Annotated in this window: 192 protein-coding genes and 2 pseudogenes (1 of these 194 cut by a window edge); 113 read left to right on the top strand and 81 right to left on the bottom strand. The window is 68.0% G+C overall.

What is annotated here, in order from left to right; translation table 11 throughout:
- The first annotated feature begins 818 nt into the window (after positions 1–818).
- The gene (locus KB201_RS10165; RefSeq protein ID WP_058253433.1) at positions 819–2,258 is read left to right on the top strand and encodes a cytosine permease; all 1,440 of its coding nucleotides are present in this window, start codon (positions 819–821) and stop codon (positions 2,256–2,258) included.
- Positions 2,259–2,381: 123 nt separating this feature from the next.
- Positions 2,382–3,341: a phosphotriesterase gene (locus KB201_RS10170; RefSeq protein ID WP_211539159.1), complete on the top strand. Its 960-nt coding sequence runs from the start codon at positions 2,382–2,384 to the stop codon at positions 3,339–3,341.
- Here KB201_RS10170 and KB201_RS10175 read toward each other — a convergent pair.
- A complete protein-coding gene (locus KB201_RS10175; RefSeq protein ID WP_247450786.1) occupies positions 3,329–4,516 on the bottom strand; it encodes a TetR/AcrR family transcriptional regulator in 1,188 nt (395 codons plus the stop codon). The genes KB201_RS10170 and KB201_RS10175 overlap by 13 nt on opposite strands.
- A gap of 818 nt (positions 4,517–5,334) precedes the next feature.
- Here KB201_RS10175 and KB201_RS10180 point away from each other — a divergent pair.
- The 9 genes from KB201_RS10180 to KB201_RS10220 all read left to right on the top strand — a co-directional run bounded on the left by KB201_RS10180 (position 5,335) and on the right by KB201_RS10220 (position 15,821).
- Positions 5,335–6,183 carry a glycosyltransferase family 2 protein gene (locus KB201_RS10180; protein WP_137809090.1) on the top strand — a complete coding sequence of 283 codons (849 nt, stop codon included), beginning with the start codon at positions 5,335–5,337 and terminating at the stop codon, positions 6,181–6,183.
- 3 nt (positions 6,184–6,186) lie between these two features.
- Positions 6,187–7,293, top strand: coding sequence for a glycosyltransferase family 4 protein (locus KB201_RS10185; protein ID WP_065631352.1), 1,107 nt, complete (start codon positions 6,187–6,189; stop codon positions 7,291–7,293).
- On the top strand, positions 7,290–8,324 hold the full coding sequence (locus tag KB201_RS10190) for an NAD(P)-dependent oxidoreductase (RefSeq protein ID WP_065631351.1): 1,035 nt from the start codon (positions 7,290–7,292) through the stop codon (positions 8,322–8,324). The genes KB201_RS10185 and KB201_RS10190 overlap by 4 nt, the downstream gene beginning before the upstream one ends.
- Positions 8,321–9,088 carry a glucose-1-phosphate cytidylyltransferase gene (gene rfbF / locus KB201_RS10195; protein WP_065631350.1) on the top strand — a complete coding sequence of 256 codons (768 nt, stop codon included), beginning with the start codon at positions 8,321–8,323 and terminating at the stop codon, positions 9,086–9,088. The genes KB201_RS10190 and rfbF overlap by 4 nt, the downstream gene beginning before the upstream one ends.
- The gene (locus KB201_RS10200) at positions 9,085–10,269 is read left to right on the top strand and encodes a DegT/DnrJ/EryC1/StrS aminotransferase family protein (protein WP_205334268.1); all 1,185 of its coding nucleotides are present in this window, start codon (positions 9,085–9,087) and stop codon (positions 10,267–10,269) included. Before rfbF ends, KB201_RS10200 begins: the two co-directional genes overlap by 4 nt.
- A 2-nt stretch (positions 10,270–10,271) precedes the next feature.
- The gene (locus KB201_RS10205; protein WP_137809088.1) at positions 10,272–12,485 is read left to right on the top strand and encodes a hypothetical protein; all 2,214 of its coding nucleotides are present in this window, start codon (positions 10,272–10,274) and stop codon (positions 12,483–12,485) included.
- A 187-nt stretch (positions 12,486–12,672) separates the two neighbouring features.
- On the top strand, positions 12,673–13,503 hold the full coding sequence (locus KB201_RS10210; RefSeq protein WP_240199041.1) for a family 16 glycosylhydrolase: 831 nt from the start codon (positions 12,673–12,675) through the stop codon (positions 13,501–13,503).
- 42 nt (positions 13,504–13,545) lie between these two features.
- The gene (locus KB201_RS10215; protein WP_065631347.1) at positions 13,546–14,541 is read left to right on the top strand and encodes a glycosyltransferase family 2 protein; all 996 of its coding nucleotides are present in this window, start codon (positions 13,546–13,548) and stop codon (positions 14,539–14,541) included.
- On the top strand, positions 14,538–15,821 hold the full coding sequence (locus tag KB201_RS10220) for a lipopolysaccharide biosynthesis protein (RefSeq protein WP_065631346.1): 1,284 nt from the start codon (positions 14,538–14,540) through the stop codon (positions 15,819–15,821). Before KB201_RS10215 ends, KB201_RS10220 begins: the two co-directional genes overlap by 4 nt.
- Here KB201_RS10220 and KB201_RS10225 read toward each other — a convergent pair.
- Positions 15,800–16,597 (bottom strand): SDR family oxidoreductase, encoded by a 798-nt coding sequence (locus KB201_RS10225; RefSeq protein WP_211539168.1) that lies wholly within the window; start codon positions 16,595–16,597, stop codon positions 15,800–15,802. The genes KB201_RS10220 and KB201_RS10225 overlap by 22 nt on opposite strands.
- A gap of 199 nt (positions 16,598–16,796) precedes the next feature.
- Here KB201_RS10225 and KB201_RS10230 point away from each other — a divergent pair, with 199 nt between their 5' ends.
- A complete protein-coding gene (locus tag KB201_RS10230; RefSeq protein ID WP_065631344.1) occupies positions 16,797–17,339 on the top strand; it encodes a dihydrofolate reductase family protein in 543 nt (180 codons plus the stop codon).
- Between the two features lie 166 nt (positions 17,340–17,505).
- Here KB201_RS10230 and KB201_RS10235 read toward each other — a convergent pair whose 3' ends face one another.
- The 6 genes from KB201_RS10235 to KB201_RS10260 all read right to left on the bottom strand — a co-directional run bounded on the left by KB201_RS10235 (position 17,506) and on the right by KB201_RS10260 (position 23,549).
- Complete coding sequence (locus KB201_RS10235; RefSeq protein ID WP_211539170.1) at positions 17,506–18,819, bottom strand: hypothetical protein; 1,314 nt, start codon at positions 18,817–18,819, stop codon at positions 17,506–17,508.
- Between the two features lie 87 nt (positions 18,820–18,906).
- On the bottom strand, positions 18,907–19,704 hold the full coding sequence (locus KB201_RS10240) for a hypothetical protein (RefSeq protein WP_211539172.1): 798 nt from the start codon (positions 19,702–19,704) through the stop codon (positions 18,907–18,909).
- Between the two features lie 143 nt (positions 19,705–19,847).
- Positions 19,848–21,017 carry a hypothetical protein gene (locus KB201_RS10245; RefSeq protein ID WP_137809082.1) on the bottom strand — a complete coding sequence of 390 codons (1,170 nt, stop codon included), beginning with the start codon at positions 21,015–21,017 and terminating at the stop codon, positions 19,848–19,850.
- A gap of 285 nt (positions 21,018–21,302) precedes the next feature.
- Positions 21,303–21,764, bottom strand: coding sequence for an ATP-binding protein (locus KB201_RS10250; protein ID WP_065631341.1), 462 nt, complete (start codon positions 21,762–21,764; stop codon positions 21,303–21,305).
- Between the two features lie 6 nt (positions 21,765–21,770).
- A complete protein-coding gene (locus KB201_RS10255; protein WP_065631340.1) occupies positions 21,771–22,202 on the bottom strand; it encodes an STAS domain-containing protein in 432 nt (143 codons plus the stop codon).
- Between the two features lie 147 nt (positions 22,203–22,349).
- On the bottom strand, positions 22,350–23,549 hold the full coding sequence (locus KB201_RS10260) for a lipase family protein (protein ID WP_159369748.1): 1,200 nt from the start codon (positions 23,547–23,549) through the stop codon (positions 22,350–22,352).
- A gap of 137 nt (positions 23,550–23,686) precedes the next feature.
- Here KB201_RS10260 and KB201_RS10265 point away from each other — a divergent pair, with 137 nt between their 5' ends.
- Positions 23,687–24,337 (top strand): hypothetical protein, encoded by a 651-nt coding sequence (locus KB201_RS10265; RefSeq protein ID WP_211539174.1) that lies wholly within the window; start codon positions 23,687–23,689, stop codon positions 24,335–24,337.
- Between the two features lie 30 nt (positions 24,338–24,367).
- Here KB201_RS10265 and KB201_RS10270 read toward each other — a convergent pair whose 3' ends face one another.
- The 4 genes from KB201_RS10270 to KB201_RS10285 all read right to left on the bottom strand — a co-directional run bounded on the left by KB201_RS10270 (position 24,368) and on the right by KB201_RS10285 (position 30,119).
- Positions 24,368–25,888 (bottom strand): acyl-CoA synthetase, encoded by a 1,521-nt coding sequence (locus tag KB201_RS10270; protein ID WP_068970865.1) that lies wholly within the window; start codon positions 25,886–25,888, stop codon positions 24,368–24,370.
- A 69-nt stretch (positions 25,889–25,957) separates the two neighbouring features.
- A complete protein-coding gene (locus tag KB201_RS10275) occupies positions 25,958–26,590 on the bottom strand; it encodes an LGFP repeat-containing protein (protein WP_242697020.1) in 633 nt (210 codons plus the stop codon).
- Between the two features lie 71 nt (positions 26,591–26,661).
- A complete protein-coding gene (locus KB201_RS10280; protein ID WP_159369751.1) occupies positions 26,662–28,437 on the bottom strand; it encodes a DUF6777 domain-containing protein in 1,776 nt (591 codons plus the stop codon).
- A 203-nt stretch (positions 28,438–28,640) separates the two neighbouring features.
- Positions 28,641–30,119, bottom strand: a complete 1,479-nt coding sequence (locus tag KB201_RS10285; RefSeq protein WP_159369752.1) for an NAD(P)/FAD-dependent oxidoreductase — start codon at positions 30,117–30,119, stop codon at positions 28,641–28,643.
- A gap of 132 nt (positions 30,120–30,251) precedes the next feature.
- On the opposite strand from KB201_RS10285, the gene KB201_RS10290 reads away from it, so the two are divergent.
- A complete protein-coding gene (locus KB201_RS10290) occupies positions 30,252–32,492 on the top strand; it encodes a molybdopterin-dependent oxidoreductase (protein WP_159369753.1) in 2,241 nt (746 codons plus the stop codon).
- A gap of 231 nt (positions 32,493–32,723) precedes the next feature.
- Here the strand turns inward: KB201_RS10290 and KB201_RS10295 are convergent, their stop codons facing one another.
- Together KB201_RS10295 and KB201_RS10300 are read right to left on the bottom strand one after the other, a co-directional pair.
- Complete coding sequence (locus KB201_RS10295; protein ID WP_171011559.1) at positions 32,724–33,389, bottom strand: fasciclin domain-containing protein; 666 nt, start codon at positions 33,387–33,389, stop codon at positions 32,724–32,726.
- Positions 33,390–33,525: 136 nt separating this feature from the next.
- Positions 33,526–34,107 (bottom strand): DinB family protein, encoded by a 582-nt coding sequence (locus tag KB201_RS10300; RefSeq protein ID WP_165629274.1) that lies wholly within the window; start codon positions 34,105–34,107, stop codon positions 33,526–33,528.
- 247 nt (positions 34,108–34,354) lie between these two features.
- Between KB201_RS10300 and KB201_RS10305 the strand changes: the two genes are divergently transcribed.
- Positions 34,355–34,990, top strand: a complete 636-nt coding sequence (locus KB201_RS10305; RefSeq protein ID WP_165629273.1) for a pyridoxamine 5'-phosphate oxidase family protein — start codon at positions 34,355–34,357, stop codon at positions 34,988–34,990.
- Between the two features lie 211 nt (positions 34,991–35,201).
- On the opposite strand, the gene KB201_RS10310 is transcribed toward KB201_RS10305, so the two are convergent.
- Positions 35,202–36,779, bottom strand: coding sequence for an AMP-binding protein (locus KB201_RS10310; RefSeq protein ID WP_165629272.1), 1,578 nt, complete (start codon positions 36,777–36,779; stop codon positions 35,202–35,204).
- Positions 36,780–36,874: 95 nt separating this feature from the next.
- On the opposite strand from KB201_RS10310, the gene KB201_RS10315 reads away from it, so the two are divergent.
- Complete coding sequence (locus KB201_RS10315; protein ID WP_165629271.1) at positions 36,875–37,678, top strand: LuxR C-terminal-related transcriptional regulator; 804 nt, start codon at positions 36,875–36,877, stop codon at positions 37,676–37,678.
- Positions 37,679–37,744: 66 nt separating this feature from the next.
- Complete coding sequence (locus tag KB201_RS10320) at positions 37,745–38,626, top strand: DUF5995 family protein (RefSeq protein ID WP_165629270.1); 882 nt, start codon at positions 37,745–37,747, stop codon at positions 38,624–38,626.
- Positions 38,627–38,866: 240 nt separating this feature from the next.
- Here KB201_RS10320 and KB201_RS10325 read toward each other — a convergent pair whose 3' ends face one another.
- A complete protein-coding gene (locus tag KB201_RS10325) occupies positions 38,867–39,142 on the bottom strand; it encodes a Rho termination factor N-terminal domain-containing protein (RefSeq protein WP_058253403.1) in 276 nt (91 codons plus the stop codon).
- 328 nt (positions 39,143–39,470) lie between these two features.
- On the opposite strand from KB201_RS10325, the gene KB201_RS10330 reads away from it, so the two are divergent.
- The gene (locus KB201_RS10330) at positions 39,471–40,559 is read left to right on the top strand and encodes an S-(hydroxymethyl)mycothiol dehydrogenase (RefSeq protein WP_064570922.1); all 1,089 of its coding nucleotides are present in this window, start codon (positions 39,471–39,473) and stop codon (positions 40,557–40,559) included.
- Complete coding sequence (locus KB201_RS10335; RefSeq protein ID WP_211539176.1) at positions 40,559–41,188, top strand: MBL fold metallo-hydrolase; 630 nt, start codon at positions 40,559–40,561, stop codon at positions 41,186–41,188. Before KB201_RS10330 ends, KB201_RS10335 begins: the two co-directional genes overlap by 1 nt.
- 61 nt (positions 41,189–41,249) lie before the next feature.
- On the opposite strand, the gene KB201_RS10340 is transcribed toward KB201_RS10335, so the two are convergent.
- Positions 41,250–41,690: a MarR family winged helix-turn-helix transcriptional regulator gene (locus tag KB201_RS10340; RefSeq protein ID WP_159369760.1), complete on the bottom strand. Its 441-nt coding sequence runs from the start codon at positions 41,688–41,690 to the stop codon at positions 41,250–41,252.
- Positions 41,691–41,909: 219 nt separating this feature from the next.
- On the opposite strand from KB201_RS10340, the gene KB201_RS10345 reads away from it, so the two are divergent.
- The 3 genes from KB201_RS10345 (at position 41,910) to KB201_RS10355 (ending at position 45,455) form a co-directional block, all read left to right on the top strand.
- Positions 41,910–42,389, top strand: coding sequence for a hypothetical protein (locus KB201_RS10345; protein ID WP_211539184.1), 480 nt, complete (start codon positions 41,910–41,912; stop codon positions 42,387–42,389).
- A gap of 108 nt (positions 42,390–42,497) precedes the next feature.
- Positions 42,498–43,865, top strand: coding sequence for an MFS transporter (locus KB201_RS10350; RefSeq protein ID WP_165629267.1), 1,368 nt, complete (start codon positions 42,498–42,500; stop codon positions 43,863–43,865).
- A 72-nt stretch (positions 43,866–43,937) separates the two neighbouring features.
- Complete coding sequence (locus KB201_RS10355; RefSeq protein WP_211539186.1) at positions 43,938–45,455, top strand: ATP-dependent DNA ligase; 1,518 nt, start codon at positions 43,938–43,940, stop codon at positions 45,453–45,455.
- Positions 45,456–45,536: 81 nt separating this feature from the next.
- Here the strand turns inward: KB201_RS10355 and KB201_RS10360 are convergent, their stop codons facing one another.
- A complete protein-coding gene (locus KB201_RS10360) occupies positions 45,537–46,403 on the bottom strand; it encodes an anti-sigma factor (protein ID WP_211539188.1) in 867 nt (288 codons plus the stop codon).
- A 366-nt stretch (positions 46,404–46,769) separates the two neighbouring features.
- Entirely contained in the window at positions 46,770–47,177 is a 408-nt protein-coding gene (locus KB201_RS10365; RefSeq protein ID WP_058253395.1) for a YccF domain-containing protein, read from the bottom strand.
- Between the two features lie 83 nt (positions 47,178–47,260).
- Between KB201_RS10365 and KB201_RS10370 the strand changes: the two genes are divergently transcribed.
- Positions 47,261–47,524, top strand: a complete 264-nt coding sequence (locus KB201_RS10370; protein ID WP_211539193.1) for a hypothetical protein — start codon at positions 47,261–47,263, stop codon at positions 47,522–47,524.
- Positions 47,525–47,813: 289 nt separating this feature from the next.
- Here KB201_RS10370 and KB201_RS10375 read toward each other — a convergent pair whose 3' ends face one another.
- Positions 47,814–48,377 (bottom strand): maleylpyruvate isomerase family mycothiol-dependent enzyme, encoded by a 564-nt coding sequence (locus KB201_RS10375; RefSeq protein ID WP_211539201.1) that lies wholly within the window; start codon positions 48,375–48,377, stop codon positions 47,814–47,816.
- 37 nt (positions 48,378–48,414) lie between these two features.
- On the opposite strand from KB201_RS10375, the gene KB201_RS10380 reads away from it, so the two are divergent.
- The 4 genes from KB201_RS10380 to KB201_RS10395 all read left to right on the top strand — a co-directional run bounded on the left by KB201_RS10380 (position 48,415) and on the right by KB201_RS10395 (position 52,784).
- Positions 48,415–49,242, top strand: coding sequence for an AraC family transcriptional regulator (locus tag KB201_RS10380; RefSeq protein WP_211539203.1), 828 nt, complete (start codon positions 48,415–48,417; stop codon positions 49,240–49,242).
- Positions 49,243–49,365: 123 nt separating this feature from the next.
- A complete protein-coding gene (locus KB201_RS10385; protein ID WP_065631318.1) occupies positions 49,366–50,658 on the top strand; it encodes a GAF domain-containing protein in 1,293 nt (430 codons plus the stop codon).
- Positions 50,659–50,815: 157 nt separating this feature from the next.
- A complete protein-coding gene (locus tag KB201_RS10390) occupies positions 50,816–52,339 on the top strand; it encodes an aldehyde dehydrogenase family protein (protein ID WP_004021499.1) in 1,524 nt (507 codons plus the stop codon).
- A gap of 19 nt (positions 52,340–52,358) precedes the next feature.
- The gene (locus KB201_RS10395) at positions 52,359–52,784 is read left to right on the top strand and encodes a DUF779 domain-containing protein (protein WP_065631317.1); all 426 of its coding nucleotides are present in this window, start codon (positions 52,359–52,361) and stop codon (positions 52,782–52,784) included.
- A 78-nt stretch (positions 52,785–52,862) separates the two neighbouring features.
- Here KB201_RS10395 and KB201_RS10400 read toward each other — a convergent pair whose 3' ends face one another.
- Entirely contained in the window at positions 52,863–53,327 is a 465-nt protein-coding gene (locus KB201_RS10400; RefSeq protein WP_211539205.1) for a hypothetical protein, read from the bottom strand.
- Between the two features lie 220 nt (positions 53,328–53,547).
- Here KB201_RS10400 and KB201_RS10405 point away from each other — a divergent pair, with 220 nt between their 5' ends.
- The gene (locus KB201_RS10405; RefSeq protein WP_211539207.1) at positions 53,548–54,090 is read left to right on the top strand and encodes a hypothetical protein; all 543 of its coding nucleotides are present in this window, start codon (positions 53,548–53,550) and stop codon (positions 54,088–54,090) included.
- Here KB201_RS10405 and KB201_RS10410 read toward each other — a convergent pair.
- From KB201_RS10410 to KB201_RS25060, 3 genes are all read right to left on the bottom strand, one after another.
- On the bottom strand, positions 54,071–55,576 hold the full coding sequence (locus tag KB201_RS10410; protein WP_211539209.1) for a dynamin family protein: 1,506 nt from the start codon (positions 55,574–55,576) through the stop codon (positions 54,071–54,073). The genes KB201_RS10405 and KB201_RS10410 overlap by 20 nt on opposite strands.
- Positions 55,573–57,579, bottom strand: a complete 2,007-nt coding sequence (locus tag KB201_RS10415; protein ID WP_211539211.1) for a dynamin family protein — start codon at positions 57,577–57,579, stop codon at positions 55,573–55,575. The genes KB201_RS10410 and KB201_RS10415 overlap by 4 nt, the downstream gene beginning before the upstream one ends.
- Positions 57,580–57,768: 189 nt before the next feature.
- The gene (locus KB201_RS25060; protein WP_211539219.1) at positions 57,769–61,074 is read right to left on the bottom strand and encodes an IniB N-terminal domain-containing protein; all 3,306 of its coding nucleotides are present in this window, start codon (positions 61,072–61,074) and stop codon (positions 57,769–57,771) included.
- Positions 61,075–61,425: 351 nt separating this feature from the next.
- On the opposite strand from KB201_RS25060, the gene KB201_RS10425 reads away from it, so the two are divergent.
- A complete protein-coding gene (locus KB201_RS10425; RefSeq protein ID WP_211539220.1) occupies positions 61,426–63,180 on the top strand; it encodes an Hsp70 family protein in 1,755 nt (584 codons plus the stop codon).
- A gap of 35 nt (positions 63,181–63,215) precedes the next feature.
- Positions 63,216–65,708 carry a helix-turn-helix transcriptional regulator gene (locus KB201_RS10430; protein WP_211539221.1) on the top strand — a complete coding sequence of 831 codons (2,493 nt, stop codon included), beginning with the start codon at positions 63,216–63,218 and terminating at the stop codon, positions 65,706–65,708.
- A 109-nt stretch (positions 65,709–65,817) separates the two neighbouring features.
- Here the strand turns inward: KB201_RS10430 and KB201_RS10435 are convergent, their stop codons facing one another.
- Complete coding sequence (locus tag KB201_RS10435) at positions 65,818–66,501, bottom strand: GPP34 family phosphoprotein (RefSeq protein ID WP_211539222.1); 684 nt, start codon at positions 66,499–66,501, stop codon at positions 65,818–65,820.
- A gap of 73 nt (positions 66,502–66,574) precedes the next feature.
- Positions 66,575–68,137: an alpha/beta hydrolase gene (locus KB201_RS10440; RefSeq protein ID WP_211539223.1), complete on the bottom strand. Its 1,563-nt coding sequence runs from the start codon at positions 68,135–68,137 to the stop codon at positions 66,575–66,577.
- A 176-nt stretch (positions 68,138–68,313) separates the two neighbouring features.
- On the opposite strand from KB201_RS10440, the gene KB201_RS10445 reads away from it, so the two are divergent.
- From KB201_RS10445 to KB201_RS10470, 6 genes are all read left to right on the top strand, one after another.
- Positions 68,314–69,267, top strand: coding sequence for an ABC transporter ATP-binding protein (locus KB201_RS10445; RefSeq protein ID WP_058253383.1), 954 nt, complete (start codon positions 68,314–68,316; stop codon positions 69,265–69,267).
- Positions 69,264–70,085, top strand: coding sequence for an ABC transporter permease (locus KB201_RS10450; protein ID WP_058253382.1), 822 nt, complete (start codon positions 69,264–69,266; stop codon positions 70,083–70,085). Before KB201_RS10445 ends, KB201_RS10450 begins: the two co-directional genes overlap by 4 nt.
- Complete coding sequence (locus KB201_RS10455; protein ID WP_211539224.1) at positions 70,067–71,236, top strand: sensor histidine kinase; 1,170 nt, start codon at positions 70,067–70,069, stop codon at positions 71,234–71,236. The genes KB201_RS10450 and KB201_RS10455 overlap by 19 nt, the downstream gene beginning before the upstream one ends.
- On the top strand, positions 71,233–71,853 hold the full coding sequence (locus tag KB201_RS10460; protein ID WP_058253380.1) for a DNA-binding response regulator: 621 nt from the start codon (positions 71,233–71,235) through the stop codon (positions 71,851–71,853). Before KB201_RS10455 ends, KB201_RS10460 begins: the two co-directional genes overlap by 4 nt.
- 142 nt (positions 71,854–71,995) lie before the next feature.
- Entirely contained in the window at positions 71,996–72,754 is a 759-nt protein-coding gene (locus KB201_RS10465; protein WP_058253379.1) for an SDR family oxidoreductase, read from the top strand.
- Between the two features lie 312 nt (positions 72,755–73,066).
- On the top strand, positions 73,067–73,744 hold the full coding sequence (locus KB201_RS10470) for a hypothetical protein (RefSeq protein ID WP_211539225.1): 678 nt from the start codon (positions 73,067–73,069) through the stop codon (positions 73,742–73,744).
- Between the two features lie 90 nt (positions 73,745–73,834).
- Here the strand turns inward: KB201_RS10470 and arr are convergent, their stop codons facing one another.
- Entirely contained in the window at positions 73,835–74,290 is a 456-nt protein-coding gene (gene arr / locus KB201_RS10475) for an NAD(+)--rifampin ADP-ribosyltransferase (RefSeq protein WP_058253378.1), read from the bottom strand.
- A gap of 281 nt (positions 74,291–74,571) precedes the next feature.
- Between arr and KB201_RS10480 the strand changes: the two genes are divergently transcribed.
- Positions 74,572–74,757: a S4 domain-containing protein gene (locus KB201_RS10480; protein WP_078111926.1), complete on the top strand. Its 186-nt coding sequence runs from the start codon at positions 74,572–74,574 to the stop codon at positions 74,755–74,757.
- Positions 74,758–75,269: 512 nt separating this feature from the next.
- Here the strand turns inward: KB201_RS10480 and KB201_RS10485 are convergent.
- The 7 genes from KB201_RS10485 to KB201_RS10515 all read right to left on the bottom strand — a co-directional run bounded on the left by KB201_RS10485 (position 75,270) and on the right by KB201_RS10515 (position 82,455).
- Complete coding sequence (locus tag KB201_RS10485; RefSeq protein ID WP_078111925.1) at positions 75,270–76,256, bottom strand: inorganic phosphate transporter; 987 nt, start codon at positions 76,254–76,256, stop codon at positions 75,270–75,272.
- A gap of 6 nt (positions 76,257–76,262) precedes the next feature.
- Positions 76,263–76,880: a DUF47 domain-containing protein gene (locus tag KB201_RS10490; protein ID WP_211539226.1), complete on the bottom strand. Its 618-nt coding sequence runs from the start codon at positions 76,878–76,880 to the stop codon at positions 76,263–76,265.
- A gap of 13 nt (positions 76,881–76,893) precedes the next feature.
- Positions 76,894–78,417, bottom strand: coding sequence for a CotH kinase family protein (locus tag KB201_RS10495; RefSeq protein ID WP_211539227.1), 1,524 nt, complete (start codon positions 78,415–78,417; stop codon positions 76,894–76,896).
- A complete protein-coding gene (locus tag KB201_RS10500; RefSeq protein ID WP_211539228.1) occupies positions 78,417–79,094 on the bottom strand; it encodes a DUF4956 domain-containing protein in 678 nt (225 codons plus the stop codon). The genes KB201_RS10495 and KB201_RS10500 overlap by 1 nt, the downstream gene beginning before the upstream one ends.
- A 98-nt stretch (positions 79,095–79,192) precedes the next feature.
- Complete coding sequence (locus KB201_RS10505) at positions 79,193–80,113, bottom strand: polyphosphate polymerase domain-containing protein (RefSeq protein WP_058253424.1); 921 nt, start codon at positions 80,111–80,113, stop codon at positions 79,193–79,195.
- 240 nt (positions 80,114–80,353) lie between these two features.
- Positions 80,354–81,763, bottom strand: a complete 1,410-nt coding sequence (locus KB201_RS10510; protein ID WP_211539229.1) for a cell wall metabolism sensor histidine kinase WalK — start codon at positions 81,761–81,763, stop codon at positions 80,354–80,356.
- A gap of 56 nt (positions 81,764–81,819) precedes the next feature.
- Positions 81,820–82,455 (bottom strand): response regulator transcription factor, encoded by a 636-nt coding sequence (locus KB201_RS10515; protein ID WP_307848062.1) that lies wholly within the window; start codon positions 82,453–82,455, stop codon positions 81,820–81,822.
- A 408-nt stretch (positions 82,456–82,863) separates the two neighbouring features.
- On the opposite strand from KB201_RS10515, the gene KB201_RS10520 reads away from it, so the two are divergent.
- Positions 82,864–83,307 carry an MspA family porin gene (locus KB201_RS10520; protein ID WP_249145323.1) on the top strand — a complete coding sequence of 148 codons (444 nt, stop codon included), beginning with the start codon at positions 82,864–82,866 and terminating at the stop codon, positions 83,305–83,307.
- Between the two features lie 28 nt (positions 83,308–83,335).
- Positions 83,336–83,989: an MspA family porin gene (locus KB201_RS10525; protein WP_211539230.1), complete on the top strand. Its 654-nt coding sequence runs from the start codon at positions 83,336–83,338 to the stop codon at positions 83,987–83,989.
- Between the two features lie 138 nt (positions 83,990–84,127).
- Here the strand turns inward: KB201_RS10525 and KB201_RS25240 are convergent, their stop codons facing one another.
- Entirely contained in the window at positions 84,128–84,733 is a 606-nt protein-coding gene (locus KB201_RS25240; protein ID WP_374193909.1) for a hypothetical protein, read from the bottom strand.
- A gap of 117 nt (positions 84,734–84,850) precedes the next feature.
- On the opposite strand from KB201_RS25240, the gene KB201_RS10535 reads away from it, so the two are divergent.
- Both KB201_RS10535 and KB201_RS10540 read left to right on the top strand, forming a co-directional pair.
- A complete protein-coding gene (locus KB201_RS10535; protein ID WP_211539231.1) occupies positions 84,851–86,569 on the top strand; it encodes an ABC transporter ATP-binding protein in 1,719 nt (572 codons plus the stop codon).
- A gap of 352 nt (positions 86,570–86,921) precedes the next feature.
- Positions 86,922–87,293, top strand: a complete 372-nt coding sequence (locus KB201_RS10540) for a hypothetical protein (RefSeq protein ID WP_058253370.1) — start codon at positions 86,922–86,924, stop codon at positions 87,291–87,293.
- Between the two features lie 54 nt (positions 87,294–87,347).
- Here KB201_RS10540 and KB201_RS10545 read toward each other — a convergent pair whose 3' ends face one another.
- Together KB201_RS10545 and KB201_RS10550 are read right to left on the bottom strand one after the other, a co-directional pair.
- A complete protein-coding gene (locus KB201_RS10545) occupies positions 87,348–88,679 on the bottom strand; it encodes a sensor histidine kinase (RefSeq protein ID WP_211539232.1) in 1,332 nt (443 codons plus the stop codon).
- A complete protein-coding gene (locus KB201_RS10550; RefSeq protein ID WP_211539233.1) occupies positions 88,663–89,301 on the bottom strand; it encodes a response regulator transcription factor in 639 nt (212 codons plus the stop codon). The genes KB201_RS10545 and KB201_RS10550 overlap by 17 nt, the downstream gene beginning before the upstream one ends.
- Before the next feature lie 317 nt (positions 89,302–89,618).
- Here KB201_RS10550 and KB201_RS10555 point away from each other — a divergent pair, with 317 nt between their 5' ends.
- The 13 genes from KB201_RS10555 to KB201_RS10615 all read left to right on the top strand — a co-directional run bounded on the left by KB201_RS10555 (position 89,619) and on the right by KB201_RS10615 (position 105,415).
- Complete coding sequence (locus KB201_RS10555) at positions 89,619–91,037, top strand: MFS transporter (protein WP_211539234.1); 1,419 nt, start codon at positions 89,619–89,621, stop codon at positions 91,035–91,037.
- 22 nt (positions 91,038–91,059) lie between these two features.
- Positions 91,060–91,704: a GntR family transcriptional regulator gene (locus KB201_RS10560; protein WP_058253367.1), complete on the top strand. Its 645-nt coding sequence runs from the start codon at positions 91,060–91,062 to the stop codon at positions 91,702–91,704.
- Between the two features lie 21 nt (positions 91,705–91,725).
- Positions 91,726–92,538 carry a carbon-nitrogen family hydrolase gene (locus tag KB201_RS10565; protein ID WP_211539235.1) on the top strand — a complete coding sequence of 271 codons (813 nt, stop codon included), beginning with the start codon at positions 91,726–91,728 and terminating at the stop codon, positions 92,536–92,538.
- The gene (locus tag KB201_RS10570; RefSeq protein ID WP_211539236.1) at positions 92,535–93,218 is read left to right on the top strand and encodes a DUF2848 family protein; all 684 of its coding nucleotides are present in this window, start codon (positions 92,535–92,537) and stop codon (positions 93,216–93,218) included. The genes KB201_RS10565 and KB201_RS10570 overlap by 4 nt, the downstream gene beginning before the upstream one ends.
- Positions 93,218–94,675 carry a 4-hydroxyphenylacetate 3-hydroxylase family protein gene (locus KB201_RS10575; RefSeq protein WP_374193910.1) on the top strand — a complete coding sequence of 486 codons (1,458 nt, stop codon included), beginning with the start codon at positions 93,218–93,220 and terminating at the stop codon, positions 94,673–94,675. Before KB201_RS10570 ends, KB201_RS10575 begins: the two co-directional genes overlap by 1 nt.
- An 11-nt stretch (positions 94,676–94,686) precedes the next feature.
- Complete coding sequence (locus tag KB201_RS10580; RefSeq protein ID WP_078111910.1) at positions 94,687–95,034, top strand: cupin domain-containing protein; 348 nt, start codon at positions 94,687–94,689, stop codon at positions 95,032–95,034.
- 9 nt (positions 95,035–95,043) lie between these two features.
- Positions 95,044–95,568: a flavin reductase family protein gene (locus KB201_RS10585; protein ID WP_211539237.1), complete on the top strand. Its 525-nt coding sequence runs from the start codon at positions 95,044–95,046 to the stop codon at positions 95,566–95,568.
- Between the two features lie 107 nt (positions 95,569–95,675).
- Positions 95,676–96,668 (top strand): hypothetical protein, encoded by a 993-nt coding sequence (locus KB201_RS10590; RefSeq protein WP_211539238.1) that lies wholly within the window; start codon positions 95,676–95,678, stop codon positions 96,666–96,668.
- A 94-nt stretch (positions 96,669–96,762) separates the two neighbouring features.
- The gene (locus tag KB201_RS10595; RefSeq protein ID WP_211539239.1) at positions 96,763–98,178 is read left to right on the top strand and encodes an NAD(P)/FAD-dependent oxidoreductase; all 1,416 of its coding nucleotides are present in this window, start codon (positions 96,763–96,765) and stop codon (positions 98,176–98,178) included.
- Positions 98,179–98,232: 54 nt separating this feature from the next.
- Positions 98,233–100,434 carry a DUF2254 family protein gene (locus KB201_RS10600; RefSeq protein WP_211539240.1) on the top strand — a complete coding sequence of 734 codons (2,202 nt, stop codon included), beginning with the start codon at positions 98,233–98,235 and terminating at the stop codon, positions 100,432–100,434.
- Between the two features lie 49 nt (positions 100,435–100,483).
- Positions 100,484–103,219, top strand: a complete 2,736-nt coding sequence (locus KB201_RS25065; protein ID WP_307848060.1) for a LuxR C-terminal-related transcriptional regulator — start codon at positions 100,484–100,486, stop codon at positions 103,217–103,219.
- A gap of 123 nt (positions 103,220–103,342) precedes the next feature.
- The gene (locus KB201_RS10610; protein ID WP_078111907.1) at positions 103,343–103,966 is read left to right on the top strand and encodes a hypothetical protein; all 624 of its coding nucleotides are present in this window, start codon (positions 103,343–103,345) and stop codon (positions 103,964–103,966) included.
- 45 nt (positions 103,967–104,011) lie between these two features.
- The gene (locus KB201_RS10615; RefSeq protein ID WP_078111906.1) at positions 104,012–105,415 is read left to right on the top strand and encodes a carotenoid oxygenase family protein; all 1,404 of its coding nucleotides are present in this window, start codon (positions 104,012–104,014) and stop codon (positions 105,413–105,415) included.
- Between the two features lie 18 nt (positions 105,416–105,433).
- Here KB201_RS10615 and KB201_RS10620 read toward each other — a convergent pair whose 3' ends face one another.
- On the bottom strand, positions 105,434–106,546 hold the full coding sequence (locus tag KB201_RS10620) for an alpha/beta hydrolase (RefSeq protein WP_211539241.1): 1,113 nt from the start codon (positions 106,544–106,546) through the stop codon (positions 105,434–105,436).
- Positions 106,547–107,050: 504 nt separating this feature from the next.
- Between KB201_RS10620 and gltB the strand changes: the two genes are divergently transcribed.
- From gltB to KB201_RS10640, 4 genes are all read left to right on the top strand, one after another.
- Positions 107,051–111,634, top strand: coding sequence for a glutamate synthase large subunit (gene gltB, locus KB201_RS10625; protein ID WP_211539242.1), 4,584 nt, complete (start codon positions 107,051–107,053; stop codon positions 111,632–111,634).
- Positions 111,627–113,081, top strand: coding sequence for a glutamate synthase subunit beta (locus KB201_RS10630; RefSeq protein WP_058253694.1), 1,455 nt, complete (start codon positions 111,627–111,629; stop codon positions 113,079–113,081). Before gltB ends, KB201_RS10630 begins: the two co-directional genes overlap by 8 nt.
- A gap of 184 nt (positions 113,082–113,265) precedes the next feature.
- Entirely contained in the window at positions 113,266–114,153 is an 888-nt protein-coding gene (locus tag KB201_RS10635) for a cutinase family protein (RefSeq protein WP_058253695.1), read from the top strand.
- 122 nt (positions 114,154–114,275) lie between these two features.
- The gene (locus tag KB201_RS10640) at positions 114,276–114,947 is read left to right on the top strand and encodes a DedA family protein (protein ID WP_058253696.1); all 672 of its coding nucleotides are present in this window, start codon (positions 114,276–114,278) and stop codon (positions 114,945–114,947) included.
- Between the two features lie 726 nt (positions 114,948–115,673).
- Here KB201_RS10640 and KB201_RS10645 read toward each other — a convergent pair.
- Positions 115,674–115,910, bottom strand: coding sequence for an RNA-binding S4 domain-containing protein (locus KB201_RS10645; RefSeq protein WP_211539243.1), 237 nt, complete (start codon positions 115,908–115,910; stop codon positions 115,674–115,676).
- Between the two features lie 119 nt (positions 115,911–116,029).
- On the opposite strand from KB201_RS10645, the gene lysX reads away from it, so the two are divergent.
- Both lysX and KB201_RS10655 read left to right on the top strand, forming a co-directional pair.
- On the top strand, positions 116,030–119,443 hold the full coding sequence (lysX, locus tag KB201_RS10650) for a bifunctional lysylphosphatidylglycerol synthetase/lysine--tRNA ligase LysX (protein WP_211539244.1): 3,414 nt from the start codon (positions 116,030–116,032) through the stop codon (positions 119,441–119,443).
- A 156-nt stretch (positions 119,444–119,599) separates the two neighbouring features.
- Positions 119,600–120,121, top strand: coding sequence for a hypothetical protein (locus KB201_RS10655; RefSeq protein WP_211539245.1), 522 nt, complete (start codon positions 119,600–119,602; stop codon positions 120,119–120,121).
- Between the two features lie 118 nt (positions 120,122–120,239).
- On the opposite strand, the gene KB201_RS10660 is transcribed toward KB201_RS10655, so the two are convergent.
- Positions 120,240–121,172 (bottom strand): MBL fold metallo-hydrolase, encoded by a 933-nt coding sequence (locus KB201_RS10660; RefSeq protein ID WP_242697019.1) that lies wholly within the window; start codon positions 121,170–121,172, stop codon positions 120,240–120,242.
- 376 nt (positions 121,173–121,548) lie between these two features.
- Between KB201_RS10660 and sigK the strand changes: the two genes are divergently transcribed.
- The 6 genes and pseudogenes from sigK (at position 121,549) to KB201_RS10690 (ending at position 127,825) form a co-directional block, all read left to right on the top strand.
- Positions 121,549–122,163, top strand: coding sequence for an ECF RNA polymerase sigma factor SigK (sigK, locus tag KB201_RS10665; RefSeq protein WP_068969995.1), 615 nt, complete (start codon positions 121,549–121,551; stop codon positions 122,161–122,163).
- 67 nt (positions 122,164–122,230) lie between these two features.
- Positions 122,231–123,139, top strand: a complete 909-nt coding sequence (locus tag KB201_RS10670) for an alpha/beta fold hydrolase (protein ID WP_058253730.1) — start codon at positions 122,231–122,233, stop codon at positions 123,137–123,139.
- Positions 123,140–123,173: 34 nt separating this feature from the next.
- Positions 123,174–123,668 (top strand): ribonuclease E activity regulator RraA, encoded by a 495-nt coding sequence (rraA, locus tag KB201_RS10675; RefSeq protein ID WP_058253700.1) that lies wholly within the window; start codon positions 123,174–123,176, stop codon positions 123,666–123,668.
- Between the two features lie 67 nt (positions 123,669–123,735).
- The gene (locus KB201_RS10680; protein WP_058253701.1) at positions 123,736–125,289 is read left to right on the top strand and encodes a succinic semialdehyde dehydrogenase; all 1,554 of its coding nucleotides are present in this window, start codon (positions 123,736–123,738) and stop codon (positions 125,287–125,289) included.
- Between the two features lie 282 nt (positions 125,290–125,571).
- Positions 125,572–126,791 (top strand): annotated as a pseudogene (locus KB201_RS10685) (sorbosone dehydrogenase family protein).
- A 131-nt stretch (positions 126,792–126,922) separates the two neighbouring features.
- A complete protein-coding gene (locus KB201_RS10690) occupies positions 126,923–127,825 on the top strand; it encodes an alpha/beta fold hydrolase (protein WP_211539246.1) in 903 nt (300 codons plus the stop codon).
- Here the strand turns inward: KB201_RS10690 and KB201_RS10695 are convergent.
- Both KB201_RS10695 and KB201_RS10700 read right to left on the bottom strand, forming a co-directional pair.
- The gene (locus KB201_RS10695; protein ID WP_211539247.1) at positions 127,805–128,467 is read right to left on the bottom strand and encodes a hypothetical protein; all 663 of its coding nucleotides are present in this window, start codon (positions 128,465–128,467) and stop codon (positions 127,805–127,807) included. The genes KB201_RS10690 and KB201_RS10695 overlap by 21 nt on opposite strands.
- 208 nt (positions 128,468–128,675) lie before the next feature.
- Positions 128,676–129,368 carry a DUF6474 family protein gene (locus KB201_RS10700; protein WP_211539248.1) on the bottom strand — a complete coding sequence of 231 codons (693 nt, stop codon included), beginning with the start codon at positions 129,366–129,368 and terminating at the stop codon, positions 128,676–128,678.
- Positions 129,369–129,595: 227 nt separating this feature from the next.
- On the opposite strand from KB201_RS10700, the gene KB201_RS10705 reads away from it, so the two are divergent.
- The gene (locus KB201_RS10705; RefSeq protein WP_065631291.1) at positions 129,596–131,248 is read left to right on the top strand and encodes a TM0106 family RecB-like putative nuclease; all 1,653 of its coding nucleotides are present in this window, start codon (positions 129,596–129,598) and stop codon (positions 131,246–131,248) included.
- A 44-nt stretch (positions 131,249–131,292) separates the two neighbouring features.
- Here KB201_RS10705 and KB201_RS10710 read toward each other — a convergent pair whose 3' ends face one another.
- The gene (locus tag KB201_RS10710; RefSeq protein ID WP_211539249.1) at positions 131,293–132,255 is read right to left on the bottom strand and encodes a hypothetical protein; all 963 of its coding nucleotides are present in this window, start codon (positions 132,253–132,255) and stop codon (positions 131,293–131,295) included.
- A gap of 293 nt (positions 132,256–132,548) precedes the next feature.
- Between KB201_RS10710 and KB201_RS10715 the strand changes: the two genes are divergently transcribed.
- The 3 genes from KB201_RS10715 to KB201_RS10725 all read left to right on the top strand — a co-directional run bounded on the left by KB201_RS10715 (position 132,549) and on the right by KB201_RS10725 (position 134,979).
- Positions 132,549–133,124: a helix-turn-helix transcriptional regulator gene (locus tag KB201_RS10715; protein ID WP_058253707.1), complete on the top strand. Its 576-nt coding sequence runs from the start codon at positions 132,549–132,551 to the stop codon at positions 133,122–133,124.
- Positions 133,125–133,248: 124 nt separating this feature from the next.
- Positions 133,249–133,761: a hypothetical protein gene (locus KB201_RS10720; RefSeq protein ID WP_058253708.1), complete on the top strand. Its 513-nt coding sequence runs from the start codon at positions 133,249–133,251 to the stop codon at positions 133,759–133,761.
- A gap of 48 nt (positions 133,762–133,809) precedes the next feature.
- A complete protein-coding gene (locus tag KB201_RS10725) occupies positions 133,810–134,979 on the top strand; it encodes an MAB_1171c family putative transporter (RefSeq protein WP_374193913.1) in 1,170 nt (389 codons plus the stop codon).
- A 62-nt stretch (positions 134,980–135,041) separates the two neighbouring features.
- Here the strand turns inward: KB201_RS10725 and KB201_RS10730 are convergent, their stop codons facing one another.
- The 3 genes from KB201_RS10730 to KB201_RS10740 all read right to left on the bottom strand — a co-directional run bounded on the left by KB201_RS10730 (position 135,042) and on the right by KB201_RS10740 (position 137,306).
- Positions 135,042–135,803 carry an SDR family NAD(P)-dependent oxidoreductase gene (locus tag KB201_RS10730; protein WP_065631287.1) on the bottom strand — a complete coding sequence of 254 codons (762 nt, stop codon included), beginning with the start codon at positions 135,801–135,803 and terminating at the stop codon, positions 135,042–135,044.
- A 137-nt stretch (positions 135,804–135,940) separates the two neighbouring features.
- The gene (locus tag KB201_RS10735; protein ID WP_165629233.1) at positions 135,941–136,636 is read right to left on the bottom strand and encodes a TMEM165/GDT1 family protein; all 696 of its coding nucleotides are present in this window, start codon (positions 136,634–136,636) and stop codon (positions 135,941–135,943) included.
- 148 nt (positions 136,637–136,784) lie between these two features.
- Positions 136,785–137,306, bottom strand: a complete 522-nt coding sequence (locus KB201_RS10740) for a hypothetical protein (RefSeq protein WP_058253731.1) — start codon at positions 137,304–137,306, stop codon at positions 136,785–136,787.
- Between the two features lie 214 nt (positions 137,307–137,520).
- On the opposite strand from KB201_RS10740, the gene KB201_RS10745 reads away from it, so the two are divergent.
- Together KB201_RS10745 and KB201_RS10750 are read left to right on the top strand one after the other, a co-directional pair.
- Positions 137,521–139,662 (top strand): ABC transporter ATP-binding protein, encoded by a 2,142-nt coding sequence (locus KB201_RS10745; RefSeq protein ID WP_211539250.1) that lies wholly within the window; start codon positions 137,521–137,523, stop codon positions 139,660–139,662.
- The gene (locus KB201_RS10750) at positions 139,659–140,411 is read left to right on the top strand and encodes an energy-coupling factor transporter transmembrane protein EcfT (RefSeq protein WP_211539251.1); all 753 of its coding nucleotides are present in this window, start codon (positions 139,659–139,661) and stop codon (positions 140,409–140,411) included. Before KB201_RS10745 ends, KB201_RS10750 begins: the two co-directional genes overlap by 4 nt.
- A 401-nt stretch (positions 140,412–140,812) precedes the next feature.
- On the opposite strand, the gene KB201_RS10755 is transcribed toward KB201_RS10750, so the two are convergent.
- Both KB201_RS10755 and KB201_RS10760 read right to left on the bottom strand, forming a co-directional pair.
- Entirely contained in the window at positions 140,813–141,442 is a 630-nt protein-coding gene (locus KB201_RS10755) for a superoxide dismutase (RefSeq protein ID WP_004021423.1), read from the bottom strand.
- Positions 141,443–141,650: 208 nt separating this feature from the next.
- The gene (locus tag KB201_RS10760; RefSeq protein WP_165629232.1) at positions 141,651–141,803 is read right to left on the bottom strand and encodes a hypothetical protein; all 153 of its coding nucleotides are present in this window, start codon (positions 141,801–141,803) and stop codon (positions 141,651–141,653) included.
- A 174-nt stretch (positions 141,804–141,977) separates the two neighbouring features.
- On the opposite strand from KB201_RS10760, the gene msrA reads away from it, so the two are divergent.
- Positions 141,978–142,688: a peptide-methionine (S)-S-oxide reductase MsrA gene (msrA, locus tag KB201_RS10765; RefSeq protein ID WP_211539252.1), complete on the top strand. Its 711-nt coding sequence runs from the start codon at positions 141,978–141,980 to the stop codon at positions 142,686–142,688.
- A 51-nt stretch (positions 142,689–142,739) separates the two neighbouring features.
- The gene (locus KB201_RS10770; protein WP_211539253.1) at positions 142,740–143,813 is read left to right on the top strand and encodes a winged helix DNA-binding domain-containing protein; all 1,074 of its coding nucleotides are present in this window, start codon (positions 142,740–142,742) and stop codon (positions 143,811–143,813) included.
- 95 nt (positions 143,814–143,908) lie between these two features.
- Here the strand turns inward: KB201_RS10770 and KB201_RS10775 are convergent, their stop codons facing one another.
- Positions 143,909–144,655 carry a VOC family protein gene (locus KB201_RS10775; RefSeq protein ID WP_211539254.1) on the bottom strand — a complete coding sequence of 249 codons (747 nt, stop codon included), beginning with the start codon at positions 144,653–144,655 and terminating at the stop codon, positions 143,909–143,911.
- A gap of 89 nt (positions 144,656–144,744) precedes the next feature.
- Between KB201_RS10775 and KB201_RS10780 the strand changes: the two genes are divergently transcribed.
- The 5 genes from KB201_RS10780 (at position 144,745) to KB201_RS10800 (ending at position 149,175) form a co-directional block, all read left to right on the top strand.
- Positions 144,745–145,608, top strand: a complete 864-nt coding sequence (locus KB201_RS10780) for a S49 family peptidase (RefSeq protein WP_211539255.1) — start codon at positions 144,745–144,747, stop codon at positions 145,606–145,608.
- Positions 145,609–146,005: 397 nt separating this feature from the next.
- Positions 146,006–146,356: a rhodanese-like domain-containing protein gene (locus KB201_RS10785; RefSeq protein ID WP_058253732.1), complete on the top strand. Its 351-nt coding sequence runs from the start codon at positions 146,006–146,008 to the stop codon at positions 146,354–146,356.
- Positions 146,353–147,390, top strand: a complete 1,038-nt coding sequence (locus KB201_RS10790) for a DUF4328 domain-containing protein (RefSeq protein ID WP_211539256.1) — start codon at positions 146,353–146,355, stop codon at positions 147,388–147,390. The genes KB201_RS10785 and KB201_RS10790 overlap by 4 nt, the downstream gene beginning before the upstream one ends.
- Positions 147,387–148,196, top strand: a complete 810-nt coding sequence (locus KB201_RS10795; RefSeq protein WP_211539257.1) for a glycerophosphodiester phosphodiesterase family protein — start codon at positions 147,387–147,389, stop codon at positions 148,194–148,196. The genes KB201_RS10790 and KB201_RS10795 overlap by 4 nt, the downstream gene beginning before the upstream one ends.
- A 55-nt stretch (positions 148,197–148,251) precedes the next feature.
- The gene (locus tag KB201_RS10800) at positions 148,252–149,175 is read left to right on the top strand and encodes a DUF5926 family protein (RefSeq protein ID WP_058253720.1); all 924 of its coding nucleotides are present in this window, start codon (positions 148,252–148,254) and stop codon (positions 149,173–149,175) included.
- Between the two features lie 234 nt (positions 149,176–149,409).
- On the opposite strand, the gene KB201_RS10805 is transcribed toward KB201_RS10800, so the two are convergent.
- On the bottom strand, positions 149,410–149,946 hold the full coding sequence (locus tag KB201_RS10805; RefSeq protein WP_058253734.1) for a ferritin: 537 nt from the start codon (positions 149,944–149,946) through the stop codon (positions 149,410–149,412).
- An 85-nt stretch (positions 149,947–150,031) separates the two neighbouring features.
- A complete protein-coding gene (locus tag KB201_RS10810) occupies positions 150,032–150,955 on the bottom strand; it encodes an LCP family protein (RefSeq protein WP_137809891.1) in 924 nt (307 codons plus the stop codon).
- A 584-nt stretch (positions 150,956–151,539) separates the two neighbouring features.
- Here KB201_RS10810 and KB201_RS10815 point away from each other — a divergent pair.
- Positions 151,540–152,952, top strand: coding sequence for an APC family permease (locus tag KB201_RS10815; RefSeq protein ID WP_211539258.1), 1,413 nt, complete (start codon positions 151,540–151,542; stop codon positions 152,950–152,952).
- Here the strand turns inward: KB201_RS10815 and KB201_RS10820 are convergent.
- From KB201_RS10820 to KB201_RS10835, 4 genes are all read right to left on the bottom strand, one after another.
- The gene (locus KB201_RS10820) at positions 152,945–153,553 is read right to left on the bottom strand and encodes a cold-shock protein (RefSeq protein ID WP_211539259.1); all 609 of its coding nucleotides are present in this window, start codon (positions 153,551–153,553) and stop codon (positions 152,945–152,947) included. The genes KB201_RS10815 and KB201_RS10820 overlap by 8 nt on opposite strands.
- A gap of 163 nt (positions 153,554–153,716) precedes the next feature.
- The gene (locus KB201_RS10825; RefSeq protein ID WP_211539260.1) at positions 153,717–154,964 is read right to left on the bottom strand and encodes an oxygenase MpaB family protein; all 1,248 of its coding nucleotides are present in this window, start codon (positions 154,962–154,964) and stop codon (positions 153,717–153,719) included.
- Positions 154,965–155,074: 110 nt separating this feature from the next.
- The gene (locus KB201_RS10830) at positions 155,075–155,872 is read right to left on the bottom strand and encodes a CPBP family intramembrane glutamic endopeptidase (RefSeq protein WP_058253723.1); all 798 of its coding nucleotides are present in this window, start codon (positions 155,870–155,872) and stop codon (positions 155,075–155,077) included.
- Between the two features lie 74 nt (positions 155,873–155,946).
- Positions 155,947–156,699 carry a DUF2470 domain-containing protein gene (locus tag KB201_RS10835; RefSeq protein ID WP_058253724.1) on the bottom strand — a complete coding sequence of 251 codons (753 nt, stop codon included), beginning with the start codon at positions 156,697–156,699 and terminating at the stop codon, positions 155,947–155,949.
- A gap of 158 nt (positions 156,700–156,857) precedes the next feature.
- Here KB201_RS10835 and pheA point away from each other — a divergent pair, with 158 nt between their 5' ends.
- Positions 156,858–157,826 (top strand): prephenate dehydratase, encoded by a 969-nt coding sequence (pheA, locus tag KB201_RS10840; RefSeq protein WP_211539261.1) that lies wholly within the window; start codon positions 156,858–156,860, stop codon positions 157,824–157,826.
- Positions 157,826–158,485 carry a histidine phosphatase family protein gene (locus tag KB201_RS10845; RefSeq protein WP_058253726.1) on the top strand — a complete coding sequence of 220 codons (660 nt, stop codon included), beginning with the start codon at positions 157,826–157,828 and terminating at the stop codon, positions 158,483–158,485. Before pheA ends, KB201_RS10845 begins: the two co-directional genes overlap by 1 nt.
- An 83-nt stretch (positions 158,486–158,568) precedes the next feature.
- On the opposite strand, the gene KB201_RS10850 is transcribed toward KB201_RS10845, so the two are convergent.
- From KB201_RS10850 to KB201_RS10865, 4 genes are all read right to left on the bottom strand, one after another.
- A complete protein-coding gene (locus KB201_RS10850; protein ID WP_211539262.1) occupies positions 158,569–159,069 on the bottom strand; it encodes a hemerythrin domain-containing protein in 501 nt (166 codons plus the stop codon).
- Positions 159,070–159,174: 105 nt separating this feature from the next.
- Positions 159,175–159,525 (bottom strand): metallopeptidase family protein, encoded by a 351-nt coding sequence (locus KB201_RS10855; protein WP_058250909.1) that lies wholly within the window; start codon positions 159,523–159,525, stop codon positions 159,175–159,177.
- A gap of 4 nt (positions 159,526–159,529) precedes the next feature.
- Positions 159,530–160,663 (bottom strand): septum formation family protein, encoded by a 1,134-nt coding sequence (locus KB201_RS10860; RefSeq protein WP_058250910.1) that lies wholly within the window; start codon positions 160,661–160,663, stop codon positions 159,530–159,532.
- 110 nt (positions 160,664–160,773) lie between these two features.
- Complete coding sequence (locus tag KB201_RS10865) at positions 160,774–161,517, bottom strand: PaaX family transcriptional regulator C-terminal domain-containing protein (RefSeq protein WP_211539263.1); 744 nt, start codon at positions 161,515–161,517, stop codon at positions 160,774–160,776.
- A gap of 121 nt (positions 161,518–161,638) precedes the next feature.
- On the opposite strand from KB201_RS10865, the gene KB201_RS10870 reads away from it, so the two are divergent.
- From KB201_RS10870 to KB201_RS10880, 3 genes and pseudogenes are all read left to right on the top strand, one after another.
- Entirely contained in the window at positions 161,639–163,288 is a 1,650-nt protein-coding gene (locus tag KB201_RS10870) for an acyl-CoA dehydrogenase family protein (RefSeq protein WP_211539292.1), read from the top strand.
- Between the two features lie 58 nt (positions 163,289–163,346).
- Positions 163,347–164,318: pseudogene (locus KB201_RS10875) on the top strand (crotonase/enoyl-CoA hydratase family protein).
- A gap of 336 nt (positions 164,319–164,654) precedes the next feature.
- Positions 164,655–165,899: an HNH endonuclease signature motif containing protein gene (locus KB201_RS10880; RefSeq protein WP_211539264.1), complete on the top strand. Its 1,245-nt coding sequence runs from the start codon at positions 164,655–164,657 to the stop codon at positions 165,897–165,899.
- 151 nt (positions 165,900–166,050) lie between these two features.
- On the opposite strand, the gene KB201_RS10885 is transcribed toward KB201_RS10880, so the two are convergent.
- A complete protein-coding gene (locus KB201_RS10885) occupies positions 166,051–167,019 on the bottom strand; it encodes a cation diffusion facilitator family transporter (RefSeq protein WP_211539265.1) in 969 nt (322 codons plus the stop codon).
- Positions 167,020–167,100: 81 nt separating this feature from the next.
- On the opposite strand from KB201_RS10885, the gene KB201_RS10890 reads away from it, so the two are divergent.
- The 3 genes from KB201_RS10890 to KB201_RS10900 all read left to right on the top strand — a co-directional run bounded on the left by KB201_RS10890 (position 167,101) and on the right by KB201_RS10900 (position 169,802).
- Positions 167,101–167,526, top strand: coding sequence for an ankyrin repeat domain-containing protein (locus tag KB201_RS10890; RefSeq protein ID WP_307848061.1), 426 nt, complete (start codon positions 167,101–167,103; stop codon positions 167,524–167,526).
- A gap of 66 nt (positions 167,527–167,592) precedes the next feature.
- Positions 167,593–168,852, top strand: a complete 1,260-nt coding sequence (gene serS / locus KB201_RS10895) for a serine--tRNA ligase (protein WP_058250914.1) — start codon at positions 167,593–167,595, stop codon at positions 168,850–168,852.
- A 14-nt stretch (positions 168,853–168,866) separates the two neighbouring features.
- Positions 168,867–169,802: a hypothetical protein gene (locus KB201_RS10900; protein WP_078111887.1), complete on the top strand. Its 936-nt coding sequence runs from the start codon at positions 168,867–168,869 to the stop codon at positions 169,800–169,802.
- Positions 169,803–169,878: 76 nt separating this feature from the next.
- Here the strand turns inward: KB201_RS10900 and KB201_RS10905 are convergent, their stop codons facing one another.
- The gene (locus KB201_RS10905) at positions 169,879–170,454 is read right to left on the bottom strand and encodes a helix-turn-helix domain-containing protein (RefSeq protein WP_211539266.1); all 576 of its coding nucleotides are present in this window, start codon (positions 170,452–170,454) and stop codon (positions 169,879–169,881) included.
- Positions 170,455–170,527: 73 nt separating this feature from the next.
- Between KB201_RS10905 and KB201_RS10910 the strand changes: the two genes are divergently transcribed.
- From KB201_RS10910 to KB201_RS10925, 4 genes are all read left to right on the top strand, one after another.
- Positions 170,528–170,947 carry a VOC family protein gene (locus KB201_RS10910; RefSeq protein ID WP_078111885.1) on the top strand — a complete coding sequence of 140 codons (420 nt, stop codon included), beginning with the start codon at positions 170,528–170,530 and terminating at the stop codon, positions 170,945–170,947.
- 52 nt (positions 170,948–170,999) lie between these two features.
- Positions 171,000–171,887: a DMT family transporter gene (locus KB201_RS10915; protein ID WP_058250918.1), complete on the top strand. Its 888-nt coding sequence runs from the start codon at positions 171,000–171,002 to the stop codon at positions 171,885–171,887.
- A 102-nt stretch (positions 171,888–171,989) separates the two neighbouring features.
- Complete coding sequence (locus KB201_RS10920; RefSeq protein WP_211539267.1) at positions 171,990–173,243, top strand: lipase family protein; 1,254 nt, start codon at positions 171,990–171,992, stop codon at positions 173,241–173,243.
- A 43-nt stretch (positions 173,244–173,286) separates the two neighbouring features.
- Positions 173,287–173,796 (top strand): GNAT family N-acetyltransferase, encoded by a 510-nt coding sequence (locus KB201_RS10925; protein WP_211539268.1) that lies wholly within the window; start codon positions 173,287–173,289, stop codon positions 173,794–173,796.
- Positions 173,797–173,868: 72 nt separating this feature from the next.
- On the opposite strand, the gene KB201_RS10930 is transcribed toward KB201_RS10925, so the two are convergent.
- Both KB201_RS10930 and KB201_RS10935 read right to left on the bottom strand, forming a co-directional pair.
- Positions 173,869–174,081: a hypothetical protein gene (locus KB201_RS10930; protein ID WP_211539269.1), complete on the bottom strand. Its 213-nt coding sequence runs from the start codon at positions 174,079–174,081 to the stop codon at positions 173,869–173,871.
- A 191-nt stretch (positions 174,082–174,272) separates the two neighbouring features.
- Positions 174,273–174,677, bottom strand: coding sequence for a four-helix bundle copper-binding protein (locus tag KB201_RS10935; protein WP_211539270.1), 405 nt, complete (start codon positions 174,675–174,677; stop codon positions 174,273–174,275).
- Positions 174,678–175,008: 331 nt separating this feature from the next.
- On the opposite strand from KB201_RS10935, the gene KB201_RS10940 reads away from it, so the two are divergent.
- Together KB201_RS10940 and KB201_RS10945 are read left to right on the top strand one after the other, a co-directional pair.
- The gene (locus KB201_RS10940; RefSeq protein ID WP_211539271.1) at positions 175,009–175,887 is read left to right on the top strand and encodes a potassium channel family protein; all 879 of its coding nucleotides are present in this window, start codon (positions 175,009–175,011) and stop codon (positions 175,885–175,887) included.
- A gap of 113 nt (positions 175,888–176,000) precedes the next feature.
- A complete protein-coding gene (locus KB201_RS10945) occupies positions 176,001–177,338 on the top strand; it encodes an APC family permease (protein ID WP_249145314.1) in 1,338 nt (445 codons plus the stop codon).
- A 137-nt stretch (positions 177,339–177,475) separates the two neighbouring features.
- On the opposite strand, the gene KB201_RS10950 is transcribed toward KB201_RS10945, so the two are convergent.
- Entirely contained in the window at positions 177,476–177,997 is a 522-nt protein-coding gene (locus tag KB201_RS10950; protein WP_211539272.1) for a DUF421 domain-containing protein, read from the bottom strand.
- Between the two features lie 222 nt (positions 177,998–178,219).
- On the opposite strand from KB201_RS10950, the gene KB201_RS10955 reads away from it, so the two are divergent.
- On the top strand, positions 178,220–179,467 hold the full coding sequence (locus KB201_RS10955; protein WP_211539273.1) for a cation:proton antiporter: 1,248 nt from the start codon (positions 178,220–178,222) through the stop codon (positions 179,465–179,467).
- Between the two features lie 107 nt (positions 179,468–179,574).
- On the opposite strand, the gene KB201_RS10960 is transcribed toward KB201_RS10955, so the two are convergent.
- Positions 179,575–179,949, bottom strand: a complete 375-nt coding sequence (locus tag KB201_RS10960) for a DUF1330 domain-containing protein (protein ID WP_211539274.1) — start codon at positions 179,947–179,949, stop codon at positions 179,575–179,577.
- Between the two features lie 324 nt (positions 179,950–180,273).
- Between KB201_RS10960 and KB201_RS10965 the strand changes: the two genes are divergently transcribed.
- The gene (locus KB201_RS10965; RefSeq protein WP_211539275.1) at positions 180,274–180,819 is read left to right on the top strand and encodes a hypothetical protein; all 546 of its coding nucleotides are present in this window, start codon (positions 180,274–180,276) and stop codon (positions 180,817–180,819) included.
- A gap of 38 nt (positions 180,820–180,857) precedes the next feature.
- Here KB201_RS10965 and KB201_RS10970 read toward each other — a convergent pair whose 3' ends face one another.
- The 6 genes from KB201_RS10970 to KB201_RS10995 all read right to left on the bottom strand — a co-directional run bounded on the left by KB201_RS10970 (position 180,858) and on the right by KB201_RS10995 (position 188,053).
- Positions 180,858–181,346 carry a hypothetical protein gene (locus KB201_RS10970; protein WP_211539276.1) on the bottom strand — a complete coding sequence of 163 codons (489 nt, stop codon included), beginning with the start codon at positions 181,344–181,346 and terminating at the stop codon, positions 180,858–180,860.
- The gene (locus KB201_RS10975) at positions 181,343–183,811 is read right to left on the bottom strand and encodes a molybdopterin oxidoreductase family protein (RefSeq protein ID WP_211539277.1); all 2,469 of its coding nucleotides are present in this window, start codon (positions 183,809–183,811) and stop codon (positions 181,343–181,345) included. The genes KB201_RS10970 and KB201_RS10975 overlap by 4 nt, the downstream gene beginning before the upstream one ends.
- A gap of 54 nt (positions 183,812–183,865) precedes the next feature.
- The gene (locus KB201_RS10980; protein WP_211539278.1) at positions 183,866–184,144 is read right to left on the bottom strand and encodes a YrhK family protein; all 279 of its coding nucleotides are present in this window, start codon (positions 184,142–184,144) and stop codon (positions 183,866–183,868) included.
- Positions 184,145–184,243: 99 nt separating this feature from the next.
- Positions 184,244–185,716 carry a lipase family protein gene (locus KB201_RS10985; protein ID WP_211539279.1) on the bottom strand — a complete coding sequence of 491 codons (1,473 nt, stop codon included), beginning with the start codon at positions 185,714–185,716 and terminating at the stop codon, positions 184,244–184,246.
- A 101-nt stretch (positions 185,717–185,817) separates the two neighbouring features.
- Positions 185,818–186,432 carry a TetR/AcrR family transcriptional regulator gene (locus KB201_RS10990; RefSeq protein ID WP_211539280.1) on the bottom strand — a complete coding sequence of 205 codons (615 nt, stop codon included), beginning with the start codon at positions 186,430–186,432 and terminating at the stop codon, positions 185,818–185,820.
- A gap of 16 nt (positions 186,433–186,448) precedes the next feature.
- On the bottom strand, positions 186,449–188,053 hold the full coding sequence (locus KB201_RS10995) for a Rieske 2Fe-2S domain-containing protein (RefSeq protein ID WP_211539281.1): 1,605 nt from the start codon (positions 188,051–188,053) through the stop codon (positions 186,449–186,451).
- A 214-nt stretch (positions 188,054–188,267) separates the two neighbouring features.
- Between KB201_RS10995 and KB201_RS11000 the strand changes: the two genes are divergently transcribed.
- The 3 genes from KB201_RS11000 to KB201_RS11010 are packed head-to-tail and all read left to right on the top strand — an operon-like array spanning position 188,268 to position 190,728.
- A complete protein-coding gene (locus KB201_RS11000; RefSeq protein ID WP_058250924.1) occupies positions 188,268–189,038 on the top strand; it encodes a 1-acyl-sn-glycerol-3-phosphate acyltransferase in 771 nt (256 codons plus the stop codon).
- Between the two features lie 38 nt (positions 189,039–189,076).
- Positions 189,077–189,889, top strand: coding sequence for a 1-acyl-sn-glycerol-3-phosphate acyltransferase (locus KB201_RS11005; RefSeq protein ID WP_211539282.1), 813 nt, complete (start codon positions 189,077–189,079; stop codon positions 189,887–189,889).
- Positions 189,889–190,728 (top strand): HAD family hydrolase, encoded by an 840-nt coding sequence (locus KB201_RS11010; RefSeq protein ID WP_211539283.1) that lies wholly within the window; start codon positions 189,889–189,891, stop codon positions 190,726–190,728. Before KB201_RS11005 ends, KB201_RS11010 begins: the two co-directional genes overlap by 1 nt.
- 28 nt (positions 190,729–190,756) lie before the next feature.
- Here the strand turns inward: KB201_RS11010 and KB201_RS11015 are convergent, their stop codons facing one another.
- Positions 190,757–192,490 (bottom strand): N-acetylmuramoyl-L-alanine amidase, encoded by a 1,734-nt coding sequence (locus tag KB201_RS11015; protein WP_211539284.1) that lies wholly within the window; start codon positions 192,488–192,490, stop codon positions 190,757–190,759.
- A gap of 466 nt (positions 192,491–192,956) precedes the next feature.
- Here KB201_RS11015 and KB201_RS11020 point away from each other — a divergent pair, with 466 nt between their 5' ends.
- Positions 192,957–194,540 (top strand): SpoIID/LytB domain-containing protein, encoded by a 1,584-nt coding sequence (locus tag KB201_RS11020; protein WP_249145316.1) that lies wholly within the window; start codon positions 192,957–192,959, stop codon positions 194,538–194,540.
- A 4-nt stretch (positions 194,541–194,544) separates the two neighbouring features.
- Here the strand turns inward: KB201_RS11020 and KB201_RS11025 are convergent, their stop codons facing one another.
- The 5 genes from KB201_RS11025 to KB201_RS11045 form a co-directional block, all read right to left on the bottom strand.
- The gene (locus KB201_RS11025; protein ID WP_165629211.1) at positions 194,545–195,228 is read right to left on the bottom strand and encodes a GAF and ANTAR domain-containing protein; all 684 of its coding nucleotides are present in this window, start codon (positions 195,226–195,228) and stop codon (positions 194,545–194,547) included.
- Between the two features lie 93 nt (positions 195,229–195,321).
- Positions 195,322–195,978, bottom strand: coding sequence for a class I SAM-dependent methyltransferase (locus tag KB201_RS11030; RefSeq protein WP_165629210.1), 657 nt, complete (start codon positions 195,976–195,978; stop codon positions 195,322–195,324).
- Positions 195,979–196,056: 78 nt separating this feature from the next.
- On the bottom strand, positions 196,057–196,839 hold the full coding sequence (locus tag KB201_RS11035; RefSeq protein WP_211539285.1) for a PIG-L deacetylase family protein: 783 nt from the start codon (positions 196,837–196,839) through the stop codon (positions 196,057–196,059).
- The gene (locus KB201_RS11040) at positions 196,836–197,786 is read right to left on the bottom strand and encodes an acyl-CoA dehydrogenase family protein (protein ID WP_058250930.1); all 951 of its coding nucleotides are present in this window, start codon (positions 197,784–197,786) and stop codon (positions 196,836–196,838) included. The genes KB201_RS11035 and KB201_RS11040 overlap by 4 nt, the downstream gene beginning before the upstream one ends.
- The gene (locus KB201_RS11045; protein ID WP_211539286.1) at positions 197,783–198,622 is read right to left on the bottom strand and encodes a glycosyltransferase family 2 protein; all 840 of its coding nucleotides are present in this window, start codon (positions 198,620–198,622) and stop codon (positions 197,783–197,785) included. Before KB201_RS11045 ends, KB201_RS11040 begins: the two co-directional genes overlap by 4 nt.
- Positions 198,623–198,756: 134 nt before the next feature.
- Between KB201_RS11045 and glf the strand changes: the two genes are divergently transcribed.
- From glf to KB201_RS11110, 13 genes are all read left to right on the top strand, one after another.
- Complete coding sequence (gene glf, locus KB201_RS11050) at positions 198,757–199,965, top strand: UDP-galactopyranose mutase (RefSeq protein WP_058250931.1); 1,209 nt, start codon at positions 198,757–198,759, stop codon at positions 199,963–199,965.
- The gene (locus KB201_RS11055) at positions 199,966–201,906 is read left to right on the top strand and encodes a glycosyltransferase (RefSeq protein WP_211539287.1); all 1,941 of its coding nucleotides are present in this window, start codon (positions 199,966–199,968) and stop codon (positions 201,904–201,906) included. It begins immediately after the preceding gene.
- Complete coding sequence (locus tag KB201_RS11060) at positions 201,890–202,675, top strand: phosphatase PAP2 family protein (protein ID WP_374193914.1); 786 nt, start codon at positions 201,890–201,892, stop codon at positions 202,673–202,675. Before KB201_RS11055 ends, KB201_RS11060 begins: the two co-directional genes overlap by 17 nt.
- A complete protein-coding gene (locus KB201_RS11065; protein WP_058250933.1) occupies positions 202,672–203,592 on the top strand; it encodes a decaprenyl-phosphate phosphoribosyltransferase in 921 nt (306 codons plus the stop codon). Before KB201_RS11060 ends, KB201_RS11065 begins: the two co-directional genes overlap by 4 nt.
- A complete protein-coding gene (gene zomB / locus KB201_RS11070; protein ID WP_058250934.1) occupies positions 203,579–205,666 on the top strand; it encodes a flagellar motor control protein ZomB in 2,088 nt (695 codons plus the stop codon). The genes KB201_RS11065 and zomB overlap by 14 nt, the downstream gene beginning before the upstream one ends.
- A gap of 382 nt (positions 205,667–206,048) precedes the next feature.
- A complete protein-coding gene (locus KB201_RS11075; protein WP_004021369.1) occupies positions 206,049–207,038 on the top strand; it encodes an alpha/beta hydrolase family protein in 990 nt (329 codons plus the stop codon).
- Positions 207,039–207,510: 472 nt separating this feature from the next.
- Entirely contained in the window at positions 207,511–209,034 is a 1,524-nt protein-coding gene (locus KB201_RS11080; RefSeq protein WP_058250935.1) for an alpha/beta hydrolase-fold protein, read from the top strand.
- A gap of 270 nt (positions 209,035–209,304) precedes the next feature.
- A complete protein-coding gene (locus KB201_RS11085) occupies positions 209,305–209,841 on the top strand; it encodes a DUF732 domain-containing protein (RefSeq protein WP_058251122.1) in 537 nt (178 codons plus the stop codon).
- Between the two features lies 1 nt (position 209,842).
- Positions 209,843–210,856 carry a cutinase family protein gene (locus KB201_RS11090; protein ID WP_058250936.1) on the top strand — a complete coding sequence of 338 codons (1,014 nt, stop codon included), beginning with the start codon at positions 209,843–209,845 and terminating at the stop codon, positions 210,854–210,856.
- Positions 210,857–211,090: 234 nt separating this feature from the next.
- Positions 211,091–212,101: an LLM class F420-dependent oxidoreductase gene (locus KB201_RS11095; RefSeq protein ID WP_058250937.1), complete on the top strand. Its 1,011-nt coding sequence runs from the start codon at positions 211,091–211,093 to the stop codon at positions 212,099–212,101.
- 257 nt (positions 212,102–212,358) lie between these two features.
- Positions 212,359–214,260, top strand: coding sequence for a long-chain-fatty-acid--AMP ligase FadD32 (gene fadD32, locus KB201_RS11100; RefSeq protein WP_058250938.1), 1,902 nt, complete (start codon positions 212,359–212,361; stop codon positions 214,258–214,260).
- A 116-nt stretch (positions 214,261–214,376) separates the two neighbouring features.
- Positions 214,377–219,707, top strand: a complete 5,331-nt coding sequence (gene pks13, locus KB201_RS11105) for a polyketide synthase Pks13 (RefSeq protein WP_058250939.1) — start codon at positions 214,377–214,379, stop codon at positions 219,705–219,707.
- 50 nt (positions 219,708–219,757) lie between these two features.
- On the top strand, positions 219,758–221,308 hold the full coding sequence (locus KB201_RS11110; RefSeq protein ID WP_058250940.1) for an acyl-CoA carboxylase subunit beta: 1,551 nt from the start codon (positions 219,758–219,760) through the stop codon (positions 221,306–221,308).
- Positions 221,309–221,537: 229 nt separating this feature from the next.
- On the opposite strand, the gene KB201_RS11115 is transcribed toward KB201_RS11110, so the two are convergent.
- The 4 genes from KB201_RS11115 to KB201_RS11130 form a co-directional block, all read right to left on the bottom strand.
- Entirely contained in the window at positions 221,538–225,011 is a 3,474-nt protein-coding gene (locus KB201_RS11115; protein WP_211539288.1) for an arabinosyltransferase domain-containing protein, read from the bottom strand.
- Complete coding sequence (locus KB201_RS11120) at positions 225,004–228,414, bottom strand: arabinosyltransferase domain-containing protein (RefSeq protein WP_211539289.1); 3,411 nt, start codon at positions 228,412–228,414, stop codon at positions 225,004–225,006. The genes KB201_RS11115 and KB201_RS11120 overlap by 8 nt, the downstream gene beginning before the upstream one ends.
- A gap of 354 nt (positions 228,415–228,768) precedes the next feature.
- Complete coding sequence (locus tag KB201_RS11125) at positions 228,769–229,977, bottom strand: DICT sensory domain-containing protein (protein WP_078111876.1); 1,209 nt, start codon at positions 229,975–229,977, stop codon at positions 228,769–228,771.
- A gap of 324 nt (positions 229,978–230,301) precedes the next feature.
- Positions 230,302–230,686: the 3' portion of a Dps family protein gene (locus KB201_RS11130; RefSeq protein WP_058250943.1), read on the bottom strand. 155 nt of this gene lie beyond the right edge of the window; the window shows 385 of its 540 coding nt (coding positions 156–540); its start codon lies off the right edge, out of view; it ends in the stop codon at positions 230,302–230,304.

Genomic DNA, 230,686 nt, shown 5'->3' on the forward strand with positions numbered 1-230,686 from the left:
GTGGGTCAAGACCGCTGACCAGATCCTCGACTCCATCGCCCACTACTGCACACGAATTAATGACTCAGAACACTAGCGGGGATTATGTCATAACGTAGGTTATCGGCGAATCTTGGAGAAAATCAGGTCATTTCGTCATCAATGACGAAACTGTGGAGCAATCACGAACCGTTCGGCCGTCGAGGCGTTCTCCAAGCTGATCCTGCGGAACGAGTACACCCTCTCCGACGTCGAGAAGGTCATCGCCGGGGACACCGATGCCGTCGACGTGCCACCCGACTAGACCCCGTCCAGCGGTGGGCCGCGACCTCTCACGGTCGCGGCCCAGCGCCCCGGCCCCGCTCACACCCGCCACCTCGAGGAACCATCGTGACCATCACCGCCGAACTTTTCCCCCGCTGCGCCCTGCCCGGCTGCGCGATCCCCACCGACACCCAGGGCCACCCCTGCAGACAATGCCGCCGTGACCTCGGAACCCTCGTGCGCCACAACCCCGGCGGCCGCCGACGCCCAAACCGGCCGCGACCACGACGTCGCCCTGGCCTACCGGGCTTAAGAACAGCTACGCATCGCCGACGCCGCCGAACAACGCATCGCCCTCCAGATCGGTCAGCGCGAGAAGCCCGGACAGTCCAGTTGGCTGTGCGAGAAACGCCGAAGGTGTGACATTCTGTCCGTTCCGTACCCGAGGAGTGCGAACGTTCTGTAGGTATCGCGCGACGGGCGGTGCGACCACCATGGATGCACTGCGCATCGTCGCGCGCCATGCCCGAACGCACCCCGCCCAATCGGGGGCCGACACTTCCTGGACGGACTCCATGACCGCACTCGACGCCGCGACCCCGTCGGCACCCGGACCGGGCCATTCGGGCCCGCAGGCCGAGGCCGAACTCGAACTGATCCCCGAGTCCGCGAAGACCCATGACGTGCGCGGACAGTTCTGGATCTGGGCCGGTGCGAACATCGCGCCGATCAACTGGGTGCTGGGTGCACTCGGCGTCACGATGGGCCTCGGGCTGTGGGAGACGGTGGCGGTCCTCGTCGTCGGCAATGCCATCGGCATGACCATCTTCGGCGTCTTCGTCGTCATCGGTCAGCGCACCGGGGTCACCGGAATGGTGCTGTCGCGAGCCGTCTTCGGACGCCGCGGCGCCTACGTTCCCGCCGCCGTCCAGGCCCTGGTCTGCATGGGCTGGTGCGCGGTCAACACCTGGATCGTTCTCGACTTGGTGATGGCGCTGCTCGGCGAGATGGGACTCGTCGACCCGGACCTCGACAACAACGCCGCACGGATCGTCGTGGCCGCGGTCATCATGGGGATGCAGGTGACGATCGCGTGGTTCGGGTACCGGGTGATCTCCGCGTTCGAACGATGGACGGTGCCTCCGACGGTCGCGATCCTGCTCGTCATGACCGTCGTCGCGTGGGTCGGCCTCGACGTCGACTGGGGACAGACGACCGCTCCGGAGCTCACGGGATCGGCCCACATCGGCGCGATCACGGCGGTGATGACCGCGATCGGCATCGGCTGGGGTCTGACGTGGATCGGTTACGCCGGCGACTACTCGCGCTTCGTGTCCCGGGACGTCCCGTCGCGCAGGCTGTTTCTCGCCAGTGCACTCGGGCAGTTCATCCCGGTCGTCTGGCTCGGAGTGCTGGGTGCGTCCCTGGCGACATTGAGCGACTCCGCCGACCCGGGTGAGATCATCGTCGACGCCTACGGCGTTCTCGCACTGCCGGTTCTGTTGCTGGTGATCCACGGACCGCTCGCGACCAACATCCTCAACATCTACACGTGCACGGTGTCGACGCAGGCGCTCGACATCCGCGTCGACCGGCGCGTGCTGAACCTGATCATCGGCGTCGTGGCGATGGCGGTCGTCGTCTACTTCGTGCTCAATAGCGACTTCGCGACCACCATCGACTTCTGGCTGGTGTCGATCGTCGGCTGGTTGAGCCCTTGGGGCAGCGTTGTTCTCGTGCACTGGTTCCTGATCGCGCGGCAACAGATCGACGCCGAGAGTCTGTTCGCCACACCGGCGGACAGCGTCCTGCCGATGGTCCGGCCGACCGCCCTCGTCGCACTCGCTCTCGGTGTCACCGCGACCTGGATGTTCATGTACGGGATGCTGCCGGCACTGCAGGGGCCGGTTGCGGTCGCACTGGGCGGGATCGACCTGTCGTGGCTCGCCGGGGCAGTCGTTGCCGGCACCTCCTACTGGACCATGGAGAAACTCACCGCGCCACGCGCTGCCTGAAGCCCGTCCCGCCAGAGCCGTGGCGGTCGGCGGCGACGACGGGCGAAAGCCGCCTGCCGCATCAGGTCGTCGACTAGGGTTCGGCGCAGTGGAGGCAACGCGGCCTCCTGGTGAGGAGGTTCCATGGCCACCGTCCACACCGCGACCGGCCCGATCGATTCCGCTGACCTCGGGAACGTGTTGGTGCACGAGCATGTGTTCGTCGTCGGCGAGGAGTTCCGGCAGAACTATCAGGACGATTGGGACGAGGACGAGAAGGTCGCCGAAGCTGTCCGCGACCTGACCGAACTGAAGGAACTCGGGATCGACACGATCCTCGACCCGACGGTTCTCGGTCTCGGCCGGTACATCCCACGCATCCAGCGGATTGCCGAACAGATAGACCTCAACATCGTCGTCGCGACCGGGTTGTACACCTACAACGACATCCCGTTCCAATTCCACTACGCGGGACCGGGAATGCTCTTCGACGTCCCGGAGCCGCTGGTCACCCTGTTCACGAAGGACCTGACCGAGGGGATCGCGGACACCGGTGTGCGAGCGGCCTTCCTGAAGTGCGCCATCGAATCACAAGGATTGACACCGGGAGTTGAGCGCGTGATGCGCGCGGTGGGACAGACGAGCGCCCAGACGGGGGCGCCCATCACCGTCCACACCGATCCGCACAGTCAGTCGGGTCTGGTCGCCCAGCGGGTCCTCGCCGAGGAGGGAGCCGACCTGACGAAGGTGGTCATCGGCCACTCCGGTGACAGCGTCGACCTCGACTACCTGATGAAGCTCGCCGACGCCGGTTCCATCCTCGGCATGGATCGTTTCGGGCTCGACCTCCTCCTGCCATTCGACGAGCGCGTGAACACGGTCGCCGAACTCTGCAAGCGCGGCTACGCCGACCGTATGGCCCTCGCGCACGACGCCGCCTGTTTCATCGACTGGTTCGACCACGAGGCCAAGAAGCAGGCACTCCCGAAGTGGAACTACCGGCACATCAGTGAAGAGGTGTTGCCGTCGCTGCGGGAACGCGGGGTGAGCGAGGCCGACATCACGACCATGCTCGTCGACGTGCCGCGCCGCTACTTCGAGTAGGGCCGCGATGCACGGACCACTTGGCTTCGCGGAATGTCCGCGAGCCGGCGCGGACTCAGGCCCTGGGTACCGGGACCGCCACAGAGTTCGACCGGGCTCAGGATGGCGGATGCCAGCGCGCGGAACTCGCCTTCGATGCCCGGCCGCGAGCGGAGCTCTGGCGACGAGATGACCTGGTAGACGAATCCGGCAAGTGCCTGCGTGAGCGCGTTGGCATCGGCGTGCGCCAGGGTCGGTGAACGGGCCAGGATCGCGGCAGTCCACTCAGCGGTGTAGTCCGACGCGGTCCGGCGAAGTGAGACCTGGTCTGCTTCCGGCAGATACACGATGTCCTGGAGGGCGATGACCAACACTCGACCGTTCGGGCCGAGCGAGTAGTCGAGGAACACACCTACGAGGACGTCCAGCGCTTCAACCGCCGAGGACTCCGCCAGTGCGTCGACGGATATCCAGTGCAGATTCTCGAGACCTCGACGCATGATGGTCATCAGGATGTCGGTCTTTCCCGCGTACTCCTGGTAGACCGTCGCCGGCGACACATCCGCTTCGGCGGCGATCTCGTGGATTCGGACGTTGGGAAATCCGCGCGCGAAGAACATCCGGGTCGCGGCGGCGAGTATCCGATCACGCCGCGCAGCGGGCCGTCGGCTGGATCCATCGGCGAACCGCGCGCGGGACTGTGCCCCGCGGGGAAGCGGACAGCTCAGGATCGAGTCCACGACCGCCCGCTGGATCTGCGTGAGCCGCCGTGGGGTGAGCGAACCCCGCATCGCGGCGGTGCTCGAGAACACGCTGACCGCCGCGGTCGCGAGGAGTTTCGCGGTCTGGGCGTCGATGCCGGCCTCGGTGGCGTCGAACTTCGACGCCAATGCGTCGATCAGCATGCGGTGGTGCCCGTCCATGTCGTCGAGATCGGATCGGTCGAGATGCCGTCGCTCGCGGGTCCACAGTGTCGAGACGTCGCCGTGCGCCGCCCTGGTCGCAAGCAGGTCGAAGAACACGCCGAGCTGTTCGGCCGGCGATTCGCTGCGCTCCTCGGCTTGGGTCAGGAGTGCGCGTACCCCCTCCACCTGCGTCGCCAGCGCTTTCGCGAGAATGTCCTGCTTGGACGGAAAATACCGGTACACCGCCGGCCCGGTCAGTCCGACGGCGGCGCCGATCTCCTCGACGCTCACATTCCGGTAGCCGGCGTCCTGAAAGAGCGAGGTCGCTTCCGCGATGAGCTGCTCGACCCGCGGTTCCGGGGGTCGCCCCGGCCTCTCGTCTCGAGGCGCGGGAGCCGGCGCCGACCGTGACGGGGACGGAGGTGTGGGTGAGTTCATCGCGCGCCGGCAGCCTTTCCTGCTCGAGGTCTGACGACCTCGGGGTCACTTTCCATTCGTTGGAGCCCGCCGGGTGGATCCCAACAGTGCCGCGAATCACACTCGCGATTCTGAGATCGAAACCGAACGACTCTTGACCACGCGGCGTAGGCGTGTGTTTCCGGCTCGGGGCCGCAGACCGCGGTCGTCGGACGACGCTTCGAACCCAGCTGTGAATCGCAGGTCGACGACGCAGCGCGTGTAACGGCGACTCACTGAATCCGCCGACCGCGTGTGGAGGCCGGCCGCTGTGCTGGGCTTTCAACCCGTGTTCGCGCCCGGAAGGCAGTGCGTTACCGCGTGTATCGGCCATTAACCCTGGATGCGCATTCAGGGCCGAGAGGACGGCTGACCATACCGCCCGGTACGTGGTCTGGCACGAGTTTGGTTGCGCTGCCACGCGTTCCGAGTTCGGAATCCGTTCGCCTCGCGAAGCTCAACAGGCGCGCTGTACGCCTCCCCATCTCGCCGATCCTCTGCTACTGTCCGAATCGGGTCGTCGGGGAGGACGGCCCTGTCTCTCTACTTCAGAACGCGCACTCGCTCGACTCGTTCAGTCGATGCTTCCGGGGGGAAGTCTCGTACACACACGTGTGGTTGGACCGTGCGCGGGATTGGACACAGTGATCGAAATGACCGGCCAGAACAACGGGACCGCAACTGTTGCGGCGCAACCAGATGCCCAGCATCGACTCAGCAACACTCAATTCGTCACTCACCGAGATCGTGGCCCCACGACATCCACGGTGAGCCTCATCATTCCGGTTCGCAACGAAGCACGGAACATCGGGTGGGTGCTGGAACAGATCCCCAAGCGGATCGACGAGATCATCCTCATCGACGGAAACTCCACCGACGCAACACTCATCACCGCGCGGAGTTACCGCCCCGACATCAAGATCGTGCAACAGAGCGGACCCGGCAAGGGCAGTGCGTTGCGTACCGGTTTCGCCGCCGCGACGTCCGACATGATCGTCATGATGGACGCCGATGGCAGTATGGCTCCGCAGGAGATCACGCATTTCCTGCACTTCCTCGAGAACGGTTACGACTTCGTCAAGGGGTCGAGGTTCATGGGCGGGGGCGGGTCACTCGACATCACCCGGTTCCGGCGGTTGGGCAACTACGGGTTGCTCGCGTTCTTCAACAGCTTGTACCGAACCGAGCTGACCGATCTGTGTTACGGCTTCTGCGCTTTCCATCGGCGATACCTGGATCTTCTGGATCTGCAGGCGACCGGCTTCGAGATCGAGGCCGAGATGACTGTACGCGCGGTGCAGGCCGGCCTGCGGATCGCCGAGGTTCCGAGCCTGGAAATGCCGCGTCGCACAGGTAATTCCAATCTCAACGCGATCTCCGACGGCCGACGGGTGCTGCGCACCGTGTGGCAGGCGCGAGGTGGCAGGCGGCCGGCGACGATACGTCCTGATGACAATCATCGAGGCGCCGCCCAGGTCTCCTCGGGTCACCCGGCCGGCTGAGCCGTGACCTCCGTCAAGGTCGACGACGCCGGTGAGCGGCGTGGTCGGATCGTGGTGATGACGGATCGGATGAGTCCCGGCGGGGTGAGTCATTTCATCCTGCAGGTCGCGACCCACTTCGCGGGCGAGGGACATCAGGTCGACGTGCTGTCGCTGGCGGCCGGTGAATGGGACCATCGGCTCGCCGATGCCGGCATCCGACGGCTTCGTCTCACGGACTCCGCAGCACTCCGCGCACTGCGATCCGCCGACGTGATCCATTGTCAGCAACGATTTCTCGGACTGATCGCCGCTGCGCTCGGGCGTGGTTCCCGCACAGTCGAACACGTACACAACGTGCTCACCGACCATCGCGGCCTGTCGTATCGCACGCAGCGGATCGTCGCGGTGTCGGGCGCCGTCCGGGCGTCACTACTCGCGAACTTCCCGCACGTGACTGCTGAGCGGGTCTCGGTCGTGCACAACGGAGTACGGAAGCTGGGCGCCACCATTGCGGCCTATGAAGACAGGCCATACGACCTCGTGAACGTCGCGCGGTTCGACGAGCAGAAGGACCCGCTGCTGTTCCTCGAACTGGTGAAGGAGCTCTCGGAACGGCGGGAGAGTCTTCGTTGCCTGTGGATCTCTCCCGGTACGGGACCGCTACAGGACGACTTCCTCCGAAGACGCCAGGAACTGCTCCTCGAGGACGTGGTCCAGATCAGCGTCGGGGACACCCACGCGCACACACGCGCACAGGTTGCCCGGTCCCGGATGTTCCTGCTCACATCGCGGTGGGAGGGCCTACCGCTGTCGGCGCTGGAGGCGCTGGCCAGCGGCACGCCGGTGGCGACAACCCCGTGCGGCGAGATCGCACACATCGTGAACGAGAGGTCGTGCGGTGTCGCCATCGACCCGCAGGCAGACGACCGTGCCGACCGGATCAACGACGTGCTGACCAATCGGACGTCATGGAATCGGCTCGCGCACAGAGCTTTCGCCGTAGCGGATGACTTCAGCGAAGTCCGCATGACGGAACAGATCAGACACATCTACGCCGGGATCGCCCCGGTATTCAGCAAGGTGCCCAGTCGGCACCTCGACAGCCAACGAACAGGAGGACGGGGATGAGGGTTCTCGTCACCGGACATCTCGGATACATCGGAGCCGAGTTGGTCCCCATGCTCGTCGACGCCGGACACGACGTCGTCGGGCTCGACACCGATTACTATCGGGACCGCGACTTCCGCACGGAACCGCTGCGCGTACCCACGCTCGACATGGACATCCGTGACGTCGAGCAGCGTCATCTGGCGGGGTTCGACGCCGTCGTACACCTGGCGGCACTGTCCAATGATCCGGTCAGCGAGCTGAACCCGGAGCTCACCTACGACATCAATCTCGATGCCAGCGTGGGCATCGCCCGAGCCGCGAAGGCGGCCGGCGTTGCCCGCTTCGTCTTCTCGTCGTCGTGCAGCCTCTACGGGGCGGGCGCGGAGGGTGCGCTCACCGAGGATGCCGAGATGGAGGCCGTCACTCCGTACGGCGAATCCAAAGTCCGCGCCGAACAAGCGATCAGCGAGCTGGCCGACGACGCCTTCTGCCCCACCTTTCTCCGGAACGCCACCGCGTACGGGATCTCCCGTCGCCTCCGCACGGATGTCGTGGTGAACAACCTCGTCGGGCATGCGGTCACGTCCGGAAAGGTGCTGTTGATGAGCAATGGCGCCGCCTGGCGACCGCTCGTCCATGTCCGCGACATCTCGCACGCGATCGTCACGGTCCTGCAGGCGCCACCGGCGACCGTGCACAACGAGGTGTTCAACGTCGGTCGCAACAGCGACAACCATCAGATCCGGGATGTCGCGAAGATGGTCGCCGACATCGTGCCCGAGTGCGAGGTGGCCTTCGCCGACGACGTCGTCGTCGACATCCGGAACTACGTCGTCGACTTCACCAAGATCGAGACGTCGCTACCGGGCTATGCGCCGCAGTGGACCCTGGCCACCGGCATCGCGGAGATCCACGCCGCCTACGTCGACGCGGGCCTGAGCGCGGACCGGTTCAACGGAAACGACTTCGTCCGGCTGCGAGTCCTGCGCGAGCTCCTCGACGCCGACGTGCTCGACGCCGATCTGCGATGGACGGGTGATCGGTCATGAAAGCGGTGATCCTCGCCGGAGGCAGAGGCACCCGGATCAGTGAGGAGTCCGTCGACCGGCCGAAACCCATGGTCGAGATCGGCGGACGCCCGATCATCTGGCACATCATGCAGATCTACGCGGCCGCCGGCGTCACGGATTTCGTTGTGCTGCTGGGCTACAAGGGCTACATGATCAAAGAGTTCTTCGCCAACTACTTCCTGCACGCCAGCGATGTCACCGTGGATCTGGGCACCGGCGCGATCGAGAACCACTCGTCGAACGGTGTGCCGTGGCGCGTCACCCTCCTCGACACCGGTCTGGACACGATGACCGGCGGCCGCCTCCTGCGCGCTCGCGAACACATCGGCAACGAGACCTTCTCGTTCACTTACGGTGACGGTGTCGCCGACATCGACATCCGAAAGGTGTTGGCGCACCACGAGATGTCGGGCAGCATCGCGACGGTGACGGCCGTGCAACCACCCGGGCGGTTCGGCACGCTCGACGTCTCTTCGCCGCAGACCAGATTCGTCGAGAAGCCGGAAGGCAGCAGCGGCTGGATCAACGGCGGGTTCTTCGTCTCGTCGCCGAAGATCCTCGACTACATCGCCGGCGACGCCACCCTGCTGGAGAAGGAGCCGCTGGAGACCCTGTCCGCTGAGGGGCAGCTGTCGGCATACCAGCACGACGGATTCTGGCGCGGGATGGACACCATCTGGGACAAGGTCTTCCTCAATGATCTCTGGGATCGCGGAGAGGCGCCGTGGAGGTGCTGGTCATGACGACCTCGATGGAACGAGCCACCTCGACGGTGCCCGTCTACCGCCCCTACCTGGGCGAGGATGTCCAGCAGGCTGCAGTCGATGCCCTCGCGGCCGGATGGCTGGGCATGGGTGCACTCAGCAAGCAGTTCGAGGAGGAGGTCGGAACCTACCTCGGCGCATCCGAAAGAACTGTCGTGTCGACGAATTCGTGTACCGAAGCGCTTCATCTGGCGGCCCGGCTGATCGGACTCGGCCCGTCCGATGAAGTGATCTGCCCGTCGTTCACCTACGTCGCGGGTCATCAGGCGTTGACACGAACCGGGGCTGAGGTCGTCTTCTGTGACGTCGAACCGCGGTACCTCAACATCGACCCGCAGCGTGTGCGCGAGCTGATCACGCCTCGCACCAAGGCGATTCTGGTGGTCGACTATCTCGGCTTCCCGTGCGATCTCGACGAGCTCATGGCCATCGCGCGCGAGCACGGGTTGCGGGTGATCGAGGACGCCGCCCACGCCTTCGGCAGCGTCCGGGCTGGACGCCGCGTCGGATCACACGGTGACATCACATGTTTCAGCTTCGGACCGGTGAAAATGATCACGACGCTCGAGGGTGGGGCGATCGTCACCTCCGATCCCGCTGATCTGCAGGTGCTTCGGGAACTTCGGCATCTCGGCATCGACTCCGACACCGACGCGCGATATCGGAACCAGCGCAACTGGGACTTCGACGTCGTCCGGCAGGGCTACCGGTGCCACCTGGGCTCGGTGCCCGCCGCGATCGGACTGTCGCAATTGGCCAGGGTCGACGAGTTCATCGCCAATCGCCAAAGCTACTGTCGGTTCTACGATTCGGCATTCTCCGACATCCCCGAGCTCGAGCTATTCGACACGGACTGGTCTGACGTAGCTCCGTACATCTATGTGATCAGGACCGGGGGTCGCTCCGAACGCGCCCGGTTGGTCGAACACTTGAAGTCCGCCGGAGTCGCCACCGGGATTCACTTTCAGGGGGCGCATGAATTCAGCTACTACCGAAACAGCCGACGCGGCGATTTGTCCGTGACCCACGCCGCTGCCGACCGGGTTCTGACCCTTCCGCTGCACTCATATATGAGCGAAGCGGATCTCGACCGGGTTGTCTCCGCGGTGACATCCTTCTACCGCCCCGCGATCGGTTCGGGCCGGGCCACGGAAGGATAGCCGTGGTTCACCGACTCGAGGACGCGATCGCGCGGGCGGTACCGAACCCGCCGACCGCGCACTCGATTCCTGACCGCGCACCGGCCGTCGTCGCGCTCCTGTCGATCATGGCGATCGCGGTCTCGGCGCTGATGTGCGTTCTGACGGCGTCCGGGGTGGCTCCGCTCCTGCCCGAGGGGCTCCGTGCCGTGGCGGTGGTGAGTGTGACCCTGGTTCTCCCCGGGCTACCGATCGCGGGGCTGTTCGGCTGGCCGCGCAACGGACTTCTGCCGAGCGTCGCCATCGCCTTGTCGTTGAGCACGACCGCCATCATCGGGCTGGCCTCGCTCCTCGCCGGCTTCTGGCATCCGCTGCTCGCGCAGGCGGTCATCCTCGTGATCGCTGCCGTCGCAACCGGTGTACTCATCAGAGCACGATGTCCGCGTCCGTCGTCCGACCTGCGCGCGGGCGCCGGAGCGGCGGCGTCGGCGGTGATCACGTCGGTCCGGACGTTCGATCGGGTCACCGCGGCGCTGCTGGGCGGATCCCTCGTCCTGTTTCTGATCGCGGTCGCCCGATTGCATCCCGAGCAGGCGGGCGTGTACGGGCTCGTGCCGATCCTCGGGGTCTCCTACTTCGTCGGATTGGCTGCGCTCTGTGTGGCCCTGTTCCGGGAGTATCGTCGACGCCGTCTGCACCGGACGGGGCTCGCCGCGAGCAACGTGATGCTCATCGTCTACATGAGCATGCCGGTCGCATGGTCCAGTGGCACACCGCCTTTCCCGACCGCCTACGTGCACCGGTTCCTGACCGATTGGTACTCCGAGCTCGGCGCGCTGCCGCCCGCGGTCGACGGCCGGATCAGCTGGAGCGGCTTCTTCGCGGGCGCGGCGCATGTGATGAGGACGGGTGGGCTCGACGACAGCACGGTCTTCCTCACCAGCGCGTCGCTGATCTTCGGCACTCTGCTGATGTTTCCGCTGTACGCACTCGGACACAGCGTGTCCGGAAGCGCGCGCGTCGGATGGGGGACCATCACCATCTACATTCTCTTCAACTGGTACCAGCAGGATTACTTTGCGCCCCAGGCGCTCGCGATGCAGTTGTACGTGACGATCGTGGCTGTGCTGATCTGGCAGCTGAGGGTCTCACCCCTCCCGCCCGTCGGCTTCTGGCGCGCATGGCGACGCGTGCCAGGACGACCACGTGGTCGTGGACCTGGATTCTCATACGCGGTCGAGGGAGTTGTGATCGTCCTCGTCGCCGCGATGGTGGTCAGTCACCAGTTGACCCCGATGGTGACCATTGCCGCCCTGGCGGGGCTCGCCCTCGTCGGGTCCACACGACACAAACTGCTCTGGCTGGCCGGACTGCTCCTGTTCAGTGCGTGGTTCACCTTCGGTGCGAGCGGGTATTGGCTCGGGCACCTCGATCAGATCCTGACCGAGATCGGCGACGTCACCGCGAGTGTCAGCTCCGGGCTGTCTGACAGAATCACCGGGGATCCGGTCTACGGTCGGATGCAGTACCTCAGGATCGGTGGCACCGCCCTGCTCCTCCTGGTGGCCACGATCAGCTGGTTCCGTCTCGGCAAGAGCCGATTCCGATCACCCCTCGCCATCCTCTCCATGGTCCCGTTCGCACTCGTCGTGGTGCAGAGCTACGGCGGCGAGGTGCTCGTACGGTGCTTTCTGTATGCGTCACCCGCGCTGGCCGCACTGGCCGCGCTCGCCGTGGTCGGTGCGGCGCGTCGAATCCGAGGTTCCGCGCGCATGCCCGCCACCGTGTTCGCGATCGGTGCAGTCGCACTCACTCTCGTGGTCGCGGTGTTGGGGGTCTCCAATCGCGCGCTCAACACCTCGTTCGAGTATTCGCGGCCGGCCACCGTGCGGGTTTCCGACGAGCTGGTGGCCCAGGCGCCGTCTTCCGCGATCGCCTATTGGGGGCAGGGCTCGACGATCGGACTGCCGCGGGCCTACGACATCGGGGCCTCGTGCATCGCCGAACAGCGCGAGTTGGCGGAATGCACTGCGGCTGAGGACATCGACTATCTGCTGGTATCCGAGGAGGACGAGAAGCTGTTGCAGTACCGGTACGGGATCAGCCCGGACGAGGTCGCCCGACAACTCGCGCTGATGGTGCAACGGGACGGTTTCGTCTCCGCCTACGACGACGGAGAGGTCCACGTGCTGAAGCGCCTGGGGGCTCCCGACATCGATCTGGAGGCCGCGCCGTGATCGCGACCGTCCTACTGTTCGTCACGGCCGCAGCTCTTTTCGTAGCCGCCGCCGTTCGGCGCGAGCATCGGGTCCCTCCATGGGGAGCGGTGTCCACCGATCGCGTGTCACAGGTCCTCACCGTCGTGGCGATCACGACCACGGCGATCGCCTGCGCTTCCGCCCTGCTCTCCATGGTGGGCCGGATATGACGCGTGCGCGAGGTGGTTGGTTCCGTACATTCCTGCAACTGCTGACGGTGGTTCTCCTCGCCCCGATCGTCGGATGTGGGATGACACCGGCGCGGGGGTTTCCTCGCGGAGACCTCCCCGGCTGGAAGCAGGTGTTCTTCGACGATTTCGATCGTGATGCGCCGGTGGGCAGTTGGGCCAACGAGTGCTCCCCGTACGACGTCGTGTACACCGGCGCGGAAGGTCAGCAGTGGTTGACCTATCCGCGGTGTTTCCCGGACACCTTCGACCGTCGGCCGTATCGAGCGGACGAGGTACTGAGTGTGGACAACGGGTACCTCGTCTTCGATCTGCACAACGTCGACGGGGTTCCGGCGGGGGCGAGTGCATCACCGATACTCGACACCGGTAGCCAATACCAGACCTACGGGCGTTACTCGGTCCGGATGCGGGTCGACACACCAGACCTCGACGAGTACTACGTCGCATGGCTCCTGTGGCCGCAATCGGAACAGTGGCCGCGGGACGGCGAACTCGACTTTCCCGAAGGCTGGCTGTCGAGAACCGTTGGTGGATGGCAGCATTTCGCGGGCGAGGGTTCCTGCGACGGGTGCAAGATCCCGTCCCGGGACATCGGGGCGCGCTTCACCGACTGGCACACCTACACCATCGAATGGTCGCCGGGGCGTGTGCGGTACCTGCTCGACGACACCGTGGTCCTGGACAGCACGCAGTGGGTCCCGACGACACCGATGCGCTGGCAACTGCAGACCGAGACCCGAGGCGACGGGAACAACCGCGGCCGGGTTCTCGTCGACTGGGCTGCCGTGTGGTCGTACGAGGAATGACGTTGCACGAGTGTAGACTTCGACCGGAACTGAAGAGGACTGATGGGAAATAGTGACATCGGCAAGTTGTCGGTGGTGATCTGTGCCTACACCACCGACCGATGGGCTGACCTGATCCGATCGGTCGACGCCGCCGAACGCGAACTGACCGATGACGATGAACTGATCGTGGTGATCGACCACAATGATGAGCTGTTCGACCTGGCGAGGCGTGAATTCGCCTCGTCGCTCAAGCCGCTGATCTGGGTGGTGGCCAACGACGAGAAGCGCGGTCTCTCCGGTGCCCGCAACTGCGGCACCCGTCTCGCCTCCGGTCAGATCGTCGGGTTCGTCGATGACGATGCCGTCGTCGAACCCGGCTGGCGCCGGCGACTTTCCGGGCAGTTCACCGATTCGGATGTTTCGGCGGTGGGCGGATACGCGGAGCCGGTGTGGCCCGGCGACCGACCCCGTTGGTTTCCCCGGGAATGCGACTGGACAGTGGGATGCAGTTACGCGGGTTTGCCGACCGCGCCGGCGCCGGTCCGCAACCTGATGGGGTGCAACATGGCGTTCCGTCGCCGGACCTTGCTCGAGGTCGGGGGATTCGACACCGACCTCGGACGGGTGGGCACGCTTCCGGTGGGCTGCGAAGAGACCGAGTTGTGCATCCGGATCGCCCGTTCTGACCCGGCTGCGAGGATCATCTTCGACCCGGATGTCCGTGTGCGACACCATGTCAGCCGGAACAGGACACACGTCCGGTACGTCTTGCGGCGGTCGTTCGGCGAGGGCGTGTCCAAGAGACAGATCAGTGGCCTCGTCGGGGCGGCGGACGCCACGAGCTCGGAGCGTTCGTATCTCACCAGGACGGTCCCGGCGGCCATCATGCGTTACCTCCGCGACGGTGTGACGGTCGAGCAGCGCAGGACGGATCCCGGAGGTCTCGGACGCTGCACCGTTCTCGCCGGGACCGTCGTCGCAGCAGGTCTGGGCTACCTCTTCGCGATGCTGACCGAGGCGCGAAGCGCGTTGCGCGAGTTGAGTCCTCGGACATGAGCATCGTGAGCAGGCCGGTGATGCTCGGCTCGAGGGCGATGACGGTGGACTCCGTCGCCGTGGTGGCGAGCTTCTTCGTCACGGCTGGGGCGGGAATGCTCTTCTGGGTGGTCTCGGCCAGGGTCATCCCTCCACATGCGCTCGGCATCCAGACCGCGCTGTTGTCACTTGTCACGACGGTCGGCACCATCACCGCGTACGGGGTGGGAAGTGCCTACAAGGCGATGCTGTCGACGCCCGACTGCCCACGTCGCGAACGGTTGCTCGAGGGCCTGCTCATCACCATCGGCTCGGCCGCCGTCTTCGGCGTGATGGGCGGGATGATCGCGGGCGACATGCTCGAGAACCGGGTGGCGACCGTCGTGCTGGTGGCCTGCGGGTCCGTCGTCATGGCGCTGTTCGTACTCAAGGACGCCGCTCTGATCGGACTGCACGCCTCGCGCTGGCTTCCGATCGTCAATGTGGCCGCCGTGGTTTTGAAAGTGGCCCTCGTCTGCGTGTTGGCGAGTGTCGTGGCGCTCGCTGCGGTGTGGGCCACGATCGTGCCCGCCCTGCTCGGGGCGTGCGTGGTGTTCGTCGTCCTCGTGCCGCGGATTTTGCGGCGCCCCGAGAACCGCACGAGCCCGCACCGTGTCGTGGTGGTGGATCGCGGCCAGATGCCCATGTTCGCTCTTCGCGATGGCATCGGAAGCGCGACCTCGTTCGGACTCATCCTCGTGCTGCCGTTCCTCACCACGCTCGTCGCCGGACCGGTCGCGGGTGCGACTCTGGCGTTGGCGCTCGCGGTGGCACAGGTGCTCGACTTCGTGCCGGATGGCATCGGAGCAGCCCTCACCGCGCATCTCGCGCGCGATCCGGCAGCACTGGCCGGGCAGATCCGTCGAATCTGGGCCATCTCGCAATGTCTGGTCGTCGTCGGAGCAGGGGTTCTGATCGCAGCCTCGCCGCTCGTCGGGAAGATCTTCGGCCCGGCCTACTCGGGCTCGGAGTTCACGACGTCGTTGTGCCTGCTCGCGGCCGCCTCGGTCCTGCGCGTCCCGTATTCGATCTGGATGTCAGTACTCCGGGCGGAGTTGGACACCAAGACGATTCTGCGATGCAACACGGTGGTGTTCGTCATCACCTTTCCGGTCACCCTCGTGCTGGCGGGCACCTGGGGCAGCATCGGTGCGGGCTCGGGTCTGCTCGTCAGCTCGCTCCTGCTGGGCGCTGTCGGCACCTGGGACCTGATACGACGATGGTTGTCGAACGCAGAGGGTCATCGCAAGCTCGTCTGGTAGCGGCGCATCCCGCGCAGCCACCGGTCGTAGTCGGCGCCCTTCTGGCGGTACATGTCGAGGACCTCCGGGTGCGGGAGGATGAGGAAGCGCTCGTCGGCGACGGCCTCCAGCACGATCGCGGCCACCGTCCCGGGGGTGAGCACCGCGCCGGCGCTCTCCACCGCCCGCTGCATCAACCGCTGCTCGGCGGTGGCGGAATCACCCTCGGGCCGTAGCAGTTTGGTGTCGACACCCATCGGGCAGAGGCAACTGACGCGGACCCCGTCGTCGCCGTGGGTGATGTTGAGCCATTCCGCGAAGCCGACCGCGGCATGTTTGGTGACCGAGTACGGCGCGTTGCCGATCTGGGTGAGCAGACCCGCGGCCGACGCCGTGCTGACGAAGTAACCGCTGCCTCGTTCCACCCAGCCCGGGATCAGGCGTCGAGCCGCCCGGATGTGGGCGCGGAGGTTGACGTCGAAGGCGAGATCCCACACGTCCTCCTCGGTGTCGACACCGCCGCCCAGTCCGACCCCGGCGTTGGCGAAGTAGAGGTCGACCGGACCGAAGGTGTTCTCCGCCAAGCGGACCGCGGCATCAATGTGGCCGTCGGACGAGGCATCGCCGGCGAGCGCGGCCGCCGAATCGCCCAGCTCCTCGGCGACGGCCCGGGCACCGGACTCGTCGAGATCCGTGACGACGACCCGCGCGCCCGCATCGACCAGGGCATGCGCGATGGCCGCGCCGATACCTCCACCGCCACCCGTGACGATGGCAACCTTGCCTGCGACGTCCATGGATCTCCTTCGATCGCCGATGTGTGGGTCCAGAGTTACCAGACGGAGGGCGAAATCCCGCTCCCTGAGGTGCGAGGAGCGTAAGCGACGAGCCTCGAAGGGTCCCGACAGAAGTCACGAGACTCTCGACGCCGATGACTTTCCCGCCGCCCCACGGTCTGACATCGTGACGTTCACCGAAGTGACGAGAGGCAGCGCAATGGGAAAGATCCACGTCCACGAGTTCATCACCCTCGACGGCAGCTACGAGGATCCGAGTTTCACGATGCCGTACGGTTTCCCCGACGCGCTCGGCGAGACGCTCAGTTCGTTCATGAACGACTGCACCGGAATCCTGCTCGGACGCAACACCTTCGAGATGTTCGGCCCGGCATGGTCGGACCGGTCCGTCGACGACGATCCCGGCGCCCCGTTCTTCAACGACACCACCAAGTACGTGGTGTCCTCGACCCTCGACGAAGCGACCGGGTGGCAGAACTCCCAGGTCATCGGGGCCTACGACGCCGACCGGATCCGCGACCTCAAGAAGGACCGTGACCTCTACATCAGCGGCAGCGGCACCCTCGTGCGAGCGCTGCTGCGCGACAAGCTGATCGACGAGTTGCACCTGCTGGTCTATCCGGTGGTCCTCGGCAACGGTGCCCGGCTGTTCGACGGTCTGGCCGACCTGCCGCTCACGCTCGTCGGCACCGACGTGTTCGACAACGGCGTCGTGCACCTGTCGTACGGTCCCACTGATTGAGAACCCCGCCTGGGCCGAGACCAGTTACTCCGCTGCCGAGTGACGTCGCATGCGATATCGATCCGTCGGCGCGACTTCGATCGAAGTCGCGCGGCCTGATTGACGTCGCATGCGACTTCAGTTGGGGGGTGGCGCGGCAGTCGGAAATCCTCCGCCCGCCCCGGGATCACGCCCCCGGCGAGGGACCGGGTGACGACCCGCCGGCGAGGTCCATCGCGCTGAGGAGCAACCGGGCGACGCGGGCGTAGGCCTGGTGCTCGGCCTCGCACAGCGCGATCTCCTCGTCGCCGAGTTCGGCCTTGCGGGCGGTCGTCAGATTGTCCATCCACTCCCGCATCTCGGCCGCGCAGATGTCGAAGAACTCGTGGACGCGCTCACGATCCTGACGGCACATGGCCAGCACGGTCGTCGGGGAGAGCTTGTTGTCGAGCTTCTGGTTGACCCGTAGGAGCCCCTGCAGCGCCACGGGAAGGCGATCGCCACGGCGGCGGTGCTCCAGTTTGGGGCCGCTCTCGAGGCGTCGGATCATGTCTCCGCGCGCCGACCGGGCGAAGTCGTCCCAGCGTCGGAGGGCGGCATCGAGATTGGCCGGACTGAAGACCGCGACGTCGATGCGGCGCTGGGCGAAGACGAGCCCGTTGCGCACGACCAGCGCGACTTCGGGCCACCGCGGCGAGAACTCGGCGACGACCGTTCCGAGCAGCGAGGGTGCGGGCACCGACGAGCTGAGGATGGTCACGATCTCCAGGGAGCGGGCGTCTCGGGTCGGCCGGAGCAGTGAGGTGCCCGTCGACCGCAGGAAGATGGCCTTGCGTGGGCTCACCACGGCGGGACGTCCGGCCGCGCTCATCGCGGCGCGGGCCAGTTCCACGAGATGGTCTTTCGACTGCGGCACCACCCCGCCCTCGACGGGGGCGTCGAGGAAACGGGCCGGGGCGGTGAAGCGCAGGGTGTCGGCGTCCGTGCTGCCGGCTCGATCCGAGCCGGCCGGCCGGCCGGCGTCGGTCTCGTCGGCGTCGTCGGTGTCGTCGGTGTCGAGACCGTCAGCCGGGGAGTGGTGTCGGGCGAAGGACGGGTCGCCGATGCTCACGAACGACGGGTGGATGACACCCCACACCTCGCGCAACGCCCGCACGGCGGCGCCGGCGAGGTCGCCGGACCGAACGGCATCGGCTTCGAAGCAGAAGGCGCTGCGACCCTCGAGCCGGCACCAGCCTCGGTCGACGATGTAGGTGGCCTGGCGCATCCACCGGTCCTTGTCGGTCCAGGTGAGGTCCCCCGCCGAGATGGTGCAGCGCAGGCGGTCTGCCGACTCGGGACCTCCGGCCACCGCGAAGGTCATCCGTCGTCGCCATCCTCCGGCGGCCGCCTCGACGATCGACAGCGTCTGACCCGGCAGGAGACGTGGCACCCGAACCGCGAGAGTGTCGGCGAAGTCCCGCCAGGCCGCCTCGAGGTCGGCGTCGAAATCGGGGGACATGCAGGCTCCTCGTGGGCGGGACGTACGCGGACCGGATCCGAATAGTACGACGCCGCGCAGACACCCGTGGCGACACCCGCAACAGAACTACAGGGGGGCGGAGTGCTCGACCGTCTCGTCGTAGACCGGGTCCCACGGGAGATCGCGGTCGGCGTAGTCGGTGCTCGTCAGCGCCACGTGGGGTACCGGTTCCCCGGTGAGCGATTTCCACGTGATCGAGTTGACGATGCGGACCGCGGCGGCGTCGAACATCGTCGGATGCCAGGTGTCCGCGGACTCCAGCGGACCCATCACGCGCGGCGCGGGGAGCCGGGGATGCGCACCGGACTGCCCGGCTCGCGACATGTCGCAGAGCACACAGGTCCCCGACGCCGACGGCAGATGACGGCGGCGTCTGGCCCACGCTTCGGCGCGCATCGGGATGACCGTCAATTGCACGAGCGTCCCGGCGGCGCTTCCGACGGCGTGCGTCGACGGTGCGACGAACTGACGGTTGTCGCCGGCAAGGCTCCGATACGAGGCGAGGGACGGTTGCGTGGGCACCTCGAGGTAGTCGCCGGCGTCGAAGTCCGGCACGCCCGTGAACGCACTACCGCTGACGACGTTGACACCGTCGACGCCGATCATCACCAGGAACGGGTGCAGGTGCGGCGAGGAGAAGTCGAGCCAGGTGGCCTCTGACTGCCACATCGGGATGGTCGCGTGCGCGTCGCCGTCGGGTGAACCCTGAGCGAGGCGGAGGGCGCCATGGCCGCCGACCGCGCCGGGCCGTCCGACCGGGTCCGGGGTGCGCAGAGCCCGCTGAAACGTGACGTGCAACCGCGCGTCGCGACCCAGTTCGGGAAAGGTGATCGTGAGTGCGCCGCGATCCGTGGTGATGGCCATGTGAGGGCTCCGATCGATGACTGGAACCGCTGAGGGTTGCCTGACCGATTGAACGCCTCATCTGGCCGCGGTGCGATGCTCCGCGTCGAAAATCGTCCGCGCAGACTACGTGCAGAGGTGTTGCCGGTACCGATTTGCCTGAGTCACTTGGCCGGTGAGCTGCGATCCGCGGCGTCGTCGTCGGACAGCACGACGACGCGCAGCGCCGCCCGCAGGTTGTGCGTGGTCGCCTTCCAGGCTTCGGCTTCATGGCGGCACGCGTCGGCCTCGGCCGGGTCCGACGCGGCGGCCGCGTCGACCGCCGACCGCCGCCAGGTGAGGTGCTGCTCCTCGCTGGTGTTGATGTACGAGAGGATGTCGGCCTGGCTGTACCGGCAGATCTTGGCGACCTCGCGGGCGGACAGCGAGCGGCCGTCGGGGTCGAGTTCGAGCAGTGTCTGCAGAGCGTCGGGGAAACGGCCGTCGTTCCTCGCGGTCAGTGGTGCGTCCTCACCGACCTTGGCGATGACCGACGGGGCGCAGTCGGCCAGGAACGTGAACCACTCGGCCAGCGCCGAGCTCAGGTTGTGCGGATGGAATACGGCGCACTCGACGGTCAGCGTCGCGAAGACCTCGTCCTCGAGCAGATGCACACGTACCGCCGACCCCATGGTCGGCTGGGCGGCGACGATGTCGGCGGCGCGCCGGCGGTCGGTGATGTCACCGGCGAGGCGCGCGAAGAACTCGAAGCGGGGTGCGTCGCTGCGCGGACTCAGCCACGACGAGACGGGCTTGGTGGGCAGGGCGATGTCGCCGTCGGCGTCGGTCTGGATACGGCAGCCGGTGAGGTCCTCGAGCGAGCCGACGAGCAAGGCCCGCAGATGGTCGGCGTCGAACGGCTGGACCGCGACCTCGATCTGGGGTTCGGGGCGCGCGGCGGGGGAATGGTCCAGGAACGCGGGGTGCACGACCTCCCAGACCTGCCGGAGCGTCAGCACCGTCGTGTGCGCGAGCTGATCGACGCGGCGCCGCCCGACTTCGAAGATGTGGGTGCCGTTGCGCAGACGTCGCCACCCGAGGGCGGCGAGGAGGTCGAGATGCTCGGCGAAGTACTCCGGCGTGGGATGCAGGTCGGTGTCCTCGATGGTGCAGCGCAGCCGGCGCGAACCGGTGACCGAGAATCGCATCGTCCCGTGCGGACCCTCCGGGATGGCGGGGTCCTGCTGGATCGTGAGGGTCTCGCCCGGCTCGAGATGCGACAGACGATCTCCGACGTGCAACGCGAACGTGCGCCACGCGTCGTCGATGTTCGAGTCCACGGTGAAGTCGGTCATCTCGACTCCCTTCCTCGTGCGCTGACGTGCATGCGCATTGTGCAGCGATGTCAGGATCGGGAGCACGCTCCACCGAGCTGTTCGACGGCCGGCCCCGAACCCGCCTTCGGACTTCAGGTTATGTGACTCGGCCGACAGACTTGGTCACTTGAACAGACCCGTCGACGAAGCCTTGCCCGAACCGTACCCCTAGGTCGGCGGCCCGGCTGACTCAGGCATCGGTTGTTAACCGACAAGAAGTACTTGTGTCCCCAGCCCGGGGGACACCCGTCTCTCGGGCGGTTCTCAGACGCTCTGTCGTTGACGCCAGCTCAGGGTCACCGAGGTCCCGTGCGGTCCGCTGGTGACGTCGGATGCGTCGCAGAGTGCCGAGATCAGGGCGAGTCCGCGACCGCGGTACGGCGACGACGACGCATCTGTCTTCCACTGCCCCGTGTCGGTGACGATGACCTCCAGGGAATCGTCGCGCGTCTTCCGCGCCCGGACATCGATGGCACCGGGCCGGGTGCCGGGCGATGGGGTGGCGTAGGCGTGCTCGGCCGCGTTGGCGACCGCCTCGTAGACCGCGAGGACGATGTCGCTGCGACGCTCGGCGTCCACGCTGATCGTCGCGTCCAGCCACTGCGCGAACTGTTGCCGGAAGCGGTAGGCGGACTCGGGAGAGGCCGTGACCGAAAATGCGAGACCGGTCGCGTCCGTCCCGTCCGAGTCGCCGGGGTCTCGGTGAGCCGATGAGATCCGAACCATCTGTGACTAACCAGCCGGACGGTCGGCCAGCCCCTCTGTGGTGGTCATGGCCGTGATCGCATGGTTCAGCGTCGGGTAGAGCACCATCGTCTGGTCGAGGCCCATGATGGTGAGGGGGCGGGCGGTCGCCGGTCCGGCGGCCACGACGCCGAACATGCCGGTGGGTGCGATGGCCTCGTGTGCCGCGACGAGCGCCGCCATCCCGGCGGAGGCCAGGAACTCGGTGGTCGTCAGGTCGATGATCAGACCGTCGGGTTGTCCGCTCAGCGCCTGCGACACGGCGTCGGACAATTGCGGGGCGGTGAGCACGTCGATGCTGCCCTCCACGGTCAGGATCACCAGTTGCTCATGTGCTGCGGACACCACCGACATCAGCGCGCGTCCGGCACTCAGGCCACTGTCGTCGACGATCACAGCATCAGGATTCTCTGCCTGCATCGGGTGGCCCTCTCTACGGGGGACGGCGGCAGCCCGACTTGCGGCCCCGTCCCGGGAGATGTACGACGGCAGCTGCTCAACCGGTGATCCCATCGTGCCACGGCATGACGCCACGCCGGTACCGGGGTGCGCGAACGCCCTCGGCGGTTACTTTCCGAAGAGCCGGCCGAGGAAGGGGATGGTGTCGGCTTGCGACCGGACCAGCGTGCCGCTGTGGTCGCTCGGATAGGTCCGGAAGGTCACCGGCTGGCGGTTGGCGGTCAGCGTCGCCGCATAGGCCGCGGTGGTGGGATACGGCACGTCGGTGTCGAACAGGCCGTGGCCCATGAAAAATGGCTTGTCGAAACCCTTTTCGGGCATGCCCAGGTAATTCGCCAGGGTCGCGGAGAATCTCGGCAGACTGGTCAGCGGGGCGGTGAAGTAGTCGCCGAGCGAGACGCCCCGGAGCTGCTCCTCGAATTCGCCGACGCAGCGGGTCTCGGCGAGGGCCACATACTTCCGGCCGCTCGGCGTGAGGATGCGATCGATGCCGAGCTCGGGGTGTGCGTATCGGAGTCCGGCGAGGATGTAGCTGAGGTAAGCGGTCAGCGCCGGGGTGATCGCCACCGGCGGGACACCCGGACCCGCGATCTGGACCAGTCGTTCGATGTAGGCCGGCGTGCCGGTGCCGACGGCACCCCGGTAGTCGAGCTCTTCACCGCCGAACTCGGTCGCGTAGCGCGCGGTGTAGATGGCCGCGCCGCCGCCCTGTGACTGCCCGACCGCCGCCCAGGAGCGCGACAACCGTTGTGCGACAGGTCGAGTCGAGGAGAACTCCCGGCCCGCTCGCACCATGTCGACGACGTTGTGGGCCGTCGTGCGGCCGTCGAGGTAGGCGTGCAGACCCGGGGTGCCCAGGCCGGCGTAGTCGCTGGCCACGATGGCGTAGCCCTGCTGCATCCACTTGGCGAGGTACGGCAGGTCGCGCTCGGGCAGGCCCGGACCCCGGACCGAGGGGGCGCAGTCGTCGCCGATCCCCGACGTCCCGTGGGCCCACGAGATCACCGGCCAACCGCCCGGCGGTGCCGTCCCCCGTGGGGTGAACACGGTCCCGGTGCTGAGCGCCTTCTTGCCGAGAGCATCGGTCGTGACATAGGTCAGGACGGTGGCGTCGGCGGAGCCGGGCACCCAGAACTGCGGGGCGAGCGGCCTGGCGGAGACGACCGTGCCGACGTCGCCGAGGTTCGACGGCGAGGAGATCGCCGGGCCGGCGGCGAGGGTCCCGGCCGCTCCGGAACCGCCGATCGCGACCGCCGCACACACGGCCAGTGTCAGAACCTTGCGGTGCCATCGCGTCACGATCCACACCGTACTGCGAACGGGTGCCGGTCGTCGATTCCTCGCCTGTTCCGTTATCGCTCAGTTCCTTTCGGTGCGCTGGGAGCGGTACCGTCGGCCACGGCAATACCCTGGTTCGGACAATCCCGGCAGAGAGGTGCCACGGCATGGCGTTGCGGACGGTCGGGTTGCCGACCCCGGCGGAGATGAAACCGAGGTGGGCTGCATATGCGGCACTGCTGGCCGTGCGGGGTGAACGCTGGGCGCAGGGGGCGCATGCGACCGCTCACGGGTGGCACTACGACGACGGCGGAGGCAACTGGGCCGACGTCGTGTCGGCCGGATCCGGCCGCGCGGTGCTCGTCGGGCACGACCATGAGTACTCCGAGACGTATTTCCGCGAGGGAGCGACGTACTTCGGCGAGCCGGAGACCGACCTGCTCGCCGATGCGCCCGGCTGGTGGGAAGCGGCGATCCTGCCGTACCTCGACCGGCAGCGCACCGAGGGGATGTGGATCGGGTTCATCTACGGCTTCGACGGCCGGTGGATGCGGTCCGACTACGACGCCGATGACGGCTTCACCAGCGTGGCTCTGCCGTTCACCGACGACGAGACAACCGGCGACGCACTAGTCGATCTACTCGGCAACTGGTTCGGCGAGCTGGGACTCACGTCGCCGGCCGACCTCGGCACCCGGCTTCGTGCGATGGTCGCCTCCGGTGATGCGCCGACGGCGGCAGACTTGCGGCGGATACTCGGATCGGCGGCCGCGCACGCCGACATCGACGCGGCAGTGGCTGCAGCACAACGGTTCTGACGATGTCAGGTCCGTCGCGCCGCGCGTCCGTCACCGCGAGCGCAGTTCCCGCTTGAGCAGTTTGCCGCTCTGGTTGCGGGGGAGCTCGTCGACGAACCGCACCTTCTTCGGGACCTTGAACGGCGCGATCCGAGACCGGACGTGCTCGATCAGTTCCTGCTCGGTCACCGACCGGCCGTCCCGCACCACGACGACCGCGGTGATGGCCTCGATCCACTTCTCGTCCGGCTCGCCGATGACGGCCACCTCCGAGACCGCCTCGTGGGTGTAGATCGCGTCCTCCACCTCGCGGGAGGCGACCAGGATGCCGCCGGTGTTGATCACGTCCTTGATGCGGTCGACCACCGTGATGAAACCCTCCGCGTCGCGGGTGACGAGGTCGCCGGAGTGGAACCAGCCGTCACGGAACGCGTCCTCGGTGGCGGCCGGGTTCTCCCAGTAACCGCGGCACAGTTGCGGCGAACGATAGAGGATCTCGCCGGGAACCCCGGGTTCGACGTCGTTGCCGTCGGAGTCGACGACCCGGGTCTCGACGAAGAACACCGGCCGACCGCACGAGGACGGCCGGTCCTCGTGCTCCTCCGGGCGCAGAACCGTTGCCAGCGGCCCGATCTCGGACTGTCCGAAGCAGTTGTAGAACTGCATGCCGGGGAACTGCTCGCGGAGCCGGTTCAGCACGGTCACCGGCATGATCGACGCGCCGTACTGGGCCTTGCGCAGCGAGGACAGATCCCTGGTCGCCAGGTCCGGGTGACCGGCGAGCGGAACCCAGACGGTCGGCGCGAGGAACAGCGACCCGATGCGGTCCGCCTCGACGCGACGCAGGATCTCCGGGATGTCCGGGGTCGCCATCAGCCGGACGGTCGCGCCCACGGAGAGGTACGGAAGCATGAAGACGTGCATCCCCGCCGAGTGGTAGAGCGGCATGGCGATCAGCGGGTTGTCATCCGCGGTGAAGTCGAGGGCGATCACCGACGACACGTACTCGCTGATGAGTGCCGCGTGGGACATCATGGCGCCCTTGGGCTTCGAGGTGGTTCCGGAGGTGTAGAGGAGCTGGGCGAGATCGTCGCCGTCGGCCGCCGAGGTGAACTGGCCGGCCGGTCTGGTCGCCGTCTGGAGCAGCGAATCGTCGGCGTCGCGCAGCGGGACGATCTCCTCGACCTCGGCGAGATCGCCGCGGATCTCGTCGATCCGTTCGGACAGGGCGGGGTCGACGAGGACGGCACGTGCGCCGGACTGCACGACGAGATAGCGGAGCTCCTCACCTCGCAGCGCGTAGTTGATCGGGACGTGGACGAGTCCCGCGCGGCAGCACGCCAGGAAACCGATGACATACGCGTCCGAGTTCGTGCCGTATGCCGCCACCCGGTCGCCCTGCTGCAGTCCGCGGGCCAGCAGCCCGGCGGCGGCAGCGGACACCGCGTCGTCGAGTTGTCGGTAGGTGAAGGAACGGTCGTCGAAGACCAACGCGGTGCGGTCGGGATGCCGCGCCGCGGACCTGCGGAGGATGCCGTCGATGGTGTTGGCGGACGAAGGTCGCGAAGCCATGCCGTCGACGATACTTGGACGTCCTAATGAACCGTGGCGGATCCGCCCATCTTGGCCCGGGTGTGCCCGTCAGGGCCAGAAGATGGTGCCGTTCAGGAAGTCCTGGGCGAATCGGTTGCCGGTTCGGTACTCGCCGCCGAGCGGGACCCCGAAGTACCCGCCCGCTCCGCCGGTCTCCTCCCACTTGCGCCGGATCTGGCCCCAGACGATCTGCGCGCCACCGGTTTTCGACCATGTGACCACACCGCCCTGGAAGTCGTTGCTCCGTCCGCTGCCCGACCGGTACTCGTTGCTGACCGGATAACCCAACGCACCGCGCTCGGCCCCGGCCTTCTGCCACCGGCTCCGGATCGCGCCGCCGACCTGGTGTGCCGTACCGCCGTCGGCGGCGGGGTGCCAGTAGAACGACGTTTCGCGTGAGAACACCTGGAATCTGCCACGCTTGGCTCCCGCGCGTTCGGGGCCGGTCGGGACGCCCCACTTGAAGAAGCCGCCCGTCGACGAGTAGGCCTCGCCGATCTTGCCGCCGACCAGGTGACCGTTGATGATCCGATCGGCCTGCGCACTCGGCGCGAGCATCACCAGCGACACCATCGTCGCCACGACCGCGACGCTCGCCACCCGCCGTCGGACGCGTCTGCGAACGGACTCCGGACGGAGGTCACGGGCGGGGCTCGGCGTCGACGTCGTGAGGGCAGACATGCGCGCGATGGTACGGACGTCCCACGACGCCTGCTGTTGGACAGCTCACATCAGGGGTGAAACCGCAGGTGTCAGGGGCCCGCGGGAGCCTCGGGTGGGGGTGAGTTCTCCGTGGTGGTCGTGGTGGTCGTCTCGTCCGGGGCCTCTCCGGCGGGCGGCGCGGCATGTGTGGAGGGGTCCGGCGCCGGCGGGTCCGTCGTCAGGGGGCCCGGCGCAGACGGTTCGGGAGCCGGGGCGGCGGGCGGTACGACGATCCAGTTCGCCGACCGGACGGTCACCGTCTTCGACGCGCCGACCGCCGTCAGCGTCAACGTCCACACTCCGGTGCTGGTGGTGGAGCCGGACACCGAGGTGCGCTGTAGGGCCGAACCGGCGACCGACCGCGTCACGCCGTCGGTGCACGAGAGGGCGACCGTACCCGCCGAAGAGCTGCCGGGGGCCGTGCAGCCCACCGACAGCCCGGCGTCGTCGAAGCTGAAACTGCCGATGAACTCCCCCGAACCGCTGAACGAGGTCGGCGTCGCGGGGGCCTCGGCCGGGGCTCCCGGTGCCGGCGCGCCGGGGACGCCCGGCTCCGACCCGGGTTCGGGCGCCTCCGGACCCGGCGCCTCGTACCCGGGCGCCTCGGGGACCGGGGCGTCGGAGGCGGGCACCGATGCATCCGGTGGTGGCGCGTCCGAGGCCGGTCCCGGGCTGTCCGGCGCGGCGGGTGGCACCGCGGAGTCCGATTCGGACGAGTCCGGTCCAGCGGAGTCCGGAGCCGCCGAGTCCGAGTCCGGTGCTCCTTCCGGCAGACCGCCGTGCTCCTCGGCCCGCTCCTCGAGGGCCGGGGCGGCCGCGGGGTTGCCCGGCGCGATCAGTCCGTTGTGCTCGGCGTCCTCCTCGGTGTCCGCCTCGAACGGCGTGTTCAGCGCGGCCGGGGTGGGCAGGGGACCCGACGGTGGCGGGAAGCGGCTGAGATCGAGCAGTCCGCCGAGCGGTTGCGAGAAGATCTGTCCGGTCAGGTAATTCAGCAGCTGGAGCGCGTCGCCGACCGGGGTGCCGGGGGCAGCCGGGACCGACGGCGCGGGTACGATGGTCGTCGACTTGCCGACCGCGGTGACGTTCTGGTTGTTGTACGCGATGCGGGTGACCGATCGACTCTTGTACCCCTCCCACGTCCGGCCCTCCAGCCGGTACCCGCCGAGCGGGGCGGCGGCCGGCGGGGCGAGCGGATTGCCGCACGAGCACATGGCGCGCGGGACGCCGGCGGAGTCGACGTAGACCGCTGTCCCACGCTGCAGGACGGACTGGAACGGGACCGCTCGGCCGGAGGTGTACGAGTGGTTGGTCACCCAGGTGTCGGTGGTCAGCACCACGGGGGTGAGGGTGTTCAGATAGTGCGGGATGTCGGCGGTGCCGATGCCGTAGACGCCGGCCCAGGCGCGAGCCGCCGGGGGATCGGCGAGCAACCGGTTGCTGAGTGCCGCGGTGTCGCAGGCGGCGGTGTCTCCCGCGGCATACAGCCCGGCGTCGGTGCCGTTGACCGCGCGGCCACCGAGGTCGGCTGCGCCCGCGGTACCGGTGAGTGCCACGTTCGCCGGGAGGTCGCCGGCCCCGGACACGAGGACCGGATCGGTGAACGGATCGATCCCGGGGTCGTTCGCCGCGGTCAGGGTGAGGCCGGGGACGTAGATGTCCCCGTCGCGGGCCTTGACGACGAAGACGATGCCCGCGGCGAGGACGAGCGCGAGGACGACCACGACGGCGCTCAGTACGAGGGTCAGTGCGCGACGACCGTCGGGCCGCGGCGGGATCGCGCCGTACGGGGTCGACGGGTGGGTCGGGGGACCGGGTGGATAGGTCATCGCGCAGCTCCTACTGGTCCACTCCTGCCCGGGCGGGCAATCGTTCGACCCGAGCCCAGTATCGGCGCGTCACAGAACGGGGAGCAAGGCTTGACCAGCATTTTCACGTCGTCGACGGCAAATCTCGACCGTTTGGACCACACCGCCGTAACGCCGCGCGGCGGGGCACCGACACCAGTCCGGGCCCCGCGCGCGGAGCCGGGTCAGGCCCGGCCGAACACCATCGATTCCTCGACCTTGTTGATGCGGTGGTCGATGGCGTCGCGGTAGTAGTTGTGCCGCACCTGCCAGTGACCGCGGGTGCCCGACTTCGGCAGTGCATCCGGGGACCGTTCGACGTACCCCGCCTTGAGATCCCACAGCGGCCGCGAACCCATGACCTCCGAACCCAGATGCGGATAGGCATGGGTGTAGCCGTTCGTGCGCATGTACCTGATCAGGTCGGCGACGGCGCGAGCGGTCATGTCCGCGCGAAGGGTCCACGAGGCGTTCGTGTAACCGACCGACCAGGCGAGGTTCGGGACGTCCTCGATGAGGTAGCTCTTGAAGACGAAGCGGTCGTGCGGTTTCACCTCGGCGCCGTCGACGCGGAGCCGGGTACCGCCGAAGCCGAGCAGTTGCAGTCCGGTCGCGGTGACGATGATGTCGGCGTCGAGGTGCTTGCCCGAGGTGAGGGTGACCCCCGTGGCGTCGAACCGGTCGATGTGGTCGGTGACCATCTCGACCTTGCCCTCGGTGATGTCGGCGAAGAGGTCGGCGTCGGGGACCATGCACATCCGCTGGTCCCATGGGTTGTACGTCGGATTGAAGTGGACGTCGACCGGATAGTCCTCGGGCAGGTTCGCGACGACGTTGTTGCGGATCATCTTGCGTCCGAGCTTCGGGAACCGGTGGGTCAGGTGCACGATCGCGGCCGTCTGGGCGGCGTACCTGGTGCGGATGACCTTGTGCGCCGCCTGCGGTGGCAACAACTTCTGCACGAGCGGTGCCAGGTACTGCTTCTGCTTGGACGAGAAGATGTATGACGGCGAGCGCTGCAGCATCGTGACGTGCTCGGCCTGCTCGGCGAGGCTCGGGATGAGACTGACCGCCGTCGCGCCGCTGCCGATCACCACGACGCGCTTGCCCCGGTAGTCGAGGTCTTCGGGCCAGTGCTGCGGGTGCACGATCTGGCCGGTGAAGTCGTCGGCACCGGCGAACCGTGGTGTGTAGGGGTTGTCGTAGTCGTAGTAACCGGTTGCGAAGATGACGAACCTCGCCCGGTGGGTCTCGCGGCGCCGGTCCTCACCGACCTCGACCCCCAGCGTCCAGGTGTCCGTCGTCGAGTCCCAGTCGGCGGTCAGGACGTGCTGCCCGAACCGGATGTGCTCGGCGATGGCGAACTTGTGGGCGGTGTCCTCGATGTACTCCCGGATGTCGTTTCCGTGCGCCAGCGCCCGCGGCTTGCGCCACGGCTCGAACGGGTAACTCAGCGAGTAGATGTCGCTGTCCGACCGCACGCCGGGGTACCGGAACAGGTCCCACGTCCCGCCCATGCGTTCGCGGCGTTCGAGGATCAGATAGTCGGCGTCGGGATTCTGCTCCTTCAGCCGATAGGCGCAGTCGATGCCGGACAAGCCGGCGCCGATGATGATCACGTCGCGCACGGTGGGCTGTGTGGCGTTCGGTTCGCTGTCGGTCACGGGGACCTCCTCGGTGGGGATGCCTCAGGTGCTGTCATCATGCAACACTTGTCTTCAGATGTGAACGGAATCACACCAACCGTAGGCCTGCCCGCCTGGGGCCAGTCATCGCGCGAGGTCAGGGGACGCAAGATGCCGATGGAAAAACACACTTACTGCCGAATCTGTGAGCCGCTGTGCGGCATGATCGCGACCGTCGAGGACGATCGGCTGATCTCGTTGCGGCCGGACAAGGAGCACCCGCTGTCGCGGGGCTTCGCGTGTCCGAAGGGGATCGCGTTCGCCGAGATCGTCAACGATCCCGATCGTCTCCGGCACCCCCTCCGACGACGCCCCGACGGCGAGTTCGAGCAGATCTCATGGGACACGGCGCTCGACGAGATCGGCCGCCGGCTCGTCGAGGTGCACCAGAAATCCGGCAGCGACTCGATCGGCTGGTACTTCGGCAACCCGGCGACGTTCTCGACCGGGCACACGCTGTGGACCGCGATCTTCATGAACCTCCTCGGCACGCCGCACGTGTACTCGGCGGGATCCCAGGACGTGAACAACCGCTTCGTCGCCAGTCACTTCCTGTACGGCAACCCGCTGACCGCGCCGATTCCCGACATCAACCGGGTCGACTACCTCGTCATCATCGGGGCGAATCCGGTGGTGTCGCATGGCAGCGTGATGAGTTCGCCGCGTATCCGTGAGGGTCTGAACGCGATCACCGCGCGCGGCGGGTCCGTCGTCGTCGTCGATCCCCGGCACACCGAGACGGCCCGAGAGTTCGACTGGCTGCCGATCACGCCCGACACCGACGCGCTGTTCCTGCTGTCGCTGTTGCACGTGCTGTTCGACGAGAACCTCGCCGACCGTGAGCGGCTTCGGCGGCAGGCGCGCGGCGTGGCGGAGCTCGAGACGCTCGTCGCGGCCTACGCGCCGGAGGTGACCGCGGGCCGGACGGACATCGATCCGGAGCGTGTGCGCGCTGTCGCCCGCTCGCTCGCCCGTACGGAGCGGGCCGCGGTGTACGGACGGGTGGGTACCTCACTGGGGCGCACCGGCACGCTGACGACCGCCCTGCTGGACATGGTGAACCTCGTCGCGGGCAACCTGGACGTGCCGGGCGGGTCGATGTTCGGTGATCTGGGGATTCCGGGTCAGCGCCTGGGCGTCGCCGCGCTGCAACGGCTTTCGAGCTTTCGCTGGGCGGGGCGCCGGAGCCGCGTCGGCGGCCTGCCGCAGGTCCTCGGGACCGCGCCGGCGTCGTTGATGGCCAAGGAGATCACGACCCCGGGCCGCGGGCAGCTGCGCGCGCTGTTCGTCAGCGCGGGTAATCCGGTGCTGTCGGTTCCGAACGGCGACGAATTACGTTCGGCGTTGGACGAACTCGACCTCATGGTGTCCCTGGACATCTACCGCAACGAAACCAACGCCCGGGCCGACTACATCCTGCCGGCCACCACGATGTACGAACGCGAGGACTTCCTGCTCCCGTTCCAGGCCCTGTTCACCACTCCGTTCAAGCAGGCCACCGAGGCGGTGATCCCACCGCAGGGCGAGGCGCGAGAAGAGTGGACGGTGATCAACGAACTGATCGGCTTCCTGTCGTCGGAGAGCCTGCTGATCCGCTCGCTGCACGTCGGCAACCAGCTGGCGCGACGCGTGGGCCGGCCGGTCACCCCGCGCCGGGTCTCGGACCTGGTGATCCGAATGGGATTGGGAGGAGACCGATTCGGCCTTCGACGCGGTGGACTCACCTACCGCCGGCTCGTCGAGGACCATCCACACGGTGTCGTGGTCGCCGACGACCTCGCCCCCGGGCAGCTGGCCAAGAACGTCACGTACCTCGACGGCCGGATCCGGTTGACCGCACCGGAGTTGATGACCGAGGTCGAGCGACTCGGTGTCGCTGACGACGCAGGGTATCCGTTGCGGCTCATCGGGATGCGTGAGATCCGGTCAGAGAACAGTTGGCAGCACAATGCGCCGATGTTGTTGCGCGGCGGACGGTCCCACGCCGCCCGGATGCACCCCGCCGATGCCACGGCACGCGGGCTGGCCGAAGGCGACCTCGCGACGGTGGAGTCCCGGCACGGTCGGATCTCGTTGCCCGTGACCGTCACCGAGGACATCAAGCCCGGCGTCGTCGCGATCCCGCATGGCTGGGGCCACAACGGTTCCGGCGGCTGGACGCAGGCGAACGCGGCTGCGCAGAACGACCTGGGCGCCGGTGGCGTGAACGTCAACGCACTCATCTCGTCCGACCCGGCCGACCTCGAGCGACTCGCCGGGATGGCGAACATGACCGGCGTGCCGATCCAGGTGTCGGCGTTAACCGAGAGCCGGGTACGGTCCGAGACGGATGCCCAACCCGCTCGAACCTGAACGCACACACCGGTTCCCCAGACAAGCAGTGATGCTCGGGTAGGCAACCGGTGTGTGTTCAGGGTTTGGCGCGGTGTCCCGTGCGTCCGTACGTCATCCCGCCCGCGGAGTCCGGACTCTTCCGTGTTCGAGGCGAACGGGTCGCACCCGGGTCACGCAGCACGATTCTCACCGACGGATCGCGTCGGTGAGAATCGTGGAAAGCGCTCTCGCGCAGTGCTTACGGAGAGATCACATGCCGGCCGGGGGCATGAGCACGCTGTCGATGAGGTACACCTGAGCGTTCGAAGTGGTGACGCCACCGCAGACGACGCCGGCCTCATTGACCTTCAGGTTGTCGCCCGATCCGGTCACATTGACCTGCTGACCCTCGAGAGTGGTGTGCTCCCCGACGATCTGGTCGGGGGTCGCCTGGCCCTCGACCACGTGGTAGGTCAGGATCTTGTTGAGCAGGTCAGCGTCGGTCTTGAGCTGCTCGACGGTCTCCGGGGGCAGCTTCGCGAATGCGTCGTCGGTCGGCGCGAACACGGTGTACTCACCCTCGTTGAGGGTCTTCACGAGGTTGACCTCGGGGTTCAGCTGACCCGAAAGTGCTTGTGTCAGAGTCGTGAGCTCGGGGTTGGTGGCCGCAGCGGTGGCAACGGGCACGGTCGACATCCCGTTCACCGACGCCGGTCCCGAGGGGTTGGCCTCGGCGTAGGCGGCACAACCCGGCCCGACGAGGTTGGCGGCCGGATCGGCCATCGCGCTCTCGCTCATCATGGCGCTGGATTCGGTTGCCGCTCCGGTCGTTTCGCTCGAGGTGTCCGAATCGTCGCTGGAGCAGCCGGCCATCACGCCGACGGCGAGGACCAGTCCGGTCAACGCTCCTGCTACACGGGGAATTCGCTTGATCATCGTCGGTCCAATCTGTGTTGGGGTGTCGACTGCGCCTGGCCGGCAGCCTCACAACGTCTTCGGCGCCCGGGGGCCCGCGGATTGGTCGGAGATGAGAGTGATCGTCGAGTGCCCGGGATAACTCACCCGGCAGGCGTCACTTCGCCCAGTCGGCGTCGGCCCACTGCTCGGCCCATTCCTGCCCTTCGGAGATGGCGCCCATCGTGGTCTGGCCGTCGAGCGCCTCTCGGATGATGTCGGCGTGACCGCAGTGGTGGGCGGTCTCCCGGATGAGGTGGATGATCATGGCCCGAATCGACAGCCACTCGCGTTCCGGCTGCCACGGCGCCGTGGGCTGAGGGATCAGCTCGTCGAGGCTCTCGGCGTCGGCGATCACGCGGTCGAACTCGGCTGCCCCACGGTCGTATGCGGTCAGCCAGCCGGCGAGAGTCTCGTCGCCGGTCATCTCGTACTCGGTCATGGCCTGGCTCATGTCGAACTCGGCGTTCTCGTCCCGCTCGGTGATGACGCGGGCCGCGTTCTCCTCGCCGTGCGCGAGATGCTTGATCAGCGCGCCGATCGTGAGGGTGCTGACCGTCGACTGCTTGCGGGCATCGTCGTCGGAGAGGTTGCGTGCGGTGATCTTGAGCATGTTGCGCTGATCCTGCAGCAGGATGAGCAGGTCGCGCTTCTCGCCGGTGACGTCGACGCTGAGTTCGGTGGAGGTGTAGGTGCTCATGATGTGTCCTCTCGGTTGGTGTGAGGACCACGCTATGAGTGATGGAGGACAGCTATGGTCCTCGTTGAATCGGGAGCTCCCCCGGGTCCCGGTGGCCCGGCGTGGAATGCGCCCAGCAGAGCGAGCCGGAAGTCGATATGTGGCTAGGCCCGCCCTGGTGGGTGGATATCAGCAAGGGGAGTCTTCGGCGGAGGCGCCGGCGAGCAAATCTGTTGAGCCGGGCGCGTTCGGGGGCGACCATGTCCGCATGACTTCGACCGGCGGTACCCCGTCCGACGTGACTTCGCGTCTGGCGTCGTTGACGCGCAAGCCTGATCGGGCAGCCGATCGCGAGCTGCTCGACGCCCTGCTCGACGAGACCAAAGTCGGGACCCTCAGCACCGTCGTCGACGGTCTGCCATGGTCGGTGCCGATGCTCTTCGCCCGGGACGGCGACTCGATCCTGCTGCACGGATCGACCGGGGCGGGTGCGCTCCGGCACGTCGCCGCGGGTGCGCCGGTGACGTTCACGGTGTTCGCGCTGGACGGGCTCGTCGTCGCCGACACCCTCTTCGACCATTCGGCGAACTACCGGTCGGCGGTCGTACGCGGAGTCCTCGAAGTCGCCGACGACGCCCAGGTAGCTTTGGAAGTGTTGTCCGACAAGCTGATTCCGGGGAGGGTGGCCGAGGTCCGGCCGACGACGCGCAAAGAGTTGGCAGCGACGGTGGCCCTGCGACTGCCGATCGTCGACGGCCAGTGGATCGCCAAGGCGCGGACGGGCGGGCCGGGTGGGGAGTCGGCGGACTGGACCGGCGTGGTTCCCGTGCGGACCGTGTACGACGCCCCGGTCACCTACAGCGGCGACGTGCCGCCCGACTCGGTACGAGCGCTCCTGGACTGATCTCGCCAGAACCGGAGATGCGCAACCAGCGGATAGGGGTGTGACCCGCTGGTTGCGCGTCCGGTGATCGCGTCGTGGGGCAGGCGAGGTCCTCGGAGTCTGCCCGACGCGATCGGCTGTTGGCGCGGCCCGGCTGCGGGTCGCGCAGTCGGTTCATCGTTCGCGCACGGTGGCGCCGTTACGCGCCAGGTTGGCGCACCACGGCAGCCATTCACCGCTGGCGCAGCAGGAACCGCTGGATCTTGCCGCTCGGCGTCTTGGGCAGGGCGTCGACGAAATGCACGGTGCGCGGGTAGGCGTGCGCGGCGAACTGCGTCTTGACCAGCTGCTGGAGCTCGGCTTCGAGCGCATCGGTGCCCTCGACCCCGTCCGCGAGGACGACGAATGCCTCGAGGACCTCGCCGCGGAGCTCGTCGGGGCGCCCGACGACGGCGACATCGACGACCGATGGATGAGTGATCAGCACGCTCTCGACGTCGAACGGGCCGATCCGGTAGCCGGCCATGATGATCACGTCGTCGTCGCGTGCGGAGAAGAAATAGCGGCCCTCGTCGTCCACCCGCCCGGTGTCACCGGTCAGGTACCACCGCCCGTCCGGCGAGAAGCGCTGCTTGGTCTTCTCCGGAGCGTCGAGGTACCCCGCGAACCACATCAGCGGGCTGGCCGGGACGTCGATGGCGATCTGACCGTCGACGATCCCCGCGGCGAAACCGGGCATCGGCTGTCCCATCGAGCCCGGGACGAGGGTCTCGTGAACCGACTCGTGCCAGTGGTTGTTGATGAACATGCCGTGTTCGGTCTGGCCGTAGTGGTCGCGGACCTCGGTGCCGATGGCCCGCAGCGCCCAGTCGATGACGTCGGGGGTCAGCGGTTCGCCCGCCGACGACGCGCGGCGCAGCGAGAAACCCGAGATGCGCGGGTCCTTGCTGAGCGCCCGGTAGACGGTCGGTGCCGCGGCGAAGTTGGTGACGCCGAGGTCGCCGAGGATCTTCGCGGTCAGTTCGGGGGTGAACCCGGCGTGCAGCAGGAGGTTGCGCCGGCCGGCGGCCAGCGGCCCGAGCACGCCGTAGTAGAGACCATAGGCCCAGCCGGGGTCGGCGGCGTTCCAGAACACGTCGTCGGCGCGGACATCTAGGCCGAAGTGCATGTACGCGACGAACGAGGCGAGCGCCTTGACCGGGACCGGGACGCCCTTCGGCGCGCCGGTCGTGCCGCTGGTGAAGAGCAGGATCAGGGTGCCGTCGCCGCCGACCGCGACCGACTCGGTGACCGGCTCGTGCGCAGCGATGAGTTCCTCGAACTGGTCGCCGGCGACCACTGTGGTGATCCCGTCGATGCCCGCGAGCTTGTCCGCCTGACTCGACTCGGTGATCACGACCTTCGCGGCGCCGGCCTGCAACCGCATCTCGATCGCGGGTGTCGCGAACGCGGTGAACAGCGGGATGTAGATCGCGCCGAGGCGGGCGATGGCCAGCAGCGAGACGACGAGCTCCTCGCGCTTGCCCATGAGGACGCCCACCGTGTCGCCACGACCGATGCCCATCTCCGCAAGGGCCGCCGCGAGTCTCTTGGACCGCTCGGCCAGTTCGCCGTAGGTGATGTCGGTGGTGACCGGACGTACGCCGCCGGACTGCTGATCGTCGGTCTGCTCGACCTCGATCACCGTGAAGGCGATCGCCTCGGGATCGTGCCCGTCGACGAGGAGTGCCGCCGCATCGGCGTCGGACGCCCCGTAGATTGCCAACCATCGTTCGACCATGTCGGTGGGGGTCGTGGTGGCCTGTGTCATCGTGAACCTCGCTCCGTACTGAGTAAGCTGAGTCACAGTGTCCTCCGCGACCGGCCCCAGGAACACCCTCGGAAGAGGGGGAGAAGTGAGGTGAGATGCCCGAGCCGCTGAGCGGGATCGTCACCGAGGCGTTGCGCCGGGTGCGCAAGTCCAGTGGGGTGCCACTGGCCTTCGCGGGTGTCCTGAACGGACCGTCGAACCTGCGTCTGCAGCATTTCGCCGGTACGACCGTGGGCGCGTTGAACGGGGTGTCGGTCGACGTCGGGCACGGGCTGGGCGGCAAGGTCGTCTCGCTGAACCGCCCGATGGTCGTCGACGACTACCTCCGCACGCCGCGGATCACCCATCGCTACAACACGATCATCGAGCGGGAAGGGTTGCGCGCCATGATGGCCGCTCCGGTCATCGTCGATCGGACGCCCGTCGCGGTCCTCTACGGCGCGCTGCACACCCCTGACCCGATCGGCGGGCGGATGCTCGACGTCCTCGCGATGGAGGCCCGCACCGTCGAACACGAAATCGTCGCGTCCCGCGCCCGGCTCGAGCACGCCGCGCAGGACGAGGCGGAGATGCGCGACCGGATGACCGCGGCCTACGCGCGGCTTCGGTCGCTGGCCGAGACGGTCGACGACGCCCGGCTCGCCGACGAACTCGCCTCGATCACCGAGGCCCTGATCGCCGCGAGCCCGGCGTCGACGGCGCAGGTGGAACTGACCGGCCGGGAGCAGGACGTGATCTCCCTTGCCGCACTGGGCTATTCGAACGCCCGTATCGCGGAGACCCTCGGGGTCACCGTGTACACGGTGAAGGGTTACATGAAGGACGCGATGCGCAAGCTCGGGGCGTCGTCGCGGCTGGAGGCCGTCGTGACCGCCCGCAGTGCCGGTCTGCTGCCCTGACGAACTCCGCTCGCGTCCCCGGCCGGAGGGATTTGATCCGCGCGCAGATGGGTATGACCGGGTCCCATGCGAGCACTCGCAGCGGCACTGCTGACCCTCGGCCTCATCGGAACACTCGTGGTCGCCGCGCCGGCGCATGCGGTACCGGCCGAGACGTGTGGAACCGATCTCCGCCCGGCCGACCGCGAGCGGATCGTCGAACTCAGTACCTACGAGCAGGATTCGAAGGACCTCCCTCTCGTCCAGCTACGACGAAACGTCGACAAGCTGTACGGGATCGTCGACATCCTCACCGACCGCCGCGACCGGCGCGGATTGTTCGCCCTCGGGCTGGCAGCGGTGGAACGCGACGCGGTGATGCCGCTGCAGAACAACCCGCGCGTCTTCCAGACTCCGCGGTGGGCGCCCGTCATCAGTCTCGAACTCCTCAACCGGTTCCTCGACGCCGTGCGAGGCGAATTCGGCGGCGGACCTGTCGCACCCCAGTGGCGGCACTACTTCGACATGGCCGACGACTGCGCAGTCCCCGGCCAACGGGTCGCGATGGCCGGTTACAACGCGCACATCACCGTCGACCTCGCCTATGCGACCGCCGACGCCCGGGCCACGACGGCGAATGCGCGGGATTTCTTCTTCATCGTCGATGCGATTGCCGCACATGGTAATTCGATCGTCGTCGCGACACTCCGTGAATACGGCGTCAACCTCGGACCGATCTTCCGGTTCTACGTGGTCGGTGAGGGCCTCGACCGCGTCGTGGGCGCCGGCCGGGCGACCGGGCCGATGCTGCGGGCCGCCGACGTCGGATACAACGTGCTGACGTTCCGCAACGGACTCGCGCTCCAGGATCCGGCGACCGCTGCTCGGGCACGCGGCGACGTGACCGGGCTGTGGAACACCGGCGAGACGGCGTTGACCGCGTTCCAGCGGGTCGGGCTGGTCCGATGACCGGCCGGTCGGCCTCATCGGTGGGTGTCGGGCAGGTCACGTCGGACGGGCCGGAATATCCCGAGCGGGGTCGTAGTTGTACCCCGCGACGGTGACGGACTCAATGCCCCGGGTCCCACCCTCTTGCCGCTTCGAGCGGCCTGTTTGCCGAGAGGCGCACTGACCGGCACCGTCCCTTTACACATCGAAGCCGCCGACCCCTCGGGTCGGCGGCTTTGATGTTCTCCGAGCAGACGGGTCTCAGTGGTCCCGCAGCTTCTCGATGAGCTCGTCCTTCTTCAGGTCGGAGTAGCCCGAGAGGTCGAGTTCCTTGGCGCGGTCCTTGAGCTCGTCGACCGTCCAGTCCTCGTAGGACCCGGACTTGCCGCCGCTCTTGCCGACGTCCGACCGTGAGCTGTTGGCCGCGGCGTTGGCGATCCGAGCGGACTTCTCCTTCGAGTTGCCCTCGTCGCGCAGCTTCTCGTAGAGCTCGTCGTCCTTGACCGAAGGTCCAGGGTCCTTCTTCTTCTCTGCCATGGTCTACCTCCTCGTGGTGGAGATGAGCGGTCCGCACCAGGGTTGCCAGATGCGTCGGTGGTCAAACAACGGGATCGGGGTGGACGGATCGGACGCTGTGTTCACGATGACCGAACCCGAAGCGGGTGCGCGGTTCGTCGAACTACGGTTACATCCGAACGGGCGCGTAGATAATCACAGTAGACGACGACCACTCTGAGTAGTCGATATTGATCGGTACCGATAAGGTTGTGGCGATGTGTTCCGGCGACGTCACCCATGCGTCGCCGCACTCGCAGCACACGTCGCACCCGTACCCCGAACAACGCAGTTGCGGAAGGAACAACGTATGTCGCAGACAGTCAAGGGAGTCATTTCGCGCAGCAAGAAGGCGCCGACGGAGGTCGTGGATGTGGTGATCCCGGACCCGGGTGCGCGTGATGTGGTGGTGGCGATCAAGGCGTGCGGTGTCTGTCATACGGATCTGGCCTACCGCGAGGGCGGCATCAATGACGAGTATCCGTTCCTGCTCGGCCACGAGGCCGCGGGTGTGGTCGAGTCGGTCGGTTCCGATGTCACCCACGTCGAGGTCGGCGACTTCGTCGTCCTGAACTGGCGGGCGGTGTGTGGGCAGTGCCGGGCGTGTAAGCGGGGGCGTCCGTGGTACTGCTTCGACACCTTCAACGCCAGCGTCCCGATGACCCTGACCGACGGCACCGAACTGACCCCGGCGCTGGGCATCGGTGCGTTCGCGGAGAAGACTTTGATCCACGAATTGCAGTGCACCAAGGTCAATCCCGACACCGACCCTGCCGTGGCCGGGCTGCTCGGCTGCGGCGTGATGGCCGGTATCGGGGCGGCGATGAACACCGGCAACGTCGGCCGCGGCGACTCGGTCGCGGTCATCGGGTGTGGCGGTGTCGGTGACGCCGCGATCGCCGGTGCCCGGTTGGCCGGTGCGACGACGATCATCGCGATCGACCGCGATGCGTCGAAGCTGGAGTGGGCGAAAGACCTCGGTGCCACCCACACCATCGACGGCTCGAAGGTCGATGATGTGATCGCCGCGGTGCAGGAACTGACCGACGGCAACGGCGCCGACGTCGTGATCGATGCGGTCGGCCGCCCGGAGACCTACAAGCAGGCCTTCTACGCGCGCGATCTCGCCGGGGTCGTCGTGCTGGTCGGTGTGCCGACCCCGGAGATGACCCTGGAGATGCCGCTGGTCGACTTCTTCTCCCGCGGTGGCGCGTTGAAGTCGTCGTGGTACGGCGACTGCCTGCCCGAGCGCGACTTCCCGATGCTGATCGACCTGTACGAGCAGGGTCGTCTGCCGCTGGACAAGTTCGTCACCGAACGCATCGGCATCAACGACGTCGAGGCCGCGTTCTCGGCGATGGAAGCCGGCAAGGTGCTGCGATCGGTGGTGGAACTCTGATGTCGGATCTGCGCATCGACAACGTCGTCACCTCGGGCACGTTCAGTCTCGACGGCGGCACCTGGGACGTCGACAACAATGTGTGGCTCGTCGGCAACGACGACGAGGTCATCATCATCGACGCCGCCCACTCCGCGCAGCCGATCCTCGCCGGCGTCGGCAACCGCACCGTGAAGGCGATCGTGCTGACCCACGGGCACAACGACCACGTCACCGTCGCCCCGGAACTGTCGCAGGCCACCGGAGCGCCGTTCCTGCTGCACCCCGGCGACGACATGCTGTGGAACGACACCCATCCCGATGTCGCGCACCAGGATCTCGAGGACGGGCAGAAGATCGGGATCGCCGGTACCGAGCTGACGATCATCAACACCCCGGGCCATTCGCCGGGCTCGTCGGTGATCCACCTGCCCGAGGCGAAGGTGCTGTTCTCCGGCGACACCCTGTTCCAGGGCGGGCCGGGCGCAACAGGCCGCTCGTACTCGAGCTTCCCGACGATCATCGCCTCGATCACCGAGAAGATCTTCACCCTCGACCCCGAGACCAAGGTCTACACCGGTCACGGCGACGGCACGACCGTCGGCGACGAAGCTCCTCATCTCGAAGAGTGGATCAAACGGGGTAGCTGAGGCGGTACGTCCTTCGGCCGACTAACGGCGGTTGCCGGTAGTCGGCCGGCCTCGAAGACCTTCAGGAGATCTCTGCGACAAGGCTTTTCAGCAACCGCCGGAAGGTCGCTGCCTGACCGTCGGACATGGCGCCGCGGAGTAGCTCGTCTTCCACGGCTCGGATCTCGGCCCGGACGCCATCGTGCAGTGAACGCCCCTCCGGCGTGGTCGAGACGGTCCACTGGCGACGACTGCCCGACCTGTCCCTGGACACGAGGCCCCGCTGCTGGAGTTCGTCCAGGTGCTTGCCGAGCCGTGTCGGATCTCGCCCGGTGCGTTCGGACAACTCACGCTGCGACACTGCCGGCGTCGCGGCGATCTCGCTCACGATGGCGTACTCCCACATCGACAGTCCGGCGGCCCGGAGGATCGGCTCCTCGAGGGTGATCAGATGCGGTATCAGTCGCCCGAGAAGTGCGCCGAGATCGGGCTCTGCGCCCGAGGCACTGTCGTCGTTCACCATCGACATCCTCTCTCGAATCGTCTACCGTGGTAGACGATCGCTGCGAACGGCCTCTCCCGTGCGGTGCGGGAGCATCCTCTCATCATCGCGGTCCACCGGGACTGATCGACAGATTGATCGGGCATTGTCTGGAAGAAGGGACGTCGAATGGATACATCGGCTTTGCGGGCGGTCACTGACGATGTGGGTGCGCAAGTCTCGGAGATGACAGTCGGTGACATGGCCATCCGGACCACTTCGGGGTGGGGCGACCTCGGTGATCTGTACCTGGCCGCCGTTGAACGAAACACGCGTCTCACAGCGCTCCTCACCGGCGAGGAGCTGAACTCTCGGCGAGCTGCACCGATGGACAGGGCATCGTTCCCGCTGGTGGCGGACCAGTACGGAGGCGGATTCGAACACCGATACCGGCGAAGTGCCGACCTGCTGGTCGCCGCCTTCGCCGAAGTCCTCGACACGCAACGGGTCGTCGACCTCGACGGCACCCACACAACTGTGCGAGCGCTCTACGACCACGCGGTCCGCGATGCCTTCCTGCTCACGTGGAACATCGCGACCGCAATCGACATCCGGTACCAGCCGCGACCCGACATCGTCCGAGGGGTCGTACAGACGATGCTCTCGGACCTCGAGGATGCCGATCTGGCAACGGCAGTCGACGTCCTCGTCCAACTGACGGGTCCACACCGGGACAAGTGAGCAGTCGGGTTGGACTGCGATGCCGCGTCCGCTGGGTGTCGCGGTCCGCTCAGCTTTTTCTCAGGGGTCGGAATCGATCGCTCGAGCCGCAGGCGTAACGTCGCGCGAATGAGCGATTCCGCGGTCCGCAACATCGACCATCCCGATCAGGCGCCGGTACCCCGCAGCCGCATCGTGGTCGCGTCGATGATCGGGACGAGCATCGAGTTCTTCGACTTCTACATCTATGCCACGGCCGCGGTCCTCGTGTTCCCGGTGCTGTTCTTCCCCAAGGGGGACGACACCGCGGCGCTGCTGTCGTCGTTCGCGACCTTCGGCCTCGCGTTCGTGGCGCGGCCCATCGGCTCGATCCTGTTCGGGCACTTCGGCGATCGCATCGGACGTAAGGCGACGCTAGTCGGTTCGCTGCTCACCATGGGCATCGCGACCTTCGTCATCGGCCTGCTGCCCACCTACGATTCCGTCGGCTATCTCGCGCCCGCGCTGCTTGCGCTGATGCGGTTCTGCCAGGGCCTCGGGCTCGGCGGGGAGTGGTCGGGCGCAGCGCTTCTCGCCACCGAGACGGCCGAGAAGGGCAAACGGGCGTGGGCCGCGATGTGGCCGCAGCTGGGTGCGCCGATCGGGTTCTTCTTCGCCAACGGCACCTTTCTGCTGCTGATGCTCGCCCTCGATTTCGATGCCGCGACCGCCGACCCCGACCACGCCTTCATGACCTGGGGCTGGCGAATCCCGTTCCTGGCCAGTGCGATCATGGTGGCCGTCGGGCTATACGTGCGTCTGAAGCTCACCGAGACACCGGTGTTCGTGAAGGCCGTCGCGGACGGCAAGAAGGTCAAGGCGCCGCTGGCAGAGGTCGTCAAGACCAGCTGGCGTCCGCTCATCGCGGGCACGTTCATCATGGTCGCGACGTACACGCTTTTCTACATCGTGACCACCTGGGTGATCTCCTACGGCACCGGCAAGGTGACCGACGAATCGGGTGTGAAGCTCTCCATCAGCTACGTCGACTTCCTGCAGCTGCAGCTCGTCGCGGTCCTCTTCTTCGCCGCGTGCGTGCCGATCTCGGGGCGCCTCGCCGACCGGTACGGCCGCCGCGCCTTCCTCATCGTGATCACCGCGGCGATCATCGTCTTCGGTCTGTGCTTCCAGTGGCTGCTCGACCCGGCGTCGATGACCGACGGCATGATGCTGTTCTTCCTGATCCTCGGAATGACGCTGATGGGTCTCACCTTCGGGCCGATGAGCGCGATCCTGCCCGAGCTGTTCCCGACCAACGTGCGCTACACGGGTTCGGGCGTGGCCTACAACGTGGCGTCCATCCTCGGCGCCGCCGTGGCCCCGTTCATCGCGACGTGGATCGTCGCCGACTACGGCGTCGGCTGGGTGGGCGTGTATCTCGCGGTCGCCGCCTGCGCCACGATGATCGCCCTGCTCAGCGTCCGCGAGACCAAGTCCGTCGACCTCACCGAGGTCTGAGCAGGACGGGTTGTCGGGGGCTCGGCGTACCGTCGGACAGGTGAATGCGCGTCCGGCAGCAGGTGAGGCGACATGAGGCTGATCGACGTCGTCGAGACCTCCGCGGATGTCGCGCGAGACCGGTCGCGGATACGGAAGACGACGGTGCTCGCCGAGGCGCTCTCCCAGGCGACCGACGAGGAACTGCCGGTCGTCGTCGCCTGGCTGTCGGGGGAGATCCCGCAGGGCCGGCTCGGCGTCGGGTGGCGGTCGCTGTCCAAACTGATGGCACCACCGGCCGATTCGCCGACCCTCGAGGTCGCTGCCGTCGACGCCGCGCTCGGCGAGCTCGCGTCCGCGTCGGGTCCGGGTTCGACGAAGCGGCGCGGCGAGATCATCGCGTCGTTGTTCGCCGCGTCGACCGAGTCCGAGCAGAAGTTCCTCGTGGCACTGCTCACCGGTGAATTGCGGCAGGGGGCGCTGGCCGGTGTCATGACCGACGCCATCGCGAAGGTCACCGGCCAGGATCTGGCTCTGGTGCGCCGCGCGAACATGCTGACCGGTTCGCTGCCGGTCACCGCCGCGCTGGCCCGGTTCGGCGCGGAGTCGCTGGCGGGGGTCGGCCTGGAGGTCGGACGCGCCGTCGAACCGATGCTCGCGACACCCGCCGACGACCTCGACTCCGCGCTTGCGCTCCTCGGGCCCGACCTCGTCGTCGACTACAAGCTCGACGGTGCCCGAATCCAGGTGCACCGCAAGGGGACCGAGATCTCGGTGTTCACCCGCACGTTGCGCGACGTGACGGCGAACGTCCCCGACCTCGTCTCGGTGATCGCCTCCCTGCCCTGCGACTCGGTCATTCTCGACGGCGAGACGCTGATGCTCTCCGACGACGGGCGCCCGCGATCATTCCAGGACACCATGAGCCGTTTCGGCTCCGGGCCCACCGCGGCCGGTGAACCCGAACGCCTGCTAAAGCCGTTCTTCTTCGACTGCCTGCATCTCGACGGCGTCGACCTCATCGACCGCCCGCTGTCCGAGCGGCTCGCGGCGATCGACTCGATTGCGCCGCAGTTGCGTATCCCCGCCGTGACCCGGCCGAGCGTCGAGGAGGCCCGCAGCCACTTCGACGCCGCGATGGCCGACGGTCACGAGGGTGTGATGGTGAAGTCGCTCGACGGCCTGTATGTGGCGGGTCGCCGCGGAAAGGCCTGGCAGAAGGTCAAACCGACGCACACGTTCGATCTGGTGGTGCTCGGTGCCGAATGGGGCTCGGGCCGGCGGTCGGGGTGGCTGTCGAATCTGCATCTCGGCGCCCGCGATCCCGAGACGGGCGAGCTCGTGATGGTCGGGAAGACGTTCAAGGGCCTGACGGACGAGCTGTTGCGCTGGCAGACCGAGGAGTTCCCGAAGCACGAGACGCACCGGGACTCGTACACGGTGTACCTGCGTCCGGAGATCGTCGTCGAGATCGAACTCGATGGCGCGCAACGGAGTTCGAGATATCCGGGCGGGGTCGCGCTGCGCTTCGCGCGCGTGGTGCGTTACCGCCCGGACAAGACTCCCGCGCAAGCCGACAGCATCGAGGCGATCCGCGCGCTGTTGAAGTGAGTCCGAAAACCACCCGTAGGAAGCGGACAGCCGACGATGCGTCGCGTGTCCGGTTCCACAGGGTGGTTTTCGGCGAGATGCTCAGAGCAACGACAGCTGGGCGACAGGGGTGGTGGTGGGACGGTCCGAACCGCCGGGCGGTTCGACGGTGAACGCGAGCGTCGAGGCGTCGTTGATCCCGGAGAGCACGGCGGTGGTGACCGGTTCGACGTCCTGGTCGGTCATCGTGCCGGCCGAGCGAGCGCCGCCCGGCCCGATGAGCCACATCTGGTAGACGGTCCCCGGCTGTGGTGGCGGGACCGAATCCATCACCAGTACACCGGTATCCGCCGACTTGGCGAGATAGACGGTGACATTGCCGGTCGCTACCGGGCCGCCCGTCGACCGCAGGTCCTCCGCGGAGAAGACCTGTTCGGCCGGTGAGGCGAGTGGGCGGACCTCCGGTTCCGGCGAGCTCGACTCTCCCATGACCCACCCGGCGGCGCCGATGGCGACGGCCGCCACCGCCGCGGCGGCGAGATACGTCCAGCGGCGAGGCAGGCGCCGTCGGTCGTCCGATTCGAGCGTCGGCGTCACGGGGGCGGGAACCCTCGGATCGGATGCGGCAGGCGCGGATTGCTGCTGCGGAGGCGGCGATCCCGGCCCGGTCGGCGCCTCGGCGCCCGGGCCGGCGACGTCCGGCGCGTCGAGACCGGCGTCGGCACGCGCAGCGGAGAGGATGCGATCACGGAGCGTCGGCGGGGGCGGCGTGGCCGTCGTCTTGCTCATCGCGGCCAGCGCCTCGCGGGTCGCGCGGACCTGCTTGTCGAACAAGGTCTGGAGATCCTGCGGCGCGGCCGCGACCCGAGCCTGGACGTCGCGCAGTTCGTCGGCGGACAATGCGTCGAGCGCGACCAGCGGTGCCATCTCCAGCAATTCGGCAGCGTCGGGATCGAGATGATCAGCCATCACGTGCCTCCTGCCGTCGTCGAACGATCTGTTGCTGTCCCCCCGAACGCCGCTCTCGGCGAGCGGGCGTCACGTTTCCGCGTGGGCCCGGAGGCAACGAGGCTGCGGCAAGAAGGATGACGTGCGCGGATGGTGTCCGGGGTACTCGGGCCGTCGGCTGAACGACTCCTGGTGGAGTCGGGCGCCGGTCGCGTACAGCGAGAGACAGGCGGTCGCCACCGGCGGCAGCGTCGCGTCCGTGCCGAGCCACGCGCTCGCGACGTCAGTCTGGGACCCGAGTGTCATGCCACCTGTTCGGATCCATCGGCGTCCCGGATGGGTTGGGTGGCGGATGGGTCGGGGGAGGTCAGCGCGACGTTCGGTGGATCACATCCGCACCGGCGTACCGCCGGGCATCCGCTGATCGGTCGGGACGATCTCGGCGCCGAGGGGCAGAAGCGACACCGGCACCATCTTGAAACTCGCGATGCCGAGGGGGATGCCGATGATCGTGAGGCACATCGCGATGCCGGTGGTGATGTGCCCGATCGCGAGCCACAACCCGGCCACGATGATCCAGATGACGTTGCCGATGGTCGACGCGACGCCCGCGGTCGGCTTGCGGATGACAGTTCGTCCGAAGGGCCAGAGCGCGTAGCTCGCCATCCGGAACGAGGCGATGCCGAACGGGATCGTGATGATCAGGATGCAGCAGATGATGCCGGCGACGACGTAGCCGATCGCCATCCACAGTCCGCACAGGACGAGCCAGATGACGTTGAGGATGGTCTTCATCCCACCATTGTCCATGCGGCACCGACCGGTGGGGACAACTGCGAGACGCGCGAGGCCTGCCCGCGGCCCGGCCCGACATTACGATGACCGACGTGGCGGGAAGTCCGGGGCGGGCGCGTGAGGCGGTGTGGGCGGTGCTCGCCACGGTCGTCCTCGTGATCCGCATTCTGGCGACCATCGCGCTCGTGCTGTTCGTGATCGGATGGGCCGTCGCGGCGGTCCGCGAATCGCTCGACAACGCGTTCCTCTGGCCGTCGATCGGTGCCGGCATCGCGCTGCTCGCGAGCACCTACGTCTACGGCCACCTCCGCGCGCGCTACCCGCGGCACAACGGCTGGATTCCGTGAGTTCTGCGCACCGCTCCCTGTGGAGCGACCGGAGCTTGCGGAGGCCGCGTCACGAAGGGTCCTGGTGAGACGCGTTCCTCCCCTTCGGGCCCGCGACCGGCGGACTTCAACTCGACCGATGGACTTCGATCGAGGTCCAGGAGTCGAGTTGAAGTCTGTCGGTCACGAAACGGGGTCGGGGGTGGTGCGCCTCCGCAGGCTCCGGCGCTCCTCGGGGGCTGGGGTGCGCCTCCGCGGAATTCGGCGCTCTTCTGTGGGCAGAAGCGGGCGTCTGGTCCCCGCAGGGACCTCAGGACGCGACGCGACCCAAACGGGCGAGCAGCGTCGTCTGCCGATCAGCACCGGCCGGGATCTCGACCTTGCGACACACGCCTTCGGAGTAGATCGCATCGCCGAAACCGTCGACGGCGGCTTCCATCTCGGACAGGTCGTCGTCGGAGAACCGATGGTCGGCACCGGCTGCGCGGGCGATGTCCCAGCGGTGGGCGACCATGTCGAAACCGTAGAAGCGGATGAGGGTCTCGCCGATAGTGGTCGGTCCGAAGTGTCCGTCGAAGGTGCGTTCGCCGACGGTCGGGTCGGCGAGCAGCCCGGCGACGGTGTCGCGGTGGGTGTGCCAGGCGGCGGCCGGGTCGTCGAGCGAGGGTGCCGGTCCGGCATCGATGTCGTGGCGTGCGAAGAACTCGCGCTGGGTGTCGATGACGTGGCCGACGACGTCGCGTCCGGTCCATCCCTCGCACGGCGAGTCCGCGGTCCAGGTGCCGGCGGGCGCGTCATCGAGGACGGTGGCGAAGCCGTCGGCGAGGCGGACGTAGTGGTCGACTAATGGTGAGGTGTCGTTGATTGCGGTCATGATGAGAGTCAACCGCGAGACCACGGGACGGTGATTGATGAAACCCGACAATCCGGCGCGGCTCGACGACGTCGAGCGCGCGCACCTCATCGACCCGTCGGACGCGAGCTTTCGCATCGGACGGTGGGCGCCGAGCCCCGATCTGAACGAACTGGTGCGCCGCTTCTGGGTCCCGGTGTGGTGGGTCCCGCCCGGGGCGGAGGCGCCGCAGCGCGTCCTGCAGTATCCCGTCTGCCTCATCGTCGTCAGCAACACCTACGCCCGCTTCTACGGCGTGGTGACCGGGTTGTCGGAGACGGTGCTGACCGGCGACGGCTGGGCAGTCGGGGTGATGCTCACGCCGGCAGCCGGGGGAGTGCTGACCGGCGACGTCGGGAAATGGACCGATCGGCATGCCGAACTGTCCGAGGTCTTCGGCGACCGGGGCACCGACCTCGAGCGGTCGGTGCGGTCGGTGATGGCCGTCGAACCCGGAGTCGAGGCGACCCAGCGGACCGCGACCGACCGCGTCGAGGACTGGCTTCGGTCGTATCTCCCGCTCGACGACGACGGCCGGCTGATCAACGCGATCGTGGAGTACGTGGAAACCGATTCGTCGGTCGTCGCGGTCGCGCAGATCTGCGAGCGATTCCACCTCACCGAACGCAGCCTGCAGCGGCTGACCCGGCGTCGTCTCGGTCTCACCCCGAAGTGGCTCATCCAACGTCGACGGCTCCACGAGGCGGCCGAGCGGCTGCGCGACCGGTCGGGGACGCTCGCCTCGCTGGCGGCGGAGCTGTCCTACGCCGACGAGGCGCACTTCGTGCGTGACTTCAAGACCGTCACCGGTATGACCCCGCGGACGTTCTCCGCGCGGTTCGGTTAGACCGGGTGCGGTCGAGCGGGGCGCAACGACGACGACCTCGGTGGTTGTTGCCGAGATCACATCGCGGCAGGCAGAATCGTCGACATATCGGGCAATCGACTCGGCTGATCGTACGGAGGGTGCATGACGGACGCGGCTTCGGTGGCCACGCGCATCCGCCGGGCGTACGAGGACTTCCTCTCCGGCGGCAATCCGCCGGCCGATGCGGTTCGGTCGATCGTCCGCGACTCGTGGGCGAGGTCCCTGACCGGCGGAGTGGACCCCAGCGACGCGACCCCGAACGGCGATCGTGCCTCCACGATGTCGCCTGCGGAGTTCGCCGCCTACCGCGCCGCGCATCCCATCACCGCCGTCCGGCCGTTGGTGCAGTCCCTGATGGTCGACGCCATCGCCGACACGGGGGTCGTCGTCGCCCTGACCGACCAGTCCGGGCGCCTGCTGTGGATCGAGGGCGACTCGGCCGCTCGTGATCGCGCGGGCCACATCGACTTCGTCGAGGGCTCGGTGTGGAGCGAGGAGGTCGTCGGCACCAACGCCCCCGGACTGGCACTGGCCGTGGATCGGAGTGTGCAGGTCGTCGGCCCCGAACACTTCGCCGGACCCGTCCAGGAGTGGAGTTGTGCGGCGGCGCCCGTGCACGACCCGCTGACCGGGCACGTGATCGGTGTCATCGACGTGACCGGCGGGCGCGAGGTCGCGGCGCCGTTCGCGCTGGCGGCGGTCCGGTCGGTCGTCGCCGCTGTCGAGCGCGAATTGCGGGCGGGCGCCGTCGATCTCGCCGACCCGGCCACCTTCGACCCGGCACCGGGCCCGCGGGCCGCGGCCCACCTCGCCGTGCTCGGTGACGGTCCGGGACGCTGGCATCGCGCCGCCGACGGGCCCGGCGCCCGCACCCTGTCGCGCAGGCACGCCGAGATCCTCGTTCTGCTGCAAGCGTTTCCGGAAGGTCTGAACACCGAACAGCTCGCGTTGAAGCTGGCCGAGGACGGGCTCGACCCGGTCACCGTGCGGGCCGAGATCTCCCGACTCCGCCGCGACCTCGGTGCCGACGTCGTCGCGAGCCGGCCGTACCGGCTCACACTCGACATCACCTCCGACGTCGACGATCTCCGGTCGCGCATCTCGTCGGGTTCGGACCTCGCGTCGGTCGTCGATGACCTCGGCCGCGGCGGGTTGCTCGCCGAATCGACCGCACCGGGGATCGTCGAGATCTTCGAGGAACTCCGCGAGGACCTGCGGTCGCGTCTCTTCGCGTCCGGCGACGTCGCGGCCCTCCGCCGGTGGACGTCGTCGACCCACGGACGCGACGACCTCGCCGCCTGGCGCCGCCTCGAACACCGCCTGCCGGTCGGCGATCCCGACCGGGCCGTCGTCGGCGGACGCATCCGACTCCTGGACAAGAGGTACGGGGCGTAACCGGCTGAGCTGCGTCAACAGCAGGTGGCCAACGTTGCAACGCTCGTGCAACCACCCCGCTCCTAGAGTGTGGAGCAGATCACAACGGACGCCTCCGGTGTCCCGTGTGACATCCGCAGAGCGTCCTCAGCTTGAGGCCCACACGCAAGGAGCAACCATGACCGTCTTCGCAAAGCCGGGTGCCGATGGCTCGGTGATGAGCTACGAGTCGCGCTACGACAACTGGATCGGCGGACAGTGGACCCCGCCGGTGAAGGGTCAGTACTTCGAGAACCCGTCGCCCGTCGACGGCAAGATCTTCTGCGAGGTCGCACGCTCGACCGCCGAGGACATCGACCTCGCGCTCGACGCCGCACACAAGGCCGCACCCGGATGGGGCAAGACCCCCGTCGCCGAGCGCTCGCTGGCCCTGCTGCGCATCGCCGATCGCATGGAGGAGAACCTCGAGAAGCTGGCCGTCGCCGAGACCTGGGACAACGGCAAGGCCGTCCGCGAGACCATGGCCGCCGACATCCCGCTGGCCATCGACCACTTCCGCTACTTCGCCGGCGCCCTCCGCGCCCAGGAGGGTTCGATCTCCGAGGTCGACGAGGACACCGTCGCCTACCACTTCCACGAGCCGCTCGGCGTCGTCGGCCAGATCATCCCCTGGAACTTCCCGATCCTGATGGCGGTGTGGAAGCTGGCGCCCGCGCTCGCCGCCGGCAACGCGGTCGTGCTCAAGCCCGCCGAGCAGACACCCGCGTCGATCCTGTACCTGGTCAGCCTCATCAGCGACCTGCTTCCCGCCGGAGTCCTCAACGTGGTCAACGGGTTCGGCGTCGAGGCGGGCAAGCCGCTCGCGTCGAGCAACCGTATCCGCAAGATCGCGTTCACCGGTGAGACCACCACCGGCCGGCTCATCATGCAGTACGCCTCGGAGAACCTGATCCCGGTCACCCTCGAGCTGGGCGGCAAGAGCCCGAACATCTTCTTCAACGACGTGATGTCCGCCGACGACGGGTTCCTCGACCGTGCGCTGGAAGGCTTCTCGATGTTCGCGCTCAACCAGGGCGAGGTGTGCACCTGCCCCAGCCGCGCACTCATCCAGCAGGACATCTACGACGAGTTCATCGCCAAGGCCGTCGACCGCGTCGGAAAGATCAAGCAGGGCAACCCCCTCGACACCGACACGATGATGGGCGCGCAGGCCTCCAACGATCAGTTCGAGAAGATCTCCTCCTACCTCGCCATCGGCAAGGACGAGGGCGCCGAGGTGCTGATCGGCGGCGAGGCAGCCGAACTCGACGGCGACCTGGCCGGCGGCTTCTACATCAAACCGACTGTCTTCCAGGGCAACAACAAGATGCGCATCTTCCAGGAAGAGATCTTCGGCCCGGTCCTCGCGGTCACCACTTTCAAGGACTTCGCCGACGCCATGCACATCGCCAACGACACGCTCTACGGGCTCGGTGCCGGTGTGTGGAGCCGCGACGGTGCGACCGCCTACCGGGCGGGCCGCGAGATCCAGGCCGGCCGGGTGTGGACGAACACCTACCACGACTACCCGGCGCACGCCGCCTTCGGCGGCTACAAGCAGTCCGGTATCGGTCGCGAGAACCACCTCATGATGCTCGAGCACTACCAGCAGACCAAGAACCTCCTGGTCGGTTACGCTCAGAGCGCCAAGGGTTTCTTCTGACCTGGGAAGGTGATTGACGATGACCGCCGAGCAGAGTGTCCCTGATCGCGTGGTCGCCACAGACTCCGCCGTGCAGCTCCTGACCAAGTTGTCGGAGCTGCACGGCGGCCTCATGATCCACCAGTCCGGTGGGTGCTGTGACGGCTCGGCCCCGATGTGTTATCCGGTCGGGGAGTATCGCGTGGGCCAGCGAGACGTGCTGGTCGGCGAGATCGAACTACCCGAACCCATTCCGGCCGTTCGGGTCTGGATCAACGGTGACCAGTTCGAGCTGTGGAAACACACTCAGCTGATCCTCGACGTCGTGAAAGGCCGCGGTGCCGGATTCAGTCTCGAGGCGCCGGAAGGAGTTCGTTTCCTCTCACGTGCACGGACTTTCACCGACGAGGAGAACGACCTGCTGGCGACGTCGCCACCACTGACGGGGGCCACCGCCGGCCCCTGAGGTCCGACCCACACAGAATGCGTCGTAGGTACCGGAAACCGGTTACCTACGACGCATTCTGCGTTTGTCCGCGGTAGTTCACCACTGGTCGAAGCCGACGTTGACCTGGGGGTATCCGGTGTCGATGTGGTTGTTCATCCAGTAGTTCTGGGCGTGGGGTCCCCAGATGCTGCTCATGGCGGTGTTGACGTTGTGGGGGTGGTTGGTGAGTTGGTAGTTGGCGGTGGGGCCGAACAGTCCGATGCGGTAGATGGCGTTGACGTCGAGGTGGTTGGTGAAGGGTGCGGTGGCGGTGATGGTTTCGGTGGCGCCGGGGTAGAGGATGTGTTGGGGTGCGTTGATCCATTGGCCGCCGTCGGCGTTGGCGCCTTGGAGGTATTCGGGCTTGTCGGTGTGGTTGGTGATGGTCATGGCGACGGTGGGTTCGCCGGGTCGGGTGATGGGTAGGGTGCCGGCGTGGGCTGCTCCGGCGGCGCCGAGGGCGATGCCGGTGGCGGCGACGAGTCCGAGGGTGGCGGTGGCGATGCGGGTGGTGGTTTTCATGGTGGGCTCCGGTGTGGTGTGGGGGTTGTGTTGGTGACACCACTGACTCTGCCGGGGATGGGTGGTCGGGGGATTCCGCTGACCGGGTGATGGGTGGGGTGAATGGTGCCTCCACCGATCGGGGGACATGCGGTGGTGGTCGCGGGGCGGCTTCGAGAACGATGATCCGAGGTTGCGCCGGTTCGGGGTAGCGGAACGCGCAGGCAACTACCATCGAGGGATGTCGAACGCCGACGGCTCTCCGCCTCCCCGCCCGCGCGTCGCCGTCACGCCGCTGCGCCCGCAGCGGCCGGTCGGACGCTCCCCGGTCACTCGCTATGCGATCCTCGGCTGGTTGGTGTCGGTGGCCCTGGTCGTGGTGACCGTCGGCCTGACGCTGGTGTCGCTGAACGACATTCGGGCCGTTCTGGCCGCCGATCTCGTCCGGACCAATCCGGGCAGCGGGACCGATGCCGCACGCGCCGTGGACATCTCGTTGATGGTGGGCGGGGCGATCGCACTGGTCGTCGTGCTCCTCGGGCTGTACGGGTCCGCGCGACTCTGGGACAGTCGACGGTCCGGCCGGAGCATCCTGACGGTCGGCGCCGTCGTCGCGGTGGCGGGCGCCGTGGCCTTCCATCTCACGGTCAACCCGTCCGCGACAGCACTCTCCGACGCCGGTTTACCGGTTGTCGCACAGTGGGTTCCGGCGGCGGCCGCGCTTGTCGCGGTCGTCGCCACCGGAGCGTCCTACACCCGGTCGGTCACGGCGTCCCTGCGCTGAAACTCTCGCCGCCGCTCCGGACCGCCTCACCGAGTTGGGCGACGATGCCTTCGGCACTACGCACCGCGACCTGACATGCCGACGCCGAGGCCGGCGCGAGGAGCGGGTGGCCGGCACGTGCCCGCCAGGTCCGCGCGGCGTCGATCGCGGCGTCCCGCAGTGTGTACACGTCGGCGGTCGCGGGCAGTCCGAGGCGGGCCGCGGGATCGATGCCCGACCCGCCGATGAGCCGGGTGATCTCGGCCGTCTGATCAGGGGGGAGGTCAACGCCCCCGGCCCGGATGGTGCCGAGCAGACGCAGCTCGCGGAAACCGTGGACGTCCGCGAGTTCCCGGCGAACCGCGGCCCGGACGTCGCGCGCCCCCGCCGACGATGACGCGGCCAGGAGGTGATCCATCGTCACCAGCGCGGAATGCGACTTGAGCTGGTCCGCGCGCTGCCCGAACTGGGTGTCGATGATGGCGCTCAACTCCGAGAGTCCGCTGCGCTCGACGAGTTCGGCGGCCAGCGCCGACGACGAGCCGGCGCCGAACCGGATGAGCGTGACCGCCATTCGGATACCGAAGGCGCCGAAGCGTTCGGCCAGCGAGCGCCGGAGCTCGGCGGGTATGTCGGGCAGGATGTCCGGCCGGGAGAACCGGTCCATCGTCAGCAGGGCCGCCTCGAGGTCGGGTGCCGGGGTCGCGGCCAGCTGTGCCAGCGCGCGGAACTCGACCTCCCGCATGGTGCGGGCGGCCAGTGCCAGCAGTCCCGCCACCGGCACGACCGCCTGGCACAGGCCCGTGCGTTCGAGCTCGCCGGCGAACCGTCCGGCGATCTGGTGCGCGGAGATCATCGCATCCATCCGGCCGGCACCGAGCTCGTCCGCGCGGGAGACGACGCCGATGACACCCAGCGGGCCCGACGATCCGCCGATGGCCGACCCGATGCGGCGCAGCATCGTCGTGTCGGTGGCGGTCAGCGAACGCAACAGGTAGACGACGGCGTCCACGCCGGACTGGCCGTCGTCGGGGGTGAGGAGCCGGATTGTCGACGCGGACAACTCCGTCGACAACGACGCCGTGCCCGGGGTGTCGACGATGGTCGTCGACTGTAGGGCACGCGCGGGCCATTCGACGTCCAGGCGGTCGACACGATCGGCGGTGAGCCGCCCGAAATCGAAGCCGAGCCGACCATCGATGCGGGTCACCGGGATGCCCACCGCACGGCCGTCGTCGACGTGTGCGGTGACCGACGGCGACCGGCCGTTGCGGTACCAGGTGACGACCCGCGTGCACTCGGTGGCATCAGTGGGGGCGATGTCCTGTCCCACAAGGGCGTTCAGCAGCGTCGACTTGCCTGCTTTGAGCGAACCGGCCAGGGCGACCCGCACCGGCTGGTACAGCCGGTGCGCGCACATGTCGAGCTCGGCCTGTGCGTGCGGGTTGTCGGCGAGGGCGGTGCGGGTGGCGTCGAGAAACCCTCGGACGCGGGCGATGTCGGTCATCGGCGCGGAAGCTCCGCAGCGGGCTCGTCCGGGTCGAGATGATCGGCCGCCTTGCGCAGCGCGGCGACCGCGGTGAGCCGGGACTCGAGTTCGGCGACGCGCCCGGATCGCTCCGAATCGGCGAGGGTCGCGGCAGACTGTGCGGCACTGAGGGATTCCGAGATCGAGCGTGCGGTCTGTTCGGCGACCGAGGTGAAGTGATCGCGGAGGACTCGCTGGATGACGCGCAACCGATCGCGGGACTCCTTGCCGACCTGGAAGCTGACGTCGTCGGTGAACGCGCGCACCGCGACCTTCGCCTTGGCGCGGCGCTCGAGGACCTTCGCCTCCTTGTCATCCCGGTACGCCTTGGTGCCCAGGAGCAGTCCGGCGCCCACGGACACCGGGTTGATGAGCGCCATGCCGACCATCGTCGAGATGAGTCCGAACATCAGCACACCGCCGTACGAACCACGCATGCCGATCAACAGCTTCTGGGCGAGACCGACTCTGCCGCTGTCGAGTTCGGCGAGCTCGGCCACCGAATCGAGCACACCGGTCAGATCGGCGACGTCGATGTCGGGCAGCGAGTTCTGGCCGGCCGCCGCGAAGTGGTCGGCCACCCGCTCGGCGAGCCACACCGATCGTTCATGCGCCCAGACGAAGTTGTCACCGATGACGGCGGCGGTCTGATCGGCCAGCCACTCGCTCAACTGTTCCCAGTCGACCCCCGGATCGCCCTCGTCGATGGCCCGTTCGGCTTCCCGGGTCACCGCGCGGAGACGGTCCCGCAGGTCGTGGTCGATGTCGGCCGCGAGGTCGGCGATGCCGTCGGCCAGCGTCTGCTGCCACTGAGCGGACTGACGCCGCATGGCCTCCGCGTCGGACTTGGCCTCCCGGAGTGCGCCGACAGCGCGGCCGGCGGTCTCCGGATCGCGCAGGGCGGCGAGTTCGCTGCCCAGGGTGAGCGCGAGGTGTTCGCTGACGACCCGCAGATCGGTGGCGACGGTCGTGCGGGTCGCCTGCCGTGCGGTGGACACCACGCGCTCGCGCAGGTACCGGTACAGATCGAGGAACCCGGCCTCCGCGTTGAGTTTCTCGTCGCCGAGCCGCAGCGCGTGGGTGCGCAGCACCGATGAGACGGGCAACAGCGGGATGTCGAGGTCCGCGGTTTGCAGATGGCTCCGGTCGGCGTCGACGATGGCCCGCCAGTGCGGGTACAGGTCGGTCTTCGTGATGAGGCACGCGATGGTCGGACACAGTCCGGCGACCTGCTGGAGGAAGGACATCTCCGGCGCGGTGAACTCCTGGCTGGCATCCGACACGACGAGTACCGCGTCGGCTGCCGCGACCATGCCCAGAGTCGCTGCGGCATAAGGGTGTCCGTGGCCGCCGACGCCGGGGGTGTCGACGAGGACGAGGCCGTCGGCGAGCAACGGGCCGGGTGCCTCGATCTCGAGCCGGAGCACCTCGCGGCCACCGGCGAGCGGGGAGTCGGGGGTGATGCCGGCGATGGCGTCCATCGGCACCGGGATGCGGTTGTCGGCGGCCGGGCCGTCGACGATCAGATGGGCCGACGGTTGCGTGGCGTGCGAGATGACCGTCGGCACCGCGGTCGTCTCGTCGTCGCCGACCGAGCACACGTCCAGGTTGAGCAGTGCGTTGACGAACGAGCTCTTGCCCTGTTTCAGCTGACCCACCACGACGATCCGCAGGCGGGGGTCGGTGATCCGGGTGCGCGCGCCGTCGAGGCGACTGACGAGATCGTAACGGCCCGCCTCCCGGGCCACCTCGGACATCGTGGTCAGCAGGTCGCCGATGGTGTTCGGCACCTGCGTCCGTGCCGGGGTCGCCACTGCCGGGGTCGCCGGGGCTGGGGCCGTGGTCGCGGGTGGCCGGGGCGGGGCAGCGGCGTGTGCCGGTGCGGTCGGGGCTGCTGCCTTCCACGTGGGGGCGGGATCAGGTGCGTCCCGATCGGCGGCGTGCCGGCCGACGCGAGGTGGTTCGGCGGGTGGAGTGGTCATGGTGTCCTCACGGTAGCGGTGAGTCGGCCCGTCCGGTCGGCATCGCCGGGGCTCCGCACTCGTTCGGGCGGTGCGTGCGAGCATGCCGGGCGAAGGCGGGGCCGGACGAGGACCGCCCCGGGGCCGGCCCACGTCCAGGGTTGCTGGAGCGTGGGACGATCCCGGGGCGGGTTTGCCGACGTGACCCGGTCAGTCGGCGTCGGGTCCGGCGTCCGGGGTGTTGACGCCGATCCCGGTGTCTGTGTCGCCACCGAGGCCACCGGTCAGGCCTCCGGTGAGACCGCCGGTCAATCCGCCGGTGAGGTCGGCGGTCGTGTCGGCCACGCCTCCGACGGTCGAGTCGACCGCGCCGCCGACGGTGGTGTCGACCGAGCCGCCGAGTTCGGCACCGGTGTCGGTCACGCCGCCCAGGTCCAGGCCGCCGTCTGCGCCGGCACCGCCGCCGGCGTCCACGCCACCACCGACCACTGCGCCGCCGGTCAGACCACCGGTCACCCCACCGACGATGTCGGTGGTCGTGTCGAGGGTGCCGCCGACCCCGGCCTCGAGTGAGCCCGCGGCGTCGCCGACCACGTCCACTGCGCCGCCGGCCGTGCCGGAGATCGCGGTGGTCAGTTCAGAGGTGACCTCTGCGGGCAGCTCGGTGTCGAGCGCACCGCCCAGGCCGAGATCCCCACCGAGGCCTCCGCCCACGCCTGCGCCGGCGCCGAGAGCACCGTCGAGAACCGGACCGGCGGTGGCGCCCAGATCGGCCTCGCCGAGCCCGGTGCCCAGGCCGGCGAGTCCGGTCTCGAGGGTCCCCTCCAGGCCGCCCTGCAGAGTGCTGTCCAGCCCGGCGACCAGGTCCGTGCCGGTCTCGGCGACGGTGCCCAGGCCGGCCAGTGTGCCCGCGCCCAGGTTGCCGGTGAGGCTGTCGACCACTGTGCCGCCGAGGGTTTCGGTGACCAGGAGCGGTCCGCCCACGGTGATGGTGCCCTCGGGGGAGAGGATGAGGCTCGGGTTGACGATCGCCTCGAGTTCGCCGGTCAGTGCCCCGCCCAGGCCACCCGTCGCCTCCAGGGTCGAGTCCAGGGTCGCGACGAGGCCGTCGGTGGCCGACAGATCCACGTCGAGTGCGGAGCTGAGAACGGTGCTGAGGGCTGCCGGGAGTTCGGCCCCGCCGGCCAGCTGGCCGGCCAGCGAACCACCCAGCTCACCGCTCAGCGCGGTCCCGAGGACGGCGCCGAGGGACGCGCCGAGGTCGGCACCCACATCCCCGCCCGCAGCCAGCACGGCCTCGAGGGTTCCGCCGAGGTCGGCGGCGGTCTCGGTCACCAGGCCCAGTCCCGCGCCGGCGTCGAGTGCGGCGTCCAGCGCCCCGCCCAGCTGTGTGATGAGGGCGCCGTCGACGCCGAGTGCACCGCCGAGGTCCGCGGCCAGCAGTTCGCCGACGTTCAGGCCGGCACCCGCGGCGGCGTCGAGGATGCCCTCGACGCCTGCGGCTGCGCCCAGCACCCCGCCCAGGGTGGCGCCGAGTTCGCCCGCGAGCTCACCGCCGCCACCGACGATCGCGCCGAGTTGCGCGGCCAGGTCGGTGGCCAGTCCGCCCTCGAGCAGACCCGTGAGGTCGGCGCCGAGGACGCCGCCCAGTTCGAGGGCGCCACCCAGCGCGGCCCCCAGGTCGGCGCCCGCGGCGGCACCGAGGACGCCGGTGAGCACGGTGCTCAGCGCGGTGTCGAGGCCGGCGCCGGCCGACAACAGTCCGTTGAGCGCGGCTCCGAGTTCGGTGCCGAGGCCGCCCACGACCCCGAGGCCGCCGCCGAGAGCGCCCTCGACCGCGCCACCGAGACCCGCGCCCAGTCCGGTACCGAGTCCCAGTCCCGCTTCGAGAGCGCCGCCGACGCCGGTTTCGAGCGCCCCGCCGAGACCGAGACCGGTTTCGAGGGCGCCGCCGAGTCCGGCAGTGAGATCGGCGGCCAGGCCACCTTCGAGGGCTGCGGCCAGTGTGCCGCCCAGGGCCGCACCAAGACCGGCGGCGGCTTCGCCACCGACTTCGAGGCCGGCGGCCAGAGCGCCGGCGAGAGTCGTGCTGAGATCGCCGCCGGCTTCGATCAGGGCCTCGACGTCGACGATCCCGCCGGCTTCGAGGACGGATTCGAGCGCCGCGGCGAGTCCGGCCTGAGCGCCGCCGCCGACACCGAGGACGGCGGTCAGGGCGCCACCGAGGACGGCGTTCGCGCCGGCCGCGCCGGTCAGGACCAGTCCGCCGGTCGCCGCGGCCGTCGATGTCAGGGCCACGCCGAGTGCGGTGCCGACGGAGGCGGCAGCGGTGCCGCCCGCGGCCAGGGTCGAGCTGAGAGCGCCGCTGAGGGTGGCGCCGAGTTCGCCGGACAGGTCGGCGATGGCCTGCGCGTCGAGCAGACCCGACAGCGTCGCCGAGAGGTCACCCGCGACATCGAGAGTGGAGGTCAGAGCGGCGGTCAGATCGCCGGACAGTTCGGCGCCGAGACCGAGCGCGCCGGTGAGTACCGCCGAGAGTGCGCCGCCCGCACCGAGACCGGCACCGAGCGCGGCCGCGAGGTCGGCGCCGAGTGCGCCGCCCGCGCCGATCGTGGCGCCGAGCAGACCGCCCAGCGTCGCGCCGAACGAGCCGGCGAGTTCGCCACCCAGTTCGAGCGCCGCCGACAGCTGCGCGGCGAGACCGCCCCCGAGTCCGAGCCCGAGGTCGGCGCCTGCGGCGAGGAGTGCGTCGAGCGAAGCCCCGAGCTGGGCGACCAGGGCGCCCTCGGCGCCGATCGCACCGGCCAGCGTCCCGGCGATGACCGGTCCGATGCCTGCGGCGAGCTCGAGGCCACCGTCGACGACCGTCTCGAGCGCGGCTCCCAGCGCGGCACCGAACTGCGCGGCGATCGCGCCGCCGGCGCCCAGGCCCGCGGACAGCGCTGCGCCCAGGGCGACGGCCAGCTGGCCCGCGAGGTCGAGGTCACCGAATGCGATACCGCCGAGGTCCAGATCGGCCAGGGACAGACCCGAGAGGTCGATGTCGCCCAGCCCGATGCCGCCGAGGAGACCGCCGAAGTCGATGTCGCCCAAATCGATTCCACCCAGATCGAGTCCACCGAGGTCGAGGTCGCCCAGTTCGAGCCCACCGATGCCGCCGAGGTTCACGTCACCGAGGTTGACGTCTCCGCCGCCGACGTTGATGTCGCCGAACTCCAGGCCGCCCAGGCCGACTCCGACGCCACCGCCGCCGATCACGCCGACACCGACCTCGCCGCCGCCGATCACGCCGCCACCGACCGCGCCGCCGCCGGCACCGATGATCGCACCCAGGCCGCCGCCTGCGGCCAGACCGCCTCCGGCGACGAGCGGGGCGGCTGCGGAGATGTCGGCGGGGGTGACGCCGGTCAGTCCGGCGCGATCGATCGCGGCCTGGGGATTGCCGCAGTAGGCGTTGAAGGATTCCTCGTCGCGAAGCAGACCGAGGATGAAGTCGAGTACCGCGTTGGTCGCCATGGCGTCGTTCCTTGCGTCGGGGAGATCGCAGTTCGATCCCGTGTCGAGTTCGACCGTATGGACTTCGGGGCCCGACGACATCGGGGTAAATCCCCAGTCCTGCCGACGACCGGGGGGTGGGTCATCCCCCCCAGGGGGATTTCGACCGGGGACGGGGTCCGGGCGCCGCCGGCATAGGGGGGTCGGGACTTTCCCCCTAATCCCCGGCCAGGGCTAACACCAGTGGGCCGGTCCGCGACACACTGGGTGAAGTGCGCCGCCGGGGCCGGGGCACGTGACATCGACGGATTGCCCGCACGACGCGGCACCGTCACCGCCCACCGTCTGCAGGTGCGAACAGGAGTGAGCGTCATGGCCATCGGGATCGGTGTGAAGATCGGGTCCGCGAACAGCGTGGCGGTAGCCGCCTCGGAACAGTCCTGGGAGGGCGCGGTCTCGGTCGAGACGTCCGCTCTGGTGGATGCCGACGACTTCCTCGGACGGGTCGGCGACCCGGTCCCGATGCTCGACGACCACGGCCGCACGATCGCGGCCGCCGACCTCTACGCCGACGCGGTCGCGGCGCTGGTCGCCCGGCTCGACCTCGGCACGGACAGCGTCGACTCGACACCGTTCGACGACGTGCACCTGACCGTCGTGCACCCCGACAACTGGTCCGATCAGGCCGTCGACGACGCCCGGGCGGCACTTGGCGCCCACCCCGACTCGGTGCCGGCGGACGCGATCACCTGGGTGCCCGAGTCACGGGCGACCCTGGCCGCAGCCGAACACGCCGAGGGCGCCTTCGGCGACGGCGCGGTCGTCGTCTGCGATCTCGGCGCCGCGGGGCTCACCGTCTCCGTCCTGACCACCGGCTCCGATCCGGTCCCGGTCGGCCGTCCGTTGCATCTGGACACCGTGAGCGGCAACGAGTTCGACCGCCTGCTGCTGGCGCACACCCTGCGGGTGACCGGTGCCGACGCCGAGGTCGACGCGGGTCTGGCCGACCCAGCCCGGAGCGGCGCCGTCCTCGACGACGTGAACCGGCTGCGGGAAGAGTGCCGCCGGGCCAAGGAGTCTCTGTCGGTGGACACCGACACCGTCGTCGACGTGCGGATCGGGCAGGTGAGCACCGAGGCGCGGCTGGTCCGCGACGACATCGAGGACCTGCTGCGCGCACCGGTCATGGAGGCGGTCGCGCTGGTTCGTGAAGCGGTCTCCGCGTCCGCCGTCGGCCACGACTCGTCGGGCGCGCACGCGGCCCCCGGGATGAAGCCGGCCGGGGTGTCCGCGGTCCTGCTCGGTGGCGGCGGTGCGGCGATCCCGCTCGTCACCGAGATGCTGTCCTCGACCCTGCGTCTGCCGGTAGTCCTCGACCCCGACCCCGCGTCCGCCTCGGCAGCCGGCGGTGCGCTGATGGCCGGCACGACGCTCGCCGCCCGCCGGTCGGCGATCGCGCCGGCCGCCGCCACGACCGCGGCCCTCGTCTCGGCCGCGCCCGAGGAGCGGCCGCTCCGCGAGATCGTCCCGGCTCCGAGCACCCCGGTCGCCGAGCCCGCTCCCCGGTTCTCGCGTCGTAAGCGGGGCACCCTCATCACGGTCGGCGCCGCCGCACTGGCGCTCGTCACGGCAACCGGCCTCTCCGTCGGCACCGGACTCGTCGGCTCGGTCGGCGAGGCGACGCCCCCGCCCGCGGGAGCGGCGACCACCACGGCCACCTCGACGCAGAACCCCGGTGGCGCCCCGGGCACCACCGCGACCGGTGCGCGTCCCGGCACCACCGCGGCACCGGTGACCGGTACGGGGACCCGGGCTCCGGGTACCGCAACCGATTCGCCGCGGCGGACCGCGGCCGGCGCCCCGTCTGCGGGCGCCCCGTCTGCCGGCGCCCCCGCGCCCGGAAGCACCCCCGGCCGGCCTGCACCGGCGCCCGCGCCTGCTCCAGCGCCCGCACCAGCACCAGCACCAGCGCCGGCGCCCGCTCCGGCTCCGGCACCAGCGCCTGCACCGGCGCCGGACTACCCCGAACCGGACACCGGCGGTGGCGGCATCACCCCGGGCGGGGTCCTCGACGGCACCGGCCGGGTGCTGTGCGGCGTCACCGGCGTCGTCGGCATCGACTGCTGAATCCGTTGACTCCCCGGTCACCCCTGGACCGTTCGATGACCCCGACGACACCGGTCTCCACGATCGGTGACCGTCCGGACCCGTCCTCGGCCGCGTCGCGCACCTCGTCGTGGGTGGCGAGCATCGTCGATCGCGCGCAGGCGGGCCATCCGCTGTGCGCCGTGGCCGTCGGCACCCCCGGCAGCGGACGCTCGGCACTGCTGAACGCCGTGCACGAACAACTCCGACGACGGGACCTCCCGGTGAGTGTGGGGCTGCCCGCCGCGGACGGCGCGGGTCCCGTGTTCGTGCTGGCCGACGACATGCATCTGTGGCCGGTGGCCATGTTCGAGACCGCGCTGGGCATGCTCGACGCGGGAACGATCGGGCTGATCGCCACGATCGAACCGCGGGAACTGGACCCGAACGTCCGCCGGTTGCGCGACCGCGCCCGACCGTTCGGGGCGGTCCTCGAACTCGAGGCGCTGGGTACCGCCGATGTCCTGACCCGCGCGTCCCGCGCCGGGCTGACCCTCGCGCCGACCACGGCATCGCTGATCCGTCGACGCTGTGGCGGTGCGCGAGCTCCCATCGACACTGTGCTGCGGGCGCTCCGGAGCACTTCGAGCAGCGCCTCGCGCGTCATAGACGAGCCGGGGGCCGACGAAATCGCCGTCATCGATCGGGTGTCCCGCGAGTGGCACCATCGGCTGCTGCGCGGACTCGATCCGCTCACGCTCGCGGTGCTGGCCCTCGCCTCGGTCCGGGCGCCCCTCGACCCCGACAGCGTCGCCGAAGCGGCGGGCACCGACCGAGCCGCCGCGCTCGAGGCGGTCGACCGGGCTCGCGGGTGCGGCCTGTTACGCGGCGCGGACGTCTTCGTCTCGGCTGCGGCCGGTCCACTGCGTGATGTGTTGGGAGACAAGCAGATCGACGAGCTACGACGCAACTCGGTCGTCGTCGGACTGCGTGCGACCGAGCTCACCCCCGACACCGCGCTGCTCGCGGCCGAGGCTGGTGTCGACGACCCGCGGATCGTCGACGCGCTGCTGGCCGGCGCGGTCGACGCGACCGCGGCGCGGGCGGTGGTCCTCCTGCAGGCCGCCGATCGGGTGGAGCCGGGGCGTGATGACGTCCGGCTCCTGATGGCCCAGCGTGCCCTGGCATCGGGGGATCTCGACGGTGCGGGTGCCGCGGCCGACCGTCGGCTGGAGTCGGCCGCACCCACAGACGAATGGGTCGCGGAGTGGGTGGAGCTCGCCGCCGCAGTCGCGGCGCGGCGCGGACTCGCCTCGCACGCCGCCGACCTGTACCGCTGGACGGGACCTGATCTTTCTGCATCGCAGTCGTTGTCGGCTGCAGTCGCTCTGCTCGCGGTCGGCGACCGTGCGGCAGCCACGGCCATCGGCGCGGCCGATCGTGGCCGCGCGCCGGTGGCGAGTCGGGCCACACGGTCGCTGGTGGTCCGCGGGCTGCTGGCCACCCTCGACGACACGGCCGAGATGAGTACCGGCGACGCGGTCGACGTCGTGGTGCGCGGGATCTCAGCGGGAGCGACGTCGTCCCGAGGCCCGTCTGCGGCCCGAATTCTGCACGCGGCCGCCGCGGTGGCGTTGAACCTCGGCGACACCGCTGCCGCGCAATCGATCCGGACGGTGGCGGCGGAGCCGGCCCGAACCATTCTCGACGCCGAGGCCGCGCTCACCGTCGGCGATCTCGAAGCGGCGGCGCGTCTGCTCCCGACGGCGGAACCGCAGGGGATGTCCGAACGCTTTCGGGTGCAGGCCATCCGGCTCGGGTTGGCCCGGCGCCACGGTGACCTGTCCGCGCTGTCGGCCGCGTGGCAGGACGGCCCGTCGCTCCTCGCCGCCATCGAGGTGGACCTCTACCTGTTGCGTCCGCTCGGCGAGTTCTGGATCGCCGCAGCGCGACTGGGTCAGATTCCCGCGATTGCGCGGTATGTGGACGCAGCCGACCGGTTGCTCGCGGATCTTGGCGACCCCCCGGCGTGGTCGGCGTCGTGGGACTTCGCGGGCGTCCAAGCCGTTGCCATCACGCGCGACCAGTCCGCTGTGGCGCACCGGTTGACTCGTCTCGACCTCGCCGCGGCGCAGAACCGCACGGCCGGGTCGTTGTCGACCGGTGCGCGTGCCTGGGTCGCGCTGAACGACGCCGGCGAATCAACGGAACCCGTCACCGCCGCCGTCGAAGCGCTACGGAGCATCGGATTACACTGGGAGGCAGCGCGTCTCGCGGGTATGGCCGCGTCTCGCGCCGACGATCCCGCGACCGCGGCCGGTCTTCTGGACACCGCTCGCTCGGCCGGCGAGGATCGGCGGCTGACTCCACTGGTCGGCGGGCCGCTCACCGATCGCGAAGCCGAGGTCGCCCACGAGCTGCTGCAGGGTTTCACCTACCGGGAAATCGGTGAGCGCCTATACATCTCGGCGAAGACCGTCGAGCATCACGTCGCCCGGATCCGACGCCGGCTCGATGCCGGGTCGCGGTCGGAACTGATGGCCGCCCTCCGGGCGGCCGGGTATCGGTGACCACGGCGCCGTCCACGCGCTGAAAGCCGCCCCAGGGCGGGCCGACGCTTGCGTTACGCCGCCTGTCCGATTCTCTGGGGTGGTTTTCCCAGGCGGATCCGATTGTCCGTCAAGTGGTGCCGACAACCGTCACCATGACTGCGACGGATGATGCGGCGATCGCTGCTGCCGTCCGCACGACCGCGGTGTTCACCGCCTCGGCGCCCCAGATCCCCTGCTCGAGTTCCTTGCCGTGGCGGTACACATCGCCGGACCACGGGATCGTCGGGTGCAGGTGCGACAACACACCACTGGCCGACAACAGGGCGGCCACCGCGGCAGTCCGCGCGTCGGGGTCGGCACCCTCGACGAGTGCCGCGCGAACCCGCTCCTGGAGCGTCTCCTCGTAGCCTGCGTCGCCGGGCAGGAGTCGTACGGTCGGAAACAGTCCCAACAGCTTTCGCCGTTCCTTCCGGATGAGGCCGCGTTCCAGTAGCCGGTCGACGACCGTGCCGCGGAGATCGGCACCGATCGTGGGGAGCAGCGCCTGCACGCCACGCGGCCGCTCGGCGATCGTCCGGTACGCGGCGGCCAGCAGCGGATCGGACGGCGCATTTCCCGGCACTGCCGTGATCCGGGCGCCGGTGAGTCCGCCGCCGCCTTCGTCGATCTCCACGGCCCCGCGGAGGCCCAGTTCGACGAGGACGGCTCCGCCCAGTGGGTAGAACAGGGTGCCCTCGCCGGCGATCGCGCCCGACTCGTCGTCGAGCAGCATCAGCAACAGGTCTTCGACGATCAACGGTGTGGTGTCCATCGGGTGCTCCTCGATCTGCGATGAGTGTGGCGGTTGGTTCCGGGCCCTGATCCTTCCCGGTCGTGACGACCCGTCACAAGGTGCATCGCGCGCCGGGTGCGGGTGGCGTCAGATCGAGCAGGTAGGCGTCCACCGCTGTGTTGACGCAGTCGTTCGTACCGGCAGCCGCCACCGTGTGCTGCGTGCCCTCGACGGTGAGCAGCGAACCCCCGAGCGCGTCCGCCACGGCGACGCCGCCCTCGTACGGGGTGCTCGGGTCACCGGTGATCGAGATCGTCAGCGTCTCCGGGAGGCCGGTCACGTCGGTGGCGTACGGCACGCCGAGAGTCGGCTCGCCCGGCCAGGATTCACAACCGTCGCGGGCGCCGTCGTACCCGGTGCCCGGGTCCATGAACGGTGCGGCCTCCCAGATCCGCCGGCGAAGTTCGCGCGCGTCCTCGGGGGACAGACGATCCTCGTCGGCACAGTTGATCGCGTGGTTGGCTTCGGTGAAATTGCTCCAGCGTCCGTTCTCGTCGCGACCGCCGAACGAGTCGCTGAGCAGTTGCAGGACGTTGCCGCGGCCGTCGGCGAGCTCGGTGAGACCGGTCCGGATCGCCGGCCACGCCGCCGGGTCGTAGAGGCCGGCACCCACGCCGCCGACCGCGGCGTTGAAGTCCAGCGTGCGGCCCTCTCCGCTGGGAACGGGTTGTTCGACCAGCGGGCGGACCAGGCCGGAGAACACCTCCGTCGCCCGGCTCGGGTCGGTGCCCAGCGGACAGTCGGCGCGCGTCGCGCAGTCCGCAGCCATGGCGTCGAAGGCCCGCTGCATGCTCGCGAAGGTGTGGGTTCGCGTGTCCGCGTAGGTCGTGCTCGGGTCGATGCCACCGTCGAGGAGCATCGCCCGCACCTTGTCGGGGAACATCTCGGCGTACACGGCGCCGAGGCGGGTGCCGTAACTCTGGCCGAAGTAGGTCAGACGGTCGTCACCGACCACCTCGCGCAGCACGTCCATGTCCCTGGCGACGTCCCGGGTTCCGAGCCGGGACAGCACGTCCTCACCGCCGGACCCCTCTGCGCAGCGCTGGACCGAGGCGCGGGTGTCCGCCGCTGTCCAGCGTCCCTCGGCGGCCGGGACCGCGCCGGGTGCCTCGCCGGCGTCGAGCTGCTCGCCGGTGAGACAGTCGACGGCCGGGACGGACGCCCCGGTCCCGCGCGGATCGAATCCGACCAGGTCGAACTGTTCTGTCGATGGGCGATCGGCCCAGGTGGTCGCCAGCGTGGCGGCCATCGCCGTGCTGCCGCCCCCGGGACCCCCGGTGTTGAGGACGAGCGAGCCCTCGGACTCGCCGCGCGCCGGGATCCGCATCACGGCGATCTGTGCGGAGCGTCCGTCGGGATCGCGGTAGTCCAGTGGCACATCCATCCGCGCGCACTGCGCCGCGGGTGCGGTGGCGAAGAGCTCGGCTTCGGTCTGGGTCGACGGATAGTCGTCGCACGGTCCGAAGGCGAGTTCTTGCTGGTAGAAGCGGTCCAGGTCACCCTCGCTGGAGGTGGGCGCCGAGCACGCGCCGACCGCGAAGGCCAGTGCGAGGGAGGCGCCGAGAACTCGCCGACGGGGCGGACGCGAGCGGAGATTCGAGGTGTCGTTTCGCATGTGTTCCATCCTCACCGCCGAACGGCGTCGACGACAGTGCACCCGATCAGCGAAAGCCCATGCGGAACGGCATGTCTTGGACATGACAGATGTCATGGCCCGACCATGACATCCATCGCGAAAGCTGATGATGCACAGCACTACCGACTCCATGTCTCCGGCGCAAAGGTGGAGGCATGAACGATTCGATACGGAACACCGTCATCAGCGCACGCGGCCTACGCCGTGTCTACGGCAGTGGCGCAACAGCATTCGAGGCCGTCCGTGGCATCGATCTCGACGTCGCGGAGGGGGAGGTGTTCGCTCTCCTCGGTACCAACGGGGCGGGCAAGACCTCGACCTTCGACCTTCTGGAAGGTCTCGTCGCACCGACGTCCGGCGAGGTCGAGGTCTTCGGACTCGACCCGCGGCGTGAACGGTCGAAGGTCCGGCCGCAGATCGGCGTGATGCTGCAGTCCGGCGGTCTTCCCGCCGATCTCACCGTCGCGGAGACCCTCGAGATGTGGCGCGGGACGTGCTCGCACCCGACGACGGTCGACGACGTGCTCTCGAAGGTCCGGCTCACGGACCGGGCCGACGTCCGCGTCGCCGCGCTCTCGGGCGGCGAGCGGCGACGGGTGGACCTCGCGTGTGCGTTGTTGGGCCGGCCCCGGCTCCTGTTTCTCGACGAGCCGACGACCGGCCTCGACCCCGAGAGCCGTCGCAGCACATGGCAACTGCTCGCCGATCTGAAGACGTCCGGTGTGACGATGGTTCTCACCACCCACTACCTCGACGAGGCAGAAGCCCTCGCAGACCGGATCGCGATCATGCACCGGGGCGAGATCGCCCGGCGCGGAACGCTTCGCGAGATCGTCGACCGGCATCCGGCCCGGATCGCCTTCGACCATCCCGGACTGGTGCTGCCGGAGTTCCGCGGCGCTCAGGTCGATGCGTCGGCGCGCGTGCAGGTTTCCACGCGCGACCTCCAGGGGCATCTCGACGAATTGCTCACCTGGGCACGCGTCAACGCGGTGCCGCTGGCCGGACTCGAAGCTCGGGCGGCCTCCCTGGAATCGGTTTTCCTCGACATCGCCGCGGGCGACGACGACCCGGCCGACCTCGCCCTCACGAACGGAGCAGCAGCATGACCACCGCAGACACCTTCCCGACCGCCCCGACGCGCAGGCGTCGACCCCTGACCGCGCTGTCGGTCGCGGAGTTCCGGCAGTTCATCCGCAACAAGACACTCGTCGTCATGGGGATCGTCTTTCCGATCGGCGTCCCGCTGGCCACCTTCTTCCTCACTCGTGGACAGTCGGGGACCACACCCCAGCTGACATTCACGACGCTCGAGACGTTCGCGCTGGTCGCCCTGCTCTTCGTGCAGTACTACTCGGTGCTGTCGATGATCACCACGCGGCGAGGCGAGGGCGTTCTGAAGCGTTTGCGCACCGGCGAGGCGGCGGACTGGCAGATCATGGCGGCACCGGCGGTACCCGGCGCGATCCTCACGGCGATCGGCACACTGATCGTGGCGGCGGTCATCTATGGGGCCGGCGCCCCGGCCCCGGTCAACCCCGTCCTCATCGTCGTCGCCCTCATCGCCGGCGTCGCATTGTTCTCCCTGCTCGCACTCGCGACGAGCGCCGTGACGCGCAACGCCGAAGCAGCGCAGATAACCTCGCTCCCGGTGATGGTCGTGGCGATGGTCGGACTCGCGTCGATCCGCGGGGTACTGCCCGAACGGTTCGGTGAGATCGCCGCCTGGACCCCGTTCGCCGCGATCTCCGATCTCATCTCGCTCGGAACCGTCGGACGTGGCGCGACCGTTGCGGAGTCTGTTCCCGCCGCCGACTTCGCGGGCACCTTCGGCGAGATCGGCCAGCCTCTTGCGACACTGGTGGCATGGACCGTTCTGGCGCTCGCACTGACCGCGCGGAGCTTCCGGTGGGACGATCGCGGCTGAGCCGGACAACCGACTGGTGGCGCGCCCAGTCCGATACGCAGCGCTACCGGCTCTACACCCAGGTGACACTCCAGCTGGTCGTCGTCGGTGTGGCGGTGGCGGTGAGTGTCCCGGCGCCAGCCGTGTGGGGGATGATCGGGACGTGGGTCGCCGGATTCGCCGCCGTGCTCGCTCTCGAGTCCCAAGCGGATTTCGCGATCTGGTCACCGATGCGGGCACGACGGCGGCTGTTCGGCGTCGCAGTCGGTCTGATGGTCGGGGTCTGGATCGTCTACGCGGTCCTCGCCCGGGTACTCACCGGACACAGTGATCTCGAGACCGCGCGGCCCGTCGGCGTGTACACCGCCCTTCTCGCGGGCATGGCGGTACTGCCTTTCCTCCGGCACCGGTGGTGGCTTCTGGTCGCGATCGCCATCGCGACCGGGATCGCCTATTCGGGTTCACCACGTGGGGTGCTGGGGATCACCGCGGTGGTGGCTGCGACGGGTACGCTCCTGATGGTCACGACGCTGCTGACCCGGTGGGGCCTTCAGGTCATCGACGATCTGGAGAGAGCCAAGGCGGTGGAAGCCCGGCTTCGGGTGGCGGAGGAGAGATTACGTTTCTCTCGCGACCTGCACGACGTGGTCGGCCGGGGATTCTCGGCGATCGCGGTCAAGAGCGAACTGGCCGGGACCCTGTTGCGGGCGCGGTCGACCGACAAGGCAGAAGTGGAGATCGACGAGATCAAGGTGCTCGCCGTGCAATCCATGGAACAGATGCGAGCACTGGTCCGCGGCTACCGCGACATCGACCTGGTCGGCGAGGTCGCGGGAACACGGTCCCTGCTGTCGGCGGCGGGATGCGATCTCGTGGTCGAGGGCGATCCGGCGCAGGTGCCCGACCGGTTCCACGAGGTCGCCGCATGGGTGGTCCGCGAGGGGACGACAAACATCGTCAAACACTCCTCGGCGTCGTCGGCGTGGCTCACCCTCGGCCCCGCGGGCATGTCGCTGCGGAATGACGGTGTGGCTGTGCATGACTCGTCGACAGACGGACCACGCTCGGGGCTACTGGGACTCGCCGAACGTCTCGAGATGGTCGGTGCGAGCCTGCACACCAGCCGGGCAGACGGTGTGTTCACACTACAGATTCGCTGGGAGCCAACATGATTCCTGTCCTGCTAGCCGACGACGAGACCTTGGTGCGGACCGCGATGGCCACCATGCTCGACCTCGAAGACGACATCGAGGTCGTCGCCCATGTCGATTCGGGTGAGCAGCTCGTCGCGCTCTGGCGTGCCCGGCGCGACACCGGCGAACCGACCGCGGTCGCGGTGATCGATCTGCAGATGTCAGGCATGGACGGTATCGACACCGCCATCGAACTCCTCGAACTCACCCCTGATGCCGGAACACTCATCGTCACCAGTCACGGTCGGCCCGGCTATCTGAAGCGAGCGCTGACCGCAGGCGTACGTGGCTTCCTGCCCAAGACCACCCCGGCCGCCACGCTGGCGCAGGTGATCGCGACCGTGCACTCCGGCGGACGCTACATCGACCCAGAGCTCGCCACCGAAGCCATCAGCACCGGTGACTCGCTGCTGACCGCCCGCGAGGCCGACGTCCTGGAATTCGCTCTCGACGGTGCGTCGGTCGAGGAGATCGCCCGCCGGGCACACCTGACCGCGGGCACGACGCGCAACTACCTGTCGTCGGCGGTGTCGAAGCTGAATGCGTCCAACCGGTACGAGGCCGCGATCAAAGCCCGCGACCTGGGCTGGATCTGAGCGTTCGCCGAACCGGGGCAGCCAGAAGACGGTCTGCGCCGGGGCTTCGCGATTCGGCACCAGACGGCCGGCCGCTGATCGAGAATCGACGCGAGGCGACCGCCGCCTTCCTGGAGAAACGAGCACCGAGGTACCGACGACGATGACTTCTGACCTGTTCGATGTGAGTGGTAAGACCGTGCTGGTGACCGGCGGGACGTCGGGTATCGGGGCGATGATCGCCCACGGACTGCACGACCGCGGGGCACGGGTCCTCATCACCGGTCGCAATGACGACGCGCTGGCCGAGGCGCGCGCCGCGGGACTGACTGCGTTACAGGCGAATCTGTCGACGCCCGAGGGTGCACGAACCCTCGCGCAGCAGGTGGCGTCGGAGACCGACACCCTCGACGTCCTGGTGAACAACGCCGGCGCGACCTGGGGTGCGCCCCTCGAGGAGTTCCCGGACTCCGCCTGGGACCGGGTGCTGAAGCTCAACGTCCAGACGCCGTTCGTGCTCACGCAGACGCTGCTGCCGTTGCTGACCGGTTCTGCGACTGCCGAGAATCCGTCGCGGGTCATCATGATCGGCAGCGTCGACGGGATCCGGGTGCCGCGCACCGCGTCGTACTCCTACTCGTCGAGCAAGGCGGCCGTCCATCAGCTGACACGGCATCTCGCGCGGGACCTCGGACCGCGTCACGTCACCGTGAACGCCATTGCGCCAGGGCCTTTCGAGTCCAAGATGATGGCACCGATCCTGGCCGAGCTGGGCGAAGAAGTCGCGGCAGCATCGCCGTTGGGCCGTATCGGTCGAGCCGACGACATTATCGGCACGGTCGTGTACCTCGCCAGCCGCGCCGGCTGTTACCTCACCGGTGCCGTCATTCCGGTCGACGGTGGGATTGCGACGACGCTCTGAGTCCATGAGTCCAATTGACGGAATACGGCACACAGTCAACGAAATTCGATGCACAGTCAATGGGATTCGGCGCACAGTCACTGGGTGGTGCGGAATAGGCAGATAGCCGGGAGTTCCGGATTTAAAAGCGAACATGCGACACGGTCCACTGATGCACTGTGCGTGCAGGTCAAGTTCGCTGTGTAAAGCTGTTCCTCATTCAGATGCCTTTAATCGCGCTGGTATCTGATTGATCCCTTTGTTAGCTTGCGGGAGTTCGATGGACCCGAACGACAAAGGAGGAAAGAACCAGTGCGAAGGAATCTCATTCGTGTGACGACGGCTGCCGCGACCCTCGGGGTCGCGGCTCTGATCGCTCCCGCGGTGGCAACCGCAGCCCCCGTATCGGAGGCGAACTGTGCCACGGTCTCCACTCCGGCCAATCCGGCGGGGTGGGGCAACACGTTCGGTGACGAGCGCGGCCAGGCGGGCAAGGTGACGGCGACCAATGTTGTCGATCAGGACGGGTCTCTCGAGTTCGTGACGACAGAGCAGACACCGCGCCAGGCGTCGTACAAGAGCGCCGGGCCGCTCAAGCTGACGGACGCCATCACGAAGCCGCTCACGTTCAACAAGTCCGACGGGCAGGCGAACTGGCAACTCCGCGTGACCGGGGCCAACACCGGTGAGAGCAATGGATTTGCGACGCTCGTCTGGACCGCGCCGGCTGGTGCGGGCAAGGCGGATGCCGGCGGATCTGACCAGTGGTGGTCCACCCGAGATCTCGGCACGATCAAGAGAGGCACCAACGCCACGCTGGATGATCTGGTGAAGGCCGCCAATTCAGAGGGCCATACCACCGTGGTCGACCACTACGGAATCTCCAGTCAGCCCAACGAAAAGACCGGCAAGGTCAATGTCGACAACGTCTCGTTCAACGGCTGCACCACCAACTTCGCCGCATCGGGTGCCGGCGGAGCCTTCGGATCGCTGGAGAACATCTTTCCCTGATCCGTGAGTTCGACTCTGCAGCAGGCGCTCCGCGGCCGGTGACCGGTCGCGGAGCGCCGCCGTCACGGCGAGAATGTCGTGACGGCCGGGCTAGTCGTACAGAACCGCTTCGCCCCGCTGGCGGAGTGCTTCCAATCCTGCGCGGAACTGTCGGAGGTATTCCGGCGAGTGTCCCACCCAGTCGGTCATCTCGCCGACGACCCGGACCGGTCGGGCGCTCCGGTAGGAGTGGGTGGGGTTGCCGGTAAACTTCTTGTCGGTGACGTTCGGATCGTCGTGTACGTCGTCCTGCGGTTCCACGATGTAGACCCGGGGGCGCCCGTCACCCACCGCCATCTCGGCCGCGAGCACCGCGCCGTCGAGCACCTTCGTCATGTAGACGTAGTTGGAGATGTGCTCCGGACGGTAGTTCGAGCGATGCCCGGGTGTCAGGAAGTCGCCCACCCGGAGGTCCGCCTTGGTGCCGTGGAAGAAGTTCCCGGACTCGTGAACTCGAAATCGTTCCGGCGTGTCCGTCCTGTGTGAATCGTTCGCACCGTTTGCCATAGATCGCCTCCCGCGCGTCGGTCGTCGAGCGATTGTGCACGGGCAGCGGGGTCTTGCCGCAAGCCCCTGCCGCCGAGTTATGGTGGAAGTGGCGGGGTTCGGGGGCGGACGGCGGATGGGTTGCGGGGACAATCGGTCGGCCGGCTGAAGTCAGCGGCGTCCACCCGCCACGGCGCTGGTGATGGCCATTCGCAGTTGTTGTCATCCCACGTTCACGTACTGGACGGCATCACGTTCCTGCGGGACATCTCCAGGTCGCGTGAGAGGCAGATAGTGGGGGAATGGATGAACTGTCGCCGGTGCCGCACTCTCTTGTAGAGCGTGGTCTCGCAAGGAGCGTCGCGGAGGCGTCGGCACTTGTGATGGAAGGCCTCGTGAGCTGCAACGGCCTGCCGGTGCTGCGCCCGCACAGGATGGTCGGTGTCGCCGACGAAGTATCAGTGGACCGCACACGGGTCGACGGATGAGTCGAGCTCGCACGCGACCTCCGGGTTGAGTTGACGACGTCGACCCGCAGGTTTCGGTCACATGGTGCGGCCCTGCCGCCGACTCCGCAACCACTCGCCGGAACTCCCCCTTCGAACAGGGCGGCGGCCCCGTTGCCACTTGTCTGCAACGGGGCCGCCTCTTCACCGACAGAGTCGGTGGTCGCTCAGCTCACTGCCAGATCCAGATCCAGCGTCGCTGACGTTGGTCGTATCGCCGGACCCGACGACGTCGCTGGTTGGGATTGTTCTGGTTCCGATTGCGATTCGCCACTGGAATCTCCTTGTCGCTCACTCCGGGTTACTGCCTTACAAGAACAACTATGCGCCGCAGACCTTGTCGGTAGTTCACACGAACCTGTCGGGTACCTGGACGTATCAGCTCGCACTCGCGAGACCCGAACGTCTCTGCCACCCACTCTTGCCCGTGAGCCGTCAACGGGCTGGACATGGCGTCTGTCATGTGTCCAGCTCGAGATGGTGACGGGCGAGTCTTACGTGAATACTGTTGCAGCCCAGTATGTGCCGGCCCCCAGGACGGCGGCAGCAGGAAATGTTGTGACCCAGGCAGTCGCCATGTTTCCCGCGACGGCCCAGCGCACGGCGCTTGTACGCTTGGTTGATCCAGCACCCATGATCGCTGACGAGATGACGTGAGTGGTGGAGATAGGTGCGCCCATTCCGGCGGAGGCGACATACAGAACGGATGCGGCGGTTGATTCGGCGGCGAATCCCTGCGGCGGGTCGAGTTCGATGATCTTGCGACCCAGGGTGCGCATGATCCGCATGCCCCCGGTCGCCGTTCCCACCGCCAGTACAGCAGCGGTGAGCAGGAAACACCACAGGGGGATGGAGTAGTCGTCCTGATATCCTGCGACCACAAGAGCCAGCACGACAATCCCCATCGTCTTGGCCGCGTCCTGCATGCCATGACCGAATGCCATCATCGCTGCCGAGAATGTTTGTGCCCGACGGAAATTCCGGCTGGTCTGCGAGGGTGATCGCTTGCGGAACGCCCACATGATCGTGAGCATTGCGGCGGCCCCGAGAAGGAACCCGACGATCGGTGAGATCACCATCGGCAGGACGATCTTGTGGAGCACTCCGCCCCATAGCACGTTCATTCCGCCGGCGAGGGCAGCGCCGACCATCCCGCCGAACAGTGCGTGCGAGGAAGACGACGGTAGGGCCAGCCACCAGGTGATCAGATTCCAGGTGATGGCACCCACGAGCGCGGCACCTACGAGGATGAGTGCTTCGGCACTCACATCCAGTTCGATGATTCCCGAACCCACCGTGCTGGCGACTTTGGCGCCGAAGAACGAACCGGCCAGATTGCCCACCGCGGCCGTGGCCAGTGCCGAGCGGAGGGTAAGCGCCCGGGTGGACACCGAAGTCGCTATCGCGTTCGCCGAATCGTGGAAGCCGTTCGTGAAGGTGAAGATCATCGCCAGGACGATCACGACGAGCAGCGCGAACACCTCAGGTCACGACTCTTTCAACACTATGGCCTCGACGACGTGTGAGATCTTCTCGAAAGAGTCGGCGGCGTCTTCGAACTCGTCAGCGACGTCTTTGAGCTTCATGACCGTCAGGGCATCGAGATGGCCGTCGAAGAGATGGGCCAAGAAAGTGCGGTAGGTGTGGTCAGCCCGATTCTCGAGTTCGTTGATCTCGATCCAGTACTTCTCGAGATCGTTCAGCCTCGCCAGGCGAGGCATCGCTTCGGCAGTGACCGCCGCGCATGTGTCGAGGTTGACGATCATTTCCTGCAGGTGCCGCGGTAGCTCGGACACCCCGTAGAGGACCATGAGGTGGGTCGCGGCCTCCATGTGGTCCATGACGTCGTCGAGGCATGAGCCCAGTAAATAGATGTCCGAGCGGTCGAACGGAGTGATGAAGCTCGAGTTCAGAGTGCGGAACAGTTCGTGGGTGATGCGGTCGCAGTCGTGCTCGAGTTCGACCATGAGACGTGCCGTCTGGGTGACATCGGGCTCTGGCGCGAGTAGTTGAGTGAGGGTCTTCGTCCCGCTGGCCAAGCATTGTGCCGACGAGTTGAACAGGTCGTAGAAGAGATCGTTCTTGGGTTTGAAACGAGAGAACACGGCGCCTCCTCTCCTAGGTCTGGCGGAACTCTCTGAGACTGGTGGTGCGCTGATCGACCCAGGACCTCATCGAATCGACGCTGTCTTGCAGGGATTCTGCTGTGAGCTCATCCGACGTGGGGATGGTGCCGGCCAACTGATCGAGGATCCGCAGTGCTGTTCCGTTGCTGTAGATCTGTTCGTACAGCTCCCAGTAGTTCTCTTCGTAGAGATGCGTATAGGCGTCGGACTCGAGGAAACGCTCTTTGAGCTGATTGCCCGTTCTCTGCGGATTGCCGCCGCGCATATTCTTTGCCCGATCGTCCTCATTCTGGGGGTCGATCGCGGGTTCAGCACCGTCTACTGCTTGGTCACCTGCCTGGACGTCGGGTTTTCTGCCGGAACCCATGGAAACGGTCTCGTTCGGTCCGACGGTGGAATCGCCGTTCATGGCCAGATTGAGATCCCATGACACCACCGAGAATTTCTTGGTGTCGAGGTCGTACCAGAGGTAGTAGTTCTGGCCTGGTCCACTCATGTCGTCAGCATTGACCAGCAGATTTTGTGTCGCCAGATACCTCGCTAATGACTTGATATCGACGTGATCGGCGAGATGGGTGTCGAATTCACTCTCGTTGGCGGAATCCAGCCATTTGAGAAAATTGATGAGCGGCTGGAGGTTACCGCTATCGACTGCGTTGATCTGTTTGAATTGGTCGGCGTACGCGGACTGGTCATCGCCCCGGTATTCCAATCGCGAGGATGCGTCTGCCTTGTAGAGGTAACCATCCGAGTCGAACAATGAGTTGGCGTAGGTGTCGTCGGGATGCTCGAGTACCAGACGCGTCGCCGAGGGACTGTCATTCACCGAATAGACCGTGTACGCATAGCGCTGGGACGGCTGATTCGTCTCGGCGGTCAGTGACAACGCCATCGACTCGTTCAGTACCGGAGAACCAGGACGTACCGACAACTCGGTCATCCCCTGGTAGGCCCTGCCGTCAGCGTTCTCATCGAAACTGATGAGCAACGGCAATGACGTTGGGTCATCGGCGGACGCCTGTGCAATGTCTCCCATTCCGGGCGGGCCTTGTCCGCCTTCGAACTCCGCAGGCACGTCATCGCGCTCAGGCGCCATCTTTCCGAAGTCGCCCCCCCGTACTCCCATCAGGGTGGAATTGCCTTTCAGACGGACTGAGACATCAGCGATCTCTGTCCCGTCGATGACCACATCGGCGGTGATCCACTTCTTGTCGCCACTCTTGCGAAACGAGGAGATCATGTCGTTGTACTCGGCATCGCTCATCTCGACCGAAAGCTCATGTGTTACCGAGTCGTCGAACAAGTTGACAGTACCGCTGATGTTGTCGGTGATCTCCGATGCGATCACATCGGTTTCGCCGGTGATGTACGGACGGACGGACGTGGTACCGAACACGGTGGCCACGATCACCACGAAAAGCACGAAGGCCGCGGGCAACTTCCAGTGCTGGCGCACCGATTTGGGAATGCGGTGTCGCCACCGTCGTCGAGGCGGCACCGCGGTCGGGCCGGTCATCAGAGATCAGTCTGGTCGTAACCGGTGAGGACGGTCACGCGCTGGCCGGTGTTGACCGCGCTCAGCTCCGCGATCAACTGGCCCGAGGAGACCCCCTTCTTGAGCACGGCGGTGTAGTACAACTCGGTCAACGCCCCGGCACGCACTGATTCAGTGGACACCAGCTCGTACTCGCTGCAGTGCTTGATGAGGACGTCCTCCACCCGGGAGGTGTACTCGGGCTCTGGCGGGACCTGCACCTTGACGACTTGCCTGCTGACGTCGAGCTTGAACCAATTGAATTTGTTCATGATCAGCAATACGAGACAGATTGCGACGGTGGCGGCTATTGCGAGCACATAGAACCGGGTGCCCGTCGTCATGCCGATCGCCATCACGAGGAAGATGAACCCGACATCGCGGGTTTCTTTGATGGCGTTGCGGAATCGAATCACCGAAAGGGCGCCGACCAAAGCAAAGGCGCGTGCGATGTTCGAACCGACCACCAACATGATCAGGGCGATGATCATGCCGCACAGCACGAGAGTCTGAACGTAGGACTGACTGTAGGAGACATTCTTGTGGGTGTAGCGGTAGACCCACGCGATGATGGACGACAATACAAAGGACAACGACAACGACACGATGATGTCAAAAGCCGTGAAGGTGCCGCTCAGATCTTGGAAATCAAGGTTCATGAATAATCCTGCTATCTATCTCGGGGGAAGAGATCACACAACGTTGCATGGCAAGCGAGAGAAGGCCGACGTCGATTGTGGATGCACACGTTGTCCAATCAACTCGCCAGGGTCGACTTGGTGGTCGCGGAGTCGAACAGGCCGACCGGCACGCGTGTGTCGGCTCCCTCGGGAAGGACCAATTCGGGCGCGCCCATACGGGACCGGGGCGCGAGACCGAAAGCCTCGACCGACTGACAGTATTTCGAGATGCGGATGACAGACATGTCCAGCCTGGCCGTGAGATCGGTCGCCCAATAGGGCACGCGTTCGTTCGCCTTCAGCTCGACGATCGCCAGCTTGGGCGGGATGATGAAACGATTCTGCGCGCGGGAGGCGAAGTGAAAGTCGCGGTCGCGGCCGTGAACCTTGTGATCGATCGTCACACGCAGACCAAGATCAGCATCACGTCCGACAAACGCCTCCCGTAAGTAGCCGGTCGTCACGATAGGACGGAGGTCCAGGTTGCCGATCAAACCGGACACCTCATTGACGAAGGGGAGCTGCGAGTTGTCACACTCGATCTCTTCGCGGCCGTTGAGCCACCGTTGCGCGAGTCCGTACGGCATCGCGGTGCGCCGTTTCTGAGTGACTCGATTGACGCGCTGCTTTATCTCGACATGGACTGATGTGTCATCGGTACAGTCCGCCGGGTCGCCGTACAGGCGCACGCGCACCTTGCGCCTGAACTTCAGTCCCTCGATCTTCTCCCAGTAGAACCGCAGGTCGGACGTGTCGTAGTACAGAGAGGTCACCGGATAGCCGCCGTGGGGAGAGAATGGGTCGCTGTCCATGCGGGCTGCCAGCTCGCGCCGCAGCGTCGGCACGTTCATCTCATCGACGAAGTATTTGATTTCGTAGCGGTTGAACGCATGTAGTTTGCTCGCGGTCTGTTCATAGCCGGTCGGTTCGGTCGGTGCGTCCTCTGCTTCATCCCGCTCTGCCCGGGATCGTCTACCCAGCCTGTCGAACACGCCCACGTTTGCACTTGCCCTTCCATTCCATCGCCCACCGAGAGGTGTGCACGCAAAATCTCTTCACACGTCACACGCGTTCACCTTCGGGTGCGGCGGACCGTTCCTGCCGACCAGCTGGTCGTGAATCGGTCTGCCTTGCATCCCGAGGGATGTGCCAGTTGTGTGCAGATGAACAGCACATGACTGCAACGAGTACAACGGAGAAATGTTCGGTGACCGTGTGGCGAGCCTTGGAGTTTGCTGTCAGCCGTAGGGAAGGACGACGCGGAACGTCGAGCCGCGGTCTGTGTCGAGCAGCTCGATGTAGCCGCCGTGGGCGGCGAGGATGGCGGTGACGATGGACAGGCCCAGACCGGACCCGGCGGCGCGTTCTCGTGACTCGTCCGCGCGGTAGAACCGCTCGAACACATGGGACGATTTTTCCACCGGGATGCCGGGACCGTTGTCGCACACGTAAACGGTCACGCTGCCACCGCCGCTGTCCTCGGCGCCGGCGTGGGCCCTGACCGGCGTGTCGAGGAAACCGTCGGCTTGCTCAGACTCCACAACTACGACATTGACCGCGTCATCGGTATGGACCAGTGCGTTTCCGATGAGGTTGCTGAACACCCTCCGCATGGCAACCTCGTCGCCACGAATCACCAGCGGCGTCTCGGCACCTTCGATCGTGAGGTGCCGAGCGGGGGCCGCGAACCCGGCCTCCTCGACCGCATCGCGTACGACTTGCCCGAGGTCCACATCGCGAACACTGAGAGCGGGTCGCTCGTCGTACTCGGCGAGCTCGATGAGGTCGTCGACGAGCTTGCTCATTCGCACCGCTGCAGCCTCGATGTGTGCAACGATCTCGTTGCGTGTCGAATCGTCGCGAGCGCCGTGCCGATAGAGTTCTGCATATCCGCGAATCGCCGTGAGCGGTGTCCGGAGATCGTGCGAGGCGTCGGCGATGAAGGTCCTCATCCGTTGTTCGGAGCCTGCGAGTCTGCTCATGACCTCCGCCAGACGATCCAGCATGGTGTTGAAAGCGGACCCGAGTCGAGCGATCTCCGTGTGCTCATCGACAGAGACCCGACGTTCCAGATCGCCATCGGCTATGGAGGTTGCTGCGAGTTCGATGCCTTTGAGCGGTCGGAGTCCGATCCGGACCACCAGCGCGGCAATGAGTGTCATCCCCGAGAGGAGAGCGGCTCCGACGATAAGCTCGATCGAACGAAGCCGCCCGACGGTGTCATCGACGGTCTCCAGCGAGATCGCCACGGCCCCGGTCTCGGGCGGGCCCGCGGCCGTCGATGCCGCACGCACGAATGTGCGTACTCGCCACTGCACATCGGATTGCTCGTCACCAACCGTGAATGTCCCCGGTCCTCGGGCGAGGACTGTATCGACGCTCATGTCCGGCAGGCGAGGGTAGGTACTCCGCCCCACGGGCGCACCAAGACGACTCACCGGTCTGCCATGAGTGTCGAAGTACATGAGCCGGAACTCCGAGGGGGCCTGATCGACGTCCGGCAACGGGCTCGGCGGTGGTTGTTCGGAACCACTGATGTCGTTGGCTATCACCTCGAGCTGACCGTCGAGCCGATCATCCTGCAGGCGCTGGAGGACCAGGGTGTTGATCACCCCGAAGATCACGAATCCGGTTGCGGCGACCGCCATCAGGGCAATGACCAACCTGGCGCTGAGGCTCCACTTGACCGGTTTGGGAAGGAATCTCACGACCGGCTGGGGACCGTTCGCAGCGTGTATCCGATCCCTCGGACGGTATGGATCAGTGGTGGACGATGGTCATCGATCTTTCGTCGGAGTTGGCTGACGAAGGTCTGTACCACTCGCTCGTTCTGTCCCTCGCCGTATCCCCACACGTACTCGAAGATCTGGGACTTGCTCATCACCTTTTCCGCATTCCGCGCCAGGTAGTCAAGAACACTGAATTCGGTTGCCGAGAGCCATATCTCATCTCCAGCACGAAACACACGGTGAGCGTCGAGGTCGATCTCGAGATCGTGATAGACCAGTCGCGCTCTAGACGTCACCTCACCTCGCGTACGCCGCAGGATCGCTCGTATGCGCAGGACGATTTCGACGATACTGAAAGGTTTGACGACGAAGTCGTCACCACCGGATTCGAGTCCGTCGATGCGATCCTGCTGTGCACCCCGAGCTGTCAGGAACAAGATCGGGACGTCGCTACCTCCGGAACGCAGTGCCCTCGCCACCTCGAAACCGTCGATGTCGGGCAATCTCACGTCCAGCACTATGAGATCCGGGACCGCGCTCAAGGCGACGCCGAGTGCAGCTCTGCCGTCGCCCGCCTCGATCACCTGGAAGCCGCTCATCCGAAGCGACATGCACAGCAGGTTGCGGATGGATTCTTCATCATCGACCACGAGCACCGTGGGCAGCGGTTGAGCGAGATTCTGACGCACGTGCCGAGCGTAAACGGTCGTAGCGTGCGATTCCGGTTGCTGCCAGCCAGTATGCCGTTTGCACAGCGAACTCGCAGATTCACCATCAGTTCACCAGATGTTCGCCTGGTGTCGTGGTTGCGTCATCACATCTGCGGCGCAAGCCCACGACGAAGGAATTCTGCATTGGTCGACGATCGATCAAACCTCATGCTCTGCTGGAAACCTCTGGTGTCGACGGTGGTCATGGCAATGGCTGTGACCAGCTTGCTGACGGTTGCCCGACCGGCATCTGCAAGCGCCGACACGACGGTCTCCCTACCCGGTGGCCAGCGGACGGAGAACGGCTACATGATCCAGAGGAGCGGCGAGCGCGCAGTGATCTCGCCGGCCCTCAACGCCAATGGCACCGGAAGGACCGCCTGGGTCAGCGGAAAGGTGTCGGCGACGTCGCCCAACGGCGTCCCGGCCGAACTGGAAGTCGGATACCTCGTCGGTTGTCAGGTCGACATCTCCGGCTTGGAGGGGAGTCTTGGCGGCGAGTTGACGCTGGACTCGTCAGCGCTGTCTGCGGGCCTGTCGATTCCGTTGAAAGCCGGCGAGGTGAAGTACAGCCGGGTCACCGACATCGACCTTGTCGACGGCAGGGCCTCTATTCGCTACGCGAGCCAGGGCCTGGAGATCACCGGATGTGGGGGCTACGCCCAAGCACGTTCGGTGACGAAAGTCGAAACCGACGAGGGAGCCCATCGCTACGTCGGCTGGCTCTACGGACGTCCGTTCAGTCTCGGCTGATCCGCCACACTTACGTAAAGGCCCACCATTGCACCCCATCATCAAGCGATCACTGACCATCCCGGTCGCCGGAGCCGTTGTCGCAGCGGGAACGGCGTTGAGTCACTCGCCGGCCAACGCCGACACCCAGGTGAACCTACCCCGCGTTCAAGCGGTCGACCGACTCTCCGACGGCAGCACCATCACTGTCACCGCCGATGACCGTGCTCGGATCTCACCCTCGATGGGCGCCACACCTCTGCACCGCAACGTCTGGGTTTCCGGCACCGTCCGTGTCGAGGGCAGCAATACCATGACAAACGGACGGTTGGAGGCCGGCTACATCATCGGCTGCCAGGTGGCGCTCGGCGCAAGCACCGACGCCAAGAGCACCTCGGAGGCCGGCGACAGCACCGTCGAGATCGGGGCGTCGGCCGGTGGCGACATCACTCTGGGTCCGGGAGACGTTGAACGCCAACCGATCCTGACGTTCAGTCAGAAGGATGAGAACGGTGACACCGAGCAGGTCGGCTACTACACCTTCAACGGCCACTCGGCGAGCCTCACCTTCACCGATAAGACGTTCGGCCTGACCGGTTGCGCCGGTTACGCGCAGGCCCGCCTGTATGTCAACGTGACTGCCTACGAGAAGGGTTCGAAAACCAAGACGACTCTGTACGGCAAACCCTTCAGCATCGGTTGAAGCCCGGGCCGGCGGTCGGCATCGAGAGGTCGACAACGCCACTGGCGTTCCGGAACGTGGTCGCAACAGCAGGGATCGATCAGACGTACAGGCGTTGTGCGTCAGGCCGAGCCTCGGGCCAGCACTCCGTTGACGCGTTCACGAGGCCCGGCTCGTCTCCGATGCACCCACCTCCACAGGTATGTCGCCTGCAGAGCGGATGACGGAAGTGACCCGCCCGAGACGCCGTTCGACGATCCCGATCGCGCCCGCGAGCTGATCGGGGTCATCGACGTCGGCGACGAGCGCGACTGTGAGGCCGTTGTTTCCCACCATGAAGGGAAGAATGACCGAGTATCGGCTACTGACGACACCCAACGGTATGTCGCAGTCGAACAGCGACCGAGCGTAATCGAGCGCCGCGGGGTCGTCGAGGACTACGAGGGGGACTGAGGCGCGGTGTGTGGTTCTTCTCATGTTCTGAGGATCGACCCGCGATGTCAAAGCGCACTGCGCTGTGGCTGTGTGTTTGCTGTCAGACAGCCCGAGTTCGATGACAGCGTTCTCCCAGCTGCGCGCAAGGCACCCCCCAGGCCGCGACCATAGCTTCGTTCCTGGCCGACAACGATGCCGGTCATCTGAATACGAGGAGAATTCATGTCTCAGCCAGGACGGCAGTCCGGACAGGGCCAGCGCCCCGGTCAGCAGCAGCCCGCTCAACCGCGCCAGCGACGTCGCCGCCGTGTATGGAACCGGCACCAGCATCGTTGGGTCTGGACCTGGTACTGATCCCGCGCGCGACCTAGCCCATCCCGCCGAGACCTGGGGACATCCGACGCGGTGTCCCCAGGTCCGGCACCCTCACCACCAATGGACTGATAGATGACCGCACGCGAGGCCTACCTCCGATTCCTGCCGGCTCTCCGAGGCGAGGGCCCGCGATTCACCCTTGCCGCAACACTTCTGCTTGTCGCCACCGCGTGCGAGGTGATCGCGATCTTCGTTCTGTCCGACGTGATCGACGGCGCGCTCTCGGCCGAGAGCGCACTTCAGTTCGCCCGCCTCGCCGCGCTTTGGCTGCTGATCACAGCGATCTCAACTGCAGCGGACTACTACGGCCAGGTTGCCGCGGTCGGCGTCTCCGAACGAGTGGTCCTACGGTTGCGCGACAGGCTATTTGCTCACGTCCAGCGACTCAGCCCGGTGATTCACCGACGTTTTGGCCTGGGCGACATGGTCACCCGTCATTCGAGCGACCTCGAAGCCGTCGAGTATTTGATCGGTTCCGGGGTCATGCAACTGATCGTGGCGGTCACCAACACCATCGGTTTGGTGGTGGCGGCCCTCATCATGAGCTGGCAGGTCGCTGTGGTGGCGATCGCGGCCGTGCCTGCCCTGTGGGCGGTCTCGGCATTCTACGGACGTCGACAGACGCTGGTCACCCGTGACGAACGAATCGCCAACGCCGGCATCGCGGTCGCTGTGCAGAGCGCGTTGAGTGGCCACGAGACGGCCGTAGCCTACAACCAGCAGAACCGTGAACAGGCGCGCCTGCACCACTACGGCTTCACCTGGCTCGGCGCCCGTCTATCGCAGACACGGATCGAGGCCGGGTTCGGGGCCGTCATGGGCTTCGGGCAGGTCGTGGTCACTCTGGCGATCGCCGTCGCAGGAGTCTGGCAAGTGCGCCAGAGCGCACTGAGCGTCGGCGAACTGATCGCCCTGACCGGATATCTCGGCATGCTGTATCCAAAGATGCAGGAACTCGCCGAGGTGCGACTGTCGCTCGCGTCTGCGGCGGTCAGCGCAGAACGGATTGGCGAGCTCCTCGACCTCGAACCCACGGATGCCGACTGTGACGATGCGATCACCGATCTGGGACCGGATCACACGGTATCGATGCGGGAGGTCACCCTACGTCGGGGAGAGACGACGGTACTCGACCGCGTCTCGCTCGATCTGCATCCGGGAACGATCACAGCACTCGTCGGACCCAGCGGCGCAGGCAAGTCCACACTCGCGTCGTTGTTGTGTCGATTCGACCGCCCCGACGCAGGAACGATCACTCTCGGCGAATTCGATTATGCCGCCCTCTCAGGCCGCGCCATCCGCGATCATGTGACCTTGCTACCCCAGCAGCCCATCATCAAGGCGACAACCGTCGCCGACAACATCGCCTACGGGCGACCGGACGCCACCCGCGCCGAGATCATCAGCGCTGCAATTGCTGCCGACGCCGACCCGTTCATCAACGAGCTCCCCGACGGTTACGACACACCTCTGGACGAAGACGGCCTGACCCTCTCGGGGGGTCAGCGCCAGCGAATCGCGATAGCGCGGGCAATCCTTCGCGACAGTCCCGTCCTCGTACTCGACGAGCCGACATCAGGGCTGGACGACGAGACCGCGCAGCGGATCCTGGAGCCCCTCCGACGTCTCGCCCATGGCCGGTCCACCCTCCTCATCACCCACGACCCCCGTGTCACCGAGATCGCCGACGAAGTCGCCGAATTGCGTGATGGGGTACTGACGTCCCGGCGACGAGACCACGCGCTGGTCGGTTCATCGGACGTACTGTTCGCCACCGGGCAGACGTCGTGAGCTGTCGGCTCGAACCTCACGCGCGCCGGATCAGGAACTCGCCGCACCTGGCCATGTGAAGTGTGCCGGCTGCCGGCTGCCGGCTGCCGGGTCGTGAGTCGTCGACTGTGTTGCGAAGATCCCGGCGCTCAGGAAACCACCAGCCAGATGACAGCGGCGACCGAGTTCGTCGACGGACAGTGATGGCAGTTGTTTCCTGTTTCCGCAGCATCGAAAGGAGGACCGCGGTGTATTGTGCTCGCCCGCTTGCCCGCCCGCCCGAGACGACCACCCGGGACACCAGAGGCGTCGGTGTCAGACATGCGGATGTGGAGGGCCGCCACTCAGTGGGTGACGATGCGGCGAGTGGACGATGACACATCTACTGGCAGAACGCTATCCCTTGAATGAGTTGTTGCGCTGCGGCTGGCGGATCGTCGACCTGGGCCCGCCGAGGTCGTACCGCGAGTCCGACGGCTTCGTGCGCAGGGTTCTTCTGGTCGACGACACACAGCGTCTGTTATGTGTCGACCTCGAAGCGGGCTGTGGCGGCATCTGCGGAGCGGCCAGTTTCACGACGGAGGTTCCGGAGTCTGCGGATAGCGACCCCGCTGTGCTCATCGCCACGACCGAAGAAGCAGTGATCGCCCTTGCGCGAAGTGCGCCGGGGACGAGCTATGAGCGATTGCTGCAGATACCGGCGGTGCGGACTATCGGCCAGCCGGCTCAGGGCGACCGTCGATAGCGGCGTCCACGCAATCGCGTGGAGCAGGCGGGCGTCCCCGGTTGGCAGTCTGCCTCATACCGCTCGAGCGGGAACCTCCACGATCGCGACGGTTCCGCCGCGGGGATGGTTCGACAGCGACAACGTGCCACCGGTTCCCTCGATGCGCACGCGGCGCGAGGCAAGCCCGATGTGGCCCTTGGCTTGTCGTCGACGCATCAATTCGTCGACGCCGATGTCGGCCGGCAGTCCGGTGCCGTTGTCGACGACGACGAGGCGTGCCCGTCCGTCGTCGAACTCGGCGGTCACCTCGACGGTCGTCGCGGCCGCGTGCTTGATCACGTTCGTCAGCAGTTCGCGGGCGGTGGCGAACAGAAGGGGGTCGGCGGACGTGCGCAGGTCGGGCGGCCAGCCGGCGGTGTCGACCGAGATCGTCGGAGCGCCGGTGCGGCTCCCGACGGAGGAGGCGAGGTCGGTCAGGGCCACCGTCAGACCGGCTTGCTCGAGCACCACCGGGTGCAACTCGCTCAGCGTCGAACGCAAGAGCTGCGCCGCGTCGCGGAGCGCGCCGTCCACGCGGTCGAGCGTCACGGGATCGGCGGAGTCGCGCAGCGTGGCGAGTTCCTGACGTGCGGCCAGGACGTACTGCAGGGCGCCGTCGTGCAGGTTGTCGGCGAGATCGCGCCGTTCGCGTTCCTCGATCTCCATCGTGGCGTCGAGGAGACGGGCGCGTTCGGCGGCGAGCGCCCCGATCGTCGTCACCCGCGATCGCTGCAACCGGGACAACAGGATCGCGCCGACGGCCAGGGCCGCGACGACGAGGATACGCAGCACTATCACCGACCACGGTTCGCCGTTCGACGTCCGTGCCAGCGAGGAGGACACGGCGTACACCACGGTCGTCACGATCACGACCACCGCACATGTCCTCGGTTGCAACGCGATCGCGGCGATCATCGGCACGAGGACGAAGCCGCTGAGGAGAACGTCGGTGGTCCAACTCGATTCGTTCGACCGGCTCGCCACCACGGCGAGCGCGGTGAGCAGGAAGAGGTCGACGGGAAGTGCGATCCACGAGTACCGGATCATCGCCGACTCGTGGCGGACGACCACGATCGACCCGCCGATACACCACGCCGCGTACAGGATTGCGGTCACGACGCTGAATGTCTCGGCGTGCGCGGGTGGGTCAAGGGCGACGGTGAGCAGCACGAACAACGACAGGAACAGCCGGAGTACCACCTGGATTCGGATGCCGCGGATCGCGTGGTCGATCAGGATGTCGTGGATCCTCGGCTCGTCGGCGAACTCGTCGAGGCCCAGATAGCGTGTCGCCCCCGCGATCTCGACGCTGACACCGTCGTCGACCCCTGGCTTCGAGGGGTCGGCGCTATTCGAGGAGCCCACGGCGCATCGCCTCGGCGACCGCGGCCGCACGGTCGGACACGCCGAGCTTCTCGTAGAGGCGCTGGGTGTGCGTCTTGACCGTCGACGCACCGATGTAGAGCTCGGCGGCGACCTGTGGAATCGACTGTCCGCGTGCGAATCCCGTGAGCACCTGGCGCTCCCGCTCGCTCAGGGCCGGCGCGTCACGCTGGGTCTGCGCGCGGATCTCGCCGGCCAGTCCCGCGGCGAGCTCCGGCGGTACCACCGTCTCTCCCTTGGCCACCCGGGTCACCGCGCCGACGATGTCGTCGCGATCGGCGTCCTTCGACAGGTAACCGGCCGCGCCCTCCTGCAGCGCCCGGAAGACGATCGGACCGTCGGTGACCGCGGACAGCAGTAGCACCCGGGTCGGCAACCCATCGCGCGACACCGCATGGGCGACCTCGACGCCGGTCATGTGCGGCATCTGGTGGTCGACCACCGCGACGTCGGGTTTCTCCCGACAGATCAGCTCGAGCCCGGCCAGGCCATCGGCGGCCTCGCCGACGACCCGTACCCGTCCACTGGCCGTCAGGCCACGGGATACACCGTCGCGGAAGAACGGGTGATCGTCGACGACGACCACGGTGACGAGGGTGTCCATTGGAACAGGATAGGTGTGGCGGGCGGCGACGTCGGTCCGATCGGCGCGCAGAGCGTTCCGGGTTACGGCCATATGTCCGCCTGTGACGATTCGTTTACAGCCCTTGCCCGATCGTGTACGGGTCGTATACAACTGGTGTACGGCCTTGATGTGGTCCGCTTCACACGCAGATCAATGGTCTCGGGGTGGCTCGGTGGTTGCAGCAACAACCACCGAGCCGGACAGCTCCACCTGCACGTCCGGACGTTCGCCTACTGGCAGGTAGGCGCCGGCCGTGCAGTCGTCACGCAACGACGATTCGACTGAGGAGTCGACATATGGCAACTGCCACCACGAAATCTAGCAGTCGTAGATCCCACACCAGCCTCCCGGTGATCGCCGGTTCCAGCCTCGCCGGAACCGCCGTGGAGTGGTACGACTTCTTCCTGTACGGCACCGCGGCCGCGCTGGTGTTCAACGAGGTCTTCTTCCCCGCCGACGACCCGCTGGTCGGCACCATGCTGGCCTTCGCCACCTACGCCGTCGGCTTCATCGCACGTCCGCTGGGCGCCGCGGTGCTCGGCCATTACGGCGACGTCAAGGGCCGGCGCGCCACCCTCATCGCGAGCCTCATGCTCATGGGTGTCTCGACCTTCCTGATCGCCTTCCTGCCGTCCTACGCCGCGATCGGTGTCGCCGCGCCGCTGCTGCTCGTCTTCCTGCGTCTCGTCCAGGGATTCGCGCTCGGCGGCGAATGGGGCGGCGCGGTGCTGCTGGTCAGCGAGCACGGCGACTCGACGCGCCGTGCGTTCTGGTCGTCCTGGCCCAATCTCGGTCCGCCACTGGGCAATCTGATGGCCGCCGGTGCGCTCGCGATCCTCTCCGGCGTGATGTCCGAGGAAGCGTTCCTGTCGTGGGGCTGGCGAATCGCTTTCGCGCTCTCGGCCGTGATGGTGATCGTCGGGCTCGTCCTGCGCCTCTACGTCGCCGAGACACCGCTCTTCGAGAAGTCGCAGCAGACAGCGAAGTCCGAGACCCGCCGCATGCCCTTGGGCGACGCTGTTCGCGGTTACTGGCGTCAGATCCTGCTCGCCGCGTTCACCCGATTCGGTGAGAACGCCGGCTTCTACATCTTCTCGCTGTTCGTCATCACGTATCTGACCCAGATCCTCGACCTCGACCGCTCGACCGGACTGAACGCCGTGATGATCGGAATGGTCGTGGCGCTGGTGACGATCCCGCTGTTCGCGATCCTGGCCGACCGGATCGGCCGGCGCCCGGTCTACATCTCGGCCTCGTTGGCCACCATTGTCTGGGCCTTCGCCTTCTTCGGACTGCTCGACACCAAGAACACAGTGGCGATCATCGTCGCCGTGTCCGTCGGGCTGCTGATCTTCGCGGCCTACAGCGCGGTGATCGGGGCGTTCTTCTCCGAGCTGTTCCCGACCGAGGTCCGCTATTCGGGTGTCTCCCTGGCCTACAACCTGGCCTCGGTGCTCGCCGGCTCGCCGGCCCCGATCATCGCGATCGCGCTCTACAACTGGTTCGACACCGGTTACGCCATCGGCGCGTACCTCGCGATCATGGGCGTCATCTCACTGATCGCCGCCATAGTCGCCCGCGAGACGCAGTCGGTGGACCTGGCGACGGTCGGCGATACCGGGCGAGACGATGACTCCGGTGAGAACCCCTCCGCCGCAGCCGAAACGACCACGACCGAAGCGAAACAGCAGCCACCCGCTGCCGTTGCTCCGTGACGCTCTGAGAGGAGACAACACCATGTCGACATCGCGCTCCGGCACGGCCACCGCGCCCGAACTCGCCTACGAGTGGCTCAAGCAGACGATCATCACGCTCCCGCGGGACGAAGAGATGTTCCTGTCCGAGGCTCAGGTGGCGGCGTCGTCGGGTATCTCGCGCACCCCGGTCCGGGAGGCCCTGATGCGGCTCGAGGCGGAGGGATTCATCCGCCGGGTCCCACACAAGGGTGCGTATATCCCGGCGCTGTCGGATCGCGATGTCGATGAGGTCATGCAGGCGCGGCGGGTCGTCGAGGAATGGTCGGTGCACGAGGTGGCACCGCGACCGGGACTCGTCCCGGACAAACTGGCGCTCCTCCTGCAACAGCAGGAGGACGACCAGGACCCCGTCGACTTCATCGCCCACGACCTCGAATTCCACACGACGATCATCCGTGCGGCCGGCAACAGCCTCATGGGTGACTTCTACAACTCACTGCGCGATCGCCAGATGCGCATGGGTGTCCGCATCGTCATGAACGACGAGCACCGCAAGAAGCAGGTGCTGGTCGAGCACCGGGCGATCGCGGACGCCATCCGGGCCGGAGACGTCGACGCGGCGGTTCGCAGTGTGCGCGAGCACCTTCGGACCACGCACGACTCCCTGCGCCACTCCCACCTATAGATCTGTACCGAGGAGACCTCCATGAAGATCGCACTGGTCCAGGTGGCCAGTCCCGACGACGAGACCGGCGCGCATCGTCTCGAACGCGTGCGCACACTCGTCGACGGCCTGCCCGACGACGTCGACCTCATCGTCCTGCCGGAACTGTGGCGGGTCGGTTACAACCACTTCGACGACTATCCGTCGTCGGCCGAGGACCTGTACGGGCCCACCGTGTCGACGATGGCGGCCATCGCACGCCGCCGGAACTGTTTCGTGCACGCCGGCAGCATCGTCGAGGACCGGGGCTCGGAACGCCTGCGCAACACCGCTGTCCTGCTCGGGCCGGACGGCACCGTCGTGCACCATTACAGCAAGGTGCACGTGTTCGGTTACCGCTCGCAGGAGGCCCATCTGCTGGAGCCCGGTGAGCAGGTCCACGCGGTGGACACCGCCTTCGGTCCGGTCGCGGCGACCACCTGCTATGACCTTCGGTTTCCCGGCTTGTGGGCCGAGATCGGTGCTGCGGGAGCGCAATTGGTGATCGTGCCGGCAGCCTGGCCGATGGCGCGTCGGGAGCACTGGCGGTTGCTGACCTCCGCACGCGCCGTCGACAACCAGGTGTTCGTCATCGCATGCAACGCTGCCGGTACCCACGCGGGGGTCGAACTGGCGGGTCACAGCCGGATCGTCGATCCCTGGGGATCGGTTGTCGCCGAGGCCGATTCGGGTGAAGGGGTAATACTCGCGGAGATCGACCCCACCCTGGTCGCCGCCGTCCGGTCGGAGTTCCCGGTTCTCGGCGATCGGCTGCCCGACTATTCCGTTCTGTCCCGTAGAAAGGTCCACTCATGACCGGTACCGACACCCGGGTGCTCAGTTTCACGATCGCCGGCACCGCCGAGCAGGTCGAATTCGACACCCTCCGCACACTTGTCGCGGGGTACACCGGACGCGACGAAGCCGCTGTGCGACACCATATCGACGAACTGGCGGCGATCGGTGTGGCGCCGCCGCCCGAGGTTCCGATGTTCTATCCGGTCGAGCCGGGCAGCGTCACCACCGACCCCACCACGGAGGTGCACGGTAGCGAGACCTCCGGTGAGGTGGAGCCGGTGCTGTTGCGCCGGGACGGACGCTGGTATCTCGGTATCGGTTCCGACCACACCGACCGCCAGCTCGAGACCGTGGACATCGGTGACTCGAAGCGTGCCTGCCCGAAGCCGGTCGGCCGGCAGGTCGTCGAGATCGAGTCCTGGGCCGAGTTCGATTGGGACGCATGCCGTGCCCGGAGTTGGGTCGATGGCCGCCTCTATCAAGACGGCGCGTTGTCGGGATTGCGGACGCCGCAGAACCTGCTCGGCATCCTCGCCGAACGTCAGGGCGACGACGGCGCCGACCTGCTTTGTTTCGCGGGTACGTTGCCCCTGCTCGACGGCACTTTCGTCTACGGCACCCGCTGGGATCTCGAACTCACGCTGCCGGACGGGACCGTCCTGACCCACTCCTACACCTCAGATCCGGAAGGACGTTGATGATGCGTACCGGAGCCGATTATCTGTCCTCGCTGAACGACGGGCGCGTGGTGCTCGTCGACGGGCAACAGGTCGATGACGTCACGACCCACCCGGCGTTCGCGCCGGTCGCGGCGACCATCGCCGAGATGTTCGACCTGGCCGCCGATCCCGCGCAGAACATGCAGTACACCGCGCCGGAGACCGGTGCGACTGCCAACCGGACGTTCGGGATCCCGCGCAGCCGTGAGGAACTCCGGCTCCGTCGCGAAGCCATCGAGACGTGGGCCCGGCACACCCACGGCTGGGTCGGTCGCAGCCCCGACCACGTCGGGACCTTCCTGGCATCCTTCGCCGCCCACCCGGAGGTCTTCGCCGGCGAGGGCCGCGACCTGTCGGCCAACGTGACGGCGTTCCACCGGCGTCTGCTGGATGAGAACCTGTATGTCTCGTATGCGATCATCCCGCCGCAGGTCTCGCGGGCGACCACGGCGTCGGGTTGGGAGGGCGAGTTCCTCCAGGCCGGTGTTGTGCGCGAGACCGACGAAGGGATCGTCGTGCGCGGGTCGCAGATGCTCGCCACCGGCGCCGCGATCGCCGACGAGGTGTTCGTCTCGTGTATCAAGCCGCTCGGCCCGGACGACAGCGACTTCGCCGTCTCGTTCGTGGTCCCGGTGGCGACCGAGGGCCTGAAGCTGTACTGCCGGCGGCCGTACGCGCCCGCGGCGACCAGCAGCTTCGACTACCCGCTGACCTCGCGGTACGACGAGCCCGACGCCCTGGTGGTGTTCGACGACGTGCTGGTGCCCTGGGATCGGGTGTTCGTCGACCGCGACATCGTCGGCGTGCGCCGTCAGTTCTTCGAGACCGGAGCACACGTCCTCGGCAACTGGCAGGCGCAGATCCGTTTCGCCACGAAGCTGAAGTTCATCGCCGGCGTGGCACGCCGGGTGACCCAGGTCAACGGAGTGGACAAGATCCCCAGCGTCCAGGAGAAGCTCGGCGAACTCGCCGCCGTCGTGTCCGGCGTCGAATCCGCGGTGCTGGCAGCGGAATACACGGCGGAGCCGGACGCGTCGGGCCAGTGGCTGCCGGGCCGGCAGGCCCTGTACGGGTCGATGGGTCTGCAGTCGGAGACCTATCCGCGCGTGCTCGCCATCCTCCGCGATCTGGTCGGTGGTGGGGTGCTGCAGCTGCCCTCGAGCGTGCGCGACCTCACGAGCTCGTTGACGGCCAAGGACATCCAGCACTACGTGCAGTCGCCGGGCGTGCCGTCCGAAGAGCGGATCAAGCTGTTCAAGCTGGCCTGGGACATCGTCGGTTCCGAGTTCGCCGGCCGGCACCAGCAGTACGAGATGTTCTACGCCGGAGCGCCGTTCGTCGTGAAGGGCGCCTACACCTATCGCAACTACGCCTACGACGACGCACTCGAGGACGTTGCAGGCTTCCTGCAGTCCTACAAGCTCGAAGACGCCTGAGAGGAGCCATCATGGCCAAACCCGAGTACGAGTTCTTCCCGGTCACCGACGTCGATTACACCGTCTGCCCCGGTGGGGATCCGAAGATCACCGAACGCATCTTGTCCCGGGACCCGGACGGCAACGTCGCCACCCGCATCCTCCGCTACGAGGCGGGTGCCGACTCCAGCCCGATGGGCGTGCAGAAGCACGACTTCTGGGAAGAGGTCTACATCCTCGAGGGTTCGTTCGTCGACCTGACCCTGGACCAGACGTTCTCGGCCGGTGAGTACGCCTGCCGCCCACCGGGAATGCCGCACGGCCCGTGGCGGACCGACGAGGGTGTGCTCACCTTCGAGGTCCGCTACCGCAGCGCATAGGAGACGATCATGACCCTGCCGGCCTTCTCTCGGCCCACTCCCTCCGACATGCGACGCAGCATGGGGAGGTTCACCACCGGTGTCGCGGTCGTCAGCGCCGAGGACTCCGACGGCGAACCATGCGGCATGACCATCAGTTCGCTGACGTCGGTCAGTCTCGACCCCGCGATCATCCTGGTGTCGCTGACCCACGGATCCCGGACCACGGACGCGGTGCAGGCCGGCGGGCGGTTCGCGGTGTCGATCCTGTCGTCCCGGCAGGAGGCGGTCGCCCGACGCTTCGCGACCCGTGGCGGCGCACGCTTCGAAGGGCTGCCGTGTGACCGCACCGCCTGCGGACTGCCGGTCGTCGCCGATGCACTCGCGCACCTGGAATGCACGGTGCACAGCGCGCACGACATCGGCGACCACCGCGTCTTCTACGGCGACGTGTCCGAGCTGCGATGGCGCGACGGCACCGGCCTGGTGTTCTACTCCGGCCGGTTCGGCGACTTCCGCGACTTCGGGCACGACGAGATGCCCTGGTTGTTCTGAGCTCGTCGACCAGGAACCCGACGCCCCACCACCCCGCGCCGGTCGCGCAACTCGACGCGATTTGGCAACCTCGGATCGGGGAACCGATACCGAGGATCGGAGTGGGGATGTATCGACCGGACCTGCACCTGGGAGCGCTGAGGGGCCCGCTCCCGCGATCGCCGCTGCATGTGCTGCGGACCTATCTGGCGGTGACGACGCTGCTGTACGCGGTGGGCGTGGCTCTCACGCTGTTCCCGACCGACGACTCGGCGACCCTGTCCGACCCGACCGGGGGACTGGTCGCTGTCGTGCTGGGGCTCGCGGCGCTGGGGTGGCTGTCGGTGCGGCCGCAGCGCCCGCTACCGGCCGTGATCGCGGCCGGTGTCGCCACCCCCGCGGTGATGGCGTTCCACGAGCTGATCAGCGCCGAGTTCCTGTGCATGATCGCGGCTATGTTCCTGGCGATGTACGTCCGTGCCACTCTTCCGCGTCGGCAGGCGTGGGCGTTCATCGGTGTGCTGACGGCCGGGTGCGTCGTCGCGCTTGCCGTGGCGCCCGCACCGAAGTACCTCAGCACCTACATCGTCGTCGCCGTCGCCATCCCGGCGGCGGCCGAGTCGTTCGGGTTGCTGACGCGGACGCTGCTCACCGCGGTCTGTGCTGACCCGCTGACCGGCGTGTTCAACCGCGCGGGCTGGGAACTCGCGACCGCGGGGCTCCTCGACGGACGGCGGTCGGCCGCGGCGGTCACGGTGATCTCGTGGTCAGTCGACGACTCCGGGACGACCGACGACCCGCGCGAGAGGGAGCAGCGACTGGTTCGCCGGGCCCGGACCTGCGTCGAATTGCTTCCCGCCGATTCCGCCCTGGCACGCCTGGCCGATTCGGAGTTCGCGATCTGCGTGGTGCACGACGACGATGGTCCACCCGGGCAGGCCGCGGCGTTGATCGAGGAGCTGCGTCGACACCTGCCCGATGCCTCACTCGCGGCGTCCACCGCGCCGGCGCCGGCAGCGGACGTCGCCGCCCTACGCGCGCAGGCGTCGTCCCGCCTGGCGTCCGTCAGACGCAGCGAGCCCGGGCCGGCCCGACATTCCGATCACCCCGACATGCAGTGAGGCGGGCGGCTCATCCGGGCAACCACCATGTCGAGCCCGCCATCGAGTTCTGCGATCGCGGTCGTGCCGGTGCACATCGAATACGATGCCGCTCATGACCTCGGCCATCGTGGTGGGGGCGGGCCCCAACGGGCTCGCCGCCGCCATCACCCTCGCGCAGCGGGGCATCGAGGTGACGGTGCTGGAGGCGGCCGAGACGATCGGTGGTGGTGCCCGCTCGTCCGAGCGAATCCTGCCCGGCCTGCTGCACGACGACGGCGCGGCCGTCCACCCGATCGGGCTGGCATCGACGTTCTTCCAGAGCCTCGGACTCGCCGACCATGGGCTCGAATGGGGCTGGCCGGAGATCGACCTCGCACATCCGCTGCCCGACGGCCGGGCCGGCGCCATGATGAACTCGCTGGACGAGACCAGTCGGCTTCTCGGGGTCGACGGACCACGATGGCGGAGCCTGTTCGGTCCGTTGGCGGAGAACTTCGACGACCTGGCGCAGGAAGTGCTGGGCCCGCTCCTGCACGTGCCGCGTCATCTCGGCCCGCTTGCCCGGTTCGGGCCCGCCGCTCTCCTGCCCGCAACCGTCCTGGGACGGGTGTGGCACACGGACGAGGCGGCGGCCCTGTTCGCCGGGAACGCCGCCCATGGGTGGTACCCGCTCACCCGGCCGACCACCTCTGCGTTCGCGCTGATGTTCGCCGCCATCTCGCACCGGTACGGGTGGCCGATCATCAAGGGCGGGACGGCCCGAATGCCGGAGGCCCTCGCCGCGGTGCTGGCAACGCTGGGCGGCCGCATCGAAACCGGCCATCGGGTCAGCTCCCTCTCCGACCTCCCACCGGCGGATGTGGTCGTGCTCGACCTGGAGCCCGGCGCGGTCGCCGACCTTGCGGGGGACGCACTCCCGAGTCGAGTCCGTAAGGCGTATCGACGGTTTCGGCGGGCGCCCGCCGCGGTCAAACTCGACCTCGCCGTCGACGGCGGAATTCCGTGGCGGGACGAGTTCTCCGGTCGGGCGGGCACCGTGCACGTGTGCGGCTCCGCCGCCGAGGTCGTCGCGTCCGAGGCCGAGATCCATCGTGGCCGGATGCCGGAGCGGCCCTTCGTCCTCGTCGCCCAGCAATATCTGGCCGATCCGGCGCGGTCGGTCGGTGACGTCCATCCGGTGTACGTCTATGCACATGTGCCGCATGGCTACAGCGGCGACGCCACGAACGCCGTGCTCGCGCAGCTGGAACGATTCGCGCCGGGGACGCGCGATCGGATCGTCGGGTCCGTCGTGCGCACGCCCGCAGATCTCGCCGCGAGCAATGCCAACCTCGTCGGCGGCGACATCATCGGCGGGGCAAACGATCCCCTCCAGGTCGTGATGCGCCCCCGGATCGCGGCCGACCCGTATGCCACCGGAATCCCGGGTGTCTACATCTGCTCGGCGTCCACGCCACCGGGCGCCGGAGTGCACGGAATGTGCGGCCACAACGCGGCTCTGAGTGCACTGCGCCGGCTCGGCCCGTAGATCAGAGTCGCGATTGCCCGCGAGAACCCCCGGCGCTGCCGCTAGGGTCGGGGGATGACCGGGTGGTTCGATGAGCGGATCGTCGAGACCGGTCGTCTGCCGTTGTTCTTCCTGTTGCTCGCCTTCGTCCTGACCTTCCTGTTCATCCGCTTCAGTGTGCGGATGATCCGCGCTGAGGTCAGTTGGTGGCCGGGCAACGTGACGCCGGGCGGGGTGCATGTGCACCACGCCTTCTTCGGCATGATGGCGATGTTGGTGGCGGGCTTCGGATTCGTCGCGGTCGACCCGCTCCGGACACCGGTGATCGACTGTGTCCTGGCGGCCCTGTTCGGCATCGGAGCGGCGCTCGTGCTCGACGAGTTCGCGCTCATCCTCCACCTGCGCGACGTCTACTGGGCGGAGGAGGGGCGGACGTCGATCGACGCGGTGTTCGTCGCGATCGCCATAGGTCTGCTCTTCCTCCTCGGGTTGCAGCCGTTCGGGGCGTTCGAGGTCGTCGGGGACATCCGGAACGAGAACGGCCTGGTGGCACGGCTGGTCGCGGCGGGTGTCGTCGTGCTCAACGTGCTCCTGGCGATCGTCACCCTGATCAAGGGCAAGGTCTGGACCGGACTGGTGGGCATGTTCGTCCCGGTCCTGCTGTGGTTCGGTGCCGCGAGACTCGCGCGGCCGCGATCACCATGGGCCCGGTGGCGATACAAGAACCGCCCCCGCAAACTGGCTCGCGCGATCGGGCGTGAGCAGCGATATCGAGAACCGTTGATGCGATGGAAGATCGTCGTGCAGGAGGCGGTGGCGGGGCGTTTCGGGGTGCCCGACGCGCCGGCTCCCGTTCCGGTTCCCCTGCCGGAGTCCGTCCCGACGGCGGTCGGCGTGGTGACCGAGAAGGTACCGAGCGCGCTGGCGACCGCTATCCGATGGCGGCGCACGCGCCGGGCCCTGCGCACGGTCCCGATCTGGCGGCTGCCGGTCGTGCTGGTGACGTTGGCGATAGTCGCCGCGTGGACCACCGTCGGATTCGACGAGCTGCTCGAACTGGAGGTCGACCCGGGAACCCTGGCGACGCTGCTCAGCGTCATCGCCGGTTCGATGGCGACCCTGACCGGTCTCGTGTTCACCGCCGTCACGCTCGCGATGCAGTTCGGGGCGTCGTCGATCTCGGTGCGGGTGATCCCGATGCTGCAGCAGGAACCCGTCATGCGGTGGTCCACCGGCTTCTTCCTCGCGACCTTCGTCTACAGCGTGATCATCGCGATCGACCTGTCGGTCGGGGGTCCGGACGAGCCGACCCCCGGCCTGTCCACGGCAATCGCGTTCATGCTCACGACCGTCAGCGCGTACCTGTTCATCGCGCTCGTCGGGAAGGTCGGGACGATCCTGAACACCTCGCGCCTGCTGCAGTGGATCGCCGACGACGGCCGGTCGGCGATCGTGCGGCAGCTGCCGCCGGCGGACAGGCACGACGAGAGCACCGCCGCAACCGAGTTCGGTACCCGCTCCGATTCCGACGCGAGCGACGCCGAGCTATTGGGGACCGGCCCGGGCGCGGCGACGGACCCGAATGCGACGGATGAGATGCGAACGCAGATCAGGCTGGGCGAGGTGACCGCGCGGGGGCGGGTCCTGCTGGCGGTCAACGGTGATCGTCTGCGGCGGTACGCGGCGTCGTGGAACGTCCGGATCGACGTGCTCGTCGCCGTCGGCGACCATGTGCCGCACGATCTCCCGGTGATCGAGATCGTCGGTGATCCGACCCATGTGGAGAAGCGCCGCGTGCTGGCCTGTCTGCTGTTCGGGGACACCCATCAACCCTCGGTGAGTCCCGCCGCGGCGCTGCAGGCGATCTCGGACATCGCGCTCAAGGCGATGTCGGCTGGGAGCAACGATCCGAGCGTTGTGGTCCAGGCGCTCGACCACACCGAGGACCTGTTGCTCCTGCTGGCTCCGCGGCTTCGCGGCGAACAGTTCTCGAGCGACCCCTCGGTCCGCGGCATCCGGCGCAGCTGGGCGGACTACGTCGCGATCGGGACCGACGAGATCCGACGGCACAGCACCGGCCAGGTTCAGGTGCAACGCCGCCTGCGCGCGCTGTTCGAGTCCCTTCTCGCCGGGTGCGGGCCCGCGCAGCGCGCGCCCGTGGCCGAGCGACTGGCCGTGCTCGACGCGCAGGTCGCCCGCGACTGGTCCGACGACCTCGACCGGCGACTGGCCGCGGCTGCGGACCGGCAGGGATACGGGTCGGAGTTCGGCCGGTGAGGTGAGCAGATGGATCACGCGAATCGGACACAGCCGATACCCTGAGTCCGTGCTCGCGTCCCAGTCCGCCGACCGTCGTGCGGTGGTCGACGAAATGCACGACTTCGTCGCCGCTGCCCAACGCGATTCGGGTTCCGCCCGCCGCGGGGTCGGCGTGATCACCGCCGGCCCGGGCGCCGGAAAGACCCATACGCTCCGGGAACTGGCCTCTGCCACTGATGGTTCCGTTCGCACGGTGCGGGCAGACGAACTGTCGTGGCGCCAACCGTTCGGACTCGCCGGGCAGCTGCTCGGAGTGGATCTGCCGACCCCGGTTCCCGATGGCTTCGACGACGATCTCTACGCGCGCGTGGACACGCTGTGTGCCGACGGGCCGCTCGTGCTCGTCATCGACGATGCCCACCACGCCGATGCGGCGACCCTGGAACTGTTGTCCCGCCTCGTACCTGCCACGCGGGTGCTACCGCTGGTGATGCTCCTCGGCCGGCGGCCGCTCCCAGAACGGGATCTGCTGAACCGGTTGGTGGCGCGAGCGGAGGTCGTCGACTGGTCCCTGCCCCCGCTGGGCGCCGACGAGGTCCACCGGATCTCGATCGAGACTGTCGGTGCCGCACCGGATGTCGAACTCTTCGCGCTGCTCGGTGCATCGGGTGGGAACCCGATGCACGTGATCTCGGTGCTGCGCGCGCTGCAGCAGTCGGGCGGTCTGCGGATCGTCGACGGTCACGCGGCGGTCGACGCACGCACCGCGTCGGGGGTACCGAGTGGACTCGAGGACGCGATCGCCGAACACGTCGCCCTCCTCGACGGTCGTGCCCGCGAGCTGACGCAGAAGCTCGCGGTGTGGGGCCGCCCGGCGACGCTCGCCCAACTGGCCGCGGTCGACGCGGTTCCGCCCGCCTCGCTGGTCGGGCCGGCCCAGTCGGCGATCGACGCCGGGATCGTCGGCGTCGACGACGGGGGAGCACTGCGGTTCACCCACGATCTGTACGCCGACGTCACCTATGGACAACTCGATCCGATGCTGCGCTCGGTGCTGCACGACGCGATCGCCAGCCATCCCAGTACTCGGCACGATCCACATTCCGTGGCTCATCATCGAATCGCTTCGGGCAGTGACGAATCCGCGATGTTCGCGGCGGTACGCCGTGCCGAGAGCGAACTCGCCAGCACGCCGGCGGTCGCGGCGGAACTCCTGGAGACGTTGGCCGGCACCGCCCGTCCGTCGGCGGGGGTCAACACCGCACTCGCGCTCGCCCTCGCCCGAACCGGGCAGCTCGACCGGGCTTCACGCGTCGCCGAGGACGGCATGGTACTGGCGACCGAGATCGCCGAGTTCGCCGAGCTGCATCGGATCCTGTTGTTCGCCCTGATCGCCAAGGGGGACACCGACCGGGTGCGGGACCTGATCGACGAGACCCTGCAGCTCCCGGTCGGCGACGACGTCGCCGGCACGCTCACCGACCTGCGGCACTACGTGGGCATTCTCGACGGACGAAGACCCGCGCCGGACACCCCGTTCTTCGACGTCGAGCGGGACGCGTCCACCCGATCGGTGTCCGGCCTGATCGCCGAGGCACTACGCCGGTTCCTGCGCGGCGAGGTGGAGGAGGCGCTCGGGATCGCGCTGCTCGCCTCGCGTCGGGACGCGGCGGAATCCGCCGGCGGCACACTGTCGACGTCGTCGGCCGACATCTGGCCGTCGCTGATCGAACAGTATGCGCACGGCCCGGCGGCCGCGGCCGACCTGCTCGCGGGTGCCGCCCGGTTGCGATCGAGCCGGGGCGCCGACTGGATGACCGCCTACCACGAGTTCACCCGCGGCGGAATAGCTCTCGGGCTCGGCGACCTCGACGACTCGGCGGCATCTTTCGATGCCGGACTGGATCGCGCGGACTCCGCGGACATGGGCTGGAAGTCGATGGCGGTCGGCGGGCGGGCCATGGTCGACGTGCTGCGCGGCGACCTGGCGGCCGCGTCGACCCGCCTCGACGCGTGGGACGACACGGGGTTACCGGACCAGTTCGGTTTCCCGGTGCCCACCCACGCCCGCGCCCTGCTGCTCGAGGCGAACCGGAAACTACGTGCGGCCGCGACGACAGCCGGCAGCGCATGGGACCACGGCCGCCGGTTCGGTCTGTACTCCTGGCTGCCCACCGTCGTTCTCGAGACCGCGCGGATCGGCGCGCGGGCGGGCGACACCGCGCTGCTCGGCAGCATTCTGGACGGGCTCGACGAGTTCCCGGTACCGCCCGCGCGGCCCATGTCCGGGCCCGTCGCGGTGGCCCGCGCGATGTGTTCGGTGGTGCTCCACGACGCGGACCCGTTGACGATCGTGCACGCCGCCGACGAGTACGCCGAGATCGTGCAGGCGGTCGGGGACCGGCAGTCCGAGGCGTGCATGTGGGAGGAAGCCGCGTGCGCGGTCGCCCTTTCAGGAGACCGGGACCGCGCCCGCGAGCTCGCCCGGCGAGCGATGCGACTGACGCGTGCCATGGGAGCAAGCACCAGCTCCGCACGCGTGGCCTCGCGGTTGCGTCCGTTGGGGATTCGGCTCGGCCCCGCGGCACGCGACCGGCCGACCCATGGTTGGGACAGTCTCACCAAGACCGAGACGACCGTCGCCGAACTGGTCGCGGCCGGCATGAGCGGCGGCGAGATCGCCGACCGACTGTTCATCTCGACCCGCACGGTGCAGACCCACGTCTCCCACGCCCTCGCCAAACTCGGCCTGCGCACCCGCGTCGAACTCGCCGCGTTCGTCGTGGGTCGGCAGCAGAACTGAGCATCGTCGCACGGTTGGCGCAGTTTTCTCCGTCATGACGCAGATGTACGCGTCATCGGTACGGCGGACAGTGGGTGTACCCCCAACGAGGACCCACCTCGGCCGTACCGAAGGAGACCACCCGTGAACGCCAAATCGATGATCTTGGGACTCGCCCCCTGGTTCGTGTTCGCCTGGGCGGCCGAACGCCTGGGTGCCGACCACGTCACGCTCGCCGCGATCGCCGCCTGCGCGCTGGCCCTGGCCGTCACCATCTACGAGGCCGTCCGCACCGGCGGCGGTTGGAAGATCATCGACGTCGCCGGGGTCGTCCTGTTCGGCGTCATCGCGCTCATCGGCATCGTCGGTGATACTCAGGTCGACGAAGCGCTCGTGTTCTTCGGTCGCGGTGGTTCGGCGTTCGTCCTCGCCGCGGTCATGGCCGTGTCCGCGTTCACGGTCCCGTTCACCGAGCAGTACGCCCGCGAGACCGTCGATCCCGCCCTGTGGCACTCACCCGTGTTCCGCGCGAAGAACCGCCAGATCAGCCTCTTGTGGGCCGGGGCGATCGCACTCATGGGCTGCTCGCACATCGTTGCCGGATTGCTGGCGTCGTCGGCGTCGGTGCCCGGCAGCCACCCGGGCAACATCCTGCTCAACTGGGTCGTGCCGATCGCGCTGATCGTGTTCGCGGTCAAGCGGACCCGGGCAATCGCCGACGCGGCCCCAAGCGCGCCCGCCGCCTCCACCGCCCCGACCGTCGGCTGACCCCCGCGGCACAGCCCTCCTACCGACCCGCCCGAAGGACATCCGATGACCATCGCCACGCCCCCCACGCCCGCCCCCGTCGACCTCGCGCATCACGCCCACCTCACCGGTGTGTACGCCCCGCAGCGGGAGGAGGTCGATGTCACCGACCTGCCCGTCCGCGGCGAGATCCCCGCGGATCTGCGCGGCAGCTACCTGCGCAACGGCCCCAATCCGCGTTTCGATCCCATCGGATCGTTCGTCTATCCCCTCGACGGTGACGGCATGGTGCACCGGATCAGCATCGACGGCGTTCGCGTCGGGTACACCAACCGCTTCGTCCGGACCCCGATGGTCATCGCGGAAGAGGCTGCCGGACATGCACTCTGGTCCGGTCTCACCGACGGGTACACACCACCCGCGAGTGTAGTCGGGGACGAACTCGCCGGCACCTACCGCGAACTGCCCGACATCAACATCGTCCGTCACGGCGGACGGTTGATGGCGATGGCCGAATCCGACCAGCCCTACCTGCTCGAACCGTCGACGCTGGCGACGCTGGCCAAGACCGATTGCGACGGCGCCATGCGGGTCGGTAGTACCGCTCACCCGAAGATCGACCCGGCCACCGGCGAGATGATGTTGTTCAACTACAGCCTCGAAGCGCCGTATCTCACCTGGTCGATCGTGAATCCGGACGGGACGGCGGCAACCGGGCCCAACCCGGTCGACGGTCTGGACAAGTCGGTCATGATCCACGACATGGCCCTCACGTCGCGGTACCTCGTACTCTTCGTGTGCCCGTTGATCTTCGACCTCGAAGCCGCGATGACCGGTGGCTCGCTGCTGTCCTGGCAACCCGACGACGGCACGCGCATCGCCCTCATCCCGCGCGACGGCGGCCCGGTGCGCTGGGTCCAGACCGACCCGTTCTGGGTGTGGCACTTCGCCAACGCCTTCGACGGTCCGGGCCCCGACGACGGTGTCACCGTCGACTACGTGGAATGGAGCTACCCGGGTGGTTTCGCCGCCGAACCCCGGCCGGCGACGTCGGCGCTCACCCGCGCGATCATCCGCCCGGATGGCACCATCACCCGGAACACGATCAGCGACAACGCCTTCAACATGGAGTTCCCGCGAGTCGACGACCGGTTGCTCACCCGGGACCACCATCGCGTGGCAACGGTGGCGAAGGGACCCCGCGACACCGATGCCACCGACAGTCTCTGGTTCCACGATCTCTCCGCCGGCACCGAGACCTTCTGGAGTCCCGGAACCGCGATCGGCGAGCCGATCTACATCCCGGGCGCCGAACGCGATCACTGGGGCGCGATCGGCACCGACCCCGCCGACATGCGTTCGTATTTCTACCTTCTCGCCGCCGACGAGCCGACGGCCGGGCCGGTTGCCACCGTCGAACTCCCGATCCGCGTCCCCGCCGGGCTGCACGGCGCGTGGCTCGCGGACTGACCCCCTGACAAACCCACCCTATTTCCGTAAACCCAGCCCGTCGAAGCGTGCTGGGTTTGTGGAAAAGGGGTGGGTTTGCGAGTCGGAAGGAACCGGCGCGGTCACCTCGACGAACCGCGCCGCGATGTCGATGGCCGACCGCGCCTCGGCCGACAGGCGGGGGATCAGTTGGAAGACGTGACCCTGGTCCGGCCAGGCCTGGATCACCGAAACCCCTCCGGCACCGGTGATCTCGTCGTGGGTGGCCCGGGCGTCGGCCCCCATCACCTCGCGCGCCCCGTATTGGATGAGCGTCTTGGGCAGGGTCATGTCCCGGGTGAGACGGACGCGCATCCGTGGATGATCGGGGTCGGCGGTCCGGGTGTAGAGCCGCAGGATCTTGCGGGCGGACATCGCGTCGATGATCGGGTCCCGCACCCCGGTTCGCTGATTGCGCACGGCCAGTTGAAAAGTCGGGTCGTAGAGCGGCGAGAACAGCACCATCGAACCCGGCTGCGGGGTCCCGGTGGCGTGGTTGACGGCGAGCAGGTCGAGCGCCAGGTGGCCGCCGGCGGAGTCACCCGCGACCACGATGTCCTCGGCGCAGTACCCCTGGGACAGCAGCCAGCGATAGCCGCGGACGGCGTCGTTGCCCGCGCACGGCCAGGCGTGCTCGGGGGCGAGCCGGTAGTCCAGGCTGAAGGCGGGCAGCCCGGTCTTGTTGCCGAGCCGGCCGACCAGGCCCCGGTGCGTTCGCGGCGAGCACACCACGTACCCGCTCCCGTGCATGTAGTACAGAATCCGCGAACCGGGGACCGGAGCGCTCGCCTGCCGGCCGATCACCCACTCGCCACGGACCTGCCCACCCCGGAAGTTCTCACGCACGATCTCCACCCGGGTGTTGGCCGGAGGCGGGTTGATCCGCTCGATGGTCCGGTTCAGTGCCGGGCGCGTCCGCTGGATCATCTGCGCGGTGACGCGGGGGTGGCTGACCCCGGCCGCCGTCATCATCGGCCAGGTGACCCGGGCCAGATAGGCGTTGACCGCACGGGAACGCCGCGAACCGTACGGATCGACGCCCAGGCGGCCGAACGGATGCGCGAGGAGATCCGCTTCCGGGGTGGGCTCATCGGCCGATACGGTGACGCTCATCACCTGACGGTAGTGGCTCGATGCCGTGCGGGTGCGGGATCGGTGAGGGCGAGACCCGGCCGCAATCGGACCGCGACCGTCGACGCTCCCGAAAGGCCCGCGCGGGCCGTCTCCGGGGCGGACCCCGAATCGCCGGATTTCCGTCTGACGTGCACCGGCGGTGTCTCTGTGGTAACCGGATTTCGAGAGTGGGCCCTTCGCGTGGAAAAATGACTCACAATGCTCATACGGCTGCCCGGGGGCGCTCTGGCGTGCTGCGCGCGGTAGCTGCGATGAGCAGGGTGGTTCGGGTCCCGACGATGCGGCCCGAAGGGACCGTCAGCAACGGCGCTGACCGGGACTCACGCCGCTGTGATCGTCGGCTCTGCCCAGGTCAGCCCCGATGCGGGTGGAGCACGACGACGCCGGGGACATCGTGGTCCGCGGCCCGACACGGCCGGGTGTGGCCCCAGACATCGACGACGGGTAGTGCGTGCACTCCTCGCGCGCAAAGTGAGGCGAACTATGAAGCAGGCTCCGGGACCGGTGGGTCTCTACGACCCACGCAATGAGCACGACTCGTGTGGCGTGGCGTTTGTCGTGGACATGCACGGGCGGCGCAGTCGCGACATCGTCGACAAGGCGATCATGGCCCTGGTCAATCTCGAGCACCGCGGCGCCGCGGGTGCCGAGCCCAACACCGGCGACGGTGCGGGCATCATGATCCAGGTCCCGGACCGTTTCCTGCGGGAGACCGTGGACTTCGAGCTGCCCGCGGAGGGCAGCTACGCGACCGGTATCGCCTTCCTGCCCCAGGGCTCGGAAGACGCCCGCCTCGCCTGCGAGGGCGTGGAGAAGGTCATCGAGGCAGAGGGTCTGACCCTGCTCGGCTGGCGCGAGGTGCCGACCAACGAGAACTCGCTCGGAGCACTTGCCCGCGATGCCATGCCGACCTTCCGGCAGGTGTTCGTCGGCGGCGCGGAGGGCATGGAACTCGAGCGTCGCGCCTACGTCGTGCGCAAACGGGTCCAGTACGAACTCGGCAACAAGGGCGCCGGCGCCGACGGGCCCGGACGTGAGACCGTCTACTTCCCGAGCCTGTCCGGACGCACCTTCGTCTACAAGGGCATGCTGACGACGCCGCAGCTGCGGGAGTTCTACGTCGACCTGCAGGACTCGCGTGTCGAGAGCGCGCTCGGTCTGGTGCATTCGCGCTTCTCCACCAACACCTTCCCGTCGTGGCCGCTGGCGCATCCGTTCCGCCGCGTCGCCCACAACGGCGAGATCAACACCGTCACCGGTAACGAGAACTGGATGCGGGCCCGCGAGGCGCTCATCGACACCGCGGCCTTCGGGGCCGACGCGGCGTCGAAGATCTTCCCGATCTGCACCCCGGGTGCGTCGGACACCGCCCGGTTCGACGAGGTGCTCGAGCTGCTCCACCTCGGTGGACGCTCCCTCCCGCACGCCGTGCTCATGATGATCCCGGAGGCCTGGGAGCGTCACGAGTCGATGAAGCCTGAGCACCGGGACTTCTACCGCTACCACTCCGCACTGATGGAGCCCTGGGACGGACCGGCGTCGGTGTGCTTCACCGACGGCACCGTCGTGGGTGCCGTGCTCGACCGGAACGGCCTGCGGCCCAGTCGGATCTGGGTCACCAAGGACGGGCTCGTCGTGATGGCCTCCGAGGTCGGCGTGCTCGACATCGATCACTCCGACGTCGTGCAGAAGATGCGTCTTCAGCCCGGCCGCATGTTCCTGGTGGACACCGCTGCCGGCCGCATCGTCGACGACGAGGAGATCAAGGACGAGCTCGCTGCCGAGCACCCCTACGGTGAGTGGCTCGAGCAGGGACTGGTCGCGGTCGACGACATCGAGGCGCCGCCGCATCAGCACATGCCGCACGACCGGGTCGCGTTGCGCCAGCAGGTGTTCGGCTACACCCGTGAGGAACTCGACCTGCTGGTCGCGCCGATGGCGAAGACCGGTGCCGAGGCACTCGGCTCGATGGGTACCGACACCCCGATCGCGGTGCTGTCCAAGCGTCCGCGCATGCTGTTCGACTACTTCCAGCAGCTGTTCGCCCAGGTGACCAACCCGCCGCTCGATGCGATCCGCGAAGAGATCGTGACCAGCGTCGGCGGCACCATCGGCACCGAGGCCGACCTGTTGCACCCCGGCCCCGAGTCGTGCCGTCAGATCGAGCTGCCGTCGCCGGTCCTCGACAACGACACGCTCGCGAAACTGGTGGAGATCAACTCCAACGACGCGCTGCCCGGTTTCCGCAGCGTCCACATCCACGGCCTCTACCCGGTGGCCGAGGGTGGCGCCGGTCTGCGCAAGGCCCTCGACGAGGTGCGTGCGAAGGTCAGCGCCGCGATCGACGACGGCGTGAACCTGGTGATCCTGTCCGACCGCGAGTCGGACGAGACCTACGCACCCATCCCGTCGCTGCTGCTGACGGCTGCGGTGCACCACCACCTGGTGCGGGAACGCAAGCGCACGCAGGCCGGTCTCATCGTCGAGTCCGGTGACTGCCGCGAGGTCCACCACGTGGCCGCGCTCGTCGGTTTCGGTGCGGCAGCGGTGAATCCGTACATGGCCTTCGAGTCGATAGAGGACATGACCGAGCGCGGTGTGCTCGGCAACCTCGACTTCGCCACCGCGCAGAAGAACTACATCAAGGCCGCCGGCAAGGGCGTGCTGAAGGTGATGAGCAAGATGGGCATCTCGACCCTCGCCTCGTACACCGGCGCACAGCTCTTCCAGGTCATCGGTATCTCGCAGGAGACCGTCGACGAGTTCTTCACCGGGCTCAACAGCCAGCTCGACGGCATCGGTCTCGACGAGATCGCCGCCGACGTCGCGACCCGCCACGCGCTGGCATTCTCCGATCGCCCGTCCGAGCGCGCCCACCGCGAGCTCGAGGTCGGCGGCGAGTACCAGTGGCGCCGCGAAGGCGAGTACCACCTGTTCAACCCGGACACCGTCTTCAAGCTCCAGCACTCCACGCGCACCGGCCAGTACCAGGTGTTCAAGGAATACACGAAGCTGGTGGACGACCAGTCCCGCCAGATGGCGTCGCTGCGGGGCCTGTTCGACTTCAATTTCGGTGACCGCGACCCGATTCCGATCGAGAAGGTCGAACCGGCCCGCGAGATCGTGAAGCGGTTCTCGACCGGCGCGATGAGCTTCGGTTCGATCTCCGCGGAGGCGCACGAAACCCTCGCGATCGCCATGAACCGGCTCGGTGGTCGCTCGAATTCCGGTGAAGGTGGCGAGGATCCGCGGCGCTTCCATCACGACGAGAACGGTGACTGGCGTCGCAGCGCGATCAAGCAGGTCGCGTCGGGCCGTTTCGGCGTCACCTCGCACTACCTGTCGAACTGCACCGACATCCAGATCAAGATGGCGCAGGGTGCGAAGCCGGGTGAGGGCGGGCAGCTGCCGCCGCACAAGGTGTACCCGTGGGTCGCCGAGGTCCGTGGATCGACGCCGGGCGTCGGCCTCATCTCGCCGCCCCCGCACCACGACATCTACTCGATCGAGGATCTCGCGCAGCTGATCCACGACCTGAAGAACGCCAACCCGCAGGCCCGCATCCACGTGAAGCTGGTCTCCGAGGTGGGCGTCGGCACCGTCGCGGCCGGTGTCTCGAAGGCGCACGCCGACGTCGTCCTCATCTCAGGGCACGACGGCGGTACCGGCGCAACGCCGTTGACCTCGGTCAAGCACGCCGGTGCGCCGTGGGAGATCGGCCTGGCCGAGACCCAGCAGACCCTGCTGCTCAACGGACTCCGCGACCGGATCGTCGTGCAGGTCGACGGCCAGCTCAAGACCGGTCGCGACGTCGTGGTCGCCGCCCTGCTGGGTGGCGAGGAGTTCGGTTTCGCCACCGCGCCGCTGGTGGTCGCGGGTTGCATCATGATGCGGGTGTGTCACCTCGACACGTGCCCGGTGGGTGTCGCCACCCAGAACCCGCTGCTGCGTGAGCGTTTCGCGGGTAAGCCGGAGTTCGTCGAGAACTTCTTCCTGTACATCGCCGAAGAGGTCCGGGAACTGCTGGCGCGCCTGGGCTTCCGCACCCTGCAGGAGGCCGTCGGTCACGTCGAGGCGCTCGACACGACCAAGGCGCTCGCGCACTGGAAGTCGGAGAAGGCGGGCAAGCTCGACCTGTCGTCGATCCTGGCGATGCCCGAGTCGCCGTTCATGAACCAGGACCTGTACTGCTCCGGCGTGCAGGACCACGGCCTGGACAAGGCGCTCGACCAGCAGCTCATCGCGCAGAGCCGCGAGGCCATCGACCACGGCACGCGGGTGTCCTTCACCTCGAAGATCACCAACGTGAACCGCACGGTCGGCACCATGCTGGGCCATGAGGTCACCAAGGCCTATGGCGCACAGGGTCTTCCCGACGGGACGATCATCGTCGACTTCACCGGATCGGCCGGCAACAGCTTCGGTGCCTTTGTTCCCAAGGGCATCACGCTGCGCCTCGAGGGCGACGCCAACGACTTCGTCGGCAAGGGTCTCTCGGGCGGTCGCCTCGTGGTCCGTCCGGCACGCAACGCGCCGGACGACTTCGTCGCCGAGCACAACATCATCGCCGGCAACGTGATCGGCTTCGGTGCCACCGCGGGCAAGATCTTCCTGCGCGGCATCGTGGGTGAGCGCTTCTGCGTTCGCAACTCGGGCGTCACCGCGGTGGTCGAGGGTGTGGGCGACCACGGCTGTGAGTACATGACGGGTGGACGCGTCGTCGTCCTCGGCGAGACCGGCCGCAACTTCGCGGCGGGCATGTCCGGCGGTATGGCGTTCGTCTTCGACCCCGAGGGCAAGCTGGCCGACAACCTCAACACCGAGCTCGTCGACCTCGAGCCGCTCGAGGACGAGGACATCGAGTTCCTCGCCACGATCATCGAAGAGCACCGCGCCGAGACCGAATCCCCGGTCGCGGCAGCGCTGCTCGGCGATTGGGACACCGCCCAGACCAAGTTCGCCAAGGTCATGCCGCGCGACTACAAGCGTGTGTTGCTGGCCATCTCCGAGGCGGAGAAGACCGGGCGAGACGTGAACGAAGCGATCATGGAGGCCGCACGTGGCTGACCCCAGAGGATTCCTCAAGCACCCCGAGCGGGAGCTGCCCGACCGCCGCCCGGTGGAACTGCGTCTGCTGGACTGGAAAGAGGTCTACACCGACTTCGACAAGGGCCATCTGAAGACGCAGGCGAGCCGCTGCATGGACTGCGGTATCCCGTTCTGCCACAACGGCTGCCCGCTGGGCAACCTGATTCCCGAGTGGAACGACCTGGTGTACAAGGACCAGTGGCGCGACGGCATCGAACGTCTGCACGCGACGAACAACTTCCCGGAGTTCACCGGCCGCCTGTGCCCGGCTCCGTGCGAGGCGTCGTGCGTGCTGGGGATCAACCAGCCGCCGGTCACCATCAAGCAGGTCGAGGTCGAGATCATCGACAACGCCTTCGACAACGGCTGGGTGACCCCGGTCATGCCGTCGGAGAAGACCGGCAAGTCGGTGGCCGTCGTCGGCTCCGGGCCCGCGGGACTCGCTGCGGCGCAGCAGCTCACGCGTGCCGGACACGACGTGACGCTGTTCGAACGGGCCGACCGCATCGGTGGCCTGCTCCGTTACGGCATCCCCGAGTTCAAGATGGAGAAGCGCCACATCGACCGTCGTCTCGCGCAGATGGAGGCCGAGGGCACCGTCTTCCGCACCGGCGTCAACGTGGGTGTCGACGTCACCGTCGAGCAGCTGCGCGCCGACTTTGACGCGGTGATCCTCGCCAACGGTTCGACCATCGGTCGCGATCTGCCGATCCCCGGGCGTGAGCTCGACGGCATCCACCAGGCCATGGAGTTCCTGCCGCAGGCCAACCGGGTGCAGCTCGGCGACGAAGTCGAGGGCCAGATCTCGGCCAAGGGCAAGAAGGTCATCATCATCGGCGGTGGCGACACCGGCGCCGACTGCCTGGGCACCTCCCTGCGCCAGGGCGCGGAGATCGTCCATCAGTTCGAGATCATGCCGAAGCCGCCGATCGAGCGTGCCGAGTCGACCCCGTGGCCGACCTACCCGCTCATGTACCGCGTGTCGTCCGCCCACGAAGAGGGCGGCGAGCGCGTCTTCTCGGTCAACACCGAGCAGTTCGTCGGCGAGGACGGCAAGCTCACCGGGCTCAAGGCGCACGAGGTCGTGATGCGCGACGGCCGCTTCGAGAAGGTCGAGGGCTCGGACTTCGAACTCGAGGCGGACCTGGTGCTGCTCGCCATGGGCTTCGTCGGACCCGAGCGCGAGGACCTCCTCGACAAGATGGGCGTCGAGTACGACCCCCGCGGAAACGTCAAGCGCGACGGCAACTTCGCTGCCGTCGGTCAGCCGGGTGTCTTCGTCGCCGGCGACGCCGGGCGCGGACAGTCGCTCATCGTGTGGGCCATCGCCGAGGGGCGCTCGGCCGCCGCGGCCGCCGACGCGTTCCTCACCGGGGCGTCGGACCTGCCCGCACCGATCGTGCCCACACAGGTCGCGCAGCGCTGATCGCGCGCTTCGTGTAGTACGTACGACACCGAACTCCCGCTCACCCGCTCAGGGTGGGCGGGAGTTCTGCGTAGGCAGATCCGTCGTTCCACGGGAGTTCCGCAGGCGGCAACACGCCCGCCGGACGTCCGACCTAGACTCGGCGGTGAAGCTGCCTCCTCGGCCGGTACGAAGGGAACGGACCATGCGTCGGATCGTCGCGACTGTATGTGCCCTGCTGTGTGCGCTCCTGGCCGGCGGTGTGCTCGCCGTCCCGACGGCGACCGCCGCGCCCCGGGGGTGCCCGGAGATCTACGTGCTCGCGGTCCCCGGGACCTGGTCCAACGGCGCCAGCCCGGGTGTGCTTGGGGAGATCACCGCCGGGCTCGGACCGGAAACCCGCGTGCAGTACGTCGGCTACGACGCCACGGCGTTCCCGTGGGAGAAGGCGATCTACGGCAAGTCCAAGGCGCAGGCGGTTGCCAACACCACGGGGCTCGCCCTTCAGATGCTCCGACGATGCCCCGGTACCCGGATCGCGCTCGTCGGCTACAGCCAGGGCGCCGACGCCGCCGGTGACCTCGCATCCGAGATCGGCACCGGTCGCGCCGCGATCCGTCCGAGCCAGGTCGCGGGGGTCGTGCTGATCGCGGATCCGCGGCGGTCCAAGCGGGACAATCTCATCGGCCCCGCCCTGAGGGGTGAGGGCAGTGGCGGACCACGCCTCGACGGCATGGGGTGGGTCCTGCCCAGGGCGTTCACCCTCTGCGAACCCACCGATGTCTACTGCAACGTGCCCCGCGACTACTACGTGACTCGGATCGTCGGCTACCTCGCCGAGACCAGCGACCCGACGCCGAGCCAGATCGTGCAGTACCAGGCCGAGGCGGGCGCGATCTTCTCCGAACTGCTCACCCTCGGCGGCCCCGGCGAGATCGCGCAGGAGCTCGGTGACGCGCGCGCTCGCGAGCAGATCAGGTCGTTCAACCAATTCCTCCAGTCCGGGTCGCACGGCACCTACCGGGACTTCGAGGTCCGTCCCGGCGTGACTGCGGTGCAGTGGGCCAACCGGTTCCTCGCCGGCCTCGCCTGACGGCGCCGGTCGGCTGACCTGCACGAGAACCGGATGAATCGGACGTCCGACTAGAGTGGCGGCCGAAGTGGTCACCGAAGCCGGGGACCAGCCGCCCGCCCTCGGACAGACGGACACATTCCTTGCCAACGCAGCTCGCCGCCGTACTCGCCCAGACCGACCCGTCGCAGGGTCACAGCGGTTTCATCGGCTGGATTCTCGACCTCATGGACACGCTCGGCGAGCTGGGTGTCGGGGTGGCGATCCTCCTCGAGACCTTCCTGCCGCCCATTCCGTCCGAAGCCGTTCTTCCCGGCGCCGGCTTCCTCGCCTACGAGGGCCGCATGAACGTCTGGCTCGCCTGGGCCGCGGCGACCATCGGGTCGCTCGTCGGGGCCTGGCTCTGGTACTGGATCGGTGCGGCTCTGGGCCGCGATCGCACCCGGCGACTCGTCGGCCGGATGCCGCTGCTCGACTACGACGACTTCGACAAGGCGGAGGAGTACTTCGTCCGCTGGGGCGGAATGGCGGTTCTCCTCGGTCGGTGCGTGCCCCTCGTCCGGTCGTTCGTCTCCATCCCGGCGGGCATCGAGAAGATGCCGTTCTGGCGCTTCACCGCGTACACGACGCTGGGGTCGGGGGTGTGGAACGCGCTGTGGATCGGGATCGGCTTCGGCTTCGGTCCGGCGATCGCCCCCGCACTCGAACGGTGGAGTGGCGTGCTGAGCAACATCGTGATCGCCGTGCTGGTTCTCATGGTCGCCTGGTTCGTCGTGAAGCGGGTCCGCCGACGCCGCGCCAGTGCCGCGGGATAGCGGGCCGGGAGAGTGGGACGACCCGTGGAATACCTCGTGCGGAAGCGCGGTTGTACCCCGCGACGGTGACGGACTCAATGCCCCGGGTCCCACCCTTTGCCGCTTCGAGCGGCCTGTTTGCCGAGAGGCGCACTGATCGCCATCGTCGTCCATCACACCGAAGCCGCCGGCCCGAATCCCGGGTCGGCGGCTTCGGTCGTTCGACGGCGACCCGCGGGGGCGAGTGAACGCCTGGCCGCGCCCGGGTCATTCATGCAGGTGAGGGGCGCGTCGCTACGCGCGAGGTAACAGTTCTCGTGCGACGATCGATCTAGCCGTCGTGTGCGGCACTCGCCGTTTCGGGAACCGGAGCTGCGGGATTCACACGTGTCGGCAGTCGCGGGGGCGTGGCGAAAGCCACTGGAAAGTCCGGCGACGCGACCGGGAACAGCCGCTACAGTAAAACAAAGTTCCAGTCCGTTGTAACGAATGTGAAGTATCAGGAAGTGATTGGTCATGAAGTTGGCTGACACATTTCACTCGCCCCGCCGGGGCTCTCTGCTGAACTCGCTGACCGGCGGGCGACTCGGGGGCCGCCGCGGTTCCACGACGATGTTCCCCGCCGAAGCGGAGCGACTCATCACACCCGCCGAGCTCAGACGGTTCGGCGTACGGTCCTAGCGCCCTTCGAGGCTCGTCGCTGTCGCTCCTCGCACCTCAGGGAGTAATGGGGGACGCTTCTTCGGATCAGGGCACGTCGCCTTCGGCGACGACTCGCACGCTCATCCCGCCGACCGACACCACATCGCCAATCGTCAGCTGACGGCCGCGCCTGGTCTCCACCTCGTCGTTCACGGTGATCAGACCGTCGGCGATCACCTCCTTGGCCTCGGCCCCTGACTCGATCAGGTTGGCGAGTTTGAGGAATTGGCCGAGTCGGATGGAGTCGTCCCGGATCGTCACGTCGTACACGGCTTCGATCATGCCGTTCCACCGCCCGCCGGGCCACCTCGGCCGTCGGGGACGCAAGACGATCTGTGCCGGACGGGGCCAATCCGCGTGGAGTGCCGGGACATACCTCTCATCCCGACTACCTTTTACGCATGGCCACCGACACCCCCCTCGCGCCGGTCGACCCCGAGAATCCCGGCGAGCACCGCGACGTGGGACCGCGGACGCCCACCGCGGCCGACCGCAGGTCCCTCGCGCTGCTCGACAAGATCCGACGGCCCTCCGGGTTCGGGTCCCGCGCCCCGCACATCGCCGGCACGATCGTCGGTGTCCTGGCGGCAATCGCGTTGCTGTCCAGCCTCTTCCCGGCGATACGGCATCTGATCCACGACCCCCGCCGCTACGTCGACGACTACCTCATCACCCTCCCCGACACCAGCTTCGCCTGGGCGTTCGTGCTCGCCCTCATCGCCGTCGCGCTCTCGGCCCGCAAGCGGATCGCCTGGTGGATCAGCGTCATCTACCTGATCCTGTTCATGGCGACCAACGCGCTCTATCTCGTGCCGTCGCTGGCCGACGACCTGGGCGTGACGCGGTGGGACCGCACGAACATCTACCTCGGACTGTTCATCGACGCGCTTGCCCTGATGTTCCTGCTGTCGACATACCGCCAGTTCTACACACGGGTCCGCAAAGGCGCCGTCCTGGCGGCGTTCGGCACCCTGATCGCCGGACTGGCGATCGCGACGCTGCTGGGCTGGGCCCTGGTGTGGGCGTTCCCGCACACGCTGACCCGAGGCGACCGGTTGCCGTACGCGTTCAACCGGGTCGTGGCCTTCGGCGCCATCGACCAGGATGCCTCGTTCGACGGTCGGCACACCCACCTGTTCGTCAACGGCCTGCTGGGACTGTTCGGCGCCCTGGCGCTGATCGCCGCGGCCGTCGTGCTGTTCCGGTCGCAACGGCTGCGCTGGCTCATCACCGCCGAGGACGAAGCCCTCATCCGCGCGCTGATCACGCGGTTCAACGACGACGACTCGCTGGCCTACTTCTCGACCCGTCGCGACAAGGCCGTCGTGTTCTCGCCCGATGGTCGGGCAGCGATCACCTACCGGGTGGAGGTAGGAGTCGGACTGGCGGGTGGTGACCCGATCGGCGACCCGGAGTCGTGGCCGGATGCCATCGCCGAATTCCTCACCCTGTGCGAGAAATACGGGTGGCATCCGGCGTCGATGGGGTCGAGCCCGCGTGGCGCGGCCGCCTTTGACGCCGCCGGTTTCGTCTCGCTCAACATCGGCGACGAGGCCATCCTGCACACGCGCGAGTTCAGCCTCAGCGGCCCGGCCATGAAGGCGGTGCGCCAGGCCGTGACCCGCACCCGCCGTGCCGGGGTCGGCGTTCGGATCCGACGACACAACGAGATCGGCGACACCGAGATGGCGCAGATCGTCGCGCGCGCCGACGACTGGCGCGACACCGACGAGGAACGCGGCTTCGCGATGGCGCTCTCGCGCATCGGCGATCCCGCCGACGGCGACTGCCTGCTGGTCGAGGCCGTGATGGACGAGGGCACCCCCGGCGAGCGGGTCGTCGGCATGCTGTCCTTCGTGCCCTGGGGGCGCCGGGGTGTCTCGCTCGACCTGATGCGTCGTGACCGGCACGGACCCAACGGCGTCGTGGAGACCATGGTCGCCGAATTGTGCCGTAACTCAGAGCAATTGGGCATCACCGAGGTGTCGCTGAACTTCGCGGCGTTCCGGGCGTTCTTCGAGCAGGGCCCCCAGATCGGGGCCGGGCCCGTGATGCGGATGGGCTACTCGATCCTCATGTTCGGCTCGCGGTTCTTCCAGATGGAGTCGCTGTACAAGTCGAATGCGAAGTATCTGCCGGACTGGCAGTCGCGCTACCTGTGCTTCGAGGACAGCCGGATCCTGCCCCGGGTGGGCCTCGCCGCGATCGTGACCGAGGGTTTCATCACGTTGCCGCGCTTCGGACGGGCCAAGCACTACACGCAGGGGCCGCCGTCGATCCCGCCCGGTGTCAACGCGCCCGCGCTCATCGCCGAGCTCGACGCCGAGGCAGCCACACCCGAGGGTGCGGTCGTCCACCGGCCGGAACAGGTGCGCGTCCGACTCGAGAAGATGGACCGGCTCGTCGAGCGCGGCTTCGATCCGTACCCGCCGGCCGATCAACCCACTCATACGATCGCGGCGGCCAAGGCCGAACCCGAGGGAACCGTCGTCACCGTCGCCGGACGCGTGACGCGACTTCGGGACTTCGGCAAGGTGGTGTTCGCCGACGTCCACGACTGGTCCGGCGAGGTGCAGGTGCTGGTCGAGGATTCCCGGATCATCCCGGGCACACCCGATTTCGGTACCGACGTCGACCTCGGGGATCTGATCCAGGCCCGCGGTGTCGTCGGCACGAGTCGGAAGGGTGAGCTGTCGATCCTGATCGACGCCTGGCGGATCAACGGCAAATGCCTGCGTCCGCTGCCCGACAAGTGGGCCGGTCTCACCGATCCGGAAGCGCGTGTCCGGCAGCGCTATGTCGACCTCGCCATCAACGAGCAGACGCGCAAGTCGCTGGCGACCCGCAGTCTCGTCGTGAAGTCGTTGCGTGACTTCCTCGGCGCTCGTGGCTTTCTCGAGGTCGAGACGCCGATCCTGCAGCAGATCCACGGCGGCGCGAACGCCACCCCGTTCCAGACGCACATCAACGCCTACAACCTCGACCTGTATCTGCGGATCGCCCCGGAGCTCTACCTCAAACGACTGTGTGTCGGCGGGGTCGAGAAGGTCTTCGAGATCGGCCGCAATTTCCGCAACGAGGGTGTGGACTTCAGTCACAACCCGGAGTTCACGAGTCTGGAAGCCTATGAGGCGCACAGTGATTACCTCAAGATGCTCGATCTGACGCGCGAGATGATCCAGTACGCGGCGACGGCGGCCTACGGGGAACCGGTCATCGTGCGCACCGATGCCGACGGAAACGAAGAGCGCGTCGACATCTCCGGGGAGTGGCCGGTCAAGACCGTTCATCAGGTGGTCTCGGAGGGCGCGGAGCAGGAGATCACGCCGGAGACCTCCGTCGAGGAATTGCGCGCGGTGTGTGACCGCCTGGAGATCAATCACCGGCCCGACTGGGACGCCGGGCAGATCGTCCTGGAGTTGTACGAGCACCTCGGCGAGGATCGCACCACCTTCCCGACCTTCTACACCGACTTTCCGACGTCGACGTCACCCCTCACCCGCGCGCACCGGAGCAAGCCGGGCGTCGCCGAGCGATGGGACCTCGTCGCCTGGGGCGTCGAACTCGGCACGGCCTACACCGAACTCACCGATCCGGTGGAGCAGCGGGCACGTCTCACCGAGCAGTCGATCCTGGCCGCCGACGGCGATCCCGAGGCCATGGAACTCGACGAGGACTTCCTGCAGGCACTGGAATACGCGATGCCGCCGACCGGAGGTCTGGGTGTCGGTGTCGACCGCGTGGTCATGCTCATCACCGGACAGTCGATCCGCGAGTCGCTCGCGTTCCCGCTGGCGAAACCGCAGGACGCTTGAGGTGCCTTGGCACCCTGGGGTCCTGTGTGATGAGCGTTCCTAAGCGTGATGTACACCATCCTCAATCTGTGCGACGCTGAAGACGCTGCGCAGCGCAACTTGTCTCATGAATAGCTGACCTGGAGGCTCAGAGAGATGAAAAGTGCGCGGAGAGTTGTGGTTTCGATCGCCGCGTCGGCCGTGATGCTGACGGGATCGGGTGTGGGACTCTACGGCGGTGTGGCCGGGGCGGCACCCGTTGGCGAGGGTCACGGCCTGAGTACCCCTGCGGGAGCGGGTTTCAGCTCGTTCCCGACGATTTACCAGAACTGGTTCTGGCCCAACGTCGGTGTCCGTATGGAGTTCAATACGCTCTTCAATGCGGCGCAGACGCGTGACATCGCGCGTACCGGGATCGTGCCGGCTTTCGCCGGAACGGATCTGCCGTACAGCGGGATCGGCAGGTGGCTCGATCGAGGGGAACTCCAGAAACTCGTAATGACCGGTGGGTGTTTCGCGGTCGGCATCCGGCGGACCGAGGTGCTGTCTCCGGTGACGAAAAAGAAGGTCGCGTGGGCCGTCCAGACCTACCGCACTCCCGGGAACACGCCCCGGGATGTCGCGGCCGTCTGCGAAACCGGCGGGGACAACGGAGGCGGCGGGGACAATCAAGGCGGGGATTCGAATCAGGGCCTCTGATTCTGATCCGGCCACCGCTCGCCGAAACCCGCCTGACCCGAGGTGACAGTTGAGGTGTCGCACGGGACAGGTCCATGCGTGTGACTTCTTCACGTTTGAGCCCGCCCCCCCGTTCGCCTCAGCCGCAGAGTGCTCCGACGGCGTCGTGGTCGTGGGTGGGGATCACGCGCACGGTGTGGCGGGCCAGGTGGAGCCGGTGCAGCGTCGCGAACGCCGCGTCGCGGTCGTCGTCGACGAATTCGCCGGGGATGCTCGGCTTCTGGCGCAGGCGCGCTACCTGCTCGAAGTGCCAGGCCGCATCGCCGGCGAGCAGGACCGGGCCGGAGGACGTGCGGGCCAGGACGCCGACGCTCCCGGGGGTGTGCCCGCCGAGGTCGACGACGACCACGGAGCCGTCGCCGAACAGGTCGTGGCTCGCGACGAATGTGGACACGGGCGGGCCGTCGAGTTCGTAGTCGAGGATCGGTCGGCCGTCGGTCAGAGCCGCCCGCACCCCGCCGACCGGTGGTCGCGTGCCCGCCAGTATCCATTCGCGTTCGGGCCGAGGTAGCCACACCGGCAGGCCGGGCAGGTCCAGCAGGCCGCATACGTGATCCCAGTGAGCGTGCGTCGGCAGGGCGAAGTCGGGGGAGCGGTGCAGCGGCCGCAGCTCGAGACCGTCGGCGGTGCTGACCGTCGACCGCGGCGGGGTGATCAGCGGGCGCAAGATCGTCGGCAATTCGGGCAGGACGCGGTGATGGGCGTCGCGGCAGAAGCCGGGATCGACCAAGAACGCGGCCTCGGGGTGCTCGACCACGAAGGTCGTCATCGCCGACGACGCGCGACGCAGGGTACGAGCTCCCTCGGCGAGGCCGGCGAGCGGTACCCGTCGCGCAACCTGGGGCAGGGCGCGCACCCGGACCGTCACCTCGCCGTCGGGGAGCCCGGCGTCCTCGATGGCGTCGATGAGTCGCCGGTCCGGCGGGCGCGGCCGGAACGCGCCGCGCACGGCGAGCGCACCCGTGCGCAGCATCTCGGCTGGCGCCGGGCCCGGCTGGCGAAAGGTGGCCACCGCGTATTCCTACCCCGACCGCTAGGTGCCCGCGCCGATTCCGGGCAAGCGGATGTCATGTGTAGTTCACCGCGGAGAGGTTTTGGGTACCACTCCGCCGTCGTTGAATGGTCCTGGCCCTTCGAAGGGCCTGCTGTCCTCCCAACGGGCTACAACCGAACACAATGTGTAACGACGCGCTAGAGTCCAACGACCTATTCATCGACCCCCGACGTCTGACGAGAGGTACCGGAATGGTTGTCGAAGAGCTCGCACACCAGGACCGTCGGGCGGACCGTCGCTGACATGCAACCGACCCACATCCGGTTCACGGCGACTCCCGGGCAGCCACCGAGTCTTCCCGTGCCTCGTCCCCGACCCGGCAGCACCTGAAACCGTGGCGCCGAGGGAGAGCGACGCCACCGCGAATGCGGATCATGGGGGCGGGGGAGAATCGCAGGTCCTACGGGACCTGCTGGCCCTGGTGGCCGAAGGCGACCGTGCGGCGTTCACGCGTTTCTACGACCTGACCAGTTCGCGGATCTATGGCCTCGCCGTCCGGGTGGTGCGTGATCGGCACTACGCCGAGGAGATCGTCCAGGAGGCCTACCTGCAGTACTGGCAGCGTGCCGCCGATTACGACCCGACCCGCGGATCGGTGATCACCTGGATGATGACGATCGCGCACCGGCGCGCCGTCGACCGGGTCCGTACCGAGGACATGCAGACCGAGCGGTTGTCGGAGTACGGCGTCCGGGCCGCCGAACCCGAGATGACGCAGGATCTTCCGCTCGAAGCGGTGCTGCGGTCGGTGGAGGTGAGCGCAGTGCATACCTGCCTCGGACATCTCACGGAGCTGCAGCGAGGAAGCCTCGAGATGTCGTACTTCGGCGGACTCACCTATCCCGAGGTGGCGGCACGCACCGACACACCCCTGCCCACCACGAAATCCCGCATCCGGGACGGCCTGAGACGGCTGCGGAGCTGCCTGGACGCGCAGGACGACCGCTGACGGATCGGCTGTGAGCGCGTCGTGCCGTCCGGCGACGCCGCGCCATCCGCGCGGGCACACTGGACGCGTGCACGAGACGACACCCGACGCGGATCAGGATTCACCCGGTGAGTTCGTGACGGTCGGGGAGCATCGGCTCCACGTGCTGGACGAGGGTTCGGGACCGCCGCTGCTGCTCATGGCGGCGCTCGGGAGCAACTGGTTCGACCTCGATCCGTTGGTCGCGCGGCTGGCCTCCTCGTGGCGGGTCGTGCGGTACGACCGCCCGGGCTACGGGCTGTCCGATCCCATCGGTCGGCGTCACCATCCCTCGCTGCTGGGCGAGGTGGAGCGGATGGCCGCGGTGCTGGACGCTCGGGGTATCACCGAACCGGTTGTCGTCGTGGGGCATTCGCTGGCGTCGCTGTATGTGGAGGCGTTCGCACGCCGATATCCCGAGCGGACCGCGGGCGTCGTCATCCTCGACGGGTCGTTCGTCCTGGTGCCGTGGCGGATCGTCCCCCTGTCGTTCCGGGTGGGCAACGCCCATCGGGTGGTCGGTGCGGCGCGCGCGGTGACGAGCCGCGTCGGAATTCGTCGCTGGCCCAGTTTCCAGGTGTGGAGCCGCGTCGTGCCCGCGCCACCGGAGGGTCGAGGCGAGCAGCAGCGCCGATGGAGTACGCGCGTCTTCGGGCAGCCGCCCTACCTCCTGGCCCTTCTCGTCGAGAACGCCGCGTTCGGGTCGATGAACCAGACGTTGCGGAGTCTGCGACGGTCCGAGCCGATGCCGGACGTCCCGGTGATCGTCGTCGTGGCGTCGTCCAGGCTCCCGGGGTGGCGCCACTTCTGGGAATGGAAGCAGCGACGGTACGCCGACGTGCTCGGTGCCCGCGACATCGCGGTACTCCCGCGGGCGCGGCACTTCCTCGTCTCGGAGCGGCCGGACGACGTCGCAGAGATCATCGACGGGGTCCGCTCGCTCCCTACCCGCGAGTAACCAGCTACTTGCGGTCACACCTAAACTGATCGGCATGAGCGAGATGACCTTCACCCCGACGGCCGACCTCGTCGACGAGATCGGTGCCGACGTCCGCAGCTGCGACACCCAGTTCACGCAGTTCGGCGGCAACCGAGAGTTCGTCGGACGCGTGTCGACCGTCCGGTGCTTCCAGGACAACGCCCTGCTGAAGTCGGTCCTCGGCGAGTCCAATCCCGGTGGTGTGCTGATCGTCGACGGCGACGCCTCCGTGCACACCGCGCTGGTGGGAGACCTGATCGCCGAACTCGGTCGATCTAACGGCTGGGTGGGGATCATCGTCAACGGCGCCATCCGCGACGCCAAGACCATCGGCGGGATGGAAATCGGGGTCAAGGCCCTGGGTACCAACCCGCGCAAGTCGACCAAGACCGGCGCCGGTGAGCGCGACGTCCCGCTGACCATCGGCGGCGAGACGTTCACCCCCGGCGACGTCGTCTACTCCGACGACGACGGCATCGTGCTCGTCGCCGCAGGAGACAACCAGTAGAGCCCCGACCGCAGACCACGATCCACATCGAAGACCGGACACCCGCACAGCGCTGAGGAGCACCGACATGCCGAAGCCCACCGCCGACTATTTCGCTCGCCTCGGTGCGCTCGTCGCCATCGACGACGCCGCGAGTCGTCCCACGCGCCCCGTCCTCGAGGCGTTCAGCGGGACGGAGATGGCGACCATCCCGGTCGCCACCGCCGACGATCTCGAGGTGGCGGTCGCCCGGGCCCGCCAGGCGCAGGAGGGATGGGCGGCCCGCACGCCGGCCGACCGCGCCGCGATCATCGACCGCTTCTCCGACCTGGTCCACCGCAACGCGGCGTCGCTGATGGACATCGCGCAGGCCGAGACCGGCAAGGCGCGCATCTACGCGCAAGAAGAGGTCATCGACGTCTCGATCACCGCGCGGCACTACGCGACGAACGGCCCCAAGCTGCTCGCCGACCGCAAGGTCAAGGGCATGCTGCCGGGCGCGACCAGCGTGCGCGTGCGGTACCTGCCCAAGGGTGTGGTCGGCATCATCAGCCCGTGGAACTACCCGCTGACGCTGGCCGTGTCCGATGCGGTGGCCGCCCTGATCGCCGGCAACGGCGTCGTGATCAAACCCGACAGCCAGACGCCGTACTGCGCGCTGGCCCTGGCCGAGTTGCTGTACGAGGCGGGTCTGCCGCGTGAGCTGTACGCCGTGGTGCCCGGTCCGGGAAGCGTTGTCGGACAGGCGATCATGGCCAGCACCGACTACGTAATGTTCACCGGCTCCTCGGAGACCGGGGCCACCCTCGCCGAACAGGCCGGGCGTCGGCTCATCGGCTTCTCGGCCGAACTCGGCGGCAAGAACCCGATGGTCGTCACCGCGAGTGCCGACATCGCCAACGCCGTGCGCGGCGCGGCGCGTGCGTCGTACTCCAACTCCGGGCAGCTGTGCATCTCGATCGAACGGATCTACGTCGACAAGAAGATCGCCGACGACTTCGCCGAGCGGTTCGCCGCGTATGTCTCCACGATGAAGCTATCGGCCTCCTACGACTTCAGCGCCGACATGGGTTCGCTGGCCTCGGCCGCCCAGATCGACACCGCCGAAGCACACGTCGAGGACGCGGTTGCCAAGGGCGCGAAGGTGCTCGCCGGCGGCAAGCGTCGCGCCGACCTGGGGCCCTTCTTCTTCGAGCCGACGGTCCTCACCGACGTCACCGACGACATGGTGTGTTTCGCGAACGAGACCTTCGGACCGGTCGTTTCGATCTACCCGGTGGACTCCACCGACGAGGCGATCAAGCTCGCCAACGACACCGACTACGGCCTCAACGCCAGCGTCTTCGCCGGTAGCAGCGCTGAGGCCCAGGAAGTCGCCGAGCGGCTGCGCGCCGGGACGGTGAACATCAACGAGGGTTACGCCGCCGCATGGGCGTCGACGGCGGCCCCGATGGGCGGCATGGGTATCTCCGGGATGGGACGCCGGCACGGTGACGAGGGTCTGCTGAAGTACACCGAGCCGCAGACCATCGCCGAGCAGCGTTTCATCGGCATCGACCGCATGCCGGTGGTCCCGACGAGCATCTACCGCGCCATCACGCCGACCGCCGTCCGCGCGTTGAAGTACCTGCCGGGGCGGTAGGGGAGTTCACTCTGCATCATTCGTGAGTGTGACGACTCGTTGCCACAAAGGGTGTCGAGTATGACGAATTTCCGTCCACCTCAGGGTGTGGGAAGGGCAGATTGCCCTTCGACCTCGCTCACAGGGACGCAAATTCCTCACCGCGAACGGCGTCGCCACCACCCGGTCGCTCCGTTTGGCCGTGGCGTCACTGCTTCCGGCGTGCCTCGGGAAGCATGACTTCGCCGATCGAGACGTCCGATGTCCTGCCCCGTCGGTGTGAGCGTGGTTACGGTAGGCCTTGTGACCCGAACACGTCGAGGACGCAGGAGATCCGTCCGATCACCGGCCCGTGGGCTTGTGGCGATGACCGCGTCCGCGGCTGTCACGGTTGGGTGGTTCTTCGCCGGCCCGGCAGCTCATGCTCGAGCGCCGTTGCAGGTCACTGCTGTGACTGGCGGTATGACCATCCCCTGGGGTGTGGTTGTTGCACCCGACGGCACGGTGCTTACCGGTGAGCGCGCGGGGCGGTTCGTTGCAGTGCGCCCCGGCGGAAAACGAGTGAACGTCAGAGCAGACCTGTCGAAGATCTTCGCGGTCCACGAGGCGGGCCTCATGGGGCTAGCCATCGACCAACGTTTCTCGGACAACCGACGCGTGTATTCGTGTCAAGCGGAGTACACGGCGCCCGGCGCCTTTGTCGTGCCGGAACCTCTTGCCGGCGCACCGATTCCGGCCCCACAGACTGGTCAGACCATCAAGGTGGTGTCGTGGCGGGTGAGCGCGGACTGGACGCAGATGACCCGTGAACGGACGGTCCTCGGTGGAATCCCCGTGACCTCCTCCGGCAGTCGTGCCGGGTGCGGCCTTTTCGCCACCGCCGACAGCCTATGGGTCGGTACTGGCGACACAGGCACACCATCCGCTACCCAGGATCGGAAGTCGCTGGGCGGCAAAGTTTTACACATCAAACTCGACGGTACGCCCGCTCCGGGTAACCCCAACCCGCGCAGTCCGATCTACAGCCTCGGGCATCGCAACGTACAGGGCGTGGCGGTCCAGCCCGGAACAGGTCGCGTGTACGCCACCGAACAGGGCACGAGCCGCGACGACGAGTTGAACCGCATCGTCGCCGGGGGCAACTACGGGTACAAGCCCGATCGGACACCGATCATCTACGACGAATCAGTTCCGATGACCGATCCGGTCCGGGTCCCGGGGGCGATCGGTCCGGTCTGGAGTTCGGGCAACACGACGATCGCTTTGCCGGGGATCCGTTCCTGCCCGAAACCGGTTGGGGCGCATACAACGGCGGCGTCGTGCTGACGGCCCTTAAAGGTAAGCGACTGGTGTTCCTCAAGCTCTCCGATGACGGACGCCACGTGGTGTCGCGAACCGAGGCCCTGAAGGACGAGCACGGTCGCCTGCGCGGGGTGGCCGTTGCGCCCGACGGCTCGCTGATCCTGACAACCAGCGACGGCAAAGGTGCAGACCGCATCCTGCGGGTGCGCTGGGACGGCTGAGCAATGCGCGACAACGTAGCCGTTGGACACGCACTCGACCGTGGTCGTCGGCGCACCGAAGTTCGCCGGTGGTACCGGCGGTCCGGCGCGCGTGATCGCCATGGTGTGAATCGGACACAGAAAGGTCATCGATGACGACGCGCATCACCCGGTTCGACCGCGGACCCCACACCTTCGACGTCACCGACGAAGGTCCGATCGACGGTGAACCGATCGTGCTGTTGCACGGGTTCCCCCAGCGGGCCTCGTGCTGGGAACTGGTCGCGGAAATCCTGCACGACAACGGGTTCAGGACCCTCGCACCGGACCAGCGTGGGTACTCGCCCGGTGCTCGCCCCGCACGCCGACGGGACTACGTGCAGAGCGAACTGACCGCCGACGTGCTCGCCCTGCTCGACGCCGCCGGCCTCGAACGAGCCCACGTCGTCGGCCACGACTGGGGCGCACTCGTCGGGTGGGCGGTCGCCGCGCACCATCCCGAGCGGGTGAAGACGCTGACCGCCCTGTCTGTTCCGCACCCAGGGGCCTTCCTGCGCTCGATGCGCCACGGACAGGTCTTCCGGTCCTGGTACATGGCCGCCTTCCAGATTCCGGTCCTGCCCGAGAAGTTCCTCGGCTGGGCGATGCGAACACAACCGGACTTCGGGGAGCGGATGGGACTTCCGCAACCGTTCGCGTCGCGGGTCGCCCGTGAGATCGGTGAGTACGGCGCCCTCCCCGGCGCGCTGGGTTGGTATCGCGCGATGCCGCTCTCCGACAAGCGATCCGCGCCCCGGCCGGTCCGCGTCCCGACCACGTTCGTGTGGGGCGACGCCGACCCGGCCATCGGCGAGGAGGCGGCCCGCCTGTGTTCGGGGTGGGTCGACGCGAAGTACGAGTTCATCGCATTGCGCGGCGCCGACCATTGGCTGCCGGAAGCGCACGCCGACGACGTTGTCGCCGCGGTCCTCGACCGGGTCGGCGATCTCGCCCCGGCGAACGGGTCGACCACCGCCCCGTCGGCGGTGGGACCGTCAGCGCAGGACTCGGCGTAACACGACGAAGACGATCAGCGCGACCACAGTTGCGAGCCCGGCATACGCGGGCGTCAGGTTGGTGGTCGGGGGTTCGGTGGGCGAACCCGATCGCAACTGCGCGAAAGTCGCACGGGCGGCGTCTGATTCAGCGACCACATCGACCGGCGGGTGTGTGGGCGCGGGCGTGGGATCGGCGGGCGCGGGGGCCGAGGACGCGGTCGGGGCCGGCTTCGGGGAGTGCGTCACCGGCGGCTCGGGGGGCGACGCCGGGGTCGTGGCCGACGACACCTGAGGCGCTTCGGGTTCCGGGGTCGGAGTCGGCGGATCCACTGGCTCCGGGGCGGGCGGCGCCGACTTCGGCGGCGCCTTCTTGGCTGCCGACTTCTTCGCCGGTGCGGCCCCGGCGGCCTTTTTCGCGGGGCTCTTCTTGGCCGGTGCCTTTTTCGCGGGGCTCTTCTTCGCCGCCTTCTTCGGCGGGAGCTTGTCGCCGCCGGATTCCGCGGCCGCCGTCTCCGGCGAGGCCTTCTTCGCTACCGGCGCGGCGGGTGCGGCGTCGGGTACGGAAGCGGACTCTTCCGGTGCGGCGATCGGGAACAGCGCCTGCTCGTCTTGGTTCGACTCACCGGCGGACGGCGTGGCGTTCGGATCCGGCTCGGTCATACGGCGCTCCCTCGCAAGTATCCGGCAGGCGCCCGGCAACTGCTGCGCCGCGCGACACGTTCGCACCCATCCTAATGGTGTGCCCCGGAACCGGGCACCGGCGACCGGATCCCGCAGCCTGTTTCCACACGTGCCGCTGATCGCTCGCCGATATCACCCAAGCGTCCGCCGCCCACCGGCACGGCGAGGACCCGGCTCGGACCGTGGGTCAGGAACGGACCCCGAGCCGCGCGAGGATGTCGGCGTCGACGGCTTCGAGTTCGTCGGCGATGGACTTGTGGGCGGTGCGGCGCTGACCGGCCGACATCGTCTCGGCGGTCTGCACCGCGATGTCCAGATTGTCGAGGCGTTTGGTCATCGCCGCGACGAAATCCGTGGAGTCGGAGCTGGTGTCCTGCGCGACGACCTTCTCCAGTGCCGTACGGGTGGTCGCGATTCGCGCGGACAGGGTCGCTCCGTGACCGCTGAACTGGCGCAACACCTCCGGTGAGACCCCCGCGCGGCTCGCCTGCAGTGTGGAAAGCTGTTCGCGTCCGGCGACCGCGGCCCGGTAGACGACGGGTGCGGCGATCGGTGCCACGAGCCGGGCGACGGTGAGGTAGCGCTTCACACTGGCCGGGCTGAGAGCCTTTGCGTCGGCGGCGGCCTGCGCCTCGACGGCGAACTTCTTCGCCTCGGCCTTGCTCACCTTCGTCTGGGACTTGGCGAGCTGCTTGGCGGTCTTGCGCTCGGCCTTCATCTCCTTCTGGAAGTACTTGTGCTCGTTCTTGCGCCGGGCTTTGTGTTCCTTGCGCCGCGACTTGGCGTCGAACTTGGCCTCCAGCTTGGCTTTCGCCTTGAGAGCCTTGGCCTCTGCCTTGCGCTGAGCACGAGTCGTACCGTCGGAGGAGAACAATCCCATCGAATGCCCTTTCGCTGCTGCCGAGAAGACCGCAGTCGACCCCCGGCCTGCTCTCGTTCCGCTCCCGGCGCCGGTGTCGACCGGCTCGCTCGATCGCGTCCGGCGCCGCACTTCATGGCCCCGCTCGCTTCGCTCCCGACGTCAGGCGCGCGTGATAACAAGTACAAGCATGACATGTGGTTGTATCCGACCACGTGTCCGTCCGTTCGAGCCCGGAAAGGGATGGCGTGGTCCCTGTCGTGTTGTCGCCGCGCGACCTCGCCGGTTGCGAGCACCGGGTCGCCCTCGACTTCGCGCACGACAGACGTCCCGCCGACGAACCCGATCCGCCTGGCGTGCAGCGTCGCAAGGAGGCCGCGGCCGACCATCGAGCGGCGATCCGCGAGCTGCTCCGCGGGGTACACAGCGATCAGCCGGGCGCGTTCGTGGTCGTCGACGCCGATGCGAGCACCGCTGAGCGCGTCGCGGCCACGCTGCGTGCCTGCGACGCCGGGGCGTCGTGGATCTGGAACGCGACCCTGCCGACCGACCGGGAGCACGGGCGCCGTGGCCATTCCGAACTGCTGGTGCGGGTCGGGGACGGCTACACACCGGTCATCGTCGTCAACCACCGGGTCAGCCAGCCGGCGAAATCGACGCCGGAACCGGACGGGCGTGCGCCCAGCCTGGTGACCAGTCCGTTCTGGATGTGGGCACCGAGCCCCGACCCGTATCGGACCGGCCGGCCGAACCGACGGGACAACCTCCGGCTGGCTCATCTCACCGCCATGCTCGTGGAGATCGGCAGGGCGTCGTCGACCGACACGACGGAGTTGCGCGGCGGCGTGATCGGCGTGGACGCGGACTGCATCGTCGTCCTGGACACCGGGGCGATGCTCGGGGACTACTCGGCGATCCTCGAGCATCGGCTCGCGGTCGCGGGTGGGAAGGTCCCCACCGAGCCCCGCCGGATCAGCGAATGCCGTTCGTGCCCGTGGTGGGTGCGCTGCGGACCGGAGCTCGAGGAGAAGCGCGACGTCAGTCTCGTGGCGAGTGGCAACCAGGGTTCGGTCCTGATCGATGCCGGGATCACGACGATCGACGAACTGGCCGCACAGCGCGGGGCCCCACCGGAGGGCTGGCCGGGCGGCGTCCGGTTCGGCGACGCGATCATCAACGCGATCGCCTGGCTCACCGGCACTGAGCTCGTCCGTCGCGTCGACTCGCCGCGGGTCCACCGCGCCGACATCGAGATCGACGTCGACATGGAGAGCTACGGCGAGCACGGGGCGTATCTGTGGGGGACACTGCGCACCGACACCACCGACTCGTCCGCGCCCGTCGAGTACCGCCCGTTCGTCACCTGGGACCCGCTACCCACGCGCGACGAAGCGCGGTCGTTCGCCGAGTTCTGGGGATGGCTCATGGCCGAACGCGCCGCCGCCCGCGAGGCCGGGAAGACGTTCGCGGCCTACTGCTACTCCCAGCAGGCGGAGAACCGATGGCTGCTGGGGTCGGCCGACCGCTTCGCCGGCGAGCCGGGCATCCCGGCGCGCGCCGAGGTCCAGGCCTTCATCGCATCGTCGGAATGGGTGGACATCTACGAGGCGGTCGGCGAGAACTTCATCTGCCCGCGGGGCAAGGGCTTGAAACGAGTGGCGCCGGTCGCGGGGTTCTCGTGGCGCGACGACGACGCGAGCGGCGAGGCGTCGATGGAGTGGTACCGGGCGGCTGTCGCGCTCGGGGGCGGGCGCCCCGACGACGGGCAGCGCCGGCGACTTCTCGAATACAACGAAGACGATGTCCGTGCCACAAAAGTGTTGCGCGAGTGGATGACCGACGGCGCGGCCGCGCAGGTGCCCCACGAGCGGGATCTGCTCGACCGGTTCCGGGCGAGCTGACGACCGCAGCCGAACCGCTGGGTCGAACGTCTCGTCGCCGCGTGTCAGGGACGCATCGAGCGCAACGAGTCGAGGAACGACCCGCTGCCGAGCAGGGCGACGGCGCCGAGCAGCAACAGTGCTCCCGGCGCCATGCCGAGGACGAACTTCCGCACCGACGTCAACGTCGAGTCCTCCGGCACACCGGGCGAGGCCTGCGGCGGATCGACCGGCGGACCCGCTGCACCCGCAACCGTCTGCGAGGTGTCGGAGCCGTCGGATTCGACGCCGGTGTCGGGCTGGGGAGAACGACGATCGGTGTCCGGCTCGCTCGCGGGGCCGGAGTCCGGAGTCGGCCCGGTCGAACCACCTCCACCAGGCGGGGCGACCGCCGGTACGTCGGCGACGGCCGGACCGGTGTTCGGGGGGACCCCGGCCGGGTCGGACCCGCTCACATCGCCATCGGACGCCGAGGAAGCGTCCTCCTCCCGGCGGGTGCCGAGGGACGGGTCGTCACCGTCGCCATCGCGCCCGGACGTGGTCTCGCGCCCGGACGTCGACGGACCCGGATCGTCGGTACTGGTCGTGGTCGTGGTCGTGCTGGTGGTCTCGCCCGTCGTGTCCGACGTCCCCGGCATGGGCGACGATCCACAACCGCAGTCCGTGGGATGGGACGGTGCGGAGGACTCGTCCGTGGTCTCGGGATCGGTGGTCTCGGGGTCCGTGGATTCGGGTTCGGTCGTCTCGGGGTCATCGGTCGCCGAGCCCGCGGGTGTGTCGGTGTCGGTGTCGTCGACTTCGTCCGTGTCATCGGGATCGCTGTCGGAGTCGGAGTCGGAGTCGGAGTCGGAGTCGCTGTCGGAGTCACCCGCCCAGTCGGCGCCTGGCGCATCGGGGCCCGTTGGAGCTGTCGACGCAACCCCGGGCGCGACGACGATGAAGAGGATCGCGGCGAGAGCGATCAGAAGGACGGCGAGACCACGCGGCTTGGCACGGGCGCCGCGGGGGGTCGGGAGACGGTGGCTCATCGTTCGTCAGGCGTACAGTCGAGGGGGTGAAACATTGTCGCTGACACCATGCGGCGGATCGACGCGCACCGCGGGCCGAACCCGAATGTTCATCTGACGGATCCGCGTCGGCAACCCATGACCCCCATGAATGTGAAGAACGCCACACTAACGATCGTTACACCATCTTCACAGGTGATACGCGCAGAGCGCGGCGGTCCGGTACTTTCTGATCGTACCGACCGTTGCAACGGCCGTGTACAGCGGGCTTTAATGCTTGCAAATTCAAATTTTGCGTTTCGGAGAAGATTGTCATGACTTCAGGAGGGGCGGAGAAGCCTATGGGCGACACCGGACGCACCGACTCCGATCGTTCGAGGACGACGGACGCGGATGCTCTCGACCCTGGGCTGTTCGCCCGGCGGCTCGAGGAACTGTTCCGGACGGTTCCTGGTCCGAACGGTAGGGCGTACAGCGCGAAGGCGATCGCGGCGCGATCGACCGAGCGGGGGTTCCGACTCGGCGAGTCGTATCTGAGCCAACTGCGATCGGGGAAGGCCAAGTCTCCCTCGTTCCGCACGGTGGAGGGCATCGCGGCCGCTTTCGGGGTCGACGTGCACTACTTTCTCGAGGATCGGGCCGCGCAGCGTACCCGCGACGAGATCGATCTGATGCGGTTGCAGGCCGACACGAACGTCCAGCTGGCGGCCTTCCGCCTGGCCGGGTTGTCGAGTGATTCGGTCACGGTGGTGAACGAGCTGATCAAGGTGCTGCGCGAGCAGCAGGGTCTGCCCAAGGATCCGCCGGACGTGATCGCGGCCGGTCTGAGCGACACCAAGCCGTCGGCCGATTCGCGGCTTCGCGTCGTCGGAGACCACAGCGACGACTGACCGCCGATGAGGCGTTCGCGGAGCCATTCGTTCCGGACCGAGGGGTGTCGGCCCGGACAGGCCAGCGAAGTCGATCGCTGCGGGTGGATTCCGGCGTGGTGCGCGCTCGTGATTCGATGAGCTCATGCGTCGATCCGAGCGCGCATTGCGCGCATTGTGCCGCGCCGAGCTGAAGGGGCTCGATCTCGATCTGCCCCTCGACGTGGCTCAACTCTGCGAACGGTACGGTGACCGTCGCGGTCGGCCCATCCGGTTGATCGAGCATGCATTGCCCGCGGGGGTTCCCAACGGCATCTGGCTGGCCGCGACCGACGCGGACTACTTCTTCCACCAGGCCCACACCTCACGCTTGCACCGCAACCAGATCGTCGTCCACGAGTTCGGCCATCTGATCGCCGGCCACCAGATCCTCGGTGAGGCCTCGGCGGCGGGGATCGCCGCCCTGACGCAGGACGAGTCGGCAGCCGCGCTCCGGCGCACGTGCTACTCCGACGACGCCGAGTGGGAAGCCGAGATGCTCGCCTCGTTGATTCTCGGCTGGGCCGAGGACGCCGGCACCGGCGTCGGGAGCACCGCGTCGCACGGCGAACTGCGTGGACTCCAGAAACTGTTGGGGGGTCATCGCGGATGGCTGTGACACGCCGGTCGGTTGCGGCACCGGGAAGAATGTGAGTCCCTGTTGGGCGTGATCACTGTCGCGGACGGGGGCCCGACGGTCAATCTGCTGGCCTCCGGGGTGGACGTCGGGATCGGCGCGGTCAACGCCGTCGCCGCAGTCGTCTTCGCCCTCGCGTTCTGCTGGCGCCTCGATCAGATCCGCCGTGCGGGATGGGGGTTGCAGCCGCTGGCGATGATGATCGCCGTGGCGGCGCTGACCCTCGCATTCGTCGTCGTCGACGACTCGGTCGCCGACGTGCTCAACGAGGTCGGTTTCACCGGCCTGTCGAGGGTGGCGTTCTACGCGCTCCTCGCGATCGGGGTCGCGGCGCTCGTGGTGGTGTTCTTCTTCCCCGGGAAGGTCACGCGCGAACGCCGGGCCGGATGGGAGGCATTGCCCCTCGTCGTGGCACTCGTCGGGCTGCAGGTGACCATGCTGGTCATCCCGGTCGAGATCCGGACCGCGACCATCGACGAGTGGACCGTCCAGAACTGGGGTTTCGCGCTGTTCATGCTGATCGCCAGCGGTTACCTCGCCTACGGCTTCGTCGCCTGCGTCAACAGCGTCCGCAAGTTCTATGCGACGGCGGACGGCTATCTCCGTGTGTCCCTTGGCCTTCTGATGACGGGTCTGACGTGTCTCGCGGTCGGCGCGGTCTGTCAGATCGTGTTCGTGATCGTGTCCGCGACGAACGTCGCCCGGTCGCCGTGGCTTCTGACGACGAATCGGGCCGTCGCCATCGTCGGCGTCGTCACGTTCCTGATGGGGATCAGCTATCCGATGGTCTACGCGCGGGTTCAGTCGGTCGCGGCCAACCGGCGTCGTCGACGCCTCGACGCCGAACTGGTGCCCCTGTGGCGACTGGTGACCGACGCGGTCCCCGGAGTGGTGCTACCGGATGCCGGCCGGCTGACACCGACCACCCGATTGCATCGGCGCGTCGTCGAGACCCGAGACGCGTTGACGCAGTTGAGTCCTCGGGTCCCGGCGGTGTTCGGGTATGCCGAACCCGAGGTGCAGGCGAGGCTGTTGCGGGCCGCCGTGGCCGGACACGATCCGCGAGAGGGTGACGGCGGTGCCGTCCGAGACCTGGCGCCGGCGGACGGCGAGGGTCTCGAAGCTGATGCCGTGCCGTTGATCAAACTGGCCCGGGCGCTCGACGCCGTGCAGTTGGTCGAGGAGCCGGCCGACCGGTGACGCGCCGGCCGGCCCTCGAACCACGCGAAGTCGCCTCAGGTGAATCCGGCGAGTCGGTCGGACTAGCGCGGCGCCATCCGGATCGCGCCGTCCATGCGGATGGTTTCTCCGTTGAGGTAGTTGTGCGCGACGATGAACTCCGCCAATTGCGCGTACTCGTCGGGCTCGCCGAGACGTTGCGGAAACGGGATGCCCTCGGCGAGGGTCTTCTGGAACTCGGGGGTGACACCAGCCAGCATCGGCGTGCTGATGGTGCCGGGGGCGATGGTGCACACGCGCACGCCGACGCGTGCGAGGTCGCGGGCTGCCGAGATGGTCATCGCGTGCACACCACCCTTCGACGCCGCGTAGGCGATCTGTCCGATCTGGCCTTCGAACGCGGCCACCGATGCGGTGTTGATGATGACGCCGCGCTGACCGTCGCCGTCGATGGTGGACTCTTCCTGCATGCGGTTGGCGGCCAGTCGCATGACGTTGAAGGTGCCGACCAGGTTGATGTCGATGACCTTGCGGAAGAGGTCGAGCTCGTGCGGGCCCTTCTTGCCGAGTATCCGTGCGGCCCAGCCGACGCCGGCGCAGTTGACCGCGACACGCAGCGGTGCCCCGGACTCGGCGATGGTGTCGATGACGGCCTGGACCTGGGTCTCGTCGGTGACGTCGGCCGCGACCAGCGTGACTCCTTCGGTGGGCGCGGCCTTGTCGATCGAGGCCTGCAGGTCGAGGCCGAAGACCTGGGCGCCGGCTGCGGCGAAACGCCGTGCGGTGGCCGCACCGAGGCCGGAGGCCCCGCCGGTGACCAGTACGGAAGCGCCTGAAACGTCCATGTGTGAGGTGATCCTTTCGCGGTACCCGACCCGTTCTCCTGCCGGCCGCGCCGCCGTCGTCGGCGACGCCGCTCCGGCTCGTGCTGCAGTTTCACGATAGTCAGACGGCTCGCACCAACCGCAAAAGACCCCCTGGACTACCGAACGAGCGCTCGGACGCCCTCGTCGGAACGGAGGCGGTTCTCCCGGCGGATCAGCACGATGCCGATCCCGGTGATGATCACGACTGCACTGAGCGTGCCCGCGATCACAGGTACCGACGCACCGATCAGACCGTCGGTGATGAGCCAGGCCGCGAAGGCGAAGAAGAGAACTGCCGCGCCGATTGCGATGACGCGCTCGGGAAGGTGGCGGCCGAGCAGGACACCCACGCCGATGGCGAGTGCGTCGGCGGCGACCATGCCGAGCGTGGACCCGATCCAGACCCCGAGCCAGTCGTTGTCGGTGGCCAACGTGATGGTCGCGAGCATGGTCTTGTCGCCCAGTTCGGCGAGGAAGAACGCCGACATGACGGCGAAGAACACCGAGGCGCCGACGCGGGTCGCCCGACTGGACTCCTCGTCGTCGAGCCGGTCTCCGCGCAGCGTCCAGAGGCCGAAGACGAGCATCGCCAGGCCGGCGAGGATCGTCAGAAGCGTGGTGGGTATCGACAGACCGAGGAAGTGGCCGAAGAACACCGAGACCGCGTGCACCGCGGTGGTGGCCACAGTGATCGCGAGGAGGATGACCCACCAGCGGTAGCGCAGGGCGTAGGTCATCGCCATCAGCTGTGACTTGTCACCGAGTTCGGCCACGAAGATCACGCCGAAGCTGAGGAGCAGGGCGGCAATCACGGACGCCAGGTTAGTCAGCGCTAACTCGGGGACGCAACTCGTCGAAGACCCGTATTTCCGCAGGTAGGGCCATCAAAATCAGATGTTCGGGGACCCGTATCCACGGGGTCGGTGACCCGTCGCATGGCCTTCGGGCGTCCGCCCCGCTCTACGCTGCGAGAAGCATGGCCAGCACGGCGGTGTCGGGGTCGGCGTTGGGGTCGATACCCACCTGATTGCGGAGGTTGACCACCGTGCCGTCGGCCTCCGCCTCGGCCCATCCCGCCCGGTGTTCGAGCCCGAGTTCGGGCAGTCCGGGTAGCAGCACGCAGCCGGAGGCGACCTGCGAGCACTCGGGCAGAGACGGGCGCGTCTGCGACGGGGGATGCAGCATGACCAGGGCCGGCGGATTGTTCAGGAAGCGGCCCGCCTCGACGAAGCTGTCGTCGACGACATTGCCGATCGCGACCATCATCCCGACGGTGTCCGCCTCACCCTGCTCCGGACGCTGCTCGACCACGCCGAAGATCGTCGTCGTGGGCAGGAAACCCGGCCGGCAGGCGATCCGAACCGAGGCCACCAGCGTCTGCGTCCACTCGAGCGTCGACTCCGGCCAGCGGCCCGAGATGAGAATGCCGTTCAGTGTGCCCTCGTGCTGGAACGGTGTGAGGCCGATCGGAATCGATTGCATCATGTCCTCCTCCGACCCGGGCACGACCTCGGGGTGATCCACGGACTGGGGACCGACGGCCGACCCTGGTGAGAAGACCATCCACCGGTGGCGAGGCGTCGACAACTCGAATCACCGTGTTGTGATGGATCTTTAACATGCGAACGAACGACAGCGGCGGTCGCGGAGCACTGTCCCCGCCGGTGGGGGCGACGACACCAGGCACACTGGACCGGTGAAGAACTCGCCCCCGCTGCGACCCATGGAGTTCGCGTCCGTCGCGATCTTCGGCGGACTGACCGTCGCGGCGGTGGTCATCGCGTCGGTCATCCCACTGGCCCAGGCCGCCGGACTGCTCGCCCCGGTGCCGCTCGCACTCATCGCGGCGCGTACGCGGCCGCGGGCCCTGGTCACCGCCACGGTCGCCACCACCGCGGTGGCGTTCGCGATGGCGGGCACCGGCGCGATGGCAACCGTCCTCGGGTCCGCGCTGGTCGGCGGCCTGGTCGGCGACATCAAGCGGCGGGGCCGGGGGATCGGTGTGCTCGGTGTCGCCACGCTCGTCGCCTCGCCGGTGCTCGGTGGGATCTCCGTGCTGATCCTCCTGATCCTGGTGCCGCTGCGTGAGCTGACGATCGAGGCGATGACCAACTCCATCCACGGCGTCGCGAAGTGGCTGCACGGATGGGGACCGACCGGCGGCGTCGCCGATGGGCTCGACGCCATGAGCCGGAGCATCGCCGACGACTGGTGGGTGTGGGTCTGGGTGTCGGGAACCCTCGGCACCGCGATCTCGCTGCTCGTCGCGTGGTGGATCCTCGGTTCCGTGATCAGCAGGCTGCGGGACGTGCCGAGCGAGGACACGCTCGACGCCGTCCCGTCGGGGTTCGCCCCGGCCGCGGTGGTCGCCGCGGCCCACGATCCGGGCATCGCGCCGCTTCCGCTGGTCTTCGAACGCGTCGGGTTCGCGTATGCGCCCGAAGCCCGCCCGGTGCTGCACGACATCGACCTGCGGATCGATCCCGGTGAGTTCGTCGCCGTCGTCGGCGCCAACGGTTCCGGGAAGTCGACGCTGGCAAAGATCCTGGCCGGGCGTGACCCGTCCACCGGCGTGGTCCACCGGCCGGGCCTGCCCGGTCTGGGCGCGCACGGCGGGACCGCGCTCGTCCTGCAACGTCCCGAGATACAGATGCTGGGTTCCCGCGTCGCCGACGACGTCGTCTGGGGTCTGCCGCCCGGCGTCGACGTCGACGTCGAGGCACTGCTCGACGAGGTCGGTCTCGCCGGACTCGGTGACCGGGAGACCACGGACCTGTCCGGCGGTCAGCAGCAGCGGCTGGCGATCGCGGCGGCGCTCGCCCGGGATCCGCAGCTTCTCATCGCCGACGAGGTGACGTCGATGGTCGACCCGGAAGGCCGGGGACACTTGCTGGCGCTGCTCGCGGGCCTCCCGGCACGCCGCGGGATCGCCGTCGTCCTGGTGACGCACCGCGGCAGCGAGGCGGCGGCGGCCGATCGGGTGATCCACCTGGCCGGGGGACGCCTCGTGCCCCACGCGCCCGACTGGATGCCGGGTCCCGACGCCGACCTGGGCGCGCCGAACCCGCGCCCGTCGCCCCCGCCCGCACCGACCTCGCGGATCGGCGGGCCACTCCTCGTGCTCGACCAGGTGGGTTATGCGCACCTGCCGGGCTCACCGTGGGAGGTCGTTGCCCTGCAGGACATCTCGCTGACGGTCTACCGCGGCGAGGGACTCCTCGTAGTCGGCGGCAACGGATCGGGCAAGACGACCCTCGCGTGGATCATGGCCGGCCTGCTCCCGCCCGGGACCGGTGCCTGCCGTCTGCTGGACATCCACGAGAAGATCACTCCCGGAGCGGGTTTCGACGCCGGAACGCCGATGACGGAGCGGGTCGGCGCGGTCGGACTCGGATTCCAGCACGCGCGTCTGCAACTGCAGAAGGTCACCGTCGCCGACGAGATCATGGCGGCCGGTGGTGAGAAGGTGGGCACCGCCGAGGTCGCCCGGGTCCTCGAACTCGTCGGGTTGCCGCGCCGGATGGCGGTCACCAAGGTCGACGCGCTGTCGGGCGGACAGATGCGACGCGTCGTGCTGGCCGGTCTCATCGCGCGCCATCCCGACCTGCTGGTCCTGGACGAGCCGCTGGCCGGTCTCGATCCGCCGGCACGCGAGGAGATCGTCGCACTGCTGGCCCGGCTCCGCGCCGACGGGATGACCATCGTGATCATCTCGCACGACTTCGAGTCGTTGGAGTCGGTGTGCACCCGGCGGGTCCGACTGGTCGACGGGCGTCTCCTGCCCGATTCGCAGCAGATGATCGACCAGGCTCACGGCTGGGACGGAGGAACCCGATGACGATGCGTACCGTCCCGCTGCGGCAGGTGCCCGGCGACTCGTTCGTGCACCGGCTGTGGGCGGGGACCAAACTCGTGATCGTGCTGATCCTCGGGATCATGACCTGGGTGCTGCCGTCGTGGCCGGCGCTGGGCATGGTCGCCGCGGTGGTGGTGATCACCGCCCTCGTCGCGGGAATCCCGTTGGGCGCCATACCTCGTCCGCCGTGGTGGTTCTGGGGTCTGATCGGCATCGGCGTCGCGTTCAACGTGTCGTTCGCCGGCATCCCCGGCGCCCTGGTCTTCCTGCGCGCGATCACCCTGGCACTCGTCCTCGTCGCCAGTTCGATCCTCGTCATCTGGACCACCCCCATGGCCGACGTGGCGCCGGCGCTGGCGCGGCTGATGCGCCCGCTGCGGTGGCTCCGGCTGCCCGTCGACGAGTGGGCGGTCGCGATCGCGTTGTGCCTCAGGGGTCTTCCGCTGCTCATCGAGGAGTTGCGCATGCTGCGTGCGGCGCATCGCCTCCGGCCGACGGCCAAGGGCCGCAGCGACCATCCGTCGGCGGAGATGGGGATCATGGATCTGATCACCGCGGCGATGTCGTCGGCGCTCCGACGCAGCGCCGAGATGTCCGAGGCGATCACCGCCCGTGGCGGCACCGGCCGTCTGACCGCCCATCAGGCCGGCCCCGGGCGCGCAGATGTGGTGGCGCTCATCGTGATAGGTGTGGCCTGCGCGGTTGCCATCACGGTCACGCTCGTTCTCTGAGGGTGACACTCGTAAGCTCGCTCCTCAGTATCTGCGGCCCGACGGCCGTCGTGGACCGCTACGGAACTCGTTGTCTCGGAGCGGGCCCACCCACTGCTCCCTGAGGAGGCCGGAGCTTGCGGAGGCCGTCACGAAGGGTCCTGGTGAGATGCGTCGCCAAACCCTTCGTGGCTCGTCGCTAACGCTCCTCGCACCTCAGGGAGCAGGGGGAAAGCTCGCAAGTAGCTACTCAGGGAGCGGAGGGAAAGCTCGCAAGTCGCTACTCAGGGAGCGGAGGGAAAGCTCGCAAGTCGCTACTCAGGGAGCAGGGGTTTGCTTGCAGCAGAGAACGTGGCCCCGAACAACAAACAGCGCCGGTCACCCGAAGGTGACCGGCGCTGTTGAGGTTCGGCGAACCGGGATCAGGCCGGGACGACCAGGCCGCTGCCCTGGCTCTTCGCGCGGGCGAGACGCTCGTTGGCGTCGGCCCAGTTCACGACGTTCCACCACGCCTTGACGTAGTCGGGCTTGACGTTCTGGTAGTCGAGGTAGAAGGCGTGCTCCCACATGTCCAGCATGACGACCGGGATGATCGCGGCGGGGATGTTGCCGCTCTGGTCGGTCAGCTGCAGGATGACGAGCTTGCCGCCGATGGTGTCGTAACCCAGGATCGCCCAGCCCGAACCCTGCAGGGTGGTGGCGGCAGCGGTGAAGTGGGCCTTGAACTTGTCGAAGCCACCGAACTGTTCGGTGAGGGCGGCCGCGAGGTCGCCGTCGGGCTCGCCACCGCCGTTGGGCGACAGGTTCTTCCAGAAGATGGAGTGGTTGGTGTGACCGCCCAGGTGGAACGACAGGGTGGCGGAGAGTCCGTAGACCTTGCCGGCGATGCTGTCGTCGTCGCGGGCCGCGGCCAGCTTCTCCAGGGTGTCGTTGGCGCCCTTGACGTAGGTGGCGTGGTGCTTGCTGTGATGGAGCTCCATGATCCTGCCGGAGATGTGCGGTTCCAGTGCCGCGTAGTCGTAATCGAGATCCGGCAAGGTGTATTCAGCCACGATGTTCCTCTCTGAGGTGCTACTCGTTTCCCTGTCCACGCATGGCTCCGACGACTCGGCCGGGCGCCACGCGAATGCTTCCAGCCTTCCCCAGAGCATGGGTGATTGCAACAATCCCGCGCCAAGAAACATCAAGTGCGGTTGAGATGTCAACGATGCGAGAGTGCGTCGGCTGAGAGTTGACCAGGCCGCATCGAGGCGGCTGGGTTCAGATGAGGACGAGCAGGATGAAGACCGCGATGAGCGCGAGAATGGTCAGGGCGCTTGTGCGGCAACTCCTCGCGACGTCGTAGTTGGCGCGTGGGGCGGTCCGACCGAGCCCGGGGGCGCGTCGGAGATCTCCGGTCGCGTGCGTCGCCATCGTCGCCTCTCGTCCCTGGAACGGCTGCACATCCCTGCCGGCGGACGGGCCGCGATGGCGTTCGAGTGATCGGTATCACAGTGCCACGGATGTGACCGCCATCATAAACAGACTCGAACGGTCAGCTCAACTCGTCGTCGCCGGGCCGTATCCCACCGCGCGTAGACTCGGCGCATGTCATGGCTCGACCAGCTCTTCGCCGCCGGTTCACGCAAACGGGATCTCGTCGCCGCCGACGCAGCACTGCCCGGCCGCTCGTCCGAGATCACGGTCCCGGGCGAGCACCTCGTTCTCGGAACGCCCATGCGCGGTCGGGCCGAGTCCGACGGCTCCCACGTACACGGCATCGGACGCTTCGACGACGGCCTCGACGCGATCGTCCTGGCCGGTGGCTGCTTCTGGGGGATCGAGGAGATCTTCTGGCAGGTCCCCGGTGTGTACACGACTGCCGTCGGGTACGCGGGCGGGTACACGCCCAACCCGACCTATGAGGAGACCTGCACCGCGCGGACCGGTCACACCGAGTCGGCGCTGGTGGTCTTCGATCCGGCCGTCGTAGATCTCGAAGGCCTGCTGAAGGTCTTCTGGGAGTCGCATGACCCGACGCAGGAGATGCGTCAGGGCAACGACATCGGCACCCAGTACCGATCAGCCGTGTACGCCCTGACCGACGCGGACCTTGATCTCGTCCGCAGCACCGCCGCAACCTTCCAGACCGCACTCGACGCTGCGGGCGAGGGTGCGATCGCCACCGAGATCAAGTCGCTGGCGCAGGCGGGCGACGGACGGTTCTACTACGCCGAGGACCACCACCAGCAGTATCTGGCGAAGAACCCGCATGGATACCGCTGCCATGCCGCGACCGGTGTCGCCTACCCTGCCTGACGTCGCGGTGCGCCGCCGTACCCATCGGTCGCAGACCCGACGAGACACGCGATGACCGAACGGATCTTGCTGCGGCAGTGGAATCGCACCCTTTTGCAGCGTCAGCACCTGCTCAGCCGCGTCGCCGAGGACGCCATCGAGGTCCTGGACCGCTGCGTCGGACTGCAGTCCCAGGACCCGCGGGCGGCATTCTTCGGATTGTGGTCGCGGATCGCGGATTTCGATCCCCTCGAGCTGGACGATCTGCTCACCGACCGCGAGGTCGTGCGCATGACGCTGCTGCGCGCGACGATCTTCCTGATCGACGCCGAGGACGCACGCTGGATTCGTCCACTCGCCGAGCCCACGCTGCGGCGTGGACTCACCGACATCCACGCCCAGCGACTGGTGGACGCCGACCCGACGCAGGTCGTGCGGTCCGCCGCCGAGATTCTGGCGGGTCGCGAACTCGCCGTCGCCGACCTCGGGAGCGAACTGGTTGCCCGCCATCCGGCGGAAGATGCGTCGACCCTGACCGCCATCGCACGGTGCGGGCTGCCACTGGTCCAGGTCCCCCCGCGTGGTTTGTGGCGCGGGCGGGGCGCTCCGACGTACCGCCTGTTCGACGAGTGGGCCGGCCCGGGCGTGCCGGCCGTCGTCGACGACGAAGCCCGTGCCGATCTCGTCCGGATGTATCTGCGCGGGTTCGGCCCGGCCACCGTGAAAGCCATCCAGACGTGGTCCGGGCTCACCCGGTTGCGACCCCTCGTCGAGAAGCTGGAGGCCGACTGGGAGCTCGTCCGGCTCGACGGTCCGAACGGCGAGGTCCTCTACGACCTCGACGGTCTCGCCCTCGCCGACCCGGATGCGCCGGCGCCGGCGCGGCTGATCGCCCCCTTCGACCACGTGATCGGCGCCCAGGCCGACCGAATCCGGGTCGCCGACCCGGAGATGTACCGGCGCACCGTGACTCCCAATGGCCGGTCGCCCGGATTCGTGTTCCTCGACGGATTCCTCGCAGGGACATGGTCTCTCGACGCCGAGGACGTTCCGGCGGTCGAGTACCTGCGTCCGGTGACCGCCGCCGAACGGCGCGAGGTCGACGCCGAGGTCGACCGGCTCCGTGAATTTCTGGTCGATACCTGAAGCTCGGAGCGACGGGGCCCGGCAGATGTCGCACATCGTGGCGCCGAGCGCAACGACACACTACGTCTGCGCACCGGATCGAAGGAGCCCGCGACTCAATCGCCGGTGCGCGGGTTCCGCGAGGTGATGCAGTAGCGGCGACCGACCGGATCCGCCATCGTCGTCCAGTGCGGGAAGTGCTCGATCGCGCGGGCGCCCCAGTCCTCGTGCCGTGCGACCTCGTCGGGGACGGAATTCGTGGCGATGTCGAGGTGCGCTGTCGCCACATCGTTGTCTGACTCATCCTGCTTGCGCTGCAACAGGATCCCTAGGGTCACCGCGGGGTCGCGGCGGAGCGCGACCAGCTCGGGCCGACCCCGGGGCTTCGTCGGCCAGCCGGTGAACTCGGTCCAGAAGTCGACCTCGGCGTCGAACATGCCGGCGGGGATGTCGATGCACAGCTGGTCGATGATGCTGATGGTGTCGCCGGGCCAACGGATGGGCCGCGACCGCTTCGATTCGCCCTCCCACGGCACGAGGCAGAACACGAAACCGGCGGGTGACCGGAGGGTGAGGTGAGTCCCGGCGTCGACGACGAGGGTCGCACCGAGTGCCTGTGCCTCGGCGGTGGCGGCGTGCGGGTCGTCGGTGTGGATGTCGAGGTGGACTCCACCCGGTCCGTCGTCGATCCGCTGGACTCGCAGATGCGGGTCGCCGTAGAAGGGCTCCAGCGAGGCGAACTCGCGGTGCTCACCCCGCGGCGGGGAGACCGTGCTGCCCGAGATCGCGCGCCAGAAGGTCACCTCGCTGCCGAACACCTCCGCGGGGAAGTCGAGGAATGCGCTGAGCCACCGCACCTGCACCCGGCAGATTCTACGGTGCGTCCCACGTCGCGGACTGTCGCGGCGCGTGGGAAAACAGCAGGCGGGTCGCCGTCGTTACACTCGGACAGATGACTGCAGGACCGCTGGGGGCGGTGGGGAAGAAATTCTCGAAGGCGCGGACCGAGCAGGTCGCGGTCGTCCGTCTCGACGGCCCGATCGGGATCGCGGGGATGGGCAAGCACGGCGTCAACACCGAGTCCGTCGAGCCGGTTCTGAAGAAGGCATTCGCCACGGAGCGATTGCGGGCCGTCGTGGTCGTCATCAACTCGCCCGGTGGCTCGCCGGCACAGTCGGAGTACATCGCCGAACGCATCCGTCAGCTGTCGGCGGAGAAGGGCGTGCCGGTCCTCGCGTTCTGTGAGGACGTCGCGGCCTCCGGTGGCTACTGGATCGCCTGCGCGGCCGACGAGATCTTCGCCGCCCACACCTCCATCGTCGGCTCGATCGGGGTCGTGTCGTCGGGCTTCGGTTTCTCGGCCGTGCTCGACCGCTTCGGTGTACAGCGCAGGCTGTACACGACCGGCGAGAACAAGGCGCGACTCGACACCTTCTCGCCCGAACAGCCCGAGGACGTCGAATGGCTGAAGGAATTGCAGGGCCAGCTGCACGAGGCGTTCATCGCGTGGGTCCGGCAGCGCCGCGGTAAAAAGCTGACCGCTTCCGACGCGGAACTCTTCAACGGCGACGTGTGGATCGGTCACCGCGCCGCGGAACTCGGGCTCGTCGACGGGATCGGCGTGATGCGCTCGGTCGTCGCCGAGCGGTACCCCGACGCGGAGATCACCGTCGTGGAGACGCCGAAGCCGCTGCTCATGAGACTCGTGGGAAGCCAGACATCGGTTGCCGGATTTGCGGAGAGCGTGACGACCGGCGTTCTGGCGGCATTCGACCGCGCCCCGTCGTTGCGGCTGTCGCTGCTCCACCGGGACTGAAAGGCCCGATCACAGCCCGTTCACATGGTTTTGCTTGTGAATTGTCCCCACGTTATCCACAGGTGCTGTTCATCGAAGGAAGAGTTCACGACGTTCCGGCGTGTGCACTTTCGTGAATTTCCTACGCGCACATTCGGCTAAACGAGTGATCGCGGTCACAAGTCGCGGGCCGGTGGCCAGCGTCTTTCCACAATTCCACAGTCTCATCCCCAAGTAGACGGTCAGTGCGCGAACGAGGGACAAATGTCCAGGACGTACATGTGGATAAATTTATGTAGGTCTACATAGCGCGTTGCTCCACACCCGTCTCGGTGATGACAGCGGGGCGCGCGGGCAGTGGTCCGGTCGAGCTGCCGCCGCGCCCGGCCGTCTCTGTGCCACCATGGAAAACGTGAGCATGGGCGACATCACTCAGGTGCCGGTGACCGACCTTCCGGACGACTTCACCGGGCAGACCGACGCGGTGATGCTCGACGTCCGTGAGGACGACGAATGGGCGTCCGGTCACATCCGGGGCGCCGTGCACATCCCGCTGGCCGAGGTGCCCGGCCGCCTTGCCGAACTCGACCCCGATCACGATCTGTACGTGGTCTGCCATTCCAGCGGCCGATCGATGCGCGTGCTGCAGTACCTCGCGCAGGTCGGTTACGACGGGATCTGCGTCCGCGGCGGCATGCTCGCCTGGCAGGAACACGGCAAGCCCGTCGAGATCGGTGATCCACGACCCGAGGGCGACGCCGGCCGATGATCGACCTGTGCCCGCGGTGTCGAATCCAGGCACCGCACCGTCCCGGCCGTGAACACTGCCCCCGATGCGGCGGACCGCTGAGCGTCGTCGAGGATGCCGCGCGGGCGCTGGCCGCCCGGCAGACGCCGGCACGATCGCCGGCGCCCGGCGCGGTGCGCCCGCCGCACGTACCGTCTCGCTCCGGCCCGGCCCCGGTGTCCGCCGGACGTCTCTACCGCAGTCGCAACGTCCGGTGGGTGGCCCGCCGCCCACCCGAGGCGATTCCTGTCCGCCGCGGCCCCTCGGGCCGTCGTGGCCCCCGGCTGATTCCCCGGTACGTCTACATACCCGCCTGGGGTCTGCACGACGAACCGGCGGAGGTCGACACCGCGCACCGGAAACTCGAGAGTTCGCGTGTCCGACTGCAGTTCGCCCTGAACGTGGCGGGCTCTGCGCTGGCCGCGTCCGCACTGGTCCATCTCGTGCGCTACCTCCTGCTGGTCGTCAACCGCGACCGTCCGCTGCCCGAGTTCCTCATCGTCGCGTCCGACTGGCTGACCGTCTTCGTCGGCGTCGTCGCATTCCTCGCATTCGTCCTGGCGACCCTGGCTTTCATGCGCTGGGTCCTGGAGTTGCGCGCGGACACCTACGCCGCGGCCGGTCTCGTCGACCCGCGCCGGCCCGGTTGGGTCGCCGCGCTCGCCGGCCTGCCGCTGGTCAACCTCATCGGTGCGCCGCTGGTGGTGCAGGAGGTCGCTGTGCATCGGGTCGGCCAGGACCCCGCGCTCGATGCCGACCTCGTCGGCCGACGACTCCGCAAGTTGTGGGTCGCCTGGGTGGTGGTGAATGCGGCGGCCGGGGCGGCGATCATCGCCCGGCTCGTCGCGTGGCGCTCGGACTCGCTGCAGACCGGGGCGAACGCGATGGTGATGGTCATCGTCAGCGCGGCGGTCTCGGCTGCCTTCGCCTTCTGGATGGCACGCCGGGTGCGGACACTGTTCGACGCCGCCGCGGCGGCCCCGGTCCCGACGAGACGGTGGGTGGCGGTCGGATGAACTCAGGGGTGAACGTGGGCGCGGCCGAGAAGGTCTCCCGATCGGGCAAGCCGGCGGTGGTGGCGCACCGCGGGGCGTCGGGCGACTGTCCGGAACACACCCTGGCCGCCTACGAGCTGGCTCTCGCACAGGGTGCGGACGGCCTCGAGTGCGATGTCCGGTTGACCGCCGACCACCAACTCGTGTGCGTGCACGACCGGACCGTCGACCGGACGTCCGACGGCTCGGGGATCGTCAGCGAGATGACGCTCGCCGAACTGCGCGAGCTTGACTTCGGGAGCTGGCATGCGGCTGGTGGACCCGCGTCGATCCTGACGCTGCGGGAGCTGCTCACGCTGACCCTGGACTGGCGCCGACCCGTCCGCCTGTTCATCGAGACCAAGCATCCGGTGCGGTTCGGCAGTCTCGTCGAGCAGAAGCTCCTCGAGATGCTGCACGAGTTCGGGGTGGCGACGCCGCCGTCGGCCGATCACAGCCGCGCCGTGGTCATCTCGTTCTCGTCGGCCGGGGTCTGGCGGATCCGACGCCACGCCCCGATGCTGCCGACGATCCTGCTCGGTGACACCGCCCGGGTCCTGGGTGGGGGCGCCGCGACCGCCGTCGGGGCGACCGGCATCGGGCCGTCGGTGATGACCCTGCGGCAGTACCCGGACCTGGTCGATCGCGCCGCCGCAGCCGGTCGGGTCACCTACTGCTGGACCGTCGACGAGCAGGTCGACGTCCAGCTGTGTGCCGATCTCGGTGTGCGATGGCTGGCCACCAACCACCCGGCGAAGGTGCGCGACTGGCTGGTCACCGTCGACTGAGCTGCCGCCCGCACGACCTGTCGGGCGCCGCGGGCCGACGTGAGAGAGTGGACCGATGGGCAAGAAGAGCAAACGGGGTAGTGGACCACGTCCGGGAAGCAATCGCGCCGAGCGCGTCGCAGCACGTAAGGCACGCCAGGCCGCAGCTCTGGCGCCGCCGCCCCGGCCCTTCGCCGGGTTCGCGTCCGAATGCGATTTCGTCGCGCTGCGGACCTTCGTCGCCTCGGCGACTGCGCGGTTGGAGCTCACCGAGCCGGCCGGTTCCCGCAACGACGTCTCGATCGTGACGATCCTGCCGGGCGCGGTGCCTGCTCTCGCGCGCGACCTCGACGGTGCGACAGAGGGTTTCGTGGGTCTGCAGACCGACCCCGATCGCTCGGCGCTGACCGTCGAACTCGCCGCGGCCATCGCGTGGGCCGCTCACGCCGACGCCGGCAGTGAGTTCGACCTCGAAGCTGCCGACGAGGCCCCCAGCCTCGACGAGGTCGTGAGAACCGACGCCACCCTGGACATCACGGTGCACCAGGACTTCGGCTGGTGGTTCGTGGAGGGCACCGAGGTCCCGGCGGAGATCACGGCAATGTTCGAGCGCGCCAACGACTCGGTGCTGCCGACCGCGCGGCTCGTGGTCGACAGCGGCGCCGGTGCGCCCTGGTGGGTCGATGCGGGCGAACGTGCGCACCTGCGCTGGATTCGACCCGAGCCGGAGGACGACCTGATGTCGGCGATGGCCCGGCTCCACGCGGCCGGTCATCTGACGATGGGTGAGGGTTCGCGGTTCGCCGGATCGTTCCGCACCCACGGGTTGCTCGTCCCGGTCTTCGACCTCGACAACGAGATGCACCACGAAGAGTGGTACGCGGGTCTCAACGAGCTCGATCGCCGCCTCGCCGAAGCGCTCGCGGACACCTCGCCGCTGACGATCGAACAACGCAGCTCCCGCAACGGTATTCGCGGTCGCCAGGTCACGCTGCGCTGACCGGCGTGGTCCGTAATCGCGCGTTGCTCTCTGCTCCCTGAGGACCGCCCGGAGCTTGCGGTGGGGCGAGCAAGCCCCCGTTCCCTGAGGAGCGCCCTTAGCTTGCGGAGGGCGCGTCACGAAGGGTCTTCGCAACTCGTCTCGCCAAGACCCTTCGTGACGCTCGCAAGCTCGCTCCTCAGGGAGCAGAGGTTGGGCTCGCAAGCTCGCTCCTCAGGGAGCGGATGGGGGTCGTCAGATGTTCCCGCCGGCCGCGACCGGTGCGGTGGCGTCGGATGTCTTCTCGCCGTTGAACTCTCGTTCGACGAAGTTTTCGAGGTCGAAGAGGTTCCCGTTGCAGCGTTCGGCGATGGTCTGCAGGGTCGTCATGGTCGCGACCTCCTCGACCTGTTCCTTGAGGAACCACTGCACGAACTGCTCGCCTAGGTAGTCGCCGGTGTCGCGGGCTGACTTCGCCAGGTCGACGACCTGCTGGGTCACCGTCTTCTCCTGTGCGAGAGCGAGATCGATGGGCGCACGGTAGTCCTCGAACCGGTTGTTCGGTGCCGGGATGCCGGGGATCTCGACCTCCATGTCGCGGTCGAGGAAGTACTGCACGATCATCATCGCGTGATTGCGCTCTTCGACGGCCTGGCGGTAGAAGAGCTTTGCCAGCTGGGGCATGTCGTGATTGTCGAAGTAGGTGGCGACCGCGATGTACTGCTGCGAGGCGTAGAACTCGTTGCTGATCTGGTCGTGCAGCAGCTGATGGAACTTCGTGTGTTCGGACATGCGACCCATCGTAGAGCCGAAAAATGGCTCTCACCAGCAAGTTCAGGCTAAGTAAGGCAAGTCTGGCCTGCGTTTGGCGACCCTTTCACGACGGCCCGCCGGCGTCGACGAGAAGCTCGTCGGGGACGGGCTGACCTGCGCGGAGGTAGCCGAAGAACTCCTCGGTCTGCTCGGTGACGGGCAGCGCCAGTCCTTCGTCGGTGAAGGTGCTCTCGCCGGCCGGGGTCGTCGTCGTGATGGGGTCGCGCAGCGCGAACATGAGGGACGCGAGGTTCCAGATGTGATCTCGCTCATCGACGGTGAGCGCGTCGATGGCGCCGCCGACAAATCCGAAGAGTCGGAACGGGTTGAGCAGGACCGACGGACTGGTCGCCCGAGACACGAGTGCGGCAAGGAACTTCCGTTGATTGACCACTCGCGCGAGGTCGGCGCGCGGGAATGCGCGCGTCCGGACCAGCCCGAGAGCCTGCCTGCCGTCGAGGCGGTGACAGCCTTTCGCCAGGCGCAGACCGGCTTTGGGGTCGTTGAGCGGTTGGTCGATACACATGTCGACGCCGCCGACCGAGTCGACGAGGGTGTCGAATCCGCCGAAGCCGATCTCGGCGTAGTGGTCGATGCGGATGCCGGTCAGGTTCTCGACGGTCTGCACGAGCAGCGCCGGACCGCCGATGCTGAACGAGGCGTTGATTTTCAGGCTGCCGTGACCCGGCACCTCCACGTACAGGTCGCGCGGGATGCTCACCACGATCGCCTTGCCGCCGCCGGGTGGGTTGTGGACGAGCATGATCGTGTCGGTGCGGGAGCCGTCGGCGTCACCCGTGGCCAGCGCCCGGCGTTGTTCCTCGGTGAGATCGGATCGCGAGTCGGTGCCGACGATGAGCCAGTTGGTGCCGGGGGTGTCCGACGGGCGTCCGGCGTAGGCCGGCAGGGCGTCGATCCGGTCCAGTCTCGTGTCGTAGTAGAACAGCAGTCCCACACTGCCGAGGACGACGACGAGCAGCAGGATCATCAGGATCTTGCCCACCCGGACCGCGCGGCGCCCCGTGCGCCGGGGCCGGGGAGGACCGGCCGGCCGCGGGGGCGCGGGCGGACGTCCGACGGCCCGGTCGCGGTCGCGACGGTCGCCACGCGGCGGACGAGGTCCACGAGACCGATCGTCGGGGATCGGCTCCGGCTTCTGGGTGGGCGCATACCCGCCGGGAGCGGGCCGCGCCGACGGTGGCGGCCGATCGGCCGGGGACGGGTGCGGGGGCCGGCCGGTGGGACCGGGGCCCGGCGCCCGGCGCGGGTCGGGACCGCGTGCAGGGATCCGCGGCATGGCCTGCGGATGAGCGGACGGACCGACGGCACCGGGAGGCGGGCGGTGGCCTTGTCCGGGTGGTGGCCCCGGGCGCGGAGACGGGCCCGCTGGCCGCCCGGGCGGCATCGGCGGTCCGGGGCGACCTCGCCGGAGGATCGGCGGGTCCTGCTCGTTCATCCCAACCAATGTACGCATGGGCGGTGGCGACGGATGTCGGTCGGTTGGTTGCCGACGTGGCGTCGAACCGCCCACATGAGGTCTCGTTCCGGACCGAACGGGGTACAGGACACGCCATGACCGACAAACACGTCGCCGACGCCACGTCGCAGGACTCCGGGAACGATGACGCCCGGACCGACGGCGGGCACACCCCGCTGCGTCGCGCCATCACCGGCAAACTCCTGTTCCTGTTCATCCTGGGCGACGTCCTCGGTGCGGGCATCTATGCGCTCGTCGGTGAGGTCGCCGGTGAGGTCGGGGGAGCGATCTGGGTGCCGTTGGCGCTCGCCCTCGCGCTGGCGATGCTGACCGCGGCGTCGTATGCGGAGCTCGTCACCAAGTACCCGCGGGCCGGCGGCGCGGCGGTGTTCGCGCGGCACGCGTACCGCCATCCGCTCATCTCGTTCCTGGTGGGGTTCTGCATGCTGGCGGCCGGGGTGACGAGCGCCGCCGGGTTGGCGCTCGCCTTCGCGGGTGACTACCTGCAGGTCTTTCTCGACGTGCCCACCACCGCGGCAGCCCTGGTGTTCCTGCTCGCCGTCGCGGCGCTGAACGCCCGCGGGATCACCGAGTCCCTGCGGGCCAACGTGGTGATGACCGTGGTGGAGGTCTCCGGACTCGTGCTCGTCGTCGTGCTGGCCGGGATCGTGCTGGGTCGCGGTGACGGTGAGCCGCAGCGGGTGCTGGAGTTCACCGACGAGACCACCCCGGCTCTCGCCGTGCTGGGCGCGGCGTTACTCGCCTACTACTCGTTCGTCGGGTTCGAGACCTCCGCGAACATGGCCGAAGAGGTCCGTGACGTGCGGCGGGTCTATCCGAAGGCGCTGTTCGGTGCGCTGATCGCCGCCGGCGTCGTCTACGTCCTCGTCGGTCTCGCCGTGTCGGTCGTCGCGCCACCCGAGCGCCTGGTGGAGTCGTCGGGCCCGCTGCTCGAGGTCGTCTCGATCGCCGATGTCGGGATCCCCGACCAGCTGTTCTCCCTGATCGCGCTCATCGCCGTCGCGAACGGCGCGCTGCTCACGATGATCATGGCGTCGCGCCTGACCTTCGGCATGGCCCGCGACGGGTTGCTGCCCGGTGCGCTGGCGAAGGTGCTGCCCGGTCGTCGGACGCCGTGGACGGCGATCGTCGCCACCACCGCCGTCGCGATGATCCTCTCGGCAACCGGGACCGTCGCGGCACTCGCCGAGACGGTGGTGCTCCTGCTGCTGTTCGTGTTCGTCAGCACCAACGTCGCCGTCCTCGTCCTACGCCGCGACCGCACGGACACCGACCACTTCCGGGCGCCGACGATCCTGCCCGTGCTCGCGGTGATCTCCTGCATCGTCCTGATGACGCAGCAGAGCGCGTCGACCTGGTTGCGTGCGGGCATCCTGATCGTCGTCGGACTCGTGCTCTATCTCCTCGCCCGTGTGACCGGGTCGGGTGGGCGCCGGGTCAACTACGACGACATCGACGACGGCGATCGCTCAGGACGCCTCACCTGACGCGGATGTTGTTCGCGCGGTAGTCGTATCCGTCCTGACTCGCTCGCTCGTACTGGAATCCGACGGTCTGCCCCGGCACCAGGTCCCGGAAACCGGTGCCGACGATCTCGCTGTAGAACGCCCACGCCCCGCCCGGGGTGGCGTCGGAATCGAGTACGCCCCATCCCTCTTCGCCGTTCCACGACCGAACGGTCCCGGTGGTGTTCGGGCCGAGGGCGGTCGGTGTCGGTGACGTCGGTGTATCGGTGAGGGCGGTCTCCTCGATCGTCGTGAGTCCGTCCGGTCCGGCGTCACCGACGCTGTGCCACAGGGCAGTTCGGAACACGCCATTGTGCTTCGGATCCGGCCGGGCCACCTCGGTCGGCCAGACCGAGAGCGCCACATATCGGCATCCGCTTTCCGGTGGCACAGCTATCGCATGGTCGAAGTCGACGACGGTCCCCGGACGCAAGCCGGGCAGGGACAGCTCGTCGAGATTCTGAACGGCCAGAACACGGACGACGAAAGTGGTCACGAGGACGGTGCCGGACAACGCCGGTGACTCGATGACACCCCAGCCCTCGTCGTGGTGCCATTCGCGGATCGTCCCGGTTGTCGACATCGGTCCACCGTAGGCGCCGGACCCGTGGCGCGACAGTGAATTACCGTTGGGGTACATCGCGTCCGGGTGGGCCTGAATGCCGCAACGTCAGGGGTGTTGGCGGAGGCATGGGGAATCCGCATGAGCTCGAGCCCGGGGTCCGGACACGACGTCATACGGCTTCTCAACGCTCCGCGAGCGATCCGATCTCGGGGGCGTCCGGGCCGAAGTGGCGGAAGAGTGCGCGGCGTCGGGAACGGGTGCCGGTCCATTCCAGATAGCGCGGACCGGCCGGTGTCCGTGCAATGACCTGGTACGCAATAGTGTTGCGGACCCACGCGAGACCGAACGCCCACGGCACCGCAGGGCGGAGACCGAGGTCGCGCATGCCGCGCACGCCGAGAAAGCCCTGCAGCATGCTCAGCAGGCGGGCGCGGGTGTAGCGCGCGGCGAGGCGGGGGAACAACCGGTAGTGCAAGCGGCTCTGGGCGTCGACGATCGCTGTCGTGAGGGCCGCGCCGGCGTCGGTCACGTCGTGCTGCGCCAGTAAGACCGCATAACTCAGCTGATGCTGGTCGCGTTCGGAGTCGAAGAGCCAGTCGTCGTCGACGCCGATCAGCCAGCCGACGTACTTCCAGAGGTGCATGAGGGCGCGGGAGTCGTCACGACTCACCGGGACGCCGAGGGCGCGGACCCCCATCATCAGTGCGCCGCTGAAGAGGTTCAGCGTCGCGGCGAGGTCGGACTGGTTGATCGGCAGACCCCACTGGTCGATGTCCCAGCGGCCGTTGTGCTCGTACCGCTCGTTGACCAGGGCGTGCATGAGGCGCACATGGACGGTGAGTCGCCAGCCGTCGCCGTCGCGTGCCATCCCGCCCGGTTCGCCGACCGCGATGGCCCAGGTCTGCGTCTCGCCGAGTCGTCGGATGACCGTGTTCCCGGTGAGGCCGCCGGTCGCGACCAGCAGGTCGGCGGGACCGCCGAAGCGGTAGCCGCCGATCAGGGAGAGCTGGAGCAGGACGTCGTTGGCGTTCTGGCCGAACCGCCGATAGACGGCGGCGCCGCGGTCGCAGAGAGCGGGATCGACCCAGTCCGGTGTCTTCTCGACGAGTGCGAAGAAGTCGCGCAGGGCGTCGGGCGCATCGGAGGGCATGTCACCGGCAAGTGCCTGCTCGAACTGGCGCATCGTGACCCGGCCGTCGGCGTCCCGCGGGAGGCGCATGGCCCGAACCAGCGCCGCGGCGGGTTCGTCCCGTGTGCGCAGCCGACGCCCGAGCTCCGCGAGCTCGTCGTCGCCGGGTTCACGGAGGTGGTTGTAGACCTTGAGCAGTCTGCCGATGCGCCGGCCGCGGGACTCGGCGGCTCGATGGCGTCGCGGGAAAGGGAGGCTCGCCGGCTCGGCGGTCGGGTCGGACGGCGCATCGACGGTCATGAGACGAATCTAGCGAATCATCTCACCCCGTTCAATGGTGGCCGGTAGGGGCGCACGGTCGGAGTGCGCAGTCGACGGGAAAGGCCGCACGGTCGACGATGTCTCGGTTCTCAGCCGACCCAGGACAGATGGTCGCGGAGCAGTCCGTAGCCGACGAAGGCGACCACATCGATGACCGCGTGGGCGATCACGAGGGGCCAGACGCGGCCGGTGACCTGGAAGAAGCGCCCGTAGACCACGCCCATGACCAGATTCCCGAGTCCGCCGCCGAAGCCCTGGTACAGGTGATAGCCGCCGCGGAGGATCGCGCTGGCGGCGAGCGACGCGTTGTCGGACACGCCGAGTTGTCGCAACCGGGTGATGAAGTACGCGACCACCACGATCTCCTCGGCGGCGGCGTTGCCGATCGCGATGAGCACCAGAACCGGCCACTCCCACCAGGTGTCGGCCTGGCTGGGCACCAGGCTCGCGTTGAGGCCCAGGGCCCGGGCCACGGCGACGAGTCCCAGGCCGGGCAGGCCGATGACGGCGGCGAGGACCAGTCCCGAGGGGATGTCGCGGCGCGGGGTCCACCGACCCAGACCGACACGTGACAGTCCGATCCCGCTGCGCCACAACAGGTATATGCCCAAGGCGGCGATGGCGAACAGTCGGAGGCCGCCCATGATCTGCCGGACGGCGTCGATGAGACCGAGGTCGGAGCGGCTGGGATTGAGTGCGACCGTGGTCTCGCCGATACCGCCTGCGAGCTGCGCCTCGAGCAGTGCGAGTGCCGCGGACAGCGCCGAGAACGCGAATGTGAGGACACCGACGATGACCAGTTCGACGATGATGCCGCGTCGTTCGGTCCGGTCGGTGACGACCGGGATGCCGTGGGGCGACGGTGTGAGGTACTCGCGCAAGGCCATGCCGGTCAGCCTAGGACCCCGCGATCCGTGGTGCGGATGCGTGATCCGCGGGCGGCGTTGCTACGGAAGCCGGGTCAGTCGGGCATCGAGTTCAGGAACGGGCAGCCCGCGAGATTCCGCAGCGCGCGGGACAGTTCGAACACGTCGGAGACCGGCCGCGCGAACGGGAGGCGGACGTCGGAGTCGCTGTCGAGTCCCTCGATGCGGAACCGGATGCCGAAGCGATCGAGGCCGAGCGGCCGCACCCGTCCGGTGCGCAGCTCGACGGGAAGCTTGCGGACCAGTTGTCCGACGATGTCGGCGTGGTCGCTGTCGAGATGTTCGAGCCAGCTGCCTTCGTGCTCCCAGAAGGGGTCGGGGTCGGCGTCGGCGAGCTCGGTGGCCGACACCGACGCCGCGCCGTCCGAGGACGCGATGACCGCGGTGTCGACCTGCAGGCGCATCATCGACGCGCCGTGTCCGATGTCGAGGAGACCGTCGTCGGGGTGTTCGCCCGCGATCTCGATGGCCAGGTCGCGTTCCAGGTCGCGCGGGACCTCGTGCAACGTGCCGTTCAGCCAGATCACCGAACGCACGCGTTCACGCAAGTCGATGGGTGCCCAGTCGGTGACCTCGAGCATGGCGGGCACGCCCTCGGCGCCGTCGACGGTCCGCATCGCGTCGCCGTCGGTGGGGACGAGGACGAAGGCCTGGGACTCGAAGAGGTGCACGACGTCGATCGGGGTGGCGTCCGCGCCCTCGACGGCCAGGATGGCGGAACCGCCGCGACGACAAGCCGTCTGGATCATCTCGGCATCCGTGGGGCGGTCGGTCGTCGTTCTCGTCATGACAGTCTCTCCGGTCGGCGTCGCGGGGCGCGGGTCGTATGAAAGGTAACCCTAACCTAAATACCCGGAGCGCACGCGTCAATGGTTTCGACACCCCTGCGTAGAGCCTGGGACACATGCGCGAAAGGGTCTCGGCAGGCCTGTTCCACTAGGCTCGTGTGGTGCCTGTGATCGCCTACTTCGGCCCGCCCGGAACCTTCACCGAGATGGCGCTCGACGCGGTCCTCGCCGAACAACAGTCCGCGGACGGCCTCGATCTGTCGGGCGGGGTCGACCGGGTCGCCGCGTCGAGTCCGGCCGCCACCATCGCCATGATCCGCTCCGGAGATGCCGACTACGGCTGTGTGCCGATCGAGAGTTCGCTGGAGGGTTCGGTGCCGGCGACGATGGACGCATTGGTGCCGCCCGCGGCAGACGCCGTCAACGGTCGGGTGCAGGCCTTCGCCGAGACGGTGCTCGACATCTCGTTCGCCATAGCCGCAGCCGCGCCGATGGTCGCGGCCGATGTCCGCACGATCGCCGCCTACCCGGTTGCCTCCGCGCAGGTGCGTCAGTCGATCGGTGAGCTTTTCCCCAACGCCGAGTTCGTGATCTCGAGCTCCAATGCCGCTGCCGCGCAAGATGTCGCGGCCGGGAAGGCGGACGCCGCGGTCACCACGGGGCTCGCGGCTCGCCTGTCCGGACTCGTCGTGCTCGCCGACGGTGTCGCCGACGCGCGGGAGGCGACCACGCGGTTCCTCCTGCTCGGCCGGCCCGGGGTGCCGTTGCCCCGCACCGGCGCCGACCGCACCTCGGTCATCCTCGAGCTGTCGAACGAACCGGGGAGCCTGATGGCGGCGATGAACGAATTCGCTTCGCGCGGAATCGACCTCACTCGTATCGAGTCGCGCCCGCAGCGTGACGAGGCCCAGGGCCGCAGCATCGCCGGCCGGTACCGGTTCTTCCTGGACGCGGTCGGACACATCGACGATGCGGCCGTCGCCGAAGCCCTTGCCGCCCTTCACCGCCGGTGCGAGCGGGTGGTGTTCCTCGGCTCGTGGCCCGCGGTGCGCACCACCGGCTCCGCGCCGCCGGACCACACCGAGTCGCTTGCATGGGTCGACTCGATGCGTCGGGGAGGGAAGTGATGGCGCGGCTGCATCTGGTCCGTCACGGTGAGACCACCTCGAACGTCATGCGCCGCCTCGACACCGCTCTGCCCGGTGCCGCACTCACCGATTTCGGTGCGCGACAGGGTGTTCGGTTCGGTCTCGAGAACGTGCCGGAACAGCACGCGGTGCTGCTCAGTTCACGCGCGCTCCGCGCCCGGCAGACCGCCGAGCTGATCGGGTCGGTGTGGGATGTGGAGACCGCGGCGATCGACGGCGTGCACGAGGTCCAGGCCGGCGAGCTCGAGGACCGCTCCGACCGCGAATCGCATGAGGTCTTCCAAGACATCATGCACCGCTGGCACGCCGGCGACCTCGACGCACGCATCCCCGGCGGCGAATCCCTCGCGATGGTCTACGACCGCTACCTGCCGACGGTCGAGGACCTCGCCGACATGTACCTCACCGGACCGGACCAGCGCGATGTGTTCCTGGTGAGTCACGGTGCGGCCATCCGCCTGATCGCCGCCCGGCTCGCCGGGATCGACTCCCGGTTCGCCGCGGCGACCCACCTCGGCAACACCGGTTCCATCGAACTCGAGTACTCCGACGGCATCTGGGTGTGCACGCGATGGGGCGCCACGACGGCCCCGTTCGAGATCGCCGACGAGCCGCTCGTCGACGAACCGATGGGCTGACGGCGTCCCTCCGTTCCCTGAGGAGCGAGCTTGCGAGCGTCACCCCGTTCCCTGAGGAGCGAGCTTGCGAGCGTCACGAAGGGTTACTTGATGATGGCGTCGACCGTCTTCTTCAGCGCCGAGGGTTGCGACGGGCGTCGGGGAGCCTTCTCCCGGCGACGCAGCATCTCCTCACCGATCTCCCGGAGTTCCTTGCGGCTCAGCGCCTCTCGGACCTTCGGGAACCACTCGTCCTCTTCCTCCCCGATGTGGTGCTCCACGTTCTCGATCAGGACGGTGGTCTTGGCGTCGAACCGCTCGTTGTCCGGTGAGAGAGCGGCCAACTCGACGACGAGTACGTCGGCGACGTGGTGCTCCTCGTAGGACTCGAGGATGTCGTCCTCGAGATCGGGGACCCGCTTGCGGATCTCGGGGTACATCACCTCGTTCTCGATGTAGGTGTGCACGGTGAGGGCCTCGATGATCTTGTCGACGATCTTGCCCTTGGTCTTCACGGCGTTGTCGCCCTGCGACCTGAAGTCGCGGAACAGTTTGCGGATCTCCTTGTGGTCGTCCCGGAGGATGACGATGGCGTCTGAGGACATGGACGTACTCCTGAGATAGAGGGCTGCTCGATCTGCTACCCCTCGTACCGCGTTCCGCCGCAGGTCAAACATCGAGTCGGCGGAATCGGGGCGCCGGCCACACCACTAGCCCCAACCGTTGGCGTGCAGCCACTCGTCGTCGATGCCGAAGTGGTGTGCGATCTCATGGACGACGGTGACCGCCACCTCGTGGACGACCTCCTCCCGCGAGTGGCACATCGCGAGGATGGGGTCGCGGTAGATGGTGATGGTGTCGGGCAGGAATCCGCCATAGTCGGTGGTCCGCATCGTCAGTGCCACACCGTGATACAGCCCGAGGATGCCGGGTTCTTCCGGGTTGTGCGGTTCGACGAGGATCACGACGTTGTTCATGGCGTCGGTCAGTTCGCCGGGGATGGTGTCCAGCGCGTCGGAGACCAGCCCGTCGAACTCGTCGTCGGACATGTACACGGCCATCGGGTCAGCCCGCCGGGGCCGGTGCTTCGGCGGGGTTGGGCGCGATGCCCGGCGGGAGCGGCACCGGCGTCGGCAGGGCCCGGCCCGGGGGCGCCTCCGGGGGTGCGACCGGCGCGCGCCCGTTGATCAGCAGAGCGCCGCCCTTGGCGTCGCCCACCAGGGTCGCGAAGCCGCCGCGCTTGTCGGGTAGCCCGAGGTAGCACACCACCTTGCGGCTGCCGGCGAGCCAACTCGGCTCGCTGAGCACCGACCACTGGACGTTGAGCGTGGTCGCGTCGAGCTGCTTGCGCCCGCCCACGAACCGTTCGGCTTGGACCGGGCAGATCGAGCCGAGGTAGCTGTTCTGGGCGCCGGTCGGCGGCCACGGCTTGTTCGACATCCGGTCGCCGAAGCGGACCGACAGATCGACGATCCCGGTCGTCTGGAAGGCATGCGGCTCAGCACAACTCACCGCGAAACCGGTCGGGGCGCGCGTTTCGGGATCGATGCCGACGCAGGTGCCCTCGGGCCAGACGTACGACTGGTTCTGGTCGGCGACCCGGCCGGAGAACTGGACCGGGGCTCCGTCGGCGCCGTTCTCCTGGACCCCGCACCGCAGCTGACGCGCGCCCTTGTCCCACTGCACCTGGGAGGGGTACATCATCCCGACGGCGAAGCGTCCCTGCGGGTCGAGGCGCCCGGCGAGATACTGGTCCACCATCACCGGGCACTGTTCGTCGCGGATCGTCGCGAACCGCTCGGCGCCGGGCCAGAGAGCGTCTTCGCCGAACTCCGCGCCGGGGATCAATGCGGTGTCGATGGCTCCCGCGACCTCGAAGCGGTGTTTCTGCTCGCACGGCACATCGACCGGCTGGCCGGGGTTGCCGGCCGGCCAGTCCAGACAGTCGCCCGCGACCGACTTGGTGAAGGCGTTCTCGACCAACCGCTCACCCTCGCCGATGTTGCTGCCGCCGACGCTGCCGCTGTCGTCGAAGACCCCCGCAGCGAAGGCGATCCCGCCGGCCACGAGTGCGCCGACGACGATCGCGCCCAGGACCACGAAGACCGGGTTGCGGGCGAAAGCGCCTGGTCGGCGGGGTCCGCCGGCCGGTGCGTCGGCGTCGGCGGGGTGGCTGCGGTCAGGGTCGGGCGCGTTCATCGGGATCCATCATGCCTAACGGATCGGACGGGGCACACCCTCGTGCGCCGATGGCCGGACCGAGCCGATGCACCGCATGACCGCGCCGGTCGGGTTCGGAGACCGGTTCCTCACTCCCCGTCGGGTGACAGGTGCCGGGCGGTGAGTCCGGTGAGCTCGCTGCGAAAGCCCTCGTAAGCCTCGCGGAGCCGATCCCCGGGCCAGGCGTCGGGGAGGAGTTCCGCGGGCAGGAGCGGGTCGCGGAGGATGTGCCGCACGATGGCGGCGGCGACCTCGAATCGATCGGCGACCGTCGCCGCGGCGGCGAGTGCGTCGAGCAATTCGTCCGCGGTCGCGGCCCAGGTCGACGGCGTGAACAGTCGTGCGGCCAGCTCGGTCGACGCCTCCTCGGGAGCCGCCCGGAAGAGGCTCAGACGGCGGCGCAGTTCGGGTGGGAGCTCGATGTCGAGGTTGGCCGGGCGGGCCCAGACACCCTCCCGGATCTCGCCGAGCCGGACCTTCCGCAGCGTGTCGCGCAGCAGGGCTCGTTCGGTCGAGCTCTCCGAACCGATCGTCACGATCGCGAGATCCCAGCTGCCGTCCCAGTCCCGTCGTGCGGGATGCAGGGCCCGGTCCTGGCGCAGCTGTCGTTCGACCAGGCGGGGCGAGAGTCGGCATCTGCCGTCGATGCGTTCCAGGTCTCCCGCCGCGACCAGTCGCGTCAGCGCCACCCGGACGGTCGATTCGCGGAGCCCGAGCTCGGTGGCCGTGGCCAGGAGCCCGTTGATCGACGCATCGGGGGAGTCGAGGCCGAGGAGGGCACTGAGGATGACCGATCGCGCCGTGAGCTTGGGAATGTCCACGCGTCCGGGCACGGCGACGATGCTATCGGGCGGGATCGGCTCGGCGGCGACGACGGGTATTACAAGACTCTGGCGCACAGCAGAATCATGTAATACCGTGGATCACGACCTCCACCAGGAAGCGGGTTCCGCCATGTCCACCCACGTCGTCACCAATCAGGTCCCCGAACTCGTCGGCTTCGACGCCGCGGACATTCCGGCCATCTCCGAGGCGGTTCATCGCGCGGGCGCCGACCACATGCTCGAGGACCTGCATCGGATCGGCCGTCTCGCCGGTGGTGCCGAAGCGCTCGGATGGGGCGACCTCGCCGAGTCCCGCCCGCCGGAACTGCGGACCCACGACCGCTACGGCAACCGGGTGGACGAGGTCACCTACGACCCCGCCTATCACCACCTCATGCGGACGGGTATCGGTTTCGGTCTCGGTGGTACCGCATGGTCGGATCCGAGTCAGACGGCGCACTTCGAGCGTGCGGTGAAGTCGAGCGTGTGGGGTTCGGTGGACGCCGGGCACGGCTGCCCGTTGTCGATGACCTACGGGGTGGTGCCGGCGCTGCGGGCCAACCCCGAACTCGCCGGGCTGTACGAGCCGCTGCTCGTCTCGACGACCTACGATCCCGGTCTCCGGGCGCCGCTGTCGAAAGCGGGGCTGACCGCCGGGATGTCGATGACCGAGAAACAGGGCGGCTCCGACGTTCGCGCGAACACCACCACGGCCGTCGTCCAACCGGACGGTACGTACCGCATCACCGGCCACAAATGGTTCACCTCCGCACCCATGTGCGATGTGTTCCTGGTGCTGGCGCAGGCGCCGGGAGGTCTGTCGTGCTTCTTCGTGCCGCGGGTGCTGCCCGACGGATCCCGCAACACCTTTATGCTGCAGCGGCTGAAGGCCAAGCTGGGCAACCACTCCAACGCGAGCAGCGAAGTCGAGTACGACGACACGGTCGGGTGGCTCGTCGGTGACGAGGGCCGCGGGGTGGCGACGATCATCGAGATGGTGAACATGACCCGCCTGGACTGCACCCTCGGCTCGGCGACCGGCATGCGGGTCGGCGTCGCCCAGGCCGCCCATCACGCCACCCACCGCCGGGCCTTCGGCGCCGCGCTCGTCGACCAACCGCTGATGCGCAACGTGCTGGCCGATCTCGCGGTCGAGTCGGAAGGAGCCACGATGACGGCACTGTGGCTCGCGGAACTGACCGACAAGGCGACCGCAGGCGACACTCGGGCGGATGCGCTGCGGCGGATCTCGCTGGCGGTCAGCAAGTACTACGTGTGCAAACGCGCCCCGATCCATGCCGCCGAATCGCTGGAGTGCCTGGGCGGCAACGGATATGTGGAGGAGTCACGGATGCCGCGGCTCTTCCGGGAGTCACCGCTCATGTCGATCTGGGAGGGGTCGGGGAATGTGGCCGCGCTCGATGTGTTGCGGGCGATGGCCAAACAGCCCGACACGGTGACCGTGTTCCTCGACGAGATCGACAGTGCGGCAGGGGCGGACCGGCACCTCGACGCCGCGGCCGACGAACTCCGACGCGAGCTGGGCGACCTCGACGCGATGCAATACCGGGCCCGGCGGGTCGTCGGCCGCATGGCCCAGCTCCTCCAGGCCTCCCTGCTGGTGCGGTACGGCCATCCGGCGGTCGCCGACGCGTTCGCCGCGAGTCGGCTCGGCAACGACCGGGGGGACGTGTTCGGCACCCTGCCGTCGGGGATCGACACGGCGTCGATCATCGAACGGGTGACGCCGAAGACCTTGCAGGACAACGTCCGTCATTGAGTCGTCCGGCTCGCGGCCGGCCGCGTGGCGCGACGACCTGCGCGACGGTGCGGACTCGTTGTTCGCCGGCCGCGCCGGACGCGAGCCGGATGCCGACTACCGCACGCTCACCTACGAGGTCACCGGCCGGATCGCCCGTATCACCTTCAACCGACCCGATCAGGGCAACACGATCACCGTCGACACCCCGTAGAACTGTCGCACGCGGTGGAGCGCGCCGACCTCGACCCCGGTGTCCACGTGATCGTCGTATCCGGGCGGGGCAAGGGTTTCTGCGGCGGATACGACCTGTCGATCTTCGCCGAGAACGGCGGCGACCCGTCGCAGGACGTCGATCCCCATACCGTCAACCCACGGACCGGCACCGTGCTCGATCCCGTTGTGCAGGCACGCAATCACGACCCGGTCCGCACCTGGGATCGATCCCATGATCGACTACGCGATGATGAGCAGGTTCAACCGCGGTTTCGCCAGCCTGCTCCACGCGAACAAGCCGACGGTCGCCAAGCTGCACGGGTTCGCCGTCGCCGGCGGCACGGACATCGCCCTCTACGCCGACCAGATCATCTGCGCCGACGACACCAAGATCGGCTATCCGCCGACCCGGGTGTGGGGCATCCCCGCCGCGGGGATGTGGGCTCATCGGCTCGGCGATCAGCGCGCCAAACGTCTGCTGTTCACCGGCGATTGCCTGTCGGGCGCACAGGCGCACGAGTGGGGGCTGGCCGTCGAGGCGCCCCCGGCGGACGAGCTCGACGACCGGACGGAGGCATTGCTCAAGCGGATCGCCCGCATGCCGATCAATCAACTGGTGATGGCCAAACTGGCGCTCAACAGTGCGCTCCTGGCCCAGGGCGTCGCGAATTCGGGCATGATCAGCACTGTCTTCGACGGCATCTCCCGCCACACCCGCGAGGGCTACGCCTTCCAGCAGCGGGCCGCGACCGTCGGGTTCCGGGACGCCGTCCGCGAACGCGATGAGATCAACGGCGACTGGAAGCGTGCCCAATTCCGTTCGCCGACAGAGTGATCGACGCCGCACTGACGTGAGCGAAGTGCGCCCCGCTCTGCTCCCTGAGCTGAGGAGCGTCCGGAGCTTGCGGAGGGCGCGGCCCCCACCGCCCCCTGAGTCTGAGGAGCGTCCGGGGCTTGTGGAGGGCGCGTCACGAAGGGTCCGGCGTCCGAGGCGGTGCCCCCCGGTGCACCCCTCCGGCGTCTGTGACTGGTGGGGTTTCTGTTCACCACAGTCCACCACGGTTCACCGCTGGGGTGCGAGTGACAGCGACTGTAGTGCAACAGGATTCGATGACTATGAGGCCTGTGGAGAATTCTCGTCGTCGAACGTGATTGCGAGTAGCTTGGTGTTATGCCCTCGATCACCGAACTCCGCGACACCCTCATCTCACTGCCGTCACCACCCGACGACGGCAGTGGCTGTGCTCTGCACGAGCGGCTCGACGAGCTGCGGATGTTGCGCAACGTGCTCGATCATCAGATCGCCGTGCACGTAGCGCTTTTTGACGCATTAGGTGCCGCTGGGCGGGCGGGGTCGACCGCACGGAACGCGTTGATCGAGATGGGCATGCCGCCCGCGGCCGCGTACCGCTATGTGCGGATCGCCGGTGGGTTGGAGTCGGTGCCGAAGGTCGGAGACTGTGCCGCCGAGGGTTATCTGTCTGCCGAGTGTGTCGACGCGGTGATCCGCGGGCTAGCGCTCATCGACAAGCGTTCTGCCACAGCGCTGTCCGACGGCGATCGCAGCGGATATGAGAGCGAGTTGCTTGCGCAGGCGTTCTCCGGAGCCACCCCGGCCCAGATCGACGACCACGCCCGTGGGATCGCCATCCGGGTCGCCCCCACCGACCCCAGCATTGTGGCGGCGGCCGATGACGCATCGCTGAACGCCGTGCATACCAGGATCACCGAGGAGGGGCGGGTCGCGATCGCCGGAGATGTGACCGCGGTGGTCGGGGAGAAGTTCGTGTCCATGATCGACGAACGGTCCTGTCCGCGTCCCGAACCCGACGGCGCTGCCGATCGTCGAGGTGCGGCCGAGCGACGCGCCGATGCGCTGGAGTTGCTGTTGGATCAAGCCGCGATCGGCGCGGCGATGACCACCGCCGGCGCACCCCGCACCCAACTGATGGTGACCATCCCCGCCGACGGCGCTGATCCGGCACGGCTGCCGTGGATGGGGGCGGTCTCGGAGTCGACGACAAGACGGCTGTCGTGTGATGGTGGGGTGGCCGAGATCGTCCTCGACGACGAGGGCGTGCCGCTACAAATGGGCACCACGAAACGCCTGTTCCCGCATCACCTGCGGCAGGCGATCGTCGTGCGCGATCGGTGTTGTGTGAAATGCGGGGCGCCAGCAGCGCATACGCAAGTTCACCATCTGGTCCATTGGGTCGATGGTGGTCCCACAGATCTGGACAACGGGTGCCTGTTGTGCCAACGCTGTCACACCCAGGTTCATCATCACGGCTGGCAGGTGGTGATGGGTCCCGACCGGCACCCGTGGTTGATCCCACCCGCCGATATCGACCCACGGCGCCTACCCCGACCCGCCTACAACCGGCGCACCATGCGACTCGACGACGCTCTCGTATAGCTGCCGGCCCCGCGCAGACCAGACCCTCCGGCGTCGACCCCGGCGCCACAAGACCTTTGACAACTCCACAGTGTGAAACGGAATCACCAGGGATCTCGTAGCGAAGGCACGACCCGATCCGTGCGCTTGCGCTACGAGACCCCCGGTGAGATCAGGGTGCGTCGGGCACGAGGTCCGCGTCGCCGGGGGCGGAGAGGGTGAGTACCGCCTCCGTGATTCGCGGGTCGCGCTCCAGCTCGTTCTCGAGTTGCCGGAGAGCGGTGGCCACCGAGGACTCGGCGTCGTCACCCGTGAAATCGACGGCGGCGACGAGGAACAGCTGAACGGGCCCGGTGTACTCGACGTGCAGGTAGGTGACGCGCTCGATGTTGTTGTGCGCGAGCAGGTCCCGGAGGACGCGCTGCTGGACGGCGTCGTCGACGGCCTGTCCGAGCAGGAATCGCCTGTTCTGGTTGATCAGGACGATGGCGACGACTCCGAGGAGTACGCCCACCAGGATCGACCCGATCGCGTCGTAGGTGGCCGACCCGGTGACCTGGTGCAGGAGCACTCCGACGAAGGCGATGGCCAGGCCGATGAGCGCGGCCGCGTCCTCGGCGAAGACGGCACGGAGAGTCGGGTCGGAGGTGCGGAAGACCTGTCGCAGCAGACCGATCCGACGCTTGACCGCGCCGCGCTTCGCCTGTTGATACGACCGCACGAACGAAATGCCCTCGAGTACTGCGGCGATCGCCAGGACCGCATAGGCGATGCCGTAATCCGTCGCCGGCTCCGGTGACAGCAGTTCGGTGATGCCGTGCTGCACCGACACCGCGGCTCCGACCGCGAACAATCCGAAGGCCGCGAACATCGACCAGATGTACGCCTCGCGTCCGTAGCCCTGTGGATGACGGGCATCCCGGGGCCGATGGGCACGTCGCTCCGCGATCAGCAGCAGGATCTCGTTCCCGGTGTCGGCCCACGAGTGGGCCGCTTCGGCGACGAGCGACGCGGAGCCGGTGATCATCGCGGCGCCGGTCTTGGCGACGGCGATCAAGAGGTTCGACACGAACGCGATGACGACCGTCAGGAAACTCTCGCCGGGTCCGCCGGATTCGTGCTGCGCGTCGGGAGGAGTCACTGCGCCGAGTCTCCCACACGATGCGGTGCCCGCGGCCTCACCCAGATCGAGGGAGTGTCGGCCGCGCCTACACTCGCGGGAGTGGCAGCCCATTCCGACGATCCACTCGAGGCCGGGCCCGGCATCGACGCCCCGGGCCCCGAGGTCGTCGAACTGGCCACCCGACTCTTCGACATGGCGCGTTCCGGTGCCACCGACACGCTCGCCGGTTACCTCGACGCCGGCGTCCCGGCCGATCTGCGTAACCAGTCCGGTGATTCGCTCCTGATGCTCGCGGCCTACCACGGCCACGCGTCAACGGTGTCGGCCCTCCTCGACCGCGGCGCCGACGCCGACCTCGCCAACGACAAGGGGCAGACGCCGTTGGCGGGCGCGGTGTTCAAGGGTTTCGACGACGTGGTGCGGGCGCTCGTCGACGCCGGGGCGGACCCGCACGTGGGGACTCCGGCCGCCGATGCCGCGGCAGCGATGTTCGGGCGTGAGGACCTACGGCGTCTGTGGAGCTGAGACCTCCCCGGGGACTGCGACGGCGTGATCGGGTTCGCATCGTGCTCTCAAGTAGGGTTTGAAGTCGTGATCGACCTGAAGACTGTTCGCGACAACCCCGACCTCGTCCGCACCTCACAGCGCTCCCGCGGTGAGGACCCGGGCCTGGTGGACGCGCTGCTCGCCGCCGACGCCGAGCGCCGGGCGGCCATCGTCGAGGCGGACGCGTTGCGCTCCGAGCAGAAAGCTCTCGGCAAGCAGGTCGGTAAGGCACAGGGCGACGACAAGCAAGCGCTGCTGGCCAAGGGCAAGGAGCTCGCCGAGCAGGTCAAGGCCGCGGTGGCGCGCCAGTCCGAGGCCGATGCGGCCGCGGCGAAGGCCCATCGGGCCATCTCCAACATCGTCGCCGATGGGGCGCCCGCCGGCGGTGAGGACGACTACGTGGTCCTCGAGCACGTCGGCGAGCCCCGCGCCATCGAGAACCCGAAGGATCACCTCGAACTCGGTGAGTCGCTCGGACTGCTCGACATGGAGCGCGGCGCCAAGGTGTCGGGCTCGAGGTTCTACTTCCTCACCGGCCAGGGTGCGCAGCTCCAGCTCGCACTGCTGAACATGGCCGCGGCGAAGGCCACCGCGAACGGGTTCACCTTGATGATCCCGCCGGTGCTGGTCCGGCCGGAGGTCATGGAGGGAACCGGGTTCCTCGGCGCCCATGCCGACGAGGTCTACCACCTCGACAAGGACGACGACCTGTACCTGGTCGGCACGTCGGAGGTGCCGCTAGCGGGGTACCACATGGACGAGATCCTCGACCTGTCCGACGGTCCGAAGCGGTACGCCGGCTGGTCGACCTGTTTCCGACGCGAGGCCGGCAGCTACGGCAAGGACACCCGCGGCATCATCCGCGTCCACCAGTTCGACAAGGTCGAGGGCTTCGTCTACTGCCGGCCCGAGGACGCCGAGGCCGAGCACCAGCGCCTGCTGGGCTGGGAGAAGGACATGCTCGCCGCCATCGACGTGCCGTACCGCGTGATCGATGTCGCCGGCGGCGACCTCGGCTCGTCTGCCTCGCGGAAGTACGACTGCGAGGCCTGGGTGCCGACGCAGGGCACCTATCGCGAGCTGACCTCGACGTCGAACTGCACCACGTTCCAGGCACGACGCCTCTCGATCCGCTACCGCGACGAGAACGGCAAACCGCAGACTGCCGCGACGCTCAACGGAACGCTGGCGACCACCCGCTGGCTGGTCGCGATCCTCGAGAACCACCAGCAACCCGACGGTTCGGTCCGGCTGCCCGCCGAGCTCGCCAAGTTCGTGGGCACCGACGTGCTCACGCCGCGTTGAGCTGAGCTCCTGTCATGACCGCCGGCATCGTGATCGCGGTGATCGGTTCGCTGGCGTTCGCCGCGGCAGCGGTGCTGCAGGCGCTGGGCGCCGAGCAGGTTGCGCAGCGAGCGGCGATCCGTGAGGAGCGCCGTCGGTCGGCCGCCGCGCATCCGTCGTTGCGCTCCACGGCGGCCACCATGCTCACGGTGCCGTTCCTCGTCGGATTCGTCTTCGACATCATCGGTTTCGTCGCGACCATCGCGTCGGCACGGCTGATCCCGCTCTTCTTGTCGCAGACGATCATCTCCGCGCGGCTCGTGGCCACCGCGTTGCTGGCGATGGTGGTCCTGAAAGTTAGTCTGACGCTGCGGGATTGGATCTCCGGGGCGGTGATCGTGCTGTCGTTGGTGCTGCTCGCGCTCTCGGCGGGCCGCGAAGGTGTGGAGCACGATGCGTGGATGCACTGGGCGGTACTCGTTGCCGGACCGGCGCTGATCGCGCTGGGCGTGATCGTGATGCGCCGCTTGCGTAAGCACATCGCGGCGGTGACCGGGCTCATCGCCGGGGCCGTCTTCGGTGTGATGGCGGTGGCCTCTCGCATCCTGGACGGTCTCGACCCACTCGATCTGTCGGTGTTGTTCACCGACCCCGCGCTGTATGCGTTGCTGCTCAGCGGGATCGGCGGTTTCTACCTGTTCACGGTGGCGCTGCAGACCGGCTCGGTCAACGGTGCGGCCGCCGCCTTGGTCGTCGGGCAGACGGTCCTGCCCGGGGCGGTCGGCATCGCGTTCCTCGGCGACGTCACACGTGCCGGATGGGGTCCGGTCGCGATCGTGGCCTTCCTCGGCGCAGTTCTCGGCGGCGTCGTACTGGCGTCGTCGGGTGCCGTCACCGCGGTCGAGACGGCCGACGCGACGAATGCGCCTCGCGGGTACGGCCATCCGCCGCGCGAGGTCGAACGGCGATAGGCCGCAAGGCCCACCGTTCGCGTTGCGATTCGAGCCGCCTTCCGGGACGAATCGCATTGAGATTCTATTGGATTCCTCACACGATCGCGGCCAGCAGCCGATCCAGCGCGCGGTGGGCGCGTTCGCGTGCGGTGTCGTCGTCGGGATGCCGGGCGAGCCAGAGGGCGGCTTCGTTCATCGCACCCGACAACAGCATCGTCATCACGTCGACCAACTCGCCGTCGACGCCGACCGCCACGAGGGCCTCGCGCAGATGGGTCGCCGACCCGGCCTCGTCGAGTCGGCGCCACTCGTCCCAGCCGACCACCGCAGGTCCGTCGATCAGCAGGATGCGCACGGCCGCTCCGCTGGTGATCGCGTCCACGAACGCGTGCGACCCGGCACTCAACTGACCGGCCGGGTCGGTGCCGGAGGCTTCGGCCGCCGCGACGACCGCATCGGCGACCTGCTGATGGCAGGCCGCGGCGACCGCCGCGAACAGCGCGCCTTTGTTGCGGAAGTGGTGATAGACGGCGCCGCGGGTGACGCCCGCGGCTTCGGCGACGTCGTCGAGGGACACCTCGGAGAATCCACGATCAGCGAACTGGCGGGTGGCGGCGGCTAGGACGGCACGGGCCGTCTCGGCTGCGGCCGCGGCGGAGGCTCTCGGCACGGAAGGTTCCTTTACGTACGCTGCGTATGTATAGTCGGCTATACAAACACATCGTACGTAAAGGAGCTCCGACATGAACGTCACCAGCGTCTACCCGGTCCTCATGTCCACCGACGTGGCCGCGGCCGCAGACTTCTACCAGCGGGTTCTCGGCTTCGAGGTCACCTTCTCTGCGGACTGGTACGTCAGCATGCGCACGGGCGTGTTCGAGCTGGCGCTCGTGGACGCGACTCATCCGACGATCCCCGAGGGCCACCGCCGACCGGCCGCCGGACTGCTGGTCAACATCGAGGTCGACGACGTCGACGTGCTCTACCGGCGTCTCACGGACGAACACGGACTCCGTCCGGTGCTCGAGTTGCGCGACGAGGACTTCGGTCAGCGGCATTTCATCGTCGAAGGTCCCGACGGCGTACTCCTCGACTGCGTCCAGCCGATCCCCGCGATCGGCGAGTTCGCCGACGCCTACGTCGCCGACGCGTCGACGAACTGATCGCGATCGTCATCGTCCCGCACGACCGCTCGACGGTGGTTACTGTTCGACCATGCTGATCGGGATCCTCGCGGCGGTGTTCGCGGCGCTGGCGTACGGCACCGCGTCGGTGTTGCAGGCGCGTGGCGCGCAGAGTGTCGAGGACACCGGCGCGCCGGGTGAGGCGCCGTCGCTGCGGTCGACGATCACCGCGATGCTGACGGTGTCGTTCCTCGCGGGCACGGCGCTCGACGGCATCGGATTCCTCGGCAACATGGTCGCCGCCCGCATGATCCCGCTGTTCCTGGCACAACCGATCGTCAGTGCGAACCTCGTCGTGACCGTCGTGCTCGCCACGCTGTTCCTGCACGCGCGGTTGTCGGTCCGCGACTGGACGGCGATCGCGGTCGTCGTCGTATCGCTGGTCCTGCTGGGCTTCTCGGCCGGCGACGAGGGTCACGAGCACGAATGGTGGCTGCACTGGGCGGTGCTCGTCGTGGGAGCAGCGATCCTGGGACTCGGCGCCGCGATCCTGCCACGGATGCAGAGTCGTGTCGCGGTACTGGCGGGCCTCTCCGCCGGCGTGCTGTTCGGGGTCCTCGCGGTCGCGGTGCGCATCCTCGACGGCCTCGACCCGTTCGATCTCGGTGAACTGCTCACCGACCCGGCGCTCTACGCGATCATCCTGTGTGGCCCGGGTGGCTTCTACATGTTCACCGTTGCCCTCCAGAAGGGGTCGGTCAGCGCGGCGTCGGCCGCTCTGGTCGTCGGCGAGACGGTCGTCCCCGGTGTCATCGGCATCCTGGTGCTCGGCGACACCACGCGTGCCGGTTGGGGCGCCGTCGCCGTGATCGCCTTCGTCGCTGCCGTGGCCGGCGCAGTGGTGGTGGCGATGTCGCCGGTGGTCGAGGCGGTCGAGCGGGCCGGCGAGAACCCGGTGCCGGACGCCACCCCTGGCTGACGCCCCGGGTGTGACCTTCGGTGTGACATCCGGGCGCGGTCTCGTGCCGAGTCGGAACCGAACGACACAGCAGACGCCGCATATCGGGCAGGATGACGATCCATGCGGCTTCTCTCCCGCGGCCTCGGAACGCTGACCGCGATCCTCGGGCTGACGACGACCCTGTCCCTCCTCGCGCCCACGGTGTCGGCGGCGCCCGTTCCGGTACCAGCGGCAGCGCCGGCGCAGTTGCCGTCGCAGGACCCGTTCTACGATCCGCCCGCAGGCTACGAATCGCGGTCACCAGGCGCAGCGCTGCGGACGCGTCAGATCGAGTTGGGTTGGCGCGGAACCAGTATCCCGATCTCGGCCACCCAGATCCTCTACCGGACGACGAACCAGTTCGGCAGGCCGACGGCGACGGTCACCACGGTCATCTCGCCGCCGGGCGCTGCCGCCGGGACGCCGCGCCGCGTCGTCTCCTACCACTCGTTCTACGACGCCCTCGGCTCGCAGTGCGACCCGTCGTACACGCTGCGCGGCGGTAATGCCGCGGAGGCGCCGATCGACATCACGCTCATCTCCGGGCTCCTCGCCGCCGGTTACACCGTCGCCGCCCCCGACTACGAGGGCCGCGGGCTGCGCTGGACGATGGCGCGCGAATCGGGGTACGCCGCGCTGGACGGCGTGCGGGCCGCACTCGGTCACCTGCGGGCGCCGGCCCGGACGCCGGTCGGACTGTTCGGCTACTCCGGCGGATCGATCCCCACCGGCTTCGGTGCGGAGCTGGCGCCGCGCTACGCGCCGGAGCTGAACATCGTCGGGGCCGCCGCGGGTGGTGTGCTGGTGAACCCGGCGAACAATCTGGGGTACGTCAACGGCAGTCAGAACTGGGCCGGCGTGATCCCGGCGCTGATGGCGGTGTACGCCGAGACCTATGGCATCGACATGCAGTCCTACCTGTCCCCGAAGGGCAAGCGGGTCCTCGGACAGGTCGCGGGGGAGTGCATCGAGGCGTTCGCCGACAAGTACCCGGGTCTGACCGATCACCAGCTCCTCGTGTCGACGGTCGGCGGCCTGCTGGACGTTCCCGGTGTCCGACAGGCGATCTCGCAGAATGTGATGGGGACGCTCGGCACTCCGCGCAGCCCCATGATGCTCGGGGTCGGCAATGTCGACGGCACCGGCGACGGTGTGATGATCGCCGCCGATGTCGCGCGCCTCGCCGGCTCGTTCTGCAATCGCGGGGTGCCGACGACGTTCACCGAGTACCGCGGCTCGAACCACACCCGGGCGTTCATCCCGTGGAGCGCCGAAGCGCTCGGCTTCCTCAACAGTCGCTTCTCCGGGCAGCCGGCCGGCGGGTGCGGCCGGTGACTACCGCCGTGGCCGCACGACCTCTTCGATACACGGGAAACCCGTGAGCAGGTGGACGACCCGCACCGAGCGTGACGGGGACGCCGACGCGATCCGCGACGTGGTGCTCGCAGCGTTCCCGACCCCCGACGAGGCGCGGATCGTCGATGAGCTGCGGGCCGACAGCGACGCCTGGATCGACGGGCTCTCCATCGTCACGACCGACGCCGACGGCACGATCGTCGGGTACGCGTTGTATTCGCGGTGCCGCGTCGACGCGGCACCGGCGCTCACGCTCGGACCCTGCGCCGTGTTGCCGTCGTGTCAACGGTCCGGGGCGGGCTCCGCGGCCATCGTCGCGGGTCTCGACGTTGCCCGCGCGCACCGCGAGAACTTGGTGGTGGTGCTCGGCCATGCCGAGTACTACCCGAGATTCGGTTTCGTCCCGGCGTCCCGATTCGGAATCCGCGCACCGTTCGACGTCCCGGACGAGGCGATGATGGCGCTGGTTCTCGACGATGCGCGCCCGGTGCCGAGCGGGACGATCGCCTACCCGGCTGCGTTCGGGGTCTGAGAACGAACTTCGCGCCCCGGGAGACCCGGGGCGCGAAGGGGGGCCGACCTTGTCCTGCCGAGGGGAGGCAGTTCAGTCGGCGTCGGCGGACGGGCTGGCGTTGGTGCCCCCGTCCGAGACCTCGAAGTTCTTCCACTCGCCGTCGTCGTGCACCTGCATGACGGTGCCGAGGCTGTCGTCCGGTGCGGCGACGGTCTTGAACCAGTCGTATGCGCCGGTGGCGTCGTCGAACTCTTTCTCTCCGACGACGTTCTCGCTGGAATCGATGACGCGGTACTTGGCCATGATGTTCTCCTCACGGTCGTATGTGTGCGACTCGCGGTCCGACGTGACGTCCGACCGCGGCCCCTGTCCTCATCGTAGGAATCTGTTCACGCCCGGGACCCCTTGCCGAGGTCGTCGAGCTCGGATCGTGTCGCGCGCAACGGGTCGGTAACGATGGATCGTCGCCGTCGCCGTCGCCGTCGCCGCCTATTTCAACCGAGAGTGGCGGCCAGTTCGCGACACGCCTCCTCGCACCTGCCGCACGCCTCGGCACATAGCCGGCAGTGCTCGTGCATCTCCGCATGCTGGGCGCACTCGCCGCCGCAGGCACGGCAGGCGTCGATGCAGGCACGCAGGACCGCACGGACCACCTCGTCGTCGGGACGTGTCCGTCGCGTGAGCACGCGAGCTGTGACCGCGCAGATGTCCGCGCAGTCGAGGTCCGTACGGATACAAGCGACGAGATCACCTACCGACTTCTCGGCCAGGCATGCATCGGCACACGCGGTACACACCTGCGCACAATCCGTGGCGGCGTCGATCGCGGCGGCGAACAGCTCCTCGTCGATGTCGGCGGCACCGGGGTGGGCTCTGAGCATCTGCGTTGCGCTCGACATTCCAACTCCTCTCTTCCTCTGTCACCGGATCGCCCACCCGACAGCGGGAGGCGACCGTATCGCATGGCTACCCACAATCGCGGGGCGGTAATCCGGGCGCGCCGTCGTCCGCCTCCGGGGGGCGTGACCGAGTGCGAAGGCCCTGGATCTCACGGCCGACCGACGGCGACGATGAGGCATATCCGACACGCATGCCGGGTATGCCATCGGCCATGTCCCGTGCACAGATGTCCACAGATCGGTCTCCACGGGCCGACAACCGACAGGGAACGACATCGACGGGCGCAGGCGTTTTCGTCGCGCTGTGCGCCGAGGACAGGGGTACGCGACTGTGACGTGGATTCTCGGTGTCCTCGGCGTGGCGCTCATCGGGGTGGCGTTACGGGACATCTATGCGACGTTGTGGCATCCGCAGGGACTGGGCACGCTCGCCCGGCTGATCTTCCGGACGACCTGGTGGACCGCCGCGCGGGCCCGGAGGCACGGCCGCGCGCTGGGCGCCGCCGGGCCGGTGGGGATGATCGTCACCGTGCTGATGTGGGCTGCCCTGATAGTCGCCGGCTTCGCCCTGATCTATGCGCCGCACATGCCGGACGGCTTGTCCTTCACCTCGGCCCCACAGCCGCAGTCATCTGATCCCGTGGCCGCGCTCTATCTGTCGTTGGTGACCGTGGCGACGCTCGGGTACGGCGACATCACTCCGGCCTATCCCGCACTGCAACTGGTGATCCCGGCGCAGGCCCTGATCGGGTTCGTCCTGTTCACCGCGGCGATATCGTGGATCCTGCAGATCTATCCAGCGCTGATCCGTCGGCGTGCCGCAGCACGGACGGTGAGCCTGCTGGCCGCCACCGACGCGACGACGGTCGTTCGGGAGGGGGAGGCCAGCGTCGCGTGCGCTCTGCTCGACGGTCTCACCGATGCACTGATCACAGTCGAACTCGACCTCCGCCAATACGGCGAAACCTACTACTTCCGCGAGGCCGAACGGGACCGGTCATCCGCCGCGATGCTCACCCATGTCCCGGCTTTCATCCGGGCCGGTGCCCAGTCCGAGTCGATGGAGGTGCGCAGCGCTGCGGCGCGGCTCGAACGACAGTCGTCGTCGCTCGCGGAGTACCTCGACGGGCGCTACCTCCACACCGCTGGATCGATGCAGGAGGTCTGGGAGGCCTACGCCGCAGCGCACCGGCACCAGAGTGCGGGGTGACGGCTGCGCCGAGTGCGGTACCGAAAGAAATCGCCCGCCTCGCAGGGGTGTGAGGCAGGTGGGGCCGGGTAAGCAGGCAGACATGCCACTGAATTCCACGCGAAGGGGCTGCGTTGTCGACTGATTCCGAGTCCCCCCGTCTGTCGCTGATCGGCTCCGTCGCCTTGGGCACCGGCGTGATGATCGGCGCTGGCATCTTCGCTCTCGTCGGCCAGGTCACCGAGTCGGCCGGCTCCTGGATGCCGTGGGCCTTTGTCGCCGGGGCGGTGGTCGTGGCGTTCAGCGCGTATTCGTATGTCCGGTACTCCAGCACGGACCCGTCGTCGGGAGGCATCGCCATGATCCTCACCGCCGCCTACGGCCCCGGGGTGATAGCCGGCTCGTTCTCGCTGTTCATGTACGTCTCGATGATTCTCGCCGAAAGCCTGCTGGCCCGCACCTTCGGCACCTATCTCCTGCAACCCTTCGGCATGCAATCGTCGGCCGTATGGGTGCCGACGCTGGCTGTGGCAGCGATCGTGGCCGCAACGATGGTCAACCTCGTGGGCAACCGCTGGGTAGAGGGCTCGGCAACGGTCACCGCGGCCCTGAAGATCGCGGGAATCGGCGCCCTCGCCGTTGCCGCCATCGCTGCCACCGGGACGTCAGCGTTGGCAGATGCTCTGACCGGACGCGACGGAGCCACTCCGCCGAACCAAGGAGTGTGGGGCTTCCTCGCCGGCACCACCCTGTGCATCCTGGCGTACAAAGGATTCACCACGATCACCAATCAGGGCGCCGACATTCGCAACCCTCAACACAACATCGCTCGCTCGATCGTCATCGCGATCGCACTGTGCACCGTCATCTACGTGCTCCTCACCATCGCTGTCGTCGGAAGCCTCTCTGTCCCAGAGATTCTCGACGCCCGCGACTATGCGCTTGCTCGGGCCGCCGAGCCGCTGTTCGGCTCGTGGGGAGTGTGGGTGACCGTCGCAGTAGCCGTTGTCGCGACAGTCTCGGGCCTGGTGGCAAGCCTGTTCGCGGTGTCCCGCCTGTACGACATGCTGCGGCGGATGAAACTGGCACCCGGCCTGGGTGTCTCACTGAACCGTCAGTCGCTGCTCCTCACCGCCGGACTGGCGATCGTGACGACAAGCCTGTTCGACCTGAGCCGGATCGCCGCCCTCGGAGCGATGCTCTACCTGTCGATGGACATCGCCATTCATTGGGGAATGATCACGCGACTGCGCTCGCAGGTCGAGTTCGCCGTGTGGATCCCGGCGGTGGCGATTGCCTTGGATGTACTTGTGCTGGTGCCATTCGTCGTGATGAAAACACGCAGCGACTGGTTCACCGTGGCGATCACCGCCGCAGTGGCGGCGACGATCCTCATCGCCCAGTTCCTCATCGTGCGATGCCGCCCCGACGGCACTTCCGGACAGCCCACCGCAACGTCCTCACCTCGCTGACTGCACCGATGCGCACCTAGCCGACCGTGACGCTTCTCCGACTTCGCAGTGGGTCGCACTCGGATCGACCGGAAACAGGCTCGCGGATCTCCGACCCCGAGGCTCACAGGTCCCGATCCCTGGCCTTCGACGAGCCCTCAGCTTGTCGAGTCTGGTCGGGACACATCGGTGAGGGCCGAGCCGTCTCCGTACTGTGCGCCTCCGACCACACTCAGACTGCCGTCGGATTCGAGTACCACCGCGGCGACGCGAGCTATGTCGCCGATCCCCGACGCACGCACTGCTTGCCGAACGTCACCTTCGCTGACTCTCTGCTTCGTGAGCGCGCGGTCGACCATCCTTCCGTCGACGACGAGCAGGGTGGGAGCAGCGGTGAGCGCCGCGCGGCCACGAGCCGATCGGGACGAGAGAAGCGCTGCAGAATATTGCAGCGCAGCCAGTAGTACCAACGCGACGGCACCCTCAGCCCACGAGACATCGGAGCTGAGCAGGATTGTCGCCAGCGTGGATCCCAGGGCGACGGTGACCACCAGGTCGAAGGCGTTGAGTTTGGCCAACGTCCGCTTCCCGGAGACACGAAGCACCAAGACCAGCCATATGTAGGCGACTGCACCCACAAGCACCACACGCAACAAATCGGACCAGCTTCCGAACCACATCTGGTGGGCATACCCACACTCGCACGCGGGTACTCGTCCCGTCATGGCCGACCGGCGCACCAGCATGGTCCGTTGTCGATCTCCGTCGGCAGCGTGCAGGTCGTGACACCACTAGGAGACGGCGTCGGTCGTTCTTCATTGCGGCAACGCTCTACCGGGGACACCAGCGACTGATGCGGACTCGCATGACTGCTGTCCGGTGGTTGGGGAATGCGAGGGTTCATGTATGTCGATGTAGTTCTGACCGTGGTCGGAGCGCTCGGGGTGGTCGTGGCGGCGATCTCGTCGGCGATGCGTGGCCTGCCCTTGTCCGAGCCGCTGCTTGGCCTGCTTGCCGGTGTTCTGCTCGGACCGCAGCTGCTCGACGTCTTACCGATTGCCCCGGTGACGGTTGATCACGGCCTTTTTCACGAGCTCGCGCGGGTACTGCTGGCGGTCTCGGTCATGGCGGTTGCGTTGCGGTATCCCACCGCTGCGATGCGTCGGCACAGCCGCGCGCTGGTGGTGCTGCTTCTGGTTGCGATGCCGGTCATGGCAGCGGTCTCCATGGGTTTGGGCTGGGCGGTGGCGGGATTGCCGCTGGCCGCGGCGCTGCTGTTCGGTGCGGCGATCTGCCCCACCGACCCGGTACTCGCCTCGAGTGTGGCGACCGGGAAACTCGCCCAACGCGACGTCCCAGCCCGGGATCGGCAGTTACTGTCGCTCGAGTCCGGCGCGAATGACGGTCTGGCGCTGCCGCTGGTGCTCGCGGCGGTCGCCCTGGCGGGACCGTTGGGAGCTGCCACAGCGATCGCAGAGGTGGTGTGGCAAGTACTCGGCGCCGTCGTCATCGGAGTGGTCCTCGGCGTGGTCGCTGGTAAAGCGCTGCGTCTGGGCGACAGACACGGCGCCACCGCCCATGGGCCGGTCCTGTTGTTCACCGTCATACTGGCGTTGGGCATTCTTGGCGTCGCCGGCTTGCTGCACATCGACGGTGTGCTCGCGGTCTTCGTCGGCGGCCTGGCTTTCAATAGTGTCGGTACCGGCAGCGAACGGGCTCCCGAAGTCGAAATCGACGAAGCAGTCAACCGTTTCGCAGTGCTACCACTGTTCGTCCTGCTCGGCGCAGCCCTGCCCTGGCAGCAATGGAGCGAACTGGGGTGGAGAGCTCCGGTCCTGGTGCTCACCGTTCTGGCGCTACGCAGGATCCCGATCGTGCTACTGCTGCGTCGGCCGTTGCGCCTACCCCTTCCGGACGCGCTCTACCTCGGTTGGTTCGGACCCGTTGGGGTATCGGCGCTGTTCTATCTGACATTGGAGGCGCAACGGCTCGGTGTCGATGACGCGGTACTCGGGGCCGGCACATTGGTGCTGGCGGCAAGCACCGTGGCGTTCGGCCTGAGTGCCGCGGCCGGGCGCAGGCTCTATGTTCTCGCCGATCGCCGTGCAGGCGGGTCACAGTCTGCCGACGCGCACCAGGACAGAGGATGACGTTCCGGCCGCACTGTCCCTCGACCAGTGGCGTACCCGATACCCGAACCGCGGCGGACCCCACGTATCCGGTGGGCCGCACCGGCCGCGTGGATGGCTACTGCGCTTCAGAGGCGATCGGGCCAGGGCACGGTGGCCTGCAAGACTGCTTCGGTCAATGCCTCGGTGCGCCATGTGGTCACCTGTTGATAGTCGGGGTCCGCAACCATTTGGGAGAACGCCTTGCGGGACGGATAACGCACCAGAAGCACCGCATCCCATTGCTGAGCTTCTTCGGCCACCAACGCGGTGGAGCCGTCCCCGGCATAGAGAACCTCTCCGCCATAGCGCGGCAGGAACGTTTCGTGCAGCGATGCAGCGTAGCGCTCGTAGAGTTCTCGGCCACCCTCGGCGAACCTCAGGAGGTTCAGCATCACCACCGGCCCCCCGGGGTCCTCGGCGAGGTAGCGTTTGAGGTCGGCACCGCGCGGATCAACAGCCATACCGGCAGTCTGGCACATTCCGTAGTCCGTGCAACGCACGCGTTCATCGGTGACGTTGACAGGACCGTCACGCGGCCGCTGTGGCGCGCTGACGCTTCGGGGTTCACGGATGGTGGTCACGGGTACGGCAGAGACATGAAGGCTTCACATGCCGCCGGCTCCGATGCCGCTTCTTCCGATCGAGACGATCAACACTCGGCTGACGAGGTGGGCAGTAGTGGGCCGACTCGCATCGTTGTTCGTCCAGTCGGAACACCGCTGCCGTTGGGCTTCCTCGGTCTGTGTGTCGCTACATTCGCTTTCGCCGGTCTGCAACTGGGATGGGTGCCTGCACAACAAGGAAGTCTGATCGCGTGGGCGGTCCTGGGTGTGACCGTGCCTGCGCAGCTGTTGGCGGCGGTGGTCGGATTCATGGCCCGAGACCCGGTAGCCGGCACCGGGATGGGGGTTCTCTCCGGCACGTGGGCGGCCGTGGGTCTGATGACTCTGCATCTGCCGCCGGGCGTCGACAGTGACGCTCTGGGGGTGGTGCTGCTGGCATCGGCGGCGGCATTGCTCGTGCCGGCAGTCGCGGCTCTGGACAAACCTGTCGCGGCCGCTGTCATGATGCTGAGCGCTGTACGTTTCACCGTCACCGCGCTCGCTTACTTGACCGGATCACATGCCTGGCAGACCGTGGCCGGATGGGTCGGCCTGCTCCTCGCGGTGGTGAGTTTGTATGCGGCACTGGCTTTCGAGCTCGAAGGGGTACATCACCGGGCAGTGCTGCCGTTGGCGCGCCGCGGGAACGCTGCCAGGGCTCTCAGCGGCAGGGCATCCGAGCAGTTCGGCGACCTCTCCCAGGAGCCGGGGGTCCGTCGGCAACTGTGATTCGCCGGTGCCGATTACTGCGTCGCGCCCTCATGCACTCAGTCGGTGACCATGGCCTGCGCGGCGATTTCCTTCAACTTGGCGTTGGCCCATCGCAATTGACGCAGTGTTCGGGGGTGACAGCGTTTCGTGGCGGCCAGCAGTTCCCGATCGCCGAGCGCTTGGGCGGTCTGCGCCAGGATCTCCCAATCCAACGAGACGCCGGCGGCCTTCCGGTGGACCTCACGCAGGTCCCGAAGGAGCAACAGTGCCGGTTTGTGGTGCCGGCCGAGCAGCTCGCTGCCCTTCTGCCGCACCTTCGCCAGCATTGTCGGATCGTGGACAGGGTCGGGACCTAGGTCGAGGCCGTAGTCTGTGCCCACGGCGGCGAGTTCACGTACGTGTTGCCGCGACCACCCGGCGATGTCGCGGGCAACGTGGAACACCTCGTGATCGACCTTGTGCCGGTCGGACATTCGCAGCAACTCACCGGCCAGGTCGTTCTCCGAGCGGTGCAGTTCGGCGATCGCCAGTGCCAGTTTGTTCACCGTGCACCTCCTGGCCGGTCTGGGAATTCCTCGACTGCGGTCGCATCGGGGCCGCCGACCGTATCGGGAACCCGTGCGGCGACGGGCTTCGACGCGGTGGTCGTCGGAGCCGGGGATGACGCGCCGTCGCCCGTCCGGATTCGTTCGAGGCGGGCCGCGCCGCCTTTGAACAGCGGCTGTTTCGATGCGGGGTCCCAGTCGGTGAGGGTGAGTTCATTGGCGGCCCGGCCGTGTCCACCGTGCGGCTTGTGCCCGGAACCGGTGTCCCAGTAGCCGTAGTGGAAAGGCAGAAAGACCACGCCGGGACGGATGCCGCTCACCCGTAACCTCGCTTCCACCCGGCCGCGCGGAGTGCTGATGCGGAGCAGGTCTCCCTCGGTCCATCCGTGCCAGACCGCGTCGGTTTCGGACATCTCCACCCACACCTCTGGTGCGGCCTTCTGCAGTTGTGGAGATCGCCCGGTCTTGGTGCGGGTGTGGAAGTGATACAGCGTGCGACCGGTCGTCAGGAAGTAAGGGTACTCGTCGCTCACCGCTTCATGGGGCGGCAGATACTCACCGGCTTTGATGACGGCTTTGCCGTAGGGGTTCATGGCCTTGTATTCGGTGGGTTCGAGCGGCGCACCGGTGACCATGTCCTTGCCATAGCTCTCGCAATAGTCCGGCGAGGACCAGAACCGGCCGTCGGCGTAGAGGCGCTCGGTGCCCTCGGGGTGGTCGTCGTTGCAGGGCCACTGGATGCCGCTTCCACCGCGGAGTTTGTCGTACGTGATGCCCGTGTAGTCGCACGGGCGTCCCGCCGTGCATCGCTTCCAGCCCTCGAAGGCCTCTTCGGGCGACGACCATTTCACCAGCGGCGCACCGTCTTTGTCCTTCAGCCCCAACCGGTGGGCGTAGTCGACGAAGATGTCGAGATCGGGCCGCGCCTGACCGGGTGGTTCCACTGCCTTCTCCGACAGGTGCACCGTCCGATCGACATTGGTGAAGGTCCCGGTCTTCTCACCCCATGTCGCCGCCGGCAGCACGACATCGGCCAACTGGGCTGTCTCGGACAAGAAGATGTCTTGGACCACCAGGAACAGCCGCTTCTGAGCGAGGATCTTGCGGATGCGGTCGAGTTCGGGCAGCGACACCGCTGGATTGGTGCCGCTGACGTAGAGGAACCGGATCGAGCCGTCCTCGGCGTAGCGCATCATCTGCATCAAGTGCGTCGGCGCGGTGTAGTGGGGGATGCGCATCGGGTCGATGTTCCAGACCCGCGCCAGGTCTTCGATATGGGAGTCGTTGGCCCAATTGCGAAAAGCAGGCAGGTCGCCATCCGCGCCGCATTCTCGGGTGTTCTGCGCGGTGGGTTGCCCGTTCATCTGCAGCACACCGCAACCGGGTTTGCCGAGCATTCCGCGCACCAGATGAATGTTGTTGACCTGCACCGCAGCCGACGTGGCCTGATGGGACTGGTAGAAGCCCTGCAGCACCGTCGACAGGAGTCGTTCGGCGGACCCCAGCAGGCGGGCTGCGGCGCGCAGATCCGCGACCGGAACGTCGCACACCTCGGCGGCACGCTCGACGGGATAGTGCTCGAGTTGGTTCTGTAGTTCGTCGAAACCGACGACGTGCGCCGCGAGGTAGTCTCGGTCGATCCACCCGTTGCGCACGACTTCATGCAGTAGAGCGTTCATGAGCATCACGTTGGTGCCGGGCCGCGGTGCCAGATGTACCGTTGACGCGCGCGCGACCGGCGTCTGTCGCGGGTCCACGCAGATCACCGACGGCGGGTTCGGCCCGGCCAGTCGGTCGAGGATGCGCATCCACAGCACAGTCTGCGTCTCGGCCATGTTGTGCCCGTAGAGAGCTATGACGTCGGCGTGATCTATGTCGGTGTAGGACCCGGGCTGACCGTCGCACGCGAACGACTGCTTCAACGCCGCGGCCGCGGTCGCCGTGCACAGGCGGGTGTTGCCGTCGATGTGGTTGGTGCCGATGCCGCCGTGACCGATCAACGCCAGGGTGTAGTACTCCTCGAGAAAAAGCTGGCCGGTGGTGTAGAAGCCGACCGAACTCGGACCGCGCTCGTCGAGCAACTGCTTCGTTCGTCCCGCCACCGCTTCCATCGCCGTGTCCCAGTCGGTTTGGACCAGTTTGCCGCGTCTCCGGATCAGCGGTGTCGTGAGCCGGTCAGTCGAGTGATTCGCCTGCCAACCGAACAGATCCTTCGCACCGAGCCGGCCGCGATTGACCCTGTCGACCGCACGTCCGCGCACGCCCACCATGCGTCCGTCCTTGACGGCGATGTCGAGGCCGTCGCCGTTGGAGTGCAGGATCGTCGCGGACTGTACCCAGCGGTCCACGTCGGCTTCGGTCACACCGTCGGTCAGGAAGGAATCCACCCGGGTGGGCCAGACCTCGCCCGAGGCGTACGGGGTCCGGGACCCCCACGGGTTGCCGATCCGATCCGTAGACACCATGGTCGTGGCGGTACCCGGGACCGACGATCGCAAAACCGCGACCCGGGAGAAGAATCAGTAGTCCTGGGCGTCGTCGGTGTACCGGTCGCCTCGGATGCGTCGCAGGTGGACACGTCTGCGGAGACGGATCACCGGCCGCGCCAGGAACTGGAGACTCCCGACGAGGAAGAACCACGTTGCGGCGAGTGAGGTCTCTTCCCAGAAGAACAGGACGCTGCCGATGACGAACCACAGCGCGACCAAGACGTCGTTGGCGATGCTGGCGGTCTCCCACCGCTTGCGCACCACCAGCTCTTCGTCCCCGATGGTGAAGGTGAAGTCATCGCGCGTCATGGGACTCCCGTTGTGCGGTGGATCTACCACTGCCAAGCGTTGCCGGCCGAGACGCACATCAAACATCATCTACGCTCGCCCGGCGGTGTTGTGGCCGTCTCACGGCACCCGCGGCGGATTGCCCAACCGCTGGTTGATCACCAGGGCCAGATTGTTGCCCACGAGGTTGACGAACGCGCGCCAGGTGGTCGGGTCGAGCGCCATCGATCCCTGATCGCTTGTGGTGCAACCGGTCTGTGCCGGCTTGCCGTTCAGGCGATCCCGCATCCACACGATGGCCGGCGCGAACCCCTCGACAGCAAGGGTGATGTGTTCGCTGAAATGGTCGCGCACGTATCGCACACTCGCGCCATCGGCGCAGTAGGTGCGGACCAACTCGTTGACCGGGCCCACGGGGGCGATCCAGTCGGGGTTCGACTGGTAGATGAACATCGGGAAGTCGGGCGTAGTGTGACCCGGTCCACCGGGCCCGCTCGCTCCGCTCCCGGCGCCCATCTCGAGCTGACCCAGCACCTTTCGCGGTGTCGGGTGGTCCAGCGGATCGCCCGGCAGGTTCACCAGGCCCTTGATGTTCACGAAGGGGGCGAGTGCGGCCTGATAGGTGAGGCACAGCGGATTCTTGGCCGCCAGCAGGGCTCTGCCGAGCGGGTTCATGTGTCGCTGGAGGAAACGGTCGAGTTCCGGGTACTCGCGGCTGACGCCGATGATCCCGGCCATGATCAGACCCGACGCCGCGTTCTTGTCGGCGAGATCGACCAGCGCTCGGATGTTCGCGGGCACCCCACCTTCGGCAGCGCCGACGATCGGGAGTTCCGGCGCGTACTGCGAGTGCAACTCCGCTGCCCACCCGGTGGCGATCGCGCCGCCGGAGTAGCCCATCAGACCCACCCGCACGTCGTCTCTGAGCCCCAGTGGTGCGAAGTTCCGCGCGCCCCGGATCCCGTCGAGGGTGATGCGTCCCGCGAGAGGCCCGGCTGCGAAGGCGGATTCGGGGCCCTGATGGTCGGGGATGACGACCGACCAGCCGGCGCCGACCAACGAGGTGATCTGTAGGACCTCGAGGCTCGAGTCCGCCGAGCCGGTCAGCTGCCCCGGGATGGAGGCCTGCTGCAAGGCATACGACGGCGCGCAGTACATCGCGGTGGAGTCCTCCGCGGACTGCCACGACACCAGTTTCGACGGTCCGGGCTTCGCCGGCCCCTTGGGTTTGAGCAGCGTCGCCACGGCCGGGATCGGCTCGCCCCGGGTGTTGGTGGATCGGTAGGAGATCTGCCAGGCGTCGACGTTGATCGGGATCACCGACAGGGCGGCGACATGGACACGCCGGGCGGCGATGAGCTCACCGGGCTTCTTGGCCGCGACCACCGCCTGCGGCGGCAGATAGAAGTCCGTGTCGAACTCCGGGATCGCGGGCGGCACCGGGAACGGGAGGACCGGCGCCACCGGGACCGACGCTGGGGCTGCATTCGCGACAGCCGAACCCAGTGGTCCGCCGGCGATCAGCGCAACCAGTCCGATCCCGACAGTCAGGCGCACGACGATCCGTGAGCCGTGGCGTTTCCATCCCCGCATGGCAACCCTTCCGAAAAGTGAGACGGAGGTGTCTCACACTTCGGCAGAACATACACCCGGTGTGTCCGAGGACACAACGTCCGGGGTGGGCGGCGAATGTCTCAGAGCGTGGTGAAGGCGAGCAGGATGTCGGCGAGTACCGCGACGACGTCGTCGAGTGTGCCGGGTTCGGGCGATTCGCTCCAGCGATGGACCAGGCCGGTGAGTGCCCCGACGAATGCGATCGCGAGGTGGCGCTGCCGCGGCGTCGCGGGGCGATCGGCGAACTCCGACATGGCGTCGACGAAGAACTCGACCCATTCCTCACGGCCGTCGAGGCGGTGCTGCTCGACGCGGGGGCTCACCCCGACGATCTGGACGAACGACACCGCCGCGCGCCGGGGATCGGTGCCCACCGATTCCATGTAGGCGCGCATCGCCGCCGTGCTCAGGTCGCGGAGATCCCGAGAAGGGCTGGCGGCCAATGCTTCTGCCACGGCGACGCGAGCGGCGCCCTGCACGGTGTCGTACAGCGCGACCAGCAGTGCCTCGCGGTCGGTGAACTCCGCGTAGAACTGCCGGCGAGACAGTCCGGCCACCCGGCAGATCGACGTCACCGACGACTTTGCGTAGCCGGTGCCGGTGAACTCGACCAGCGCGGCGTCGAGGAAACGCTGCCGCCGTTCGGCGGCGCGGTCGCTCACCGAACGGCCACCGTACGTGCGTTCGGAGGTCATCGGGGTGGCGATCCGGCTACGAGTCGAGTCTGGACGCGCGGAGGTCGTGTCCCTTCGACGTCAGGCAGCGTCCGGTGGGCAGGTCCCACTGCCATCCGTGCAGATTGCAGGTCAGCTTCTCGCCCTCGATGACCCCGAACTTGCCGAGGTCGGCCTTGAGGTGCGGACACCGCCGCTGGATCTCCCAGCCGTCCTTGGTGATCGATGCCGAGTCGTCGTGCGCCTCGGCGAACCACCCGTCCGCGTAGGCGATCCGCTCGTCGGTGAGGCATTTGAAGAAGGTGTAGAGGAACTCGTTGTACCCGCCGATCCGCCAGGTGGTGAAGCGCGTCGACAGGAAGATGGTGTTGACCCAGTCGGGCTCGTCGTCGCGCAGGACGGTCCGCACCAGCTCGGTGGCGATGCGGAATCCGTAGCGGTACTTGCCCTCTCCTTCTTTCGGCTCACGCACGATGCGGTTCGGGAAGTCTAGGACGACCGTCTCGGTGGCGTCGTTGGCCGCGCCCCCGCCCGGCGTCATGACGAGCCCGACGGGGTAGCCGATGCCGTCGCAGATGAGGTCCGACTGTCGCATGATCGGTTCGAAGAGGTCCCGCAGCGCCGGCAGCAGGGGCTCGCCCTCGGCCGGTGCCCACGTGGCCTTGTCCGCGGCGATGACCGGCGCGAACTTCTCCTTCATGCGCTCGAGGTACGCGCGCTTGTTCTCGCCGAAGACGTCGGCGGGTGCGTAGGGATGCGTGACCTCGTTCAGGACCGGACCGGAGAACTCTGCGACGGAACCCGACACCATCATCAGGCCGCGGTGCTTCTCACCGTCGTCGGTGCCGTGGATGCGCATCTGCTCCAGGAAGGTCTCCTGGTCGGGGAAGATCGAGGTGTCGTCGGCGGTGTCCGCGGACCCGAAGTCGTTGAGGTAGAACAGGTCCTCGTCGAGGAACATCGGCGGTCCGGCCGACGGCACCACCCACGTCGCCCCGACCTGCTCGATATAGGAACGCGCACGGTCCATTCCGCGCTGTCGTTTCTGAGAGGCGAAGTTGGCCTTGGACTTCCGCGGGATGTCGTAGACCATCGGGTACCAGATCGCGCCGGAGTACTGCAGCAGGTGGACGTCGACGTGCCCGAACGCCTCGTCGACGACGTCCAGGTCGATCGGCCGGGCGTCGTTCATGTTGAAGCACACCGTCTCGCCGTCGGAGACGATGAGTCCACTGTCGCCGATCGGGCCGTCGGCGGGCGCCCGCAACGCGATGATCATGACGTCCAGCGAACCCTTGTCGTTCGTGACCGTCGTCTTGACCGAGTCGGTGGTCTCCACGAACTTGGAGAATCCGAGCTTCTCGAGTTCGCGGCGCAGGTCCGGCACCGGGTAGTCGGGGAGCAGGACGGTGGCGTCCTTGTTCACGTTCTCGCGCAGGTTCTGCTCGTCGAAGTGATCGCGGTGCAGATGCGAGACGTAGAGGTAATCGCAGTCGCCGAGCGCCTTCCAGTCGAGTCCGGAGTTGTCCGGGAAGGGCACCCAGGAGGCGAAGTACGTCGGGTTGACCCAGGGGTCGCAGAGGATCGATCCGGCGGTGGTCTGGATGTGGAAACCGGCATGACCGATGCTGGTGATCTGCACGAAGGGGCCTTTCATGGTGTGCGCGGGGCTGCGCGGCAGGGCACTACAGACGTCCAGGGTATCGAGCCGTGCCGTGCTGGTGCGTGGGCCATGAGTCCCGCGGGATGCTCACCGTGAGGAGTCTCACGGGTCCCGTCGTGATGAACGGCCGGTCACGGCGACCAGGCTGCCGACGGCGGCGAGGGCTCCGGGGACAGTGGCTAAGCTCTCTCGCATGGAACCCGTGTACGACACCGTGATCACCGCCGCCCGCCTGTTGTGGCTGGCCGAAGGTCTGAAGTTCAAGGTGTCGGGTGTGGAACACGTACCGGCCGACGGCCCCGGCGTCGTCGCGATCAACCACACCGGCTACCTGGACTTCACCTACGCGGGTATCCCGGCCTACCTGCAGGGCCGTCGCAAGGTCCGCTTCATGGCGAAGAAGGAGGTCTTCGACAACAAGATCTCCGGGCCGATCATGCGTTCGCTCAAGCACATTCCCGTCGACCGCGCGCAAGGTGCGGACAGCTACCGCAACGCGGTCGAGTACCTCAAGCGCGGCGAGCTCGTCGGGGTCTACCCCGAGGCGACGATCAGCCGGAGCTTCGAGCTGAAGGCCTTCAAGTCCGGTGCCGCCCGCATGGCGATCGAATCCGGCGCGCCGATCGTCCCCACGGTGATCTGGGGTGCGCAGCGCGTGTGGACCAAGGGGCACCCCAAACAGCTGGGGCGCACCGGGTACAAGATCTCCATCGGCGTCTGCGAGCCCCTCGAGGCCACGGGCAGCGCCGACGCCCTCACGGCCAAGCTGCACGAGGTCATGAGTGCGAAACTCCTCGAACTGCAGGATGCCTACGGCGAGCACCCGAAGGGTGAGTTCTGGGTCCCCGCCCGGCTCGGCGGTTCGGCGCCGACACTCGAGGAGGCCAACCGGATGGACGCCCAGGAGCAGGCCGAACGTGCCGCCAAACGCGAGCCGCGGAAGGACGACCCCGGGGTCGTCTGATCGACTGTCGGCCGGTGAGGCGGCGTTAACCTGGACCCATGAGCGCAGCCAGGCACGGACACCGCGAGCCGGTGTATCGCACCTTGGAGCTGATCGCCAACCGGATCGTCCGGGCGCAGGCTCTCGACCTGCACTTCACCGGCATCGAGAACATCCCCGACTCCGGCGGCGCCGTGCTGTGCGTCAACCACACCGGCTACGTCGACTTCCTGCCGCTCGCGCTCGGGGTGCAGCGGGCCGGACGCCGGACCCGTTTTCTCATCAAGTCCGAGGTCATGGACATCGGGATCATGCGGTTCCTGGTCAACCACACCAAGACCGTCCCGGTGGACCGGTCGCGCGGTGCCGAGGCGTATCGAGCCGCGCTCGGTCGGCTGCGGGACGGCTACATCGTCGCGGTCTATCCGGAGGCGACGATCAGCCGCAGCTTCGAGCTCAAGGAGTTCAAGAGCGGCGCGGCCCGGATGGCCGCCGAGACCGGGGTGCCCATCATCCCGGCGATCGTGTGGGGTGCCCACCGCCAGTGGACGAAGGGCGGACTGCGGAACATCGGCCGGAGCCGGCTGCCGGTGCATGTCCGGTTCGGTCCGCCGTTCACCCCAGCTCCGGGTGAGTCCCCCGAGCGTGAGACCCTGAGGCTCCGCGACACCATGAACTCGATGCTCCTCGAGGTCCAGGAAGCCTACGGTCCCCACCCGCCGGGTGAGTTCTGGGTTCCGTCGCGACTGGGCGGTTCGGCACCGACACCTCAGGAAGCCGCGGTGATCGAAGCCGATGAGGCGCTGCGCAAAGCCGAGGCGCGGGCGAGACGAGCCGCCGAGAGATCACGGTCGAGAGAAAGCAGACGCTGATGACATTCGGTCCACCCACACTCATCGCCAGCGACGTGGACGGAACCCTCATCGACGACGAGAACCGGGTCTCCCCGCGCACGTTGTCCGTGCTCGCCGCCGCCCGCGCCGCCGGTACGGAATTCGTGCTGGCCACCGGTCGACCCCCGCGCTGGATCGCCGAGATCACCGACCAGTTCGCCGGCACCGACGCGTACGTCCGGTACGCGGTGTGCGCCAACGGCGCCATCATCTACGACGCCGAGCACGACCGCGTGCTGTGGTCGGCCACTCTCGAACCCGACGCCCTGGTCAAACTCGGCGAGATCGCCTACCAGCAGATCCCGGGATGCGGCATCGCGGCCGAGCGGGCGGGCCGTTCCGCACACGACGCCGCGACCGCGCCGTTCGTCGCGAGCGCCGGCTACGAACACGCATGGCTCAACCCCGACCACGTCGAGGTCGGTGACGACGAGGTGTTCGGTGATCCGGCCGTGAAACTACTCGTCCGTAAGCCGGGCATGGCCTCCGACGAGATGGCTCGTCGTCTGGAGCCGATGGTCGGCGACCTCGCCCAGGTGACCTTCTCCACCGACAACGGACTCGTCGAGCTGTCCGTACCGGGCACACACAAGGCGTCGGGACTCGCCCGCCTCGCCGAGCTCACCGGACTCCCCGTCGATGCGGTGATCGCGTTCGGAGACATGCCCAACGACGCCGAGATGCTCACCTGGGCGGGCCACGGGGTCGCGATGGGACACGGTCATCCGACCGCACTCGACGCCGCCGATGAAGTCACCGTGGGCAACAACGACGACGGCGTCGCGAAGGTGCTCGAGCGTTGGTTCGCCGGAACCTGATCCGTCCCCGCGAATCGCGGGACCCGGCTCAGGCCGCCGGCGGTACCGGGGCGGGAGCACCCGGTTCGACCGGCGGCGCGGGGGCGCCGGGTGAGGCCGGCGGAGGTGCCGGGGCTGCGGGATCGGCGGGCGGCGTCGGTTCGGGTGCCGGCGGGGCGCCGCCGGCGAGCGCCCGGATCGCGGTGAGCGCCGCATAGCCGTGGACTCCCGGACAGCTGGTGCTGTTGTAGTCGCGGTGCCCGGAGATGACCGGCAGGTTCGACTGCGTTCCCGCCGCGAACTTGGTGCCCGCGAACCCCTCTGAGGTCAGCGTCGCCGTGCCCGCCGGGTTGAGTCCGGCCTTGCCGAGGCGCCAGCGCAGGAACTTGCCGGTCGCCGACACCATCGCCGCGGTCGGCGGCACCTCCTCGAGGTTGCCGATCATCGACACCCCGAGGGTCTCCTTGTTGAACCCGCCGGTGTGCGTGCCCTCGACGTTGCGGTCGAGTCCGCCGAACGCGCCTTCGAAGATCTGGCCGTACTTGTCGATGAGCACGTTGTATCCGATGTCGCACCAGTTCAAGCTGCGTGCGTGATAGGCGTAGATGCCCCGGACGATCTCCGCGGACTGCTGCGGGGTGTAGTCGTTGCTGCCGGCCGTGTGGTGCACGATCGCACCGCGCATCTGCGGCGAGTACACCGGCTGCGAACAGCGGATGGACTCGTCGGCGCCCCACGCCTGGCGGGCCACGACCTGCGGTCCGCCGGTCAGCGGCGAGAGCAACGACGAGCCGAGGCCGAGCAGGCTCTCGGGGCTGATGAGTGTCGCCTTCAGCGCATTGAGGGCAACCGTGGCCAACTCCGTCACCACCGTGCTCGCGGTGCCGACGGCCAGCTGGGCGAGATCGCCGCCCTGGGTTTCCGCCGCCGGGATCGCGAGGCCGTCCTTGCTCGCGGCGACCTGCACCTCACGTGCGTCGCCCACCCAGACCGGTTCGGTACCGACCGGGTTCTTCGCGCTGGGTGCCTGTCCGCGGGTGATCTGCTCCAGGACCGTCCACGGTCCCCACTTGCCGTCGGGGTTCTTCGCACGCAGCTTGAGGTCGACGTCCACGGGTCGCTCCCAGGTGAACGCCACCATCTTGATCGGCGCCTCGCGCGCGATGTGCGTGACCGCCGCCCCGACCTCGCGGCCGTCGGCCATCGTGGGTGTCGCCGGGGTCGTGCTGCTCGGGTTCGATCGGGTCGGGGTCCCCGGTGCCCGGTCATCTCGAGGCGCCGGCTGTTCCCGCGTCGTCGACGGTGCCGACCGCTCGCTGCTGCTGGGCGCCTCGGTCGTCGGGGTGGCGGCGGGTTCTGTTGTCTCCGAGCCGGTTTCCGACGGTGACGATTCTGTCGAGGGGGATTCCGACGGCGACGATTCTGCCGATGACTCCCTCGACGGTGATCCCGACGGGGCAGAGGGATCGGTGCTCGACGATGAGCCGGCTCCCGGTACGAGACCCTTCGGCAGCGGGACCGTCAGATCCGGCAGCGGGAACGCGTCCGGATCGATCGGCGGCAGTTCGACCCCCGCCGCGGCGAGGCCGGACGTCGCCACGTCGACGATGGCGGCGGGCAGTTCCCGTAACGGGACCTGCTCGATCTCGGTGTTGGAGACCGTCTGCTTGTTATCCACCAACTGTGGTTCGGACTGGCTCGCGATCACCACGAACGGGCTCGCGACGACCGCGGCGGCGATCGCGGCGAGCGCGATCGAAGGTTTCGGTCTGGGGTAACGCACTCAGGTCTCCTCGCAGGTTGGTCGGACCGCGGCGCTGGTGCTCCGGGGTGTGGTCGGGTCCGCTCAGCCGTCGACATCAGCGCAGCCGACGGCGTCGAAGCCACCAGGACTTCGAAGTCGTCGACTGTGCTCGGTACGGCGGTCATCGTCGCCGTCAGGCATCGACGACGGCGGCGACACACGCCGCGCATCGGTAACTCGTGATGTTCTTGTTATATGTGTGACGGATGTGGCTGCTGATGTGTCGATGCTTGACGATGAGGTGGCAATGAATCCGGGGACCTGACCCCCGCGCCAGAGGTCACGGCGGCCCGGACAACTCGTGATCCGGTTGTGATCCCCTCGGGTTGGTGATCGGCATCTGAGTTCACTAGGGTCACTTAAGTCCCAATCGTCACATCAGTCACAGGCGTTACGAGCGGTGCAGAAGTTCGCCGCCCGCGGCTGGTGTCGTCGCGACCGAAGGATGTGTTCTGCAGTGACCAAAGCCCGACCTACACGGCTTCTGCCGCGATGGCCGGCGAGCGGTGCGCGGCCCGGACGGGCCCGCAACCGCGCGTTGACCTGGGCCGCGGCGGGGCTGGCGCCCGCACTGCTGGCCGGTGGACTCGCTGTCGCGAGCTCATCGGAATCGGCCGAACAGGTCGAGCTCTCGGTCGGGTCGACGGTGACGCTGATCGGGCACGGTCATGGCCACGGCCGCGGAATGGGGCAATGGGGAGCGTACGGCTACGCCCGCAAGGGCTGGACGGCACAGCAGATCCTGCGCCACTACTACGGTGGCACCACCGCGGGGAAGGTGGACAGGCCCGAGATCCTGGTGGCCCTCACGGGTCAGGGCTCGGTGAATGTGCACGCGGACGCCGGCATGCGAGTCGGTGGTCAGACGGTGGCTCCCGGGCAGGCGGTCAGCCTGTCCGGGGGCACGGCCACCATCCGCAGCGGGTGCGGCGGCGGTGTGGTGCGGTCGGTGCCGGCCACCTTCGTCGAACCCCTGAGCATGGCGCCCAACCGCCCGGCCGGTGAATTCCTCAAATTCTGCGGATCGAACAAGGCCTACCGCGGGGCCATGGGCCTCGAAGGCGGGCGCGTGGTGAACCGCATCCACATCGACGACTACGTCAAGGGCGTCATCCCGCGCGAGAGCCTGCCCGCCTGGGGCGACTCCGGCGGCGCGGCGGCGCTGCAGGCGCAGGCCGTGGCGGCCCGCACCTACGCACTTGCGGCGATCGCGGGTGGCAAGAAGATCGACGACACCCAGAATTCGCAGGTCTACGGCGGTGTCTCGGGCGAGGACCGCCGGACCAACGCGGCCGCCGACGCCACCGCCGGCCAGATCCTGATGCAGAACGGTCAACCGGCCTTCACCGAGTTCTCCGCGTCGACCGGCGGCTACACGGCCGGCGGACGTTTCCCGGCCGTCGTCGACGAGGGCGACACGGTCTCGCCCAACCACAACTGGACCGCCACCGTCAGCGCGGGCAGCATCGGATCGGCGTTCGGAGTCGGTGCGCTGCGGAGCTTCGAGGTCATCGAGGCCAACGGCCTGGGCGCCGAACACGGACGCGCGATCAAGGTGCGCGCGGTCGGCTCCGGCGGGACCGCGGAGGTGAGTGGCGAGGAAGCTCGAACCAAGCTGCAGCTGAAGTCGTCGTGGTTCGCGGTCCAGGGTCAGCCCTCGCCGCCGCGGATCGTCAAACCGCCCACCGGCCCGGCGTCGCCCGGCGTTGGGGGTATCGATTTCGGCAGCCTCAACCAGCTCGCCGAACAGATCCTGCCGGGATCGTCGAAGTTCCTCGACATGGCGACGTCGGCGATGAACGGACGGTTCGCTGACCTGGGCGGGATCACCGGACCGCTGGGCCAGGCGCTCGGTGTGCCGACCCTGACCCCCGACGCCGCGGGCGTCACCCAGCTCTTCGAGAAGGGGATGATGTTCTTCACCCCGGCCACCGGACCGCGGGTCCTCGTCGGCAAGGGGCTCGAGCGCTACCAGGATCGCGGCGGCATCCCCGCGCTCGGGTTCCCGAAGCGGGACGCCTTCCGCTGATCGGTCAGGGCTCCGGCCCGGCCTCCACGATCTGGACGGCGACATCGACGAGCTTGGTGTTGGTGTCCTGTGACAGGCGCGCGAGCAGTGCGAACGCCTCGCCCGCGTCGAGCTTGTAGCGTTCCATGATCATGCCCTTGGCCTGGCCGATGATGTCGCGCGAGCCGAGCGCGGCGCGCAGTTGCTGCTTCTCCTGGATGGCCCCGAGGGCGGTCGCGGCGTGCGCGGCGAACAGCTCGCCGAGTTGACGGGCCTCGGCGGTGAATGCCGCCGGTTCGGTGCTGTGAAGATTCAGCGCGGCCGAGTCATCGCCGTCGATGTAGAGGTAGAAGCAGGCCATCGACCGGATACCGAGATCGGCTGCCGCAGCCGCGAAGTTCGGCCAGCGCGTCTCGGTCCGCATGTCGTCGATCCAGACGGTGAGATCGGAGACCGCAGCCCGGATGCACGGGCCCTCGCCCAGTTCTCGCTGCAGATTGTCGGCCTGGCCGCCGAGGTCGCCGACCATCACCGGCGTCTCGATGGTGCCGTTCGCGACGAGGGTCACGGTCGCGTACTCGGCTCCCGGAATGGCGTCGACCGCGAATTTGGTCATCGAACGCAGCGCTGCTTCGGTGTCGTCGCTCTCGCGGCGCATCTCGCCGGCGATGCGCGTCATCTGAGCCCCGAAGTCCGCCAACTCGGTCACTCCTGCCTCCTCGTGAGACGTTGTTCAGAGCGCTTCGACTGGACCGACAGCAAAGCGCAGGCTTCGAACTCCCCCAGGCGTTCAAAGAGATCATTATGCCGTACGGTGCGCGTCCGCGACGGTGACGAGTCCTTCTCGTTGCGCGACCGACCCGATGGGTGACGAAGTCATCACGTCGACGCAGAAGTCCGTGTCCGAGTACGACGCTGACGGGTGCAACGCCGACGACCGCAGGGCCGCGTGCACCTCGTCACCGGTTCGCGGGTACTCCTCGACCCGCCACCGCCAGTGCACCGCGAGCACCTCGCCCGTCGGGGTCAGACATTCCGGCAACCGCGCGATCAGTTCGTCGAGATCCGCGTCACCGAGGTAGTAGAGGACCTCACTGAGGACGATCAGGTCGAACCGGCCGGGCGGCCAGTCGGAGACGATGTCGCCGACGCGCACCTCGACGGAGTCGTGGCCGTCGAGTCGCTCGCGTGCGAGCTCCACCGCGCGCGGACTGACGTCCGTGCACAGCAGATGATCGGCGCGCGTGGCCAACTGCGCGCTGAGCACGCCGACCGAGCAGCCGGGCTCGAACACCGACCCGTACCGGGGAGAGCTCAAGGCCGCCAGGCTGAGGGCGTACTTTCGCTGTTCGTACCACCGCGACGTGAAGCCCCAGGGGTCGTCGCTGTCTCGGTACATGTCGTGGAAATAGTTGTCGGCGAGCCCTTCTCGGCTCCCGGCGGTGTGGTCGTCGGCCATGTCATCCGTCCTGATGATCGTCGGTGTCGAGTGCCGTCCCGGGCCCTCGTCGATGCCGATGTCGTGAGCGTCTTGAGTTCACACGAAGACGAACTCCCGATCGCGGAGCAGGCGGTCGAGGATGTGCCGTCCGAGGACGGTGGCGTCTTCGGGGGCGGGTGACAGCGGGCGGATCTGGGTGTCGAAGGCCTGCACGGCCTCTCGTTTGGCGGCCTCGAGATCGTCGTCGAGGACGAAGGTCCGCATCCGCTCCCACGGGATGTCGGGATCGTCGGGTGTCGCCCAGTGCCACATCCAGATCGGATACATCCAGACGGGGACGCCACATCGGTCGCCGACGCGTCGGGCACCCCGTCCGACGGCCTCGTGGTCGGGATGACCGTCGTGCGCCCACACCGCCAGCAGGGCCGTCGGGGTCTCGGGCTGCTCGGCGAGGGTGTGCTCGACGATGGCCTCGATCTCGTCCTCGTGGTCGGCGAGCGTGCCGTCGCCGAGCCCGCACCATCGCGTCGGTTCGATGCCCAGAACCGATGTCGCGGAGTCCACTTCGGCGCGTCGTCGGATCGCCAGCTCGGCGGGCGAGAGCGTGGGCGAACCAGGGTGCGACGCCGAGCCGTCGGACAGGCAGAGCGCGACGACCTCGATGCCACGTCGGTGGGCAGCCGCCATCAACCCGCCGACCCCGAGTACCTCGTCGTCGGGATGGGCGGCCAGGACCACGAGCCGCCGGACGCCCGGCTCGAAGTCGGGCCACGGACCCCGCGCGGCGAACCACCGCTGCCATTCCGATTCCGGAGTTCCCTCCGCCGAGGTGGGGGTGGCGCCGAAGCGGTGCGCCGAGGGGGAGCCGTCGGCGGTCACGGACCCGCCGATCCCGGTCCGGGTGGGACGCCGTCGGTCAGAGCACCGAGGACTGCGAGGTCTCGATCGGCGTGGGACTGCCGGATGTAGACGGTGAGATCGGCGACGGCTTGCGCGTGACCGGCGTCGGCGGACAGCGGGCCGGGACCGAGCGCACGTCCCACCCGGTCGATCACCGCGGTCGCGACCTGTTCGACCGACCAGCGCACGGCGAAGGCGAGTCGTTTCGACGGCGCGCCCGGGTCGGTGTCGATCTCGCGTGCCGCGGCCTGCAGATGCGCCCAACCGGACGCGAGATGGGCGTCGACCGCGCCGGCGTGCATCAGCAGCAGCGGGTCGTCGGAACGGGCGGCCGCGCGGTAGAGCGGCGCCGCGACCTTGCGGGCCCCGCCGAACCAGCATGCCGCGACCCCGATCCCGCCGTGCCAGAATCCCGGCCGGTCGAGGTATGCGCCCGGTTCGCCGATCGCGTCGGCGGGCACGGCGTCGAACGTGACGGTCCCGGTGTCGGAGTCGCGCATGCCCGCGTTGGCCCACCCGGAGCTGTCCGCGGACACCCCCGGGTGGCCGAGGTCGACGCCGAACAACCGATTGCCGGTGTCGGTGCGCGCGGTGACCAGCGCGTGGGTGCACGACGTCGCGCCGGAGCACCACTCCTTGGTCCCGCTCAGTTCCCAGCCGTATGCGCCGCGGCGGGCGTCGACGCCGCTCCCGCGGGTCTCGGCCGCCCATACACCCCAGAACTCGCCCGGGGAGGTGCCGCCGTCGCAGATCTCGGCGAGGATGGCGTCGGCGTCGGCGTGCGCCTCGACGAGGCGACCCGTGCTGATGTCGTCGGAGCAGGCCCGGACGAGGGCGGCGAACCGGTCGAGGGTGCATCCGCCGCCCGGGCGGGGGAGCGTGAAGGACGGGTCGCCGACGATCGCGCGTGCCCGTGCGGGCGTCACCCGGCGACCTCGTCGGGCCGGGCCCCGGACAGTTGCCGCAGGTAGCCCGCGAAGCCGTGCCGTGCGCGCCCGTCGCGTCGCGTAGAGGTGCGGACCGGCGCGTGCGCACCCCGTTCGATGACCGCGCCCGCGGCATGCAGGCGGTCGACGAGATCGACGTCCTCGTCGGTGTCGAGCTCGCGGAAACCGCCGACGTCGGCGTAGGTCGAGGCGCGGACGCCGAGATTGGCGCCGTGGACGTGACCGTGCCCGGGGGACGGGTCGTACTCCCGCAGGTACATCTCGTCGGTTCCCGCCGGCCACTCGTCGAAACCGTCCGGGGTGACCGTGCCCACGTACGCGTCCGCCCCCGCGGCCGCGGCGGCGACATGCTCGGCGAGCCAGTCGCGCGGAACCGTCGAATCGGCGTCGGTGGTCGCGAACCACGTGGTGGCCGGTTCCGACGACGACGGACCCACGGACGCGAAACCGGCTCCGCGCGCCGCGCCGACACAGCGGACATCGACCACCACGGTCGACAACTCGTCCGTGACCAGCGTCGCGGAGTCGTCGTCGCAGGCGTCGAGCACCACGATCACCTCCACGGGGATCGGCACCGCCGTGGCCGCAGCCTGCAGGGCTTCGAGGCACGCGGGCAGTCGCTCGGCCTCGTTGTGGACGGGCACCACGACGACGATGCGCTCGATCGGAGCCGTTGTCTGGTGTTCCCTGGGGAGCCCCTCAGCCTGCGGGGGTGTTTGTGTCTGCTCCCTGAGGAGCCCCGGAGCCTGCGGAGGGGCGTCACGAAGGGTCGGGGACACCCGGTCGTCGGGCGATCGTACGAACAGCGGCGTCACTCAAACCCCGAACTGGTCACAGGAGAGGATGGGGCCCGGGGGCTACAGGCCGACGTTCGAAACAATACCCGGCTTCCGTGCCAGGCCACGTTGCTCGGAGATTACTCAGGGAGGGTCCGTTACCCTGAGGACCCGTGGCAACCAGTAGCAGCTATGACCTGATCGTCGTCGGCTCCGGATTCTTCGGCCTCACCGTCGCCGAGCGGGCCGCGACGCAGCTGGGCAAACGGGTCCTCGTGCTCGATCGGCGCGACCACCTCGGTGGCAACGCGTACTCCGAGGCCGAGCCGACGACCGGCATCGAGATCCACAAGTACGGGGCGCACCTGTTCCACACCTCCAACGAGCGGGTGTGGGAGTACGTCAACCAGTTCACCGACTTCACCGGCTACCAGCACCGGGTGTTCGCCCTGCACAACGGGCAGGCCTACCAGTTCCCGATGGGCCTCGGGCTGGTCAGCCAGTTCTTCGGCCGTTACTTCAGTCCCGACGAGGCGCGGAAGCTGATCGCCGAGCAGGCCAGCGAGATCGAGACCGCCGAGGCGCGCAACCTCGAGGAGAAGGCGATCAGCCTGATCGGCCGCCCGCTCTACGAGGCGTTCATCAAGCACTACACCGCCAAGCAGTGGCAGACCGATCCCAAGGAACTGCCCGCGGGCAACATCACCCGGCTTCCGGTCCGCTACACCTTCGACAACCGCTACTTCAACGACACCTACGAGGGTCTACCGGTCGACGGTTACACCGCGTGGCTCGAGAACATGGCGGCCGACGACCGCATCGAGGTGCGCCTGTCCACCGACTGGTTCGACGTCCGTGAGCAATTGCGCGCGGACAGTCCCGACGCCCCGGTCGTCTACACCGGCCCCGTGGACCGGTACTTCGAATACTCGGCCGGCCGACTCGGCTGGCGCACACTCGACTTCGAGACCGAGGTGCTCGACACCGGCGACTTCCAGGGCACACCGGTGATGAACTACAACGACGCCGACGTCCCGTTCACCCGTATCCACGAGTTCCGACATTTCCATCCCGAGCGGGACTCCTACCCCGACGACAAGACGGTCATCATGCGGGAGTTCAGCCGGTTCGCCGAGAACGACGACGAGCCGTACTACCCGATCAACACACCCGAGGACCGGGCGATGCTGACCACCTACCGTGACCTCGCCCGCACCGAGACCGCAAGTGCCGGAGTGTTGTTCGGTGGTCGCCTGGGCACCTATCAGTACCTCGACATGCACATGGCGATCGCGAGTGCGCTCACCATGTTCGACAACACCCTGGCACCGCATCTGCGTGATGGTGCGCCGCTGGTGGCCGACCCCGCAGGAGCCGAATAGATGACGGTGACTCCCGTGAACCAATCCGACATCCCCGACGCCGGAGTGGGGCCGTCGAAGGCGAAAGCCCTTCTGCAGCGGGTGATCTTCCCGCGCGCAGGCGAACCCCTCGACGTCCGGTCGCTGTACGTCGTGGAGTCCGAGAGCAACAACCGCCGGGCGCACGCCCCCAGCCGGACCTCGGTGCTCCTCGGTGCCGAGTCCGAGGTGAGCTTCGAGACCTACTTCAACGCCTTCGCCGCGGCCTACTGGCGCCGCTGGAGCATCCTCGACTCCGTGGTGCTCCGAGTCGAGGTGATCGGCACCTGCCGTGTCGACCTGTACCGCTCCAAGATCGACGGGTCGCGTATCGGCATCGGCGGTGACCTCGTGGACACCGACGAAACCGGCCGCGGCGTGGTCGAATTCGAGCTGGATCTCGGCCCCTTCGAAGACGGCGGCTGGATCTGGTTCGACGTCACCACCGACACCGACACCGAGATCGTCTCCGCCGGTTGGTACGCGCCCGTCGAGGCGCCGACCCCGGACGCGGAAACCAAGCGCGTGACGGTGGGCATCCCGACCTTCAATCGCCCCACCGACGCGGTGAACGCGTTGGCCGCGTTGACCTCCGACCCGATGGTCGACGAGGTGATCGACGCGGTGATGATGCCCGACCAGGGCACCAAGAAGGTCGTCGACGAACCCGGTTACACCGAGGCCGCGGCCGCTCTCGGCGACCGGCTGCACATCTTCGACCAGGGCAACCTCGGCGGCTCCGGCGGATACGCGCGCATCATGTACGAGGCGCTGCGGCTCACCGACTCGCCCTACGTCCTCTACATGGACGACGACATTGCGATCGAGCCCGACTCGATCCTGCGGGCGCTGGCCATGTCGCGATTCGCCAAGGCGCCCATGCTCGTCGGCGGTCAGATGCTGAACCTGCAGGACCGCAGTCACCTCCACTGCATGGGTGAGGTGATCCGGCGCGACACCTTCATGTGGACCGCCGCGCCGTTCGTCGAGTACGACCACAACTTCTCCAAACACCCACTGCGCGACCGCGAGAACTCGAAGAACCTGCACCGGCGGATCGACGTCGAGGGCAACGGTTGGTGGATGTGCATGATCCCGCGCGAATGTGCGGAGCAGATCGGCCTCCCGATGCCCCTGTTCATCAAGTGGGACGACTGGGAGTTCGCACTCCGCGCGTCGAAGGCCGGTTACCCCACCGCCACCGTGCCGGGTATTGCGATCTGGCACATGGCCTGGAGCGACAAGGACGACGCGATCGACTGGCAGGCGTACTTCCACCTGCGCAACCGGCTCGTCGTCGCGTCGATCCACCACGACGGTCCCATCAAGGGGATCGTCCGGTCGATGACCAAGGCGACCGCGAAACACCTTCTCTGCCTGGAGTATTCGACGGTCGCGATCCAGAACGAGGCGATCCGGGACTTCCTCGCCGGACCCGATCACATCCGCAGTCTGCTGCCCACCGCGCTGCCGAAGGTCGCGCAGATGCGCAAGCAGTATCCGGACGCGGTCGTCCTCCCCTCGGCGACCGAGCTGCCGCGGACCTCGGGCGAGGCAACGCATCTCGGGACCTCGATACCGCTGAACCCGATCAGCAAGATCAAGGCGCTGACCGCCGCGGTGGTGAACAATGTCCGCCCGGCCGATCCCCGGCATCACGAGGTGCCGCAGGCCAACTTCCCACCGATCGAGGCGCGATGGTTCTCCCTCGGACGGGTCGACGGTGTCACGGTCACCACCGCCGACGGCCGCGGCGTCGTCTACCGGCAGCGCGACCGCGAGAAGATGATCGAGCTCGCCCGGGAACATTTTGCCCTCGTGAAGGAATTGCAGGACAAGTTCCCGGAGATGAAGCAGCAGTACAGGTCCGCACACCGCGACCTGACGTCGAAGGAGAGCTGGGCGGGTGTCTTCGGAATCTGATGGTCCGGTGATCGGCAGCGGAGGCGACACGGTCCTGGAGGACCGTGCGGAGACGGGGAAGGTCCCGGCCGACGACACCCCGCGTCCCCTGAACGGTGAGGAGAAGGCCCTCGTGGCCATCCAGGCCGGGATCGGTGGCCGCCCCGGCGTCCGTCCGGCCGCGCGCGGACTGTCGCACGTGGGCGAGCACGCGCTGGGCTGGCTCGCGATCTCGGGGACCGGGTGGGCCCTGGCCCGCCGCCGCGGTGACGTACGGGCGCAACAGCTCTGGCTCGAGGCGGGAGTGGGCGCATTCGGCGCGCACGCCGCGTCGGTGATCATCAAGCGGATCGTGCGCCGCCCACGGCCCGCACACCCGGCGATCGCCATCGGGGTGTCGACGCCGAGCAAACTGAGTTTCCCGTCCTCACACGCCACCTCGACCACCGCGGCAGCGATCCTCATCGGCCGCGCCGCCGGCTGGGACCCGAAGGTGCTGCCCGCTGTGCTGGTCCCCCCGATGCTGCTGTCCCGACTGGTGCTGGGCGTTCACTACCCGACCGACGTCACCGCGGGTACCGCGATCGGTGCCGCGAGCGCAGCGGCGGTCATCGCGGGCGATAAGGTGCTGCTCGAACCCACCCGGAATGACCAGGCGTCCGGACGTGCCCGCCGCGCGGCGCGCGTCCTGGCCCGGCTCGGCCTGACGGCCGCGGTCCCCGGCGGGACGCTGCGTCTTGCCGCGTCCCCCGTCATCGCGCGGGTGACACGACACAGGGAGAGTGCATGAGCGAGGAGCCGATCGAGCACGGGAAGGTTCTCGGACCGCCGAAGAACCTGACGTCCGGGCTGATCAAGGCCGTCCGGCCGCGGCAGTGGGTCAAGAACGTCCTGGTGCTCGCCGCTCCGCTCGCCGCGGGCAACATCACCGACGTCTCGGTGCTGGGCTCCGCCGGTATCGCCTTCGTCGCCTTCTGCCTCGCCGCGTCGAGCATCTACCTGGTCAACGACGCGATGGACGTCGAGTCCGACCGCAACCACCCGACCAAGCGGTTCCGGCCGATCGCGGCCGGCGTCGTCCCGGTGACCCTGGCCTATGTCCTCGCCGTCGTCCTCCTCGTCGGCTCGATCGGCATCGCGTTCCTCGCCAACTGGCAGACGGCCGTCGTCATCGCCATCTACCTGGTGATCCAGCTCGGCTACTGCTTCGGCCTGAAGAACCAGGCCGTCATCGACATCTGCATCGTGTCGTCGGGCTTCCTGCTGCGCGCCATCGCCGGTGGTGTGGCCGCCGAGATCGTGCTGTCGCAGTGGTTCCTGCTCGTGATGGCCTTCGGGTCGCTCTTCATGGCGGCGGGTAAGCGCTACGCCGAACTCCAGCTCGCCGAACGCACGGGCGCCAAGATCCGCAAGGCCCTCGAGTACTACACGACCACCTACCTGCGCTTCGTGTGGACCCTGTCGGCGACCGCGGTCGTGATCTTCTACGGCCTGTGGGCCTTCGACAAGGGCTCCGACCACGACACCAACGTCGCGTACGCCATCTCGATGGTGCCGTTCACCGTGGCGATCCTGCGCTACGCCGTCGACGTCGACGGTGGTGCGGCGGGCGAGCCCGAGGAGATCGCGCTCGGCGATCGTGTCCTGCAGCTGCTCGCCGTGGCGTGGCTGGTGTGTGTGGGTGTCGCGGTCTATGCAGTCAATTGACGGATCGCCAACCGGATTCCGGGCGCTGACGACCGGCCGCACCAAGGTCGCGGCCGTCAGTTTCGTCGTCGGGGCCGCCGTCGTCACGACGTTCTTCGCGATCGGTGCGTGGCAGCGCCGGTGGATCGCCGACGACGGACTCATCGTCCTGCGGACGCTGCGCAACCTGTTCGCCGGCAACGGTCCGGTCTTCAACGCCGGGGAGCGGGTCGAGGCAAACACCTCGACCGCCTGGACCTACCTGCTGTGGTTCTGGGCGTGGATCACCGACGGTCAACTCGAGTACGTCGCGCTCTGGGTGGCGCTGGTGTGCTCGGTCGCCGCGATCCCGATCGCGATGTACGGCAGCGCGCGACTGTTCGGGACACGCATCGGCGGGCTCACCGGCGACGGCTGGACCCTGCTGCTGCCGTTCGGCGCGGTCATCTACATCGCCATTCCGCCCGCGCGCGACTTCGCCACGAGCGGGCTCGAGAACGGACTCTGCATCTTCTGGGCGGCCGTCCTGTGGTGCCAGCTCGTCGCCTGGGCGCGGCGCGGCCCGCGCACGAGCCGCAGGAGCGCGGCGGCCACGCTCGTACTCGCCTTCACCGCCGGTCTGGCGCCGCTGATCCGGCCCGAACTGGCGATCCTCGGCGGCCTCGTCCTGCTGCTGGTGTTCTTCGCGCCCCTCGGCTGGAAGATGCGTCTGGGCGTCGTCGTGGTCGCGGGGACCCTGCCGGTCGGCTACCAGATCTTCCGCATGGGCTACTACGCCCTGCTGGTTCCCAACCCCGCGGTCGCGAAGGACGCCAGCGGTGCCAAGTGGGACCAGGGCTTCGCCTACCTGACCAACCTCTTCGGCCCCTACGTGCTCGTGCTGCCGGTCGTCCTGGCGGCGGTGGCCGGGGTGCTGCTGGTCGTCGGCGGCCGCATGCGGTCGACGAGGGCCGACGCCACCGGTGCCGACGCGACCGCGGATTCGGGTGACGCAACGGCCGACTCGACGACGGACACCCGGCCGTCGCGACTCGCCGGATGGTCGCGCCGGCTGCAGTCCTCGACCGCGGTCGTGACCGTCGTGGTCCTCGCCGGCATCGTGCTGATCGTCTACTGGATGCGTCAGGGCGGCGACTTCATGCACGGCCGGGTGCTGCTCGTTCCGATCTTCATCACCCTGTTGCCCTTGATGGTCGTGCCGGTGACGATTCCCGCCCACGTCGGTGCGGCGTTCCGTCGCCGGCCGTCGACGGACTCCGAGTCCGTGATCTCCGACCCGGTGGACGACGCCGCTCCACCGGTGACCGCACCCGACCCCGCCGACCGCCGGCGCGCGCGGGCCCAACTGGTCGGCGCGGTCGCCATGAGCGCCATGTGGATCACCGTCGTCGTGTGGGCGGTCTCCACCCACGCCAACGTGCTGCCGAACGCGGGTATCGACATCGGACGCAGCGGCATCGTCGACGAGCGCCGCTTCTACGTCACCAACATGGGCAACGAGAACCCGGTGACGGCCGAGGACTACCTCGACTATCCGCGCATGAGCGCGATGGTCGAGAAGATCGACGAGTACCGCGAGGACGGCGGCGTCATCCTGCCGTCGTTCAACTACGACGAGTGGTACGTGGCGCAACTTCCCGGCGTGATGCCGAAGGGTGCCGAGCGGCAGGTGACCGTCTACTTCCTCAACCTCGGCATGACGAGCATGAACGCCCCGCTGGATGTGCGCGTCATCGACCAGATGGGTCTGGCGTACCCGCTCGCCGCACACACCGAGCGTCTCGAGGACGGCCGCATCGGCCACGACAAGATCCTGCCGAGCGAGTGGGTCGTCGCCGAGGCCGGGGCATACCCGCGCCGCCCCGTGCTGCCCGGTTATCTCGACGAGGACCTGGTCCGTCAGGCCCAGGTGGCGCTGCAGTGCCCGGAGACCAAGGACCGGTTCGCCTCGTTCGAGGCGCCGTGGTCCTTCGACCGCTTCAAGCACAACCTGCGTCAGGCGTTCATCTTCAACAGCTATCGCATCCAGCGTGAGCCGGAGTACGAGATCCAGCGCTGCGGCCTGGAGATGCCACCGCCGGTGAACCCGCGCTAGTGACGCGCGCCCGGGCGCGGCACCCAACCACACGACACCAAGAGAATCCCGAGAAAACGCGGGGTCGAACCTGTGGAGTTGCCGTCGAACATCTCGGATCGGTAACGTCCCCGTGGGCGCGGCCGATAGAAAGGTCGTGACTGAGGCGTTCTGAACTGCTGGGACGTCGAAGTGACGGGGGTTGTGATCGCGATCACATGGTTTGTCACGTTCGGGGGCATCGAATAGGCTCGCCGACGGTGAATCGCATGCGAGAACGACTCGTGGACGACGTCGCGCCGCGCAATGAGCCGGGGGACGAAAAATGTGTGACGCACAAGGACCGGTAGGCCACCGGGGACCATGAGTTCCGGCCGATCGGCTGAAGAGGGAGATTCTGTACATGCGTGAAGCTGCCACCGAGGCGCCGAGGCCTGCGCGCAACCGGATGAGCAACCGGTTGATCGCCGCTTTCGTCGCCATCCTGACAGTTGTGGGACTGACCGGCGTCGTCGCCGGCCAGGCCAACGCCCGGATCGGCGGAACGCAGGTCGGCAAGCAGGAGTTCTGGGTCAACGGCTGCGGGATGCCGAACGTCAAGGTCCGCGCCTGGAAGAAGCCCGGCAACTACAAGACCGTCATCCTCCTCGACGGCATGCGCGCCCAGTACGACTACAGCGGCTGGGAGATCAACACCAACGTCCAGGAGATGGTGAAGTCCGGCGTCAACGTCGTCGAGCCCATCGGTGGACCCGCGAGCTTCTACACGGACTGGGACGCACCCAGCAACTTCAACCGGCAGCCCTACCGGTACCGCTGGAACTGTGTCATCAGCCGGACTCTCATCAGTGCGCTCGACGCCCGCGGCTTCCGCGTCGGACCGTCGAAGCGCTACGCCATCATGGGCCTGTCCATGGGCGGTAACGCCGCTCTGGTCCTCGGTGCCCAGAACCGCCAGCACTTCGACCGCGCCGGCTCGCTCTCGGGTTACAACTTCCTGAGCGCACCCGGCATGCGTACCGCGCTGCGCCTCGCGATGCTCGACGTCGACCCGAAGCCGTGGAACATCGACGCGATGTGGGGCCCGCCGTGGAGCATCCGCTGGTTCCAGAACGATCCCTTCTGGAACATCGGCCTGATGCGCGGAATGAAGGTCTTCGTCGGTTCCGGTAACGGTCTGTTCGGCCGCTACAACGCACTGCCCAACGTGTTCGACGACCTGTTCAAGGGTTCGACCCTCGAGCTGCTCGCCTTCACGCAGTCCAAGGCCTTCGAGGCCGCGGCCTTCGTCCAGGGCGTCCCGCTGATGACCTACTACGCCAACGGCACCCACGCCTGGGGCTACTGGCAGGACATGATCTGGAACGCCAAGAACCGCGGGTTCTTCCGCTGATCTGACATCGCCGGTTCGCCGGCCACACGACGCCCCGCCCGGGTTTCCGGGCGGGGCGTCGTCGTGTCAGCTCGCTCCTCGGTATCTGCGGGATGACGGCCGTCGTGGACCACGACAAGCCCAACCACTGCTCCCTGAGGAGGCCGGAGCTTGCGGAGGCCGTCACGAAGGGTCCTGGTGAGATGACGTCGCCAAACCCTTCGTGACGCGCCCTCCGCAGGCTCCGGGCGCTCCTCAGGGAGCAGAAGCAGCCGCGCCCTCCGCAGGCTCCGGGCGCTCCTCAGGGAGCAGGCCGGGATATCAACTGTCACAAAAATCCCACGTGTCACAGCGTGGCGTGCGGACATGTCTCGCTGCGCCGTGTAAGAAACTCCTGAGGCGTTTGATACTCATGAGGCATGTGTGACTGACGGGGAATCGGTCACGACGCTGCGGGCGCCGGCGTACAGGGGCGAAGGAGTTCTGGAGAGTGATGCGGCGAAACAGTGGTATAGGCAGGGTCGACGCGCGACCGGCTGACGCAGGACAGGGTGACGCGCGCCCGGCCGGTCGTCGGGCGACCCTTCGCCCGGTGACGGCGGCCGTGGTCGCGCTGGCAACCGCCGCGGTGTTGGTCATCGGCAACGGTCTCGCCGGCGCCGAGCCCGCTCCGGCCCCGCCTGCCCCCGCGGCCCCGCCCGCGCCCCCGGCGTCGCCGAGCGCTCCCGCGCCCGCGCCACCGAACTCGCGCGCCCCGGTCGCTCCGGCGTCGGAGCCGGCCGCCCAGCCGGCGAGGGTGACGAACACCTACTGGTACACCGACCGGCGCGTGGCCCTGTGGGTCTACTCGCCGGCGATGAACACCAACATCCAGGTGCAGATCCTGCTGGCCCGTGACTGGCACGCGAAGCCGAAGGAGAAGTTCCCGCAGCTGACGATGCTCGACGGCCTGCGCGCGCAGGACGATCAGAGCGGCTGGATCATCAACACCAAGATCGTCGACTTCTACAAGGACAAGAACGTCAACGTCATCCTGCCGATCGGTGGTGAGTCGAGCTTCTACACCGACTGGAAGGAACCTGACCGCGGCAAGAACTACAAGTGGGAGACGTTCCTCATGCGGGAACTGCCGCCCATCCTGGAGAACGACTGGCGCTCCACGGACGTCCGCGGCATCGAGGGCCTGTCGATGGGTGGCTCCGCGGCCATGATGCTGGCCGCGCGCAATCCCGGCTTCTACAAGTTCGCGGCGTCGTTCTCGGGGATCCTGCAGCTGAGTTCGTTCGGCATGCCGCAGGCCATCCAGTTCGCGGTGCGCGACGGTGGCGGCTACGACTCGATGAAGATGTTCGGCCCGCCCTCCGATCCGGCGTGGAAAGAGCACGACCCCTATCTGATGGTCGACAAACTGCAGGGCACGAGCCTGTACGTCTCCTCGGGCAACGGCATGGTCGGGCCGCACGACAAGCCGTCGGACATCCCGATGCTCGCGACCAACTATTCCGGCGTCGGACTCGAGATGCTGAGCCGCGTGACCTCGCAACAGTTCGCGATCCAGTTGAACCGCAAGGGGATTCCGGGCCAGGCGAACTACCGGCCGTCGGGCACCCACACCTGGCCGTACTGGGAGTTCGAGATGATGCAGGCGTGGCCGCAGGCCGCCGCGGCACTCGGACTGTCGCGCGACGCGGTCGCATGCCGCGTCGACGGCGCCTTCCGCAAGGTCTGGGACGCCAACAAGGCGACGCTCGGGGGCTGCCTCACCCCGTCGTACGCGGTTGCCGGTGGCAAGGCACAGGACTTCGCCGGCGGACGCATGTTCACCGGCCCGAAGGGTCCGAAGATCGTCACCGGCGCGATCGGTGGCGCCTACGTCGCTGCCGGTGGACCGAGCGGACGTCTCGGCAAGCCGACGACCGACGAACTCCCGACCCGCGACGGCAAGGGCCGCGTCAACCACTTCGAGCACGGCCGGATCACCTGGACGGCGAAGGACGGCACCAAGGTCCTGAAGTGACGGTCAGATGGAGGGGGCGGGGCGCCGACGGTGCCCCAACCTCGACCCCACGTGTGTACGGCCTGAAACTTCGCTGAGGAATCGGACCGTTACCGCAGGTGGTGCTGGTGCGGCGGCCGGAACGGCCCCGCGCGGACGGTAGCCTGACGTGGTGTGCGATGCAGGGTGCCCCTGCGTTGCGATCGGCCGCAGGCCGGACGTGAGTGTCGCCGGACGAGACCGTCCGGCGGTGCGTTGATCTCGACCCGAAAGGTTCGGCAGGAAGTGGCGATGACAACGAAGTGTGTGCGGCTGGTGCTGGCCGTGACGGGCCTCGCTCTCGCGCTCGGGTCCGTGTCGGCCTGCGCCGATGACTCGACGGCCAGTGCGCCGATCACCAACAACCCGGTCACGACGACATCGCTGTACTCGGCCGCTCCCTCGACGAGCGCGTCGCCGGGTTCTACATCCGAGGAGACCACCCCGTCCACGCCCGGCGGCACGTCGGAGCTGCCGGCGACCGAACCGAACCCCAGCACGAAGGTCCCGGCCAGCTTCCCCGGACCCAGCGGCCAGCCGCTCGACGACAAGGCCCGCGCGTATCTCGCCGCGTTGAAGCAGCAGGACGTCACGTTCATGGGTGACAACGACAATTCAGTGGCCCTGACGATGGCGAAGTACGTCTGTGGTGCCAAGCAGAAGGGCACCGACCCGAGCATGGTGAAGGCCTTCGTCACCGCCTCCGTGGGTCCGGGGGCGGACAACGTCGAGGAAGCGAACTCGAAGGCCGACAAGGTCATCCGCGCGGCCGAACAGCACTACTGCTGACGTGGCCGCTCGACGCAACGCCGCGGGCCGCACCCGGAAGGGTCCCGTCCGGCGGCTCGGCGCTTTCGCGCTGCTCCTCCTCGCGCTCGCGGTCATCGCGATCGTGCTCATCGTCGTGCTGGTCCTGGTGTGGCTGGCTCCGGGACCCGCGCCGATCGGCCCCGGCGGGCCGTCGACGACCCCGCCGTCGAAAGAACGGCCGGATGCACAGCCGGCGGACTGCCCGGACGTCCTGACCGTCGTCGTGCCCGGGACCTGGGAGTCCAGCGCCGACGACGATCCGTACGCGCCGTCGGCGAATCCGAACTCGTTGATGCTGCGCGTGTCGCGTGCCCTCTCGAATGACTTCGACTCGTCCCGCAGCGAGATCTACACCGTTCCCTACACGGCGCAGTTCCGGAATCCGACCAACCTCGCCGACCGGCAGGCCGACTACAACGTGTCACGCACGCAGGGGTACAAGCGCGCGGCGGGCAAGATCATCTCCACCAACGAACGCTGCCCGCTGACGAGCTACGTGATCATGGGATTCAGTCAGGGTGCGGTCATCGCCGGCGATCTGGCCAGCAACATCGGCAACGGCCGGGGCGTCCTCGAGGACGGTGACCAGGATCTCGTGCTGGGCGTCGGGCTGATCGCCGACGGTCGGCGCCAACCGGGTGAGCAGAACGACATCGAGCCGAGCCCGAACGGCGTGGGTGCCGAGATCGCGCTCGGCGGCATGGGCAACCTCGTTCCCGGCATCTCCATGACCGGCCCGCGCACCGGCGGTTTCGGCGACCTCCGTGACCGGGTTCAATCCATCTGCGCCCCGGGCGATCTCATCTGTGACTCGCCGACGATCGTCAACCCGCTGGCGGCGGTGTCGAAGCTGGCGAACGCGGCGTCGAACCCCGTCCACGCGATGTACGCGACCACCCGCTACTGGGAGAACGACGGTCAGACCGCGACCCAGTGGATGTACGACTGGTCCAAGGATCTCATCGAGGACGCACCCCAGCCGAAGCACAACTGACCGGCAGCCTGCCGGTCACGGCTGACCGGATAGAAGCGTCTTCAGACGCGACTCACCCGACCGCCCGCATCGTCGAACTAACCGGCCGGTAACCTCTTGTCGCGGCTGCGGCCGATTCGTTTGGCGGCGCCGTCACGCTGCATTAACGTGTTGGGCTGGCCCGAGGAACACCGCAGTGCGCCGCAGACGCCGCACGCGACCTCACCAGCCGGCGATCACGATGAGAGGACAGCGATGACGCAACCCCCGAGCGATGCCGGTGCCACCTCGGCCGGATTGCGGAGGTTCCGCTTCGGCGCGGGTGGTGAGGGCAACAAGGACGAGGGCGGTGCCCGCAAGTTCGTCAAGCTGGCGCAGACGGCCGAGGAATACGGTTACGACACCTTCGCGGTGCCCGACCACCTCGGCAACCAGGTCGGTCCGCTCGCGGCCCTCGGCGCGCTGACGCAGGCCACCAGCACGATCCGCCTCGCGACCTCGGTGCTGGCCAACGGCTGGCGTCATCCCGCCCTCCTCGCCAAGGAGGCCAACACGATCGACGTCCTGAGCAGGGGACGACTCGAGTTGGGCATCGGCGCGGGGTGGATGAAAGAGGAGTTCGACAAGGCCGGCATCGAATTCGAGTCGCCCGGCGTCCGCATCCGTCGCCTCGACGAGGCGCTGACCGTCCTCGACGGCCTGATGCGCGGGGAGACGGTGAACTTCGACGGCGAGTTCTATCAGATCAACGGCCTCGAGGGGAGTCCACGGCCGCGGCAGGGACCGCGTCCGCCGATCGCCGTCGGCGGCGGTGGACCCAAGATGCTCGCCCTGGCCGCCAAGCACGCCGACATCATCTCCGTCGCGCCCGGCACCACCACCGACGGCAAGATGAAGCTGTCCGACATGACCATCGAGAAGACCGCCGAGCGTGTCGACCGGATCCGGCAGGTCGCCGGCGACCGGTTCGACGAGCTCGAACTGAACTGGACGATCGCTGTCATCGTCATCACCGACGATCGGGTCGCCACCGCCGAGATGGCGCTGAAGGCGCTCGAACAGGGCTATCCGCCCAACATCGCGCACGACACCGAGTTCACCGTCGACGACGTGCTGACCTCGCCGTACATCGCGATCGGGAGCTTCGACGAGATCGCCGACCAGATCCGGGAGGTGCGCCGCCGCACCACCATGTCCTACGTAGGGGTGTTCCCCACGCAGATGGATGCTTTTGCGCCCGTGCTGGCGCAATTGAAGGGGGAGTAGGATGGCCGACGGTCTCGCGAGTCAACAGCGAGGTGACGGGTCGGTGAACCCGGGGGCGCGCGTCGAAGGGCGACGCGCGCTCATGCGAAGCCGAGCATGACGAACGCGAGTTTTTCGTTGGGTAACTGGACGTGCGCTACCGTATCCCGCGGTCGGCACAGGACGTGGACAGCAGGACTGCGTGGTGGTGTCGCCAAGACCTCGCCGGAGAACTGCGCCCGCGTGGGGGAGTCCACGAGGGGGCACAGGAGTAATGAATGCTGAGTACTGAACTCGAAGACTTTCTCGATGAGACCGGGAACATCTCTTTCACCGAGGAAGCGACCCTGGTCGACTACGTCGAGCAGAACGTCCGCGAACAGGCCGACACACTGGCCTACCGGTTCATCGACTACAGCCGCGAACGCGATGGCGAGCCCCAGGATCTGACGTGGGCGCAGTTCGGCAAGCGACTCCGCGCCGTCGCAGCACGTCTGCAGCAGGTCACCAAGCCGGGCGACCGCGTGGCGATCCTCGCGCCCCAGTCGCTGGAGTACGTGATCGGGTTCTTCGCGGCGCTCTACGCCAGCAACGTCGCCGTCCCGCTGTTCTCCCCCGACGAGCCCGGACACACCGACCGACTGCACGCGGTCCTCGACGACTGCAAGCCGACCGCGATCCTCACCTCGACGAAGTCCGCCGAGGCGGTGCGTGACTTCTTCGCGCCGCTGCCGGCCAAGGAGCGACCGCGCGTCATCGCCGTCGACGCCGTCCCCGACTCGGTCGGGTCGAGCTGGGTGGCACCGGTCGCCGGTCAGGACAAAAACAAGGACACCGTCGCCTACCTGCAGTACACCTCGGGTTCGACGCGCGTCCCGGCCGGTGTGGAGATCACCTATCAGGCGGTCGCCGCGAACGTGCTGCAGATCTCCGACACCATCGGCATCGATCGCAAGGCCCGCGGCGTCACCTGGCTGCCGATGTTCCACGACATGGGTCTGCTCACCGTGATCCTGCCTGCGCTCGGCGGCCGCTACATCACGATCATGAGCCCGCAGGCCTTCGTTCGCCGTCCCGGTCGCTGGATCAAGGAGCTCGCCGCCGCCGCCGACGGCGCGGAGACCTTCGCCGCGGCTCCCAACTTCGCCTTCGAGCACGCCGCCGCGCGCGGTCTGCCGAAGGAGGGCGAGGAGCTCGACCTCTCCAACGTCATCGGTCTGATCAACGGGTCGGAGCCGGTCACGGTCAGCTCGATGAAGAAGTTCAACGAGGCGTTCGCGCCGTACGGGCTGCCGAAGACGGCGATCAAGCCCTGTTACGGCATGGCCGAGGCCACGCTGTTCGTGTCCGCGACGCAGCGCGAGAACGAGGCGAAGGTCGTCTACGTCGACCGCGACGACCTCAACGCCGGCAGTTTCACCCTCGTCGACTCCGACGCGCCCAACGCGGTCGCGCAGGTGTCGTGTGGTCAGGTCGCGGTGAGCCAGTGGGCCACCATCGTCGACACCGAGACGGCGACCGAACAGCCCGACGGCCATGTCGGGGAGATCTGGTTGCATGGTCTGAACATCGGCGCCGGCTACTGGAACAAGCCGGAGGAGACCGAGGAGACATTCCACAACAAGCTCGTCACCCCGCTCCCGGAGAACAGTCACGCCGAGGGTGCGCCCGCGGACGCGATCTGGATGCGCACCGGCGACTTCGGGGTCTGGCTCGACGGTGAGCTCTACATCACCGGGCGAGTCAAGGACCTGGTGATCGTCGACGGCCGCAACCACTACCCGCAGGACCTCGAGTACAGCGCGCAGGAAGCCAGCGACGCGCTGCGCCCCGGCTTCGTCGCCGCGTTCTCGGTGCCGGCCAATCAGTTGCCGGGCGAGGTGTTCGAGTTCGCCGGCAGCGGTTTGAAGCCCGACGCCGACGACGCGTCCGAGCAACTGGTCATCGTCGCCGAGCGCGGACCCGGCCGCAAGGCCGACCCGCAGGAGGTCGCCGACACCGTGCGTGCCGCGGTGGCCCAGCGTCATGGCGTGATGGTCCGCGACGTCCTGCTGGTTCCGGCCGGCTCGATCCCGCGCACGTCGTCGGGCAAGATCGCGCGGCGCGCGACCCGTGCGGCCTACATCGACGGCAGTCTCCGGGGCGGCTACAAGCAGACGGCGTTCCCGGACGCCGAGTAGCGAATCTGCGGACCCGGGCGGGGTGAGTGCGTCGAGTTGCCGCGCCCGGACACCCCGCGGGCTGATAATGCACCCGGCACCAGTTCAGGTGCCCCGAGATCAGTAGTCTGGAAGCGATGTCTGAACTGAATACCGACGAGGCCCGCAGTATCGATTCCGCCGCGGCCGGCACCGATGGCGAGACCGCCGGTGACCTCACTGTCGACCAGCTTCGTGATTGGCTGCGCGAGTGGGTGTCACAGGCGACCGGGCTCCCCGTCGAGCAGATCGCCGTCGACCGTCCCATGGAGGAGCTCGGTCTCTCGTCTCGCGACGCCGTGGCGCTCGCCGCCGACGTCGAGGACAAGACCGGGGTGATCCTCACCGCGACGGTCGTCTACAACCATCCGACGATCGCCACGCTCGCGCAGCGCATCATCGAGGGCGATCCCGACGAGGGCGCCGACGGCGATGCGGACACCTTCTGGCGGCGCGAGCGCAACGCGGACGACGACATCGCGATCGTCGGGCTCTCGACCCGGTTCCCGAAGTCGGGCACGACGCCCGAGTCGACGTGGGACGCGCTGATCGCCGGCGTCGACGGTGTCTCGGACCTGCCCGCGGATCGGTGGTCGGAGTTCCGGTCCGATCCCCGGCTCGTCGAGATCCTCGACGCGGCCAACACCAAGGGCGGTTACCTCGACGACGTCCGCACCTTCGACGCCGACTTCTTCCAGATGAGCCCGCGCGAGGTCGAGATGGTCGACCCGCAGCAGCGTCTCGCGCTCGAGCTGACCTGGGAGGCACTCGAGCACGCGCACATCCCGCCGAGCGATCTCAAGGGCGCTCCGGTCGGTGTGTTCATCGGCTCCTCCACGAACGACTACCAGCTGCTGGCGACCCTCGGCCTGAGCGAGGGCGCCGAGGACACCGCCGCGTATGCGCTGACCGGCACCTCCACCGCGATCGTCGCGAACCGGGTGTCCTACTTCTACGACTTCCGCGGGCCGTCGATCGCCCTCGACACCGCGTGCTCGTCGTCGCTGGTGGCCGTTCATCAGGCCGTCCGCAGCCTGCGGACCGGCGAATCCGACCTCGCGCTGGCCGGCGGCGTCAACATGATCATCAACCCGGCGGCCACCCTCGGTTTCGACAAGATCGGCGCCCAGGCGGCGGACGGACACGTGAAGGCGTTCTCCGCCGACGCGGACGGATTCATCCGCGCCGAGGGCGGCGGATTGTTCGTCCTGAAGCGACTGTCCGACGCGCGTCGTGACGGCGACGACGTCCTCGCGGTCATCGCGGGCTCGGCGGTCAACAGCGACGGTCGCTCGAACGGCCTGCCGGCCCCGAACCCCGAGGCGCAGGTCGACGTCCTGCGGGACGCCTATGCCGACGCCGCGATCGATCCGCGCACCGTCGACTACGTGGAGGCCCACGGCACCGGGACCATCCTCGGCGATCCGATCGAGGCCGACGCCCTGGGCCGCGTGGTCGGTCGCGGACGCCTCCCCGGCTCGCCGATGCTGCTCGGATCGGTCAAGACGAACTACGGCCACATGGAGTCGGCCGCGGGCGCGGGTGCTCTGGCCAAGGTCGTGCTCGCGATGCAGCACGGCACCATCCCGGCGTCGCTGAACTACAGCGGCCCCAACCCGTACATCCAGTTCGACGCCAACAATCTCAAGGTCATCCCGGAGGCCACCGAGTGGCCGCGCTATTCCGGTCATGCCGTCGCCGGTGTCTCCGGATTCGGTTTCGGCGGCACCAACGCGCACGTCGTCGTCCGCGAGGTGCGGCCCGAGGATCTCGCGCCGGCGTCCGCGCCCGCAGGCCATGCGGGCGCATCCGAGTTGCCGGCGTCGGCGTCGCTCGTCGACGAACCCGATCTCGACGACGACGTCTACCTGACCGAGGCCGAGCGTGCCGTGCTCGCCGCGCAGGCGAAGAACGTCGATCCGGTGATCGAAGAGACCGCGTCGGATCCGGCCGCCGGCTTCGCACCGTGCGCGGTCGAGGGTTCGGTTGTGCCGCTGGTCATCTCGGGCTTCCTGCCGTCGCGTCGGCGCAAGACCGCCGCGGACCTGCTCGAGTGGCTCGAGTCCGACGAGGGACGGTCGACGCCGCTCGCCGACATCGGCCGCGCGCTGGCACACCGCAACCACGGACGCTCGCGCGCCGTCGTCATGGCCCGTACGCACGACGACGCGATCACCGGCGTCCGTGCGGTGGCCGAGGGCAAGAGCAATCCGCTTGTCTACTCGTCGGATTCGCCCGACGCCGCGTCCGCGGTCTGGCTGCTCTCCGGATTCGGTTCGCAGCACCGCAAGATGGCCAAGCAGCTCTACACCGAGAACCCGATCTTCGCCAAGTACGTCGACCGGGTCGACGAGCTGGTGCAGAACGAGCTCGGGTACTCGATCGCGGAGATGTTCGTCGACGACGAGCAGACCTACGGCATCGAGCAGAGCCAGGTCGGCATCTACACGATCCAGGTCGCGCTCGCCGACACCCTGCGGCACCACGGCGCCGAACCCGGTGTGCTCGTGCCGCATTCGATGGGCGAGGCCTCGGCCGCGTACATCAGCGGCGGCCTCTCGCTCGAAGACGCGACCAGGGTGATCTGCCAGCGCTCGCGCCTGATGGGCGAGGGCGAGTCGATGCTCCAGGGCGACGACATCCGCCTGATGGCGCTCGTCGAGTACAGCGCCGAGGACATCACCGACGTCCTCACCGACTACCCCGACCTCGAGATCTGCGTCTACGCCGCTCCGACGCACACCGTCATCGGCGGACCGGAGTCGCAGGTCGACGCCATCGTCGAGCGTGCCGAGAAGGAGGGCAAGCTCGGACGCAAACTGGCTACCAAGGGCGCCAGCCACACCTCGCAGATGGACCCGCTGCTGGGTGAACTGGCCTACGAGCTCACCGGTATCACGCCGCTGCGGCCCACCACCGGGTTCTACAGCTCGGTCGACCGCGAGGTCTTCTACCGCGCCGGCCACGAGCCCGTCCACACGATCGACTACTTCACCAAGGGCCTGCGCCACAGCGTGTGGTTCAGCCAGGCGATCGCGAAGTCGGTCGAGAACGGCCACCGCACCTTCCTGGAGCTCTCGCCGAACCCGGCCGTCCTGATCTCCGTTGCCGCGGTGACCTTCTCGGCTGGGCTGCACGACGCCGAGCTCATCGAGACGCTGCGGCGTAAGGAGGACGAGAGCTACGGACTCGTCAACGCGCTGATGAAGCTCTACGTGCACGGACATCCGGTCGACGTCGCGTCGCTGTTCGGTCGCGGTGGTCACGCGGCCATTCCGCGTACCCGCTTCGAGCGCAAAGAGTTCTGGCTCACCGCGAAGATCTCCTCGGGCGGCTCGGCCGGCACGGTCCCGGGATCGCACGTGGCACTGCCCGACGGCCGTCACGCCTGGGAGGTCAACGCGGCCGCGGTCACCGATCCGCGTGAACTGGTGCGTGCCGCGGCGGCCCAGGTCCTGGCGAATGCGGCTGTCGGGGCGTCGGTCGCGCACAGCGCCATCCCGGCATCGGGAACCCTCACGACGACGCTGAGCCCGCATCCCGGCGGTGCGGCGGTGACCGTGCACGCCAAGGCGGACAAGAACTTCCAGCTGCTGTTCGAGGCGGCGGTGACCGGTGACCTCGACGACACCGCAGGCGAGGTCACGGCCGCGCCCGCAGCCCCGAAACGGTCCGGTGCCGAGGTGTTCGCCGATGACACGGTGGTCGTCGAGGACGACGTCGTCGACGACATCGGCAACCGATGGAGTCCCGAATCCGGTGAGACGGTGGGTGATCGGCTCGCAATCATCGTCGGCGAGTCCATGGGCTACGACCCCGAGGACCTGCCGCGCGAGATCCCGCTGATCGAGCTCGGTCTCGACTCGCTGATGGCGGTGCGGATCAAGAACCGCGTCGAGTACGAGTTCGACATCCCGCAGCTGCAACTGCAGGCGATGCGCCAGGCGAACCTCGCCGACGTCGAGAAGTTCGTCGACTTCGCGGTGACGCATCGCGATCAGCTCGACGATCTCGCCCAGAATGCCGCCGGCGGTGGCGAACTCGACACCGCGGCGCTCAATGCCTACATCGACGAGCAGAACGCCGGCGGTGGTGAGTCGGCAGCCTCCGCACCGGCCGGCCAGTCCGACAAGCCCGGCGAGCAGTCGCCGGAGCCGAAGCGGCACATCGCCGAGGATCTGGCCGACGTCGAGCAGGCGGTCGCGAACTCGCCCGAACCGGAGGTGTCGTCACGCGAGGAGGCGGTCGAGGAGTCGGCCGCTCCCGCGGCAACCCCGAAGCCGGCCACCGACATCACCTCGCAGCGGGCCGTCGCCGAGGCGGCCGGCTCGGACGTGCCGCCGCGGGATGCCGCCGAGCGATTGACCTTCGGCACGTACGCGGTGGTCACCAAGGCCTCGGCCGGCGGCATCTTCAACAAGCTGCCGGTGCTGTCGGAGGACGTGGCCCAGCAGCTCACCGATCGCCTCAACGAGCGTACCGGCGGAGATCTCGACGTCGAGGACATCCTCGACTCCGAGACGATCGAGGAGATGTCGAACTACGTGCGCGAGCATCTCGATGCCGGCGCGTCGACCGACGGGTTCCTGCGCTACCTGCGCCTCGTCCCGGACGGCAAGAAGGTCTATGACCCGTCCGCCGGCGATCCTACGCCGATCCTGCTGTTCCATCCCGCGGGCGGGAACACCTCCGCCTACGAGGCGCTGCTGAAGCGTCTGCCGGCGGACCGGCCCGTCATCGGCTTCGACCGTGGAGTCGAGGGATCGATCGAAGACCGTGTGCGCGAATACCTTCCGCGCCTGCGTGAGCTGCAGCCGAACGGCCCGTACGTGCTGGTCGGCTGGTCCTTCGGCGGTGCGCTCGCCTATGGCGTCGCGCAACTCCTGCGTGAGGCCGGGGAAGAAGTTGCCTTCGTGGGCCTCATCGACGTGGTGCGCCCTCGCGCGGACATGACCGAGACGCCGGACAGCAAGCGGGCGCGGCTCGAGCGCTGGAAGGAGTTCGCGATCCGCAACTACGACCTCGACCCCGATGTACCGATCCCGATGGATCGGCTCGTCGAGGCCGACGACGAGGGGCAGTTCGCGATCATCATGGAGATGATGTCGATGTCGGGCACCAAGATCCCCGGCGGCATCATCGAACACCAGCGGACCTCGTTCATCGAGAACCGCGTGCTGAGCAGCATCGCGCCGGAACCCTACGACGGCAAGGTCGTGCTGTACCGGGCCGACAAGATGCACGCCGGCGCCGTCGAACTCGAACCGCAGTGGGCCGAGATAGACGAAGACGGCCGCTGGGGTGAGGTCGTCGACGACCTGGAGATCATCCACGTCGGCGGTGACCACCTCTCGATCGTCGACGAGCCGTACATCGCCAAGATCGGCAACGACCTGGCCGCGCGGGTCGGACGGCTCGATGAGCAGTAGCGGCACGGCTGCTCATCGTCAATCAGTGGTCGCGTAGAAAGTGAGACACCGTGGCTGACACCACCGCAGGCAAGCTCGCCGACCTCCGTCAGAAATTGGAGGCCGCTCGCGAGCCGGGAGGCGAGAAGGCGCTCGCGAAACGCGCGGCGAAGGGGATCTGTTCTCCGCGTGAGCGTCTGAGCATGCTCTTCGATCCCGGGACCTTCGTCGAGATCGGTGCGCTGGCGAAGATGCCGGGTGCGGCCGAGAGTGGTTACGGCGACGGCGTGGTCACCGGACACGGGCTGGTGCACGGGCGCCCGGTGGCGGCGTTCTCCCACGACCAGTCGGTCTTCGGCGGAACCGTCGGTGAGATGTTCGGCCGCAAGGTCGCCTCGCTGATGGAGTGGGCGGGCAAGATCGGCTGCCCGATGGTCGGTATCAACGACTCGGCCGGCGCGCGGATTCAGGACGCCGTCACCTCACTCGCGTGGTACGCCGAGATGGGTCGCCGCAACGATCTGCTCTCCGGTCTCGCGCCGCAGATCTCGGTGATCCTGGGCAAGTGCGCCGGCGGCGCGGTCTACACCCCCGCCAACACCGACATCCTGGTGGCCGTCGAGGACAAGTCGTACATGTTCGTGACCGGACCCGATGTGCTGAAACAGGTGAACGGCGAGGAGATCTCGGCCGAGGACCTCGGCAGCGCGCACAATCAGGCGCGGTGGGGCAACATCCATCACGTCGCCCCCGACGAGAAGTCCGCGTTCGACTGGGTCCGTGAGTACCTGCAGTACATGCCGTCGAGTGCCTACGAGCGGCCGCCCGTCGTCAACCCGGGTCTCGAGCCGGAGATCACCGAGTCCGATCTGTCGCTCAACGACTTCATGCCCGACAACGACAACGCCGGGTACGACATGCACGACATCATCATCAAGCTGTTCGACGACGGCGCCTTTCACGAGGTGGGAGAGTTGTTCGCGCCCAACATCATCACCGGGTACGCACGGGTCGACGGCCGGTCGGTGGGTGTGGTCGCCAATCAGCCGAGCGTGATGTCGGGTGTGCTCGACACCGACTCGTCGGAGAAGGCGACGCGTTTCGTGCGCATCTGCAACGCCTTCAGCATCCCGTTGGTGTTCCTGGTGGACACCCCGGGCATCCTCCCGGGTCTCGCGGAGGAGCAGAAGGGCACCATCCGACGCTCCGGCCGCTTCCTGTACGCCTACGTCGAAGCCGATGTCCCCAAGGTGACCGTCGTGCTGCGCAAGGCTTACGGCGGCGCCTACGCGGTGATGGGCAGCAAGCACCTCGGTGCCGACGTCAACTTCGCCTGGCCGACAGCGAAGATCGCGGTGATGGGCGCCGAGTCGGCGGCCGCGGTGCTGACCCGACGCCAGACCGAAGGTCTCTCGGCCGCCGAGGCGGACAAGATCCGCCGCGAGTTCATCGACTTCTACAACACGATGATGGCCACCCCTTACCTCGCCGCCGAGCGTGGCTACGTCGACGCGGTCATCGAACCCGCCGAGACCCGGTTGCAGCTCCGCAAGGCGTTGGCGCAGTTGCGCGACAAGGAGGTCCTCAAGACCCCGCGCAAGCACTTCCTGATGCCGATCTAGCGACGGGCCTCGCTCCGCTCTGAGGTGCGAGCGCTACCTGTACCGCCCTCCGCTCCCTGATCCGAGAAAGTTGCAGATCCCCTGCTCCCTGAGGAGCGAGCTTGCGAGCGTCACGAAGGGTCTTGGTGACTCGGGTCGCGAAGACCCCTTCGTGACGACGCGCCCTCCGCAAGGTCCGGGCGCTCCTCGGGGAGCAGAGTGCGTGGTAGTGCGCGGGTAGCAGGACTGCCTAGTTCTTCACCGCCCGCATGGGTCCCGGGGTCCAGAGTCCGTGGTGGGTGTCGGTGGTGATGGTCAATTCGGCGTCGGTCTGCGGGAGGATCGGGGTCAGGCTCTGAAGCATGCCCCAATCCTTGGCCCAGTCGTTGCGCAGGTACGACGGGTACACGCGCGGCCGCAACTCGTTCTCGATGATGCCGAGCGGGCCGCCGGAGTCGCCGGCCATCCAGCGCTGCGAGTTGACCCGTTCGCCTTCGCGGTCCGGCGAGATCCGCCACTCCGGTGTCTCCAGGACCCCGTACTTCACCTGGGCGGGACGCTGGCACGGGAAGGCGAGACCGGCCTCCCAGTCGATGAGCACCGGATCCTCGCTGCCCACCAGCGAATTCAGCGTCACCATCGACGAGACGCGCGGCGGGGTGACGGCCAGCCACTGGTCGCGCAGCGTCGAGGTGTCCTCGGCGAGAACGCGGACCACCGTCGCGCCCGGGGGCGCCTGGTCCATCGGGAAGCGCAGGTTGCGCCACTCGGGGGCACCACCGATGTCGAGCGGCACCATCTGACCGGCCGGTGCCACCGTGCCGTCCGGCGCGACGCGGCCGAACTGCAGTCGCACTCGCTGTCCGGGCCGGGTGACGGCGAGGTCGTCGATGTACTCGACCTGCCCCGCCACCGACATCGTGACGAGCGGCTGCTCGCCGGAGGGGTTCTCCGGCAACTGATACCAGTCGGACGTGAGGCGACCGGTGCCGCTGGGGGAGTTGTAGGTTCCGAGGACCGGGGTCTGGCTCGGTGACAGACCGAACGGCAGCTTCACGGTCGACCCGTTGACGCCGGCCTGGGCGGTCTGCCCACCGCTGGTGTCGCTGGAACCGGTCGTGGTGTCGGTCTCGGCGCCGGTGCCGTCCTCGGTCGGATCGGACTGGGTGCGGTCGACTTCCGCGGTCGAGGTGCCCGACGAGGACTCCTCGGCTTCCTCTTCGGTCTCCTCGGACAGGTCCGACGCCACTCCGTTGGGGTCGAACCCTTCCATCCCGGTTCCGGCCAGCGCGGCGCCCGGCGACGGGTTGTCCTGTCCCGCCACTCGCGCGGGTGACAGCAGTCCGGCGTTCGGATCGTCCTCCACCAGTACGGCATCGGCGAGTGCGCACGGCTGTCCTTGGAGCGCGTTGACGTTCGAGCTCAGCCACGACCACGAATTGCGCTGCGTCCAGTCCGCTTTCGCGAATGACACCAGGGTGAACAGCAACATGATGGTCGACACGACGATGATCGACGGGCTGCGGAGTCGGGCGAACACCGACCGCGACGCACCGGTCCGGACGGCGTCGTCGACGTAGTCGTCGCGGAAATGCTGCCACAGACCGAGGGCGGTCAGCGCTACTGCCACCGCGAGGATCCCGGTCCAGAGCGGGATGCCCCGGACGTCGGGAACCGCGTCCCGCCAGGGGATTCCGTAGCTGCCGACGTACCACCACTGGTTGCGTCCGGAGAACGCGAGCGCCAGGACATATGCGCAGGCGGCGGCGAACAGGGTCCGGTTGCGGCGACGACGCATGATCGTGCGATCGGCGCAGGCGGTCGCCACTGCGGCGAGCGCGCCGCCGATCGCGGCGTACACACCGAGCTGGTGGGTCCACTTGGTCGGCAGGAATGCCATCAGCACGGCCGAGCCGGCGACCATGGCGACCAGACGCCACGTGGGTGCGGTGGCGATGCCGGGCAGGCGGCGCCGGTTGAGCAGCATCACCACGACCAGGACGAAGCAGGTGAACACGATGAGAATGCCGAAACGCCGGGCGATTCCGCCATCGGCGGTCGGATTCATCAGCATGTAGTAGCGCATCGGCTCTTCCCACCACTTGTTGGTGGGGCCGACCTGTCCGTTGACCGACACCGCTTCCAGGATCGGTGCCAGCGGCTGGTCGGCGAAGATCTCGAACATCACCGCGAGCCCGGCGGCGAGAATCGGGAGAAGCAACGGCCACAGACCGTCGCGCTTGCGGCGCACCGCGAGACGTTTGATGAGCGGCCGGATGCCGGCGATCAGGGCGATCGAGGCGATGACGCCGGTGGGATGGATGGTGAGGGTGAACGCCGCGGAGATGATGCCGATCGTCAGCGGGAAGAACCGGCCGGTGGCGATCGCGCGCTCGACGCACACCCAGGTGAAGATGGTGCCCAGCGCGATGAGCGGCTCGACGCGCAGTCCGTTGTTGTACGGCATCCACACCGCCAGGAAGACCAGGGCGGCAGCCCAGATCGCCGGCGTCGACTCGCGGACGGCCCGCCCGAGACGGGGGATCGCCGCCCGGCTGATCAACCACCACGACGCCATCGCGAACAGGAACGGCAACAATCGCAACCACGGCGTCGCGGTGCTGATCTCCATCCACGCCGACAGGTAGTGGTAGTGCCAGCCGAACGGATCCTGCGGGACACCGAAGTAGCGGTAGTAGTTGTCGAGATAACCGGCCTCGCCGGCGATCCGGCCGACCGTCACCTGGTATCCGTCGTCGGCGGTGTTGCCGCCGACGAACAGCCAGATCAGCAGCACCAGGGTGACGACTCCGTCGACCGGGCGTACGCGCCACCAGCCCGCCGGGAAGATCTTGTGATGGCCGCGCGCGTCGCGGGCGTCCAGGACCGCCAGCGCGGCAAGGGAGAGGATCGTCGACGCGATGCCGAGGACCAGCAGCCAGAACTTGAGTGTCGTGGGCGTGGAGACGAACCGGGTGTCGATGGTCGACCGGAAGGAGAGTCCGTCGGTGCTGACGTCGGCCGGAAGGCTCGAGTACACACCGATGATCTGCGGCCGGGCGTTGGGATCCCGCAGATCGAAGGACCGGACAGCGCCGGCCTCATCGTCATTCGGCCCGCTCCCGGCGCCGGCGGCGTTCTCCGGCAGACCCTGGATCGACCCCCGCGTGCCTTCGGTGTCGGATTCGACGACGATCCGACAGTCCGGCGCCGACTGTGCGGCCGCGCGAGGAGTGTTGAGTAGCAGGACGTTTCGTTGCACGACCTGGAGCGAGTCAGCGGTGGCCCGGACGAAGAGGCCGACCTTGCCTGCCTCCGCGCCGCCCTCGGGCACCGTCGACAACAGCACTCCGCCGGACGCGGGCAAGGACGCGCCGAGTGCACACGGAACCGTGACGTCCATCGAGACCGGGACGAACGACACGTTCGGTGCGGCGACATTCGCCACCGAACCCTGTTGCGGCCAGGTCAGTTCGGCCTTCGTGTAGTCGACCGGCAGGAACGGGCTGAGCAGTGCTAGCAGGATGCCCACGATGCCCGCGGCCATCGCGACGATACGCGCGGTGCCGGCGTGGCGTTCGGCGAAGCCCGGGCGGCGGTCACTCACGAATGACGCGGTGTCGGCGGGACTTCGGGAAGAAGTGTCGGTGTCTGCCACGTCTGCCTGGTTCTCTCCGGTGTGCCGCGTCGCCGGTTCGGCGTGCGAGTGGTCGGGGTCAGTCATCTTCGGGCACCACCCTGATCGGGCCTGGGCGCGACCATCCCCAGGTGGTCGACGTTCCCGTCTGCACCTCCGCGGGTCGCGCCTGCGGCACCAACGGGGTCAGGCGCTGCAGGTTGCCCCACTCGCGGTACCAGTCGTCGTCCAGGTAGGTGGCGAGGGTCGACGGCCGCGTGAGCGCCTCCACCGGCGCCAGCAGTCCGCCGTCCTCGGTGGCCATCCAGGTCTTGGACTGCGAGTTGGCGATCCACGACTCGGGCAGGATGCGCCACTGCGGGAGGTCGAAGACGCCGTGGTGGGCGGTCATCGGACGCTGGCACGGGAACACCGCGCCGGCGGCGAAGTCGATGAGCACGGGATCGGTGGAGCCGACGACGGTCTGCAGGGTCTGCAGCACCGGGGCCCGCGGCGGGGTGACCGCGAGCCACTGGTCCGGGTCGAGGTTGTTGTCCCGGGCGACGATTCGCATCACGGTCGCATCAGCGGGAACGCGGTCCATTGGGATGCGCAGGTTTCGCCACGGGCGGTTGGTCCGCTCGGGGTCGATCGGGATCGCGGGTGCGCCGACCTCCTCGAACTGTCCGTTGGCAGGAACATTCGGCCCGCTCGCTTCGCTCCCGGCGCCCGCTTCGGACTCCCTACCGAACTGGACCTCCAACGCCTGCCCGAAGTTCGGGACGCCGTCCCGGTCGAGCGTGAAAACCGCGCCGGCGGCGGTGATGACGATCAGCGGCGAGGAGTCGCGGGCGGGCAGGCGATACCAACCGGTGGTCAGAGTGGCCTGGCCGCTGTTGGTCTCGTGGCTGCCCAGCACGGGTGTGGTCGCCGGATCGAGACCGAACGGCAGTGCGGCAGTGCTGCCGTTGACGCCGCGAGGCCCGACGCCGCCGGTGGTTCCCGGGTTGCTGCCGTAGACGATGAACGTCTTCGACAGGTCCGCCGAGGTGTTCATCGCGCCGGGTTTCTGGGCTCCGGCCTGCGGCGTCAGATCGGGCTTCACCCCGTCGGGACGGAATCCCTGGGACTGACCCTGCAGCGTCGACGACGCCGTGCCGCCGTCCGCCGGCGTCAGCATGCCGCGATTGGGATCGGGTTCGACGAGCACGGATTCGGCCATCGCGCAGGTGTTTCCGCGCGCGGAGTCGAGATTGGCGGACAGCATCGTGAAGGTGTCCGCGCGGCTGGTCGCGGCCTTCGCGAACACCGCGAGTTCACTGACGACGATGAGGACGGCGATCACCGCGATCGGCGCGGAGGCGACCCCGATGCGCCAGCCGGCGGGCGCGGCACCGCGGTCATGGGCGAGGCCGGTCTCGTCGACGAAGTCCATCCGGAGGTGTTGCCAGATGGCGAACAGCAATGCCACCACCGCGAGCGCGAGGAGCACGGTCGACACCTGGATCCCGGCGACGACAGGTGCCTTGTCGAACCAGGCGATGCCGAAGTTGTAGGGCCACGGCCAGGCGTTCTTGCCCGCCGCTGCGGCCGCGCACGCCACCAGCAGCCCGGCGACCAGGATCGACAGGTTGCGGAGCGTGCGGCGCGCCGCCTGCCCGATCGCCACGCAGGCGACGGCGGCCAGCGCCGCGCCGAGGCCGGCGAAGATGCCGAACTGGATGGTCCACTTCGTCGGCGTGAACGACAGGAACAGGATCGTCAGCAGGGAGGCGCCCAGTGCCCGCCACACCGCGCCCGGATCGATGCCGTCGATCCGCTTGCGGCGCAACATGATCGCCAGGACGACGAACATGGACACGGCGAACAGGAGCACCGGGATGCGGCGGGCCAGGGCGCCGTCGGTGGTGTTCACCGCGAGGAAGTAGTAGCGCAGGAGTTCCTGATACCACGCCAGCGTCGGACCGACCGAGTAACGGATCCGCAGGGCCTCGAAGACGGTCGCGAGGGTCTGGTCGCGGAAGACGATGATGACGACCAGCGCCACACCCGCGAGAAGGGGGGCGAGCAGCGGCAGGAGTCCGTCTTCGGCGCGGCGTCGGACCAGGATGCGGAGCATGGGCCGGGCGCTCGCGATGAGCAGGGCGAGCGCGACGAGACCGTGCGGGGCCAGGGCGAGCGTCAGCGCGGCAGTGAATGCGGCGATGACGGCCGGCAGCATCCGTCGCGTCGAGACCGTGACCTCCACCGCCCACCAGGTCGCCAGGGTGCCGAGGACGATGATGCCCTCGCTGCGCAGCCCCGAACACATCGGGAGCCAGAACGCGAGGAAGACCGCCGCGCCGGTGAGCATCGCCCACTGTGACCGCCGCACGGCGCCACCCAGGCGGGGCAGGAGGACTCGGCTGAGGATGAACCAGGCGGCCAGGCCCGCGAACAGGGACGGGAGCCGCATCCACAGGCCGGTCGTCGAGATGGTCGACCAGTACGCCAGGAAGTTGTAGTACCAGTCGAACGGCGATTCGGGGATGCCGTAGAAGCGGTAGTAGTTCGCGAGGTATCCGGCGTCGGCGGCGTTGCGCCCCATGTTGAGGATGTAACCGTCGTCGGGTGACCCCGCCCCGAGAAAGTGCCAGACCACCAGCGTCACCGTCACGCCGATGTCGGTGGGGCCGGGGCGCAGGACCCGGCGCCACCGGAGGCGTCGGCCGACTCTTCGGTGATAGCCGTGGATGCGGTCGAGGCGTCCGACGGCCACGAGCGCGACGATCGCGGCTCCGACGCCGACGACCATCACCACCCACTTGAGGATCGACGGCGACGAGTCGAAGCGATCGTCGATCTCGAGGCGGACGTCGACACCCGGGGCGGCCCGGAGCTGTTCGGGCGTGAGGTCGGTGAAGATGCCGGCGATCTGCGGGTTCGACGCCGGTTCGGCGAGGCCGATGGCGCCGCCGCCCGCGATCGCCGGTCCCGGGGGCAGACCGACGAACTGCGCGCCGGTCGTCGTGGCGTCGGAGAAGATGCGGAGTTCGGTACAACCGGCCAGCGCGTCCCGCGGCACCGAGGCAAGCGTCTTGTTGCGGTTGGTGACGGATACACCGTTCGCGTCGGCGACGACGAACAGCCCGTTGTCCCGCGCTTTCACCGCGGCCACGGGCATCGTCGACAGCACGACGGTCGACGAGTCGGCGGGGGTCGTCGACAGCACGCGACACGGGATCGAGATGTCGACGTTCCGTGCGGTCTGCGCCACGAGCGGAGCCGTGACCGATGCCGAGGTGTCGGTCTGTTGTGGCCACGTGATCGACGCCGTCGAGGTGCTGACGGGCAGGAACGGGGTCAGGATGCCGGCGACGACGGCGATGAGCCCGGCGACCGCGGCGACGAGCGCGACGGTGCGGGACTGCGGTGCGCCGGACGCACGCTGGGCAGCAGCTCCAACGGTGGTGGCGGCGTTGCCAGCGGACACTTCAGGCGACTTCGGCACAGGCGCATCGTAGTCAGCCATGCTGTGACAAACCCAAATCCCCTGACCGGATAGCTCGATGTGGCTTGGGTGGCTTCGACACGGCTCCTCGCTGCGCTCGTCACCTGCTCAACCAGCGGGAGAGGCGAGACCGCCGGCTCCCCGCCCGCTGGCCGAGCAGCGTCGTCCGAGTGCAGCGAGACCGCCGGAGTTCCGCCCGCTGGCCGAGCAGCGTCGTCCGAGCGCTGCGAGGCCGCCGGCTCCCCGCCTGCTGGCCGAGCAGCGTCGTCCGAGCGCAGCGAGGCCGCCGGCTCCCCGCCTGCTGGCCGAGCAGCGTCGTCCGAGCGCAGCGAGGCCGCCGCGTCCGTCGAGGTCACTTTCCGCGCGCGACTCGGATCAGGAGAACCGCATGAGGATCGAGTGCACGGCCTGGGTGACGGTCATGCGGTCGTAGGTCTGCACGAACTCGAAGGTGCGCTCGAGATCGGGACCGGCGTCGTGCTGGTCGCGCGCCGAGAGCAGCGCCGCGAAATGCGGCCCGAGGACGGCGACATTCCACTCGTTGATCAGGTCGTCCTCCGCGTCGAGCGGCGCGCGGTGGACGTTCCCGTCCCGGATGTCGGGCAACCCGACTCCGTAGACCCCGGCCAGACCGGTCTTCTCCGACATCTCCCGCCACCGCTTGGCGGTTCGCGAGGTGAAGTGTTCGGCGAACTGGAAGGTGCCCAACACGATCGCGGCGCCACCGATGGCCGCCTGCTCCTCGAGTGCCTTGCTCATCTCGATGAGCAGGCGTTTGTTGCCCATACGCGGCGGGATCGAGGTCGACGCGATGCGGTACGGCGTCGACTTGTCCGGGCCGGGGGTGGTCCACACCGGCATCTCGGGCAGCGGCACGACGGTCCGGCTGGCGAGGACGGACGGGTCGGTCACGGCGGGATACAGGTCGCCGATACCGAAAGCGGCGCCCATCGTCTGGGCGGTGATCCGGGTGGCCTCGTCGTCGACGCCCTCGGCGATGACGACGGCATGGCTGCGTTCGGTGTGCGCGGCCAGCGCGTGGGCCAGGTGCGCGGCGTCGGAGTTGGTCTGCGACGTGAGCAGTTCGGCACCGGTGACGATGATGTCGGGTTCGACGAGGGAGAGCAGCGTGGCCGCGTGCTCGCTGCGGACGAGCCCGTCGACGCAGATGATCTTGCCGGCCGCCCGGGCGCGGGCGACGCGGGCGAGTGTCCGCTGCGGGCTGCGTTCGACGGCGTCGGGGAGGATGACCATGACGTGACGTTCGAGGCTGCGCGCCGTCTCGTCGTCGAGGTTGTCGATCAGGTCGAGATCGAGGGAGACCAGCAGCGGCAGGATCTTGGCCAGCGACTGCGCACGTTGGGACGCGGCCATCTTGCGCTTCCGCTCGTCGAGCACAGGGTGTTCTTCGACAAGACGGGCGGCGCGTTTGAGGGCGGCGGCGGTGGCGAGCCGGGTACCGGCCGGCCCCCGGAGCTGCAGTTCGACGGCGGCGAGAGCGCCATCGGACAGCCGGCAGACCGGCGCGAACTGCATGTGGAGCTCCAGATCATCGAACAGGGTGAATGATCGCGTTTCGGACACACGTGCCTCCCCGTCAGAGCGGAAGAGCGCCCCGATCGATCTGGTGGACGCGGATTGCTTCACATCCTGTTCGCGGCGTTAGCCTGTGGCCAGCGTAACAAACCACGAACGGTGGACATGGTCGAGAAGCCCTTGGTCCCTGAGGTCCCAAGCGGCGCAAGGTATTCGGCTGTGAATCCGGGTGCGGGTGTCAGTGCCTGTTCGTAGGTGTTGGGTACGGAGAGGTGTTACCGCGGCCGCGACCAACTGGGCGGAAGGTCGCGACCGCGGTTCCGGGGCGGGTCCGGGGGTGTGGTGACCCGCTACTCGGTCTGTTGCGCCAGGTCAGCGGGCTGCGTCGGCCGCTGCCTTTTCGCCGCTGGCGCCGGCATGGGTGAGCTCACCGGTGTAGCTCTCGAGGTGTGCGCGGACGAACCACTGGAACTTCTCCAGTTCGGCGGTCTGTCCGATGAGGATGTCCTCGGTGATCGGATCGATGTCGCCGATCTTCTTGATGCCGTCGCGGTGCGAGGTGATGAACCCGTCATAGACCAGGTCGAGCGCGCCGAGGTGTGCCTGCGCGGTGTCGCGTCCGATGGAGTAGTCGTTCCACGAGCGGTCGTTCTCGATCGCCTTGGCGGTGCCCTTCGGCGACGCTCCGAGCGTGGCGATGCGTTCGGCGATGGTGTCCGCGTAGCCGCGGACGAGCTCGACCTGCGGGTCGATCATC

The sequence above is a fragment of the Gordonia sp. SCSIO 19800 genome (genome assembly GCF_018132775.1).
GTDB classification, from domain to species: Bacteria; Actinomycetota; Actinomycetes; order Mycobacteriales; family Mycobacteriaceae; genus Gordonia; species Gordonia hongkongensis.

Excerpts from the sequence above, each read along its gene's own strand:
- KB201_RS10165 (WP_058253433.1), top strand. The coding sequence starts at position 819 with ATGACCGCACTCGACGCCGCGACCCCGTCGGCACCCGGACCGGGCCAT.
- KB201_RS10170 (WP_211539159.1), top strand. The coding sequence starts at position 2,382 with ATGGCCACCGTCCACACCGCGACCGGCCCGATCGATTCCGCTGACCTC.
- KB201_RS10180 (WP_137809090.1), top strand. The coding sequence starts at position 5,335 with ATGACCGGCCAGAACAACGGGACCGCAACTGTTGCGGCGCAACCAGAT.
- KB201_RS10190 (WP_065631351.1), top strand. The coding sequence starts at position 7,290 with ATGAGGGTTCTCGTCACCGGACATCTCGGATACATCGGAGCCGAGTTG.
- rfbF (WP_065631350.1), top strand. The coding sequence starts at position 8,321 with ATGAAAGCGGTGATCCTCGCCGGAGGCAGAGGCACCCGGATCAGTGAG.
- KB201_RS10200 (WP_205334268.1), top strand. The coding sequence starts at position 9,085 with ATGACGACCTCGATGGAACGAGCCACCTCGACGGTGCCCGTCTACCGC.
- KB201_RS10210 (WP_240199041.1), top strand. The coding sequence starts at position 12,673 with ATGACGCGTGCGCGAGGTGGTTGGTTCCGTACATTCCTGCAACTGCTG.
- KB201_RS10215 (WP_065631347.1), top strand. The coding sequence starts at position 13,546 with ATGGGAAATAGTGACATCGGCAAGTTGTCGGTGGTGATCTGTGCCTAC.
- KB201_RS10220 (WP_065631346.1), top strand. The coding sequence starts at position 14,538 with ATGAGCATCGTGAGCAGGCCGGTGATGCTCGGCTCGAGGGCGATGACG.
- KB201_RS10225 (WP_211539168.1), bottom strand. The coding sequence starts at position 16,597 with ATGGACGTCGCAGGCAAGGTTGCCATCGTCACGGGTGGCGGTGGAGGT.
- KB201_RS10230 (WP_065631344.1), top strand. The coding sequence starts at position 16,797 with ATGGGAAAGATCCACGTCCACGAGTTCATCACCCTCGACGGCAGCTAC.
- KB201_RS10235 (WP_211539170.1), bottom strand. The coding sequence starts at position 18,819 with ATGTCCCCCGATTTCGACGCCGACCTCGAGGCGGCCTGGCGGGACTTC.
- KB201_RS10240 (WP_211539172.1), bottom strand. The coding sequence starts at position 19,704 with ATGGCCATCACCACGGATCGCGGCGCACTCACGATCACCTTTCCCGAA.
- KB201_RS10245 (WP_137809082.1), bottom strand. The coding sequence starts at position 21,017 with ATGACCGACTTCACCGTGGACTCGAACATCGACGACGCGTGGCGCACG.
- KB201_RS10250 (WP_065631341.1), bottom strand. The coding sequence starts at position 21,764 with ATGGTTCGGATCTCATCGGCTCACCGAGACCCCGGCGACTCGGACGGG.
- KB201_RS10255 (WP_065631340.1), bottom strand. The coding sequence starts at position 22,202 with ATGCAGGCAGAGAATCCTGATGCTGTGATCGTCGACGACAGTGGCCTG.
- KB201_RS10265 (WP_211539174.1), top strand. The coding sequence starts at position 23,687 with ATGGCGTTGCGGACGGTCGGGTTGCCGACCCCGGCGGAGATGAAACCG.
- KB201_RS10270 (WP_068970865.1), bottom strand. The coding sequence starts at position 25,888 with ATGGCTTCGCGACCTTCGTCCGCCAACACCATCGACGGCATCCTCCGC.
- KB201_RS10275 (WP_242697020.1), bottom strand. The coding sequence starts at position 26,590 with ATGTCTGCCCTCACGACGTCGACGCCGAGCCCCGCCCGTGACCTCCGT.
- KB201_RS10280 (WP_159369751.1), bottom strand. The coding sequence starts at position 28,437 with ATGACCTATCCACCCGGTCCCCCGACCCACCCGTCGACCCCGTACGGC.
- KB201_RS10290 (WP_159369753.1), top strand. The coding sequence starts at position 30,252 with ATGCCGATGGAAAAACACACTTACTGCCGAATCTGTGAGCCGCTGTGC.
- KB201_RS10295 (WP_171011559.1), bottom strand. The coding sequence starts at position 33,389 with ATGATCAAGCGAATTCCCCGTGTAGCAGGAGCGTTGACCGGACTGGTC.
- KB201_RS10300 (WP_165629274.1), bottom strand. The coding sequence starts at position 34,107 with ATGAGCACCTACACCTCCACCGAACTCAGCGTCGACGTCACCGGCGAG.
- KB201_RS10305 (WP_165629273.1), top strand. The coding sequence starts at position 34,355 with ATGACTTCGACCGGCGGTACCCCGTCCGACGTGACTTCGCGTCTGGCG.
- KB201_RS10310 (WP_165629272.1), bottom strand. The coding sequence starts at position 36,779 with ATGACACAGGCCACCACGACCCCCACCGACATGGTCGAACGATGGTTG.
- KB201_RS10315 (WP_165629271.1), top strand. The coding sequence starts at position 36,875 with ATGCCCGAGCCGCTGAGCGGGATCGTCACCGAGGCGTTGCGCCGGGTG.
- KB201_RS10320 (WP_165629270.1), top strand. The coding sequence starts at position 37,745 with ATGCGAGCACTCGCAGCGGCACTGCTGACCCTCGGCCTCATCGGAACA.
- KB201_RS10325 (WP_058253403.1), bottom strand. The coding sequence starts at position 39,142 with ATGGCAGAGAAGAAGAAGGACCCTGGACCTTCGGTCAAGGACGACGAG.
- KB201_RS10330 (WP_064570922.1), top strand. The coding sequence starts at position 39,471 with ATGTCGCAGACAGTCAAGGGAGTCATTTCGCGCAGCAAGAAGGCGCCG.
- KB201_RS10335 (WP_211539176.1), top strand. The coding sequence starts at position 40,559 with ATGTCGGATCTGCGCATCGACAACGTCGTCACCTCGGGCACGTTCAGT.
- KB201_RS10340 (WP_159369760.1), bottom strand. The coding sequence starts at position 41,690 with ATGGTGAACGACGACAGTGCCTCGGGCGCAGAGCCCGATCTCGGCGCA.
- KB201_RS10345 (WP_211539184.1), top strand. The coding sequence starts at position 41,910 with ATGGCCATCCGGACCACTTCGGGGTGGGGCGACCTCGGTGATCTGTAC.
- KB201_RS10350 (WP_165629267.1), top strand. The coding sequence starts at position 42,498 with ATGAGCGATTCCGCGGTCCGCAACATCGACCATCCCGATCAGGCGCCG.
- KB201_RS10355 (WP_211539186.1), top strand. The coding sequence starts at position 43,938 with ATGAGGCTGATCGACGTCGTCGAGACCTCCGCGGATGTCGCGCGAGAC.
- KB201_RS10360 (WP_211539188.1), bottom strand. The coding sequence starts at position 46,403 with ATGGCTGATCATCTCGATCCCGACGCTGCCGAATTGCTGGAGATGGCA.
- KB201_RS10365 (WP_058253395.1), bottom strand. The coding sequence starts at position 47,177 with ATGAAGACCATCCTCAACGTCATCTGGCTCGTCCTGTGCGGACTGTGG.
- KB201_RS10370 (WP_211539193.1), top strand. The coding sequence starts at position 47,261 with ATGACCGACGTGGCGGGAAGTCCGGGGCGGGCGCGTGAGGCGGTGTGG.
- KB201_RS10375 (WP_211539201.1), bottom strand. The coding sequence starts at position 48,377 with ATGACCGCAATCAACGACACCTCACCATTAGTCGACCACTACGTCCGC.
- KB201_RS10380 (WP_211539203.1), top strand. The coding sequence starts at position 48,415 with ATGAAACCCGACAATCCGGCGCGGCTCGACGACGTCGAGCGCGCGCAC.
- KB201_RS10385 (WP_065631318.1), top strand. The coding sequence starts at position 49,366 with ATGACGGACGCGGCTTCGGTGGCCACGCGCATCCGCCGGGCGTACGAG.
- KB201_RS10390 (WP_004021499.1), top strand. The coding sequence starts at position 50,816 with ATGACCGTCTTCGCAAAGCCGGGTGCCGATGGCTCGGTGATGAGCTAC.
- KB201_RS10395 (WP_065631317.1), top strand. The coding sequence starts at position 52,359 with ATGACCGCCGAGCAGAGTGTCCCTGATCGCGTGGTCGCCACAGACTCC.
- KB201_RS10400 (WP_211539205.1), bottom strand. The coding sequence starts at position 53,327 with ATGAAAACCACCACCCGCATCGCCACCGCCACCCTCGGACTCGTCGCC.
- KB201_RS10405 (WP_211539207.1), top strand. The coding sequence starts at position 53,548 with ATGTCGAACGCCGACGGCTCTCCGCCTCCCCGCCCGCGCGTCGCCGTC.
- KB201_RS10410 (WP_211539209.1), bottom strand. The coding sequence starts at position 55,576 with ATGACCGACATCGCCCGCGTCCGAGGGTTTCTCGACGCCACCCGCACC.
- KB201_RS10415 (WP_211539211.1), bottom strand. The coding sequence starts at position 57,579 with ATGACCACTCCACCCGCCGAACCACCTCGCGTCGGCCGGCACGCCGCC.
- KB201_RS25060 (WP_211539219.1), bottom strand. The coding sequence starts at position 61,074 with ATGGCGACCAACGCGGTACTCGACTTCATCCTCGGTCTGCTTCGCGAC.
- KB201_RS10425 (WP_211539220.1), top strand. The coding sequence starts at position 61,426 with ATGGCCATCGGGATCGGTGTGAAGATCGGGTCCGCGAACAGCGTGGCG.
- KB201_RS10430 (WP_211539221.1), top strand. The coding sequence starts at position 63,216 with ATGACCCCGACGACACCGGTCTCCACGATCGGTGACCGTCCGGACCCG.
- KB201_RS10435 (WP_211539222.1), bottom strand. The coding sequence starts at position 66,501 with ATGGACACCACACCGTTGATCGTCGAAGACCTGTTGCTGATGCTGCTC.
- KB201_RS10440 (WP_211539223.1), bottom strand. The coding sequence starts at position 68,137 with ATGCGAAACGACACCTCGAATCTCCGCTCGCGTCCGCCCCGTCGGCGA.
- KB201_RS10445 (WP_058253383.1), top strand. The coding sequence starts at position 68,314 with ATGAACGATTCGATACGGAACACCGTCATCAGCGCACGCGGCCTACGC.
- KB201_RS10450 (WP_058253382.1), top strand. The coding sequence starts at position 69,264 with ATGACCACCGCAGACACCTTCCCGACCGCCCCGACGCGCAGGCGTCGA.
- KB201_RS10460 (WP_058253380.1), top strand. The coding sequence starts at position 71,233 with ATGATTCCTGTCCTGCTAGCCGACGACGAGACCTTGGTGCGGACCGCG.
- KB201_RS10465 (WP_058253379.1), top strand. The coding sequence starts at position 71,996 with ATGACTTCTGACCTGTTCGATGTGAGTGGTAAGACCGTGCTGGTGACC.
- arr (WP_058253378.1), bottom strand. The coding sequence starts at position 74,290 with ATGGCAAACGGTGCGAACGATTCACACAGGACGGACACGCCGGAACGA.
- KB201_RS10480 (WP_078111926.1), top strand. The coding sequence starts at position 74,572 with ATGGATGAACTGTCGCCGGTGCCGCACTCTCTTGTAGAGCGTGGTCTC.
- KB201_RS10495 (WP_211539227.1), bottom strand. The coding sequence starts at position 78,417 with ATGACCGGCCCGACCGCGGTGCCGCCTCGACGACGGTGGCGACACCGC.
- KB201_RS10500 (WP_211539228.1), bottom strand. The coding sequence starts at position 79,094 with ATGAACCTTGATTTCCAAGATCTGAGCGGCACCTTCACGGCTTTTGAC.
- KB201_RS10510 (WP_211539229.1), bottom strand. The coding sequence starts at position 81,763 with ATGGCGGTCGCCGCAACCGGATTCGTGATCTTCGGGGTGATCAACACC.
- KB201_RS10515 (WP_307848062.1), bottom strand. The coding sequence starts at position 82,455 with ATGTCGCTTCGGATGAGCGGCTTCCAGGTGATCGAGGCGGGCGACGGC.
- KB201_RS10520 (WP_249145323.1), top strand. The coding sequence starts at position 82,864 with ATGATCCAGAGGAGCGGCGAGCGCGCAGTGATCTCGCCGGCCCTCAAC.
- KB201_RS25240 (WP_374193909.1), bottom strand. The coding sequence starts at position 84,733 with ATGCTGGTGCCGGTTCCATACACGGCGGCGACGTCGCTGGCGCGGTTG.
- KB201_RS10535 (WP_211539231.1), top strand. The coding sequence starts at position 84,851 with ATGACCGCACGCGAGGCCTACCTCCGATTCCTGCCGGCTCTCCGAGGC.
- KB201_RS10540 (WP_058253370.1), top strand. The coding sequence starts at position 86,922 with ATGACACATCTACTGGCAGAACGCTATCCCTTGAATGAGTTGTTGCGC.
- KB201_RS10550 (WP_211539233.1), bottom strand. The coding sequence starts at position 89,301 with ATGGACACCCTCGTCACCGTGGTCGTCGTCGACGATCACCCGTTCTTC.
- KB201_RS10555 (WP_211539234.1), top strand. The coding sequence starts at position 89,619 with ATGGCAACTGCCACCACGAAATCTAGCAGTCGTAGATCCCACACCAGC.
- KB201_RS10560 (WP_058253367.1), top strand. The coding sequence starts at position 91,060 with ATGTCGACATCGCGCTCCGGCACGGCCACCGCGCCCGAACTCGCCTAC.
- KB201_RS10565 (WP_211539235.1), top strand. The coding sequence starts at position 91,726 with ATGAAGATCGCACTGGTCCAGGTGGCCAGTCCCGACGACGAGACCGGC.
- KB201_RS10570 (WP_211539236.1), top strand. The coding sequence starts at position 92,535 with ATGACCGGTACCGACACCCGGGTGCTCAGTTTCACGATCGCCGGCACC.
- KB201_RS10575 (WP_374193910.1), top strand. The coding sequence starts at position 93,218 with ATGATGCGTACCGGAGCCGATTATCTGTCCTCGCTGAACGACGGGCGC.
- KB201_RS10580 (WP_078111910.1), top strand. The coding sequence starts at position 94,687 with ATGGCCAAACCCGAGTACGAGTTCTTCCCGGTCACCGACGTCGATTAC.
- KB201_RS10585 (WP_211539237.1), top strand. The coding sequence starts at position 95,044 with ATGACCCTGCCGGCCTTCTCTCGGCCCACTCCCTCCGACATGCGACGC.
- KB201_RS10590 (WP_211539238.1), top strand. The coding sequence starts at position 95,676 with ATGTATCGACCGGACCTGCACCTGGGAGCGCTGAGGGGCCCGCTCCCG.
- KB201_RS10595 (WP_211539239.1), top strand. The coding sequence starts at position 96,763 with ATGACCTCGGCCATCGTGGTGGGGGCGGGCCCCAACGGGCTCGCCGCC.
- KB201_RS10600 (WP_211539240.1), top strand. The coding sequence starts at position 98,233 with ATGACCGGGTGGTTCGATGAGCGGATCGTCGAGACCGGTCGTCTGCCG.
- KB201_RS10615 (WP_078111906.1), top strand. The coding sequence starts at position 104,012 with ATGACCATCGCCACGCCCCCCACGCCCGCCCCCGTCGACCTCGCGCAT.
- KB201_RS10620 (WP_211539241.1), bottom strand. The coding sequence starts at position 106,546 with ATGAGCGTCACCGTATCGGCCGATGAGCCCACCCCGGAAGCGGATCTC.
- gltB (WP_211539242.1), top strand. The coding sequence starts at position 107,051 with ATGAAGCAGGCTCCGGGACCGGTGGGTCTCTACGACCCACGCAATGAG.
- KB201_RS10635 (WP_058253695.1), top strand. The coding sequence starts at position 113,266 with ATGCGTCGGATCGTCGCGACTGTATGTGCCCTGCTGTGTGCGCTCCTG.
- KB201_RS10645 (WP_211539243.1), bottom strand. The coding sequence starts at position 115,910 with ATGATCGAAGCCGTGTACGACGTGACGATCCGGGACGACTCCATCCGA.
- lysX (WP_211539244.1), top strand. The coding sequence starts at position 116,030 with ATGGCCACCGACACCCCCCTCGCGCCGGTCGACCCCGAGAATCCCGGC.
- rraA (WP_058253700.1), top strand. The coding sequence starts at position 123,174 with ATGAGCGAGATGACCTTCACCCCGACGGCCGACCTCGTCGACGAGATC.
- KB201_RS10680 (WP_058253701.1), top strand. The coding sequence starts at position 123,736 with ATGCCGAAGCCCACCGCCGACTATTTCGCTCGCCTCGGTGCGCTCGTC.
- KB201_RS10690 (WP_211539246.1), top strand. The coding sequence starts at position 126,923 with ATGACGACGCGCATCACCCGGTTCGACCGCGGACCCCACACCTTCGAC.
- KB201_RS10695 (WP_211539247.1), bottom strand. The coding sequence starts at position 128,467 with ATGACCGAGCCGGATCCGAACGCCACGCCGTCCGCCGGTGAGTCGAAC.
- KB201_RS10700 (WP_211539248.1), bottom strand. The coding sequence starts at position 129,368 with ATGGGATTGTTCTCCTCCGACGGTACGACTCGTGCTCAGCGCAAGGCA.
- KB201_RS10710 (WP_211539249.1), bottom strand. The coding sequence starts at position 132,255 with ATGAGCCACCGTCTCCCGACCCCCCGCGGCGCCCGTGCCAAGCCGCGT.
- KB201_RS10715 (WP_058253707.1), top strand. The coding sequence starts at position 132,549 with ATGACTTCAGGAGGGGCGGAGAAGCCTATGGGCGACACCGGACGCACC.
- KB201_RS10720 (WP_058253708.1), top strand. The coding sequence starts at position 133,249 with ATGCGTCGATCCGAGCGCGCATTGCGCGCATTGTGCCGCGCCGAGCTG.
- KB201_RS10730 (WP_065631287.1), bottom strand. The coding sequence starts at position 135,803 with ATGGACGTTTCAGGCGCTTCCGTACTGGTCACCGGCGGGGCCTCCGGC.
- KB201_RS10740 (WP_058253731.1), bottom strand. The coding sequence starts at position 137,306 with ATGCAATCGATTCCGATCGGCCTCACACCGTTCCAGCACGAGGGCACA.
- KB201_RS10750 (WP_211539251.1), top strand. The coding sequence starts at position 139,659 with ATGACGATGCGTACCGTCCCGCTGCGGCAGGTGCCCGGCGACTCGTTC.
- KB201_RS10760 (WP_165629232.1), bottom strand. The coding sequence starts at position 141,803 with ATGGCGACGCACGCGACCGGAGATCTCCGACGCGCCCCCGGGCTCGGT.
- msrA (WP_211539252.1), top strand. The coding sequence starts at position 141,978 with ATGTCATGGCTCGACCAGCTCTTCGCCGCCGGTTCACGCAAACGGGAT.
- KB201_RS10770 (WP_211539253.1), top strand. The coding sequence starts at position 142,740 with ATGACCGAACGGATCTTGCTGCGGCAGTGGAATCGCACCCTTTTGCAG.
- KB201_RS10780 (WP_211539255.1), top strand. The coding sequence starts at position 144,745 with ATGACTGCAGGACCGCTGGGGGCGGTGGGGAAGAAATTCTCGAAGGCG.
- KB201_RS10785 (WP_058253732.1), top strand. The coding sequence starts at position 146,006 with ATGGGCGACATCACTCAGGTGCCGGTGACCGACCTTCCGGACGACTTC.
- KB201_RS10790 (WP_211539256.1), top strand. The coding sequence starts at position 146,353 with ATGATCGACCTGTGCCCGCGGTGTCGAATCCAGGCACCGCACCGTCCC.
- KB201_RS10795 (WP_211539257.1), top strand. The coding sequence starts at position 147,387 with ATGAACTCAGGGGTGAACGTGGGCGCGGCCGAGAAGGTCTCCCGATCG.
- KB201_RS10800 (WP_058253720.1), top strand. The coding sequence starts at position 148,252 with ATGGGCAAGAAGAGCAAACGGGGTAGTGGACCACGTCCGGGAAGCAAT.
- KB201_RS10805 (WP_058253734.1), bottom strand. The coding sequence starts at position 149,946 with ATGTCCGAACACACGAAGTTCCATCAGCTGCTGCACGACCAGATCAGC.
- KB201_RS10810 (WP_137809891.1), bottom strand. The coding sequence starts at position 150,955 with ATGATCCTGCTGCTCGTCGTCGTCCTCGGCAGTGTGGGACTGCTGTTC.
- KB201_RS10815 (WP_211539258.1), top strand. The coding sequence starts at position 151,540 with ATGACCGACAAACACGTCGCCGACGCCACGTCGCAGGACTCCGGGAAC.
- KB201_RS10820 (WP_211539259.1), bottom strand. The coding sequence starts at position 153,553 with ATGTCGACAACCGGGACGATCCGCGAATGGCACCACGACGAGGGCTGG.
- KB201_RS10825 (WP_211539260.1), bottom strand. The coding sequence starts at position 154,964 with ATGACCGTCGATGCGCCGTCCGACCCGACCGCCGAGCCGGCGAGCCTC.
- KB201_RS10830 (WP_058253723.1), bottom strand. The coding sequence starts at position 155,872 with ATGGCCTTGCGCGAGTACCTCACACCGTCGCCCCACGGCATCCCGGTC.
- KB201_RS10835 (WP_058253724.1), bottom strand. The coding sequence starts at position 156,699 with ATGACGAGAACGACGACCGACCGCCCCACGGATGCCGAGATGATCCAG.
- KB201_RS10845 (WP_058253726.1), top strand. The coding sequence starts at position 157,826 with ATGGCGCGGCTGCATCTGGTCCGTCACGGTGAGACCACCTCGAACGTC.
- KB201_RS10850 (WP_211539262.1), bottom strand. The coding sequence starts at position 159,069 with ATGTCCTCAGACGCCATCGTCATCCTCCGGGACGACCACAAGGAGATC.
- KB201_RS10855 (WP_058250909.1), bottom strand. The coding sequence starts at position 159,525 with ATGGCCGTGTACATGTCCGACGACGAGTTCGACGGGCTGGTCTCCGAC.
- KB201_RS10860 (WP_058250910.1), bottom strand. The coding sequence starts at position 160,663 with ATGAACGCGCCCGACCCTGACCGCAGCCACCCCGCCGACGCCGACGCA.
- KB201_RS10870 (WP_211539292.1), top strand. The coding sequence starts at position 161,639 with ATGTCCACCCACGTCGTCACCAATCAGGTCCCCGAACTCGTCGGCTTC.
- KB201_RS10880 (WP_211539264.1), top strand. The coding sequence starts at position 164,655 with ATGCCCTCGATCACCGAACTCCGCGACACCCTCATCTCACTGCCGTCA.
- KB201_RS10900 (WP_078111887.1), top strand. The coding sequence starts at position 168,867 with ATGACCGCCGGCATCGTGATCGCGGTGATCGGTTCGCTGGCGTTCGCC.
- KB201_RS10910 (WP_078111885.1), top strand. The coding sequence starts at position 170,528 with ATGAACGTCACCAGCGTCTACCCGGTCCTCATGTCCACCGACGTGGCC.
- KB201_RS10915 (WP_058250918.1), top strand. The coding sequence starts at position 171,000 with ATGCTGATCGGGATCCTCGCGGCGGTGTTCGCGGCGCTGGCGTACGGC.
- KB201_RS10920 (WP_211539267.1), top strand. The coding sequence starts at position 171,990 with ATGCGGCTTCTCTCCCGCGGCCTCGGAACGCTGACCGCGATCCTCGGG.
- KB201_RS10930 (WP_211539269.1), bottom strand. The coding sequence starts at position 174,081 with ATGGCCAAGTACCGCGTCATCGATTCCAGCGAGAACGTCGTCGGAGAG.
- KB201_RS10935 (WP_211539270.1), bottom strand. The coding sequence starts at position 174,677 with ATGTCGAGCGCAACGCAGATGCTCAGAGCCCACCCCGGTGCCGCCGAC.
- KB201_RS10950 (WP_211539272.1), bottom strand. The coding sequence starts at position 177,997 with ATGTGGTTCGGAAGCTGGTCCGATTTGTTGCGTGTGGTGCTTGTGGGT.
- KB201_RS10955 (WP_211539273.1), top strand. The coding sequence starts at position 178,220 with ATGTATGTCGATGTAGTTCTGACCGTGGTCGGAGCGCTCGGGGTGGTC.
- KB201_RS10960 (WP_211539274.1), bottom strand. The coding sequence starts at position 179,949 with ATGGCTGTTGATCCGCGCGGTGCCGACCTCAAACGCTACCTCGCCGAG.
- KB201_RS10975 (WP_211539277.1), bottom strand. The coding sequence starts at position 183,811 with ATGGTGTCTACGGATCGGATCGGCAACCCGTGGGGGTCCCGGACCCCG.
- KB201_RS10980 (WP_211539278.1), bottom strand. The coding sequence starts at position 184,144 with ATGACGCGCGATGACTTCACCTTCACCATCGGGGACGAAGAGCTGGTG.
- KB201_RS10985 (WP_211539279.1), bottom strand. The coding sequence starts at position 185,716 with ATGCGGGGATGGAAACGCCACGGCTCACGGATCGTCGTGCGCCTGACT.
- KB201_RS10990 (WP_211539280.1), bottom strand. The coding sequence starts at position 186,432 with ATGACCTCCGAACGCACGTACGGTGGCCGTTCGGTGAGCGACCGCGCC.
- KB201_RS11000 (WP_058250924.1), top strand. The coding sequence starts at position 188,268 with ATGGAACCCGTGTACGACACCGTGATCACCGCCGCCCGCCTGTTGTGG.
- KB201_RS11005 (WP_211539282.1), top strand. The coding sequence starts at position 189,077 with ATGAGCGCAGCCAGGCACGGACACCGCGAGCCGGTGTATCGCACCTTG.
- KB201_RS11010 (WP_211539283.1), top strand. The coding sequence starts at position 189,889 with ATGACATTCGGTCCACCCACACTCATCGCCAGCGACGTGGACGGAACC.
- KB201_RS11020 (WP_249145316.1), top strand. The coding sequence starts at position 192,957 with ATGTGTTCTGCAGTGACCAAAGCCCGACCTACACGGCTTCTGCCGCGA.
- KB201_RS11030 (WP_165629210.1), bottom strand. The coding sequence starts at position 195,978 with ATGGCCGACGACCACACCGCCGGGAGCCGAGAAGGGCTCGCCGACAAC.
- KB201_RS11055 (WP_211539287.1), top strand. The coding sequence starts at position 199,966 with ATGACGGTGACTCCCGTGAACCAATCCGACATCCCCGACGCCGGAGTG.
- KB201_RS11065 (WP_058250933.1), top strand. The coding sequence starts at position 202,672 with ATGAGCGAGGAGCCGATCGAGCACGGGAAGGTTCTCGGACCGCCGAAG.
- zomB (WP_058250934.1), top strand. The coding sequence starts at position 203,579 with ATGCAGTCAATTGACGGATCGCCAACCGGATTCCGGGCGCTGACGACC.
- KB201_RS11075 (WP_004021369.1), top strand. The coding sequence starts at position 206,049 with ATGCGTGAAGCTGCCACCGAGGCGCCGAGGCCTGCGCGCAACCGGATG.
- KB201_RS11080 (WP_058250935.1), top strand. The coding sequence starts at position 207,511 with ATGCGGCGAAACAGTGGTATAGGCAGGGTCGACGCGCGACCGGCTGAC.
- KB201_RS11085 (WP_058251122.1), top strand. The coding sequence starts at position 209,305 with ATGACAACGAAGTGTGTGCGGCTGGTGCTGGCCGTGACGGGCCTCGCT.
- KB201_RS11095 (WP_058250937.1), top strand. The coding sequence starts at position 211,091 with ATGACGCAACCCCCGAGCGATGCCGGTGCCACCTCGGCCGGATTGCGG.
- fadD32 (WP_058250938.1), top strand. The coding sequence starts at position 212,359 with ATGCTGAGTACTGAACTCGAAGACTTTCTCGATGAGACCGGGAACATC.
- pks13 (WP_058250939.1), top strand. The coding sequence starts at position 214,377 with ATGTCTGAACTGAATACCGACGAGGCCCGCAGTATCGATTCCGCCGCG.
- KB201_RS11115 (WP_211539288.1), bottom strand. The coding sequence starts at position 225,011 with ATGACTGACCCCGACCACTCGCACGCCGAACCGGCGACGCGGCACACC.
- KB201_RS11120 (WP_211539289.1), bottom strand. The coding sequence starts at position 228,414 with ATGGCTGACTACGATGCGCCTGTGCCGAAGTCGCCTGAAGTGTCCGCT.